Here is a 227,300-nt window from a genome sequence, read left to right as displayed (position 1 = left end):
GGCTTGCGCATCACCGCGCTGTTCGGCGACTTCTTCCACTTCCCGTTCCTGGTGTTCGCAAAGGCGCCGGACCTCCATGTCACCGCGGGCGCGCTCAGCGCGGCTGCCGCCGCGATCGGCGCGTTCCGGGCGCTACGCGGGGTGGTGAAGCTGCGTCCTGCCGTCGCCATGCAACCGCCGGCCCCGCCGGTCTATCGGCGGCTGCTGCCGGCGCGCATCCAGCTCGAGCAGATCGTGTCACAGCCGACGCTGATGATGATCCGCAACATTGCCCGGCATCCGGTGCGGGCCTTCTTCACCGCGCTCGGCATGGCACTGGCGACTGCGATCCTTGTGGTCTCGCTGTTCACGCGGGACAGTATGGAGCACCTGATCGACGTGACCTATTTCCTCGCCGACCGGCAGGACGTAACCGTCTGCTTTGCCGAGAAGCGGATCGCGAATGTCGTGGAGCAGGTGAACCGGCTACCAGGCGTTCTTGCCGCCGAGCCGTTCCGCGAGGTGCCGGTCCGGATTCGCCACGGCAACGTCGAACGCCGCATCGTCATCAGCGGCCGGCCGGCCGACGCCGACCTCCGGCGTATCATCGACGTCGAGCTTCGGCCGGTCGTGCTCCCGGAGACGGGCCTCGCCATCTCCGGCATGCTCGCCCACATCCTCGGCGTCGGGCCCGGCGATAGCGTCGAGATCGATCTGCTGGAGGGAGCCCGGCGAACCGTCACGGTGCCGGTCGTCGCGACCGTCGAGGACTATTTCGGCATCAGGGGCATGATGGAGATCGCGGCACTGCGCAAGCTGATGCGCGAGCCGCCCGTCGTGACCAGCGTCAATCTCAGCCTCGACGAGACCCGAACGGAGGACTTCTACGCCGCCGTGAAGTCCATGCCGACGGTCGGCGGCGTGGCGCTGCAGCGCGTCTCGCTGGCGAACTTCCGCAAGACCGTGGCGCTGCTCGTCACCACGATGGCGAGCATCTACACCGGCCTCGCCGCCGTGATCGCCTTCGGCGTGGTCTACAACAACGCCCGCATCTCGCTGTCCGAACGCGCACGCGAGCTGGCCAGCCTGCGCGTGCTCGGCTTCAAGCGCGTTGAGGTGCTGCGCATCCTGCTGCTGGAGCTCGCCATCCTCACCCTGATCGCCCAGCCGCCGGGATGGGTGATGGGCTACGCCCTCGCTTGGGTCATGAAGACGAACCTGGCCGGCGAACTGATGCGCGTGCGTCTCGTCGTCGAACATTCGACCTACGTCATCGCCACCTCGGTCGTGGTGTTGGCGGCCGTCGCCTCCGCAGTCGTTGTCCGCGAACGCATCGACAAACTGGACCTCGTCGCGGTCCTCAAGACGCGAGACTAGCCATGCCGGCAAAGTGGACCAAACGTATCATCGGTGCTGCGGTCCTGGCAGCGATCGCGGGAGGCCTGGCCTGGTTCGCCTGGCCCCGCCCGGTTCTGGTGGATCTTGCGATCGTCTCGAAAGGGCCGATCGAAGTCACGGCGGATGACGACGGAAAAACCCATGTCCGCCATATCTACACGGTCTCGGCGCCCATCGCGGGAAAGGTCTTGAGGATTTCGCATCCGCTCGGCGAGCAGGGACCTTCGCTTCACGTCGGCGACGAGGTCGTCGCCAACCAGACCGTCATCGCCCTGATGCAGCCGACGCTTCCGGGCTTCATCGACGTGCGCTCGCGGGATCAGCTCCAAGCCGAAGTCTTGGCCGCGGATGCGGCGATCCAGCAGCAGGAGGCAGAAGTGAAGCGGATCGAAGCCGCGCTGGACTTTTCAAGGACCGAATTCCAGCGAGCCCAGGCGCTGTCGCGGACACAGACCATCTCCGCCCAGGCCTTCGACAAGGCGAAGTTCGAGGTCGCCACCAATGAGGCCGCCCTGGCCAGCGCCAAGGCGCAGGTCGACATGCGTCGCGCGGTGCGGACCAGCCTGGCGGCGCGGCTGATGGACCCGGCCAATGCCATGCCGTCGGCGGAGCCGGTCTGCTGCGTCCGGGTGCTCGCGCCGGCAAGCGGACGGGTGCTGAAGATCATCCAGGACAGCGAGGCGACGGTCCTACCCGGGACGCCGCTGGTCGATATCGGCAACCCGCTCGATCTCGAAGTCGTGGCCGACCTGCTCTCAACCGACGCGGTCCAGATCAAGGTCGGCGCGCCGGTCCGCATCGACGGCTGGGGCGGGAAGCCGATAAAAGGCAAGGTGGTCCGGGTAGACCCAGCCGGCTTCCTGAAAGTCTCGGCGCTGGGCATCGAGGAGCAGCGAGTCCGCGTGACCATCGATTTCAGCGACCCGCCTGAGGCGTGGGCCTCACTCGGACATGACTATCGGGTCATCGTCCACGTCACCACCTGGAGTGCTCAGGATGCTTTGACCGTGCCGGTGAGCGCCTTGTTCCGGAAAGGCGATCAGTGGGCCGTTTTTGCCGACGAGAACAATCGTGCAAAAACGACTCTCGTCCAGATCGGCCACCGCAACAGCCGCATGGCCGAAATTCGATTAGGTCTCACCGCCGGGGACCGCGTCGTGCTGCACCCGAGCGACCGGATCACCGATGGAGCGAGGATCGCGCAAAGAGGTCCGGAATAGATACAGGACGGCAAGCACGGGTTCGATGATGCCATCATGCCCCTGTTTTGCCCGACGGGTCAAACGAATTTCGTAAAATCGAAAAAGCGCAATCCAAACAAGACCCCGGCTACTGTGCATGGGGTTGTTTTTCGATAATTTTGTTTTCGGGCCCCAAACGTCCCCGGACCGACCAATCTCGCTACGCTTGAAACGGGCCCGCCCCGCCTCAGCTATCCACCTTCAGCGCGGCAATGAAAGCTTCCTGCGGGATGTCGACCTTGCCGAACTGCCGCATCTTCTTCTTGCCTTCCTTCTGCTTCTCCAGAAGCTTGCGCTTACGCGTGATGTCGCCGCCATAGCACTTTGCGGTGACGTCCTTGCGCAGCGCGCGGACCGTCTCGCGGGCGATCACCTTGCCGCCGATCGCCGCCTGGATCGGGATCTGGAACATGTGCGGCGGGATCAGCTCCTTCATCTTCTCGACCATGGCGCGGCCGCGCCCTTCGGCGCGGGTGCGATGCACCAGCATAGAGAGCGCATCGACCGGCTCGGCATTGACCAGGATCTGCATCTTGACGAGATCGGCCGGCTTGTAGTCGGTGAGGTGATAGTCGAACGAGGCGTAGCCCTTGGAGACCGACTTCAGGCGGTCGTAGAAATCGAACACGACCTCGTTGAGCGGCAGATCGTATTTCACCATGGCGCGGGAGCCGACGTAAGTGAGCTCCTTCTGCGAGCCACGGCGGTCCTGGCACAGTTTTAAGACGCTGCCGAGATATTCGTCGGGCGTGAGGATCGTCGCCTCGATCCAGGGCTCGTCGATCTCGGCGATCTTGACCACGTCGGGCATGTCGACGGGATTGTGGATCTCGAGCTCGGTGCCGTCGGTGAGCTTCATCTTGTAGATGACGCTCGGCGCGGTCGCGATCAGGTTGAGGTCGAATTCGCGCGACAGCCGCTCCTGGATGATCTCGAGGTGCAACAGGCCGAGGAAGCCGCAGCGGAAGCCGAAGCCGAGTGCGGCCGAGGTTTCCATCTCGAAGGAGAAGCTGGCATCGTTCAGCCGCAGCTTGCCCATCGCGGCGCGCAGCGTCTCGAAGTCGTCGGCATCGACCGGGAACAGGCCGCAGAACACCACCGGGATCGCCGGCTTGAAGCCGGGCAGCATGTCGGCGACCGGCTTCCTGTCATCGGTGATGGTGTCGCCGACGCGGGTGTCGGCGACCTCCTTGATCGCGGCGGTGATGAAGCCGATCTCGCCGGGGCCGAGCTCGTCGACCTGCTGCATCTTCGGCGTGAAGAAGCCGACGCGCTCGACATCATAGGCCGCGCCCGTGCCCATCATGCGGACGCGCTGGCCCTTCTTCATGGTGCCGTCAACGATCCGCACCAGCACGACGACGCCGAGATAGACGTCATACCAGCTGTCGACCAGCAGCGCCTTCAACGTCGCGTCGCGATCGCCCTTTGGTGGCGGCAGGCGGGTGACGATCGCCTCCAGCACGTCGGGCACCCCTAAGCCGGTCTTGGCCGAGATCATTACCGCGTCGGAGGCGTCGATGCCGATGACGTCCTCGATCTGCTGCTTGATCTTCTCGGGCTCGGCGGCGGGCAGGTCGACCTTGTTCAGGACCGGGACGATCTCGTGATTGTTGTCGAGCGCCTGGTAGACGTTGGCGAGCGTCTGCGCTTCGACGCCCTGGCTGGCGTCGACCACCAAGAGGGAACCCTCGCAGGCTGCCAGCGACCGCGAGACCTCGTAGGCGAAGTCGACATGGCCGGGCGTGTCCATCAGGTTGAAGATGTAATCCTTGCCGTCCTTGGCGCGGTAGGCGAGGCGCACCGTCTGCGCCTTGATGGTGATGCCGCGCTCGCGCTCGATGTCCATGGAATCGAGCACCTGCTCCTTGCCCGCCATCTCGCGGTCGGAGAGGCCGCCGGTCATCTGGATCAGGCGGTCGGCCAGCGTCGATTTGCCATGGTCGATATGGGCGACGATGGAGAAATTGCGGATGTTGGAAATGGGGACGGTCGTCATGGGCGCGGGATACCACTCACATCCCCGTGCGGCAACCATTCACTTGACCTCCGCGGCAGCAGGGGGCGACGCGCTCGGCAGCCCTGTGCTCGGCTGAACCGCTCGGATGGGGCAATATTTCGGTTTCGGCATCGGGGCGGTGTCGCAGGCCGCCCCCCGTTCTAGCGGCTGCGGTCGTTCCCGAGCTCCGCGGCCATCGATTTCAGGGGCGCGCTCTGTTATTCCTCCAGCTTTCTGTCATGGAAGCGGGCCATGTATTGGAAGAAGATTCTTTCTGCCTTGTTGTTTGCCGCATGTTTCGCCTTCCCGGCCGCCGCTGAAAAGCGCGTCGCCCTCGTCATCGGCAACTCCGCTTACCGGAGCGTGCCGCGGCTGGAGAACCCGGCGAACGACGCGCAGCTGGTGGCCGATACGTTGCAGCGGCTCGGCTTCACTCTGGTCGGCGGGGGTGCCCAGATCGAGCTGGACAAGGCGGGCTTCGACAACGCGGTCCAGCGCTTCGGCAATCAATTGATCGGCGCCGACGTCGCCTTGTTTTACTACGCCGGGCACGGCATCCAGGTTCGCGGGGCGAACTATCTCGTGCCGATCACGGCGAATCCGACGCGCGAAACCGACGTGGATTTCCAGATGGTCGATGCCGCACTGGTGCTTCGCCAGATGGATGGAGCAGGAACCAAGCTGAACATCGTCATACTCGATGCTTGCAGGAACAATCCGTTTGGTGGGCGTGGGCTGCGTGGCTCCGACGGCGGCCTGGCGCAGATCCGCGCTCCGGAGGGAACGCTGCTCTCCTACGCCACCCAGCCTGGAAACGTCGCGCTCGACGGCGCCGATGGGCATAGTCCCTACACGCGGGCGCTGGTCGAAACGATGCAGCGACCCGGGCTCGACGTGCTGCAGACGTTCAATCAGGTGGGGCTCATCGTCAAGCGTGCGACCGGCAGCGCCCAGCAGCCCTGGGTTTCCACCTCGCCGATCGACGGCTCATTCTACTTTTCGGGCGCTGCGGCAGGGCAGGTGGCGGCAGTCGACGTTCCGGCGACGGTCACAGCGCCCACCTCAAACCTTCCGTCTTCCGCTCCGGTGACGAGGACGCAGTCGGATTTCCTGTTTCCGGATTCCGATAGCCGGCTGCTTGCCGATGCCGATCTGAGGACGCTGAGCAAGGATGAGCTGCGCCTTGCGCGCAACGAGATCTTTGCACGGCGAGGGCGCTACTTCAGTGCGCCAGATCTGACGGCGAGGTTCAGCAAGTTCGCCTGGTACGTACCCCGGACCTGGGACCCTCAGCTCAGCGCCGTCGAGAAGGCAAATGTCGCCTTGATCGAACGCTATGAATCCGGCGGCCCGTCTCAGAGCGGCTTCATCTTTCCCGATTCCGATCGACGCCTGCTCACGTCCGCTGATCTGCGTGGGCTTTCGAACGACGAACTCCGTATCGCGCGCAACGAGATCTTTGCGCGACGCGGACGATATTTCGAAGCGGCAGATCTCAAGGCCCGCTTTGAGCGCTTCTCATGGTATTCGCCCAATACATGGAATCCCAAGCTCAATTCGATCGAGGAGGCGAATGTCGCGCTGCTCGATCAGGCCGGCAAGCGCCGATGATCGCGCTGCGGGCAGCACACGTCGTTGTCATTCTCGTGCTTGCCTCTGCCTCGGCGAAGGCCCAGACCAGAGCCGAGCTTCTCGATCGGCTGGTTCGCGCCTATCCCGAAGCTCTGTCCGGTCACGACGGCAAGCAAATTGTCTGGCGTGATGGCACCGCAATGCCGGTCGACGACGGCATCGACGACAAGTCGTTTGATCAGCGCCTGCGCGATGCCTCGATCATCGACCAGCTCCGTTTGTCCTATCCGGTTGGCGTTTCCGCAGCCCCGGGAGTGAACGCCGATCCCGGACGGTTCAGGAACGAAGCGTTCTTCAGGAAGATGTATGGCGACTGCCATGCCGGCGCAGTCCAGCGCAATCTCGTCACCATCGTCTGGCTGCCGCGATCATGGGGCAAGGCGATTAAGGTAACGCGGATCAACGGCGTCGCCGATCGGCTCAGGGAGGTGTCGGCGGAAATCGACAAGCTCGAGCCGGCGCTGAAGGCTGCCGCCTTTCCGATTGCCGGCGTGCTGTCGTGTCGGCCCGTCGCCGACACAGGCAAGATGAGCATGCATGGCTATGCCGCCGCGATCGACCTGAACCTGCGATATTCCGATTACTGGCTGTGGTCCGGCCGGGGAAAGTCGATTCCGTACAAGAACAGGATGCCGCAAGAGATCGTCGACATCTTCGAACGTCATGGTTTCATCTGGGGCGGCAAATGGTATCACTACGACACCATGCACTTTGAATATCGCCCGGAACTGCTGGCCCGGTGAACGCGACGATTTCCGGGCGGAGCGAGCGTTCGTTCACGCCAAGCTGATTTCACTCGCGCGCAAAACGCGCTACCCAAGCGCCCCATGTCAACCACATCCCTCCCGACCGCCAGGGCGCGTCAGAAAACCCGGGTGAGTTACCATCGCTTCCGGGCCTGGCTGGTCGCCTGCGCGATCCGCCCCGAGGCCCGCCTCTGGCTGGTGATCCAGCTCGCCATCCTGCATGCGGTGCTCTGGACCTTCATCCTGATCAATCTCAAGGCGGCGCAGGACGTTCACATGGACGTCGCAGAAGCCTATGGCTGGGGCCAGAAATTCCTCTGGGGTTATGGCAAGCATCCGCCGTTGTCGGGCTGGATCGCCGGTCTCTGGTTCAAGCTGTTCCCGGCGGCGGACTGGGCGACCTATGCGCTTGCGATGGCGACCGTCAGTGCCGGCATGGTGATCTGCTGGCTGGTTGCCTTGCGCGTGGTCGACGCGCGGCGTGCGTTCCTGGTCGTGGTGATGATCGCGCTCTACCCGATCTTCAATTTCAAGGGTTTCAAGTACAACCCGGATCTGCTCCAGCTCGTCACGCTGCCGCTGCTCGTGCTCGCTTATCTCAACGCCTTCGCGAAGCGGAGCTGGCCATCCGGAGTCTTGCTCGGGCTGGCCGGCGCGCTGGCGCTCATGACCAAATATTGGGTGCTGACCATGATCGGCGCCATCGGCCTTGCCGCGCTGATCCATCCCGAGCGGTTGCGCTTCCTGTCGTCGCCGGCGCCATGGGTTGCGATCGTGACGATGGTGGTGGCGATGATCCCGCATATCGTCTGGCTGGCGGATGCGCATTTCGTGCCGCTGACCTATGCCGGCGACACCTACAGCCTCCAGGACAGCAGCCAGGTGCATCAGCTCGTCGCCGGCTACTTCCTGCATAATTTCGCGTTGCTGGCCCTGCCGGTCGCGCTCGCAGCGCTCGCCATGGCGCTGGTGCCGCCGTGGCTCACGCTGCTCATGCGCGCGCCCTTGCGCATCATCACGCGAGCCTGGGCGCGCGGGACCAATCCGAGCGTCAACCTCTCGCAGGCGCTGAACGTCTGGATCATCCAGATCATCGTCGCGTTCGGCCCGCCGCTCGGCGCGCTGGTGTTCAGCATCTACATGAAGACCGATTGGGGCATCTCGCTGTTCTTCCTGGTGCCCTTGGCGCTGGTCGCGATTCCCGCATTGCGGGTGCAGAGCTCGGTGCTGTTCAACATCGCCGCGATCTGGCTCGTGCTCAGCGCCGCCACGCTCGCCGCCTCGCCCTGGATCGCCGCACGCGAGATGGCGGCCAATGCCGGCAACACGGCGACCTATGGCGCGCGCTCGGAGCTGGCGCGCGAGCTGACGCAGGCCTGGCACGCGCGCTTTGCCTCGCGCTGGGCGGTCGTCGCCGGGACGATGGAGACGATTCAGCCGATGGTGTTCTACAGCCCCGATCACCCCAGCCCGTTCACGCCGAACGAAGCCTGGGCGTCCGGGCTGACCTCGCTCGAGGACGTCAGGACCTACGGCTTCATCGGCGTGTTCGATCCGACCGACGAACGTCTGCCCAAGTTCGAGAAGTGGGTCTCAGAGGTCGCGCCGAACGCCGAGCGCATGGTGATGACGACGCGTCGCTTCACCCACGGCAAGGCCGGTCCGGCGATGAGCTGGAACATCTACATCGTGCCGCCGGGGAAGTGAGCTCTCTTTACCTCTCCCCGCTTGCGGGGAGAGGTCGGATCGCTCTTGCGATCCGGGTGATGGGGTACAGGTCTCACAACGATCTCATGCGCGGAGGGAGGCCCCTCACCCCAATCCTCTCCCCGTAAGAACGGGGCGAGGGAGCGCAGCACGGCGCGTGGCGGGAGAAGGGCCTAAACCCCTTCCTCGTTGAACTTGCTTTCAACCAGCTCGGTGATCGCAGTGAGTGCCGCTTCGGCTTCGTCGCCGGCAGCCGCGACCGTGATGGTCGTGCCGGGACCCGCGGCCAGCATCATCAGGCCCATGATCGAGGTGCCGCCGACGGTCTCGCCGCCGCGCGTCACCCACACTTGCGCGTTGAAGCGCTCGACCGCCTGGACGAACTTCGCCGAGGCGCGGGCGTGCAGGCCGCGCTTATTGATGATCAGAAGCTCTTTGGAGATCGCCCCCGCGGGCACGCCCGTTGCGGCTTGCGGCGCGTCGTCGCTCATTTGCCGGCGAGCACGCGGCTGGCGATGGTGACGTATTTGCGGCCGGCTTCCTGGGCCATCGCGATCGCGTCGGGCAGCGGACGCTCCTCGCGCACCTTGGCGAGCTTCACCAGCATGGGCAGGTTGATGCCCGCGAGCACTTCGACCTTAGGCCGGCTCATGCAGGATATTGCGAGGTTCGACGGCGTGCCGCCGAACATGTCGGTAAGGATCGCGACGCCGTCGCCGGAATCGACGCGGTTAACCGCCTCGATGATGTCGCTTCGGCAGAGATCGGAATCATCTTCAGCACCGATCGTGATCGCTTCGATTTGCTTTTGTGGGCCCATGACATGCTCAAGCGCTGCCTTGAATTCGTCGGCAAGGCGCCCGTGGGTCACAAGTACTAGACCAATCATCGGAAAACTCCTCGCGGGCGCTTTTGGTGCGCCGCACGAACGCGCCACTTTGACCATCCAGAGCCCCTGCGCAAGAGGGGATGTTGCGTATCTCCCTGAATCTAGACGGATGGATGAGGGGAGCTGCGCCGGTCTATTCGGTCGCGATAGTGGGGTTCATATGGTTACCATTTCCCTTCAAACAATCGGCTGAGGGCTTAACGGAAGATGAACTCTTGGTAGTGGTCAAGGCCGCAACAACCAATGGGAGGGGCGAATAGCCGCGGCTAACGGGGATTCGCGGTATTTCGACACCAGAAATGCTGGTTTTCAGCGATTCTGTCGCAGGCAGGCGCTCGGCGTCCGCCGCGTCCAGATCGACCACTAGGCCGACCGTCGCATGCTCCACGAAGTCGCAGCGGCGGATTCCCAAGCCCCGGATCTCGATCAGGCCGGCCAATACCGGAGCGGGGCGGACTTCAATTTCATGGCCGACTGTCGCCAGATGGACACGGTCATCCCCGACCAGAACGGCCCTTTCGATCAGGCCCGACCGGCCGGCCATGATCAAATCGAAGGCAAGGCGCGACTTGCCGGAGCCCGAGGGACCGCGGATCAGCACGGCAAAATTCCCGACCTTGACGGCGGAGGCGTGCACGCTGGGGCCGCCGTCGCTCATAGCGCCGGCAGCCTCACCACGAACCGCGCGCCCGTGACCGTCGGCGCGCCGTCGGCATCGAGCGGGCCTGCGCGGTTCTCGGCCCAGATGCGCCCGCCATGGGCATCGACGATCTGCTTGGAGATCGACAATCCGAGGCCGGAGTTCTGGCCAAAGCCCTGATGCGGACGGTCGGTGTAGAAGCGCTCGAAGATGCGCTCCAGCGCGTCGTCGCGGATGCCGGGGCCCTCGTCGTCGACCACGATCTCGATCTCGCCGCGCACGCGGCGGCAGGCGAGGCGCACCTTGCTGCCGGCTTCCGAGAACGATTGCGCGTTGGACAGCAGGTTGGAGACGACCTGTCCGAGCCGCGAATCGTGGCCGGTCACGGCGAACGTGTCGGTCGGGCCGCGGCCCTCGAAGCGGGTCTCGACCGCGACGTCGTGGCCGAGCTTGGTCTCGTTGGCGACGGACGCAAGCGTCGTCAGCAGGCGGCGCAAGTCGACCGGGATCGCATCCTGGCGCTGCAATTCGGCATCGAGGCGGCTGGCGTCCGAGATGTCCGAGATCAGACGGTCGAGCCGCTTGACGTCGTGCTCGATCACCTCGAGCAGGCGTGCGCGGCTGGTCTCGTTGCGCGCTAGCGGCAGCGTCTCGACCGCCGAGCGCAGCGAGGTCAGCGGGTTCTTCAGTTCATGGGCGACGTCGGCGGCGAACATCTCGATCGCCTCGATGCGGCTGTAGAGCGCGCTGGTCATGTCGCGCAGCGCGCCGGAGAGGTGGCCGATCTCGTCGCGGCGGCGGGTGAAATCGGGGATCTCGATGCGGGCCTTGATGCGGCGGCGGACGCGCTCGGCGCTGTCGGCGAGCCGGCGCACCGGACCTGCGATCGTGCTGGCAAGCAGCAGCGACAGCATGATCATGACCGTTGCGGCAACACCGCCGACCTTCAGGATGGCGAGGCGCTCGGCGGTGACCATCTGGTCGATGTCGTCGCCCTGGGTCGACAGCATCAAGGCGCCGTGGATGGCACGCGAGCGCAGCACGGGGACCGCGACCGAGACGATCACCTCGCCGCGCGCATTGACCCGCACCATCGAGCGCTTCTGGCCCTGGAGTGCGTCACCCACCTCCGCGTAGCCATTGCCATTCTCGGGCCCGAGCTCGCGGTAGAGCGGCAGGTCGCCGCGGTTCAGCCAGGTCCGCACCGCGACCATGCCGCGCTCGACGATGCCGGGCTTCTCCGCCGGTGGCGGCAGGTTGTAGCGCAGCACGTTTTCGAGGTTGCGGCTGTCGACCAGCAGGCTGCCGTTCGGATCGTAGATGCGCGCGCGCGTCTTGGTCGGCGAGATCAGCGTGCGCAGCACCGGCGCCACGCGCTCCGGATTGATCGGGAAGTCCAGCGGCGAATATTCGTCCGAGCCGCCATAGGTCTCGCCCGGCTTGAGATCGAGCAGCCGGTCGGGATCGATGGTGATGGCATTGGTCTGCACGGTCGCAGAGGCCGCGATAGCGCCGGCGATGATCTCGGCCTGCACCAGGAGGCTCTGCGCCCGCGCGTCGATCAGGCCGGCGCGGAATTGCGATAGATACAGGATGCTGGCGACCAGCGCGACGAGGCCGGCGAGGTTGAGCGAGACGATGCGGCGGGTCAGGCTCGAGAAGGACAGCGCGAAGAAGAACTGGCCGGCGCGCTTCAACCAGTTCAGCGGCCGCCAACCCTGCGGCTTGTCTTCGGCAACGTGCGCCGGAACGCCGTGGGATGCGACATCCTCGGCGCTCTGGTTTGGATCAGGCTGCGTTCGGTCAAGCAATGCTTACGCCCGCGTTAGGACAGCTCGTTGAGAAGGTCCCCGCATCCTAGAGCGATCCCGGTCCCGATGGAATCAGAACCGGCGATGCTCTCGTCTTTCGTGAAGCTGCCTGCCGCCTCAGGCTTCCTTGAAGCGGTAGCCGACGCCGTAGAGCGTCTCGATCATCTCAAACTCGTTGTCGACCACCTTGAACTTCTTGCGGAGCCGCTTGATGTGGCTGTCGATGGTGCGGTCGTCGACATAGACCTGGTCGTCATAGGCCGCATCCATCAGCGCGTTGCGGCTCTTCACCACGCCGGGCCGGGTCGCCAGCGCCTGGAGGATCAGGAATTCGGTGACGGTCAGCGTCACCGGCTCGTTCTTCCAGGTGCAGGTATGCCGTTCCGGATCCATGCGCAAAAGGCCGCGGTCGAGCGCCTTGGCATCGTTCTCCTTCGGCGCGACGGTCGGATCCTTCGGCGCCGAGCGGCGCAGCACCGCCTTGACGCGCTCGACCAAAAGGCGCTGCGAGAACGGTTTGCGAATGAAGTCGTCGGCGCCCATCTTGAGGCCGAACAGCTCGTCGATCTCTTCGTCCTTGGAGGTCAGGAAGATCACCGGCAGATCGGATTTCTGCCGGAGACGACGCAGCGTCTCCATGCCGTCCATGCGCGGCATCTTGATGTCGAGGATGGCAAGATCGGGCTGGGTGGTGCGAAAACCGTCAAGCGCGGAGGCACCGTCGGTGTAGGTCATGATGCGGTAGCCTTCGGCTTCCAGCGCGATCGAGACGGATGTGAGAATGTTGCGGTCGTCGTCGACCAAAGCGATTGTGGGCATGAGCCTCTGCTTTCTGCTTTCCGTTTGGGTCGTGGCTTGAAACGGCGAGCAATCCAGTGATGCGCCGCATACAATGGGTGCCGAACTCGGCATACGAACCTTGTCACCGAGCAATGCAAGCTAGGCTGAAGTGTGACCAAGTTCCACGAAACGCGGCAGATCCGCCGCGTCTCGACCCATAACCTGGCCCCGTTTACCCGAAAAAAGGCCTCCCTTGCAACCTCCTGACCCCGAGAAAGCCGATGCAACCGACCCCGGATTTCGACCCCGCGAAACTCGCCAAATCGCTGCTGCGACGGTCGCGGCAGGGGGCGCTGGCAACCCTGATGGCCGGTAGCGGCGATCCCTATTGTTCCCTGGTCAATCTGGCGAGCCATCCCGATGGCTCGCCGATCCTGCTGATCTCGCGCCTCGCCGTGCATACCCGGAACATCCTCGCGGACAGCCGGATCTCGCTGATGCTGGACGAGCGCGTGGCCGGCGATCCCCTGGAAGGGGCCCGGATCATGCTGTCCGGACGGGCGGAACAGGCCGGCACCGACAAGGAGTTGCTCCAACGACGGTATCTCAATGCCCATCCGTCGGCGGAGGGCTTTGTTTCGTTTAAGGATTTCTCCTTCTTCCGGATCCGGCCCACGGGAACCCATCTGGTCGCCGGCTTCGGCCGGATCGTCGACCTCAAGCCCGAGCAGTTCCTCACGGACCTCACCGGCGCCGAGGATCTGCTGGCGGCGGAGCAGGGCGCCGTCGAGCACATGAATGCCGACCATCGCGACGCCATGAACCTCTATGCCACAAGGCTCCTCGGCGCTGCCGAGGGCGACTGGCGCTGCACCGGCTGCGATCCGGAAGGCCTCGATATGCAAATGGAGCAGACCGCGCTGCGGCTGGACTTCCCGGAGCGGGTGACGGATGGCACGGCACTGCGCAAGATGCTGGTCCGCCTCGCTGGTGAGGCGCGCAAGAAGATGGACCAGGGCGCAACGCTTTGAACGTCGCCGCTCATCGCTGCGACCCAAGACCGTGATCGGTCCGACGGCGGCAGCGAGAGTGTTCATGGCAAGATGGAATCGAGTGGCGCTGATCGCAGGTCTCGCGCTCGCGGCGAGCACATCGCTGTCCACGGGTGCCCTTGCCCAGAAGGGCAATCTCGCGGCGCAGGGCGCCAGGGTCAACGCGCTTATGAGTGCCGGCAAGTATTCGGAGGCGCTCCCGCTGGCGCAGGCGATGGTCGCGAGCCTCGAGAAGAGCGACAACGGCCGCGAGCTCGCCGCTGCGCTCAACAATCTCGGTCAGGTCCATGCCGGCCAGGGGAGCGACGATCTGGCCGAGCCGCTCTACAAGCGCGCGATCGCATTGATGGAAAAGTCGCTCGGCCTCGACACTCCATTGGTCGCGTCCGAACTGACCAATCTCGCCGCGCTATATCAGCGGCAGGACCGCTTCGCCGAGGCCGAGCCGCTGTTCAAGCGTGCGCTCGCCGTGCGCGAAAAGAGTTTGTCGCGTGAGCATCCCGACGTCGGTCAGGCCCTCAACAATCTGGCCACGCTCTATGTCAAGCAGGAGCATTTTGCCGACGCCGAGCCGCTGTTCCAGCGGGCGCTTGCGATCTACCAGAAAGCCGCCGGGCCCGAGCATCCCGCGGTTGCGACAGTCCTGAACAACATCGGTCAGGTCGATCGCGACCTCAATCGCGATGCTGATGCCGAAGCGCCGATCAAGCGTTCGCTCGCGATCCGCGAGAAGGTGTTGGGGCCGGAGCATCCCGACGTCGCCCGCTCGCTGAACAATCTCGCGGGTCTCTATCAGCACCAGCAGCGCTATGCCGAGGCCGAGCCGCTGTATCGCCGCGCGCTGGCGATCCGCGAGCGCGCATTCGGCTCCGATCACCCTGACGTCGCAATCTCGACCAGCAATTTCGCCTATTTCCTCCAGATGTCCGGGCGGACTGCCGACGCCTTGCCGCTCGCAGAAAAGACGCTCACCAACAATCGTGCGCAGTTGCGCGTCGTGTTGCCGATCCTGTTTTCCGCGCGGCAGCAGCATCTCCTGCCGGACGACAAGGCACTGGACGAGGCGCTCGCGGCGATCCAGCGCGGCACGCAATCCTCTGCCGCCTCCGCCGTGAACAAGCTCGCGGTGCGGTTGGCCGCCGGCAGCGATCGGCTCGCCGAGCTCGTGCGTAAAGATCAGGATCTCGCGGCCGAGTCCGACGCGCTCGACAAGGCGATCATCGCTGCGGTGTCGAAGCCTTCCGCTCAACGCGACCGCGCGGCCGAACAGCGCAGCCGCGCGCGGATTGCGGCAATCGCGAGCGAGCGCAGCGGATTGCAGAAGACCCTCGCCGTCGAGTTTCCCGACTATTCCTCGCTCTCCAACCCGCTGCCGCTGGCGGTGAAGGACATTCAGGCATTGCTGTCGGTCGACGAGTCGATGGTGCTCTATTCTGTCGTCGACAAGCAAAGCTACGTCATCGCGATCACCCGCGAGGGCGTCGACTGGAAGGAGATCCCGCTCGGCGCAGATGCGCTGGCGCAGAAAGTGTCCGCCTTCCGTCGGGGATTGGACGTCGGCAAGGCGCACGATGCCTCCGGCAAAGCCGGATTGTTCGACCTTGCGCTCGCGAACGAGCTCTATGTCGCGCTGCTTGGTCCGGTGGAGGCGCTGACGAAAGACAAGCGCAACTTGCTGGTCGTGCCGTCAGCGGCGCTGACCGCGTTGCCGTTTCATCTGCTGGTCACGGAGAAGCCGCAAGCTGCGATCCCGGACAGGCTCGAAGGCTATCGCAGCGCCGCCTGGCTGTTGCGGCGTCAGGCCGTCTCGGTGCTGCCGTCAGTGATCAGCCTGAAATCGCTGCGCGCCTTTGCGCGCAGGGATCAAGGCATCAAGCCGATGACCGGCTTCGGCTATCCCGTGTTCAACCCTGCGCTGGAGGGGCCGGCCGAGCATCGTGCCGCACGCGGCAAGGTCGCTGCGCGCAGCATCGCGACCATCGCCTATACCGACTTCTGGCGCGGTGCCGGTGTCGATCGTGCGCGGCTGGCGCAGGCGCTGCCGCAACTGCCGGATACTGCGGACGAGTTGAACGCGGTGGCGAGGGATGTCGGCGCGACCGATGCCGACATCCATCTCGGTCGCGACGCCAGCGAAACGACGCTCAAGCGTGCAGCGCTTGCTCAATATGGCATCATCTACTTTGCCACCCACGGCCTCGTCGCGGGAGACGTCAAGGGAGTGGGTGAGCCCTCGCTTGCACTCTCTATTCCCGATCAGCCATCGGAGCTCGACGACGGCCTGCTCACCGCGAGCGAAGTGGCCCAGCTCAAGCTCAATGCGGATTGGGTTGTGCTGTCGGCCTGCAACACCATCGCGGGCGACAAGCCGGGCGCCGAAGCCCTGTCGGGATTGGCGCGCTCGTTCTTTTATGCCGGTGCCCGCGCGCTCCTGGTCTCGCATTGGGCGGTGGATTCGGAAGCTGCCACGCGCTTGACCACCTCGACGTTCGAGCTGCTCAAGAACGAACCGAAGATCGGTCGCGCCGAAGCCTTGCGCCGCGCGATGTTAAGCTATCTCGATGACGCCTCGTCACCGCGCAACGCCTACCCTGCGATGTGGGGGCCGTTCGCACTCATCGGCGAAGGTGAGGTACGATAGGAAGCGACGTCGGGCATTGTGCGTCGCAATAACTGGGTGTAACGCGCAAATGCGCGTTTGGTTGCGCGATCATTCGAGGTTTTTGAATGCGCCTGCTCAGAGCTGACATGCGCGACGTTTGGTGCGGTCTTTGAATAAACCAAATCCTACGGGATCAGCTTGGCAACGCCAGCGTTCATCAGTATTAGGTCGCCCAACCGAGGCTAAATGGCCTATATTCACGGTGACCGCGATGGCGCCAAAGTTTGGTCGCGCTAAGTGTCGCGGGTTCTAGGAGGATTTTTTCGTGCAAGAGACGGGCGTGCGCAACGGTGCCTTCGGCGCCGACAAATTCGGCTTAAAGAATCTCAAGCAGGTTCACTGGAACCTCGGTGCGCCACAACTCTATCAATACTCGCTCTCAGCAGGCGAGGCGGTGCTGTCCGCCGACGGTGCGCTCTGCGCCGACACCGGCGAGTTCACCGGCCGCAGCCCGAAGGACAAGTTCACGGTGCGTGATGCCACCACCGACAAGAAGATGTGGTGGGCCGGCAACCAGTCGATCACCGCGGAGCAGTTCGAGACGCTCCATCAGGATTTCCTCAAGCACGCCGAAGGCAAGACGCTGTTCGCGCAGGATCTCTATGGCGGCGCCGATCCGGCCTACCGGATCAAGACGCGCGTCTTCACCGAGCTCGCCTGGCACTCGCTGTTCATCCGCACGCTGCTGATCCGCCCCGAGGCCGTCGAGCTGTCGAGCTTCACGCCGGAGCTCACTATCATCGACATGCCGAGCTTCCGCGCCGATCCGAAGCGCCATGGCGTGCGCTCGGAGAACGTCGTCGCGATTGATTTCGCCCGCAAGATCGTCCTGATCGGCGGCTCCTACTACGCCGGCGAGATGAAGAAGTCGGTGTTCACCACGCTGAACTACTATCTGCCCGAGCGCGGCGTGATGCCGATGCACTGCTCGGCCAATGTCGGCGCCAACGACGACACCGCGATCTTCTTCGGGCTATCAGGCACCGGCAAGACCACGCTGTCGGCCGATCCCAACCGCACCCTGATCGGCGACGACGAGCACGGCTGGGGCCCGAACGGCGTGTTCAATTTCGAAGGCGGCTGCTATGCCAAGTGCATCAAGCTGTCGAAGGAAGCCGAGCCCGAGATCTTTGCTGCATCGACGCGCTTCGGCGCGGTGCTCGAGAATTGCGTGCTGGACAAGGACACCCGCGTCGTCGATTTCGACGACGGCTCCAAGACCGAGAACACGCGCTCGGCGTACCCGCTCGACTTCATCCCGAACGCCTCGCGCACCGGCCGTGCGCCGCAGCCGAAGAACGTGGTGATGCTTGCCGCCGACGCCTTCGGCGTGCTGCCGCCGATCGCAAAGCTCTCGCCGGCGCAGGCGATGTATCACTTCCTGTCCGGTTACACCGCCAAGGTCGCCGGCACCGAGCGCGGTCTCGGCAACGAGCCGCAACCGGAATTCTCGACCTGCTTCGGCTCGCCCTTCCTGCCGCTCGACCCTAGCGTCTACGGCAATATGCTGCGCGAGCTCATCGCCCGGCACAATGTCGATTGCTGGCTGGTCAACACCGGCTGGACCGGCGGCAAGTATGGTGTCGGCTCCCGCATGCCGATCAAGGTGACGCGCGCGCTGCTCACCGCTGCGCTCGACGGCTCGCTTCGCAACGTCGAATTCCGCACCGACAAATATTTCGGCTTCGCGGTCCCGACCGCTCTGCCGGGCGTGCCGGCTGAGATCCTCAACCCGGTCAACACTTGGAAGGACAAGGACGAGTTCGACAAGACCGCGCGTGCGCTGGTCGGCATGTTCCAGAAGAACTTCGCCAAGTTCGAAGCCCAGGTCGACGCTGAAGTGCGCGCCGCCGCGCCGGACGTGAAGCTAGCGGCGGAGTAGGATCGCAGCACTTGGAATGCAAAAGGGCGGCCGCAAGGCCGCCCTTTTTGTTTTCCGCGATATCTCTCCACCGTCATTGCGAGCGCAGCGAAGCAATCCAGTATCCTTCCGCGGAGGCAGTCTGGATTGCTTCGCTGCGCTCGCAATGACGTGCCCTGCGGGAGCAGCTCACGCCTTGAAATACGCGATCTGCGTCGTCGTCGCGAGCAGTCGTCCGTTCGGTGACCACAGCTCGCCGCTCTGGTCGCCATAGCTCTTGTGGAAGATCTTCGCGTCGGCCGTCGCCAGCACGCGCGTGATGTCTTCAGCCGCCAGCTCCTCGGCATCGGTGTGGAAATACGTCGTCAGCGACACCGTGCCGAATGGCACCAGTTCGCGCCGCGCATGGAAGACGCGGCCGAAGAAGGCGTCCGACATCGACATCAGCGACAGCATGTCGAGCTTGCGCGGCGTGCGGTCGCTGATCCAGATCTTCGAATAGGTGCTGGCGGGCTCGGCCTGCGGCGGGCCGATCCGCATCTCGCCCTCGACGAAGCGGAATTCATACTGGTTGGCCCAGGACGCCGCGATCTTCGGGAATGGCAGCGTCTGTTCGAACGGCTTGGCGTCCGGGCACTTCGCCACCCCGTGCTCCCAGGACGGCCGGCGCTCGGCGAACACGGCGGTGGCGAGCGTTGCGACCTCGCCGCCGCCTTGGCTGAGTTCGACGCTCCAATGCTGGCTGGAGCGGTTGGCCTTCACCAGCCGTAAATCGAGATCGAACGGGCCCTTCGCGATCGGCGCGCAGTAATTGACAGTGAGTGCGAGCGGATCGCCGGCGCGTTCGGGATGATCAATCAGCGCGCGCAAAATGGTCGCGGCGGTGGCGCCGCCGAACGGACCGACAAAGGCCCAGTAATCGTCGCTGGTGTGCCCCTGCCAGCTGGAGTCACCGGCGGTGATGCGGGTGGCGTCGTCGAAAGGATGCGGGAGCTTGGCGTGCATTGTGTTCCTCGGTTGTCTCCCCGACGGTCATTGCGAGCGCAGCGAAGCAGTCCAGACTGTCCCCGCGGAAAGAATCTGGATTGCTTCGCTGCGCTCGCAATGACTGTGTTTGAAGCTAGGGTGTCCGTATCACTGACGCCAGCTTGGGGATGACGACAATCATATCATCATCCGCCTTGCAAGGTGCAATAACCTCGCAGGTAAGGCCGATTTCACGCTGCGGAAAATCAGCCTGCGACGTCGCGCAGATCTGGCAGCAGCGGCGTGGTCGGATTGACCGGCACGTTCCAGATCTCCTCGGCGTATTCGCGGATGGTGCGGTCGGACGAGAACCATGCCATGCGCGCGACGTTGAGGATGGACGCGCGCGTCCAGGCCGGCGCCACCTGCCAGCGCGCATCGATCGCGCGCTGCGCCTCGTAATAAGAATCGAAATCGGCGCTGACCATGTAGTGGTCGAGATAGCGCAGCGCATGCGCGATGGATTCGAAGCGGCCGGGATCGCCGTTTGAGAATTCGCCGGTCCCGATCGCATTGATGGCACGCTGGAGCTTCGGCGAATTGCGGATGACGTCGGATGCATCCAGACCCTGCTTGCGCCGGATCATCACGTCGCCGGCTTCCAGTCCGAAGATCGCGATGTTCTCGGCGCCGACATGGTCGCGGATCTCGATATTGGCGCCGTCGAGCGTGCCGATGGTGATGGCGCCGTTCAGCGCCAGCTTCATGTTGCCGGTGCCGGAGGCTTCCATGCCGGCGGTCGAGATCTGCTCAGACAGGTCGGCTGCGGGAATGATCACTTCGGCCAGGCTGACATTGTAGTCGGGCAGGAAGGCGACCTTGAGCTTGCCGCCGATCGCAGGATCGTTGTTGACGGCCTCGGCGACGTCGTTGATCAGCTTGATGATCAGCTTGGCGTAGCGATAGCTCGCCGCCGCCTTGCCCGCGAAAATCTTCACCCGCGGCACCCAATTGCCGTTGGGATCGTCCTTGATCGCCTGGTACAGCGCGACGGTCTCGATGACGTTGAGGAGCTGGCGCTTGTACTCGTGGATGCGCTTGATCTGCACGTCGAACAGTGCGCTCGGGTCGACCTTGATGCCGAGCCGCTCGCCGATCAGCCGCGCCAGCGCCGCCTTGTTGGCGTGCTTGACGGCGCGGAATTTCTTCTGGAATTCGACGTCGCTGGCGCGGGCTTCGATCAGGCTGAGCTGGGTGGGATCGTCGAGCACGGCATCGCCGCAGGTCTCGCGCAACAGATCGGTCAGCTTCGGGTTCGCCAGCATCAGCCAGCGGCGGAAGGTGATGCCGTTGGTCTTGTTGGTGATGCGGCCGGGATAGAGATGGTTGAGATCGTGGAACACGGTCTCGCGCATCAGGTCGGAATGCATCGCCGAGACGCCGTTGATGCGGTGCGAGCCAACGAAGGCGAGCTGGCCCATGCGCACGCGGCGGCCGCTCCTCTCGTCGATCAGCGAGACCGAAGCGCGGAAGTCGATGTCGCCGGGGCAGCGCGCCTCCGCGAGCGCCAGATGCTGCACGTTGATGCGGTAGATGATCTCCAGATGCCGCGGCAACAGCCGCTCGAACAGCTCGACCGGCCAGGTCTCGAGCGCTTCGGGCAGCAGCGTGTGATTGGTGTAGGAGAGCGTGGCGACCGTGATCTTCCAGGCCTCGTCCCAGCGGAAATTGTGCAGGTCGACGAGGATGCGCATCAGTTCGGTGACGGCGAGGCTCGGATGCGTATCGTTGAGCTGCACCGCGACCTTGCCGGCGAGGCTGCGGAGCTGGCCGTCGGAGGCGAGATGCCGTTTCACCAGATCCTGGAGCGAGGCGGAGACGAAGAAATATTCCTGGCGCAGCCGCAGCTCGCGGCCCGCCGGGCTCTCGTCGTTCGGATAGAGGAATTTGCAGATCGCTTCCGCGCGCGCCTGCTCGGCGCTGGCGCTGACATAGTCGCCCTTGTTGAAGGCATCGAGCCTGAGCGGATCGGGCGAGCGTGCCGACCACAGGCGGAGCGCATTGACGTGCTGGCCGCGCCAGCCGACGATCGGCGTGTCATAGGCGATCGCCTGCACGGTCTCGCCCGGGTGCCAGATGGCGCGGTCACGGCCCTTGTCGTCGACATGCTCGACGCCGCCGCCGAAATTCACGTCGTAGATGACCTCCGGCCGCTGCAATTCCCAGGGGTTGCCGAAGCTCAGCCATTCGTCCGGATATTCCTGCTGCCAGCCCTGATTGATGATCTGGCGGAACAGGCCGTAATCGTAGCGGATGCCATAGCCGATCGCGGGGATCGACAGCGTCGCCATGCTTTCCATGAAGCAGGCGGCGAGCCGCCCCAAGCCGCCATTGCCGAGCGCTGCGTCCGGCTCGCATTTGCGCAGCTCGGGCAGCGACACGCCGAGATCGCCGAGCGCGAGCTCGAAGATCTTCAGGAGCCCCATGTTGTTGAGCGCGTCGGTGAAGAGGCGGCCGATCAGGAATTCGAGCGAGAGATAATAGACGCGCTTGCGCCCGGCGTCGTAGCTGCGCTTCTCCGCCGTGAGCCAGCGATGCACGATGCGGTCGCGCAGCGCGAGCGCCGCGGCCTGGTACCAGTCGTGCCTGGTCGCCATGCCCGCGTCCTTGCCGATCGCAAGGCGCAGCTTCGCCAGGATCGCACCCTTGATCTCAGCCAGCGCGAGCTCGTCGATGGGCTGGCCGGGGGCGGGAAAATTTGGCTGGAACGATTGATCTTGCAAGGCCGTCACTTCCTGGTCGAACGAACACCACTCACCCTACGCGTCATGCCCCTGCACCGGAACCATCGCTGGCGCGGTCGTGCACTGCGTTGATGCAAATTTATGCAAGGAACGGGCCGATTTGGGAACCCGGACCAGCACGGAGAAACACGGATTTGCTGCTACAATGGCGGCCAATTCAGCCATCACTGTGGAGGAGCCCTCATGAGACCTCTGATGAGACTGCTGATCGAAATCGCCACTGCGACCCTGCTCATTGTCTGCATCAGCGTCTCCACCGCCGCCTCCGCCGCCGGCAAAATCGGCCGCAGCGCCGACGGCCTCAGCTGCGCCGTCTCGTTGCCGCAAAACGCAACGCCAGCAGCCCGCTGCGCCGCCATCAAGCGCCAATGCGGCGGCAAGTTCTATGCGAGTGCGTGCGGGGACAGGCTGATGTCGGCGGTGAATTGAGGGCGTTGGGGCGAGGCGAGACTGCTTCCGCGCGTCGTTCCGGCGAAAGCCAGGACCCATTACCCCAACTGCTAGATGAGGCCCGACCGGTCATTCCAATCCGGATTTTCCTGCTCGATCAACTTGATCTTCCAGTCGCACTTCCAGAACTTCAGTTGCTTCTCGCGTGCGATCGCTTCTTGCGGTGTCGCAAGCGCCTCGACATGGACGAGCCGGAATACCTTGTATCTGTGCACGAACTTGGAGCCTCGCCCCGAGCGATGCAACTCAAACCGCGCGCGTACGTCGTTGGTGACGCCGACGTAAATCGTACCGTGATGACGACTTGCGAGGATATAGACGTAGTAGCTGCCTGTGCTCATGGCTCCAGCTCGCAAAGACAACGCCGACCGGGGTAACGGGTCCTGGCTTTCGCCAGGACGACGTTCTCAACAAGAGCGCCGGAGCATCGGAACAAATTAAGAACACTTTAGCAAGTCTTTGATATATCATTGTGATTCGGCATCTCGCCGACACAATATCTAGCGTCCTTCAGACTTCGCGAGGACTACATGTCCACCATTGCCTTCGATCAATTTGCCCTCACCCGGATCGCCGATTTCGCGCGGTCGCTGTCGCGACTGCATCGGGCGGCGCGGCGTCAGAGGATCGATGACGACCAGTTCGACCGCGAGTTCAACGCGGTGTGCCAGTCGATCTGGGGTTACACCATCGACGACATCAGCGATGAGCTGTTTTCGACTGACGACCATCTGTTCCTCGATACGCTGGACGAAGCGCAAGCGCGCATCTTCGCGGCCGCGCAGGGTTATGACCTCGTCGACGATCAGGGCATGCTGACCGATTGGTGGGGCTTTTGCTGGATGATCCTGGCCGAGAAGCGCGGCCTCCTGACGCCGGAAAACCGTGCCGCTGCGCGCGCGGCGATCGAGGAGAAATATCTGGCGGCGCCGAACGTGATCGGGGTGATCATTGGGAGGTAGCGCAACAATCTCCGTCATTGCTTCGTCGCATCAGCGCAAAATTGCTTTGCAATTCTGTCGCGAGCTCCTCGCAATGACGGCTTTGTTGAAGGCGGACGCGACTAATCCAATCCCGCCCGCTTCGCCGGCTTCTGTGTCTTCGGCACCGTCACGTCGGGCAACGCCTCGCGCACGATCTCCGCGGCTGGCGCGTCCGCCGCCACGGTCTCGGCGCGCACCGGGGCCACCTTCATCTCGCCGAGCCGCGCGCGGACCTGCGCGGTGAGGCCGGGATAGGAGGCAACCGGAGTGAAGTCCGCAGCCTGGTCGTTGCCGACACGGATGCCGGTATAGGCAACGAGGCCGTCGGCGGTCGCAATCACATCGCCGGCTTTCAGCGATGAATCCAGCGCGAGATCGACCGGGGCGAGGCCCACCGGTTCGCGCCCGTTGCAGGTGCAGTCGGCGCGCAGCGCCTTGCGATAGGCGAACGCGTTCTCACTGTCGGCGTAGCGCTCGCCGGTCTGCGACGCGGCGCCCTCGATCGAGGAGCCGAAAAAGACTTTCGTCGCGCTGGCAGGGCAGAACGCCTGACACATCTGCGCCGGCGAGACGAGCCCGCGCATCAGCGGAAAATATTTGCCGTCGCAGCTGCGCACGCAGAAGGCCGGACCGGAACCGCCGGCCGCCGCCGAACGGGTCGGCGGCGCATATTGCGGGGTTGCGGCATTCTGCTGGCCGGTGAAGGGATCGGTGTAGGAGCTCGCCTGCTGCGGCACCTCGCGCTGCGGGCGCTGCTGCTGCAGGCCGCCGAAGAAGAAGTCGAACAGGCCTTCGGCCGAAACCGGAGCCGGGGCCGCGAGCAGCGGTGCTGCAAGGCTGGCGGCCACAAGCATCGCGCGACGCCGCCGGCGCGCATGGGACGAGATTGTACGCAACGCTCACTCCACGGACGCTACTGAACCTGGCCGAGACCAGCGAGGGCTTGGCACATGATTCACCTTAAAGCGGGATGGTAAATGAGCAGTTGAGCGGAGGCGGTTTCAAGTCGAGGCCGTGACCTCTTTGAGGCCGGGCACAGCTTCTGACAGATCGTTGCTTCCGGGCCACGCCCGCATGACGTGCAGGGCTGTTTCGCGGCCTCAAGCCTTCAAGAATTCCGACGCCTTGTAGAGCGAGCGGAACGGCAGGCCGGCCGCGCCGAAGGTGTCGGTGGCGCCTTCCTCGCGGTCGACCATGGTCAGCACCAGCACCACATTGGCGCCGGTCTCGCGCACGGATTCCACCGCCTTCATCGCCGAGCCGCCAGTGGTGGTGACATCCTCGACGATCACGACGCGCTTGCCCGCTAAGGTCTCGCCCTTGGGCAAGCCCTCGATCGCGAGCTTGGCGCCGTGCTCCTTCGGTTTCTTGCGCACGAAGAACGCCGCGATCGGATGGCCCTTGATCCAGGAGATCTGCGCCAGCGCGCCGGCGAGCGGCACCGCGCCCATCTCGAGCCCGCCGATGAAATCGAGCTTGTCGTCTTTCAGCGCCTCGTAAGTGAGCTCGGCGAGCAGCGTCGCGCCCTCGGGGTCGAGCATGGTCGGCTTGAGGTTGAAGTAGAAATCGCTCTTGCGGCCCGACGCGAGCGTCACCTCGCCGCGGCCAAAGGAGCGCCGGCGGATGATTTCGAACAGGCGGGCGCGGGAGGCTGATTTCGACACGACGGTCCCTCGAACAGCGTTTTTGAAGGAGGCGGAATTTATCCGCGACCGCCGCGACATTCCAGAGGGGGCGTCTCCCGTCAACAGGGATCGGCCATCTCGACCCACCGGTTGTGGGGGTGCAACCTTCTGGAGTAGGTGAGGGCCGAGCCTGTCAGGGGGAAGGAAAGCAAGGCATGACCATCGAACTGCACACCTGGAACACACCGAACGGCCGCAAGATCTCGGTCGCGCTGGAGGAGATGGGGCTGCCCTACAAGGTGATCCCGGTGAACATTACCAAGGGCGAGCAGATGGCCCCGGAGTTCCTCAAGCTTTCCCCCAATAATAAGATCCCCGCGATCGTCGATCCCGAGGGTCCCGACGGCAAGCCCGTCAGCATCTTCGAATCCGGCGCGATCCTGCTCTATCTCGGCGAAAAGACCGGAAAATTCCTGCCGAAATCGCTTGCCGCGCGCATCCCCGTCTACGAATGGCTGATGTGGCAGATGGGCGGCTTCGGCCCGATGCCCGGCCAGGTGCATCATTTCATCGCGCTCGAGAACGAACAGGACCGCGCCTATGGCCTGAAGCGCTTCATGGCGGAGACGCGCCGGCTCTATGGCGTGCTCGACCGCCGGCTGGAGGGCCGCGACTTCGTCGCCGGCGAACTCTCGGTTGCGGATTTTGCCATCCTGGGCTGGGCCTGGCGCCACCCGCGCCACAAGGTCGATCTCGCCGACTTCCCCAACGTCAAGCGCTGGTACGATGCGCAGATGGCGCGGCCCGCGGTAAAGCGGGGGATGGAGGCGAAGCTGGATTGAGGTTGCTCTTTAGAACAGGAGATCCCTCGCCCAAATAGGCCAACCGTCCTGCCGCATTATCCTGCCGATTCTTTTGTTGCCTAAGCAACTAATTTGTGCGAACCGTTTCCCGGACAAGGACGACGGCGGAGGAACCGCCGCGTCCGATCTCGGAGGAAACAATGCGCGGCCGGACTGGTGCCGTCGGCAAGTGCCGACGCATGCCTGGACACGAGGAGAGTGGACAGCCGACGCGCGGCCTGTCAGGGCTCGGTGCCGCCGGTCACCGCGCCGAGATTTTCGTGCAGCCGGCGGAGCAGGTCGATCAGCACCTCGCGCTCGTCCTTGCTAAGGCAGGACAACAGGCGCCGCTCGCGTTCGAGCGCGGCGACGATGACCTTGTCGTGGGTGGCGCGGCCCTTCGCCGTGAGCGAGATCGAATGGGTGCGGCCATCGTTCGGGTCGGTGCGGATCGACACCAGCCCGCGCTTTTCGAGCCCGGCGAGCGTCCGACTCACCGGCCCCTTGTCGAAGCCGATGACGTGGCAGATGCGCGAGGCCGGGATGCCGGGCTCGATCGCCAGCAGCGACATGATCCGCCATTCCGTGACGTTGACGCCGAACTGCCGCTGATAGAACGCGGTCGCGCTGTTCGAGAGCTTGTTGGCGATGAAGGTGACGAAGGCCGGGACGTAACGATCGAGATCGAGCGTCGGTCCCGCATCATTGGGTGCAGGCTTTTGGCGGACTCTGGTCGAAGACGGCGGCATGTCGGGCTTCTGGCTCGCGGCGGGCCCGCTGACCTAAGGGCATGCGCCACCCTTTCACAAGATCAAAATGAGGGAGGTCTTCCATGACTGCATCCGGCTCCTCCGTATCAGCTGGCGTCGCCGCCGTCCCGCATCTCGACGTCGATCCCTTCGCGATGGATTTTCTCGCCGATCCCTATCCCACGCATGAATTGCTGCGGGAGGCAGGCCCGGTCGTCTATCTCGACAAATGGAGCGTGTACGGCGTGGCGCGTTATGCCGAGGTCCATGCCGTGCTGAACGATCCCGCCACGTTCTGCTCCAGCCGTGGCGTCGGCCTCAGTGATTTCAAGAAGGAGACGCCGTGGCGGCCGCCGAGCCTGATCCTGGAGGCCGATCCGCCCGCGCACACCCGCACCCGGGCCGTGCTGTCAAAAGTGCTGTCGCCGACGGTGATGAAGCAGGTGCGCGACCGCTTTGTCGCGGCGGCCGAGGCGCGGGTCGATGCGCTGCTGGAGAAGCGCAGCTTCGATGCGATCGCGGATCTTGCCGAGGCCTATCCGCTCTCGATCTTTCCGGATGCGCTCGGGCTGAAGCCGGAGGGACGCGAGCATCTGATTCCCTATGCGAGCGTGGTGTTCAACGCCTTCGGCCCGCCCAACCAGTTGCGCCAGGAGGCGATCGAACGCTCGGCGCCGCACCAGGCCTATGTCGCCGAGCAGTGCCAGCGCGAGAATCTGGCGCCCGGCGGATTCGGCGCCTGCATCCACGCCCGCGTCGACGACGGCGAGATCACCGCGACCGAAGCGCCGCTCTTGGTGCGCTCGCTGCTGTCGGCCGGCCTCGACACTACGGTCAACGGCATCGGCGCCGCAGTCTTTTGCCTCGCGCGCTTCCCGGATCAATGGCGGCGCCTGCGCGAGGATCTCTCGCTCGCGCGCGCCGCTTTCGAGGAGGCCGTGCGCTTCGAAAGCCCGGTGCAGACCTTCTTCCGCACCACCACGCGGGAAGTCGAGCTCTCCGGCGCGAAGATCGGCGAGGGTGAGAAAGTGCTGATGTTCCTCGCCGCCGCCAACCGCGATCCGCGGCGTTGGGACAAGCCCGACAGCTACGACATCACCCGCCGCACCTCCGGCCATGTCGGCTTCGGCTCCGGCATCCATATGTGCGTCGGCCAGCTCGTCGCCCGCCTCGAAGGCGAGGTGATGCTGATGGCGCTGGCCCGACGCATCGCGAAGATCGAGATCACGGGCGATCCAAAACGCCGCTTCAACAACACGCTGCGCGGGCTCGATAGCCTGCCTGTCACCATCACCCCGGCCTGACGAGGAGTTTTATGCCCGCCATCACCTTCATCCATCCGGACGGCAAGTTCGACCGCGTCGAGACCGGCGATGGCGAGAGCGCCATGCAGGCCGCGACCCGCCACGGCCTCGACGGCATTCTGGCCGAATGCGGCGGCAACGCCATGTGTGCGACCTGTCACGTCTATGTCGACGAGAGCTGGCTGACGCGCCTGCCTGATATGGCGGACGACGAGGATGCGCTGCTCGATGGCACCGCGAGCGAGAGGCTGCCGAACAGCCGGCTGTCCTGTCAGATCCACGTCACGCCCGCGCTCGACGGGCTCGTCGTGAAGCTGCCGGAGCGGCAGGTCTGAAGCTTGAATCGCGCCGGCAACGATCGGCGCGGCAACACATCCAACAGGTGAGGGAAACAATGAAGCATCTGAAGTGGGCGCTCGCACTGGCTGCGAGCCTGGTGACCGGCGCGGCAAGCGCCGAGATATCCGATAATGTCGTGCGCGTCGGCGTGCTCAACGACATCTCCGGCATCTTCCAGGACACCAACGGCATGGGCTCGGTCGAGGCCGCGCGCATGGCGGCGGAAGACTTCAACGGCGGCGGCAAAGGCATCAAGGTCGAGATCGTCTATGCCGATCACCAGAACAAGGCCGATGTCGGCAGCGCCATCGCGCGCAAATGGCTCGATGTCGAAGGCGTCGACGCCATTGTCGACGTGCCGAACTCGGCCGTCGGGCTCTCCATCAACACGCTCTTGCGCGATAGCCGCATGACGTTCCTGGCGTCCTCGACCGCAAGCTCCGATCTCACCGGCAAGGCCTGCTCGCCCAACACTATCCAGTGGGTCAACGACACCTGGGCGACCGGTAACACCACGGCAGCGGCGATGGTGTCACGCGGCGGCAAGGAGTGGTATTTCCTCACGGTCGATTTCGCGCTGGGCAAGGGCATCGAGTCGGAAGCGCAGAAATACATCGGTGCGCATGGCGGCAAGGTGGTCGGCTCATCCAAGCATCCGCTCGGCACCTCCGATTTTGCGTCCTTCCTGTTGCAGGCGCAAAGCTCGAAAGCGCAGGTGATCGGCCTTGCTAATGCCGGTGGCGACACCATCAACGCTGTGAAGCAGGCGGCCGAGTTCGGCATCCAGCAGAGCGGCCAGAAGCTGGTCGCCTTCCTGCTCTTCATCAACGACGTTCACGGCATGGGCATCAAGGTCGCGCAAGGGCTCCAGCTCATGGAAGCTTTTTACTGGGACATGAACGATGACACCCGCGCGTTTGCAAAACGCTTCGCCGTGCGTCCGGGCATGAACGGCAAGATGCCGAGCGGCAACCAGGCCGGCGTCTACGCCTCCACGCTCGCTTATCTCAACGCCGTCGCCGCCACCGGCAGCGACAATGCCAAGAACGTCGTGCCCGAGATGAAGAAGTTTAGGGGCAAGGACAAGCTGTTCGGCGACACCATCATCCGCCAGGACGGCCGCGTCGTGCACCCGATGTACCTGTTCGAGGTGAAGAAGCCGGAGGAGTCGAAATATCCGTACGACTATTACAAGCTGGTCTCGACCATCCCAGCGGACCAGGCGTTCCGCCCGCTGGCCGAGGGCGGCTGCGAGCTGGTGAGGTGATTGTAGCCGCGAGCGCGGTGTCCTTCGCCTCTCCCCGCTGCGGCGAGAGGCCGACGCGCGTAGCGCGGCGGGTAAGGGGAGTTTCCGCGAGACAGGTGTCTCTGGGAACGACGATCTTTCAGCACGTCATTGCGAGCGCAGCGAAGCAATCCAGAGTCTTCCCGCGGAGGGATGCTGGATTGCTTCGCTGCGCTCGCAATGACGATGGGGGAACATCGAAGGATTCAACTCTCACCGTCCCCGCGGAGACTCCCCCTCACTCCGATCCTCTCCCGTAAGCGGGGAGAGGGAGAAGATCACCCAACCACCTTGCTGCTCCCCTGCGTGATCAGCCGCGCCGCCCGCTGGTCGCGGGAGTAGATCCAGAGCCAGCTGAGCGCGACGCTGAGGCGGTGGCGGAGGCCGATCAGGAAGTAGATGTGGGCGATGCCCCAGATCCACCACGCGATGGTGCCGCGCAGCTTGATGCGGCCGAAGTCGATCACCGCGAGCCGCTTGCCGATCTGCGCGAGGCTGCCGGCGTGCTTGTAGCGGAAGGCGCCCTTCGTCTCGCCACGCAGCCGCGCTCTGATGGTCTCGGCGACATGGCGGCCTTGCTGCTTGGCCGCGGGCGCGATGCCGGGCACCGGCTTGCCCTCCCAGGCGTTGATGTTGACGGTGTCGCCGATCGCAAAGATCTCGGGATGGCCGGGAATCGTCAGGTCGGACTCGACCTGCACGCGCCCGGCGCGATCGCTTGGTGCGCCCAGCCATTCGGCAGCGGGCGAAGCGCGCACGCCGGCGGCCCATATCCTGGTCTTGGCGTTGAGCCGCGTGCCGCCGAACATCACGCCGTCGCGGTCGATCTCGGTCACGGGTTGCCCCAGCACCACCTCGACGCCGATTTTCTCCAGCGAGGCTTGCGCGTAAGCCGAGAGGTCGTCGGCAAAGCCCGCGAGCACGCGCGGGCCGGCTTCGATCAGCACGACGCGCGCCTTCGTCGTGTCGATGTTGCGGAAATCGCCGGGCAGAGTGTGGTGCGCCATCTCGGCGATGGTGCCCGCGAGCTCGACGCCGGTCGGGCCGGCGCCGACGATGACGAAGGTCAGCCGCGCCGCGCGCCTCTCCGGATCCGTCTCGCGCTCGGCGCGCTCGAATGCCACCAGGATGTGCCGGCGCAGCGTGGTCGCGTCCTCTAACGTCTTCAGGCCGGGCGCGAACTGCTCCCATTCGTCATGGCCGAAATAGGCGTGCCGGGCGCCGGTGGCGAGCACGAGGGTGTCGTAAGGCACCTCGCTGCCGTCGTCGATCAGCACGCAGCGCCTGTCGGTGTCGACGCCGCTCACCGTCGCAAACAGCGTCGTCACCTCGCGCCGGCCCCGCATGAGATGGCGGACCGGCCAGGCGATCTCGCTGGTCGCGAGCGAAGCAGTCGCGACCTGGTAGAGCAGCGGCTGGAACAGATGATGGTTGCGACGGTCGATCAGCGTGATCTCGACCGGCGCGCCCGCGAGCCGGTAGGTCGTCTCCAGCCCGCCAAAGCCGGCTCCGACGATGACGACGCGGTGCGGTGTCGTGGTCATGATGTGCCCCTCGAATCTCGCTGCTCTACCTTCTCATTTAAGTGCGGATTGGGCGCCGCGGTCCAATAGCCGTCATCAATCGCCGCATAGGCCTGGTGTATCGATCCGCCGCGAAAAAGTGCCGCAGCCTTGACCATGCCTTGGCCGAAGTGAGTAGAATTATATTTCTTGCCATCCCCAATTCTGGCGAAATATGGTGCAGGGACGGACGCTGAGCCATTGGCGGCTCGACAGATTTTGCGTTCAATAAAGACTGGCCCGGTGCGGCGATCACCCCGTTTCCGGGATCGATAATCAAGGAGGGGAGTGGTTATGAGGACGGCATTCTGGCTGGCGGGCGCAGCGGCGCTGGTGCTGGCAAATCCGGCATTCGCCGGCGACACCATCAAGATCGGCTTCGTCTCGACCTTCAGCGGCCCGACCGCCGTAATCGGCAATGACATGCGCAATTCCTTCGAGCTCGCGCTCGACCATCTCGGCCGCAAGATGGGCGGCAAGCCGGTCGAGGTGATCTACGAGGACGACGGGCAGAAGCCGGATGTCGGCAAGCAGAAGACCGAGAAGCTGGTGCAATCCGACAAGGTCGATTTCATCGTCGGCTACATCTGGTCGAACGTGCTGCTGGCCTCGCTCAAGACCGCGGTCGATTCGCAGACCTTCCTGATCTCGGCCAATGCCGGTCCCTCGCAGCTCGCGGGCGAGCTGTGCTCGCCTTACGTGTTCTCGACCTCCTGGCAGAACGACCAGACCCCGCAGGCGGTCGGCACCTATATGAACCAGAAGGGCGTCAAGTCGGTGTTCCTGATCGGCCCGAACTACGCCGCCGGCAAGGACATGCTGGCCGGCGTCAAGAGCACCTTCAAGGGGCAGGTCGTGGGTGAGGAATACACGGTGTGGCCGAGCCAGCTCGACTTCTCCGCCGAGCTCACCAAGGCCAAGAACTCCAAGGCCGAATCGATCTTCGTGTTCTATCCGGGCGCGGCCGGCGTCCAGTTCCTCAATCAATACGCCCAGGCCGGCATCAAAGCGCAGATTCCGCTCTACACCGCCTTCACGATCGACGAATTGTCGCTGCCGCTGCAGAAGGACAACGCGCTCGGCGTGCCCGGCGCTCAGCAATGGGTCAACGATCTGCCCAACGACGAGAACAAGAAATTCGTCGCCGACTACCGCAAGAAGTATACCGGCCTGCGCCCGACCTTCTACGGCGCGCAGTCCTATGATGCCGCGAACCTGATCAACAGCGCGGTCGTCGCCGTGAAGGGCGACACCTCGAAGAAGGACGCGATGAAGGCCGAAATGGAGAAGGTGAACTTCAAATCGGTGCGCGGCCCGTTCAAATACGGCAACAACCACATCCCAATCCAGAACTTCTACCTGCAGGACGTGGTCAAGGACGCCGACGGCCAGCTCGCACTGAAGACCGTCGCCACCATCGTCGAGAACGACCAAGATCGTTTCCACGACAAGTGCAAGATGAAGTGAGCTGATCTGTTTCCTCTCCCCATCCCCGCTGCTTCTTTCCCTCTCCCCGCTTGCGGGGAGAGGGTAGGGTGAGGGGGAGCCTCCGCGGGGACGGAGACAGTCGAATTCCTCGATGCTTCCCACACCGTCATTGCGAGCCAACGGGTCCGCACGAAGCGCGGCCCGATGACAGGCTCCGCGAAGCAATCCAGAATCCCTCCGCGGAAAAACTCTGGATTGCTTCGCTGCGCTCGCAATGACGCGTTCGAAGAGCGTTGCCCCCGATTGTCAGGTGACTCGCTGAGAGTGCCCCTCACCCGCCGCGCTACGCGCGTCGGCTTCTCCCCGCAGGCGGGGAGAGACGAAGACACCTACACTCTTGGCACGCTCGACGGGCGCACTTCGCGGGCCTGGGCTGCGAGCCTGATGCCGGCGTTGGCCGCGCCAAAGCCCTGATAGTTTCGCCGTTCGACGATCTCGAAGAAGAAGCGCTCGTCGAAGATGTGGGTGTAGACCTGGAAGAATTCGCCGTTACCCTCGCGGTCGTAGAGGATGTGGTTGGCGCGCAGTTGCGCCATCAGCTCGGGCGCGAGGTCGTATTTGGCTTCGATGTCGTCGTAGTAATTGTCAGGGATGTCCAGGAAATCCGCGCCCCGCTTGCGCATCTCCGCGACCGTCGCAAAGATGTCCCGGCACGAGAACGCGACGTGCTGCACGCCGGAGCCGAAGAACTCCGAGATGAAGCGCGACGGCAGTGTGCGGTTGGCGGACGAACCGTTGAGCACGAAGCGCAGGCTCTGGTCTGCGTTGATGATGGCCTGGCTCTGCACCAGCCCCCTGGGATCGGCGATCTCCATCTGCGGCAGCCGCGTCAGGTCGAGAATGCCGGTGTAGAACAACAGCCAGGACAGCATCTCGTCATAGGGCATCGATTGCGCGATGTGATCGACCGCCAGCAGTGCATCCGCGCTCGTCTCGCTCGCGACCGGTTCGAAATCGGTATCCCAGTTCTTGCCGGCCTGATCCAGGAAATAGAGCAGGCTGCCTCCGACGCCGTGGATCGCCGGGATCTCCAGCTCGCCCGGCCCGACCGGCTGATAGAAGGTGCGCGCCTTCAGCGCTTCGGCGCGCTGCATGGCAAGGCCCGCATTGTCGACGTCGAGCGCGATCGCACAGACGCCGGGACCGTGGGTGACGTAATGCGAATGCGCGAAGCCGTCGGTCTCGCAATTGATCACGAGCTCGACCTTGCCCTGCGACCAGCGCTCCACTGCCTTGCTGCGGTGCTTGCCGGTCTTGCGGAAACCGAGCTGCGCGAACAGGCGGGCAAGCTCGCTCGCCTTGGTCTCGTTGACGGCGAATTCGACGAAGCCGGTACCGTAGCTCCCGGCCTTCGGCGCCAGCGGCTCGTGGACGAGCTTTGGCCAATCTGGTGCGAGCTGGTCCTCGAGCAGGATCAGCGAGCGCAGGCCATCGATCGCGGTCTGCGCCGCCGAACCGGCGCGGAACTGATCGTTGAAGATCTCCAGCGACAGCGGCCCGGCATAGCCGGTCGCCGCGACCGCCGCCATGAACTCGCCGACCGGCAGGTCACCCTGGCCGGGGAAGGAGCGGAAGTGCCGGCTCCAGGAGAGGATGTCGAGCTCGAGCTTTGGCGCGTCCGCAAGCTGCACCAGAAAAATCCTGTCGCCGGGGATCGAGGCCATCGCGCGCGTCGGAAATCCCGGAGCCAGCGCATGAAAACTGTCGAGAATGATGCCGATCGCGGCATGATCGGCGCGGCGCACGATCTCCCACGCATCGCGGTAGTCGTTGACATGGCGTCCCCAGGCCAGTGCCTCGTAGCCGACGCGCAAACCACGCTTCGCCGCACGCTCGCCGAGCTCGCGAAAATCGTCCGCGGCGCGGTCGATGCCGCCGAGCGAGGCGGGCGAAACGTTGGAGCAGATCAGCAGGAGATCCGTGCCGAGTTCCTGCATCAAGTCGAACTTGCGCTCCGCGCGGGCAAAGTTGCGCGAACGCTGAGGTTCCGGCATGCCTTCGAAATCGCGGAACGGCTGGAACGCGCAGATCTCGAGATTGAGGTCCTTACAGAGGCGCGCGACCTCGCGCGGGCTGGCGCCGAACGACAGTAGATCGTTCTCGAAGATCTCGACCGCGTCGAACCCGGCGGCTGCGATGGCGCGGAGCTTCTCGTCCAGTGCGCCGGAGAGGGAAACCGTTGCAATCGAGCGCTTGTTCATGCTGCCTGCTCCATGATCCGGCCCGGCGATACCGTGCGTCCCGAGCGCGCGGCTTCGCTTACGGCTTCCACGACCGCGAGCGTGCCCATCGCATCTTCGACCGAGATCAGCGGTTGCTCGCGGCCCGCGATCACGGCCTGGAAATGTCTGAGCTGCTCGGCGAGCGGATCGTAAGCGGAGAGTGCGACGGGCTCGCGAACCAGGGGCGCGTACCAGCCGGGATTGTCTGAATACGACCACAGCTCCATGGTCGGCGCCGACAGCGAGCCGTTGGTGCCGGCGAAGACGTAACAGGGCTGGTCCTGTCTGGGATAGACCGCGTTCTCGCCCGCCGTCAGCTCCCAGCTCCAGGGTGCCGGCGTTGCATCGGAGACCGTCACCGTTCCGAGCGCACCATTGGCAAAGCGCAGCAGCAGCGCGGCGGTGTCTTCGACCGCAAAGCCACGCACCTTGTTTGACGTCAGCGCCTGCACCTCGGCGATCTCGCCGCAGACGAAGCGGAGATTGTCGATGTCGTGGATCAGATTGATCAGCAGCGGCCCGCCGCCCTGTTCGCGCCGCCAGGCGACCTCGAAGTAATCGTCGGGTTTCTTTAGCAGCCACAGCCCGGCCACGGCGGTGAGCTGGCCGAGCTTGCCGGTCGCGACAGCCTCGCGGGCCGACTTGATGATCGGATTGTGGCGGCGGTGGTGACCGACCAGCATCGGCACGCCGCTGCGCTTGACCGCCTCACAGAGGCGACGTGCCGCTGCGACGCTGTCGGTCACCGGCTTTTCGATCAGCGCCGGCACGCCCGCCGCGGCGCAGTCGAGCGCCATGGGCAGATGCAGCGTGTTCGGCGAGGCGATGATCACCCCGTCCGGCTTCTCCTGCTCCAGCAATGCGCGATGATCGGCATACCAGGGTGTGTTGTGCGCCCGCGCAAAATCGCCAGCGGCCGGCGAAGGATCGGCAATGCCGGCCAGCACGCAATCCGGCGATGCCTCGATCAGCTCGATATGGCGGCGGCCGATCAGGCCCGCGCCGGCAACGGCGATGCCTATCTTGGCGCTCATGCCGCGCTCTCTTCCATGGCACCGCCCAGGAAGAGCTGGCCGATGCGGGGATCGTTCAGAATGCGCTTGGCGTCGTCGATCATGCGGGTCTGGCCGAGCTCGAGCACGATGCCGATGTCAGAAATCTCCAGCGCCGAGCGTGCGTTCTGCTCGATCATCAGGATCGTAACGCCGCGGTCGCGCAAGCTTTTGAGAATGTCGAAGGTCTGCTGCACCATCAGCGGCGACAGGCCGATCGAAGGCTCGTCGATCAGCACCAGCTTTGGTTCGAGCAGCAGCGAGCGGGCGATCTCGAGCTGTTTCTGCTCGCCGCCGGAGAGCGTGGAAGCCTGCTGCGTCGATTTCCGCCGCAGCGCCGGGAACAGGTCGAGTGCCGCCTCGATCCGCCTCGGCAGGTCGAGGCCCTTCCCGGCAGCGACGCCGCCGAGCTCGATATTGTGGCGCACGGACAGCTCGGGAAAGATGTTGCGGCCCTGCGGCACGTAGCAGATGCCGGCATTGAGCAGCGCGCGCTGGCTCAAGTTCGTGACGTCGCGGCCAGCAAAGCTGATCTTGCCCTCGCGCAGCTTGAGCAGGCCGAAGATGGCCTTGAACACGGTCGACTTGCCGGCGCCGTTCGGGCCGATGATCGTCGTGATCGTGGCTTGAGGTACGGCGAAGGTCGTGCCGTTCAAAATCGTCATCTTGCCGTAGCCGCCGACGAGATTGTGAACCGAGAGGATCGGGTCGCTCATGGTCCGCTCCTTCAATGACCCAAATAGGCTTCGATCACGGCGGGGTTTTTCCGAACCTCGTCCGGCCGTCCCATCGCCAGCACCTTGCCTTCCGCCATCACCATGACGCGGGAGCACAGCGACATCACGAATTCCATGTTGTGCTCGATCACGACGAAGGTGGCGTTCTTCTCGCGGTTGATCGCGACCAGGCGGTCCTTGAGGTCCGCCAGCATCGAGGGGTTGACGCCGCCGGCGGGCTCGTCGAGCAGCACGAGGCGCGGGCCGCCCATGAAGGCCATGGCGGCATCGAGCAGCTTCTGCTGGCCATAGGAGAGGCCGCCGGCCGGCTCGTCCGCGAGATGGTCGAGCTTGAAAAAGCCGATCATCTGGTTGGCGGCCTCAGTCAGCCCGGCATCGGAGCGGCCGACCAGTCGCGAGGCCATGTTGCCCTGGTGCTCCTGGCCCGCGAGGATCAGGTTCTCGCGCACCGAGAGCTTTGGAAAAACCTGCAGGAGCTGGAAGGTGCGGCTGACGCCTAATTTGTTGAGCTCGGCGGGCCGCAGGCCGGTGACGAGCTTGCCGTCGAGCTTGACCTCGCCGCCCGATGGCGTGAGCTGGCCGAGGATGCAGTTGAACAGGGTTGACTTGCCGCAACCATTCGGGCCGATCAGGCCGAGGATCTCGCCCTCGCGCACATCGAAAGAGACGCCGTCGACGGCGCTGATGCCGCCAAAGTTCTTCTTGATATTCGTAACCTCGAGGACCGCGTTCATTGCACCGTCTCCAGGCGGGATTTTGCGACGGCACGCAGCGCGGACGCTGCCTTGGTCCGCCGTGCCGCCATGGCGCGATCGAGGATTCCCAGGATGCCGGTTGGCGACCAGATCAGCAGCAGCATGACGGCGACTGCGTAGAGCATGAGATAATAGCCCTCCGTGAAGCGCAGCCATTCCGGCAGCAGCACGGCGATCATCGCGCCGAGGAAGGGGCCGAAATAGAAGCCGGCACCGCCGACGATCACCATCATCAGCAGATCGAGTGAGAGCGACAGGTTGAACGGCACGGGATCGATATATTGCGTCAGTGGCGCATAGAGCGCGCCGGCGACGCCGCCAAGCGCCGAGCCGATCGCAAACGCCATCAACGTGTAGCGGCGGGTGTCGACGCCGAGCGATTGCGCGCGCAGCGGGTTTTCGCGCAGCGCCATGAAGGCGCGGCCCCAGGGCGAGCGGATCAGCCACCACACTGCGAGCGACACGATCGCGAGCGAGCCGAGGCAGACATAGTAGAACGGCAGCGGCTTGTTGGTCGCTAGCCCAAAGATGTGCGGGCGCGGGATGTTGGAGATGCCGTAGATGCCGCCGGTGAGCCAGCTCTCGTTGCGGAACACCAGGAAGGCGAGGGTGGAGAAGGCGAGCGTGACGAAGGCGAGGTAGTGATGCTGCACGCGCAACGCCGGATAGCCGAGCACCCAGCCGACCGCGAAGCTTAAGGCAATCGCGACCAGAATCGCCGCCGGCAGCGGCCAGCCATGGGTGGTCATGATCGCCGCCGCATAGGCGCCGATGCCGACGAACGCGCCCTGCGCCAGCGAGACCTGGCCGGCATAGCCGAGCGTCAGGTTGAGGCCCATCGCGGCGATGCTCATCACCGCCCATTGGCTCAGGATGAACAGGCCGTAGCGGTTGAAGTTCATGGGAACGATAATCAGCGCAGCGATGACAGCAAGGCCGAGCGCGATCTTCAGGGGTTTGGCGAAGCCGCTCATACGGTGCGCTCCTCGGCGCGGCCGAGCAAGCCCTGCGGCCGGAACAGGATGACGGCGATCAGGAAGATCATCGGCACCGCGGCGCGGTACTGCGTCGAGACATAGGCGGCCGCGAGATTGTCGAGCACGCCGATCAAAAGACCGCCGGCGATCGCGCCGCGCACCTGGTTGAAGCCGCCGACGATCGCGGCGATGAAGGCGGCCTGGCCCAGCACTTCGCCAGAGGAGAATTTGGCGAGATAGATCGGCGTGATCAGCAGCGAAGCCAGCGCCACCAGGAAGGCGTTGATCAGGAAGGTCAGCAGGATCATGCGCTCGACCGGCACGCCGATGATGCGCGCCACCGTCGGGTTTTGCGCTGCCGCCTGCATCTGGTGGCCGAGCGAGGTGCGGTTGAGAAGTGCCGTCAGTCCGAAGACAGCGAGAATAGCGACGACGAGCACGCCAATGCTTTGCAGCGACACCGCATGGCCGAGAATGGAGATGTCGCCGGTCGGCACGACCGACGGGAAGGGCGAGGCCTCGGCGCTGAAGAACTGCTTGACGGATTCCTTGATGCCGATCGCCAGCGCCATGGTCGCGATCGCCAGCGGCAGCACGCCGTGGCGCATCATCGGATCGACCAGCAGCATCTTGAAGGCGAGGCCGAGCAGGATCATCGACAAGAGGATGCCGAGGATGATCGCGAGCCAGAACGGCGCGCCGGCATGCAGTACCGCCAGCATCAGGAACGCCGGCAGCATCACGAACTCGCCTTGGGCGAAATTGATGGTCTGCGAGGTCTGCCACAGCAGCGTGAAGCCGACCGCGACCAGCGCATAGATCGCGCCGGTGGCGAGTCCCGCGACCAGAAGATCGAATAGGCTCGACATGTTCCCCTCTCTCCTCTCCCTCTCCCCGCTTGCGGGGAGAGGGTCGGGGTGAGGGGGAGTCTCTGCGAATTCGGTGACAGTCGAACTCGCGGAGGTTCCCCCTCACCCGGAATTTGCTCTGCAAATTCCGGCCTCTCCCCGCAGGCGGGGAGAGGCGAAGATCACTTCACCTTGGGCAGCACCTGCTTCACCACCTGCTTGCCTTCGACCACCTCGACCAGGAAGCTCTGGCGGTCGATGTCGCCGGTGTCGCTGAAGGTGACGTCCATCAGGATGCCCGGCTCGTCCGCGGCCTTGATGGTCAGACCGTGCAGCGTGTCGGCAAACTTCTTCGGGTCGACCTTGCCCATCTTCTCGGTGGTGGCCTTCACCATGTAGACGGCGAGATAGCCCTTCAGGCCGTTGTGATCGGGGACGTAATTGTACTTCTTGGAAAACTTCTCGCGGAACGCCTTGATGAGGTCGACCGGCGCGTCGGTGGTGAGGCCGACATGGCCGCGCGCGCCATTGGCGGCATCGCCGGCGAGCTCGATCACCTTCTGGCCGATCAGCGTGGTCTCGCCCATCAGCGGCGCGGTGACACCCTGGCGCTTCAGTTCTTTCAGGATGCGCGCGCTCTCTTCCTCGTTCAGGTAGACGAACACGGCATCGGGATTGGCAGCCTTGATCTTGCCGACGTCGGCGGCGAAATCGGCCTGGCCCGCTTCTGTCGAGAGGTCGGCGACCACCTTGGAGCCGAGCCGGTCGAGTTCTTTCACGATGACGTCGCGGCCGCCGCGGCCGAAATCATTGTTGACCCAGACCACCGCGACCGACTTCGCCTTCATCTCGTCATGGATGTATTTGGCGACCTTCGGCATCGAGGATTGCTGGCCGAACGAGGTGCGGAACAGGAACTTGTTGCCTGCTTGCGTCAGCTCGGCGGCCTCGCCGCCCATGATCTGCGCGATGTCGGCTTCGGCGGCAAGCGGCGCGGTGACCTTGACCGAGCCGGAATAGCCGGGGCCGAGCAGCACATAGGGCTCGGCGTCGAGCGCCTTCTGCACCTGGGCGCGCGCGACGCCGGGGTTGGACTGCGAGTCGGCGTGGGTGACCTCCAGCTTGCGGCCGAGCACGCCGCCCTTGGCGTTGATCTCCTCGATCGCGAGGTCGATGCCGTTCTTCCAGTTGGTGCCGACGGTGGCGCCGCCGCCCGAGAGCTCGGCGACGTCGGCGAGCTTGATCGCCTGGGCAAAGGCACTCGTTGCCGTCATGGCGGTGAGCAGCGCGCCCACCAGTAGCGTTGATTTCATCGTCCTCTCCTCCCGTTTCAAATCTTGCAAGCGGCCTTGTGCCCGGCCGCTTCGTCTCAAGCTGCCTGATAGGCGGCGCTGCGCGCGGCCATCACGGTATCAAAAGCCTCTCCCATGATCTCGGTCGATGGGGCAAGGCCCGTGAACAGTTCGAAGGCGTCGGCGGCCTGGAAGATCGCGAGCTCGCGTCCGGTCATGATCCGAGCGCCTTTCTCTCGCGCTGCGGCAAGCAGCGGCGTGATCAGCGGCGAATAGACGGCATCGGCAACCCACAGGTCTGCCCTGAGCAGTGCCGCCGGCACTGGCGTGTCGCGGTTCGGCAGCATGCCGACTGGCGTGCCGTTGACGAGGCCGGTTGCGCCATCGAGCGCATCCTCGACGCTTCCGGCCATCCTCGCGCCGCCCTGTCTGGCAAGCAGCGAGGCGAGTTTCTCGGCGCGCGCAGGTTCGCTGTCAAAAATGCGGATGTCGGTCACGTCCAGGCTCGCCAGCGCAAACGCGATCGCCTTGCCGACGCCGCCGGCGCCGATCACGGCGACGGCATTGGCGGACGGGGCCAGCAGCGGGGCCACCGCGCGCGCAAAGCCGGTGGTGTCGGTGTTGTGGCCGGTCAACCGGCCGTCCCTGACGACGACGGTGTTGACCGCACCCATGGCGGCAGCGCCCGGCGCCAGCGCGTCGAGCAGCGGGACCACGGCTTCCTTGTAAGGGTAAGTGACATTGACGCCGGCAAAGCCGAGCCGCCGCACTCCTTCGAGCATCATGCGGAGCCCGGTCGCATCGGCGCCGGCCACTTCAATGAGCTGGTAGTGGCCGCGCAGGCCGAGCGCCTCGGCGGCGCGCTCATGCATGGCGGGGGACGCGGAATGCGCGATCGGCGCGCCGATCAGGCCGGTGAGAAGCTTCTTGCTGGCGGCGTATCCGCGCTTCGACATGGTTCGCTATCGTCTCGTTGGGAGCGTCCGGTCCCGGCCATTAGCGGGGAAATCCGCGCAATTCCAGCTCTGACGATAGTCTTTCCCCGGCCTAACACAATTACCCTTTTATCCGGCAAACCTAACATAATGTTATTTCTTCCGCGCGCGTGCCGGGCCGGCCTTGCTGTTGCCGCGGGACGGCTCGACCGCGCGCATCTCAGCGCGCAGGGCGTCGATGAAGTACTCGGCATGGAGCGACAACGGCGCGCCGCGCTTCACTGCGATGTAGGTGTCGAACCGCGTGGGCTCGGTGATCTTCAACAGCTCGATTCCGGGATAACCGCCATGGGCCACCGTGAACTGGTCGATGATGGCGATGCCGAGCCCGGCCTTCACCAGCGCGCAGACCGTGGTGCCGAAGCGCGCGCGGATGGTGATGTTGTAGTCGAGCCGGTTGCGCGCGAAGATCTCGGCCATGATCCGCCCGTAGGGGTCGTTGGGATCGATGCCGATCAGCGGATAGCGGGTGATCTCGGCGGCGGAGACCTGCTTGCGGCCGGCGAGCTCGTGACCCGGCGGCACGATGCAATAGAGCTCGCCCGAGGCGAGCGGCATGAAGTCGAGCCCGGAATGCTCCAGCCGGTAGCTCATCGCCACGCACTCGCCGCGGCCGAGCATCAGATAGTCGATGGCTTCCTCGAGCTTGAGGATGTTGATGTCGATGCCGAGATCGGGATAGCGGCGGCGGACGCGCTCGATCGCGCGCGGCACCATCACCTGCGAGATGCTCGGCACCGAGCCGATGCGTAGCTCCGACAATCCACCGCGGCCGATCTTGGAGATGATCTCGGAGAGGTCGTCGACCTTCTTGTAGACGCCGTTGATCTGCTCGAAGATGTTCTCGGCTTCCGGCGTCGGGAAGTAGCGCCCGTTCTGGCGCTGGAAGAAGCGGATGCCGAGCGAGCGCTCGGTGTATTTGACGAGGCGGCTGATCCCCGGCGCCGAGACGTTGAGCAGCTTCGCCGCGCCGCCGATGGTGCCCGTCACCATCACGGCACGGATCACTTCAACCTGGCGCAGCGTCATCATGTCCTGGGCATCCGAAGCATGATCGTGGTGGCGGGGGCCTTCCCTCTCCCCTTGTGGGAGAGGGTGGCTCGCCGCGAAGCGGCGAGACGGGTGAGGGGTTCTCTCCGCCTTGCGAGCTCTCGCATTTGAACGCGCGGAGACAACCCCTCATCCGGCGCTTCGCGCCACCTTCTCCCACAAGGGGAGAAGGGAAGGCAATGGTCAAACTGTTTCGACGAAAATCGGCACGTTCAAGGGCGTCGCTCGCGCTGGACGCGTCGTTTGCTGCAACTGCGTTGGCTAGCTTGCCGGGCCCTCGGGCAAGAGGCTGTCCGCCAGCTCCGCGCGCTCGCTTTGCAGCACCTCGCGCGCGAACTCGATGATCTTCTGCTTGTTTGCCGTTTGGCGGACGGCGAAAAACACGCGGTTCAATTCCAGGCCGAGCACGCTGTTGAGGGCGATGTCCTCGTCTTGCATCGTGGTTTTCCCGCTACGGACGCGTTCAGGTGTATCTGGACCTCACTTCTTCCACAAGTAGATTAAATCTTCAGTGCGGACGGAACACCGGCAAACTACGGGAGCAGCGAATTGAGGCAGCCCCCAAATACGTGCTATACGGCAGGGCGAGAGTCAGGAAATGCACTGATGTCCGCCGTAGACTATGGCCGGGAGGCGCTCGACTTCATCGAAGGCCTGGGAGCCTATACCAAGGTTCCGGACGCCATGGACGCGCTTGCAACTGCGTTCGGTCGATACGGTTTCGAGCATATCATCGTAACGGGCTTGCCGAATCCCGATCAACGCTTTTCCCAGATGGTGCTCGCCAAGAAGTGGCCGGCGGAGTGGTTCGACCTCTACATCCAAAAGAGCTACGACCGTGTCGACCCCGTGATCCGCAAATGCCGGCAGACGGTGAACCCTTTCGAGTGGTCTGAGGCGCCGTACGATCCGGAGCTGGAGCCGGGTGCGGTGGAGGTGATGCGGCGCGCCGCCGATTTCCGCATGTCGCGCGGCTTCGTCGTGCCGATCCACGGCTTGACCGGCTACGAGGCCGGCGTCTCGCTCGGTGGCGTCCACCTCGAGCTCAACGCGCGCAGCAAGCCGGCGCTGCACCTGATCGGGATGTACGGCTTCGATCACATTCGCCGTCTGCTTGATCCGGCGCCGCATCCGTCGATGCGCCTGACCCCGCGCGAGCGCGAGGTGCTTGCCTGGGCGTCGCAAGGCAAGTCCGCCTGGGAGATCGGCGAGATCCTGCACATCACGCAACGCACGGCGGAAGAGCATCTTGCAACTGCCGCGCGCAAGCTCGGTGCGGTCAACCGGACGCATGCGGTCGCGATCGCGATCCGCCACAGAATCATCAATCCCTGAAATCCTCGCCTACTGGGAAATTTCCCAATAGTCGACTTTGCCTTTTTCGCTGAGGCTCCCCCTCATTTCGAGCCATGGGGGAGTTCATGATTCATGTGATTTCTGCCGTCAATCGGCATCTCTACGAAGACGTTCTCGAACAGTATTTTCGGGTTCGTCACGAGATTTTTGTCGAGGAGCGGAAATGGGAGGCGCTACGCAAGCCCGACGGCCGCGAGATCGATAGCTACGACAATGAGGACGCGGTCTACCTGCTGGCTCTCGAAAACCGCCGGGTGCTCGGCGGCTCCCGCCTGTATCCCACCACCAGACCGACGATGATGAGCGAAGTCTTCCCGCATCTCGCGGCGGTGCGTGGTTGCCCGTCGGACCCGCTGGTCTGGGAGTGGTCGCGCTTCTTCGTGTCGCGCGAGCGCCGCGACGGCGCGTTCAATCTACAATTGATGGCGGCTGCGCAGGAGTTCTGTCTCGATCAGGGCATCGAGCGTCTCTGTCTCGTCATGGAGACGTGGTGGCTGCCGCGCTTCAACGACATCGGATTCATCGTGACGCCGCTGGGATTGCCGGCGCTGGTGGAAAATTCCTGGACCATGGCGGCAACGATCGAGGTCCGTCAGGAGTCGCTCGATGTCGTGCGTGACCGTATCGGAATGACGAGCGTCGTCCAGCAGGACGGTCCGCGGATCGACTGCATTGCCCGTGCCAACCTCCGCGGCCTTGCCGCGCAACGAAAGAGCGCCTGAGATGTCGAACCTGATGCGGGACAGCCAGATCATGGCGCAGACCAAGGACGAGAACCTCGGCTACATGTCCGACATGGCGCTCGAGCTGGCGCAGATGGCGGACGATTCCGGATTGGCGACGCTGGCGTACCTGTTCCGGATGGCCGCGCTCGAGGCCTCGACGGCTAACAGCGTGCTCGCCGAACCGGACGACTTTCCCCACCAGATGACGTCGCACTAGACGCATCTCTCGCCGAATTTCGACGACATTCGCACCCTCCTCGGCCTGCCGGGGGAGGGTGATCGTTTGGGTGCGGCAGGTTGCCCCATGCCGCGCGGCAACCTTTTTGCATTGCACAGCAAGTTTCGGCCACGTGCGCCGAGATGCAACAAAGTGCATGTTTGGTGTCAAATCGCTCTTGCCTCGGAACGATACTGCCATTACCCATTTTTCGGCCTTGAGCAGGCAGGGGGAGCTCTTTCACTGATGGCGACTGTGTTCGAACATCGGCGCGACACCGCGTGCGCCTGAAAGAGTCTTGATGCTGCTCGTCGTCGAACAGTTCTTGAACGGATTGCAGTTCGGCCTGCTGCTGTTTCTGCTCGCCGCCGGCCTGACGCTGGTGTTCGGGATCATGGATCTCGTCAACCTCGCGCACGGCTCGCTCTACATGATGGGCGCCTATTTCGCCGCGACCTTCGCGGCCTGGACCGGCAGCTTCCTGCTCGGTGCACTGCTGGCGCTGGGCGCGACGCTGGTGCTCGGCATCGTGCTCGAGATGAGCGCGCTGCGGCATCTCTATGGCCGCGACCATCTCGACCACGTGCTCGCAACCTTCGGTCTGATCCTGTTCTTCAATGAAGCGGTGCGGCTGATCTGGGGCCCGGCGGGCCTTGCGCTGCCGCTGCCGGCCTGGCTCACCGTGCCGGTGCCGATCCTGCCCGGCATCCACTACCCCGCCTACCGGCTCGCCATCATCGTCGTCGCGCTGCTGGTGGCGCTGTTGCTCTATCTCGGCGTGATGCGCACCCGCATCGGCATGCTGATCCGGGCCGGCGCCTCCAACCGCGAGATGATCGGCGCGCTCGGCATCAACATCAAGTTGCTCTACACGCTGGTGTTTGGCTTAGGTGCCGCGCTCGCGGGCCTTGCCGGATTGATGCAAGCGCCGATCCTCACCGTGCAGATCGGCATGGGCGAGAACATCCTGATCCTCGCTTTCGTCATCATCGTGATCGGCGGCATCGGCTCGATCCGCGGCGCATTCCTCGCCGCGATCTTCGTCGGCATGATCGACACGCTCGGCCGCGCCTTCCTGCCCAACCTGCTGCGGCAGGTGCTGAGCGGCGCCGCCGCCTCCACCGCCGCGCCCGCGCTGTCGTCCATGCTGATCTACCTCCTCATGGCGATCGTGCTGGTGGTGCGGCCGGAGGGGCTGTTTCCGGCCAGTCGTCGATGAAGGCTTTCACTGTGAGCAAGGCCGTCACGGCCCTGATGCTGGTGGGCCTCGTGCTGCTACCGCTCTATTCGCACCTGACCGGCAACATCTTCATCCTGACTCTGTTCACCCGCATCATCATCCTGGCGCTGGCGGCCGCGAGCCTCAACCTCATCATGGGTTTCGGCGGCATGATGAGCTTCGGCCACGCCGCCTATCTCGGCATCGGCGGCTACGCAGTCGGGATGCTGGCGCAGGAAGGTGTCGGAAGCGGCTTCATCCAGTTTCCGGTCGCGCTCGCGGCCTCCGCGGCTTATGCGCTGGTGATCGGCGCGCTCTCGCTTCGCACCCGTGGCGTCTATTTCATCATGATCACGCTGGCCTTCGCGCAGATGGCTTATTACGTCGCCTCGGGCCTGGCGCGCTATGGCGGCGACGACGGCCTCACCGTCTACCAGCGCAGCGACTTCTCCGGGTTGATCAATCTCTCGAACCGTACGCAGTTCTATTATCTCTGCCTCGCCTGCCTCCTCGGCGTCGTCTTCCTGATCTGGCGCATCGTCAATTCGCGCTTCGGCCTCGTCGTGCAGGGCCTGCGCTCCAACGAGCAACGCATGCAGGCGATCGGCTTCCCGGCCAAGCGCTACCAGCTCGTCTGTTTCGTCATATCAGGCACTATGTGCGGCCTTGCCGGCGCGCTGCTCGCCAACAACACCGATTTCGTCAGCCCGGCCGTGATGTACTGGACCCGCTCCGGCGATCTCATGGTGATGGTGATCCTGGGCGGCATGGGCACGCTGTTCGGCCCGATCATGGGAGCGGTGGTGTTCCTGCTGCTGGAAGAGTTCCTGTCGCAGATCACCGAATACTGGGCGCTGATCATGGGCCCGCTCTTGCTGCTCATCGTCCTGTTCGGCCGCGGCGGCATCATGGGTGCGCTCGGGAGGGCTGGCCGTGGCTGAACCCCTGCTCCGCGTCGAAAAGCTGGTGCGCCGCTTCGGCGGCATCATCGCGACCGACAACGTCTCGCTCGACGTCGCTAGCGGCGAGCTGCACGCCATCATCGGCCCGAACGGTGCCGGCAAGACCACGCTGATCAGCCAGCTCACCGGGCATCTCGAACCGCATTCCGGTAGCGTCTCGCTGGCTGGGCGCGACATCACCTATCTGCCGGCCTATCGCCGCTGCGCGCTGGGCCTTGCCCGTTCGTTCCAGATCACCTCGCTGCTGCTCGATTTCACCGCCGCCGACAATGTCGCGCTGGCAGCCCAAGCGCATGCCGGCACGTCGTTCCGCTTCTTCGCCAACGCGCGCAAGGAGAAGGGCCTGCGCGATGCCGCGCATGCCGCGCTCGATCGCGTCGGCCTGTCGCATCGCGCCGATGTCGTGGTGTCCAGGCTGAGCCATGGCGAGCGCCGCGAGCTCGAGCTTGCGGTTGCGCTCGCGAGCAAGCCAAAGCTCCTGCTGCTCGACGAGCCGATGGCCGGCTTAGGGGTCACCGAATCCCAGCGCATGGTGAAGCTGCTCCAGGAGCTGCGCAAAGAGGTCTCGATCGTGCTGGTCGAGCACGACATGCCGGCGGTGTTCGCGCTCGCCGATCGCATTTCGGTGCTGGTGTACGGCCGTGTCATCGCCTCCGGCGATCCGGCCGCGATCCGCCAGAACGAGGACGTCAAGCGCGCCTATCTCGGCGATCAGCATGTGGTGACGCATCATGGCTGACACGCTGCTCGACGTCGACGGCATCGAAACCTGCTACGGCCTCTCCCAGGTACTGTTCGGGCTGTCGCTGTCGATCAAGCCCGGCGAGATGGTCTCGCTGATGGGCCGCAACGGCATGGGCAAGACTACGACGATCCGCTCGATCATGGGCCTGACGCCGGCGCGATCAGGCGCGATCCGCTTTGCGGGCGCCGAGGTGCGACAACTTCCGTCGTACAGAATTGCAAAACTCGGCGTCGGCCTCGTCCCTGAAGGACGCCAGATCTTCCCGAACCTCACCGTGCGCGAAAATCTCGTGGCCGCCGCCGCCGATCGCTTCGGCAGCCCGAATCCCTGGACGCTGGCCGCGATCTACGTGCTGTTTCCGCGCCTCGCCGAGCGTGCCGCCAACATGGGCAACCAGCTCTCCGGCGGCGAGCAGCAGATGCTCGCCATCGGCCGCGCGCTGATGACGAATCCAAAACTCCTGATTCTGGATGAAGCGACCGAAGGTCTCGCGCCGCTGATCCGCGAGGAGATCTGGAATTGCCTGTCGCTGCTCAAGAGCCGCGGACAGTCGATCCTGGTGGTCGACAAGAATGTCGATCACCTCGCTCGCATCTGCGACCGCCACTACATCATCGAGCGCGGCAAGACGGTGTGGAGCGGCACCTCCGACGAGCTGATGGCCGCGCCGGATCTCCAGCACAAATATTTGGGGATCTGAGTCCCCGCTCTCTCCCCGTCATTGCGAGTGCAGCGAAGCAATCCAGACCATCTCCGAGGAGGCAGTCTGGATTGCTTCGTCGCAAGGGCTCCTCGCAATGACGGTGGAGAAGGCGGGTGCTCTCACCAATAAATCCCGTGCCGGTGCAATTCGCGGATCACACGCGCTTCGACCGAGGGCTGGCGGCGCTTTGGCTTGGCCGCTTCGGTCGTGCTGGATACCGGCGCTGCGGCTGACTGTGCAGGTGCTGTGGCAACCGGCGCAGTCGCGGCAGGCGCGGTCGTAGTCGTCGGCGTGGTGGTCGCTGTCTGGATATTTGCCGGCGGCGTTGCTGCCGGAGCCTGCGGTGCAGCCGATGTGACCGACGGCTCGGCTGCCTGCTGGTTCGGATTTGTTGCCGCCAAGCTCAGGCTCCGCGACCCGCCGGCATGCACTTGCGTCGCCAGCAGCGACATCGCGGCAATCAGGATCAGCTTGCGCATGGGAATCCCCGTCATCTGGTCAGTCCGTCTTACCTGATCGCGCCGGCCAGCGCCTAACGTGCCAGACGGTGCGTGCCGATTTCGATCAGGGTGGACCGGCAGGAGAGGCGATAGATCAGACTGAACAACTGACTCAACATGATCGAACTCCATTGTTCATCATGGGCAATAGTCTGCGCCCGCTTTCTTTCCGGGGATTTTCGCCGCTATCGGAAAATGGCTTCGTGGGGCGGGTTTGCGATGTCGTCGGAACCGGCGGGACGAAACGGCCTCACGCCGGTGTGAGCGCGACCTGCCGTCATTCAGGAGGCGGTCCGCAGGACTGAACCCCGGAATCTCGCTGTTCCGGGTCTGGTGCTTCGCGCGATCCGGAACGACGGCGCCCACGGATCAGAACGCCTCGAAATATTCGCGGTGCTCCCAGTCGGTCACCTCGGCGAGGAAGCGATCGATCTCGGCGTTCTTGATGTGGGTGTAATAGTCGACGAATTCAGGCCCGAGCTTTTCGCGGAAGAACGGATCGTCCTTGAGTGCGGAAACCGCATCGCGCAGCGATTTCGGCAGGAGCGGCGCCTTGGTCTCGTAGGGGGTATCGGCGGAGGGGCCCGGATCGAGCTTGCGATCGACGCCGTCGAGGCCCGACAGGATCTGCGAGGCCATGTAGAGATAGGGATTGGCAGCGGGTTCGCCGATGCGGTTTTCCAGGCGCGTCGCCGCATCGCCGGCCGCCCCGAGCACGCGGATCATCACGCCGCGATTGTCGCGGCCCCAGATCGCGCGGTCCGGCGCCAGCGAATAGGAGCGGTAGCGCTTGTAACCGTTGATGGTCGGGGTGGTGAACACGGTGGAGGCGCGGGCGTGGTCGAGCAGGCCGGCCAGGTACGCCTTGCCGAACGCGCTAAGCGGCTCGCCGTCGTCCTTTGCCGTTTTCTTTGCCGTTTCTTTGGCCATGAACTGGTTCTCGCCAGTCGTGCGCGAGACGATCGACTGGTGCAGGTGCCAGCCGCTCGCGAACACGTTCGGCAGTTTCGGCCGGCACATGAAGGTGGCGTGATAGCCATGCCGGCGCGCGATCTGCTTCACGGCGGAGCGGAACAGCACCATGTTGTCGGCCGGTTCGAGCCCTTTCCTCGGCGCGAAGGTGAACTCGCACTGGCTCGGCCCGAACTCGACCTCGACCGAGCGCAAGGGCAATCCGAGCGCGACGATGTCGCGGCGCAAAATCTCCAGCACCGGTTCCATCTGATCGAAGCGCTGCTCGGTGAGGTATTGATAGCCGTGGCTGAGCAAGCTCACCGAAGGCGGCGTGCCGGGCTGGCCTGCGTCTTCCGGGCGCATATGCGGGTCGTCGAGTCTAAAGATGTGGAATTCGACTTCGAGGCCCGCAACGAAATCGTAGCCGCGCATGCCGAGCTCATCGAGCACCTTGCGATAGAGTCCGCGGGTTGCAAACGGCACCGGACGGCCGTCGCCAAAATAGAGATCGCACAGCACCCAGCCCGTCGCCGGCGCCCAAGGCAAAACGCGGAAGGTGGTGGGATCGGCGACCATCAGCACGTCGGCCGCGCCCTCCATCTCCTTCATGCCGAAGCCGCCGCCTGAGGTGAATACCGGAAACACCGTGCGATGCGAGGTGTCCTTGGCGAGCATGGTGGTGGTGATGGAGCAGCCGCTCTCCAGCGAGGCGAGAGCTTCGGCGGCGATGATGGTCTTGCCGCGCAAGATGCCGTGCTGGTCGGGAAAGGCGAGGCGAATGACCTCGAGGTTCTTTTCCTCGACGATGCGGCGCATGCGCGTCGCCGCGTCCCTCTGCTCATCCGACCACAGCCCATGACGCGCGACGAAAGTCACTTCTCCACTCCTCTAGTCGTTCGACGCGAAGCTGCTGCAACATACTCCGCCATTGCGAGCGTAGCGAAGCAATCCAGGGTCTCTCTGCGGGGGCATTTCTGGATTGCTTCGCTGCGCTCGCAATGACGAGGATAGGCCATCACGTTGACTCCGCTACCGTAGGGTGGGCAAAGCGCAGCGTGCCCACCGCGTGCCTATCGTCTGAAAGAAAGCATGGTGGGCACGGCGCTTTGCGCCTTTGCCCACCCTACGGCTTCGATGCACTAAGGTCACTCTGCCGCCGTCAGCCGATGCACGTTGTCGGCAATGTCCTTAGGCACCGGCGCAGTCCATGGCGCGCCGCGGCGGCGCTTGACGTCGACTTCCATCCAATAGGTCTCCCAGCCCCGCGTCGGGCCGATGCCGTCCATGGTCGCCGGGCCCTGGATGCTGCGCGCGTTGGCTTCGTTCAGGAACAGCATCGGCTTCTCGCCACCCGAAACCTTCTCGATCTCCTGCCGCAGCAGGCGGCGATATTGCACGATCGCCTTGTCGCTCTGACCGAGATGCTCCTTGGTGCGGTCCTGGATCGCGCCCATCGATTCCACCGCCCACTGGTCGTGGACGTTGATGTCGGTGCCCATGCCGGTGTAGGTCGCGGTCTGCTGTTCGTGCGGATCGAAGCCGTAATCGTTGCTGCTGTTCTTGCGCGATTTGTAGTCGGGCAGCTCATAGAGCTCGAGCCGCTGCTCGCGCATCTTCGTCTTGTCCACCGGGTTGGTGTAGCTGGTGAAGATCGCGTACCAATAGCAGTTCTCGTCGTCGACCGGCACGTGCCACTGGGTGATCGTCATCTCCGTGCTCATGGGGATGACGAAGCCATGCGGGAAGAGCTGATTGGTGACGCGCACATGGGTGCGCTCCTCGTCGATCTCGCGCAGTGCGATCAGCCTGAGACCGTATTCGGTGTGCTCGACATTGATGATCGGGCGGTCATATTCGCGCAGGATTTTGGTCATCGGCAGGTCCGAGCCGGCCGAGGCACCGCGGAATTGCTTGCCGTAGGCGGTGGAAGTGTCTTCATCCTCGAAGAAGCGGTGCAGATAGGAGGCGTGCGCGGGATCGATGCCGACTTCGAGCGCCTGCAGCCAGTTGCAGGCCATGTGGCCCTTGAAGGCGAAGGTGTGAGAGCCCGGCGCAACGAAGCAGTCGATCTCCGGGAATGCCGGCGGCTCACCTTCGCCGAGATAAGCCCAGAGGATGCCGCTCTTCTCCATCACGGGATAGGAGCGCTGGCGGATGTTCTGGCAGAGTTTTGAGTCCTTCGGCTCGGCCGGAGTCTCGATGCACTGACCGGTGGCGTCGAACAGCCAACCATGGAAGGCGCAGCGCAGTCCGCCATGTTCGAGCCGCCCGAAGGCGAGGTCGGCGCCGCGATGCGCGCAGTGGCGATCGATCAGGCCGTAACGCCCTTGCTCGTCGCGGAACAGCACCAGGCTCTCGCCGAGCAGTTTTACGGGACGGATCGGCCGCGCACCCTCCAGCTCGTCCACCAGCGCCGCCGGCTGCCAATAACTCCGCATCAACTTGCCGCAAGGATCCTTCGGACCGGTGCGGGTGATCAGGTCGTTCTGCTCCTGGCTCATCATGGCGCGTGCATCCTTGTGGAGGGCGTCTGTTCGCCTATTGAACGAATGGGCGAATTATGACATGCCTTGGAGCTGCAGCAAGCACTATTTTGCAGGATTGTCCCGAAGCCATGCCCAAGCTGAAGCGCAGCGAGAGTGACGAGCGCGCGACGGATTTCGTCGAGAGCCTCGATCGTGGTTTGCGGCTGCTGCAGTGCTTCGGCGCCACGGCCGGCCCGATGACGCTGAGCGATCTCGCCCGTGCCGCCGATCTGCCGCGCGCCACGGCGCGGCGCATGCTGCTCACGCTCCAGCGCGGCGGTTACGTCTCCGGCGATGGCAAGCTGTTCTCGCTGACGCCGCATGTGCTGACGTTGGCTACATCCTATTTGCGCTCGAGTCAGATCATCGCCGTGCTTCAGCCCGTGCTCGATCGCATCGCAATCGCGGCGCAGGAAATCTCTTCGCTGGCGGTGCTCGATGGTGATGACGTCGTGTTTATCGCCCGCGGCGGTCCGACGCGGGTGTTTTCGGGCGGATTGGAGATCGGCTACCGGCTGCCGGCCTTCTGCACCTCGGTCGGCCGCGCCATGCTCGGCCAGTTCGACGATGCCGATCTCGCCGCGCGCCTGAATGCGATGAACCGCGAGGCGCTGACGCCGCAGACTGAAACCGATCCGAAGGCGCTGCTCGCGCGCATCAGCGCCGACCGCGCACAGGGCTACTCGCTGGTTGACCGCGAAGCGGAGCCGCATTTCCGCTCGATCTCGGTCCCCGTCCGCCGTTACGACGGCGTGATCGTTGCCGCCATCAACATGGGCGCCCATGTCGACCGCGTGCCCGCTCAGGAGCTGCTCGATCGCTTCCTGCCGCTGTTGCGCGACGGCGCGGAGGCGGTGCGCTCGCAACTTCTGTAGCTTTAGGTGCAACGCAAGAGCGGACTGGGCTGACGCAGAGCCGTCCTACACGCCGCCGTCTGTGCTATAATGCTATCCGAACAAGATCAGGGAGCACGCCATGCAACACACCATGGTTCCCAGTGATCGCGTCGAGCACGTCGCCGTCTATGGGAGTGACGGCAGCAAGCTCGGCACGATCGAGCGATTGATGCTCGACAAGGTGAGCGGAACCGTCGCCTACGCCGTGATCAAGACCGGCCGGCTGCTCGGCACTCATCACCACTATCCTCTGCAGTGGAGCGCGCTGAAATATGATCCGGGACGTCAGGCCTTCCAGGCCGAGGTGACGCTGGACCAGCTCAGCAGCGGCCCATGCGAATTCGACGGCGACGCGTTCGATTGGGGCGACCGCTCGCGGCCCTATCCGCATCCGCATTACTGGTCGATCTAACCGCGTCGCAGCTCCTGTGGGCGGGCTAAAGGTCGGGAGCTCCACGCTCGGATCAATTCCGGTTGCGCATCCAGTCGGCGAGGCCGGACAGCGCCTTGTCGAGATCCTGCCGCGCGGCACGATCTGCCACCGTCTCCTCCAACGCGCCGCGCATGCACACCATCCACGCGTCGCGCTCGGCATCGCCGATGGAAAAACCGATGTGGCGCTGTCGCAGCCGCGGATGGCCTTTCTCGACAGAGTAAAGCCGCGGGCCGCCGGTCCATTCGGTGAGATAGCGCTTCAGCACGTCCCTGATCAGGCCGAGGTCGGCCGCATGCATCGCGCGGATGACTTTCGCCTCCGGCAGCGTGTCCATGCGCTGGTAGAAGCGATCGACCAGAAGCTCGATCGTGGCACTGCCGCCGATCCGCTCGAACATGGAGATAGTGACGGTGCTGTCAGTCATCTTTACAGCGCCACGCTGCGCAATCCAAAACTGCGCGCTTCGTTCTGCAGCACCGGGCGCACCGCGTCGATTAGCCGCGCGGCCGCCGCGTCGACGGAGAGGCCCGCGGTATCCACCACCGCCGTCGCGCGCGAATACAGCGGCTCGCGGCTCAAGAGGATGTTGCGCAGCTCGGCCATCGCTGAGCGATCGTCAGCCATTGGGCGCAGATCGCCCTGGCGGCGGACGCGGGCCATGTGCTCTTCCGGCTCGGCCTTCAGCCAGATCGTGTAGAACGACGACAGGATCTGATCGAAGGTCAGGGGCTCGGAGACGATGCCGCCGCCGGTCGCCAGCACCATCAGCTCGTTGCGCGCGAGCAGCTGCTGCAGCGCCGCCTGCTCCATGCGCCGAAAGCCTTCCTGGCCGTAGAGCGCGATGATCTCGGCGACCGAGAGCCCGTTCTGCTGCTCGACCTCCTTGTTGAGCTCGACAAAACTCCAGCCGATCTTCTTCGCCAGCATCCGGCCGAGCGTGGATTTGCCGGCGCCGCGCAGGCCGATCAGCGCAATGCCGCAGAACGGCGCGCGCCGCGGCGCAGACGCGCTGCCGCCGGCGAGCAGGTCCTTGGCCTGCGCGATCTGCGCTGGTGTCGCCTTGCGCAACAGATCGCGAAACATCTGCCAGTCCGGCGTCGGATCCGCCGAGGGAAGCAGGTCTTCGAGATGTGCGCCCATCGCGTCGGAGACGCGGCGGAGCAGCACGATGGAGACATTGCCCTTGCCGCTCTCGAGCTGCGCGATGTAGCGCTCCGAAATTCCCGATACTTTGGCGAGCACTTTGCGCGACATGCCGCGCAGCGCGCGCATGGTGCGTACGCGCTGGCCGAGCTGTTCGAGAAATCGGGATTCGGCGTAGGGACTTTCGGTCATGAGGCTTCTTTAGCGGATGTCCTGCGGCGCGTTTTAATGAAACATAGTGCCTGCTGGCATTGACAGCAAGCCGCTGTGGTGTCTTTCTATGAATTATAATTCTAAATTCGGGGAGACGTCCGTGAGCGAGGGATCCTACAACGCGGTGACCTGGCTGCTCGACCGTAACGTCGAGGAGGGCAGGGGAGGCAAGCTCGTCTTCGACGACACCGTCTCGCAGCTCACCTATGGCGAGCTTCAACGTGAGAGCCGCCGCGCGGCCAACATGCTGCGTCGGCTCGGCGTTCGCCGCGAGGAGCGCGTGGCGATGATCATGCTTGATACGGTCGATTTCCCGATCGTATTCCTCGGCGCGATCCGCGCCGGCATCGTGCCGGTGCCGCTCAACACGCTGCTGACCGCGGACCAATACGCCTACATACTCGCCGACTGCCGCGCGCGCGTGCTGTTCGTGTCCGAGGCGCTCTATCCCGTCATCAAGGACGTCGTCGGCCGCATGCCGGATCTCGAGCATGTCGTGGTCTCCGGTGCAAAGCAGAACGGCCACAAGCAGCTCGCCGAGGAGATCGCCGGCGAGAGCGATCAGTTCACTACCGCGGCGACGCATCCCGACGAGCCTGCCTTCTGGCTCTATTCCTCGGGCTCGACCGGCATGCCCAAGGGCGTGCGCCATCTGCATTCGAACTTGCAGGCGACCGCGGACACCTACGCAAAACAGGTGCTCGGCATCCGCGAGAACGACGTCTGCCTGTCCGCCGCAAAGCTGTTCTTCGCCTATGGCCTCGGCAATGCGCTGACCTTCCCGATGTCGGTCGGCGCCACGGTGATTCTGAACAGCGAGCGGCCGACACCGGCACGCATGTTCGACCTGATGAACCGTTACAACCCCTCGATCTTCTACGGCGTGCCGACATTGTTCGCGGCCATGCTCAACGACGAGACCATGAAGAATGAGCGCGGCGGCAAGGCGCTGCGCATCTGCACCTCGGCCGGCGAGGCGCTGCCGGAGTCCGTCGGCAACAGCTGGAAGGCACGCTTCGGTGTCGACATTCTCGACGGTGTCGGCTCGACCGAGCTGCTCCATATCTTCCTGTCGAACGCACCCGGCGACATCAAGTATGGCTCCTCGGGCAAGCCGGTGCCGGGCTATGCGGTGCGGCTCGTCAACGAGGCCGGCCAGGATGTGGCTGACGGCGAGGTCGGCGAGCTCCTGGTCGATGCCCCCTCCGCCGGCGAGGGCTATTGGAATCAGCGCCACAAGAGCCGCCGCACCTTCGAGGGACCGTGGACACGGACCGGCGACAAATATGTCCGCGACACTGATGGCCGCTACACCTTCTGCGGCCGCGCAGACGACATGTTCAAGGTCTCCGGCATCTGGGTCTCGCCCTTCGAGGTCGAGAGCGCGTTGATCACGCATCCCGCCGTGCTGGAAGCCGCCGTCGTACCCGAGGCCGATCCGGAAGGCTTGTTGAAGCCAAAGGCCTTTGTCGTGCTGCGCCCCGGCGCGACGACGAACGATCTTCAGGAGATGCTGAAGGAGCACGTCAAGCAGAAGATCGGCCCGTGGAAATATCCGCGCTGGATCGATGTGGTGGACTCGCTGCCGAAGACGGCGACCGGGAAGATCCAGCGGTTCAAGCTGCGGGAAGGGGCGAATTGATGCTGGGTGCTGAGCGTACCGCACTCGCCGCGCCTTACCCTCCCCTGGAGGGGGAGGGTCGCTTCGCATGGAGCAAAGCGCAATGCGAAGCGGGGTGGGGTGATCTCTCCACGCGGGCACCGCATCCGTGGACAGACTGTCACCCCACCCCGCTTCACATCTCGCTACGCTCGCTGTGAATCGACCCTCCCCCTCCAGGGGAGGGTGGGCATCTCGGCAGTGGCTAGGAATGGGAATTCGACAATGATCAACCTCACCCCCACCGGCTTCCTCAGCATCGGCGACGCCCGCCTCGAATACAAATGGCTCGCGCCGCTGAACCCGGACGCGCCCACCATCGTCATGCTGCATGAAGGCCTCGGCTCGGTCGGGCAGTGGGGCGACTTCCCGGACAAGCTTCAGCAAGCCACAGGCGCCGGCATCTTCGTCTACTCGCGGGCAGGCTACGGCCAGTCGAGCAAGGTCGCGCTGCCGCGACCACTCGACTACATGCAGCGCGAGGCGCTGGACGTGCTGCCGAAGCTGCTCGACGCGATCTCCTTCAAGCGCGGCCTCCTGCTCGGCCATTCCGACGGCGCCTCGATCGCGACGATCTATGCCGGCGCGCATCAGGATCATCGCCTGAGCGGTCTCGTGCTGATCGCGCCGCATTTCATCGTCGAGGACATCTCGGTGAAATCGATCTCTGCAATCAAGACCGCCTACGAGTCCACGGACCTCAAGGCAAAGCTCGCGCGCTGGCATCAGGATGTCGACAATGCCTTCTACGGCTGGAACGGCGCCTGGCTCGATCCGAAATTCCGCGACTGGGACATTTCCGAATACCTCGCCTACATCCGCGTTCCCGTCATGGTCCTGCAGGGCATGGACGACCAATATGGCACCCTGCGTCAGGTCGAGATTGCGCAGCAGGAGTGCTACTGCCCGGTCGATCTGAAAATCATTCCAGGCGCGGGGCATTCCCCGCATCGCGAGGCGCCGGCGGCGACGCTTGAGGCGATTGGGCAATTTGCGACAGCGGCCCTGCGCGACGATCAGGGACTGCAAGGACGCGCCGCATGATGGCGGCAGCGGTGTGACGCTCCGAGACTCGCCCAGACCGGAGCGGGCCCGCAACATCGGCGCGGCCTTGGACCAGGCATGAAACAAAGTGCATATAATGGCTGTTAGGGGGCTAGACGCATTCAAAAAGATGCATTATTGTGCATCTAACGCTACGGCGAAATTGCATAATCAAGCTCAGGGGTGTGACCCATGGCCGGGGAAGATCGGCGCCTCGCAGGCGGCGCGACATTCATCGATTTCCAGACTGATCCGTCCCGCTACCGGCATTGGAAGCTCGCGGTCGATGGCGACGTCGCGACGCTGACCATGGACGTCGACGAGAATGGCGGCCTGTTCGAGGGCTATCTGCTCAAGCTCAATTCCTACGATCTAGGTGTGGACATCGAGCTCGCGGATGCGCTCCAGCGGCTGCGCTTCGAGCATCCCGAGGTGAAGGTCGTCGTGATGCGCTCGGCCAAAAACCGCGTGTTCTGCGCCGGCGCCAATATCCGCATGCTCGCCGGCTCCACCCACGCCCACAAGGTCAATTTCTGCAAGTTCACCAACGAGACGCGCAACGGCATGGAGGACTCCTCGGAGAATTCCGGCCAGCGTTTCATCACGGTGGTGAACGGCTCGGCGGCCGGCGGCGGCTATGAGCTCGCGCTCGCGACTGATCACATCATCCTCGCCGACGACGGCTCGTCCGCTGTTGCGCTGCCCGAAGTGCCGCTGCTCGCGGTGCTGCCCGGCACCGGCGGGCTGACACGCGTCGTCGACAAGCGAAAAGTGCGCCGCGACCACGCCGATTTCTTCTGCACCATCGAGGAGGGCGTGAAGGGCAAGCGCGCCGTGCAATGGCGCCTCGTCGATGAGATCGCGCCGAACTCGAAGCTCGAGGCCAAGATCACCGAGCGCGCCAAGGAATTCGCGGCCGCCTCGAAGCGCAAGGGCAGCGGCAAGGGCATCGCGCTGGCGCCGCTCAAGCGCCTGATCGACGAGAACAGCATCCGCTACGGCTTCGTCACGGTCGATATCGATCGCACAGCGCGCATCGCCACCATTTCGATCAAGGCGCCGGAAGCGGCGCCGCCGGCCGACATCGACGGCATGATGGCGCAAGGGGCTTCGTTCTGGCCGCTTCAGCTTGCACGCGAGCTCGACGATGCCATTTTGCATTTGCGCATCAACGAGCTCGAGATCGCCATGCTGGTGTTCAAGAGCCATGGCGACCGCGCCCATGTGCTTGCCAGCGACGCCTTCCTCGAAGCCAACAAGGCGCACTGGCTGGTCAACGAAATCAGGCACTACTGGAAGCGAGTCCTCAAGCGCATCGACGTGACCTCGCGCACGCTGGTGACGCTGGTCGAGCCCGGGTCCTGCTTTGCCGGCACGCTGGCCGAGCTCGTGTTCGCCGCCGACCGCTCCTACATGCTGGTCGGCACGCGCCAGGGTGACAACCGCCCGCCGCCATCGATCGAACTGTCCGCGATGAATTTCGGCCCGTATCCGATGAGCCACGGCCTGACGCGGCTTCAATCGCGCTTCCAGGCCGATCCGTCCGACGTGGAGCGCGCGGAGGCGACGCTCGGCACCGCGCTCGACGCCGAGCAGGCGGAAGAGCTCGGTCTCGTCACCTTCGCGCTCGACGACATCGACTGGGATGATGAAGTCCGCGTCTTCCTGGAGGAGCGCGCCAGCTTCTCGCCCGACAGCCTCACCGGCATGGAAGCGAGCCTGCGCTTCGTCGGCCCCGAGACGATGGAATCAAAGATCTTTGCGCGCCTGACGGCCTGGCAGAACTGGATCTTCCAGCGCCCGAACGCGGTCGGCGAGGAAGGCGCGCTGCGCCGCTACGGCAGCGGGCAGAAGCCGAAATTCGATATGACGCGGGTGTAACGACATTCACTGCGTCATGGCCGGGCTTGTCCCGGCCATCCACGTCCCTGGCTCAAGGAAGCAAGAACGTGGATGCCCGGCACAAAGGCCGGGCATGACGGAACGAAATCGCAAGGAGCACGGCCATGAACATGAATATCATGAACGTCGACTACTCGACCAAGATTCCGAACAACGTGAATCTCGCCGAAGACCGCCAGGTGCTCAAGGCGCTGGAAGGCTGGCACCCCGGCTACATGGACTGGTGGAGCGACATGGGGCCCGAGGGCTTCCAGGAATCGCTGGTATACTTGCGCACCGCCTACTCCGTCGATCCGCGCGGCTGGGCCAAGTTCGACTATGTCCGTATGCCCGAGTATCGCTGGGGCATCTTGCTGGCGCCGCAGGAAGAGAACCGCGTCGTGCCGTTCGGTGAGCACTATGGCGAGCCGGCCTGGCAGGAAGTGCCGGGCGAGCATCGCGCCATGCTGCGCCGCCTCATCGTGATCCAGGGTGACACCGAGCCCGCCTCGGTCGAGCAGCAGCGCCATCTCGGCAAGACCGCGCCCTCGCTCTACGACATGCGCAATCTGTTCCAGGTCAACGTCGAGGAAGGCCGTCACCTCTGGGCGATGGTCTATCTGCTTCAGAAGTACTTTGGTCGCGACGGCCGTGAAGAAGCCGATGATTTGCTGCGCCGCCGCTCCGGCGATGCCGATGCGCCGCGCATGCTGGGCGCCTTCAACGAGGCAACGCCGGACTGGCTGTCCTTCTTCATGTTCACCTATTTCACCGACCGCGACGGCAAGATGCAGCTGCACTCACTCGCGCAGTCCGGTTTCGATCCGCTGTCGCGCACCTGCCGCTTCATGCTGACGGAAGAGGCGCACCACATGTTCGTCGGCGAGACCGGCATCACTCGCGTCGTGCAGCGCACTTGCGATGCGATGCGCGAAGCCGGCATCACCGACCCGACCGACATCGCAAAAGTCCGCGCGCTCGGCGTGATCGACCTGCCGACCATCCAGAAGAAGCTGAACCTGCACTATACGCTGTCGCTCGACCTGTTCGGCTCTGAGGTCTCGACCAACGCGGCCAATGCCTTCAATGCCGGCATCAAGGGGCGCTATCACGAGACCCAGATCGAGGACGATCACCAGCTCAAGAACGCTACCTATCCGGTGCTGAAGTTCATTAACGGCGAGATCAAGCTGGTCGACGAGCCGGCGCTGACCGCGCTCAATATGCGCCTGCGCGACGATTACAGCCAGGACTGCGTCAAGGGCATGCTGCGCTGGAACAAGGTGATCTCGACCGCGGGCTACGACTACAAGCTGACCCTGCCCAACGTCGCCTTCCACCGCCACATCGGCGAGTTCAAGGACATCCACGCCACGCCCGACGGCATTTTGATCGACGAGGCCACCTGGGCGAAGCGCAAGGACGAGTGGCTGCCGTCGGCGAGCGACGGCGACTTCATCACCTCCCTGATGCAGCCCGTCACCGAAACCGGCAAGTTCGCCTCCTGGATCTCGCCGCCGAAGGTCGGCATCGACAACAAGCCCGGCGATTTCGAGTATGTGAAGATCGAGTCGTAAGTTTCTTCACCTCTCCCCGCTTGCGGGGAGAGGTCGGATCGCATCGCAGATGCGATCCGGGTGAGGGGGTACAGGTGCGTCGACAATCTCGTCCGCGGAGAGGGGCCCCTCACCCCAACCCTCTCCCCGCAAGAGCGGGGCGAGGGAGCGCACCGCCGGTGCCTCACCCTCAACTATCCCATCCGCTCCCCTTGATCCCTGGGTTCGCATAGACGATGCCGCCATCGACCGCGATGGTCGCGCCCACCACGTAGTCTCCCGCGCGCGAGGCGAGATAGATCGCGGCGCCCGCCATGTCTTCGTCGGTGCCGATGCGCCCCGCCGGCACGCGCGTTGCGACCTCGTCGCCATGATCGCGCGCAGCGCGATTCATGTCGGACTGGAACGGGCCCGGCGCGATCGCCGTGACCACGACATGATCCGAGATCAGCTTCACCGCCATACGCCGGGTCAGGTGGATCAGCCCGGCCTTGCTCGCGGCATAGGAATAGGTCTCCATCGGATTGACGAAGATGCCGTCGATCGAGGCGATGTTGATCACCTTCGCCGGCCGTTCGGCGGAAGCTGCCGCGCGCAAGGGGCCGGCCAGCGCCTTGGTCAGGAAGAACGGCGCCTTCACATTCAGATTCATCACCTTGTCCCAGCCGCTTTCGGGGAATTCGTCGAACGCCGCGCCCCAGGCCGCGCCGGCATTGTTGACGAGGATGTCGAGCTTCGGCTCGCGCTTCCCAAATTCACTGGCCAGCAGCTCGGCGCCGGCAACCGTGGAGATGTCGATCGGCAGCGCGATACATTCGCCGTCATATCGCGCGGTGAGCTCCTTCGCGGTCTCCTCGCACGGCCCCGCCTTGCGCGCGGTGATGTAGACCCTTGCCGCGCCGGCGCTGAGAAATCCCGCCGCGATCATCTTGCCGATGCCACGCGAGCCGCCGGTCACGAGCGCAACGCGGCCTTTGAGCGAGAACAGTTCGTTGAACATGGTGCCTCCCTTGGGTTGGAGGCTGTGTGAGCCGGTGCCCGGGGAGAGTCAAGGAATGCGCCCCCGTCGTCGCCCTGGCTTTCGCCAGGACGACGCCTGAGGTTTGCCACGACGGCGGAGCTTGACGGCTACGCCGCCGCAATCCGGCGAAAACCGTTCCACATCGCGGTCGCGGCGCCCGAGGTCAGCACTGGCAGAATCCGCCTGTCCTGGTAGTTGCCGTTGAGCGAGACGCGCGGCAGCGCGGTCATGTGGCCGGCGTTCTCGGCGAACAGCATACCGGGCCGCGTCGTCACCGCGGTCTTGAATCCGGCTGCCGCAGCAAGCGCGAATTCGCGCTCACCGGCCGCTTCACGGTCGCCATAGGGATAGGCAAAATGCAGCACGGGGCGCTCCAGCGCCTGTTCGATCTGTGCCCGGCTCATCGCCATTTCCTGCGTGGCGATCTCCGCCGCCTGTTTGGCGAGATTGCTATGGCTGATGCTGTGCGCGCCGATCGTGACCAGGGGATCGGCGGCCAACGTCTTCACCTCGTCCCAGGACAGGCAGAGACTGCGGCACAGCGCTTCCATATCGACGTCATGCTTGGTGCAGAGCGCCTCAATCTCGCGCTTGAGGTCATGTTCGTTCGGCAGCGCGCGCAGCCAGTCGTGCAGGCGGTCGAACGCCGCTTGCTTGGCCGCAAGTGTCGTCGCATCGAGCCGCAACGCGGACTTGCCGATCTGCACATCAATGTGCTCGGCCTTGGCGATTACGGCTTCCAGCGCCGTCCACCACAGACGTCCGTTGCCCTCGGCAAAATCGCTTGCGACATAGACCGCTAAAGGCGCGTCAAATTCGCGCAGCACCGGCAGCGCATAGTCCAGATTGTCGCGATAGCCGTCGTCGAGCGTGAAGGCGGCGAACCGCCGGGCGAACCGGCCCTGCGCCAGCCGCTCATGCAGCTCGTCCATGCCGACGATGTCGATGTCGCGTGAGCGCAAATGGCACAGCGTGGCGCGCAGGAAATCGGGGGTGACTTCGAGATGCCGGTTCGGCTGGAATGCAGCCTTACGGGCCGGCCGCACGTGGTGCAGCATGAAAATGGCACCGACGCCCGACAAGAGCGGGCGCAGCAGGTGATGAGCGCCGCTGAAATAGAGCGCTTCCAGCCCGGCGCGGATGACGTTGTTGCGGAGTTGTTTCATTGCAGGCTGGCGGACCCCCGGGCATTCCGCCCACAACTTACGGAAGGACCCTTGAAGAAAAAGTTATTCCGGTTGTCCACGCAGGGCCTCCACAAGGGCACCATTTCCGGTTTGACAGCCCGCCAAGGGTTTGTTTTGTCTCCGGTTCCAGAGTTCGGGTCGTCGAATGCAGAAGCTTTTCAGGTGGGCCAGCAAATGGTGGCCGGGGCTGATCCCCCTGGCCGTCATGTGGGGATTTGCGGCCTGGAATAACACCTTGCCGGTCGAGTCGGACTTGGCGGCCCGCAGCTCGGCAGCGCTGAAGGATACCGTTCTGGACAAGACCCGGATCGCGGTCGACGGCCGCGACGTCAGCCTGGCCGCGGACGCCTTCTCCGAGGAGGGGCGCCGGGACGCCGTGACGGCGGTCGAAACCGTCCCCGGTGTGCGGCTGGTCGACGACCGGACCCGCCTTGTTCCCGAGGCCAAACCCTTCGTCTGGAATGCCGAACGTGACGTGGTGCGGGTGACCCTGTCGGGCTCCGCGCCGCTGCCCTCGATGCGGGCGCGGCTGACCGAGGCGGCGCGCAAGGAAGTCGCCGGCGTCGAGGTGACCGATCAGATGGGGCTGGCGCGCGGTGCGCCGCCACGGTTCGAGGCCGCCGCGACGTTGCTGCTCGACCAGATCGGCAAGCTCAAGGACGGCAAGATCACGATCACGGACACCAAGGTCAATCTGTCGGGCATGGCGCGCGAGCTCGGCGGTCGCGAGGCGATTGCGGCCGCGCTGAAGAACCTGCCCGAGGGTTTTTCGATCGCCGCCAACGACGTCAAGGCGCCGCCCTACATCTTCCAGGCCTACAAGGATCCGGTGGCCGCGACGGTGACGCTGACCGGCTACGTCCCGGACAAAACCATCCACGCCGCGATCGCAACCAGCGCCGCGCGAAAGTTTTTCAACGAGAAGGTCGTCGACAATCTCAAGGCCAGCATCGGCGCGCCCGGCGCCTTCAACACCGCCGTGGTCGCAGCGCTCGGCGCGCTGTCGCGGCTGTCCACCGGCACACTCGTGGTCTCGGATCGCGAGGTGAAGCTGTCGGGCGATGCGCTCTATGAAGGTGCTGCCAACGACATCCGCGCAGGGCTCGGCAAGGACTTTCCGAAGAATTGGCAATACAAGCCGGAGATCACGGTGAAGCCTGCGGCAGGCCCGGTCGACGGCACGGTGTGCCAGCAATTGTTCTCGGACCTCCTGGGCAAGGGCAAGATCCGCTTCGCGGCGAAGCGCGCCGACATCGATCCGGATTCCGCCGGCATTCTCGACCATCTGATCGAGACGGCGCTGCGCTGCCCCACCACCAATATCGAGGTCGTCGGGCATACCGATGCCGACGGCGAGGACTCCTTCAACCAGGCTCTCTCGGAGAAGCGCGCACAGGCGGTGCTCGATTATCTGGTCAAGGCCGGCCTGCCCGCCAGCCGCTTTACTGCGGTCGGCCACGGCAGCACGCAGCCCCTCGCCGGCAACGACACCGACGAGGGCAAGGCGCAGAACCGCCGCATCGAATTTCTGGTGAGGTGATGATGCCCTACCTCGTCTCGTTCCATATGGGTTGGCTGATCGGCTCGCTGCTGCTGGGCTTTTGCATGGGCTGGATCTCGGTGGTCCAGCGCGGCAACGGCACCTCGAAGGTGACCGCGCGGTGGCTTGCCGCCCTTGCCGCGGGTCTGGTCGCAGCTTCGTTGTCACATGTGGTCCCCGGCCGTTTCGGCTATTGGCTCGACCTCGGCCTGATCATGTTCGCGTGCTATCTCGTGGGTTGCACCATTGGTGCATGGCTACGCGACCGGGTGGTCTCGCGAAGCGCGCCGCCGGCTGCCCTGTGACATTGCCGTGCACCCTCACTCGTACGGATGGGTGGCCGGCGCGCCCCATAGATTGACGTCGGCTTAAGCCGTGACGGAACATTGTGCGGTTGAAATCATCAAAACTTCATGGCGTCTGCGCAGGATTGCCAAGGGAGATTCGCGTCAAGCCTTGCCGCCGAAAGCGCCAAACCGTGCATCAGGAGCCCGCACCCCTGCCTAAAATATTGAAGGCACGTGTTTTTGTTCGAATTGGCGAATTCCACTTCGCCCGAAAACGCGCTAGTGGAAGGGCAGGGGGCATGCGCGATGCCGAAGCCGGCGGCGAGGGGTCGTTGAGTGCCGGTGCGTCGTCCGCCTGTCTGCCGGCCAACCTGGCCGCTGAAGCGTTGTTCGAGGTCTAGATGCTGGAAGCCATACGCAGGGCGACGACGTTTCTGCGCCAGAAGCAAATCCTGCATAAGCTTGGAGTTGTGATCAGCGTCGCGGTCATCGGCATCGCTTGCTATGTGCTCTACCACATGCTCCGCGGCATCGATCGCAACGAGGTTCTGGAGGCGATCAAGAGCACCGAGCCGAGCCAGATTGCGATGGCGGCGCTGTTCGTGGCTGCGGGCTATTTCACCCTGACCTTCTACGACCTGTTCGCCACGCGCGCGATCGGGCATTCCCACGTGCCCTACCGGATCAACGCGCTCGCCGCCTTCACCAGCTATTCAATCGGCCACAATGTCGGCGCCAGCGTCTTCACCGGCGGCGCGGTGCGCTACCGCATCTATTCGGCCTATGGGCTGAACGCGATCGACGTCGCAAAAATCTGCTTTCTCGCCGGCCTGACCTTCTGGCTCGGCAATGCCGCCGTGCTCGGCCTCGGCATCTCCTACCATCCGGAGGCCGCCGCCGCGATTGACCAGCTGCCGCCCTGGCTGAACCGGACGCTGGCGATGATGATCATCGTGGGGCTGGTCGCCTATGTGGTGTGGGTCTGGACCCAGCCGCGGGTGGTCGGCCGCGGGCCCTGGACCGTGGTGCTGCCGGGCGGCCCGCTGACGCTGCTCCAGATCGCGATCGGCATCGTCGATCTCGGTTTCTGCGCGCTCGCGATGTACGTGCTGGTCCCGGACGAACCCAATCTCGGCTTCGTGGTGGTGGCGGTGATCTTCGTCTCGGCGACGCTGCTCGGCTTTGCCAGCCATTCGCCGGGAGGTCTTGGCGTGTTCGACGCCGCCATGCTGGTCGGCCTCTGGCAGATGGACCGCGAGGAGCTCTTGGGCGGGATGCTGCTGTTCCGCGTCCTCTATTATCTGTCCCCCTTCGTTCTATCTGTAATCTTGCTGACGTTTCGCGAAGTTATCATCGGCGCACGTTCGAAGCGCTTGCAGCAGGCGGCGCTCAAGCTCGATCCCGGCCCCGCGCGTGAGGCCGCTTATGTGAGAGAGCGCAGCGACAGCGGCGCCTGAGCGGCGCAAGCCTTTAAGGAGAAGCCCTCCCCGATGGCGATTGACGCCCCATCTTCTCCCAACACCCAGCCCTGGTCCGATCGGCTGCGGCACTCGACCATCATCCTGATCGCGGCGGCGCTGGCGCTGTCAGTGGTGGTCTCGCTCGGCGAATTGTCGGCGCTGCACGCCGCGATCGTGTTCCTCTGTATCGCAGCCGCGGCGCTGATCCCTTGGCGCCTGCACGATCCCACAGCCTCGCGCGACGACGTCAGGCGCATCAACCCGGTCGAGAGCGCAGCGGTGGCCGCCGTCGTCGCCGGCATGCCGGATCCTGCGGTGCTGCTCGACCGCGCCGGCCGCGTCATCCATCTCAATGCCGCCGCCGCCCAGCTTGCGCCGGCGCTGCGCAGGAACGAGCTCGCCCAATTCGCGCTGCGCTCGCCGGAGATCATCACGGCGTTGCGCGAGGCGATCGCGACCACCGAGCCGCGCCGCGCGACCTATCTCGACCATGTACCGGTCGATCGCTGGATGGAGCTCATGATCACGCCGGTGCCGGTGCCGACCACCTTCGGCGGCGCCGACAAATGCATGCTGATGACCTTCCACGACCAGACGCCGCTGCGGCGGGTCGAGGAGATGCGGGCCGACTTCGTCGCCAATGCCAGCCACGAGCTGCGCACCCCGCTCGCCGCGCTGTCGGGCTTCATCGACACGCTCCAGGGCCAGGCCAAGGACGATCCAAAGGCGCGCGAGCGTTTCCTCGGCATCATGCACAATCAGGCCACCCGCATGGCGCGCCTGATCGACGATCTGCTGTCGCTGTCGCGGGTCGAGCTGTCGGCCCATGTCCGCCCCGACACGCTGGTCGACCTCTTGCCTATCATCCTCCAGGTCGCCGACGGGCTCGAGCCGCTGGCGCGGGAACGCCAGGTCGATGTCGAGACCCATCTGCCGGAAGCCCCCGTGATGATCGCGGGCGACCGCGAGGAGCTGCTTCGCCTGTTCGAGAACCTGATCGAGAACGCGCTCAAATACGGCGCCTCGGGCGGACGCGTCATCGTGTCGCTGACGTCAAGCGCGGCCACTGATGGATCTCAGGAAATCCGGGCCATGGTCCGGGATTTCGGTCCGGGCATCGCACCGGAGCACCTGCCCCGGCTGACCGAGCGCTTCTACCGGGTCGACGTTGGCGACAGCCGCTCGCAGGGTGGAACCGGGCTCGGATTATCGCTGGTGAAACATATTCTTAACCGTCATCGCGGCCGGCTCCTGATCGAAAGCGTACCCAAACAGGGCGCCACTTTTACCGCTTGTTTTCCCCAGGCCAGGCCTCCGGCATCGATGTGAAAATCAAGCGATTCCAAGCGCTTGAGGGTGTCATCCAGCTGTCACGAAACCTTCGTAAAAGCACAGCCGACCGCTCCTAAAGGGGCGGCGCGGGGAGCGCGATCGGGCGCGGATGGCGCTTCGCTCCCCTGTATGGAGACCAGCATGAATTTCCTCAAAACTATCGTCGCTGCCGGCTTGGTCGCCGCATCGACGACGGCGGCGTTTGCAGCCGACATCACGGGTGCCGGTGCGACATTCCCGTTCCCGATCTATTCGAAGTGGGCTGACGCCTACAAGAAGGAGACCGGCAACGGTCTGAACTACCAGTCGATCGGCTCGGGCGGCGGCATCAAGCAGATCCAGGCCAAGACCGTGACCTTCGGCGCCAGCGACGCGCCGCTCAAGGCCGAGCAGCTCGAGAAGGACGGCCTCGTCCAATGGCCGATGGTGATGGGCGCCATCGTCCCCGTCGTCAACCTCGAGGGCGTGAAGCCCGGCGAACTGGTGTTCGATGGCGAGACGCTGGCCAACATCTATCTCGGCAAGATCACCAAGTGGGACGACGCCGCGATCAAGAAGCTCAATCCGAACGTCAAGCTGCCCGCGGAGGCGATCACCGTGGTCCGCCGTTCGGACGGTTCGGGCACCACCTTCAACTTCACCAACTACCTCTCCAAGGCCAGCGCGGACTGGAAGAGCAAGGTCGGTGAGGGCACCGCGGTCGAGTGGCCGGTCGGCGTCGGCGCCAAGGGCAACGAAGGCGTGTCGGGCAACATCAGCCAGACCAAGAACTCGATCGGCTATGTCGAGTACGCCTATGCCAAGCAGAACAAGCTGACCTACACCGGTCTCGTCAACAAGGCCGGCAAGCCGGTGCAGCCGACCGTCGAGGCCTTCCAGGCCGCCGCCTCCAACGCCGATTGGGCCAAGGCTCCCGGCTATTACGTTATCCTGACCGACCAGCCCGGCGACAAGTCCTGGCCGATCACGGCGGCGACCTTCATCCTGATGCACAAGTCTGCGACGGACAAGGCTGCCTCCCAGGAAGCCATCAAGTTCTTCCGCTGGGCGTTCAAGAACGGCGGCAAGGCGGCTGAAGAGCTCGACTACATCCCGATGCCGGACAGCGTCGTCCAGCTGATCGAGAAGACCTGGGCTGCCGAGATCAAGAGCTGAAGCGAATGGCCCGGACGCGCTGCAGCGTGAAACGCTGCTGCGCAGCGCCGGGACCGACAAGAACCGGGCCCCGGATCAGCGTCGCGCCGCTTCGCAGCTCGCGCCGCATCCGGGGCACAAGTCCGGCAACAAGCGTATATAGAACGGGTACAGGGGATCGGCGTGGCAGAGATGGCTGTTCAGAGCGATGTAATCGACGACGCCGGACCGTATGACCGCGCCAAGGCCTTGAGCGCGTTCAAGCTCGGCGACGTCACCTTCTACTGGATCACGCGGCTTTCCGCGATCTCGGTGCTGCTGATCCTCGGCGGCATCATCATTTCGCTGATCGTCGGCGCCTTCCCGGCGATCAAGGAATACGGCCTGTCGTTCCTGTGGACGCAGCGCTGGGCGCCCTCGGCCGATCCGCCCGTGCTCGGCGCGCTCGGGCCGATGTACGGCACGCTCGTCACCTCCTTCATCGCGATGCTGATCGCCATTCCGGTCGGTCTCGGCATTGCGATCTTCCTCACCGAGCTCTGCCCGCAATGGCTGCGCCGCCCCATCGGCATGGCGATCGAGCTGCTCGCCGGCATCCCCTCGATCATCTACGGCATGTGGGGCTTCTTCGTGCTGGGCCCGTTCCTGGCCAACACCTTCCAGCCCTTCATGATCAGGGTCTTCGACGGCGTCCCGGTGCTGGGGGCGATCTTCGCAGGTCCCCCGTCCTATCTCAGCCTATTCAACGCTGCGCTGATCCTCGCCATCATGGTGCTGCCCTTCATCACCTCGATCTCGGTCGACGTGTTCAAGACGGTGCCGCCGGTGCTGAAAGAGGCCGCCTACGGCGTCGGCTGCACCACTTGGGAAGTCGTCCGCAGCGTGGTGATCCCCTACACCCGCGTCGGCATCATCGGCGGCGTCATGCTGGCGCTAGGCCGCGCGCTCGGCGAGACCATGGCGGTGACTTTCATCATCGGCAACTCGTTCCGGATCTCCTCGTCGATCTTCGCGCCGGGCACCACGATCTCGGCGGCGATCGCCTCCGAGTTCGCCGAGAGTGACGGCCTGCACCAGTCCGGCCTGATCCTGCTCGGCCTGCTCCTGTTCGTGCTGACGTTCTTCGTGCTCGCGGCCGCGCGGCTGATGCTGCTGCGCCTGGAACAGAAGGCGGGGAAGTGACATGAACCCGATTTACGCACGCCGCCGCCGCACCGACATCGTCATCCGCGGGCTCTGCATCGCCGCCGCCGCCTTCGGCGTCACCTGGCTCGCGCTGATCCTGATCACGCTGCTCTACAACGGCCTTAGCGGCCTGAACCTCCAGGTCTTCACCGAGAACACGCCGCCGCCCGGCGCGTCCGAAGGCGGCCTGCTCAACGCCATCGTCGGCTCGCTGATCATGACCGTGCTCGGCGTCGGCATCGGCGCGCCGCTCGGCCTGTTCGCCGGCACCTATCTCGCCGAATACGGCCGTAACGACAAGCTGACTTCGGTGATCCGCTTCATCAACGACATCCTGTTGTCGGCGCCCTCGATCATCATCGGCCTGTTCATCTACGGCGCCGTGGTGGTGCCGATGCGCGGCTTCTCGGCGATCGCCGGTAGCCTCGCGCTCGCCGTGATCGTCATCCCGGTGGTGCTGCGCACCACCGAGGACATGCTGCTTCTGGTGCCGAACGCGCTGCGCGAGGCGGCCTCCGCGCTCGGCCTGCCGCGCTCACTGGTGATCAAGCGCATCGCCTACCGCGCCGCGCGCTCCGGCCTCATCACCGGCGTGCTGCTCGCCACCGCCCGCGTCGCCGGCGAGACCGCGCCGCTGCTGTTCACCGCGCTGTCGAACCAGTTCTTCAGCCTCGGCCTGAACAAGACGATGGCGAACCTGCCCGTGACCATCAACAATTTCGTGCAGAGCCCCTACGCCTATTGGAAGCAGCTCGCCTGGAGCGGCGCACTGCTGATCACGCTCACCGTGCTTGCCCTGAACATTGGCGCCCGCATCCTCGGTGCCGAGAGGACCGCAAAATGACCGACCTGTCCGTATCCGTGAGTTCCAACGGTCACCTGGCCTCGCATCCGCTGCCGGAAGCGCCCGCCAAGGTGACGGTGCGCAACCTCAACTTCTATTACGGCGAGCATCACGCGCTGAAGAACATCAACCTGACGCTCGGCACCAACCGCGTCACGGCCTTCATCGGCCCGTCGGGCTGCGGCAAGTCGACCCTGCTGCGCATCTTCAACCGGATGTACGACCTCTATCCGGGCCAGCGCGTGACCGGTCAGCTGATGCTCGACCAGACCAACATTCTCGATCCCAAGCTCGACCTCAATCTGCTGCGCGCCCGGGTCGGCATGGTGTTCCAGAAGCCGACGCCGTTCCCGATGACGATCTACGAGAACATCGCCTTCGGCATCCGCCTCTACGAGAAGATCTCGAAGTCCGAGATGGACGACCGGGTCGAGAAGGCGCTGCGCGGCGGCGCGCTGTGGAACGAGGTCAAGGACAAGCTCAACGCCTCGGGCCTGTCGCTCTCCGGCGGCCAGCAGCAGCGCCTCTGCATCGCCCGCACGGTCGCGGTGCGGCCTGAAGTGATCTTGTTCGACGAGCCCTGCTCGGCGCTCGATCCGATCTCGACCGCCAAGGTCGAGGAGCTGATCCAGGAACTGTCCGAGAACTACACGATCGCGATCGTCACCCACAACATGCAGCAGGCGGCGCGCGTCTCCGACAAGACCGCCTTCATGTATCTCGGCGAACTGATCGAGTTCGACGACACCAGCAAGATCTTCACGTCGCCGAGCGACCGGCGTACGCAGGATTACATCACCGGCCGGTTCGGCTGAGGAGACGGGACATGGGTACTGAACATACCGCAAAGGCCTTCGACACCGACCTCCAGGAGCTCACCCGCCTGGTCGCCGAGATGGGCGGCATCGCCGAGCGCATGATCGTCGATTCCGTCGACGCGCTGATCCGCCGCGACGTCGCGCTCGGCCAGCGCGTCGTCACCACCGACGCCGAGCTCGACGCGCTGCAGAAGCGCATCGAGGAGCGCGCCGTGCTCACCATCGCCCGCCGCCAGCCGATGGCGGTGGATCTGCGCGAGATTGTCGGCGCCATGCGCGTCGCCACCGATCTCGAGCGCATCGGCGACCTCGCCAAGAACATGGGCAAGCGCGTTGCGGCGCTGGAGACGGACTTCCATCCGCTAAAACTGTTCCGCGGCCTGGAGCACATGACCGACCTCGTGCAGCAGCAGGTCAAGTCGGTGCTGGACGCCTATGCCGCGCATGATCTGCCGGCGGCAATGGCGGTGTGGAAGGGCGACGAGGAAGTCGACGCCATCTGCACCTCGCTGTTCCGCGAGCTCCTCACCTACATGATGGAGGATCCGCGCAACATCTCGTTCTGCATCCATCTGATGTTCTGCGCCAAGAACATCGAGCGGATCGGTGACCACGCCACCAACATCGCCGAAACAGTGTTCTACATGATCGAGGGTCAGGCGATCACCGACAAGCGGCCGAAGGGCGACATGACGACCTTCGCCACGACGGTACCGAATACCTGAGGGAGCGACGACAACATGGGCGCACGCATCATGGTGGTTGAGGACGAGGAAGCTCTCACCGAGCTTCTCCGTTACAACCTCGAAGGCGACGGCTATGACGTGGAGACGGTGATGCGCGGCGACGACGCCGACACCCGCCTCAAGGAACACATCCCCGATCTGATCGTGCTCGACTGGATGCTGCCGGGACTATCAGGCATCGAGCTGTGCCGGCGGCTGCGCACCCGTCCCGAGACCAAGCAACTCCCGATCATCATGCTCACCGCGCGCGGCGAGGAGAGCGAGCGGGTGCGGGGTCTTGCGACCGGCGCCGACGACTACATCGTCAAGCCGTTCTCGGTGCCGGAGCTGCTCGCGCGCGTGAAGGGGCTCTTGCGACGGGCAAGCCCGGAGCGGCTCGCCACCGTGCTCGCCTATGGCGACATCGAGCTCGATCGCGACAAGCGCCGCGTGGCGCGCTCTGGCCGGCCGATCGATCTCGGCCCGACCGAATATCGCCTGCTGGAGTTCTTCCTGGAGCATCCCGGCCGCGTGTTCTCGCGCGAGCAGCTGCTCGATAGCGTCTGGGGCCGCGACATCTATATCGACGAGCGCACCGTCGACGTCCATATCGGCCGCCTACGCAAGCTGCTCAATCTCGGCCGCGAGCAGGACCCGATCCGCACAGTCCGCGGCGCCGGCTATGCGCTGGATGATCGGTTTGCGAAGGCGGAGCAGACCTAAGTTAGGCGGTGTTGCTTTAGCAGGCGGCTGCCACACTCTCACTGTCGTCCCGGACAAGCGTAAGCGCAGATCCGGGACCCATAGCACAGGGAGTGATTGTTGCGCTAAAAAAGTAACTTCGAGTCCCCGTAGCCACAGCTTGCGGTGGCTGTGGGTCCCGGATCTACGCGCGCTTGAGGCGCGCTTGTCCGGGACGACATCGGATTTGTAGAGCCGTCATCGCGTGACGGCTGCCGTTTCGATCTCAGAACAAACTCACCGCGTGCTCGGCTTGGCCGGCGCCCGCCGCCGATCCGCGGCCGGCTGATACGCCACGCGCGAGTGCTGGGCACAGTAGGGCAGGCCGGACAGCGCCCTGCCGCCGCAGAAGAAGAAATCCGGGCTCGATGGATCGCCGACCGGCCAGTGGCAGGTTGCCTCGTTCAATTCCAGCAGCGACAGCCGCTGGCTCATCGGCACCACGTTGTCGTAGGTGACCGGTTCGGCCTCCACCTCGACCTCGAAGGCCTGCGCCAGCGCGGTGTTGCCGCGCGAGATCGGCCGGGTCACCCGCATCATGTGCTGTGCTGGGCGCGCCTTGCGCGGCCGCGGCGCGGCCGAAGATGGGCTCTTGGCGCGGCCCGACAGGCCGAGCCTGTGCACTTTGCCGATCACGGCATTGCGGGTCACATTGCCGAGCTCGGCCGCGATCTGGCTGGCCGAAAGTCCGGCCTCCCAGAGCTTTTTCAGCTGCTCGACGCGATCGTCGGACCAGGTCAAAACCGTCATTGCACCCTTTCCCTCGCTGCGCGCCGCCATCCTGGGGCCTCACAGCGAATGCCTAAGCCTTGAAAAACCCGTGCCGCCAGAATCCCTTAAGGCTCGCCGGGCGCGCTACTGACGCCCGAACGTTTACGCCGGTACATGAGGACTTAGAGGATCAGAACCGCTGCACGAGATGTCGTATCTGACAGGCCAAACGCTACAATATGGCGTGACTCCCGCGCAAGAGTCCGCCGACTCGCTTCCACATGTTCCGTGGTGAAAACCCCGCAAAATCGGCACCGCAAGACTACGGATTCAGCGTTTCGCGAGGCTTTCCAGGCGGCATTGACACCGGTCTTGCCAGGCATAAGATAGTGCCGCGTGCCGCCCTTAAAAGGCGGCACGTTTCGTTTTCCGGACCGGTCAATGGTGCGCTGCGCAAGGCACGCCAGGCAGGTCTCAACATTCAAATGCAACATCCAAGTGATGGTCATGACCAACAGCGCCGCGCCGCATCTGCTTCCCGTTTTCGCCAGGGTCGACCTTGGTTTCGAGCGCGGCGAAGGCTGCTGGCTGATCGCGACCAATGGCGATCGCTATCTCGATTTCACGTCGGGCGTTGCGGTGAACGCGCTCGGCCATGCCCATCCCGCGCTGGTCAAGGCATTGCAGGAGCAGGCGACCAAGCTCTGGCACATGTCGAACCTGTTCCAAAGCCCGGACGGTGAGAAACTGGCGGCGCGCCTGTGCAGCGAAAGCTTCGCGGACTTCGTGTTCTTCTGTAATTCCGGCGCTGAAGCGCTGGAATGCGTGATCAAGGTCGTGCGGCGCTATCACGCCGCCAAAGGCCATCCTGATCGCTATCGCATGATCACCTTCGAAGGCGCCTTCCATGGCCGTACGCTGGCGACGTTGGCCGCGACGGGTTCGGCAAAGTATCTCGAAGGTTTCGGCCCGCCGATGGACGGCTTCGACCAGGTCCCGCATGGCGATATCGAGGCCGTGAAGAAGGCGATCGGTCCGCAGACCGCCGGCATCCTGATCGAGCCGATCCAGGGCGAGGGCGGTGTGCGTTCGTCGACACCCGCCTTCCTCAAGGCGCTGCGTCAGCTCTGCGACGAGAAGGGCCTGTTGCTCGCGTTCGACGAGGTGCAGACCGGCATGGGCCGCACCGGCGATCTGTTCGCGCATCGCCGTTTCGGCGTCACGCCCGACGTGATGTCGCTGGCGAAGGCGCTCGGTGGCGGCTTCCCGATCGGTGCTTGCCTTGCGACCGCGGAAGCGGCCTCCGGCATGACACCCGGCTCGCACGGTTCGACCTTCGGCGGCAATCCGCTCGCGATCTCCGCTGCGAACGCCGTGCTCGACGTCATGCTCAAGCCCGGCTTCTTCGACCACGTGCAGAAGATGTCGCTGCTGCTCAAGCAGAAGCTCGCCTCCGTGATCGATCGCCATCCTGATGTCGTCAGCGAAGTGCGTGGCGAGGGTCTCCTGATCGGCATCAAGGCGGTCGTGCCTTCGGGTGATCTCGTTGCCGCCTTGCGCCACGAAAAACTGCTCACCGTCGGCGCCGGCGATAATGTCGTGCGCTTCCTGCCGCCTCTGATCGTCACCGAAGCCGAGATCGAGGACAGCATCGGGCGGCTCGAGCGCGCCTGCACGGCGATCTCGTCCAGTCAGACCAAGCGGGCGGCAAGCTGATGAGCAAGTCGCCAAAGCACTTCCTCGACATCAACGAGCTCCCGCTGTCGGAGCTCAAGCGCATGCTCGCCGCATCCTCCGCCATGAAGGCGAAGCAGAAGGCGCATCAGCCGGTCAGGCCGCTCGAAGGCAAGACGCTGGCGATGATCTTCGAGCGCCCCTCGACGCGGACGCGGGTGTCGTTCGACGTCGCCATGCGCCAGCTCGGCGGCGAGCCCATCATGCTCACCGGTGCCGAAATGCAGCTCGGCCGCGGCGAGACCATCGCCGACACCGCGCGTGTGCTGTCGCGCTATGTCGACGCCATCATGATCCGCATCCTCAATCACGAGGCGCTGCTTGAGCTTGCGGCCTATGCGACCGTGCCCGTCATCAACGGCCTGACGCGCCGTTCGCACCCTTGCCAGGTGATGGCCGATCTCATGACCTACGAGGAGCATCGCGGTCCGATCGAGGGCAAGACGGTGGCCTGGACCGGTGACGACAACAACGTGCTGGCGTCCTGGGCCCACGCCGCCGAGCGCTTCAAATTCCAGCTCAACGTCGCAACGCCCCCGGAGCTCGCGCCGAAAAAGGCGATGCGCGACTGGATCAAGACGACCAATGCGCCGATCGTGCTCGGCACCGATCCGGAGGCCGCCGTGCGCGGTGCCGATTGCGTCGTCACAGACACCTGGGTGTCGATGGGCGACAAGGAAGGCGAGCACCGCCACAACGTGCTCAAGCCCTACCAGGTTAATGCCAAGCTGATGTCGCTGGCCAAGTCCGATGCGCTGTTCATGCACTGCCTGCCCGCCCATCGCGGCGAGGAGGTCACCGATGACGTGATCGACGGCCCGCAATCGGTCGTGTTCGACGAGGCCGAAAACCGCCTGCACGCGCAGAAGGGCATTCTGGCTTGGTGCTTTGACGCGGTGAAGTAACGCGCGGATCTGGATCGTCGTCCTGGCTTTCGCCAGGACGACACCGAATTTGCAGGATCGTGTGCAATCATAACTGCATCCGGAACACGCCGCCTCGCACCCCTTCCAATCCGTCACCTCCGACCCCAGATAGAGCGCCATGGTTTTCGAATCCCCTGACATGAAAACCGGGCTAGAAGGCCCGGTTCGCGCGCCATCAGCAGTTCCGATCGATGACGCCGTGCTGCCCTACGAGGTCGATGCGCTCGACGTGCGCGGCCGCCTGGTGCGGCTCGGCCCGGCGCTCGACGACATCCTCACCAAGCACGATTATCCCGCCCCCGTCGGCAAGCTGCTCGGCGAGGCCATCGTGCTGACGACGTTGCTCGGCTCGGCGCTGAAATTCGAGGGCCGTTTCATCCTTCAAGCCCAGACCGACGGTCCGGTATCGTTCCTGGTCGTCGACTACATGGCGCCGGATCGCCTGCGCGCCTATGCGCGCTTCGATGCTGCGCGCCTCGGTGACGCCAGGGATTCAGGGACGCTGCTCGGCCGCGGCCATCTCGCCATGACCATCGACCAGGGCCCCGACATGAGCCGTTACCAGGGCCTGGTCGCGCTCGACGGCGGCGGCCTCGAAGCGGCCGCTCACGAATATTTCGTGCGCTCCGAGCAGATCCCGACGCGCGTGCGCCTCGCGGTCGGCGAGGAATGGCGCAGTAGCGACGGCGGCAAGCATCGCTGGCGTGCTGGTGGCATGCTGATGCAGTTTTTGCCGAAGGCGCCGGAGCGCGCGCGGCAGGCCGATTTGCATCCCGGCAACGCGCCCGAAGGCACCGAGGTGCACAGCGTCGCGGAAGACGACGCCTGGGTCGAGGCGCGCTCGCTGATCGAGACCGTCGAGGACGTCGAGCTGATCGATCCCGAGCTGTCCGGTGAGCGGCTGCTGTTCCGCCTATTTCACGAGCGCGGCGTGCGCGTGTTCAATCCACAGGTCCTGAAGGCACAATGCTCCTGCTCGCGCGATGCGGTGGCGTCCATGCTGAAGAGCTTCTCGTCCGACGATCGCGCCGCGATGGTCAAGGACGACAAGGTCGTGGTGACCTGCGAGTTCTGCTCGTCGGTCTACCAGTTCACGCCGCACGAGGCGGGCGTGGAGAACGCGTAGGCCTCCATTTCCCCGTCATTGCGAGCGCAGCGAAGCAATCCAGAAATGCATCCGCGGTGTCAGTCTAGATTGCTTCGTCGCAAGGGCTCCTCGCAATGACGAGTTTGGGGCACGCTCGCGCCTCATTCTCGCTGTCATCGCCCGGCCTGAACACCTGACCGGGCGATCCAGTACTCTGAGACGGCGCTGATTGAACCGAGAGGCCGCGGCGTACTTGCCGGAGCCTGTCATCGGGCTCGCCGAAAGCGAGACCCGGTGGCGGGGCATGACAGCGGTGGGCGTCGCCGCACCGCCCCTAATTCAACACCCGCTTGTAGTCCGGGCTGTCCAGCGAAAACGTCGGCACGTCGATCTCGAAGCGCTCGCCGCTTTCGCTGACCATCTGGTAGCGGCCGGTCATGAAGCCGGAGGCGGTCGTGAGCGGCACGCCGGAGGTATATTCGAAGCGCTCGCCGGGAGCCAGGATCGGCTGCTCGCCGACGACGCCCTCGCCCTTCACCTCCTGCTGGCGGCCGGAGGCATCGGTGATGATCCAGTGCCGCGTCTTCAGCTGCACGGTCTCGTCGCCGGAATTGGTGATGACGATGGTGTAGGACCAGAAATAGCGGGAGCGGTCGGCCGACGACTGCTCCGGAACAAAGTTCGGCTCGACGGTCACTTCGATCTGGCGGGTCACGGCGCGGTACATGATGCCATCATACCGAAATCCGCCCGGGGAACCAAACCCTGGAGGCGGCTTTGGCGACATCGTCCCGCCAGAATTCGCGGGGAAGGACTCCCCCAAGGGAAGACACCCTTATGTGATCTGGCCGCTTTGCGAGACGACGGCCGGACCGGTAAACTCCATTGCACGTCGCGATTTGCGGAAGGGTTTTTGGCCCCCGATGACCATTGCCGACCAAGTGACGGGATCGACGATCGCGGGAACCGCGGATGCCAAACCCGCGGGCATCACGCCGCGGGCCGCCGCGCCGGCCATCACGCTGCCGGCCATCGGCGAGCGCGAGCTCCGGCTCGATCTGTTCCGAGGGCTGGCGCTGTGGCTGATCTTCATCGACCATCTGCCAACCAGCCTGCTGACCTGGTTCACCATCCGCAATTACGGCTTCAGCGACGCCACCGAGATCTTCATCTTCATCTCCGGCTACACCGCCGCCTTCGTCTACGGCCGGGCGATGCTGGAGAACGGCGTCGTCATCGCCACCGCGCGCATCCTGCGCCGCGTCTGGCAGATCTACGTCGCCCACGTCTTCTTGTTCACGATCTTCCTCGCCGAGATTTCCTATGTGGCGACCAGCTTCGAAAACCCGCTCTACACCGAAGAGATGGGCATCATGGATTTCCTCAAGCAGCCCGACGTCACCATCGTGCAGGCGTTGCTGCTGCGCTTCCGGCCCGTCAACATGGACGTGCTGCCGCTCTACATCGTGCTGATGCTGGCGCTGCCGTTGATCCTGTGGTCGATGAAGTGGAAGCCCGACGTCACGCTCGGCCTCTCGGTCGTGCTCTACGCGGTGACCTGGGAATACGACCTCTACTTCTCGGCCTATCCAAATGGCTTCTGGGCGTTCAATCCGCTGGCCTGGCAATTGCTTTTCGTCTTCGGTGCATGGTGCGCGCTCGGAGGTGCGCGACGCATGTCGCGCATTCTGGCCTCACCGGTGACGATGTGGATTGCGATCGCTTATCTGGTCGCGGCGTTCTACGTGACGCTGACCTGGTACGTGCCGCAGCTCGGTCACCTCATGCCGAAGCGCATCGAACAGTGGATGTATCCGATCGACAAGACCGATCTCGACGTGCTGCGCTTCACCCATTTCCTGGCGCTGGCCGCGCTCACCGTGCGCTTCCTGCCGCGGACCTGGCCGGGCTTGAAATCGCGCTGGCTGCGGCCGCTGATCCTATGTGGGCAGCATTCCCTCGAGATCTTCTGTCTCGGCGTCTTCCTGGCCTTCGCCGGCCATTTCATCCTGGCCGAGGTCTCCGGCGGCGCAGCCATGCATGCGTTGATTAGTCTCTCCGGAATCCTGATCATGTGGGGGGTGGCCTGGGTCATTTCGTGGTACAAGAGCGTGGCTGACAAGAGCGGTGCGAAAACCAAAAACGCCGTCGGCAACGCCGATCTGGCGGGAGGGGGCTGATGAAGGCGAAGGTTCTCCTGAGCCTGATCCTGCTATGCGGTGGTCTCGCCGCGCCCATGGCGCGCGCGGGCGATGCTGCGTCTGCTGCTCCGGCCGCGCCCGCGGCCTGCGAATTGCCGCCCTATCTGCTCACCAGCGAAAGCCGGCTTCCCAAGGTCGCCGACGCCGTCAAGGCCGGCAAGCCGCTCGAGATTCTGGTCATCGGCAGCCGCTCGACCACGATTCCTTCCTCGGAGAGCAGCTCATATCCGGCGCGCATGGAGGTGAGCCTCAAGGACAAGCTGCCGCCCTCGGAAGCGGTGCACGTCTCCGTAGAAATACAGAGCAAGAGGACGGCACAGGAGACCGCCGCCACCTTCGCTAAGCTGATGGAAGCAAAAACGCCTACTTTGGTCATCTGGCAGACCGGGACCGTGGATGCTATCCGATCCATCGATCCCGACGAATTTCGCAGCGCAGTAACCGAAGGGGTTACTGCGTTGCAAAAGACACGGGCTGACGTCGTCTTGATGAATTTGCAGTACAGCCCGCGTACCGAAACCATGATCGCGGCGCAGCCTTTTCTCGATAACATGCGCGTGGTGGCGCAGGAGCACGACATCCCGCTGTTCGACCGTTTCGCGATCATGCGACAGTGGAATGATCAGGGCCAGTTCGACCTGTTCAACCCGTCCCGCGGGCCTGAGCTCGCGAAACAGGTTCATGATTGCCTTGGCCGGGCGTTGGCACAATTCGTGATCGACGCTGCCCATCTAGAGCCGGCCCAGCAGCAAAATTGAGGTCTAGCGTTAATGAGTTCTCTCCGCCCTTTTTGTCTGACGTCATGGCTGGCTGCGCCCGCAGCAGCAATGCTGCTGGTGCTGGCACCCGCTTCGCAGCTGCGCGCGCAGACGCAAGCCGCACAGGCGACGCCCGCGCCCGCGCAGCCGGCTGATCCCGCTTCCGCCCCGTCCTCCCAAACCACTGTCGCCGCGACGTCCCCCGACCAGCGCGGCATCACCGCGCGCGCCATCGACAAGGTGAAGGAGGTCGCAAAGTCCGCCGGCGACATCTTCAGCCGCGTGCCCTGCCTGCCGCCGAAGGGCGGCTCGAAGGCGATGGGCACGCTGCCGCATGTCGCAAGCAAGCTCGTCGCCGGCCAGCCCGTCGTCATCGTCGCGTTCGGCTCGTCTTCGACCGCAGGATTCGGTGCGAGTTCGCCGGAGTTCAATTATCCGAACCGCCTCGCCGCACAGCTGCGCCGGCATTATCCGACTGCCGACATCACCGTCGTCAATGCCGGCGTTGGTGGCGAGGATGCGCCCGAGATGATGAAGCGCCTTCAGACGCAGGTGATCGACGTGCATCCGGATATGGTGATCTGGCAGGTCGGCACCAACGCCGTGCTGCGCAACCTCGATCCCGGCGAGACCGCAAAGATGGTCGAGGACGGCATCTCCCGCATCCAGGCTGCGGGCGGCGCCGACATCGTGCTGGTCGATCCGCAATATTCGCCGGCGGTCAACCAGCGCGCCGAGAGCGCCGGCAAGATGGTGAAGCTGCTCGGCAAGGTCGCCGAGCTCCGTCACGTCGGCATCTTCCCGCGCTTCGAGGTGATGCGCGAGTGGCACGAGAAGCAGGCGATCCCGGTCGAGGGCTTCGTCATCGCCGACGGTCTGCACATGAACGATTGGGGCTATGCCTGCTTCGCCCAGCTCCTCGGCGACGACATCATCCACTCCGTCGGCCAGATCAAGCTGGGTGTGAACGTGCCGGCCGACGTGCGCGCGTATCGGCCGATGTAGGTATAAATGCCGTAGGGTGGGCAAAAGGCGCGCTCTTCGCGCGCCGTGCCCACCATCTATCGGCAGTGTGATCGTGAATGGTGGGCACGCTTCGCTTTGCCCACCCTACGAGTCCGAGCCTTTGGCTCGCTCACGCCTTCTCCAGCGCCGCGGTGAGATCCTCGATCAGATCGTCCGCATGCTCGAGCCCGGCGGAGAAGCGGATGAAGCCCTCGCTGATGCCGAGCGCGGCGCGGTCCTCCGGCTTCAAACGCTGATGCGTCGTGGTCGCCGGATGCGTGACGAGACTCTTGGCATCGCCGAGATTGTTGGAGATCTTCGCCAGCTTCAATGCATTGAGCACACGGAACGCGGCCTGCTTGCCGCCCTTGACCTCGAAGCCGACCAGCGTCGAGCCGCCGCGCATCTGCTTCTTCACCAGCGCCGCCTGCGGATGATCGGCGCGGCCGGGATAGACCAGCCGCGAGATCTTCGGATGGCTGGCCAGCATCTCGGCAATGCGCGCGGCGGTGTCGGTCTGCGCGCGCACGCGAACGCCCAATGTCTCAAGGCCCTTGAGCAGGACCCAGGCGTTGAACGGCGAGATCGACGGGCCGGTCTGGCGCATGAAATTGTGGATGTGCTCGGCGATGAAGGCTTCCGAGGACAGGATGATGCCGCCCAGACACCGGCCCTGGCCGTCGATGTGCTTAGTCGCCGAATAGACCACGACGTCGGCCCCGAGCGCGAGCGGGCTCTGCCAGATCGGCGTTGCGAACACGTTGTCGACCACGAGCCGCGCGCCGCCCTTGTGCGCGATCTCGGCAATGCCGGGGATATCGAGCACATCCAACGTCGGGTTGGTCGGACTCTCCAGGAAGAACGTCTTGGTGTTGGGCTTGAGCGCCCGCTGCCACTGGTCGAGATCGAGCCCGTCGACCAGCGTGGTCTCGATGCCGTACCGCGGCAGCAAATCCTGCACCACATAGAGGCACGAGCCGAACAGCGCCCGCGAAGCCACCACATGGTCGCCCGCCTTCAGCGGCGCCAGGATCGCGGTCGTCACCGCGGCCATGCCGGTTGCCGCCGAGCGGGCCGCCTCGGCGCCTTCGAGCTCGATCATGCGGCGCTCGAACATCGCGATGGTCGGATTGGAGTAGCGCGAATAGATGAAGCCGGGATCCTCGCCCTTGAACCGCGCCTCGCACTCCTCGGCGCTGTTGTAGACGTACCCTTGCGTCAGGAACAGCGCCTCCGACGTCTCGCCATATTGCGAGCGCAGGGTCCCGGAATGGACCAGGCGGGTTTCGGGACGGTAGGTGGCAGGCGACTTCGACATAGGACCCTCCGACATGACCGTCGAGCGAGAACGGTCACAAAAAAACCGGCCTGGATATCTCCACGGGCCGGGATCACAGAGGTCCCCGGCCTGTTTAGCGACTTATTTAACGTGGCTGCAAGCCGGCCGGCTCAAATCACCACGGGATAAGTGATGCTCATATTCCGCAATGCCCTTTCCGTCAAGGCGTCCATCGGATAGCCGTAAAAGGCTAGTATTTCCCGTATATCGGGATGAGTTGCCCCTTGCTGAGGATCCCCGGTTGACGTTCACGGTCGCTGCCGACGCCAATGGTATCCTGCCCGACCGCATGATCGCGGCGATGGCGGAGGCGGGGCTCATCCTGCCCGCCTACGACTTCGTCGAAAGCCAGATCCAGCCGGCGAGCCTCGATTTGCGCCTCGGCGACATCGCCTATCGCGTCCGCGCCAGCTTCCTGCCCGGTCCCGGCGCCACCGTCGCCGAGCGCATCGACGAATTGAAGCTGCACGAGTTCAGCCTGGCTGACGGCGCGGTGCTGGAGACCAATTGCGTCTACATCGTGCCGCTGCTGGAAAGCCTCGCGCTGCCGCCGGAGATCGTCGCGGCCGCGAACCCCAAGAGCTCGACCGGCCGGCTCGACGTCTTCACCCGCGTGATCGCCGACGGTACCCGCCGCTTCGACATGATCGGCGCCGGCTATCACGGCCCGCTCTATGCCGAGATCAGCCCGAAGACGTTTCCGGTGCTGGTGCGCGAGGGCTCACGCCTGTCGCAGGTGCGCTTCCGCACCGGCGACGCCATCCTCAATGCCGACGAGCTCGATGCGCTGCATGCCACCGAGCGCCTGGTCGACATCGACGATGCCGATCTCTCCGGTGGCGTCGCCGTCTCCGTCGACCTGTCGGGTGAGAAAGCGAACGGCTTCGTCGGTTACCGCGCCAAGCGCCACACCGGCGTCGTCGACGTCGATCGCCGCTCCGGCTATGCAGTGGAAGATTTTTGGGAGCCGATCTCGGCCCGTCCCGACGGCAGCCTGATCCTCGATCCCGGAGAGTTCTACATCCTCGCCTCCAAGGAAGCTGTGCAGGTCCCGCCCGACTACGCCGCCGAGATGGTGCCGTTCGATCCCTTGGTCGGCGAATTCCGCGTGCACTATGCCGGATTTTTCGATCCCGGTTTCGGCTATGCCGGTGCCGGCGGGCAAGGCGCGCGCGCCGTGCTGGAGGTGCGCTCGCGCGAAGTGCCGTTCATTCTCGAACACGGCCAGATCGTCGGCCGCCTCGTCTACGAGAAGATGCTGGCGCGCCCCGACGCCATGTACGGCCAGCGCATCGGCTCCAACTACCAGGCGCAGGGCCTCAAACTATCGAAGCATTTTCGGGTGTAGCCCGATCCTGTAGCCCGGATGGAGCGCAAGCGTAATCCGGGAGTTCTCTCGCTTGTGGCACCAATCCCGGATTACGCTGCGCTCCATCCGGGCTACAAGGTGTTGGCATGACCGATCAATCCGAGCTTGACGCACATATCATCGAAGGCGTCGCGGACGCGCTGATCTATTCGGATCGCTCCGGCACGATCACGCGTTGGAATCGGGCATCGACCGCCCTGTTCGGCTTCTCCGCCGGGGAAGCGCTGGGGCAGAATCTCGATCTGATCATTCCCGAGCATCTGCGCGCCGCGCACTGGAAGGGTTTCGAGGCTGCGCTTTCCAGCGGCACGATGAAGCTTGCAGGGCGTCCGACGCTGACACGCGCGTTGCACAAGAGCGGACGCAAGCTCTACATCGAGATGACCTTCGCGCTGGTGCGCGATGCCGCTGGAGCGGTGCAGGGATCGGTGGCGATGGCGCGCGACGTGACGGAACGCGTCGAGCGCGAGCGCGCTGCCAAGGCCGCGCAAAATTCGTGATGCGGAATTGACGGGCCGCCGTGCAGGGCGGCCTGCATGCGCGTCATGTTGCCTGACACCGGGCGCAGTGACACACTCGATCGAAACAACGATCGGGAGCGAACATGACCGCCGCATCAGTCACGGCGCAGGAAGCCCAATGGAAACGCTGGCGCGCGGTCGCGGATCTCTATCACGCCTACTTCACGGGCCTGGTCCTCACTGTTGTCACGCGGCGCGGCACGGCGGATGCCGCAGAATTCGTCTTCCGCGTGTTCCGCCGCCAGCAGCAGGAGCGCTTCCTGCCGGGCCTGGAAAAGCTCGGCCTGCGTCATCTGCCGCCGGCGGTGGCTGCTGCGCAATATCACTATCTCTCCAACTGGATCGGCGGCGTGCATGTCGAATACATGTATGAGAGCGACCGCAAAGCCTGGATCCGCTATCCGCCGCCGCGCTGGATCTGGAAGGGCACCGCGATCTGCGGCGTGCCCGGCGAGGTCAGCCGCGCGATGCTGCGCGGCTGGCACGCCAACAACGGCGTCGCGCTCGGCGATCTCCGCTTAGGCTTCGTCTGCACCAAGCAGAGCGTCGATGGCCAGGACGGTCTCGAAGGCTATTACCATCAATACGACCACCCACTTGAGCTCGACCAGCGCCTGGTGTTCGCGCGGCATCTGGAGGCCCCTACGTTCGATGCGAAGACCGCGCCGGCTTTGCCGGTTGCGAGCTGGCCGAAACCGCGGCTGGAAAAAGCCTATCGCAACTACGCGATGGAATATGTCCGCACTGCCGCGCCGGTGATGGTGCAGCTGTTCGGTCCGGAAGATGCCGGCTATCTGCTGCACCTCACCGGCAAGCTGATCGGCATGCAGTATTTCGACGAGGTCGCGGCGGCGTTGGCGATGAGCCGCGGCGGTGCGCGCGAATTCGCATCGTTCCTGAACGCGCTGTTGGCCGCGCAGGACGATGTGTCCGAAACGGTGCAATCACAAGGCGCGTTCGAAACAAGCCAGCAGAGCTGGAAGCTGATGGATGATGTCACCGACTATCACCCCGCCTGCACCAACGTGCTGGAGGGGTTGTTCCAAGGGCTGGCCACGGGCTGCGGGCGGCACATCGGCGTGCACATGCGCACCGCGAAGGGCGGTCGCGCGGCGCTGGTGTGGACGATTGAATAGGCGAGCGGGCCGCCACCACTTCGCCTCTCCCGCCTGCGGGGAGAGGCCGGAATTTGCGAAAGCAAATCCCGGGTGAGGGGGGTCTCCACGAGTCCAACTGTCACTGCCTTTGCCGCAGCAGCCCCTCACCCCCAGCCCTCTCCCCGTAAGAACGGGGAGAGGGAGAAGGAAAGCCGCTGCCGCAGGGCACTCCTGCACCTGACGCAGGAGGAATCGGCGCGCAGCGTGCTAACAAGCCCCTGCCGCGCCCTGCGCGCGAATTGATTTATTCGCACACCTGTTCATTGCCGCGCCGCAATTGGCGCTTGTGCCCGGGAGAGGACATGTCCGACATCGCCGAAATCCCGGTCGATGCACAGGAGCGCCCGCTGCCGCCGCCTCCGCGGCCGGTCAGAAGCGCGCTGACCGACGGCCCGATCCTGCGCACGCTGCTCGGGCTCGCCTGGCCGAACGTGATCGGGTTATCGGCCGGCATGTGCGTGGTGATCGCCGAGACCTCTTATGTCGGCCGGCTCGGTGTCGAGGCGCTGGCCGCGATGGCGCTGGTGTTTCCGACCGTGATCCTAACCATGACGATGTCGGGCGGCGCCATGGGCGGCGCGGTGGCCTCCGCCATCGCGCGCGCTCTCGGCGCCGGAGATCGCGAGCGCGCCGGAACGCTCGCCGTACACGCGATGCTGATCGGCATCAGCTTCGGTCTCGTCTTCATGCTGGGCATGCTGATCTTCGGGCCGCGCCTGCTGGAATTGCTGGGCGGCCGCGGCAATGTGCTGACCCACGCAATCGCCTACACGCAGGTGTTTTTTGGCGGCGCGGTGCTGCCCTGGCTGCTCAACACCATGGCCGGCGTCCTGCGCGGCACCGGCAACATGAAGCTGCCGTCGCTGTTGATCCTCAATTCGGCGGCCTGGCAGGTCGTGCTCGGCGGTACCCTGGGCCTCGGGCTCGGACCGGTGCCGCAGCTCGGCATGCGCGGCGTCGCGGCCGGCGCGCTGATCGCTTACTCCATGAATATCTGTATCATGGGTTGGTACCTGTTTTCCGGCCGGGCCCGCATCGCGCCGAGGCTGCGCGGCTTGCGCATCCAATGGGCGATGTTTTTCGACATCCTGAAGGTCGGCGCCATCGCCTGCTTCTCGCCGCTGCAATCGGTGCTGACGATCTCGATCTTCACCCACATGCTGGCGAAGTTCGGCACTGCGATCCTCGCCGGCTACGGCATCGGCGCGCGGTTGGAATTTTTGCTGACCTCGATCGCGTTCTCGTTCGGCATTGCCTGTGTGCCAATGGTAGGGATGGCGATCGGCGCGGGTCGCATCGCGCGCGCCCGGCGCATCGCCTGGATCGCCAGTGCTGCCGCTTTCGTGGCGGTCGGCGCGCCGGCATGCTTCGTTGCGATGTTCCCCGATCTCTGGGTCAATATCTTCACCGACAGCGTCGCCGTGCGCGCAGCGAGCCATCAATATCTGTCGACGGTCGGACCGTTCTACGCCTTCTTCGGCCTTGCAACGACGATGTATTTCTCCTCGCAAGGCGCCGCCAAGGTGATCGGGCCGGTGCTGGCGCAGACCGCGCGGCTGATCTACATCGCAGCCGTCGGCTGGTGGCTGTCGACCCACGACGCCACCGCGCAGAGCTTCTTCTGGCTGGCCGCGAGCTCGATGGTCGTGCTCGGCCTGCTGTCGTGCTCCAGTGTGGTGCTGACCCGCTGGGGACCGCGCCAGACGAAATCTGCGATCAGGCCAGCTCTGTCAGGTGCTGCCGACTAGAGCGCGATGAGATTAGGATGAATCGTCATCGCGCTTTAGGTTGTTGTTTGAGCATGATCTCTTCGGAAAACCGCTGCGCACTTTTCCGGATCATGCTTTAGCGATGCCGATGGCGGCGATGGCCGCCACCGCCGCCGGTGTTGGCGAGCCGCATCAATTGCGGGATCATCGCCATCATGTCGCCGCCACCGGCGCCACCGAGCACGCCCATGATGTCGCCGCCGCCCATGCCGCCGAGCCCGGTCGGCATATAGCCGCCTCCACCCATCGGGATGTAACCGCCGTAGTTCGGCGCACCGAAGCCGCCGCCCATCATCCCGCCGACCCCGCCGCCGCCATTCTCCATCATGCGGCTCATCATCGGGCCCATGGTCTGCATCAGCATGGCAAAGCGGCGCTTGCCCATCTTTGCCTTCATCATTTCCAGCATCGGGGCCATCTGGGTCATCATGTCCTCGCCGCCGGCACCGCCGCCGCCAAAACCTGCGAACTGCGCCTTCGCCGGCGAGCTCGCGATCGACAACAACAGCAGCACGGCGGCCGCCTGACAGATCACCTTGTCCGCACCTCTCATGGCATGCTCCTCGCGTGCGTGGCTCCGCCGGGAGAGCGGAGGCAACCGGGCGCACGTCGCCATGGTTATGGGTGGCGAGGGCGGAGCTCTGTGAGAAAACTCACGGAGGATGATCAGGCCGCCGCGGACGGAAACGCTCTGTGCAAGGCGGTCACGGCTTCGCCGGTCTGCCCCTGAACATAAGGCGCAAGCTCGTTCGGCAGCATGTCGATGATCCAGACGAGGCGACACCGTTTCTCACCATCGGCAATCACCTGCACCGAGGCGCTGTAGTGCTTCAGCCGCTCGTTGCTGATGGCGTAGACCAGCCGCTGTCGCGCGTCGTCTCAATCGACCAGCACCTCGCGTGCCACCGAGCCATTGGCGAAGGTGACGATGCGCGCGTCGCCGTCGAGGGTGCAGGCGGAGACGAAGCCCGGCACCAGCCGCTGATGCAGCGCGCCGAAATCGCGCACCGCGTCCCAGACATCGTGCGCGGAGGCGGGAAGGGGAATGTCATTGTGGATGGAGGCCATGGAGGTGTCCTTGATTCAATAGGTGATCGCCACAAACACCGTCATTGCAAGCGTAGCGAAGCAACCCAGAGTCTTTCCGCGGAGACAGTATTGGTAGGGTGGGCAAAGGCGCATAGCGCCGTGCCCACCGTTTGTCGGCATTGTCGCGAGCAGTTGGTGGGCACGCTTTCGCTTTGCCCACCCTACGAAGTCTCGTAAGCGGCTAAAGCTCACACGCAAACCGCCTCGACATTGTTGCCATCAGGGTCGATCAAGAACGCCGCATAATAGGTCGGGCTGTAGTCCTTGCGCGGGCCGGCGCCGCCATTGTCGCGACCGCCGTTCTTCAGGCCTTCGCTGTGGAACGCCTTCACCGCGTCATGGTCCTTGGCACGGAACGCGATGTGGGCGCCGTCGGCCTTGCGTCCCTTGTTCAGGTGCAGCCACAGCGCCGGCTCGCCCTTCGGCCCGAAGCCGGCATAGCCGTCGCCGCTCGAGCACAGGACATGGCCGAGCGGCGCCAGCACCGCGGTGTAGAAGCGCGTGGCAGCGTCGAGGTCGGCAACGCGAAGTCCGATGTGGTCGTACATATTCGTCTCCATTTGCAAAGCGCGCCGCAACTGGCGCGCGCCGGAGCCGAAGCTAGTCGAGGGGAGGTGGGACGCTCTTGGAAAATCTTGCGCTCGGTGGCCGGTTAGGTCGCCGGCGTCTCCGCCTGCCACCGGATCACCCGCTTTAGGTGATACAGCTGGACCCACATGTTGGCTCCGATCACACTAACCGTTGCGACGATCAATGCCGTGAGCTTGTGCGGTTTATGGAGGGCGAGGACGAGCAGGAACGCGGACAGGATCGCCGTGACTCCAAAGCTGGACCAGAGCCCGATGAGGCGTGGTGCAAACCAGGTTGGCTCTCCATCGGGGCCCCACTGCATCGGAATCTTGCGCGAGTTGATCTGGCGGCCGTAATAGAGGGCGCAGCCCGCGATGAAGGCGAGCCCCACGGCAAGCGCGATCAGCGTGGCCGCAATCACGTTACCCGAGGGACTGTCCATCTGCCGGCTCGCCGCATTGACGGGGCGTTGATTCGCCCTTCGGTTGTAGTACAGCGCGATGTGCCGCGGGCGCCAGCGCGTCGCGCCTGTCTGGTCAACAGACGGTTACCTGCGATGCCGGGCCTGTCTCAGTTGAGGACGAGGCGTTCCCCAAAAATGCTGCGTTCCCCCTTCGAGGCCTGACGGAACTTGGTCGGAGACACGCCCGCGGCTCGGTGGAAGGTGCGGACGAAGTTGGAGAGGTCGCCAAAGCCGACGTCATAAGCGATGTCGGTGACCGCGATGTCTTCATCAGTGAGTAGCCGCGCCGCATGTCGCAAGCGCGAGCGCACCAGATATTGATGCGGGGTGACACCGAGCACGCTCGAGAACAGTCGGAGGAAATGGAATGGGCTAAGGCCCACTTGCCGCGCGGCCTGTTCCAGGCCGACTTCGGATCGCGAATTGTCGTCGATCCACAACGCAGCTTCCACCGCGCGCCGTCGGTCGCGCGCGGTCGGTGGTGTCTGCTTGCGCGCCTTGCCCGAGGCGACATCGACAAAACGGCCGGTCAGGATGTGACCGATTTCGTCGAGGCCAATGTCGCTGTTGCCATCTGCCGCCGTCTGGGCGAGTTCACCGAACACCATCAGCTCGGGCAGCGGGGGCGTCGCGCCGATCTGCCAGACCTCGCGACGTCCACCAAGAGCGTCGACCAGGTCCTCACTGAGGAAAAAGCCCAGACAGACGTCGCCGGACACGTGCTCATGCGTGCAGGTGTATTCCTCGCCGGGGGCGCCGACCAGCATCGAGCCTGCCACCAGTTCGAAGAAGCCGGCGCGGCAATGGCAACCAAAGCTGCCCGAACGGACATAGGCGATGGAATGGCCGGTGCGGCATTCGGCAAACGGCGTGTCGTCCGGTCCCGCATCGCAGCGAAACTCGGAGACGGTCATCGAGCGTGTCGTCAGCAGCGTGGTCGCGTCCATGCCGCTCTATCTAGGCATGATCCGGAAAAGTGTTAGCGGTTTTCCGACGAGATCATGCCCAAAAAACAAAGCTAATGTGCGATCAGATCGCGCCTTAAGTGGACGGTCTCGGCGGGACAACAGGCAGCAGCACCTCGAACAGGGTCTTGCTGGCAACGGGATGAGCGCCCTCGAGCGCCAGAAGCCGCCGCTTGGAGATCACGCCGCCGTAAGGCGAGAGCCGGTCGGTATAGTTGCCGGCCTCCAGCACCCGATGGCAGGGCACGATCAGCATGTAGGGATTTTTCGCGATCGCCTGCGCCACCGAATGCGCGGCACCGGAGGCACCCAGCGCCTTGGCGACCTCGTGATAGGTGCGAGTCTCCCCGCGCGGAATGGTGCAGGCGAACTCATAGACGCGCCGGTTGAAGCCGGGCACGCCGCCGGCGTCGAGGCTGACGTCGGAAAAATCGGGGTCGCTGCCTTGCAGCAGAGCTACGATGCCCTCGATCGCAAGCTCGGCGTTCTCGGACGGCCGCTGCTCGCGCGCCTCGGGATGGATCGCAAAAATCCGGCGGCGGGTGTCGATCTCCCGCGCCTCGGGCAATTGCACGGCGACCACGCCGGTGCTGCTCCAGATGATGCCGCAGCGCCCTATGGCCGTGTCGAATATCGCGTAAGCACGCCCCACCATGCACACGCCCCACTCAGTGCACGTTTCTCCCCAGACCGGCGATCATAACACCGCCACAATCCGGCGCACCTGGAATCTTGCCAAAACGTTAAGAAGCGTCAGGCCGGCCCTGCCAAAGCGCTTGGCGCGCGGCGCCGTCTCGGCTAATCAGGAGGCGCGCGGCTTGCGCATCCGCGGGCGTAGTTCAATGGTAGAACGGCAGCTTCCCAAGCTGCATACGAGGGTTCGATTCCCTTCGCCCGCTCCAAGTATCTTTCCTAATATTTCCAATATCTTGGATAGGGGCATGGCGCGTCGCGGCACATTGAAGCAGCTAGTGCTCTACAACGTTTCTACAACATCTGGACCCAGTGGCTGCAGCGCTCTCTAAACTTGGAGGCTCTCACCAAGCACCCCTTTCAGCTCGCTCAAACGTGCCAACGTCTTGTCTGCAGGACATGTGCAGCAAGAAAGAATGAGAGCCTTTCTCCGCCACCTGACGCGACGTGCGAAAAACCGAACTCCTCGATCCGCCGGACTCGGACGATGCAGATCCGCGACGGAGATCCCAGTCCAAAAAAGATCGGTGCCTTCGTATCGACCTGGCGAAGCTCGCAGTCCTATATGCTACAAGGCATGAAATTCGCGCGCACCTCGCCCACTCCGTTATTGCAATCTGAATGGCTAACCTGAACAGAGGCTCCAATTCTGAATTCGGCCGGGAACATGAAGCGCTCTTGGCGCTTTCGAGCATCAAGGGCATAGGATACTGGACGCTCTATCATATCGGCCGTGCAGGTATTCCGTATTCTGAAGTCTTCGGCATTGAGAATGGCGAGGAGGCTACTGCTGTTCTTCGCCGCTTTGGCGCGCGCGTCGAAGCCTTGGGCGAATGGCCAGCCCTCAAAGATCATGGATTGAGTCGCGCTGCCGAAATTATTCGGGGGCTTATCCGACGCGACTCCAGTTTGATCCTGAAGACTGATCATCGATTTCCAGCGCGACTCCTGGATCTCACGGATCCACCGCAGTGGATTTTTGTTGAGGGAGATCCTTCAGTCCTGAATTCGAACTGCGTCGCTGCGGTTGGAACGCGAGAGCCCACCGAGGAAGGGATCTTTTTAGCTCAGTTTGTCGGCGCCAATCTTCGCATGTGGGGGGTCCCCACCGTTAGCGGCCTTGCGTCCGGAATCGATCAGGTGATCCACAGGTGGTCGTTGCGCATGGGCGTACCCACAATAGCCGTTCTGGGGAATGGTTTGGCTTCGAACTATCCGAGGGGAAGTCAGGATTTGCGCGAAGCCATCGTTAGGTCCGGCGGTGCCATCGTCACAGAGTATCTGATTCACGACTCCTACTCGGCCGAAAATTTCGTTCGCCGGAATCGCCTTCAGGCTGCGCTTGGTAGCGTTTTGATCCCGGTCGAATGGGCACTAAAGAGCGGCACTGCTCACACAGTTCGCTTCGCACTAACCATGCGACGACCGGTAGCCTCCTTGCGTATGAACAGTCGGGCCGCTTCGGACGCGGCCAATCTGCCAGGACTGCATACATTCGAGATTCCCGGCGAGGAAAGTGAGTTCAGGCATTTCGTCACTAGCGCTATTTCAGGCGTCGCGCCGTCATCACCAATTCAAATAGATATGTTCGAGCAGCGTTGATCATGAAGAAGCTGAAGGGTGTAATCTTCTCGCTCCGCGACGTGGTTTTCCATAGCGGAAAAATCGATCCCACATTGTTTGCCGAACTAGAAAAGCTCATTCTCTGGTTGAAGAAGTGCGGAGTGACCCCGGTCTTTGTTTCGAATCGGCCCTGGGTGTTTGCCAAGCAGGACGGCAGCAAAGAAAATGTCGAGTTGGTTATGAACCAGCGGTGGGGACCTTCTCCGTGGTATATCGCTGCGCGAGGCGACATCCCGTACAAGCCGCAAGCTGCTGCGATAGAAACTGTCTTGCAGAAACAGGGTTGGCAGCACAACGAGGTCATTTACGTCGGCAACACTGACGACGACATGAAGACCGCACGAAATGGCAAGGTGCTGTTCCTAAACGCCCAGTGGCATGGTCAGGCAAACCCCTACGGCTATCTCTTCGACTCGCCGCTGGACGTCGCGAGATTTATTGACTGTTTTTGCTTGAATACTTCGGATTGGTTTTGGGCCATCGAAAAACCGCCGCTGCGTGCATATGCGGTGGCGCCATTCTCGACGCTTTCGCGGAATTACCTTCACGCCCAACAATATTCTTCGCATGCGCGGGACACCGCCAAGCACCTAGGGGGCGATGCGACGTTCTGGGGACGTCTGTTAGCGTCACGGGTCTACTTCTCAGGCCTAGTCGACCAGATCAACTACATCACACACTACCCGGGACATAGCCCGCAGTCTAAACAGCCGGTGGTAAGCGGTGCGTTGACAATTCTGGCAGATTCACTGCAGCGAAGGTATATACCAGATCTATTGCTTCGGCACGCTGCAGCTAAGAAGTCTCAAAGCGCGCGCACCAGCGGGCAATCAGTCGATCATTTGAATCAGCTTAATACTATCTGTGTTGAGCAACATCCCACCAAAGATAAGAAAGGAGGACGTTACAAAACGTCCCCATTGGTAACTGGCAAATCGGTACTGATCGTGGATGACATCTGTACGCAGGGTAATTCGTTTGAAGCTGCGCGAGCTTACATTCGAGGAACCGGTGCAGAAGCGATCTGCCTAGCTTGGCTCAAAACTATAAATACAGACTATAAAGCATTGAGTACCAATCCAAAGGTTCAGAACCCTTACAAGCCCTGCACCTTTCAGACGCATCCAGCGGTCGTGGACTATCCATTCAGCGCGTCGATCAAGAATAATGCTGCCACCGTGAATCTCGACGACATTTTCCAGTCGTATTATCAGTGGAACTGGCCGAAATGACGCGCGTGCTTCTAAAGGGAATGAAGCAGATCGCTCGCTCTCCAGCGTGCCGACCGCCATCATCGTGCAGAAGCCAGTGCTTCCAATGTCCGTGAAAAGCGTGTTTCATGAAACCTATGTGCGGGCGGCTGGAGCAGTCGCCTACGTCGCCGTCGTCGATGCCAAGGGTGACGAAGGAATTGGTTCGGCCTTCCACATCGGCGGCGGGATCTTTGTCACAGCCCGCCATGTCATCGATCAGGTGACCATCAAGGAGATAGCCACTACCAAGTCAGTACGCCTGAGCGAAGAGGTCGATGGCAAGGTGGCGCCTCCGCGTCTGCTCAAGATCGTCGATGGCCCTTATTACGGTCCCGATGGGCTCGACGTTGCAGTCTTCCGGGTCGAACTCGACGATACGCCGCTTCCCGCGATCGCGGTCAGCCAGCACACCGATTACTCGCTCGAGGAGAACGATTTCATTCTCTCCGACATCCTGGTAGTCGGCTATCCTCCAATCCCGTTTACGACCATTCCTAACCAGGTCGTTTCACTAGGGCAGATCAATGCCGTCGTGCGCGTGCATCATTCCCCGGTCTTGCACTTTATTGCTTCAACCATGGCGCGGGGCGGGTTCAGCGGCGGTGTAGCACTCGACCAGTCGGGCGTCGCAGTTGGCCTTGTCACCGAGAGCCTTGGAGTGAACGAAACACCAGTGGAGACGGGATATATGAGCCTGCTGTCGATCGAGCCGGCCGTGGATCTGGCCGCTGCGAAATTCGGCTTCGGTGCTCATGGCGATTTCCCAGGTCGTTATAGCGATACGCTGTTCGGGGCAAAGTTCTCAAAACGCGGTGCAGTAACTCTCAGCTCCTTTGTTTATGATGCGAGTCTCTTTGTCTTGGACGACGATCGCGACGTATTCATCGAAATCAACTGTACGGATGAAGGGCTGCTTAAAGAGGCTATTGCGACGTTTAGCGCGATCACGCCGCTTCGCGTTGAACGGTTTGATTCCGGTCAGGCTTACCTCACACCAGTCGATAACCCGTCAGCAATCCAGTTACTTGAAGGAGCGGAAGCGGTCGCTTCGCTTTTCGTCAGGCTCGACTACAGGATGATGGCTTCCGAACGAAGCCAATGGCAACTCAAACACTGGACCCCAAGCTAATATCGGCGGCGCTTTGGTATCCTCGGAGAGCGCTGGCGGCGCCATGGTGAGGCGACCTGATGAACTCGGGCTCACGGCCGCTCCGGAATGGTCGGACGGATGGCGGCGTTATGGCCGCGCCCCGTTCTACCATTGGGCCGACGTCGACGCGGGAGGGCTCCTGATCCCGATTCGATCCGCGAGGCGGCGGCTCGTCTCGTCAAGCTGCACCTCTTGACCGCGGAGCTGGCCGAGCTGCACGGCGCGCGGCGGAAACCGCTGGCGCGGGTGGCGGCCCTAGCCGCGAGGGACGACGACCTCCGGCGGCGCCTCGATCAAGCAGCAATCCTTCAACTTCGGCGATCCGCGCACCGTCGTGATGAGCGCCTTGGCTCCGCGCGCCTCCGTCGCGCGGACGACGTCGATCAGGGTCTCCTTTCTGGCTCTCCGGTCATTGAAACTCAGGCTGCTGCGGACGGCTACGGTGCCGCCTCGACGCAGGCCGCGATCGCGGCCCGGAAACGCAGGTCGCAGCCGCGGGTGATGTCCTGCCAGGCCCGCCCGGCGGCGAGCTCGTCGGCGACGTGGCCGAAGGGCGCGCGGCCACACCGCATGCAGCTCTCCGCGCGTCTTGGAATCGCCGCTCGCAAACAGGGTCACGTCATGGCCGAGCTCGACGAGCTCGTCGACCAGCCAGGCCACGACCCTTTCAGTGCCGCCGTAAAGTTTCGGGGGAACGCTTTCGGCCAACGGAGCGATCTGGGCGATCCGCATCGGCCTCTGGCCCCTTAGCTCTGCGCGGCGCTGCGCGAGGTCCCGCAGACCAGCAGAAGGCCGGCGGCCGGCGCGATCAGGACCTTTCCAACCGACAACTCGGCATGTCCGTGCGCTCGCCGGCGACGCCCGAAAACCGTCCTCATGGTGCCTCGCAAACCGATCGCGGTGACGCGGCGGCTTCCTGCGCGCCGCCTATGGCGGAAGAAAAAAGGCCAGCTCGACAGATCTGATCACCGCCGGCGCCGCCTCGGTCGCTGCCATCTGCCGGGCGATGCAAAAGCAAGGCGACACGTTCGCTCGCGATGTCCGGATCCTGGAAGGCTTGCCGACCGACGGGCTTGCCCGGTCGGGGCTCGTCCGTGCGCCGTCCCTGGCGCCAGGCATGGTTGATCCCGCATCCCGGCCGCCGCCGAGCTCGGCCGACCCGCGGCCCGTGTTCGAGGCGCCGCGCGCCAAGGTGCTGACCACGCCGCCGCCCTCCGACGCCTTTGCCGATGACCCTGATGACGCGCCGCCGAAGCCGGATGACGAATTAGAGCAGAACCAGACCGCTCATCTGGCCTCGGCCTTGGAGTCGCTCGGATCGCCGGAAGCGCGCCGGGGAGCCGCCAGCTCACCGACGCCTTCCCGGATGAAGAAAGTCGCGCACGGCGTAACCGTCGATAGTGTCGCCTACAACATGGCAAAGAAGATGCAAAGCAACGAAACCACGCTACGCTTCCTGGCCGCGCTCGACTTCGACGGCGAACTCGCCCAGGAGGCCGTCGATGCCGCACTCGACGAAGCTGCCAACTGCACCGCTGAAGCGCTTTCATCTCAGTTGATGCCACCTATCCCTGTCAATGCGGGCGAGCTGGAGCGCGCCGACATTGCGTCTGCGCGGGCAGCCCAATGGGTTGAGCGCGTCGACTATGCCACCTCCGAATCCGCACCGGCGGGGCCGGCTGCGTTCGAAAAGCACCTGGAGCACGGCAACGTCGAAGGCATGACGCAAGCATTTCTTGCCGAGCTCCTGGAGCAAGACTAAGAAGCGCCGGGTGCGGTTGCCTGACCTGACCCGCTTTCGGTTTTGCTCAGTAGCCATCTCACAAGGCCTTCGTGCATTGCCGGAGGTCGTTCGAATGTTGTTGCGTCAGCGCATGCCCGGTTGGCGTATGAACGGCGCATACTCGGGTCGTGGCTTTCGTGAATTTTCTGCGATATGATTGCCTCGCGCAATGTATCCAAACCCTTGAAAGAGATCTCCATAGGGGCTGCCACGCCACTCGGTCGATGCACTAACCCTCAGGTGGAAGATGGCTACCGACGTCGATAAAGGCAGTAAAGCCGAAGAACAGTGCAAGTTCTTGGCACAGCTGCAAGCCACGCTAAACGTGATTCCGGCATATACTTGGTACGCGGCTCCGTCCGGCGGGCTCACCTTCGTGAATAAGCGAACCGCGGATTACCTTGGTCTTCCGGAAGATCATCCCCTACGTTTCGGCATCGATGTTGGCGTACAGTGGGATGCCCATATCCTGTTGTTGCATCCCGATGACCAGGAAAGATCACGTAAATCCTGGTCAACCTGTCTACGCACGGGGGAATTCTCTGAAGAGAGCTTTCGAGTTCGTAACGCTCAAGGAAACTACCGCTGGTTCCGCAGTCGCGTCGAACCGCTCCGAGCGAGCGATGGCACCCTGCTGCAGTGGGTTGGAGTGAACGCGGATATTGAAGAACTCAAATCCGTGGAGGACGCATTGCGGGAGAGCGAATACAAGCTCCGTCAAATCATCGACGCGGTGCCGGGCTTCCTCTGGTCAGCAGACCCCGATAGCGAGCCGACCCATCTCAATCAGCGCCTTCTGGAATATTACGGTATTGGATTTGAGGATTTCAAGCGCAGTGGTTGGCAGGCGTTCGCACACCCGGATGATGTCCCGGAAACCGCAATGGCTCTTTCTTACGCATTTCAGACGGGAACTTCCTTTCAGGCTGTGCACCGTCTCCGTCGGTCGGACGGCGAGTTTCGTTGGCACCATTCTCGTGGCGAGCCTCTGCGTGATCGAGAGGGGCACATCATCCAGTGGTATGGCTTGTCTGTTGACATCGATGAAACCAAGAAGGCCGAAGACCGACTACGCCGCAGCGAAGCCCATCTAGCGGAAGCACAGAGACTGAGTCACACCGGTGCGTCAGCATACAACGCGACGGCAATTCTCTACTGGTCAGAGGAGACTTATCGAATTTTCGGTTTTGATCCGCGCGACGGCGTCCCGGACCCCGAAGCGGTGTGGCAACGGATCCACCCGGATGACCGTAGCCGGGTACGCGCGGAGGTTGAGGACGCGCTACACGGTAAAGGAGGCTTTTCGAGCGAATTCAGAATCGTACTACCCGACGGAACGGTCAAATACCTCGAATCGATCCGCCAACCCGTGTTCTCCACAAATGGGGAACCAGTCGAGGTGGTCGCGACACAGATCGACGTGACGGAACGCAAGCGGGCCGAGGAGGCATATCGCGAAGCGCAAATGGAGCTTGCACACGCTAACCGTGTCGCGACGCTGGGCCAATTGACGGCCTCGATCACCCATGAAGTGAACCAGCCGATTACAGCGGCAGTCACCTACGCGTTAGCCGCACGGCGTTTCCTAAACGCCGAGCCGCCGAATTTTCATGAGGTGGATGACGCGCTCTCGCTTATTATCAGGGAGGGGAATCGCGCGGGCGAGGTGGTCGGACGAGTCCGCGCACTCATCAAGAAGGCGCCCACTCGAAAAGACGCTGTAGAGATCAACGATGCCATTCTTGAGATTATCGCTCTCACTCGTGCGGAGGCCGCAAACAATAGCGTCTCCGTGCAGACGCGGTTAGCGGAGGACTTGGCGCGCGTCCAGGGAGATCGAGTCCAGCTGCAACAGGTACTGCTTAACTTAATCATCAATGCTATCGAAGCGATGCGTGACGTTGGCGAAAAAGAACGACAATTGCTCATTGTCAGCCGTAACGAACCGGAAGGCGTGTCAGTTGAGGTGAGGGATTCAGGTCTAGGATTGGCGCCAGCATCTCTCGATCGCGTGTTTGAAGCTTTCTACACCACCAAACCGGGCGGCTTAGGGCTTGGACTGTCGATTTGCCGGTCGATTATCGAAGCGCATAACGGACAATTGTGGGCGAGTCCAAACGTCCCACGTGGCACGATCTTTCGTTTCAGTGCGCCGGCTCATCCATCGGCCGCGCCGTGAGTGGAATGCTTCCGAGACGCTCAGATGTTGAGTCTAGGCGGCGCTCTGATCATCCGTGGCGCGCTGCAACGGGACAAGATCGCAAGGCGCTGGCTCAGCGTTTGCGCTAGACAACGCTTCCCCGATTAAGCGGTTTTGTTGGGGGCAGTTGCAATTGGTCCGCCATGCGTGCCAAGTCAGGCAAGGAGGATGCCCGCATCTTGCGCATTACTTGGCCACGATGAACTTTTACCGTGATTTCGCTTACGCCGAGTTTGGCTGCGATCTGCTTGTTTATCCACCCGGTGGCCACAAAAGCCATGACCTCGCGCTCCCGCGCCGTCAACGTTTCGAAACGAAGTGCCAACTCTGCCGTTGCTCGTTCCTGCTCAAGCCGCGCTCGATGGTGGGCAAGGCCGAGCTGAATCGCATCAAGCAAATCCTGCTCGCGGAAAGGCTTTGTCAGGAACTCGATTGCGCCAGCTTTCATCGCCTGCACCGACATTGGAATGTCACCATGTCCCGTGATGAAGATGATCGGCAGGTGTCTTTCGGCATTTGTTAGTCCGCGCTGCAATTCGAGTCCGCTCTGGCCGGGAAGCCGCACGTCGAGCACCAGACAAGTCGGTCCTTCTGGCTGATTCGCCATAAGAAACTCGCTCACTGAACCGAAAAGGTTGACTCGAAAGCCCGCCGATCGAAGCAGCTTTCCCAATGAGTCCCGCACTCCCGGATCGTCGTCGATAACCATCACTGTTGGTGATTGCTCTACCACATGTTCCTCGTTGACATGCGCACTTCAGCCTTTCTCGGCCGTCATCGAAGAATAGCAGATTATCGCATCGCCGGTAGAGGGACCAATGGCCCAGTCCGGTTCCGAGACCGCAGCCACCGGCGATTGGCGAGTTGAGGCCTAAAGCTGGCAGAGTACAACCTTCGTATAGTTCATACCCTGCCATTTGGCACTCCCATCTTTCCCTTAGATCAATAGTGAGCGACGGTGCTCGCCGTTATGATGGTATTCTCCTCCTTCGATGCCGATCACTCCTTTTGGCCTCTCCTTGTCCTCCAGCGCGACCCAAGCGGGAGGGGCTCTTTTGAGCTGGCAGAGGATAAGGTGAATGAAGGTCAATGCCTGTGACGCACCTTCCTCCATGGACCCAAAAGTCCCGATCCTCCGAAGTCAATCGTCAGTCGCGCTGCTTTCGCATGAATCGAAGCACGTAGCGGTCGCGCCTGGGTTGGATAACGAGGGTCTCGGATCACACCCGTTTCCCAAACGCTGTTTCGCGGTTACCGGTCGTGCCAAGTGCCAAATAGCAAATCAATAGTTGCCATAGTCGATGACGACCAGGCGGTCGCGAACGCAATAGAAGTTTTGATGCGTTCGATAGGATTGATTGCTAAGGCATTTTCGTCGGGGGAGGACTTCTTACGCTCACCAGAACTCAGTCGCACCGGCTGCCTAGTCGTCGATTTCGACATGCCCAAGATGAACGGCCTTGACTTGTACAAGACCTTGTCGGGATTGGGCAAAGAGATGCCCACCGTTCTGATAACGGCCTATCCGAGCGATGATGTTCGTACCCGCGCACTTCAAGCGGGGATCATTTGCTATTTGCCCAAGCCGTTCGCTGAGAGCGATCTTTTGAATTGTATTCAGACTGCCCTAGCGCGCGCAAAGGGAAGTGGAGACGTGCCTTAGCCTGCCGACGCTACATTAAGGGCTAAGAGGCGCGTGACAGGTTGCTTCGGCAATTCGTCGGCGATGCAACAGCTCACGCCCTTGGCGGGTCCGAGCAGAAACCGTTCTGTCATCGGCTATTCTTTGTGCAAGCGACTCGGCGATTGGAAAGTTCACACGATCGCCAGCGCGCGTCGATCGTTCCCGCCTTTTCGGTCGCAGCGGACGGGTTCGTCTCAATCCTCCGCTTGGGGGCGATTTGATTATACCATAGTGTCGTCCGTCCCTTCCAGAAGCGTGAAAGCGACTACGAGCTTGGTGTGGCGCAGCTTGCCGTAAGCACAATTGCTGCGTCGGCCGACAGCAGGCATGACCGGAGAAATTCCTCATCTTGGTTGATGCGCATGCATGGAACAATAGCTTACAGAAAGCTAAGGTTCGGCCCTTTCGAACTCTCGATTGGCGAGAGGGTGCTCCGGCGCGACGGTCAGGTGATTCACATCGGCGGTCGAGCATTGGATATTTTGATCTGTCTTACCGAGCGGCCAGGCGAGGTAATCGCCAAGCGGGAGCTGTTCGATCGGGTCTGGCCGGAAGTCTGCGTGGGGGACGGCAGCATTCGGGTCCACGTATTCGCGCTCCGCCGAGCGCTTGGTGACGGCCAATCTGGCAACCGCTACATCGCAAACATCAAAGGACGGGGCTATTCGTTCGTTGGCCTCGTCGTCGCTCTCGCAGGCAGTGCGGAGAACAGGAGCGGTCGCCGGCACAAAGGAGCGGAATCACGATGACAGCCGCCGACCAGTTCGACGATGCTCTGTCACCACTCGACCCGCAGCAATTCGTGAATGACGTGCTCGCGCTTCTCGAGATCGCGAAGCGTGAGCTAGAGCGCGACGATAAGGCGGCGAGGGCGGCGCTGACCAAAGCATCGTCGATCCTGCGAGCGGAGGTCAAACGCCGTTCGCGCGCCAAAGGCGCCGAACCCGGCGCATTAGCTGCCTGGCAGATAGCGCGCGTGCACGCTTTCATCGATGAAAATCTGCACCGGACCATCCGTGCCAATGACCTCAGCGCCGTGGCGCAGCGGAGCACATCGCATTTCGCGCGATCCTTCAAGCGAGCCTTCGGAGAACCACCGCACGCTTACGTAATGAGGAGACGGCTGGAGCGGGCGTGTCATCTGATGATTTCTAGTTCGGCATCGCTGAACGAAATAGCCCTAAGCGTCGGCCTTTCCGATCAAACGCATCTGTCTAGGCTCTTCAGGCGGGCGTTTGGTCAAAGTCCATCCAGCTGGAGACGTGGCTTGGATAGCCGGCGCGAGCCGATATGACAAGCGCGGCGTCGACCTCGTGTCCATCCGCATTTGGTCATGGCCCTAGAACGGCAGAAGTCGTCAGCTGGAGTCAATTCTATTCAAGAGTTGGGCTAACAACTGTGGGACCGTCGCCATCGTACCGACGGTTACTCTCATACGGTGGGCGGCCTCATCGACGATGACCGCTTTCGATACCGTCCGCGACATCAATTCAAGGAGATACAAATGCGAATCGGGCTTTTCATCCCTTGTTACATTGATGCCTTTTTCCCGAAGGTCGGCATCGCGACGCTCGAACTCCTGGAGCGGTTCGGCCATGATGTCCACTACCCACGCGACCAAACCTGCTGCGGCCAGCCGATGGCCAATAGTGGTTTCGACGCCGAATGTGCCGACACCGAGGCGCTATTCGTGCGCAATTTCTCCGGTTTCGACTACATCGTCTCACCGTCCGGCAGCTGCGTCCACCACGTGCGGGACAATTTCGCGATGGAGCAGACCGAGGAGGTCAAGCAGGTGTGCTCGCGGACTTTCGAGTTGGTCGAATTCCTGCATGACATACAGCAGGTCGACGCATTTCCTTGGGCCAAATTCCCGCATCGGGTTGGCTTGCACAACAGTTGCGGCACGCTGCGCCGGCTCAAGCACGCGCTCCCTTCCGAACTGCGTGAGCCGTTCTTCTCCAAACCCATCGACTTGCTTTCGAAAGTTGACGGAATCGAGTTCGCGCGGCCGGCGCGCCCGAACGAATGCTGCGGCTTCGGCGGCACCTTCTCGGTGTTCGAGGAGGTCGTTTCCACCAAGATGGGCTACGACAAGGTCAGCGACCATGCGCAGGCCGGCGCCGAATACATTGTCTCGGCCGATAGCTCGTGTCTCATGCATCAGCGAGGCTGCGCCGAGCGCATTGGCGTGCCGATGAAGTTCATTCACATCGCCGAAATTCTGAACGGAGCCAGCGCATGAGTACGGCGGACGAGCAAGCCGACAGCGCGATGTTGCATTCCGAGCTGAGGGCCGGGCCCGACCCGGACGCCATCATCCGCGACGGCCGCCGCCTAGATCACGCCGAAGGAACGTCGAAGGCGCTGCGGCCGGCTCCTGAACCGCAGCCGCGGGGCGCCAAAGTCCACGGCAACCGACCGATCGACCAGGCGGAGGCTGCCGCGCGCTTTATCGCTGCTACTGAACACGAGAAGATGCATGACGAGCGGCTCTGGGATCTGCGGCAAAAGCGCGACCGCGAGATGCATGGTATTGCCGAATGGGAGGAACTCAGATCGCTCGCTTCGGCGATCAAGGAACACACGCTCACCCATCTCGACGAGTATCTCGGCCAGTTCGAGGCCAATGCGCGATCGAACGGGATCCACGTGCATTGGGCGCGCGACGCCGCCGAGCACAACAAGATTGTGCACGGCATCCTGCGTGACCATGGTGCGAAGTCGTTGATCAAAAGCAAGTCGATGCTGACCGAGGAGTGCGGTTTCCGGCCTTACATGGCTTCCGTCGGGATCGAGGTCATCGAGACCGATCTGGGCGAACGCATCCAGCAGCTTGACAATGAGGATCCGAGCCATGTCGTGGTGCCGGCGGTTCACAAGCTGCGCAGCGATGTGGCGGACGTATTCTCACGTACAATTGGCACCGACCCTGGCAATAGTGACGTCCACTACCTGGCGGAAGCGCAACGGGAGGCGACGCGTCCGCTGATCCTCAACGCTGAAGCGGGCATGACGGGTGGCAATTTCGTGGTCGCGGAGACCGGAACATTCGTCGTCTGCACCAACGAGGGCAACGCCGATTTATCGGCCAACGTACCGAAGCTGCACATCGCCTCGATCGGCATTGAGAAGATTATTCCCCGCATGGAGCACCTGGCCGTGCTCGTCCGCCTCCTGTCGCGCAGCGCCCTCGGGTCGCCGATGACCCAGTACACCTCCCATTTCCGCGGACCTCGGGCGGGTGGCGAGATGCATGTGGTGCTCGTTGACAACGGCCGATCCGGGCGCCTCGGCCTGGAGCAGTTCTGGACGTCCCTGAAGTGCATTCGCTGCGGCGCCTGCATGAACACGTGTCCGGTCTATCGCCGCAGCGGGGGCCTGAGCTACGGCGCCACCTATTCTGGCCCGATCGGTCTCATCATCGATCCCACCTTCAACGCGCGGAAATACAGCAACCTGCCATTCGCCTCCTCGCTTAACGGCAGTTGCACCAATGTCTGCCCGGTGAAGATCAACATCCACGAGCAGATCTATGCGTGGCGGCGGGTTCTCGTGAATCAGCATGAGGTACCGCTCGTCAAAAAGGCCGCCATGAAGGCTGCCGGCGCGGTGTTGTCCCGGCCCGCGGCCTACCGCGCCGCGGTTGCCTCGGCCGAAACGGCGCTCGCCCATCTGCCGCGTTTCGTCATCTACAACGGCCTCAATGCCTGGGGGAAGCACCGCGAACTGCCGCATCCGGCCCAGCAAACCTTCCACAACTGGTATCAGGCAAATCGAGGCGCGAAGCCATGACGAGTCGCGACGACATCCTGGCTTCGATCCGAGCCAATCTACCACGTTTGGACCGGCCTCTGCCTGACGTCCCTTTCTTCGACAGCGACCCACCGGCTTCGCTTCTGTCTGCTTTCAAGGACAATCTGCACCGCATGGGCGGCGTATTCCTCGATCCGCCAACCTCCGGTGATATCCTGGCGCCGGTGCGGACGAACATCGCCGATGCAAAAGTCGTATGCTCTACCGTGCCGGAGATCGAGGGCAACCGGGATATCGCTGACGTCGGTGCGCCGCGGGATCTCGCGGATATCGATTTTGCCATCGTCCGGGCATCATTCGCGGTCGCGGAGACCGGCTCCGTCCTGCTGAGCGATGCCGATCTTCACGTCAACGGGGTCGCCTACCTCGCGCAACACCTGATCGTGCTGCTCGATCCCGCCGACATCGTCGTCAACCTGCACCACGCCTATCGCCGGCCCGAATTCAGCGACAGGCACTATGCCAGCTTCCACACCGGCCCGTCCGCGACGGCGGATATCGAAGGTGTGCTCATCCACGGCGCGCAGGGCGTGCGCTCGCTTTCCGTCCTGCCGGTTGCGCGCGCAGAGAGCAAACTCGTTCCGCTGAAACGGAAGTGAGATCATCGCCGGCGGTTCACCGCCGGAGAACAGAGAAACGGCCCGAGTTCGACATTGGAACCGCGCGATAGGAAAGAACAATCAATGAGCAAAACTGCATCCGAATATCTGGTCGAAACCCTCGAGAAGACGGGCGTGAAGCGCGTCTACGGTGTGGTTGGCGACTCCCTCAACGGTGTTTCCGACGCGCTGCGGCGAAGAAAATCGATCGATTGGATCCACATGCGCCATGAGGAAGCTGCAGCTTTCGCGGCGGGGGCCGAAGCTCATCTCACCGGAAACCTTGCCGTATGCGCCGGCAGCTGTGGTCCCGGCAATCTGCATCTGATCAATGGTCTGTTCGATTGCCAGCGCAGCGGCGTGCCGGTCCTCGCGATTGCCTCCCATATTCCGAGCAGCGAGATCGGGATCGACTATTTTCAGGCGACCCATCCCGAGAGCCTGTTCAAGGAATGTAGTCACTACGTCGAACTCGTTTCGAGTGCCAATCAGCTTCCACAGATCCTCAAGCGGGCCATCCGGGTCGCGATCGCAAAAAGAGGTGTTGCGGTCATCGTGTTACCGGGTGACGTCGCGCTGACGAAGATCGACGCTGATGTCCCGGAATGGATGGTGCCGGCTGCGCCGGTGCTCCGCCCGGGCGCGACCGAGATCGAGCAATTGGCAGGCCTTCTCAACGAAGCATCACGGGTGACATTATTCTGCGGCGCGGGCTGTGCAGGTGCGCACGCGCAAATCATCGAACTGGCCCGCAAACTCAAGGCACCCATTGTGCACTCCTTTCGCGGCAAGGAATTCATTGAATACGACAATCCCTACGATGTCGGGATGACCGGGCTCGTGGGCTTTGCGTCAGGCTACGCGGCGATGAAGAATTGCGACGCTCTGCTGATGCTCGGGACCGATTTCCCCTACCGCGCGTTCTATCCGGAAAACGCAAAGATCGCGCAGGTGGATGTGCGGCCGGAAGCGCTCGGCAATCGCTGTTCGCTTCACCTCGGCCTGCTCGGGACTGTCAGGGATACGCTGGATGCCGTCTTGCCGGTGGTCAAGGAGAAGACGGACTCCAGCCATCTCAACGATGCTTTGATCGATTACAAGAAGGCCAGGAAAGCTCTCGACTCGCTGGCGGAGAGCGGCCCGAACAGCAATATCATCCATCCGCAATATGTGACTCGCCTGGTGAGTGAACTCGCCGCCGACGATGCGGTATTCACCTGCGACGTCGGAACCCCGATCATCTGGACCGCGCGCTATCTGAAAGTCAACGGCAGGCGGCGAATCATCGGTTCGTTCAATCACGGATCGATGGCGAATGCGATGTTGCAGGCGATCGGCGCGCAAGCGACCTATCCGGATCGCCAGGTCATCTCGATGTCGGGCGACGGCGGCTTCAGCATGATGATGGGAGATTTTCTCACGCTGACCCAGATGGGGCTCCCGGTAAAGGTGATCGTCCTCAACAACGGGACGCTCGGCTTTGTCGAAATGGAGATGAAGGCCAACGGATTCCTCGACACCGGCTGTGACCTCAAGAATCCGAATTTTGCTCTGATGGCAGATGCCATGGGCGTCCGCGGCATCCGGGTTGAGAAGCCGCAGGAGTTGAAGGCGGCCATCGAGACCGCGCTCGCACACAAGGGCCCGGTCCTGCTGGACGTGGTGAGTGCCCGACAGGAGCTCGCCATGCCGCCCAAGACGACCGTCGATGAGGCCTACCACTTCGGGATGTTCACGATGAAGGCGGTTCTTGATGGCCGCGCGGCTCAACTCATCGACCTTGCGAAGGTCAATCTAACTCGCTGAGCTTCGGCAGTAACGGGAGCGATAACATGATGTGGACCGCGCTTCTGCTGTCTCGCGTGCAGTTTGCCTTCACGGTGTCGTTTCACATCATTTTTCCGTCATTCACGATCGGGCTTGCTGCGTGGCTGGTTGTGCTCGAGGCGTTCCACATGTTCACCGGGAAGCCGGTGTATCGTCGTCTCTTCGAATTCTGGCTCAGGATATTCGGCGTGACGTTTGGGCTCGGTGTCGTCTCCGGGATCGTGCTCGCGTTCGAATTCGGAATGAACTGGAGCCGGCTATCGGAGGTGACAGGCCCCATTCAGGGGCCGTTGCTGGTGTACGAGAGCTTCACGGCATTTGCCCTGGAGGCTTCGTTCTTTGGTGTGTTGATCTTCGGGCGAGGCCGGGTGCCGCCGCTGGTCTACCTGGTCTCGACCATGTTGGTGGCGCTTGGCACGACCTTCAGCGCCTTCTGGATCATGGTGAACAACAGCTGGATGCAGGCTCCGGCAGGCTACGCAATGGAGAACGGCATCTTCGTCCCGACCGATTGGAAGGCAATCATCTTCAGTCCGGTCGTATGGGTCCGCTTTCCTCACATGCTGGTCGCGGCCTATCTGACCGGGGCGTTCTGTGTCGCCGCGACCGGCGCATGGTATCGCTTGCGCGGCACCTACGCGGTGGAAGGCAGGCTGATGCTGCGAATGGGTCTGTTCCTGGCGACGGTTCTCGTTCCGGTGCAACTGTTTCTGGGTCACTTGAACGGGGATTACGTTCACGAGAAACAGCCCGCGAAATTTGCGGCCATCGAAGGCCGCTGGCATGACGAACAGCCTGCCGGCGAGGTTCTCATCGCCATTCCGGATGAAGCGAAGGAAGAAAATCATTTCGAGCTGAAGATTCCATATCTCGGCAGCCTTATCGCCTCGATGCGGCTCGACTCCAAGGAGGTTGGGTTGACCAGTTTTTCGAAGGAAGATCGGCCGCCCGTGGCGATTCCGTTCTTTGCCTTTCGGGTGATGGTCGGATGCGGGCTTTTGATGATGGCGGTGGCGTGGCTGGGTTCTTTCCAACTTGTGGTCGACCGCAAGAGGGGAGAGCGGTTGCTGCTGTGGGCGACCTTCCTGAGCTTTCCGCTTCCGTTCATCGCGACGCTAACGGGATGGTTCACCGCGGAAGTCGGTCGCCAGCCCTGGAGCGTGTACGGCGCGCTTAGGACGGCTGACGCGGTCACGCCGACGCTGACGGCTCAGGCCGTAGTGATTTCGCTGACCATTTTCGTCACTGTTTATCTGATCATCTTCAGCTTCGGAACGCTCTATGTCTATCGTCTCTTGAGGGCCGGACCCGTCGGAAAGGGGCCCATCGTTGGCGTCAATTCCAAGCGCCCGCTTGCTGTGATCGGCGCCCCGATTCCGGAGACCACAGAAGGAGGGAGCCGGGCATGATTCTGTTCTGGGCAAGCCTGCTGGCGGTTACCACATTGCTCTATGTGTTGCTGGATGGCTTTGATCTTGGTGTCGGCATCCTGTTTGGGTTTGCTGACGAACCCAATCGACGCAAGATGCTCGGCGCTATCTCGCCGGTCTGGGACGGCAACGAGACCTGGCTGGTCATCACCGGCACGGTGCTGTTCGGCGCCTTTCCGGCGGCCTATGCCGCGCTGCTGTCGGCGTTTTATCTCCCGCTCGTGTTGATGTTGTGTGCATTGATATTGCGCGGCGTCGCGTTCGAGTTTCGATACAAGGCGATCGGCTTTCGCAGGTTCTGGGACTTGGGTTTTGTGGGGGGATCGGTGGCGGCGACCTTTATTCAGGGGATGACGGTCGGCGCTTTGGTCGAGGGCCTACCCATGAAGGATGTTCACTATATCGGCGGGACGTTTGGCTGGTTCAGCCCTTTCGCAGCGCTTTGCGGATTTGGGCTCGTGCTTGGCTACAGCCTCCTCGGCGCAAGCTGGCTCGTCTGGAAGTGCGAAGGACCGATAAGGGAACGTGCCTACCAGTTGCTGCCTGTGCTGACCGTCGGCGTCCTTGCTTTTCTCGCCACGGCCTTTGTGCTGGCGCTCGCTATGCATCTCAATTTGATGAGCCGCTGGTTCGAGCGTCCGTATCTCCTGATCTTCCCACTGATCGGAGCGATATCCGCGGTTTGCTTGCTCAAGAGCGCGGAGCGGCGGAATGACTCGGCGCCGTTCCGGTTCTCGGCGCTGATCTTCATGGCAGCCTTCGGCACCTTGGCCTGCTCTTTTTGGCCATTCATGATTCCGTTCTCGCTCACGGTCGAGCAAGCAGCGTCGCCTCCGGCAAGTCTGAACTTCATCTTTTGGGGGGCCGGCCTCTTCGTAATGCCGATCACGCTCGTATACACGTTCGTGGTCTACAGGCTCTTTCGCGGAAAAGTGGCGGATGTGGGTTACGAATAGAACGACAACTCGGGCCGTTACGTTTTAACGAGCAACGAAAATCGCAAGATGATGGCAGCCATGTCAGCCTGCGCGCGACGCACAGCTCAACACTGCAATCCACGTGAAAGTCGGAGAGCACTTTGAGCACTACCATAGACAGTCGCCCAATGACTTTTGCGGGGTTTCCGGCAAGCTCGTGGGCCTTCGCGATCAGGATCTGGCTGGCTATCGTCGTGGCGCTCTATGTGGGTTTCTGGCTCGAATTGGAGGCGCCGTCTTCTGCAGCGGTAACCGTCGCCGTCCTCGCGCTGCCCACCCGCGGCCAGGCGCTGGAAAAGGCGGCGTTTCGGCTGATTGCGACCGTCATCGGTGTGGCGGCATCGGTCGCCATCGTTGGCATGTTTGTTCAGACCGGAGCCCTGCTTCTCGGCGCATTCGCGGCGTGGTTGGGAATTTGTGTCTATGCGGTGGGTCTGCTGGACGGCAATCGTGCCTACGCCGCTGCGCTCAGCGGTTACACGGTCGCAATTATCGCAGTTCAGCAGATCGATAACCCTCAGCACGTCTTCGAATCCGGCGTAGCGCGCGGCGCCGCCATCGCCGTCGGCATTCTCGTCGTCACGGTCATCAACGATCTCCTCGTTGCGCCGGATCAGCATCCACGCCTGGCCGCTCAACTCGAAGCCCTTCGGCGCCGCCTGACCGGCTACGCAGAACGCGTTCTGGGCGGAGAACCCGTGCCTGCAATGACAACCGCGAGATTGTTGCGTGAAATCGCCGCGCAGCGCCCTGATATCAACAGTCTCGCTGCGGAGTCGAGCAATGGTCCGGCGAGAAGCGCTGCCGCCCGTGATGCGATGGTAGGGATGGTAGCCGAGTTGTTCGCAATACGTGCCCTTGAGCTGTTGCCGGTATCCGCTCCCCCTGGGGAGCGCGAGCAGGTCGTTGCACAATTGGAGGCGAATTCCAACGGCTTAGTCGCATCGCCGCACGGAGCGCTTTCAATCGAGCGCGACATGGATTCGCGCGACCTGTTGGCGTCAGCGTCGCTTTGGTTCACCGAACGTATGCTCCGAATGGATGGTGAAGTGCGGGAAAGCCTCACGGCGCTCGTCGCCGGCACGCGCTCGTCAAGAGCCTGGCGCGCGCCTCTGTATCGTTCCCGTCGTATTGCGGCCGAGTCCGGCGTACGAGCAGCCGCCTGCTTCCTGCTGGTGGCAACCTTCTTCGCGCTCAGCGGCTGGTCCACGACCGAGGTGTCGCTGTCGTTCGTCGCGATCATCATCGGGCTGCGGGCCACGACCCCTGATCCGCGGGCCTTCACGACGATCGCGGTTGTGGTTGCGCCCCTCGCATCACTGATGGCCGGCATACTGGAGTTCGTCGTTCTGGACGGCGCCACGGCGTTTCCCCTGCTGGCGATCGCGCTGGCCCCCTTCATGATCGGTGCCGCGCTCCTGATGACCGTGCCGAATCGGATCGTATCGGCACTTGGCCGGCTCAATCTCGTCTTCATCCTGGTTCTTTTCGCGCCCAGCAATCCGGAAACCTACAATCCGCAGACATTTCTGTTTTCCGTTCTCTTCCTCGTGCTCGCGACCAGCCTTCTGTTCGCTGCGGATATTCTTATTCCTCCGGTATCACCTGACCGCCACCGCGAGTGGCTGCTGGCGTCAGCACGTCGGGATCTCAGGCGCTTCCCATCTTGGCAAAACCAGGAGCTTGCCCCGGAGGAGGCGATGTTTCGCGACGCAGGCCGGATCGCGGAAATTCTGGCCGTTGGCGGCAGTACGCCAGAGCATCAGGCGGCTGTGGAAGAGGCGATGACTCGCTTTGACCAGGCGGCGGCCCTTCGCGTCAGCCAGCTGGAGCTGGATCGCCTGATGCGGGGTCCGTTGCGGGCGGAGGCCTGCGCCGCGCACGCGGCGCTCGGGCGGCGGGATCCCGCATCCTTGATTGCCGCTGCCGAAGCGCTGCGCCAGGGCGCGTCCCTCAGGGACGTTACCGTCGCCGGTGCCAGCGCGGCGCTCGTCCTCGCAAGTGTTGCGTTCACTCCGCCGCGTTCCGGTGTGGAATCCCTTGCGGAGACATCATCATGACGCAGACCTTTCGGGAACTGATCATTGGCGGCGTGTTGGTCGCACCCATCATTTCCTATGTCCTGATGGCAGTCGCGATCATCATGGTGCTGCGTCCCGTTTTGCACTTCATGCGATTTCCCAGTTTTTTCAGCAATCCGCCGATCGCAGAGCTCAGCCTCTATGTCGCGATCGTCGGGCTGCTGGTGCTAACGGTTTGAAGGAGACAAACGTGGGAATGCCCACCTCTGAAGATCGCGCCGCAACGCGGGATGCGCAAATCACTGCAACGCAGGATCATGTGAGCGCAAGCCCGGATCCAGCTCCGGTGCACAAGTCCGTGGGACGCAACCAGCCCGAGATCGCCCGTGATAGACAGCAGGTTTCGTCGGCTCCCGTTTCTCCAGGGCGTCATGGCGCCGCGAGTTTCCTCGCTTCGCTTGGCAAGCGTCTTGCCACACTGGCCATCTCATTTGTCGCGCTTTTGATTGCCCTTCTCACCTGGCAGCAATATGTGATGGCCCCCTGGACACGGGATGGCACCGTACGAGTACAGGTTGCGAACGTCTCACCTCAGATATCGGGTCAGATCAACGATATACGGGTCGTCGACAACCAGTATGTCCACAAGGGTGAAGTACTATACACCATCGAGCCGTTTGATTTTGAAGTAGCGCAGCGGACCGGCGTTGCGACGGTCCAGCAGCGAGCCGCCGATCTCCAGGTTAAGCAGGTCGAGTCCGAACGCCGTCAGCACTTGACCAACTTGGCCACCACGGCCGAAGAGCAGCAAATCTTTGCCGGCAACGCCGTTCAGGCAAAGGCCGCGCTCGACGCCGCGCAACAGCAACTCGCGCAAGCAGAGATCAACTTGAAGAGGACGAGCGTCGTCAGTCCCGTTAATGGTTACGTCACCAATTTGCTGATGCGCGTTGGCGATTTTGCGCATGCCGGGACAAGTAATATTTCGGTCATTGATGCCGACAGCTTCTGGATCGACGGCTATTTCGAAGAGACGAAGCTGGCACGTGTCTGTGTCGGCGATCGCGCCGAAGCAAAACTGATGGGCTATGGCCAGCCGGTCACCGGACGTGTGGGCACGGTGACCCGTGGCATCAGCGTGTCGAACGCGGCCGCGGGCGCGCAAGGGCTGCCCAATGTCGACCCGGTCTATACCTGGGTGCGGCTCGCGCAACGCGTGCCGGTTCGCATTTCGATCGACACAGTCCCGTCTGGCGTGCCGCTGGTGTCCGGGATGACTGCAACGATTACGGTACGACCGGCAGCAGAGGTTGCTCGTCTTAACTTGTTCGATCACATGCACAAATATGTCGTGGATCATCTCACAGAACTCTTCAACGACCCGTTGCCGCGCCCAAATTGCCTCCCGGTAATGACCACGCAAAGCGTCCCGACGGAATCCATTCCTGCAGAAACGGTACCGGGAGCCATGTCACCTGGGCAAATCAATCCGGGACTCGCGCCGGGCATGAATTTGCCACCGCGCAATCGCTGATGTCGCGCCATGCGGTCCAGTTTCATGCTCGCTTGCGGCGCATCGGCGACACGTTCACAGGCAACGTGTGCTGTCTTGGGATGTAAGGCCGGTCAAGACTTGCGGCTTCCAATCCGATCTCGAAGCGCACGTCGTTTATCGAGGCACTTGGATGCAAATCGTCGCAATCGCGTCCAAGCTTGTATCCCCGCGAAAGGGCATACTGTTATCGCGAATAGTCTAATCAAAGGAAAGCCATGAGCAACGCGCCGTATGTGTCTGGAGCGGCGGCGACCTATGCCGATGGTGTGCCATTCAACCGGGTGCAATATCTAGAAGCGAAGCTCATCCTGAAGCCGGACGATTTCACGTCAGTGAAGAGTTTGCGCGATTTCGGCAAGATCGTCCGGCGAACAGCGAAGCAGGTCGGCGTCGGTTTCATCGAGGACAAGAAAGCCGATTCCAGACCAGAAATCAGAGAAATTGTCTTCCTCGATACACCCGACTTTGCGCTCTACACCAACGCGTTCATTCTGCGTCGGCGGATCTCCTACGTGGACGGCTTTCCCGTGGGCGATCCTGAGATCGTGTTCAAATTTCGTCATCCCAATGAGCAGAAGGCGGCGGCCCTGGATGTCCGCCCGCGGATCGACGGCAAGTACCGGATCAAGTTCAAGGCGGAGGCGCTGCCTTTGAAGGATGAGATCGGGGGCTATCGGATCCTTTATTCACACAACTGCCAGTTCGCACTGAGCCAAACACATGCACAAGATAAGATATCCATCGCCACGCTGGACAAGGTCTTCCCACCGTTGACCAGATTGAAGCGGCCTGGCAGGGAATGGGTCGGCCTGGTTAATGAAGGAATTGTCGAGGAAGTTCTCCTTCCACTGGGCAGCCTGGATTTAGGAAAGGGGTTGGCAGCCAAATGCGACGTCGCCGTGTGGCGCACTCGTGGTGAGCAGTTGCCGCTAGTGGGGGAGTTTGCGTTTCAGCTCAAGTTCGATCGAAAGGAAGCCATCGCAGCGAAGCAGAAAAAGCTCGCGGCTCAGCTTTACACCACGTTGCAGCGCGAGGTCGCGGGATGGCTTGCACTCGGCGTGACAAAAACTGCCACGGTCTATCGGCTCAAGGGAGCTGCGCCACAGAGCCATGAATGAGATCGACGCAAAGCCGCAGGTAACCGGCCACGAGGTAACGTCCGTGAGCGTTTCGCTCGGCCGAGTATTCCTTGAATTTCTGATCATCGGCGCGAGCAGCTTCGGCGGTGTCGTGCCCTATCTGCGCGGCCGTCTTGTGACCAAGTTGCAATGGCTGCGAGACAGGGAATTCGTCGAGCTTTTGTCGATCAGCCAGAGCCTTCCCGGCTTGAACGCTACGAATATGGCAATTCTGGTCGGGCAGAAATTAAGCGGAGCGCTGGGCGCAATCGCTGCTGTTCTCGGGATGTGTCTGCCGGGCGGTGTGCTGATGTTCATCGCCGGTATCGTCTACCGGGCGCACGGTGACCACATGTGGGCGACGGCCGCGTTAAAAGGGATTGCAGCAGCGTCGGTCGGATTAATTCTCTCCACCGTGGTGCAGTTGAGCAGGAGGTCGTTTGCGCTGCGGATTGACTTCGTCTTCGTCGCGTTGACCGTGATTGCCGTTGATCTCTTGCATCAATCCGTGCTGCGGACGCTGATCGTCGTAGGTCTCATGGCAATTCTCTGGCATCGGCCTCGCAACGAGGGAAAGGCGGAGGCGGTACAATAAGCGAGCTTCCGGCACTTTTGCGCGTGTTCGCGTATCTGTCCCTGCTGACTGTTGGCGGGGGGACGGCGGCATTCCCAGAAATGAAGACCTTGACCGTCGATGTGCATGAGTGGCTGAGCTTTCCGCAGTTGATCCATTTGTACAGCGTGGGGCAGTTGGCGCCCGGTCCCAACATGATGATGATCGTTCCCATAGGGGACTGGGCGGGTGGCCCGCTGGGCTCGATCTTCGTGCTGATCGCGTTCTTCGGACCGTCGGCGCTGCTAACGTTCGCGGTCGGGCGGTGCTGGATAAAACTCGAGAGGTGGCCATGGCGGACATCCATCCAACGGGGGCTTGCACCAGTCTCGATCGGGCTCCTTTTGGCCGGATGCTTTACCATGGCGAAAGGCGCGATCGTCGGGATTGAAACCGCAGCGATCGCTGCCGGCGTCCTGCTGATCCTGCTGCAAACCAGATTCAATCCGGCGTTGCTGATTCTAGGCGCGGCTGTGGTCGGGGTGCTTTCGTTCGACCGATGAGAGAGTGCGTTCTTCAACGGAAGAAAGATGTGGTTTGTGCGATGAACAGGGCGGGCGACAGACGACCTGTGCCGAGTTGCTCTGTACGCCGCTGTTTGTCGATGTGAGCCGTTCCTGCATCCGCCAAGCGGTCTCCATCGAGTTCTCCTTGCCGATTGATCTTTGAGAGGATGCCGACGTTAGATGGCGGCATTTCGGCTGTCTGAACGGAGACACAGTTTGCAGCAAGTGTGGTTACAAGTCGCACTTTCGCACAAAAATGATCACGAACGATCAAGATCGGTTCGGGCGTGTGCGTACCCTGGAAACCACGTCCTGTGCGGGCCTCAAGCCGATCCGGCCAACAAAGAGCGACGACATAATGCTGCGCTATCTTGCCTGTCTGAGCTCCTATCCCGTGGCGGCGGGGCTCGCGGTCGGAATTTTTCTCATCGACACGCTGACGTCCCTCCACTTTGCAGTGGCATCCCTCTATGTGATCGTCGTGTTGATTGCCGCTCATGATCGTCGTCGTCGTGCCATCGTGATCGCGGGCGTGATCTGTGCACTTCTTACGGTCGTCAGCTATGTGCTCATGCACGGACTTGAGGAGGATGGAGCCGCCCCGTTGCGATTTGCCGTGAGTCTGGTTTCGATCCTGATCGCCACCATCCTGGTGCTACGGAACGTTTCGGCAAACCTGCGCGTCGAGGCAGTGGAGCGGGAGCGGGCAAACCTCGCTCGCTTCTTCTCGCCGAAAATTATCGACCAGCTGGTCGACATTTATACGCCGTTTTCCTTCGCTCGCCGACAGTCTGCTGCTGTCCTGTTTGCCGACATGATAGGCTTTACCGCATATTCGTCGGGAAAGCCGCCGGACCTTATCATCGGCTTGCTGCGCGACGTGCTTCAGCTCCTGAGCGAGGCGGTTTTCTCCAATGACGGGTCAGTCGACAAATATCTGGGCGACGGGCTGATGGCGTTTTTCGGGCCACCACTGACGAGCGGGCGGGATGCCACGAATGCGGCACTGTGCGCTCTAGAAATCGTGAACGCGATCGAATGCTGGAATGATCGCCGTACCCGCTGCAACGAAGATCCCGTCCGCATCGCCGTCGGCATTCATTACGGCGACGTTGTGCAGGGAGATGTCGGCAGTGAGAGGCGGCTCGAATTGACTTTGGTCGGGGACACCGTGAATATCGCAAGCCGCGTCGAAGCCTATTGCCGGATTCTCGATGCCCCGTTGCTGGTTACCGGTGAATTCAGGGACGCTCTGCTGGCAGAGGGGAGTCTAGATTTGGCGAAAGCCTTTGTCGACGAAGGTCCCCACATGTTGCGAGGCTGCAAGGAACCGATCCGCCTCTTTAGCATGAAAAGAGAGCCAAAATCTCAAGTGACCATGGACCTTCGAGATATTCCAGAGAAAATTCGCGAACTTGACCAGCGACGAGTCTGAGAAGCGGCTTGGTACCGCCAGCTTGCGATTCGCTGCGATCTCCTGCCGGCCAACATAGTGCCGGAATGGGTCAAGCTTGACGCGCGCGACTGGCCGCGATGAAGCGGACCGTCAGCGCTTCGCTATCATTGGCCGATCCAGACGGTCATTCCCGGCTCGAAGCCCGCCGACGTTTCCGCTGGGTCGAGGCGCAGGCGCAGCGTGTTGCGGTCATGGTCGCCGATCACCCGCTCGGCCTGCCAGGTGGCAAACACGCCGATCGGCCGCAGCTCGGTAATGACGGCCCTGGTCGCGCCATCGGCGCCGTTCCGCATTACGCGGGCGGTTGCTCCCATGGCCAGGCTATCGAGATGATCCTCGCGCACGTTGAACGAGAGCCATTGCTGGCCAGCCGCCTCGACCATCAGGATCGGTTGGCCGGCGCGAACATTCTCGCCGACCTCGGCGGCGATGACGCTGACCACGCCGTCGGTTGGCGCGCGCAACACCATTTTGTCGAGACGGCGCTCGAGCACGGTGACAGCGGCGGCCGCGGCCTGCACCTGAGCATCGGCGACCGCGCGCTCCTCCCGGGTCGGGCCCGCCACGGCCCCATCGTAATTAGCCTGGGCCTCGGCCACGTCGGCACGAGCGCTGGCAACGTCGCTTTCAACCTGGTCGAGCGACTGCTGCGACTCAAAGCTCTGACGTGCCAGCGTGCTGGTCCTGGTGAGCTGCGCCTGCACATAGTCGAGGCGGGAGGTTGCCTTGGCGATTGCGGCCTTGAGCGACTGGACCTGCTCGCGACGTACGCCGGCATAGACGTTGGTGCGGTTCGCGGCCGCCGATGCGAGCGCGGCCCGCGCCTGGTCCGCCTGCGCGGTCAGCTCCACCGCGGAGAGGCTCGCCAGCACATCGCCGGCGCGCACATGCGCGCCTTTCCCGACCGCAATCGACATCAGCTGGCCGTTCACCTCCGGCTCGACCCTGATCTCGGTGGCCCGCACGACGCCGACGATCGGGGCGACTGACCCGGAACGACGCAACGAATAGATCAAGACGCCCGCGACGAGCACGAGCAAGACCGCAACGATGGCGGCACGCCTAGCCTTGCGCATGTCCCTGTCCCTTCCTGACGGCAAACGCCGAGATCACCGCGAGCGCAAAATAGCCCAGCGCCAGGCACCACAGAGCGAGCCAGTCATGTGCGACCTCCCGGATGGTGGCGCCGAGCTGGTTGATGCGCACGAGGCCGTCGATGGCGGAGTCGGCCGGGAGCAGCCGCCCGAGTGCCTGGGCCGCATCGGGGATGGCCTCGCGCGGCCATGCGAAGCCGGCGGTGAAGAACTGGGGCAGGCTGGTCGCGAGCAGAAGCAGGGTCGCGTTCTCCGGCCGCGTGAACCACGCCCCGATCGCCTGTCCAATGAAGCTCGTCGCCAGCAAGAAGATGGTCGCGAGCGCGAAGATCTGGGGAAGGTGGCCGAGTGTCGAGAAGCCGTAGATCCGCGGCAGCACGATGAGGTAAAGCGCGAGCGCCGGTAGGTAGATGGTCAGATGGGCGACGCCGCGGCCGAGCACGCCGGAGAACGCGCCGCCGGGGCCCGCCAGCGCGCTGCCGGTCAGCATCGCTGCCCCGATCAGGAGAGTTTGCTGGAGGATCAGCACGAACGCGGCCGGAACGACATAGCTCGCATAGCCGCCGACCGGGTTGAAGATCGGTTGAAGCAGAACGTCGGCCGGGCTCGAACTTGCCAGTTTCGCCTTGATGAGGCTTCCGTCGGAACGCGCGCCGCGCGAGACCAGTTCGGACGTCAATGCGCCGATGGCCGTGGCCACGCCGCTTGCGGTCGATCTGAACATGAACAGGTAGGTGGCGTCCGCGTAGACCGGGATGTGCGCGGTGATGCCCTTGAGCACGTCGCGCTCGGTGTCCGCCGGAATCTCGACGGCGGCAAAAGCTTGCCCGCGATTGACCGCGGCGTGCGCCTCCGCGAGCGTGCGCGCGCGGACCGCAACGCTCAACGCGCTGCTCGCATCCAGCGTCTCGATCATCCGGCGGCTGAGATCGCTGAGGTCATTGTCGACGACCGCGATGGGCAGCTTGCGAAGGATCTGGTTCAAATAGGGCTGCGGATAGTAGAAGCCGTAAACCAGCGGCGCCAGGAACAGCACGCTGAAAGCGCTCCGCGTTCCCAGCACACGCCGCCACTCCGCGGTGAAGGCGCCGCCGATGCCGCGCGGTGCCGACGCGGCCACCGGCGGATCGGCCGGCCGTACCGACTCGAACCAGCCATTACGCGTGAGGCTCGCCATGCGCAGCAAAGCGAGAGCGGCGAACAGCAGCGCCAGTCCGGTGAGCGCCGCAAAGGGAATGGCGGAGTCCGAGACCGGCGATCCGCGCGCGGCTTGTCCGAGCAGGACGGCCATGTACCATCGCAGCGGCAGGATTGCGCTCCAGCCTTGCGCAAACGTGTTCATGCCGATGGTGGGAAAGCCGACACCGGCGTAGCCGAAGGCGGGCGATGCAATGAGACCGGCAAGTCCGAGCCCGGTTGCGAGGTCGCCGACCAGGAGCTGGAGCAGGGCGCCCAGCGACAGATAGGCAATGATCAGGAGCGAGCCGGCGGCGACCATCAGCGGCAGGTCTCCCCGGAAGGGGACTTGCAGCACGCCCTCCAGGACGAGCGGCTCGGCCAGCATGATCACGATGAAGATGCAAAACAGCGGCGCGAGCTTGCCCACAAGTGCCACGACCGGATCGCCGCCCGCGCTTGCGAGCCAGGCCCGCGCGTCGCGACGGCGGAATTCGGAGCCGACGGAATAGCCAGCGGCGAGCGTGATCACGACATGGATGATGGTGGGCAGCAGCGCACGCAGCAGGAACTGCGCATAGTTCTTCTGCGGATTGACCAGCGCGATGGTTTCCGTGGAGAACGTTCCGATGGATGCCGGCGCTTGACTGGCTCGCTTGGCGGGGGCCGCCACGGCCGCTGCGGCGGACAGGGCATCGCTCAGGCCCGACGACGCAATGCCGGCCGCGGTCAGGAACTGCTGGTTATAGAACCCTACGACCTGCGGGCGGCGCTGGGCCTTCAGGTCGCGCTCGAAATCCGGCGGGATATGAATGGCCGAGATCGCCTTGCCGGAGCGTATGTCCTGCACGGCAGTGGACAGCGTCCCGGAGCGGTCGACGATCTCCAGGCTCGGCGAGGCCGCGACGTATTCCACCAAGGCTCGCGAGGCGTCCGACTTGTCCTCGTCGACGACGGTGACGCCGAGCCCCCGGATGACCGGATGGCTGAACACCGTGGTGAGAACCACGAAGGCAAATAGAGGGACGCCGAAGATCAGGAGCAGCGCCACGCGATCATGAAACAGCCAGCGGCACTCGCGCCGTACGACCAGCCAGAATCCGGGCCTTGCCGGCCTCATTGCCGTGACCGCCAGTCGAGATAGGCGCTCATCCCCGGTCGCAGCTCGGGCACGGACTGGACCGGGTAGGCGCGGATCGAAAACGTCCGCAGGTCGAAATCGCCGGACGCGCGGGTGGCGCGCCAGCTCGCATATTCGCCCTTGGTGGCGATGAGCTTGACCTCGACCGTGACAGCGCGGTCCGCGAGCGCCGGAATGCGGACGTCGAAGCGATCGCCGATCTTCAGGCCCTTGATGAGATCCTCGCGAAGATCGAAGTGAACCCAGACGTCGGTCAGGTCGATCAAGGTGACGAGCGGCACGCCCGGCGAGACGTATTCGCCCGGCTCGACATTGCGCTGATAGACCTGCGAGGCGACGGGGGCATAGACCGCGAGCTGGTCGATGATCGATTGAACGCTCTGGATATCGGCACTGGCCTTTTCGACGCTGGTGGCGGCGATCGCCCGCTCCTCCTTGGTATAGCCGTTGACCGCCTGCTCATAGGCTGATTTCGCCTGGTCGACCGCGCGCTCGCTTTCGTGCAGCGCATCGGTCGCCTGGTCGAGGCGGGCCTGCGGCGCGTTGCCCTGCTCGGTCAATGTGCGGGTGCGGTCAAATGTCTTTTGCGCCAGCAGCAGCGCCGCCTGCGCCCGCTCCATTTCGGCCTTCCGTGCGGCGATGACCTCCACGCGCGTTCCGACCAGCACGTTGGCGAGCTGGGCGTCGGCAACGGCCTTGGCCGCCTTCATCTGCTCGTGCTTGGCCAGCGTCTCGGGATTGTCGATCTGGACGAGCACCGCGCCCGCAGCAACGTTCTGGCCGCGCTGCACGGGGATTTCCTTCACCCGTCCGTCGACGCGCGCAGCAATATCGAGCCGCGTTGCATCGACCTCGCCCTGGACCAGCAGTGGCTCAGGCCGCAACAGATAGAAGACAGAAAGTGCGACAACGGCCACCGCAACGACGCCGACGATGACGGCGGGCGTACGCGCCGGGCTGTGCGCGTTTGTTTCCTGTCCGCCATTCGGCGCGGCGGGCGGACTCGGGATGTTTTTGTCAGAGCTCGGCATGTCCATGCCTGACTCCCTTTTTCCTGACCGCGGGGGCCATTGACTATATTTCGTCGTCGGGGCCGGTCCAATCTCGATGTATCCGAAGTTTTCGAGGTTGAACGATCAACCATGGGGCCGGTCGAGCTTCCTTGCTTGAAGGTTTGACGCTTCACTTGTTGAAAGCTGCGGCTCCGGCTTCGGTCGTCATCCCGACGCTCGGCCAATTTGGTCGAGATTGCAGAGATGCCATCTCGAATAAGTTGGCTGGCTGCGCCACGAAAGGGATCAAGCAGCAACATTCCAGCGGTGACATTCCTGTCCAAGCCGGATGTCCGCGATCGCGTCATAGTCGCGGCCACCTGACCAGCTCGTGGTTGGGCCCAGATGCAGGTGCGATATGCCAAAAGCCGTCACGACATCCTCCGCGACCGTCACAGTCCCTCGCCTCTTCGTCCTCGAATTGAATGCAGGTTGCATTCATTCCATGAACACGGATGGCTCGGAGCGAACGACAATCGTGACGGGCTGCCACCTTCCGGACGGTATCGTCGTCGATGCGGGAGCCGGCCATATCTACTGGACCAACATGGGCATCCCGAGCCTGAACGACGGCTCCATCGAGCGCGCCGACATCGACGGCAAGAACCGCAAGACGATCGTCCCGCAGGGACACACCCACACGCCGAAGCAGATCATCCTCGATAAGAAAGGCGGCAAGCTGTATTGGTGCGACCGCGAGGGGATGCGCGTCATGCGCTGCAATCTCGACGGCGCACGGCTGGAGACGCTCATCGAGGCGGGGCGCGGCGAAGCCCATAGCCGGGATGCGACGCGATGGTGCGTTGGGCTGACGATCGATCCGAAACTCGCACACATCTACTGGAGCCAAAAAGGCCCAGACAATGCCGGACTCGGCCGCATCTTCCGCGCCAATCTCGAAATCCCGGCCGGACAAACCGCGGCGAACAGGTCCGACATTGAGATATTCTTCGACGCTCTGCCGGAGCCGATCGATCTCGAGCTCGACCACCAGAACCGTATTCTCTACTGGACCGACCGCGGCGACCCTCCGCGCGGCAACACCGTGAACCGGGCCTCGATCGACAACAAGCCTGCAGAGCCGGAGATCGTGGTGACCCATCTCATGGAGGGGATCGGCATCGCGCTCGACGTTCCAAACGATCGCATGTTCGTGACCGATTTCGCCGGCTCGGTCTACTCGGCGCGGCTCGATGGATCCGGCGAGCGCAACTTCCTCTTCGCCCAGGGCAATCTCACCGGCATCGCCTACGCCGAAGTCTGACCAACACATTGGAGAGAATGACATGACCGATACCAAGCCCATTCGCCGTATCGCTATCATCGGCACCGGTGTGATTGGCGCGAGCTGGAGTTCGCTGTTTCTCGCCAAGGGACTGCAGGTGGTCGCGACTGATATCGCGCCGAACGCAGAAGCCGCTCTAAGGAAGTTCGTCGAGACGGCCTGGCCGGCGCTCGAGCGATTGGGTCTGTCGCCCGGAGCGTCGCAGTCGAACCTCAAGTTTACGCCCGACATCGCGCAGGCACTCGCCGGCGCCGACCTCGTCCAGGAGAACGGGCCCGAGCGGATCGAATTCAAGCAGAAGCTCTATGGCCAGCTCGACGAGCTGTTGCCGCCCGACGTGATCATCGCATCGAGCTCGTCGGGGCTCACCATGAGCGAAATCCAGAAGGGCGCCGCATCCCATCCCGAGCGCTGCGTCATCGCCCATCCGTTCAATCCGCCCCACTTGATTCCGCTGACGGAGATCGTCGGTGGGGCAAAAACCTCGGAAGCGACGATCCGGCGCGCCGCGGAATTCTACACGTCGATCGGGCAACGGACGGTGCGCCTCAACAAGGAAATGCCGGGACATGTCGCTAACCGTCTCCAGGCCGCGCTGAGCCGCGAGGTCTATTACCTCGTCGCCCAAGGTGTCGTGAGCGCCGCCGACGTCGACACCGCCCTGAGCTGGGGGCCGGGCCTGCGTTGGGGCGTCATGGGCAGCCTGATGCTCAACCATCTCGGCGGCGGACCAGGCGGCATCGAGCACTTCTTCCAGCAGTTCACCGGCCCGATGACGGCCTGGTGGAAGACCCTTGGCGCGCCGGTGCTGACGCCGGAGGTGCAAAAGAAGCTCATCGACAGCGTTCATGCCGAGGCCGGATCACGCAGCATCGAGCAATTAGAGGCGGAGCGCGACGAAGTTCTGCTCGGCCTAATCGAGTTGCGCAGGAAAGCGGCCAAGTCGGGCTGACGAGATCAGCGCACCGATCAATCACAGTTTCAACCGTTCTTCAGTTTTCAGGCTTTCGAGCCGCAGTGAGGAGAAATCGCAAATGCCCACCGCAACCCCAGCAAGCAAAACCGCCGCGGCGAAGCCGGCACCGGCACCCAATGGTGACTTCTATCAGCTGGTCGACCTTCTCACCGCCGACGAGAGAGCACTCGTCAAGAAGGTGCGGACCTACATGGAGACCAAGGTCCAGCCGGTCATCAACAAGTACTGGTCAGACGATGCGTTTCCGTTCGAACTGCTGCCGTCGTTCAAGGAGCTCGGCCTCGGCGGGCTCGGCTTCGAAGGTTATGGCTGCGCGGGCGGTAGCCAGAAGCTGTTCGGTTTCGTCGCGATGGAGCTGGCGCGCACCGACGCCTCGTTCTGCACGTTCTTCGGCGTGCACAGCGGTCTGGCGATGGGCTCGATCTATCTCGACGGCTCCGAGGAACAGAAGCAGAAGTGGCTGCCGGCGATGGCGCGTTGGGAAAAGATCGGCTGCTTCGGCCTCACCGAGCCGCTGGTCGGTTCCGGAACGAGCGGTGGTCTGACCACGACGGCCAAGCGAGAAGGCGATACCTGGATTCTCAACGGACAGAAGCGGTGGATCGGCAACGCACCGTGGTGTGACCTTTCCATCATCTGGGCGCGCGACCTCGCCGACAATCAGGTCAAGGGCTTCATCGTCGAGAACAAGTCGACGCCCGGGTTCAGCGTCGAGAAGATCGAGCACAAAATTGCGCTCAAGGTGGTCCAGAACGGTCAGATCACGCTGAAGGATGTGCGGGTGCCCGAAGCGAACCGCCTCCAGGGCGGCAATTCGTTCCGCGATACGGCGCGCGTGCTGCGGATGACGCGGTACATGGTGGGCTGGGCGTCGACCGGCATCCAGATGGGGGCATACGAAGCCACCCTCAAATACGCCCAGGAGCGCCTGCAATTCGGTAAGCCGATCGCTTCGTTCCAGATGATCCAGGATCTGCTCGCCAAGATGCTGGGCAATCTTACCGCGTGCCAGTGCCTGATGCTCCGCCTGGCGACGCTCGATGACGAAGGCAAGCTTGGCGACCATCACGCGGCGCTGGCGAAGGCGTTCTGCACCTCGAAATCGCGCGAGACGGTCTCCTGGGGCCGCGAGGTGCTGGGCGGCAACGGCATCGTCGCCGACTACAATGTCGCGCGCTTCTTCGCCGATGCCGAGGCGCTCTACTCCTACGAAGGTACGTATCAGATGCAGAATCTGATCGTCGGCAAGGCCATCACCGGTCACGGCGCTTTCCTCTGACCTCTCAGCGGCGCCGGCGCACCAGCGCCGGCCGCCCTACCAAGGAGACATCACTATGGTTTCGGGAGCTGCACCGTTCACACCCTCGCCTGCAACAGCACCAAACTCCGCACCCAGAGCGGCGCTGGCCCTTGCGAATGTCCTGTACGAGAAAAAGGGTTCGATTGCCTACGTCACGGTCAATCGGCCGAAAGTGCTCAACGCGCTCAACACGCCGACCTGGACCGATCTGCACGCCGCATTCGAGGACACAAAAGCGGACGCGTCCGTGCGCGGCGTGATCCTCACCGGCGCGGGCGACAAGGCGTTCATCGCTGGCGCTGACATCAGCGAACTCGCACATGTCGATGCCTACGATGCCGAGGAGTCCAGCCGGTTCGGGCAGGGTGTGCTGGACCTGATCGAGAATCTCGGCAAGCCGGTGATCGCCGCGATCAACGGCTTTGCCCTTGGCGGCGGCTGCGAGACCGCGATGGCCTGCACCATCAGGATCGCAGCGGAGCACGCCAAATTCGGGCAACCCGAGGTCAAGCTGGGACTGCTGCCAGGTGGTGGCGGGACGCAACGCCTGCCGCGCCTGGTGGGAAAGGGGCGTGCATTGCAGCTGATCCTCACGGGCGAGACGATTTCCGCGCAGGAAGCCTATCGCATCGGCCTCGTCAACGAAGTCGTTGCCGCGGCCGACCTGATCGATCGTGCGGAGACGATTCTGAAACAGATCATGGCCAACGCGCCGATCGCGGTGAAGTTCTCGCTGGAAGCCGCCAACAAGGGCATGGACACGAGCCAGAGCGAAGGCTTCGCATTGGAAGCCTCCTTCTTCGGCATTTGCGCCGCCACCGAAGACAAAAAGGAAGGCACCGCCGCCTTCCTCGAGAAACGTGCGCCGCAGTTTCGCGGACGCTGAAGCAAGGCCGCTCTCTGCGCGGATCTGGAAAGGACACCCCATGGCTAACGACAATATTTTCTCCGGATTGAAGGTGGTGGACCTCGCGAGCTTCATCGCGGGCCCCAGTGCCGCCGTGATCTTGTCCGATTTCGGCGCCGACGTGATCAAGGTCGAGCCGCCGAGCGGTGAGCTGTGGCGGCATGCGAACCATCTCCCGCCGCAGCCGGTCGCCGACGATGCCTATCCCTGGCATCTGGCCAATCGCAACAAGCGCGGCATGGCGCTCGATCTGAAATCGCCAGGCGCGCAGCAGGTTCTCGAGAAGCTAGTCAAATGGGCCGACGTTCTCATCGTCAACACGCCGCATCCGGCGCGCAAGAAATTGAAGCTCGAATATGAAGATGTGTCGGGGTGGAATCCGCGACTGATCTACGCCGACATCACGGGCTTCGGCGACAAGGGGCCGGATGCGAACCTCCCTGGCTTCGATATCACGTCGTACTGGGCCCGCAGCGGATTGCTGTCGATGACACGCGATGCCGGTGCGCCGCCGACCTGGCCGGTGGCGGGCAGCGGCGACAACGCGACCGCGGTCGGACTCTATTCGGCGATCGTCACGGCCTTGTACCGTCGCGAGCGCACGGGGGCGGGGGCGCATGTCACGACCTCGCTGCTTGCCGAAGGCGTGTGGTCCGCCAGCGTCTCGATCCAGGCTGCACTCTGCGATGCGAAATTCTTCGGGCTGCACGATCGTATGCACCCGGCAAATGCCGCCATGAACGTCTATCGCGCCAAGGACGATACCTGGTTCGTCCTCATCATCACGCCCGACAAGGTGGAGGCTGTGGCGAAGGCGATCGGCCGACCCGATCTGCTGACTGACCCGCGGTTCTCCGACCCGGCCAAGCTGATGACTAACATGACGGAGCTCACGGCGATTCTCGACCAGACCTTCTGTGCCGAGCCGATGTCGCATTGGTACGAGGTGTTCGACGGCGTTCACGTGACGTTCGGAGCGGTGCGCGGACCGCAGGAGGTGGTCAACGATCCCCAACTCCGGGCGAACGACATCATCGTTCCGCTCGAGGGAGCCGGCGGCAAGCTGACGTCTACGATCTCCAGCCCGCTTCAAGTGCACGGTGTCGCCAAGGTGTTGGCGAAGCGCGCCCCGAAGATCGGAGAACACAACGACGAAGTCCTTCGGCAGCTGGGATTCAGCGCGGCCGAAATCGATGGTCTGCATGCGAGCGGTACCGTTCCGAAGGCCAAGGACCAAGCGGCCTAGCGTGGCGGCAGGGGCGTGGCGGCGCAAGCTGCCGCGACCCCGCGCTAGTGAAGTTCACTCAAGGGACGGGAGCTCGACCATGGATGAGATCGTCACTGAACCTGCCGCAGGCATCCTGCGCGTCCAGTTGAACCGTCCGACCAAGCGGAACGCGATGACGTCGGCCATGTATGTAGCTCTCGCCGACATCTTGCGCGGCGGCGAATGACGAGAGCACGCGTGTCGTCCTCTGGCATGGCGGGGGAGATTCGTAATGATATCGAGGTCTTTCTGAAGAATCCGCCAGAGGCGGAAGAATCGCCGCAGTCCCGGCTGATGGACGCGCTGCTCAGCTTCGACAAGCCGCCGGTCGCGGCAGTCCACGGCGCCGCGATCGGCGGCGGCACCACCATGCTGACGCATTGCGATTTCATCTACGCGGGCGAGAGTGAGAAATTCCAGATGCCCTTCGTCAATCTTGCCGTCGTGCCGGAATTCGGATCGAGCTGCTCCGTGCCGGCGCGGATCGACCATCTCCGTGCGGCGGAGCTGTTCATGTTGGGAGCTCCTTTTGATGCCCAGGCGCGCCGCGGAGTTGGGCCCGGTGACCGAAGTCGTATCCGATACGGATCTCCGGGCGAGGGCGACCGAGACGGCCCGGAAATTGGCCGCGAAGCCGGCCGCCACGCTGCAAGCCAGCAAGAGGCTCATGAAGCAGCCATTTCGCGAGCAGCTCAAGGCCGCGAAGGGCGAAAACGAAGAATTCAGCACGCAAGTCCGCTCCGAGGACGCCAAAGAGGCGTTCACGGCTTTCGTGGAAAAGCGCAAGCCCGGCTTCGCGCGAAACATCAAGTCTCAAGCGAAGGCATGACCATGGAAAAGCCAATGGATGTGTGCGTGTTGATCGGAAGCCTGCGGAAGGCATCGTTCAACGGGATGCTGGCGAACGCTCTGATCTCACTCGCGCCGCCCTCGATGAGGTTCGATATCGTCGAGATCGAACAATTGCCGTTCTACAATGAGGATCTCGAGACCGCATCTCCGCCCGCGCAATGGACCGCGTTCAGAGAGCGCATCAATGCCGCCGACGCGATTCTATTCGTCACGCCGGAATACAACCGGTCGGTGCCGGCCGTGCTCAAGAACGCACTGGATGTCGGTTCGAGGCCGTATGGACACAGCATCTGGGACCGCAAGCCAGGTGCGATCGTCAGCGGCTCGCCGGGTGCGATCGGAGGCTTCGGCGCCAATCATCATCTGAGGCAATCGCTCGTGTTCCTGAACGTGCCGACCCTTCAGCAGCCTGAGGCCTACCTTGGCCACGTCGACAAGCTCTTCGATGAGCACGGCAAGCTCACGAGCGACGGCACCTGCAAATTTCTGCAAGGGTTCATGCAGGCGTTCGCCAATTGGATAGAGACAGTCCGATCCCAGGGTCAGCGCGTCTGACGCCCTGCGGCAGGCGCGAGCTGAAATCGCGGCATGACGCTCAAAAATGGACCGGCCGCATGTGCTCGAACTCGTCACGGCACGCCCCGCTGAAGTCATGCAACAGATCGATCGTGCCATCGATCGCCATTTCACGCAGTTCGACGAAGCTCTTGTCCGGCTCCAGATAGGTATCCAGGATTTTTCGGGTGACGTCTTCGGCATGAAGGACCACCTCCTTTGAAGATATCGCCCGCATCGCGCTCATTTTGGCGTAAAGGCTGACTAGGCCGGGAATGTCCGCCTTATCGTGCTGGAGCGCATCGATGTAGCATTTGGCGGCGTCTTCAATGAAGTCCCTGTAAAGCGTCTGCCGGCGGGTCTCCTCGTGAAGAACCCACTGCGCGCGGACCTGGTTGCGCTGGCTCCGCCAATTCGCTATTCCGCTCGTCAAGCCGCCAACGGCTGCTCCCGTAAGAGCGGCGAGCGCAGAGATGATGGAGGCGTCCACAGGTGCTGTCTCCAACCGGCTGGAGAAGCCGGCAGTAGCGGTTATCGGATATCGGCTATGATGCGGACGACCGCGGTCCTTCGGAAATCAGCCGTGAGCTCCGTTGCCCCGACAGATATGACCAGACCCACTGCGTCTGGACTCGAAACCTGTTCTGAAGCTGCGGCAGCGCGAGCACGTGCAGCGCAGCCCACACCAGCCAGGTCAAAAAGCCGCTGCTTCGCAAATGGCCGGCCTCGAGGATCGCGAAGTTCTTGCCGACCACGGCCATATTGCCCTTGTTGCGATACCGAAACGGACGACCGTCCTTGTGTCCCCTGACACGGTTGGCGATGAGATGCCCGACAAATCGTCCCTGCTGAATGGCTGCCTGGGCCACGCCGGGGACGGGGTGACCATCCTGGGTCATCGCGGCCGCGTCGCCTGCCACAAACACGTTGGGCGCCTCGGGAATGTCCATGAACGCGCCAACGCATGCGCGCCCGGCGCGATCCGTCTGTGTCCCGAGCATCTTCACGATCGGCGAGGCGCTGACGCCGGCCGTCCATAGCACGGTAGCGCTGGGAATACGGACGCCGGCCGCGATCACACCCTGATCGTCGACCTTCTCTACCTTTACGCCCGTCGACACCTCAACGCCGAGTTTCGCAAGTCGCTTGGCGGCCTTTTGAGACAGCGATTCCGCGAAGGTCGGCAGAATACGCGTGCCGCCATCCAGTAAGACGATGCGGCTCTTGGCCGGATCGATCTTGCGGAAATTGTTGCGCAGGGTCACCGAGACCAGTTGCGCGATCGAAGCGGCCAGCTCGACGCCGGTCGGGCCGGCACCCACCAGAGTGAATGTCATTTGGCGAGCGCGTTCCTGCTCGTCATCAGTTGCTTCCGCCAATTCGAAGGCACTCAGGATCTTGGTCCTGATCGCTTCGGCGTCGCTCAGGCTCTTGAGGCCCGGTGCGAACTGGGCGAACTGGTCATGACCGAAATAGCTCGGGCGCATTCCGGTCGCGATCACCAGGAAGTCGTAACCGAAGTTTCTACTGCCAATCTCCGGGCAGATGGCTTCGACGGTGCGCGCTCCGAGATTGATAGCCTTGACCTCGGCCAGCAAGACGCTGAGGTTCTTCTGCTTCGCCTCGAGCTGCCGGATCGGCGCCGCGATCTCGGATGGCGCCAGAACAGCGGTGGCGACCTGGTACAGCAGCGGCGCAAAGATGTGGTGATTGCGCCGGTCGAGCAGCGTGATGTCGACATCGGCTCGCTTCAGCGCCCGCGCCGCCGCGATACCGGCAAAGCCACCGCCGACGATCAGGACGCGCCTTTTGCCCGGTGCCGCTTGTGGCGATGGCAGTTTTTCCTGCGGGAACGATTTGGTCAAAATTGTCGTCATGGGTGCACCGACTCTTGGGGCCAGCCAGCCCGTCAGGATGGATAACGCGGAGCCGCGGGCCATGCTTGGATGGCGCTGCGGCGCATTGAACGGCTGTGCCTCATCATACGGGGGAGGGCGAGAGGCGTTCGTACAGCATGCGCGGGAGGATCAGCCCGAAGGCCATGGCCATGATGATCAGAAATGCCGTGGCGCCATTCGCGACGATACTGATCAGCAGAGCTGCCGGCGCGTCCGGACCGATTGAGACCAATTCGACGAGGCCCGTTGCGGTATTGAACAGGAAGAAGCCCGGCATCAACGAGACGACGGCGGAGAAGGCGACAGCCGCGAAGGGCAGATGCAGGCGGTCGACGACGGGCGCCGTGAGAACACTGACGAGTATGCAGGCGACGAGCGCCCCGCTCGGAGCGCTTCCTCCGGCGAGAACGATCTGCGCCCAGCGGGCCGCATGCGCCGGCATGCCGACCGCGATCGGGAACGCCAGCAGACGCCACGGCATCGAGAAGAACGTGCCGAAGGAGGCGACGGCGCATCCTGCCGCGATCACGTCGAGGCTCAGGGGAACAGGCGGAGACGGTCCCGCGATCGCGAGGTTTCCGCCGGCGGCCGTGAACCCGAACAGGCCGCCGTCGCAGACCAGGAGCACGATGATCCCGGCATAGGCCAGGCGCGCGAGTCCCAGCGCGATACGCGTACGTGCAAGGTCGATTGCGCCGTTGAGGATATGCGGACCGGGGACCAGCACCATGCAGGGGCAGAAGCCGACCAGAGTTGCTGCATTCGATCGCTGGAAACGGCCGGCTGCGGCAGCTACGACCCCGGCGATAAGCGCGGCACACAGCGGCTGGATGAGCGGGTTTTGGCTGAAGCCGGACAAACGGCGGCGGACGAGCGCCCCGATGGCGGCGCTCGCTGCGATCAGCAGAAGGCTCGTCGCATCGGGCGTGCCGAATATGACGCCCAGCGAAGCCGCTCCGATCGCTGCGAACAAGGTGAAGCGCGGCGTGGAAGCCGGCGGCAGACGGCCAGCCGACTCGAGTGCGGATCGAGCAGCCGCGGCCGGCAGCTTGCCATGGCAGATCTGATCGATCACGCTCGTGACCGCAAGGACCCTGCCCATGTCGACACCGAGTGGCTTGGCGGGAACGATGTGTGAGACGGCCGCGCCATCGACCTTGACGATGAGTTCCCCCCAATATGGCAGCACAGTCACGGTCACGCCGAGCGCGTGCCCAAGGCGCTCGGCAGCGGCAACGGTCCGTTCTGTGGTCTGCCCGTGAGAAAACAGGAGCGTCGCGGCCAGCGCCGTCGTCTCCAACGCCGCCTCGCACGACAACGGCTCGGGGTACAATGTTTCCCTTTTCAAACCCGTCAATTGCGCTGCGCGGTCCAATAGCCCGAGCATCTCTCAGTCCCCGCGTAGCCGCTCCATCTTCCGCGACCGGCGGTCCCGGCGAGCCGGCCTGTACCGGACGCGAATTTGTCGTGAACCGTCACCGAGGCACGAACCGAACCGGACCTCGCGACGTACCCCCTGAATCTTACGAGATTGGGATGAGTGACAATTCCGTCGGCGATATTGACGGTGAAGTTATAGCTGGGATCGCATGCCCCCCTCTGCGTCACGAAGATGAGATCCCAGGAGCCATCATAAGCCGAACGCGCGTGTGCCAGAGATGGCGACGCGATCGAGCAGAACACCGCAATTCCCAAGAGCCAAGAGATCTTCATTGATTAGTCCTCCTTCAGCAAAGCCGCATTTCAGAGCGCCGCAACGGACCGCATCAACCCTTCAAATCGGAAGCGGCGCCAGAGCGGGTCCAACAACAATCTGATCTAGGAAAGCCCTGCGCGGAACGCTTGTTCAAATGTGCTTGAATGATCCTGAATCTGCGATCGCGCGCTTCTTCGGGGGAGAGCCGATCGGCGGGGCGAATTTGAGCATGATTGGCCCCAATCGAGCAGCCGCGTTCAATCGCGGTGGACAGTGGGGATGCATATTCAGTGCGCGCCCTGACGGCTGTTCAGACCGAACACGACGTCGCTCATTTTGAATGATCCGGAGCCGCGAGATGAACGTCAAATCCATTGCCCAGTCCGGGGAAGGACGAGCGCGCCCCGCGCTATCGCCTCGTTCCGCTCACCCGCTGGCTGGTCATTGGAATGTGTTCGATCTTGTCGCGCTGACAAAGCCACGTGTGATGATGCTTGCCGTCTTTACCGCGCTTGTCGGAATGAGCATCGCTCCAGTTAGACTGGATCCGCTGACGACTTGTGCCGCAGGTCTGGCTATCGCCGCCGGGGCCGGAGCCGCAGGCGTTCTCAACATGTGGTACGACGCCGATATTGATGCGGTCATGACGCGGACCGCGATGCGGCCAATCCCCGGGGGTAGAATTTCCCGCTTCGCCGCGCTTGTTTTCGGACTCTTTCTCGGTGGTTTCGCAGTGGTCGTTCTCGCTCTGGTGACCAACCTCACAGCGGCCGCGTTGCTGGCCTGCACCATCCTCTTCTACATTGGCGTGTACACAGCGTGGCTGAAGCGCGCGACGCCACAAAACATCGTCATCGGCGGCGCTGCCGGGGCGCTGCCGCCTCTGATCGGATGGGCCGCGGCAACCGGAGAAGTCGGGCTCGAGCCGCTTGTGTTGTTTCTTATTATCTTCCTTTGGACGCCGCCCCATTTCTGGGCCCTTGCGCTCAATCGCACCGATGACTACGCGCGTGCCGGCGTGCCGATGCTGCCGGTTGTCGCGGGACGCGCTGCGACAACGCGGCAGATCCTGACCTACAGCGGCCTGTTGGCTCTCACCTCGGAGCTGCCCTGGGCGATCGGATTTGCAGGCACGATGTATGGCGCGATCGCCGCCATCTGCGGCGCGATTTTCCTTTTGCTCGCAGCTCTCTTGAACCGAAGTGTCGAGGCCGATCGCCGCACCGCTCAACGACTGTTTGTGTTCTCCATCGCCTATTTGTTCGTGCTGTTCGCAACTCTCCTGGTCGACCATCGAGGCGAGCCATTGTCGTTCATGCGCGCATCGCAGAATGGCACCGTCAACTTCAGCGAGGCCTGACATGCGCTATGGTTTACTTGCAATCGTCATGATCGGTGCCGCGACCCTCGGCGGCTGCGAAGGCGTGCTCGATCCGAAAGGGCCGATTGCGCTGGCTGAGCGGCAAATTCTGTTCAACGCGCTTGGCATCATGCTGGCGATCGTGATCCCGGTGATCCTTGCGATACTCGGCTTTGCTTTCTGGTTTCGTGCATCGAATGAGCGTGCGCACTATCGGCCGGATTTCACATATTCCGGGCGCCTTGAGTTGCTGGTCTGGTCCATCCCCGCGATGACGGTGCTCTTGGTCGGCGGCGTCGCATGGGTCGGCGCACACGACCTTGATCCGGGCAAGCCGATTAGTTCAACAGCCAAGCCTGTCAACGTTCAGGTCGTCTCACTCGACTGGAAATGGCTGTTCATCTATCCGGAGCAGGGGATCGCGAGCGTCAACAAGCTGGTCGTACCGGTTGGCACGCCGATCAGCTTCGAACTGACCTCATCGAGCGTCATGAACAGCTTCTTCGTGCCTCAGCTCGGGAGCCAGATCTACACCATGTCCGGTATGGCAACGCGCCTCCACCTGCAGGCGGACCATCTCGGAACCTATGCGGGGATATCTGCCATGTTCAGCGGCGACGGCTTTCCCGACATGCGCTTCACGGTCGATGCAGTGACAGACGACAGATTTGCGCAGTGGGTTCGCCAGGCCCGCGAAACCGGTTCCGCGCTCGATAAGCAGGCTTACGCCGACCTGGTCAAGCCGAGCAAGGCGGTCGCGCCGTTCACCTATCGCGCCGTTGCCCCCAATCTGTTCAGCAGCATCGTAAACGCTGACATGGGTGTGCAGGACTCCTCTCTATCAATTTGTTCAACGTCGCAGAGGGCAGAGCGATGAATCTCCTAGGTAAGCTCGATTGGAGCGCGATTCCCCTCCATGAGCCGATCATCATGGGTGCAACGGGCTTCATGGTCCTCGTGGTGGTCGCTGTTCTCGGATTCGTCACGGCGAAGGGAGCCTGGCTCTATCTGTGGCGCGAATGGCTCACCTCGGTCGACCACAAGCGGATAGGCGCCATGTATTGCATACTGGCGCTCGTCATGATGCTGCGCGGTTTCAGCGATGCGATCATGATCCGGTCGCAGCAGGCGCTCGCAGCCGGCGGTGCACAAGGTTATCTGCCGCCGGAGCATTTCAATCAGATCTTCTCTGCCCACGGCACGATCATGATTTTGTTCATGGCAATGCCGTTCGTGGTGGGGCTCATGAACTTCGCGGTGCCGTTGCAACTTGGTGTTCGCGATGTCGCATTCCCTACGCTCAACTCCGTCAGCTTCTGGCTGACCGCCTCGGGCGCGTTGTTGGTCAACATTTCGCTGGCGGTCGGTGAGTTCTCAAAAGCCACCTGGTGGGGTTATCCTCCCCTGAGCGAAATGCAATATTCGCCCGGCGTCGGCGTCGACTACTATCTTTGGTCGCTGCAAATCTCCGGTATCGGCACCTTGTTGGCGGGAATAAACTTCGTCACAACAATCCTCAAACTGCGCGCGCCAGGGATGAGCTATATGCGCATGCCGGTCTTCTGCTGGACCGCGCTTGCCGCCAACCTGCTCATTGTCGCGGCGTTTCCGGTCCTGACCGCGACGCTCGCGATGCTGGCGCTCGATCGCTATCTCGGCTTTCACTTTTTCACGCTCGAAGGCCAGGGCAATCAGATGCTGTACTCCAACCTTTTCTGGGTATGGGGGCACCCCGAAGTCTACATCCTGATCCTGCCGGCGTTCGGCGTATTCTCGGAAGTGATGGCGACCTTCTCCGGCAAGCCGCTGTTCGGCTATCGCTCGATGGTAGCCGCGACGATGACCATCTGTATCCTCTCCTTCCTGGTCTGGCTGCACCACTTTTTCACAATGGGGGCCAGCGCAAACGTCAACGGCTTCTTCGGCGTCATGAGCATGATCATTGCTTTGCCGACGGGCGCGAAGGTCTTCAACTGGCTGTTCACGATGTACGGCGGCCGGGTCCGGTTTTCGGTACCAGTGCTGTGGTCGATTGGCTTCATGGTGACTTTCGTCATCGGCGGCATGACCGGCGTGCTCATGGCGGTACCTCCGGCCGACTTCCAGCTGCACAACAGCGTGTTCCTGGTCGCGCACTTCCACAACGTCGCCATCGGCGGCGTCGTGTTCGGCGTGATGGCGGGGTATAATTATTGGTTCCCCAAGGCATTCGGGTTCAAGCTCGACGAACGCTGGGGCAGAGCCTCGTTCTGGTGCTGGTTCGTCGGCTTCTATGTCGCCTTCATGCCGCTCTACGTGCTGGGCCTGATGGGCATGACCCGGCGCATGCAACATTACGACAATTTGTCCTGGCAGCCGTGGTTGATAGCGGCGGCCGTCGGCACCGCTATCATCCTGGTCGGCGTCGTTTGCCAAGTCGTGCAACTCGTTGTGTCGATCCGTCATCGCGAGGAGCTGCGCGACGTGACCGGTGATCCCTGGAACGGCCGTACGCTCGAATGGGCGACGGCGTCGCCGCCGCCGGCATGGAACTTTGCGTTCCAACCCAAGGTCGCCGGACTGGACGCGTTCTGGAGCAGCAAGAGTCGCGCGCAAGCGACAAAGGACGAGCCGACGCCGACGCGCAAATACGAGCCTGTCGAAATGCCGAAGAACAGCGCCACCGGCTTTGTTACTGCTTTCTTTGCTGTCGTCATCGGCTTTGCGCTCATCTGGCACATTTGGTGGCTGGCCATCGTCGGAGTGTTCGGCGCATTCATGACGTTGCTTGCCTTCTCATTCCGCCGCCACAACGAAATTGAGGTGCCAGCCGAGGAGATCGCCCGGTTCGTACGATCCCACCTGGCAGGAGTTGCAGCATGAATATCGCCGTCGCAATTGATCAGATTCCGCAAGACGCACTGCCTAGTGTGAGTGAAGCGGGACCTGCTCCAAAGAGGATTGTGGTCACCTATGGCTTCTGGATCTTCCTGCTGAGCGACATCGTCATGTTTGCCGCGTTGTTCGCGAGCTACGCGGTGCTCGTGCGCTCCACGGCAGGCGGGCCGACTGGCGCCCAGCTGTTCAATCAGACGACGGTCGCGATCGAAACTGTTTGCCTTCTGCTTTCGAGCTACACTTGCGGACTGATGTCCTTGGCCATCAATTCGCGCCGCTACTTCAGGACTTATGTAGGGGCTCTGATCACCTTGGCACTCGGAGCCATATTTCTTAGCCTCGAGATCCGCGAATTCCTGGGCATGATCGCCATCGGCGCGGCGCCGCAGCGGAGCGCTTTTCTGTCCGCATTCTTCACGCTTGTCGGATGCCACGGACTGCACGTCGCACTCGGACTGATCTGGCTGATCGTGATGATGGTGCAGGTGTCGGTATTCGGATTCGCTGCGAGGGTGCAGCATCGCCTGCTCTGCTTCTCCTTGTTCTGGCACGCGCTCGACATCGTTTGGGTCGGGGTATTCACGGTGGTTTATCTGATGGGGGTGAGTTCATGAACCAAGTTCAACACGAACGCGCACCCGGAGACAGGCCGAGCCGCGAGATGGACGCATCGGCTCCATCCGAGTTTCTCGTCTACACGATCGGCCTAGTTGTGGCGGTTCTTCTCACGGCCACGTCGTTCTGGGCTGCAAACACGACGCTGCTCTGGCCGGGCGGCGTATTCCTCGGGCTCGCTGTCCTCGCCATTGCCCAGATGGGCGTTCACCTGGTGTTTTTCCTGCACATCAGCAGCGGGCCGGAAAGCACCAACAACGTACTCGCGCTCGCCTTTGGCGCTCTCATCGTATTCGTCGTGATCGCCGGCACGATGTGGATCGTGGCGGATATGAATACGAACATGATGATGCCGTCGGGCGCGCCGATGAGCATGAGGATGCAACATTGAAGAGCGTCGCAGGTATGGCTGCTGCCAATCGAGCATGCCGTCCCTGCGCAGTGCGTTTTCGATAATTTTGGCGGCCCCGTCGGTCAGGCGAGGGCACTCGGCGGTGCGACCGTCGTTTCAGGGCAGAGTCAAATGGAATGCGTCTCAAGCGTCAGACGCGATTGTTGCCCCATGCGCTGTCAAACAGCGCTGAGGCGACGTCAACCGTGAGCCTCGGCCAAGCGATAGCCAGGTCGAATGGAGTTGTGAGGACGGCTGACCCGAAGTATCCATTCACGACCATCCGCCGGTGGGAGCACTCGATCCCGCAATAGTGTCTTGAGGTCGAGAAATCGCGCAGGTAGCCCCGTTCCAACGGTCGCGAACACGCCGCGCAGAGAGAGGGGGCGCGGGGCGCCATGTTGTTCACCACCACGAACCTCATTGTGGGATTAGACATCCGATAGATCCGCCTATTTTGTGGGGCGTTTGCGACTGCTATTGGCATCTTTGGCGCCTGGCATTTGCGTCCCCACCTGGATCACCTGCCTGCAAGCGTCGCTGAGTTCGGAGTTACGCTCTCTGAGACAAGTCGTTATGTCGTCAGCGCTGGGGATGAACGCGCTGCAGAGTCTGAACACGTCGGGCGTGCATGCCTGGCGCTGTTCCGGTGTCCCTTGAGAGAACGAGGGGGCGGGCCAGGCGGCGACAAATAGCAGGCACAGGGACACGGACGGCCGCGCGAAAGATCGCGAGCGCCGCAGCATCCATCCGTTTTGGCTTTTCGTTTTCATCGATAGTCTCGCGTTATCAATCGAGGTCGATACCCGACCTCGCCAGGGAGATATACGCTCTTGCCGGAGCGCGGGCTTGTCGCGAAATGTCGGCGCTTGCAGTTTTCGACCCTGCTGGGGCCGTTCGCCCTCTTGAGGGACTTGCGGCGGATTGAGCAATACCGAGGTTATTCGGCTCAAGTATCAACACGGGGTCGGCACAAACCGCCAAGTCGTCACATGTTTGTCCAAGCGTTCAGGTCGACAGCACCGCTAATCTGTTGTGCTGGAATGTTGCGTCTATTGCGGACAGCTCGCGGGGCGAGGACATGCTCAAGGGATTCACGGCTCCTCGGTCGCCTCACGGGGCTGCTGCATTGGTGCCGTCGCCACCCTGGCATTTTGCAGGGGATGTCCTGGCAGTGGAATTCTGGAATGATCCCGAAATATCGGTCCAGATCCTTCCGACGGGTGTCGAGCTCGATAGGAAACATCTGGGCCACTCTGTTGCGCTCTTCACAGATTACCAGTTCACCGCGCAGAACAATGAGTATCTGGATCCCGCCAGATATCAATGTCGCGGATTCAGCGTCCTACTCGATGCGATATGGAAAGGGACACGAATAGCTTGGTGTCCGTATTGCTATGTCGACAACGACGCTGCGTTGATGCGAGGCTGGATTCAAGGTTATCCGAGGAAGTTCGCTGCTGTACACCAGACGCGTACCTTTGCCGCCTCGAGCCTGGCTTCGGCGCCGCTCGCGCATGATAGCAGATTTTCTGCCTGCATGTCCGCTCATGGCCGGCTGCTGGTACAAGCCCGCGTCACCTTGCGCGAAAGGGCAGAGCGACTTGTCGGCTTGCTCGATCGACGGATTGTGGGGCGGCGGCATTTTCCGCGGCTCTCGGCCGGCATGCACGACAGGCCAGCCGTGGATGAACTCGTGCGATGTGTCTTGGACCATCTCGTCGTCACGAACATCTGGATCGGCGAGGGCGACCTCAAGTTTCCGGAAGCCTATGGCGAAGAGCTGGAGGTGTTGGGGCCGCTCAAGGTGGGACGCGGATATCGCTTCTCGTTTTCGTACTCCGTCAGCAATATCGAGGTTCTCGCGGACTTGACCGCCTAGCAGCGCGGTTGATGCCAACAAGCGAGTTCCGGATTGTGGCAGGATTAGACAAACCGAGCGCACTTCAATCAAATTAAGCCTTTGCTGCTTTTGATAGCCTCCATGCCGAACTTGGATGCGTCAGGACATGGGAATGCTCAAGGGCTTTACAGTTCCGAAGTCGCCATTCGGCCAGGCCGCTCTAACGCCGCCGCCGCCCTGGCATTACGCCGGCGATGCCGTTGGAGTCGAATTCTGGACGGACCCCGACGCGACGGCAGCCACATTGCCGACTGGTCTTATGCAAGATCCGAAGTCGAACGGTCACGCCGTCATGATGTTCCTGGATTGGCAATTCACCGCGCAGGACGACGAACATCTTGAGCCGGCCCGTTATCAATACCGCGAGGCGTTTGTCCTGGTCGATGCAATGTACCGCGACGTGCCTGTCATGTGGTGCCCGTACATCTATGTCGACAACGACGCTGCACTGGCGCGCGGCTGGACGCAGGGGTTTCCAAAGAAGATGGGCAGTATTTTTCAGACGCGCTCATTTGCGGCCTCAGGCCCTGCGGCCGCGCCCCTCGCGGCCGGGAGCCGGTTTGGCGCCAGCCTTTCGGCGCATGGCCAACGTCTTGCGGAAGCCTGTGTCACCTTGGACAGACCGGTCGAAAATGGAATGGCGCTCCTCAGTCGACCCACGGTCTTGCTGCGATACTTCCCGAGATTGGCGGCCGGCTACCAGGACAAGCCGGCGGTCAACGAACTGGCGATGTCGATGACCGATCATCTCACCGTTGCCGGCGCCTGGATCGGCACCGGTGAACTCAATTTTGGGGACGCGAATGGCGAGGAACTCCGCGCCCTCGCGCCGAACCGGATCGAGTCAGGATTTCGTTACTCACTTTCCTATTCGGTCAGCGACTTGAAGATACTCGAGGACAGATCATCGTAAACAAGGACTGCCGCCATAAGGGTGAAGTGCACGGGCATTTTGGTTCGCCAACAGTCTCCCGCAGGCGATGCGGAAAATTTCGAGCGAGGGATGAAGAGCCTCTGGGGTAAAAAGCATTTGATCGGTTGCTTTGAAGCGATCTACCCGACTATCTGTTGGAAACTAAACGGTTTTATTCCTCAGGTGAGTGTTTGCCCAGAAAAGGAGCGTTTGCCCACTTTTAACTGTTCAGAACGTTACTTAACAAGCCAAGGGGGGTCTCCTTGCTGCACTCTCTCGTCGATCCGGCGTGTTGGACGGATCGTCGAGGGAATGAGTATGGCAGCACTTCAGACCACCGCACCAGAATCCCCCTTCGCAGCCGACCAGCAGTTCAACCTGGTTGCGAACAGCCTGGCCAAGCTGCTTGAAACCGCAAAGCGGGAGTTGGAGCGGGATCGCGAGGCGGCCAGGGCGTCGCTCGTCACTGCATCGCACATCCTGCAAGCGGAGATCGAGCGTTGCTCGGGCCCCAGCGACTGTCCCAAGGGCGGGCTGGCGGCCTGGCAGATCCGTCGGGTGCGCACCTATATTGACGGAAATCTACACCGCACCATTCACATCCGCGACCTCAGTGTCGTCGCGCGTCGAAGCCCGGCGCACTTCTCCCGGAAGTTCAAGCTGGCGGTCGGCGAATCGCCACACGCCTATGTGGTGAGAAGGCGCCTGGAACGAGCCTGCCACCTGATGATGACCAGTGCGGCATCCCTGAGTGAGATAGCCTTGAGCGTCGGCTTTTCGGATCAAGCCCATCTGTGCCGTCTCTTCAGACAGGCCTTCGGGCAAAGCCCGGCCAACTGGCGCCGCGAGCGCGGAATCCCCGGCGACGCCACCTTGAGAGCCAGCACGGACGAAACTATTCCATGAGTGACCAGTACGGGAAGGCCCTGAGCTTCGGCCCCTTCGAGCTGTCGGTCGGAAACAGGCTCCTGACAAATGGTGCGAAAGTCGTCCCCCTGGGGTCGCGCGCCATGGATCTCCTCATCATCCTGACGGAGCAGGCAAACAAGGTCGTCGGCCGGAGAACGCTGATCGAACGGGTCTGGCCAGAGCGCGGAGCCGAACAAGTCAGCCTGCGCGTCCATATCTCGGCGCTACGGAAAGCTCTCGATCGGTGCGATCCTGGCCGGCGATATATCGCGAACATACCCGGGCGGGGGTACAGTTTCGTCGTCCCCGTCGCCTCACGCGCATTGCAAGCGCCCGAGAATCCAAAGCCGTCCCCGAGGCCCCGAGTGCCTGCGCGCCTGATGCGGATGCTGGGACGAGGGAGCGCTGTGGCCGAGATCCAGACCAAGCTGGCCGAGCAGAAGTTTGTCACGATTGTCGGACCTGGCGGCGTCGGCAAGACCACGGTCGCGGTCGCTGTTGCCCACGAACTGGGCCAGGCCTTCGACGGCCAGGTGCTGTTTGTCGATCTGAGTTCGCTCGGCAACGCTTCGCTTGTCGCACCAGCCTTGGCCACATCACTCGGCCTATCGGTGCAAACGAACAATGTCGTACCGGCGCTGGTCGATCGATTGCAGGAGCGACCGACGCTCATCATTCTCGACTGTTGCGAACAGCTTGTCGACGGAGCGTCGACCGTCGCCGAAGAACTGATTCGCCGCGTTCCGACCTTGCGCATGCTCGCGACCAGCCGGGAGGCGATGCGTGTCGAGGGCGAACATGTCTATGAACTCGACGGGCTCGAATGCCCTCCGGACGATGCCTGCTTGTCGGCGCGGGAGGCGGTGTCATACCCCTCCATTCAACTGTTGGTCGAGCGCGTGCGGGCCGTGCGAAGTGACTTCGAGCTGACCGATGCGGATGCGTCGACAGCTGCGAGAATTTGCCGGCGGCTTGACGGCATCCCATTGGCGATCGAACTCGCGGCTTGCCGAGTTGACGTATTGGGCCTTGGCAGGACCGCAAGCCTGCTCGACGAACGATTGAATCTGTCCTGGGTGGGGCGTAGAACCGCCCCGCCGAGGCACCAGACGTTGAACGCGGCGTTGGAGTGGAGCTACGACCTCCTCGGGCAGGCAGAAAAGCGCGTGCTGAGCCGCCTCAGCGTTTTCGCCGGCGGATTTACGTTCGAAGCGGCGGTCGCCGTTGTCGCCGACGAGTCGGTGGATGAAGCAGATGTATCCGATTGCATTTGGGAGCTTCGTTCGAAGTCGATGATTGCAACACAGGGGAAGGGACGGTTGCGTCTGCTTGACACCACTCGCGCATTCGCCTTGCAGCGGCTCGCCAAGGAGGATGAGCAGGACCTTTTTCGCCGTCGCCACGCCCTCTACTTCGCCGACCTGTTCAGGCAAGGCGCCGCGATCGGCGCGTCGGGCTGGCCCAGGGCGCTCGGGATCGAGGTCGACAATCTCAGAGCCGCCCTGAGCTGGGCATTTTCCGCCGCTGGCGAAGCGAGAATCGGCGTCGAGCTCGCCGCGGCTTCTGCGAGTACGTGGATGGGCATGGCGCTGCTCACCGAATGCGTGGAATGGATGAGAAAGGCCATAGGCCATCTCGACGACACCAATTCGGGCACACGCCAGGAGATGGTCCTTCAGTCGGCTCTTGCGAGTTGCGTGTTGTTCACAGGCGGCATGACGGAACAATCATACGCTACGTGGGCCAAGGCGCTGCTTCTCGCCGAGGACCTCGAGGATACCGAACATCAACTGGACGCCCTGCTTGTGCTGTGGGCTCACGAGTTGCGCGTTCCAGACTATGAGGAAGCGATCAAATTGGCGGATCGCTGCGGCGAGGTTTCGGACGGGACCGGGCGTATCGGTGCTGTCGCAACGGCCAACTACATGCGTGGTATAACGTACTACCATGCCGGACGAGTCGAGGAAGCTCAGAGCCTGCTGGAATTGTCACTGCATCGCGATGACGAAGCTTCGCGACAATTGCTGATCAAGCGGTTTGGCTATGATCGCAAGGTCGACAATCTCGCCGGTCTTGCGACCTTGGCCTGGTTGCGCGGCTCTCCCGATCAAGCCCGCAGGTTCAACAAGATGGCCATCGCCGAAGCGCGCCAATCGAATCGGGCCGTCAACCTTTGCGGAGCGCTGACTTTTGCGAGCCTTGGCGCATACCTGACAAATCCGCTTGACGGCGAAGCCGAGGCGCTCGTGGACGAACTCGCCGGCCATGCCGGGAAATACAGCCTACAAAACTACCAGGGCTTTTGTCTTGGCATGCAGGCTCTCTACAAGGTCAGGCAAGGGGGTGACGTCAGCGCGGCCGCTGCAATGCTTTACGCGGGTCTCGAGAAGTTGTCCGCGGTACGCTACGGAATTTTCGACTGGTTCTTGCAGGCGGAGTTTGCGATGTGCATGGCGCTCGCGAACCGGCCGAGGGAAGGGCTCGGTGCCTTCGAGCGTGCCGGGATCGATCTTGGCGAAAGTCGATGGTACGGCCCGGAGTTGCACCGCATCAGGGGCGAACTGGCGCTGAGCAACGGCGAAGGATTGTCGGTTGGCAGGCAATATTTTCTGCGAGCGTTGGAGCTGGCAAACGAGCAGGCAAGCTTGTCGTGGGCGCTCAGGGCCGCGACCAGCCTCGCCATCGCCGAAAAGTCGGTCGGGCGGAAGGAAGCTGCGTGGCGGACCTTGCAAGCCACTCATGCGAAGTTTAGGGAAGGCTTTGAGACCGCCGATCTGCGGCTGGCCGAGCAGGTGCTGAACGGTTCACACCGGCGTGATGGCCCCGCCAACTCGATGTGGTGACAGCTTGTTGCCGAGGGAGGTTTCGGCTAACACTTGACGGGCTGGGGAGCGTTTGCACGAGACCGACGGCGCATGGTGCATAACCAGATCGTCGTGGTCTCGGCGGAAGAGTCTATGTCGATCCAACCAATCGGCTCACCGAGTGCAATGAGGCTTCGGTTTGGCCCGTTCGAGCTGAATGTCGCCGAGCGATCTCTCACCAAGGCGAGCCAGCTCATCCCGCTGGGCGGCAGAGCTTACGACATCCTGATAGCCCTTATCGAGAACGCCGGCGATGTCGTCCCGAAGTCCGAACTGATCGCGAAGGCATGGCCCGACGTGACGGTCGAGGAAGGCAGTCTTCGCGTCCATCTGTCGGCGTTGCGCAAGGCACTGGGCGACGGCCAGTTCGGTAACAAGTATATCGCCAACATCCAGGGCCGCGGCTATAGCTTCATTGCGCCAGTTGCGCGGCTTCCCGTGGAGGCTAACGCATTTTCGGGATTGTCCAACCTGCCGCCCGCACTTGGTCGCATGGTTGGTCGCAACAACGTCGTCGCCGAGATTCGGCAGCTGCTCCAGACGAAACAACGCCTGATTACAGTTTTGGGGGCCGGAGGCATCGGCAAGACAACCGTTGCTCTGTCGGTTGGGCACGGCGCATCGGCCGACTTCTCTGGCGCGGCATTCCATGTCGATCTTTCAACCATTGGCGACGGAGAGCATGTCGTCGGTGCCATCGCTTCGGCGCTCGGGCTCGACCCGCGGTTCGTCGATTGCACCGACGCGTTGCTCGACTTTCTCCGCTCTCGAAGGGCTCTGATAATCCTCGATAGTTGCGAGCATGTCATCGCCAAGGCCGCGGAGGTTGCCGATTGCATCGTTCAAGAAGCGCGCGATGTCTATTTGCTCGTGACCAGCAGGGAGATACTGAAGGTCGAGGGTGAACAGGTGTTTCATCTTCCTCCGCTGGATTGTCCGCCGGATCGGCTCGGGCTGACTGCGTCAGAGGTTCTAGCCTATCCGGCCGCGCGGCTATTCGCCGAGCGCGTCAGCGCGCGCGGCGGAAGCTTTTCGCTCACGGACGACGAAGCTCCCATGGTTGCCGAGATCTGTCGCAAACTTGACGGCATCGCGCTCGCTATCGAACTCGCCGCCGGAAGAGCGGCTGTCTTCGGCGTCAGGAATACCGTAGCAAAGCTGGGCTCGCGCCTCGATCTCCTGAAGTTCGGCCGCCGGACAGCGAGCCCGCGGCATCAGACGCTAAAGGCGACGCTGGACTGGAGCCATGATCACTTGTCCGAGGCCGAGCGAATTGTGCTGCGGCGTGTCGCTATCTTCGTTGGACATTTTTCGCTGGAGGCGGCGTTTGCGATTGCGGAGCAGGGAGAAATTGGTAGGCCTGAGATCGAGAATGCGATAGAAAAACTTGTCAACAAGTCGCTCATCGTGGCGTGGCCCAGCTACCGGCGGATGCTCTACCGATTGCTCGACACGACGCGCTCCTATGCCCTGGAAAAACTCGTCGCAGGCGGTGAGCATAACTCCACGGCGGCGCGCCATGCCAGCCATTTGAGCCATTCTTTGGAAGACAGCCGGAACAGTCTTTTCGATCTGGAGCCCGGCCTGTCTCCGGCGGACGAGGTGCAGCACTATCTTGGAGATGTCCGCGCCGCGCTTGAATGGAGTTTTGGTCCCGATGGAAACGACGGCGCGGCCATACGAATGGCGGCGGCGGCTTCTCAGTTGTTCTTGGCCAAGTCGCTGTTCGTGGAGTGCCGACGCTGGATGGAGCGGGCGATCGACCGGATTGCGGCGGACTGCGATCCGCGCGAGCAAATGGAAATCCATGCGTCGCTTGCGTTGTCGCTGATGTTTACCGCCGGCAATAGCGAAAGGGTTCGCGATGCCTTCAATACGGCGTTGACGTTCGCGGATCGGCATGAGGACGCTTACCAGCAATTGCGTCTGCTCAGCGGGCTGTCGATGTATCTTCATCGTATAATCGACCCGGCGGGGAGTCTTGACGTCGCGCTGCGAGCCGAGTCGGTGGCGAACAAGACGGGAAACCCGGAAGATATGGCGCTTGCGGATTCGATGCTGGGAGCGGCGTATTATATGCTTGCGGACCACGTCCGTGCGCCGAAATACCTCGAGCGAGCTCTTCACAGGCCGCCGGCTTCCCGGCGCTTCAACGCGACTCAGTATCTGTTTGATCTGCGCACCACCTCGCTATTCAATCTGACCCGGTCGCATTGGTTTGCCGGCAATCTCGATAGGGCCGTCGGTTATGCTGAAAGAACCGTCGAGGAGGCCCGTCGATCGGATCATCCGATCGCCCTGTGCCGAGCCCATATTCTGACGGTGCCGCTCTATTTCTGGATCGACGACCTGGAACAGGTCGAACGGAGCCTCTCTGGGCTCGAGCTTGCCGCGGAGAAGCATTCGCTGGATCCGTTTCGCGCAGTCGCGATGGGCCTTAGGGGGCGCTATTTGGTTCGCGCCGGGCAGATAGCGGCCGGCATACGTCATCTGCGGGATAGCTTGGAGAGACTCCGGGCTCTGCGATACGAGATGCTGGTGACAGATTTTGTCTCCGAGCTGGCGGTCAGCCTGGCAAGACGGAACGAGCGCGCGGAGGCGCTGGCGCTCGTCGACGGCTCGATCGCAACGCAGCTCGGATCGAAGCGGCCTCTTCACCTTCCGGCCCTCTTTTTGGCGAAAGGCATGGCGCTCGTGTCCGAGCAAGCCCGAGAGCTCGGTGCGGCTCAGGCGTGTTTCGAGGAGGCGATGACCCTTGCGGGGCGGCAATCTGCTCTTTCGTTCGAGCTGCGGGCCGGATTGGAGCTCGCACGGCTCTGGATCGATCGAGGCCAAGGCCGGAAAGCCCGGGATCTCATCGCGCCCATCTACGGTCGGTTTACCGAAGGTTTTGCGACACCCGATCTCATTTCGGCGCGGCAAATCCTCGAACAGGCGGGCATCGGGGTGCTGCAGACCGGGCGTCTTGCGGCTGCATCGAGCAGAGCGACGGCTTGAGCAGACGGTTGCCTGAGCGGCAAGGAACAGCAGCACAAGCCGCTGACGGGAAGGAAACGCGGCAGGCAGGCCGCGGAGATGCCTGTGGCGGGGCACTCGTGCTCTGCTTCACCGTGTGGTGACGAGACCCAGGGTCTGAGCGCGTGATACCGCCTGCGCGCGCCTTTCCACGCCCAGCTTGTTGAAAACGCTCTTGAGGTGCGATTTCACGGTCTCGGGACCGATTTCCAAGCTTCGTGCGATTTCCTTGTTGGATAATCCGTCCGCGATCAGCCTAAGAATGCCAGTCTCGCGAGGACTCAATGTGTCGAGAATCGGCGTACCCGCGGTCGGGGTCGAACGGACTTGCCCTGCTCGTTGCAGACCAGCCACCAGCCGATTGACGTAGGGGACGAGGTCGTTTTTGACGGTTCCGGCCTCCTGGGTCGCACGGATAAGCTCGGAGATGATCGGGCCCTCGTCCAGAACGGTCTGATAAAGATCGGCTACCGCGCAGGCGGCAAGCACGCGACGAAACCGAGCCAGCGCCTCGGCGACCTTGCCCGCATTGAGCTGAACTGCGGACAGGCGGATCGCAATGCAGATCAGGAATTGGCGGTGCTGCATTGCTTCGGCTTCGCGTTGCAGCTGTTGCAGGATCGGGATGGCTTCTTCCGGACGGTCTTGCTGCGCCAGCAAATGAGCGCGCGCCAACTTGTGGTGCCACTCGATTTCCGACCAGGCGCAGGGCCTTGGGGCGGGGTGTTTCCGCGCAAGGTGCTCCAAACGATCCACACACGCGGTGGCTTCATCCACCCTGTCATGGTTCAGGTAGAGTCGCGCCTGCTCCGCCATCACGCCGGCCGAGAGCCGTCCCCAATCCCGCGCCGCGCCCAGATTTTCAGCTCGCTCCAGCAGAGTGCGGGCTCGCTCAAAGTTCATCCGGGCAGTGGCGACCCTGGAGATGACGAAATAGGCGCTCCAGACGCAGTCGAGCATAGTCGCCGAGTTGATCAGCGGGATGCGGTCGATGATCCAGGCCTCCGCCTCATCGAGCTCGCCTCGCTCGTATCTGATGCGCGCGATCAGACTTGCCGGCAAGGTCGCGGCGATCGAATTCGGTCCGACATCCTCCTCGGCGATTCGCAGGCCTTCGCGATAGTATTCATCCGCCGCCGCGAGACGTATCTGCCGCTCTTCCACAAGTCCGTTCAGGCAGTGGCGATACACCGAGGCAAAAACGTTCCTGCGATCCTCCTCGACCGAGTAGGCGATCCACGGCGTCGCATGGAATTGCTTGAGATTGCCCGCCTTCATATGGCTGAAGCGAACCACATTTGACGCAACGTTCGCAGTCCAGGGATCGGACGAGCGGTTGACGCAATCCTGGGCCAGAGGCAGCGCTCTCTCGCTGTCGTCCTTCAACGCGATGGCAACAGAGCGGATCGCCTGGCACTCATGCAGCAAGTCATCTTGGAGAGTCATTGCAGCGATATCGCCCTCTATGTCAGTCGCGAGCTTCAGCGCCTCGTCGAAACGTAGCGCGAGTGACAGTCCCCAGGCGATCGCCAGACGCACCTCGCACTGACCTCGCATGAGCTCCTCGGGAAACTGGCGCTGCCATTCGAGCAAGGTGAAGAGGTCCCCTCGCTTTATCAGAGCCATCGCGCAATTGCTGATCCAACCGATCGCCCGATCGGAAGCGCCAGCCGCAATCGCGTGTTGAACCGCTTCAGTCCATATTTCGTGGGAGGCGTACCAGAGAGCTGCACGTCCGTGCAGTTCGGGAACTTCAATGCCTCGATCCACCTCTAGTCTCTTTCTTAAATATTCGACAAGCAGCGGGTGGTAGCGAAACCACACGCCATCATTATCGAGCGGTGTGAGCAGCATTTGGCGGCGGGCAAGCGACGCCAGGACGGTGCGGCTCGTGCTCGAGCCGGTCACTGCCTCGCATAAGGGGCCGGTGAGCCGGTCAAGAATGGCCGTTCGCAGCATGAAGTCGACCAGTTCGACCGGAAGCCCATCGAGCATCTCCGCGAGGTAGGCGGCAATCGGCCGCTGCGAGCCAGAGAGATTGTGTACGTATTCCTTCAGGCCAAATCCGGTCTGCGAAGGGATTGATGCGATAATTCGAAGCGCAGCCGGCCAGCCCTCGGTCTTGCGTTGCAGGAGCTGGACCTCGGGAAGTTCCAGAATTCCGGGCCTGGTGCCGTCCAGAAACGCCTTTGTTTCCTGCATGTCGAACCGCAGGGCTTCGGCATCAATCTCGATCAGCTGATTCTGGGCTCGCAGGGTTGCGAGTGGCAGGGGAGGTTCGGTGCGCGTCGTCAGCACCACATGGCAGTGGGATGGTGCGTGTCTCAGAAAATATGTCACTGTCTGATGAATTGGAGGAGCACTGAGGCAGTGATAATCCTCGAGGAACAGATAGACATCGTCTTCCATCTCAGCCAGATCGTTGATCAGGCTCGACAGGATCGCTGTCGGGTTGATCAGATTGTTCTCGAGGATCAGCCCGATCGCGTCGGCGCCGACATCCGGACAGGCATGGTGCAGCGCCTGAGATACGTAGAATAGAAACCGCGTAGCCTCGTCGTCATCTGAATCGATGGTCAGCCACGCGACACTGTTGCCGCTTTGCTCAAGCGTCTCGGCCCACGTGGCCGCGAGCGCGCTCTTGCCGAAGCCCGCCGGCGCCTTGATGACGCCAAGTTGCTTTGCAGGGAGTTCGGAGAGGACGGCAAGGAGGCGAGGCCGTGAGATCAGCCCTCTGAAGCGTGCCGGCACCGTCTTGGTGCCCAGAAACGGCAGTTGTCCCTTGCCGGGCGATGGTCCCGATCCAAATGCGAGATGGCTCGAGCGCGGCTGGACCAAAGGCTCCCCCTACACGTGACGGATCCTCCCCCATTCGGGGGGTACCGACAGTCGCGAAAGTGTACGATCTCTGTTGGCGAGAGGGAAGCGCCAAGCATCGTCGGTTGCAAGTATCCCGCATACCGTTCACCGCGTGCTGATCCCCACGATGCGCGTAGAGCCGAAGCAGGCCGGTGTCTTTCGACAATGCACGCATGGGTTCGCGCCGACAATTGCACGTCCCGGAAAAGCACACTAACACCGTGCCAAGAGCCATGGCCGACGACGATATTCGTGGAAATCTGCAGTTTGGCCCCTTTGAGCTTTCGAGCAGAAAGAGGGTGCTTCGACGCGAGGGTGCGGTCCTGCCCCTTGGCGGGAGGGCCCTCGATATCCTGATCTACCTTGCCGAGCGACCCGGCAAAGTGATCGCAAAGCAGGAGCTGATCGATCACGTCTGGCCGGATGTGACGGTGGAGGACGGGAGCGTCCGGGTCCACGTGGCCGCAATCCGCAAGGCACTCGGCGACGGACAATTTGGCAACCGCTACATCGCGAACGTCAAGGGACGTGGCTACTCGTTCGTCGGCACCGTTGTCCCTCTCGGAGGCGGCACAGAAACCAGGAACGCCAGAACCGGGCATCAGTGCATCCTCCCCGCGCGACCGATCATGATGATTGGGCGCGAGGCGGTTGTCAGAGAGGTTAGCGACAAGCTCAGACATGAGCGGTTCGTGACACTGCTAGGCCCCGGCGGTATCGGCAAGACGAGCATTGCGCTGGCCGTTGGCCGCGCCGCTGCCGAGGGATTTGGCGGCGAGATCTATTTTGTCGACCTGGAAAGCCTGACCGATCCGCGCCAAGTTGCTGCGGCTGTCGCGACATCTCTGGGGCTCGTGCTCAAATCGAAAGATCCCGGCCTGGAGCTGGTCGATCTCGTTCGTTCGCGGAGGCTCCTCGTCGTTCTCGATAGCTGCGAGCATGTGATCGAGGCGGCCGCCTCGCTTGCCGAACAGCTCTACCAGCAAACGGAAGAGATTCATGTTCTGACCACGAGTCGGGAATTGCTGAAAGTCGAGGGTGAACATTGTTACAGGGTTCTGCCCCTCGATTCTCCAGATGGCTCGGAGCAAACGGCAAATGCCCTGCTGCGATATCCGGCAGTACAGTTGTTCGTACGGCGTGTGGCGGCGAGAGCGGGAAGCATCGTTCTCACCGACAAGGAGGCACCGTTTGTCGCGGAGATGTGCCGCAAGCTGGATGGGATACCGTTGGCAATCGAGTTGGCCGCGGGGCAGGTTGCGGTCCTTGGCTTGCAGGCCACGGTTGCCCGCCTGGTGTCCCGGCTGGAATTGCTGAGATTGACCCATCGGACGGCGGTTCCCAGGCATCGTACGCTCAAGGCGACATTGGATTGGAGCTACGACCTGCTGTCCGATGCGGAGAGGATTGTCTTTCGACGCATCGCTCCCTTCGTCGGCCATTTTACCCTCGATGGAGCGCGCTCTCTCGCAGGCGAATTCGGCGCAGGAACCGAGGATATCGTCGATGCCGTCGCCGGCCTGGTCGAGAATTCGTTGATCGCAACGCGGATCGACGAGGCGCAAGCCCACTATCGGTTGCTGGATACGACCCGCGCGTACGCGCTCGAAAAGCTGGAGGAGCACGCCGAAGTCGACGTCGTGCTCCGCCGGCATGCAGAATACGTCGCTGGATATCTCGAATCGCAACGAACAGTGCTGTCGCCCCTGTCGAGGGCCGAAAGCGCTTCGACGCCCTCCGCTCAATTGGGCAACGTCCGTGCGGCGCTGGAATGGAGCTTTGGTCCAAATGGAAACGACGAGATCGCGATGAGGCTCGCGGCCGCATCGACGCAGCTGTTTTTCAGGCTGTCCCTGCTGATCGAATGCCGCATGTGGGCCGAGCGCGCGATTGCACGTCTCGGAGAGCAGAAGAACTCTCGCCGGGAGATGGAGATCTATGCGTCACTGTCGCTGGCCCTGATGCACTCCGAAGGCAGTAGCGAGCTGGTTCGCAAGGCATTTTCGCGAGCGCTGGATGTTGCAGTACTTCAACGAGACACGGCCTACGAACTGCGTCTTCTGAGCGGGCTCTTCATGTATTCGCACTGGATCATGGACATTCACGGGGCGACCGACATCGCCGCGCGAAGCAAGAAGCTGGCATTGAAGACCGGAAATCCGGACGACATGGCGTTGGCCGAAGCAATGCTGGCTGCCTCCGACCATCTGCTCGGAAATCATCTCGCCGCACAACTGCATTGCGAAACCGGCCTTCGCTACCTGGCCTCCGGCCCACGCGCCCGAACCGAAGAGTATCTTTTTCACTATACGAGCTTTCTGCTCGTCGGCATGGCGCGTTCGCTCCTGTACAGGGGCTTGCTCGACCAATCGCTGGACTATGCAAAGCGCGCCAGAGAGGAAGGCATGAAATCGGGCGACCCCGCCACGTTCTGCCGGTCCCTAGCCCTGGTGCTTCCCGTGTTCCTGGCCGCGGCGGACCTGCAGCAATCGGATCAGTATATTGGTGAACTGAGCGAGCTGTCCGATGCGCACGCCCTGATGCCGTATCGCGCCGTCGCGACTGGCCTAAAGGGTCAATGGTTGTTCCTTCAGGGCGACCGCACGGATGCGGTCCGGCTGCTGAAGCGGGCGCTGGAGGAGCTTCATACCCAACGCCACGAGATGCTGAATATGGATTTTACGTGCGATCTGGCTGCAGCTCTTGCGGATCTTGGAGAACACGAGCAGGCGCTGGCGCTCACCCTGAATGCAATCGAGCAACAGCAGCGCGCCGGAAAATTTCTGCATATGCCCGCCTTGTTCAGGATGAAGGGGCTCATCCTGGCCTCCCGGTCGGCGGAGGACTTTTCGGAAGCCGAAGCCAGTCTGCTCTCGGCCATCGGCTGGGCGAAACGCCAGTCCGCCACCCTGTTTGAATTGATGGCTGCGACGGACCTTGCGGAGCTCTTGCAAAAGCGCGAGCGCGTATGGGATGCCTACAAACATCTCGAGGACGCCTTAGACCGAATGCCGGCCAGAATTGTATTTCCCGCGTACGCGCGCGCCCTGCAAATCCTCGACCAGCTCCAATCCGGCACCAAGGCGGCCAGGCTAGGGTGACACCTTCGAACCTGTGCCGTCTCCGCAGTTAGGTGCAAGTCCCCGCACTCGGATACAAGACCGTGGCTGCATGAGATGCACACTGTGGCAGGAACGGTCGCAGCAGGGTCTGAATGCCATGGGTAAGCTGGTTGCGGATATCATTGTCGAGACCTTGCACAGTGCTGGCGTCAAACATTGCTACGGCGTGGTAGGGGATACGCTCAACCTGATCGCTCGATCGCTCGAAAAAAGCCAAATCGAGTGGGTCTCGATGAGACACGAGGAGGCAGGGGCTTTTGCCGCGCAGGCGGAGGCGCAGGTCGCGGATCGCCTGACGGCGGTCGCCGGCAGCTGCGGACCTGGCAGCCTGCATTTCATCAACGGGATCTTCGAGGCCAATCGCAACCGGGCGCCCGTCATCCTGATCGCGAGTCAAATCATTCGCGACGAACTGGGCTTCGAATTCATCCAGGAGGTTGACTTCAAGCAGGTCTACAGGGATTGCAGCGTCTTCTGCGACATGATCCATACGCCCGAGCAGGCGCGTCGCAAGACCGTGATGGCCTGCCAGACCGCTCTGGCGAAACGCGGTGTTGCCGTTCTCATCGTCCCGGCGGATATCTCGGCCTCGGTCGTGGATGATAAAATTCCCTACGCGGTGCATGTCGCCAGGCCGGTCACGCGACCGGACGACGCGGATCTCGCCGAGATGGCGGAAATCCTCAACAAAAGCGAGAACGTCGTGCTGTACGGCGGATCAGGCTGTCAGGGGGCACATCGGGAAATCCTCGCGGTTGCCGACAAACTGAAGGCGCCGATCGCGCATACGTCGCGCGCCAAGGATTTTCTCGAGTTCGACAATCCCTACAACATCGGAATGACCGGAATGCTCGGCAACGAGGCCGGCTACCATGCTCTGCTGGACTGCGACGCGTTGTTGATGCTGGGCGCGGATTTTGCGTGGCGCCAGTTCTATCCCGACAAGGCAAAGATCGTGCAGGTCGATATCGACCCGACCCATCTCGGGCGACGTCATCCGGTCACGAAGGGCGTCGTCGGCGATGTGAAGGCGACGCTGGAAGCCCTGCTGCCGAAGTTGGTAGACCGCACCGACGCCTCGTTCCGAACCGCCTATTTGAAACGCTATGCGAAATACCGCGAGGACGAACGGGCCAAGGTTGCGGCCGGTCATGACGGCAGCATTCCCGGAACCCATCTGACACAGCTGATCAGCCGGCATGCGGCCAAGGATGCGTTGTTCACGGCCGACGATGGGACCCCTGCTGCCTGGGCCTATCGGCATATCGAGGCAAACGGTCAGCGCCGCATGTTCGCGAGTCTGCTCCACGGAACGATGGCCAATGGTATGCCGTCAGCCATTGGGCTCCAGAAGGCAGAACCCGGCCGCCAAGTCGTATGCATGGCGGGTGACGGTGGAATTTCGATGCTGTTCGGGGACCTGATGACGATCGTCGCACAGGAGCTGCCGATCAAGATTGCTGTCTATGACAACGGCAAGCTGGGCTTTGTGGAGATCGAGCAAAAGGCCGAGGGAATGCTCGACACCTTCACGAAGTTGAAGAACCCGAACTTCGCCGGGGTTGCGCGTGCGCTGGGTCTCTGGGGCCAGACGGTCTCGAATGCGGACCAGCTCGAGACCACGGTCAAGGACTGGCTGGCGCAACCGGGACCGGCGCTGTTGCACGTGCACGTCAACCCGATGCAGCTCGTCATGCCGCCTTTCACGCAGGTCGAGCCGGCGATCGGGATGGCGCTTTATTCGGCTCGGGCCATCTTACATGGCCGTGGCGGCGATGTCTGGGAGATGGTGAAGGAGAATTTCATCTAGCCGGGTTGGCGCCTTCCTCGGGGATGGCGCGAGGCGGCAGTGTGGCGCGCTGATCGATTTGCCGCACAGCACGGGTGTAGCCAAAGCATTACTGTCATGGGTCGACCGAGACCGCTCAAATCGCAGGAGCCATCGGCCGTGCCCATGGCAAGATATTTCGCGGTTGTCGGAAGCGCACTCCTTGTCCTTCTGCTGGTCGCCGGCCGGTCTTTGCCGGAGCCCGCAGACGGGTTCACCGATCGGCCGGAGATCGTCGACGGCCCGACCATCCGGATCGAATCGGCGCGCAAATGGCCGGACAAAATCGTTCTGGATACCAACCAGCCGACATTCTCGTCGCCATTCATTGAGATGCAGCAGACCGAGGAGCCGGTCGAGCGGCTGCCTGATGAAACGGCGGGTCAAACAAACGTTGACGTCGCGGCCAGCTCTATGGCCAGGCCGGAGCCTGAAGCTCGTCCGATCGTTGCGCATCATTCGTCGGAGCGAGCCAGGCGCAAGAGGACCAGGGCAATTCCATCGCCCCATGTGGCAAGAGCCCGTAGTCCCAATCAGCTACAGGGACTGAGCCAGCAGTGCTGCTGGTTCGAGCCGGTGGATGAGCGGCTGGCATCAAGAGCCGCATCGCACAGGCGCGTCGCGCGCCGTGATTCATGGACAGGCTGGCATTTCCCGGACGCCAACTGAACCGGGCCGAGTGGCGGTCGGAATCGAACTTGTGGATAGCGTGCCGCCGGCGACTTATGCTGGTGTGCGGTCCTCAAGCCGCAGCGCATCTCCCTCATCAAGTAAAGACGCGACGGCCAGCGATGCGCGGCGCTCGCCGACGTTCTCCTGCACCGTCCGAACCAGCAGCGCGTGCGACGCCTCGTTTTCCTATGTCGCGGTCAAGGCGCGTCGCTGGACACACTTCCGGACCGATGGCTCGGAGCCTTTCCGCGTGGGGCAACCTTGGCGCGCGTGGAGGATTGGCGACGCGCGATTTCCGTCGCGCCGGCGGAGCGAGCAACGTCATCAAGGACGCGCGTTCGCCGCTCGGTCTGTGTGCTTGCTCCGGGAATCGCGATGAGGCGCACTAAGCACCGTTCCGAAGGATTCGTTAAGAGCCGAATTAATGCTTACTGCTTGCAGAAGGTACAATTTTGCGGTACACGTCCCAGTAGGCGGCCGTCCGGAAGGCGCTGATTTTTCAGCGGTTTTAAGCCCTGCGGCGCGGGTGGCGGAGAATCCCACTCTCTCCGCCACCGTCGAACGGCGTCGGAAAAGTCCTTCAAATTCAAGCGGTTCGAGAGCGGCCGCTTTTCGACAGTGTAGCACCTCGGTGTAGCACTCGCCACGGTTAACAAGTGGTTAATGCTGACCACACGGCCGCTACCGGAGTCACGTTACAGGAGCTTTGACGCCGCCGTCAAAGCGGGGTCATGACATCTTACGTGGTGCGGATGTCGAGCTTCTCGGCGTCGATGACATGACGGTACATCTCGGCGTGTACTGCCGCTTCCTTCGCGAAGCGTCGCGTCGGTAGGGAGCAGGCCGGGAGGGCGGGATCGTTTCCCGATTGCGCGTTGACGCGGGCGGTGAAGCGCTTGCACTCGTCTTCGCTGTCGAAGACGATGATCTTCGCCTCGCGATCGAATTCGAAGAAACCTTCGCCAAGGCGACAACACGGCCTCCCGAAAGCATCGACGGCGACCCATCCCTCGGGATGGGTTTTGGCGATTTCGACCGCCATGCCGCCGATCTGCAAAATCTGTGCGGCGAGTTGCTTCCTGTAGCTGCTCGGTCCACCGTCACGACGATATTCGACCCCGCCCACCGCCGCGCGTCCCGTCAGGTCGAAGAGCAGAAGCGTCTCTCCAGCCGCCTTATGGTCTTCACGGCAGTGTTCGAGAGCGATCCGAGTGAACTCGGTCAACGACATGATCGGCCCGTTCGCCGAATTGGTCGTCGCGATCTTGGTCTCGTTGGCAGTCGATCCCGACGGGATGGCGCCCATCGTGGCCGGCGGACTCGCACCTCTGACAGTGGCGGCGGTACCGTCGAGATCGCGGCGGAGTTGCTCGGCGAAATTGGCCAGCGCCGACGGCATGAGGGTCATGCCGCCGCGCGTCGTGCGGCGGGCGCGTTCGGTAGACGGCGAGGCGACCGCTGAATAGGAGTTTCGCCGACTGTCCGAGAAGTGAAGCAGTGTCACCGCATCGTCGCCGGGCGCATCGGCGATCTTGCTGATGAAGGCCATTTGGTAAAGCCCTTCGAGGAAGGCGCCATCCGGCGCCGCGAAGTATTGCTCGAACGTCGTTGCCAGGTCGGCGATGAGGTCCGTGGCCGCGGCAATGGGGATCTCGCGCTCCACCTCGTCGCTCGTATCGATCATCTCGCGCAGCTTCATCGCGGCTAGGCGCATCATCTCCGCCACGTCATCCGGCGTCTTCATCACCTGCCCCCGTGGATCATTCCACGGCGAGCCTTCAGTGATTCGTTCCCGCTTCATTCACTCTCTCCTCAGCTATCCGAGGAGGGGCAATTCCTCGTGACGCTGAGGGGGCAGTTTTCCATGGCGCGCGACAGTGTCGGCAAAGGCGAGTGCATACCGATGTTGCCGGCCTTGGGAGCGAGATGCGCGTAGGCGCGCCGCAGCAAAGCAGCGGTCTCGTTGCAGCGCATAACGTGGATCGGCCGGCAGTCCCGGAGCGCGTCGCATCTCTACAAAAACAGAGGCTCCAGCGGCCATTGGGAAAATTTACACGCCACTACTTAGGCGGCCATGGCCAGACCACGTCTCAAGGGAAGGCCAACCTTCGGAACCACTACCGCCTTCGGATGAGGAATTTGAGGTTTAGGATGACCGGATCGTCACGCCTCCGGACGGAAAATTCAGGCTCATCGATCGGCGCGCCAAGGATTTTCTCGTCACGGAGTTTCCGGATGATCGGCGCAAAACGGCTGGTCAGTGTCGCGGAGCGATTGAAGCGCCATGCGAACGCAAGTCGGACCGTCACTTCCTTCCCACCAATTTTCGATGGTTCAGAACCTCCGATCCTATGTAACGTTCAAATGCGTCGGCCGGAAGAGGCCGTGAGAACAAGAACCCTTGCAATTCCGCGCAACCTTCCGCGCCTAGTAAATCCGCTTGAGCCGCAGTTTCAACGCCTTCGGCGGTGACATCGAGTCCCAGGTTACGGCCCATCATAATGATTGAGCGAACAATGGCCGTATCTTCCAACGGAGATTGCGCATCGATCTTCTGGATGAAGCTCCGGTCGATCTTTATTCGCGTGAGTGGATACCGTGTCAAACAGCTCAGTGAGGCATAGCCGGTGCCGAAATCGTCAAAGGCAATTGCGACGCCTCGCGCTCGCAACGCTTTGAGGGACGGTAGTGTTTCCTCCTCTCGACCGAGGGCAATGTTCTCGGTGATTTCCAATTCAAGCGCTTCGGCGGGTAACCCGCTTTCGGCTAGGGCTTGCTCAACGTCCTGCAGCAGCGAGCCATTGCGGAATTGGGCTGGAAAGAGATTCACCCCCATGCGGATGGGGGGCAGACCTTTTGCGCGCCAGAGGGCCGCCGTCTTGCACGCCGTGGCCAATATCCATCGGCCTGTTTCAACCGCAACGGCGCTATTGCAGAGTGCGTCGATGAATGCCGCCGGCGCCAAAATGCCTTGCTCCGGGTGCTGCCACCGAAGCAAGGCTTCCGCTCCAGTGATGACGCCGTCACTCGATCTCACCTGAGGCTGAAAGTATAAGACGAACTCTTGATTCGAGTAAGCCCGACGCAGCTCGACATCAAGCTTGCGTCGATGCTGCGCCCCTGCACGTAGAGTGGGAACGTACAACTGACATGAACCACCGCCGGAAGCTTTGGCTTGATAAAGCGCGAGATCTGCATTTGCCAGCAGATCATCGGCGTTCAGCCCGTGCACTGGCGCAATCGCAAGACCGACACTCGCCGCGACGAACACCTGATGGCCATCAACGTGAATTTGTGCAGTCAGGCGCTTCATGACCGTCTCCATGATCTCGGTCGCAACTAACGGATCACCGCAATTGTCGATAAGAAGCACGAATTCGTCTCCACCCAACCTGTAGACCCGTATTGCATCCGATGCGGATGTCAGCCGCTCCGAGATTTCCTGCAACAGACGATCGCCAACCGCGTGGCCCAGCGTGTCATTGACGTCTTTGAACCCGTCAAGATCGAGGACAGCGACGGTTAGCGGGGGAGGTAGATTGCCCCCGTTCAATGCCTTCTCGATATCGCCGCGCAAACTGAAACGATTGGGAAGGCCCGTCAGCTGATCGAAATGGGCTAAATGACGGAGCCGTGTCTCCACCCCTTTGGCTTCCGTCATGTCGCGCCCGAAGAAGAAGTATTTCTGCTCGGGCTCGGACCATACGCCCGACCACGCCAACGGTACTGTTCGGCCGCTCTTGTGGAGGTATCTGGCTTCGAAGTTGCGAACATGTTCACCGGCGCGGGCGAGCAGCATTTCGCGCCGGGTGCTTTCGATGTCGTCGGGATGAACAAAGTCCCTGCCGTTTCGTCCGATCATTTCCTCGGGGCGATAGCCAATCGTTGCGAGTGAGCTAGGACTTATCCGCAGATACTGACCTGCCCCATCCAACACGACAATCAAATCCAATGATGTCTCGAACAGGCGCCGCCGCTCCTCTGTCTCATGGTTCAACGCCTGCGTCTTTACCTGAATGTCGGCATTCGCTTCAGCGCGCTCTCTGGAGGCATTAGGAAGCCAACGGAAGACAAGAAGGCCGAGCACTGCCGAGGCGGCGACGACGTTCATCACTTTTGGCAGGATCAAGTAAAAGGGGTTGCCAAGTGTGGCGAGGATCGAAGCCGGGAATAGCCCGTATTGACTCCCGAAATACAAACCGAAATACAAATTTTCGATGAGATTTCGAACCGTATCAATAACGATGACTGAGAGCAGAAGTCGCGTCGTGCCGAACGTTTGGGGATTTCGAAGAAAAGCGATGCATACCGTGGCAAAGACGGCGACCCACAGAGCAATAATGATCCAGTAGACCAATGCCGCGGCGAGGCTCATGGGCGCTCCTAAACGAACAAGCGCAATGACCTACCAGTCTCACCAATAACGATTCATTGAACGCAACAGAGCTTTAGACAGTGAGCCTAACGGAAAGTAAAAGAGCCGCGTTCGCGCGGGCCCGCGTTCTTTGTTCGGCATCGCGGTCGTTAACCTCGCCGCTCATGCGCAATCAGTGGCCCTAGGCGCAACAGAAGGTCAAGAAACGTCGGAGCCTATGTCGGATTAACAACCCGACGGTACGCATCCGGCGATGTCGACTGGGCGAGTTGAATTTCGCAGTAATGACACCGGGATCAGTCGGCAGGTCGCGAGAGGCGAACTACGACCAATCGATGCGGGCCTTTAGCCCGCGGATCAGCAGGTCGAGTCCCGCTTCGAAGCGATCGTCGAGATCGTTGTCGAACATTCGGTGCAATGCCGCGCGGATGCTTGGGTACTTCATTGCCGCAAGGTTCGCGAACTTCGCTCACCGGTTCGCGAGATCGAGCGGGGACCGGCTTGAGCCGGTCGCGATCCGGGTGCGCACCGTTGGCTGTCGTCGTGCGCTGGATCGTACCGTAGGCGCTCTCGGTCGCTACGATGCGACTCCGTCTTCAACATGTTTGATGAAGCGCCTGCATTCCTCAATGGAATAAACGTCAATTCTGCACGCGAGCTTCAGGCGAGACGCGGAACGGGCGGGGCGGTCTTTCGACTCTCACACGCAACCGCCGGCGAGCTTCACGCTCGCCGGCGACGCATCGCCATTAGCAGGGTGCCACCCTATTGCCGCGTCAGGCGAACCACGTCCTGTCTCAGTAGGTAGAACGAGACGGCGAGCAGGACGACGTCCTTCATCAGGAAGGGCACGTTGCCGGTCATCGCAGGGAAGCCTCCCGCAGCGACGTCCCAGCCTTCCGGCATGAACGGGATGATGGTGACCGTCGCGATGAAGGTGCCCGTCGATCCCAGGGCGCCGAGAACGCCGAGCCGCTTATCCCAGAAGCCTGCCAGCAGCAGGGTTCCGAATGTCCATTCGGAAGCCCCCAGGAAGTAGCTGGCGCCGGCGTGGCCGAAGACTGGATAGAGCCACCAGATCAGTGGCCCGTTGCTGATGAAGGGGACCAGTCGTTCGAACTCATACGGAAACCACTTCTGATAGCCGAAGAAGGCGAACATGATCACCATCGAGGCTCGGACGACGTGGTAGTCGAGGTCCTCCGCCAACAGGCCGGACCTGTGCAGCGCACGGACGATCGGGTTTTGAGAGGTAATGGAAAGCGTAGTCATGGTCGTGATCCTTTCATGTTTGAGATCTGACGGATCGCTCGATCGCTTCACGCGATGGCGGGGAAGTCGATCTCGGTGTCGTTGATGCGGTTGAAGACATTGGTGAAGACGGTGGTCGCGAAGGCCAGGCTGATCTCGACGAGCTGGGCGTCGCTGTAGCCAGCGGCCTTGATCGCCGCGAACTCCTCGTCGCTGACGGTGCCGCTGGACTGCGCGAGTTTGCGGACGAAGCGGGCGAGCGCATCACGCTTGGCGTCGCCTGTGGGCTTGCCTTCGCGGATGTTCTTCAGTTCGTCGGGCTTCAATCCCGCGAGCTTGCCGAGCAGGCTGTGCGCGGCCACACAGTAATCGCAGCCGGCGACACCGCTAATGATCAGCTTGATGGTTTCCTGGTCTCGCTTGCTGAGTGAGCCGGACGCGAGCACCGTATCTGCGGCGAGGACGGACTTGAGCGCAGCGGGGCCATGGGCAGCGATGGCCGCAAAAGTGTTCGGCACGCTGCCGATGGCCTTCTTGATCTGGGCATAGACCTGGCCGGACGGACCGGCGTCGGTTTCGAGGTTCGGAACAGAAAGACGGGACATAGTGGCACTCCTTTGTTGGTGGTGAACGATTGCGGAGTGACAGTAAGATCGTCGAATGAGACTTTGAATGTCGCATATGCTCTAATATATGCTCCAATGTCTCACATTTAATCCATTCAGGAGGTTGCCGTGGACTGGCTGAGCAGGGTGTTCGAGATGATGCCAGTGCGCGGGCGGCTGGATCTTCGCTGCTCCTACGGCGCGCCTTGGCGGATCGATCAGGGGCCGGGCGAGGCGAACGAGATCCCCTATCATGCGGTCGTTGGTGGCTCGGCCGTTTTGGAAGATCCGGCCGGCGGCAAGCCGCTGCGGCTGGAGACTGGAGACATCCTCCTGCTACCGGGCAATCCGCGACACGTCATGCACGACGGGAGCGGGAGCCGGCCGAAGCCGGCGCGCAATCGCCCTGAGCTCAATCTCGTCATCAGCGAGAACGCCGGCAGGGGAGACCGATTGGATCTGCTCTGCGGGCACTTCGCAATCGCGCCCCCGCACGATCGCCTGCTGCGCAGTTATCTGCCGGCCCGGTTGGTCGTGCATGCCCGCGGTCAGGACGTGGGGGAGAACGCCACGCAGCTCGCGGGCCTGGTTGCCCTGTTGCGCGGCGAGTCGGCGGACGATCGCCTCGGCGGTCGCGCGATGCTGAATGCGCTGTCGACCGCGATGTTCGCGCTGGTGCTGCGGCTCGCCAGCGAGACCGAAGATGCGCCGCGCGGTCTTCTGGCGCTGGCCGGGCATCCGCGCCTGGCGCCTGCGGTGGCCGCAATGTTCAACGAGCCAGCGCGCGCATGGTCGCTGCCCGACCTGGCGCGCCTGTGCAATATCTCGCGTGCCACGCTCGCCCGCCAATTCCAGGAGAGGCTGGGGCGATCGGCCTCCGATCTTCTGGCTGACATCCGGATGACGCTCGCGGCGAACGAGCTGAGGAACTCGTCTCTTTCGACGGGTGCCGTAGCGGAGGCGGTGGGGTACCAATCAGAAGCCGCCTTCCAACGCGCCTTCAAGAGTCACATGGGCGCTACGCCGGCGCAATGGCGCAAGATGCTGGAACCGTCGGGCCGGGACATATTCGCAAAGCCCGCGGCGCATGCGGACGCTGATTCCGCGAAGGTCGCTGCGAGCTGATGCGCCCACGAACGAGGGCCAGCGAGGGGCGCGACGTGCCCTCGCTGGCCCTGTTACGCGGATGATGAAGCGAGCTGCGTTCAGGCCGCCGCCTTCGCGGTCGGGTAGTCCGTGTAGCCGCGCGCGTCGCCGCCATAGAAGGTCGAGCGATCGTAGTGGGCGAGAGGCAAGCTCTGCCGGATCCGCTCCGGCAGATCCGGGTTCGAGATGAAGTGGCGCCCGAACGCGACCAGATCGGCGTCGCCGAAGGTCACGATGGCTTCCGCCGAAGCCGGAGTGAAGCCGCCGGCCGCGATCAAAGTCCGCGAGAACTTCGGCCGCAGATGCTGAGACGCGATCGGCGCTCGGCCAAGCGAGATCTCCTCGGTGCCCTTGATGCGCGGCTCGACCACGTGAAGATAGGCGATACCCAGGCGGTCAAGCTCCTTCGTCACGTAGCCAAAGGTCGCCGCCGGATCGCTATCCGACATGGATCCGTAAGTGCCGCTCGGCGCGATGCGGACGCCGACGCGATCGGCTCCCCAGACCGAGATAGCGGCCTTGGTCACCTCCAGCATGAAGCGGGCGCGGTTTTCGATCGGGCCGCCGTACTCGTCAGTCCTCTTGTTCGTTCCGTCTTGCAGGAACTGGTCGGGCAGGTAGCCGTTGGCCCCATGGATTTCGACGCCGTCGAAACCCGCCCGCAGCGACCGCTCGGCGCCCAGCCGAAACTCTTCGATGATGCCAGCGATCTCATGCAATGCGAGAGCGCGCGGCATCGAGAACGGGACCTCGCCGCGCTTGGAGTATGCGTAGCCTTCGGCCGCGATGGCGGAGGGCGCAACCGGCGCGTCTCCATTCGGCTGCAGGTCGACATGCGATTGCCGGCCAACGTGCCACAACTGCTGGAAGATGCGGCCGCCCTTGGCGTGGACCGTGTCTGTGACGCGCTGCCATCCTGCGATCTGGGTGTCCGAGTAGATGCCGGGAGCGCCGGCATAACCGTTGCCGCGGATCGAGACCGGCGACGCTTCGGAGATGATCAGGCCGCCCCTCGTGGCGCGCTGCTTGTAGTATTCGACCATCAGCTCGCTCGGGATGTCGCCGGGATTGGAGCGCATCCGCGTCAGTGGCGCCATGGCGACGCGATGGGATAGACGGTAGGGGCCGATCAGGGTCGGCGTGAACAGCTTGGACATGGGTATATTCCTTTGAGTTGAGAGACAGCGGCCGGTGGTCATTGCGCCCCACCGGCCGCCTCATGTGCCGTCACGCCTTGACGGCCGCCGCCCGCTGGAGAACCGGGATCATGTCTTCAGGCTCCGGCCGGCGGGTGTAGTCGGGGTTCACTTCGGAATAGAGGATGACGCCGTCCTGTCCGATGACGTAGCGGGCCGGCATCGGCAGCGTCCAACTCGGGTCGTCGTTGAACGTCGGCAGATCGTTCTTGAGCTGCTTGTAGAGTTCGACCAGATAGTCGGGCAGGTTGAAGCGCAGGCCGAAAGCGGCGCCGACCTTGCCCTTCGCGTCCGACAGGATCGGGAAGGACAGCTTGTTCTGACGCACCGACTTGCGGCTGTTCGGAGCGGTCTGGGGCGAGATCGCGACCAGCGAGGCCCCGTACTTGTCGAACTCCGGCTTGACGGACTCGAGCGCCTGCAGCTCCATGTTGCAGTACGGGCACCAGACGCCGCGGTAGAAGCTGAGCAACAGCGGTCCGCGCGTCAGCAGGTCGGCGGAACTGACGACGTTGCCCTCCGGATCCTTGAGCGAGAAGGTCGGAGCGAGGTCGCCCGCCTTCTTGGCGCGCTTGGCCGCGCCGGATTCGATCAGTTCTGCGGTGGCGCGGTGCATCGTCTCGATGACGGGACGAGGAACGCTGTAGGGCGGCTTTCCGGCCTCGAAATCGGCCTTGAAAGCATCGAGCTTGGCTTGAAGCGACATGTCGGTCTCCTTTGGCGTCTGCGTGGAGGACGGCGGTGCCGCCCGGTTCGTGGAAGTCACGTGCAGAAAGCTAAAGGAGGCCGCCGTTCGAGGTAGCGGGCACGTCCGACTAAAGCCTATTCCGCCTGGGAATGACCGCCGCGCAGCGGGTCAACATCCCTTGCAGATGATCAGCTTACGGTCCAATTCCTGGTCGAACTGCTGTTGCTGCTGCTCCCATGCCGAGACCGCTTCGTGCTGGGGAACGTCGGCCGGGTGAGGTTGCCGATGACCGACCGGAGCGAGCCAGGGCATGCGCGAGGTCAACAGGATCGGGGTGCGAGCTGCTGCCGCGCTCGTCGACACATCGGGGAAGACGGCGATGGCATCTTGCCGGTCGGCTGCGTTTGCCGGTGAGAGCAAGGCGGAAAGGACAACAGCGACGGCCGCTGCGCGTGCTGAGCGATTCAGGATCGAGGTGCGGGACATGGTGACACTCCTTTTGGGGAGGGCTCAGGATGAGCAACTCCATGGATGTCACCGTACTCATTCGTCTGAGACGTTGAATGCCGTTCTGGCGCGAAAAAATGCTCATTCGTCTCACGTATTTGCGCTCGCTACGCGGTCGTTGGGGGATGCGATCGTCGGATGTGGGGCGCACGAGGCTCACATCCGGCCTCGTCGGAGAAAGCGATCGAATGGAGCATTTTCGGAGCTCGCGAGACGAAGGCTCGATTGAGCAAATTCCATCCTCGGGGCCTCGTCTGCGCCGACGAGAGCCATCATGCGACCCACGACGTCGAACGCAGCGCGCCACGCATCCAGCCGACTTCGACAGTCCCGGAAGTTAAGGGTTGAACGAACGCTCGAAGAACCCGACGAACGCTCGCGCCTTGGCCGTTGCCGCACGGCCGCTCGGTAGGACTGCCCACAGATCGAGCGGCGGGAGGCTCCATTCAGACAGGGCCGTACGGACGGCGCCCGATCGCAGTTCGGGGCTGAACATCCATTCCGACGCGATGGTCAGGCCCGCATCGGCGAGCACGGCGGCTCTCACGCCCTCCGCGGCGCTCACCCGCAACCTGCTTTGAACGCTAACGGCCAATTCCGTACTCTCGCGCCTGAACGACCAGACGCTGCCTTCTCCCTGCAGATAGACGACGGCCTGGTGCTTGCTCAGCTCGCCCGGCGTCGACGGCGTGCCCGCCCGATCGAAGTAGGCGGGCGTCGCGAGCACAAGCCGCTTGCACCTTGCGACGCGGCGAGCGGTCAGGGTCGAATCCATCATCTTCCCCATCCGGAGCGCCACATCGATACCCTCCTGGACCAGGTCGATTTGACGGTCGTCCAGGATCACCTCGAGATCCAGCTCCGGATGCTGAGCCATGAACTGCGGCAACATCGGAATGAGATGGATCCGGGCGAACGTCACGGCGGCGCAAACACGCAGGCGTCCTTTGAGGCCTGCTCCAGCTCCGCGCGCAGCGAGCTCAGCCTCAGCCGCTTCCTCGAGAGCCCGTCTGGCGCGCTCGAGATAACCGAGCCCTGCTTCGGTCGGCGTGAGCCCGCGGGTCGACCGGGTCAGCAGCTTGACGCCGAGATAGTCCTCGAGCTGAGCGACCGACTTGGATACGGCCGGCTGCCCAACGCGGAGCTGTCGGGCCGCTCCGGAAAAGGAGCCCGTTTCGACCACCCGCACGAACGTTTCCATCGAAGCCAGACGATCCATCTTGCTTATTCTCCGCAGGAATGAGCGATATCGCTTCGCCCTATCTGCCATGCCTCGGAAGAATTGGCCACTCTCCACGCAAAGGAGAGACGCAATGAGCACGAATGAATTCCAGAGCGCCAGCTTCCGGACCGCAGGTGCGGTCTGGATCCGCTCCATCCGGGCGAAGGCGGTCGCAAGCGAGACGGTTCAGATCATCAGCGCGACGGCGAGGGATGCGCTGTTCGCCTATGCGATGACGGGCAGCGCGCTGGCCAGCCTAGCCATTGTCGTCGCCCCGCATCTCGACATGCTGCTTCGCTGCGCCGCCCATGGCCGCGGCTAAGAGCATGCCGCTAACCATCACCTACCGAGGAAGAGGAGAGTACGATGTCGCGGTTGTTGATTTCCGTGTTGGCGATTGCGCTGACGTCCACCCGGGCCGTGGCGTCGCTGCACTCTGGCGAAACGATACTGTCGGAAGCGAAGGTCAAAGCAAACGTACAATCCGGTAGCGGCCTGCACAGCGATTGACAGCAAGCCGGAACCGTCTTGAATCGGCGAAGAGTTCCTTGAAAGCAGGAGGTCCGCATGAACCGACCGATCGAACGTCTTGTGACCAAAGATGGTTCGCAGCGCCGCCGGTCGGACCGCGGCGACCTCCCGGGTCAGATCGTCCTGGTACTGCAGGGCGGCGGCGCTCTTGGGTCGTACCAGGCTGGCGTCTATCAGGCGCTGCAGGAGGCCGGGATCGAACCGGACTGGATCATCGGCACTTCGATCGGCGCCATCAACGCAAGTCTGATCGCTGGAAACGAGCCGCAGCGCCGGTTAGCGCGATTACGCGAGTTCTGGAGTCGCGTGCAGCGCGCCCCGGAATGGGGCTTTGAGGGCGCTTTCCCTGCATTGGACGGACGCTGGTCGTACTGGAGCACGTTGACCCAGGGCATTTCCGGCTTTTTCACGCCAAACCTGCTTGCCCACGTCGGGGATGCTTTTCCCTTGGGCGCCGATCGGGCCGGCTACTACTCGACGGCACCGCTCGAACACACCCTTGCCGAGATGGTGAACTTCGACCTGGTCAATCAGGGAAGGCCGCGCCTGTCGGTTGGCGCAGCGCATGTGCGAACCAGCCAGATGCGCTATTTCGATAGCCGCGATGGCAGAATCGACGTCAGGCATATCATGGCTTCGGCAGCTCTTCCGCCCGCGTTTCCGCCGGTGCGCATCGACGGCGAACTCTACTGGGACGGCGGCATCCTTTCCAATACGCCCACCGAGGCGGTGTTCGACGACAATCCGCGAAGGGACTCGGTGATCTTCTCGGTCCATCTGTGGAATCCGATTGGGCCCGAGCCAACGACGATGGCCGATGTTCTCAACCGGCACAAGGACGTCCAGTATTCGAGCCGGATCGCGAGCCAGATCGCGCGCCACCAGCAGACGCACCGATTACGTCATGTGATCAACGAGCTCGCATCGAAGCTACCCGAAAGTGAGCACAGCAATCCGGAGGTCAGGGAATTGCTGGGCTATGGCTGCCAGACCCGCATGCATGTGGTCCAACTGCTCGCGCCGCAGTTGAACCATGACGATCACACCAAGGACATCGATTTCAGCCAGGCCGGAATCCGGCGGCGTTGGGAAGCAGGCTACGCGCACACCAACGCGGTGCTCGCGCGCAAGCCTTGGGAGGCCCACTTCGACCCATTGTCGGGTGTCATCCTTCACGAAGCCAAGGATTTGATGGCGCTCGCCGCCGAATGAGTGTCACGCGTCCGCGGCCACGCTCAACTGGTATAGCCGACCCGTGGCATCTAGATCCTCCACCCGCCATGCGCCGCCGACGCCGGCGATCATCCACCTGAGCAGCGCCCAAAGATCGGCGTCGATCTCCGGATCGTTCAACGGCTCCAACGCGTCGGGCAGGGCGTAGACCTCGATCCCGTCGGGAAACGGTTCTCCGCTGCGGCCGATGAAGACGAGCGTGTAGACCATTCCCGAGGGCGCCCGCACGTAGCCGGGACGTGATAAGGCGCTCGCGTCCAGAGAAAACTGCTTGACAAAGAATTCGCGGAATTCCGGGTAATGTCCGACGCGGTCTTCGGCGAGCACAAACGCTCTCCTCTTGCCTTCGAGTGTCGGATTTTCGACGACGTGGATCGTTGTCATGACTGCCTTCCCTCGATGCGGTCCAGGAAACCGTTGATCTTGCCGGCGATCTCCTCGCCGGAGTCCTCCTGCAGAAAGTGCCGGCCCGTCACCAGCTCGGGTCCTTCGGCATGCGGCAAGAGCTCTTTGAAGCGCGTCGCGAACGTCTCGTGGTCGAAGACCTCGTCTTCCCGGCCCCAGACCAGCAGCGTCGGGAGTTTCGACTTCCTCAGTTCGCGCTCGAGCCACTCGAAGCGGGCCAGGCCGCGTGCGCTTTCGTCGAGCGGGATCCAGCGCGGCCAGGTCCATGTGAGTAGGCGCGATGCGGGATCTGGCAGGATGCTCTCATAGACGCTCTGGGCCTCCGCCCTGAACTTCTTGCGGTCGACCACGGAAAGATACATTCCGCGACCTGCAAGCGCATTGTGACGTCCGAGAAGATAGGGGCCGACGAGGGGCGCGTGCATCATGCGCCAAGGAAAAATCCGCTTGTGGAAGTCGGCCGGAGGCAGCGGCCAGGCCCAGGTGCTCATGATGACCAGAGCGCGGACCCGGTCCGGATTGGATAGAGCGAACCCGAGGCCAGTGGGGCCGCCCCAATCGTGACAGACGATGGTCGCGTTGCGCACGTCGAGCTGTCGCAGGAGGCCGGTTAGATTGGCGATGTGGCCGTCGAGCGTGTGGGCCTGTTCGCGGACGGGCTTCTCGGACAGCCCGAAGCCGACCATGTCCGGAACGATCACGCGCCTTCCTGCCTCGGTTAGCGGCTGGATAAATTTCCGGTACAGAAAGCCCCAGGCCGGGTTGCCATGCAGGAGAACGACCGGGTCGCCGGTGCCCTCGTCGACGTAGTGCATGCGCCAGCCGTTGACTCGCTTGAATCTCGGATCGTACGGCCATTGGCCGTGCTCGAACCTATGCGTTGCTCCCGATGCTTCCATTATTTTCCTCCCTAGCCAAAGAAGATCACAGCCTGGCCGTTGAGACCTGGCAATGTAACCACCGGTCCCAAGGATTCGCCGGTCGTGAAATCGAACGCGACGACCTCGTCCTGGGCGACGCAGTACAGCTTCCCGTCCGGTCCGAAGCGTAGCCCGCGCGGCTTCCTGAATCCGACCCGGCGATCCGGAGTCAGGACGCGAACGAGACGGCCGTCGGATCGGTCGTATTCGCGGATGGTCGTCACCGCGTCCGGAGCACCGAAGGGATGTTCGCTGCTGACGAGCACGTTTCCGTTCGGCGCGATCGTGAGATCCAACGGACTGAGGTCCGCATCCTGGACATTCCAGGAAGGCTTGACCGCTCGCTCCGGATCGAAGGCCAGAATGGTGTTGTCGCCTTCGCCGCCCGGGCCGATGCCGGACGCGAGAAAGAGGGTGCCATCCGGGCCGAAGACAAATCCGCGTGTGAACGGTACCACGGAGGATGGAAGCACGGCTTCTGCAGCTCCATCGAGGGTGGGCGCAAAGGCCATGATCGTCCGCGCGGCTCGCATTCCTACATGGTACCGGCCGTCGGGGCCGAAATTACCGCCACCTGGGTTCAGCCAAGGTATCACGCCGGTCTCGCGCACCACACGCCCATTGTCGTCGAGCGCCAGAATGCGGTCCGAGCCGCTGTTCACGAAGAGGAGTGATCCGTCGCTGCCGAGTCCGCGCGGGTCGACGATCCGGACGTCGTCACTGAAGGGGCCGAGCGCCTCGCCGTCCGCATCGAACGCCAGGAGCTTGCCGTACCCCGAGCCATTCGCGCCCGATGCGCTCGTTACAAGAAGGACCATCGAAGGCTCCTGTGGTTGTTCTCAAGCGATCATCTCGAGGGCGAGAGCGATTCCTTGCCCGCCGCCGATGCACATCGTGACGACGCCCTTCTTGAGGTCGTCTCGACGCATCGAATGGAGCAGCCGGGTCGTCAGCACGGCGCCGGTAGCACCGATCGGATGTCCGTGCGCGATGGCGCCACCCTCCACGTTCACGATCTCGGGCGGCAGCTTGAGCTCCTGCATGACCGCGAGCGCTATTGCGGCGAATGCTTCGTTGATCTCGATGCGCTCGACATCCTGATTGGTCCAGCCGGCGCGTGCCAGCGCCTGTCTGACGGCAGGGATCGGGCCGAGCCCGAACATACCCGGCTCGACGGCCGCGATGCCGTACGACACCAGCCGGGCAACCGGCGCCAGACCGCGTTTGTCGGCCCAATCCTCGCTCGCCAGCACCATCGCCGCAGCGGCCGTGTTCAGGCCGGGGGCATTGCCGGCGGTGATCGTGCCGCCCTCGCGGAAAGCCGGCTTCAGCTTGGTCAGCGTCTCGATCGTCGTGTCCGGACGGTTATGCTCGTCGGTCCGGAACGTGCTCGCTCCCTTTCGCGCGCGAACTTCGACGGGCACGATCTCGCCCTCGAATTTGCCGGCACTCTGCGCGGCGGAAAAGCGGGTGTGCGAACGCAGGGCCCATTCGTCCTGCGCTGCCCGGCTGATCTGAAACTTCGTGACCAGGTCTTCCGTGTGCCAGCCCGAGTGCGCGTCCGAGAAGGCATCGTTGAGCCCGTCGCGCAGCACGCTGTCGTAGAGGGTCCCGTCGCCCATGCGGTGACCCCATCGGCCGCGCGTGACGAGGTAGGGGGCGGCGTCCATGTTCTCCATACCGCCGGCGACGGCCGCATCGACAGAACCTGTCAGGATTTCGTGCGCCGCGGAGACGATGGCCTGCGCACCCGAACCGCAGACGCGATTGACCGTCATCGCAGGTACTTGGACGGGAAGCCCCCCGTGAATCGCGGCCTGGCGCGCGGGATTCATCTTGTTGCCGGCCTGCACCGCGTTTCCCATGACCACAGTGCCGATCTCGTCGGGTCGCAGCCTGGACTGCTGGAGAGCGGCATTGATGGCCGCTGCAGCCAACTCGACGGCCGGAATATCCTTCAAGGTCCCGCCGAACGTCCCGATGGCCGTTCGAACAGGCTCAGCGATCACTACCGAGTGCTTCGATGCCATGAAAAAATCCTCCGCCGAGTTGACGCGCAGGGAACGCGTGCCGACAAAATTGCGGTGCCGGCTACGATCTCGGCAGTGCGCTTGTCGCAATAATGCTTATTCCCGCGTGGCATATATGGACCAACGGCTATTTGGTCTGCTAACCCAAGCCGCCCGTCGACCGTCGAATTTGGGCTATCAACGTATGGACTAATTGTTTACGCTGGATTTTCTAGCCGTGACGGGCGCCGGTGGTCGACTGCCCCCTGAGGCATCGCGCGGTAGACTAGGGCGGATCTGGCACGGGTACTTGCTGTCCCGAAAGAGAGAGCCGCGATGTCGAGCCACGACCGCGGAATGCGTGTATGAACCGTCGTCACGATGGCCGGCCCGGTGACGTGCTTTGCTTTGGGCCGTTCAGTCTGTTCGTGGCGGCCAGGCTGCTGAAGAGGGCCGATGAGACGATACCGCTTGGCGGACGCGCTCTCGACGTTCTGATCGCGCTGGCGGAGCGGGCCGGCGAGACCGTCAGCTACGATGAGTTGATATCGACTGCGTGGCCGAGCGTGACGGTGGATGAATCCAATCTCCGCGTTCAGATTGCATCCCTGCGGAAGGCACTCGGCGGGGAGGATGGGGGTCGTTACATATCGAACGTTGCCGGTCGCGGTTATTGTTTCGTGGCGCCCGTGTCGCGTTCGACGGAGCGGCTGCCTATTGCGGAAAGCGAGCGGCCCAGAAAGCTACCGCCCCCATTGGGGCGGATGGTCGGTCGAGATGACGTCGTGCGAGCCGTATCGGAGCAGCTCCTGACAGCGCGGTTCGTCAGCATCGTCGGCCCCGGCGGCATAGGCAAGACGACGGTAGCCGTTTCGGTGGCGCACGCATTGTTGGGGGGCTTCAGTGGTGCCGTTTCCTTTGTCGATCTGAGCGCGCTGACGAATCCGCAACTCGTTCCAACGGCAGTCGCGTCGGCACTTGGTTTCATTCTTCAGTCCCCCGATCCGTTCGGCAGCCTTGTGTCTTTTCTCGGTGACAAGAAGATCCTTCTTGTTCTCGACAACTGCGAACATGTGATTGAATCGACGGCGGTGCTGGCCGAGCGGGTCGTCAGCGAGGCGCCACAAGTACATATCCTTGCGACCAGCCGCGAAGCGCTACGCGTCGAAGGTGAGCGCGTCCATCTGCTCTATTCGCTCGACTGCCCGCCTGATCAGGTCGGTCTGACCGCCGCAGAAGTGCTGAAATTCCCTGCTGCGCAGCTTTTTATGGAGCGGGCGGCCGCCGGCGGCTACAGCGTAGCGTTGGGCGATGAAGAGGCGCCGATCGTCGCCAACATCTGCAGACGGCTCGATGGGATCGCGTTGGCTATCGAGCTCGCCGCAAGCCACGCCGGCCCTCTTGGTATTCGCGGAATTGCGGAACTTCTCGACAATCGCTTCAGCCTCCTCTGGCACGGACGCCGAACCGCGCTGCCCCGGCACCAAACTCTGCACGCGATGCTCGACTGGAGCTACAACCTCCTTCCCGAACACGAAAGGGCTATTCTGCGTCGACTATCGGTGTTCGTGGGGGATTTCACGTTTGAGGCAGCCAGCGCCATTGCCTACGCTGCGGAGCCGGACGAGGAGGGCTCTACGGGGGCCTTCGAGAACCTGCTTGCGAAATCGCTTATCTCCACGACGCCGGTACACGGGCCGACGTATTACCGGCTGCTCGACACGACGCGCGCCTATGCCAAGGCAAAACTAGCCGGGCGAGGCGAGCTGGATCATGTCGCCCGCCGGCATGCGAATTTCTTTTCCGACTTTCTCCGGGATGACGAGCTCGTTCAGTCGAGGTTCGGGGAGTGGGATCTTTCCGGCTATGCCTCGCATATTGGCAACGTGCGGGCGGCGCTCGAATGGGCGTTCTCAGACGACGGTGACGTTTCGATCGGTGTGGAGCTCGCTGCCTGGGCGGCTCCCCTGTTTGTTGGACTGTCCTTGCTTGAAGAGTGCGCTCGGTGGTGCGAGCGGGCGCTTGCGTGTCTTGAGGACGCTGCGCGAGGCACAAGACAGGAGATGATTCTGCAGGAAGCTCTGGCGTTGTCCGCAATGTACACCAGCGGAAACTCGGAACAGGTTCGTGCCGCGATCGAGCGTGGTCTCGCGATCGAGGAGACATTCGGTGACCGGCGCCACAAGTTGCAGCTTCTTTACGGTCTGTATCGGCTTCTCATGAGGCTGGGGGATTTCCGTGGCGCGCTCGATACCGTGCGGAAGGCCGCAGCTTTTGCGGAGGATACGCAGGATCAGGCGGGTCTGGTGGTGGCCGATTTCATGCTTGGTGCCTGTTACCACTTCATGGGCGACCAATCGGCAGCTCAATTCCACGACGAGCGCGGCATGACCCGCGCGGCCAACACCGGCACGGTCATCCCTAACTTCTTCGGGTTCGACTATCGGATCTACGCCCCGATCAGTCTCGCGCGGACCCTATGGTTGCGCGGTTTTGCCGACCAGGCGCGCCAGCTCGCAAAGACCGCCATCGATGGAGCCGCACATGACAACCCGCTTTCGATGTGCGTCGCGCTTGCCTACGGTTCGGCGGTCTTTGTCTGGAGCGGAGATTTCGACATGGCAGCCGAGTACGCCGAGCGGCTCGTCAAATATTCGGACCGATATTCGATGGAACCGTACCGCGCCGCCGGAGATGGGCTTAAGGGTACGATTGCTATCGCGCGCGATGACTTGGTTGCCGGCGTTGACTTGCTGCGAAGTGCGATAGGCACTTTGTCGGCGGGAAGGCTGAACCACCAGCTAACGCCCTTTGCGGGAGCACTGGCCGAGGGCCTGCACATGATCGGCCACGTGGAGGAGGCCCTGATCACGGTCGACGGGGCGATCTCTCGCGCCCACGATTGCGGATCGACCTTCGATTTGCCGGAACTCTTGCGGGTCAAAGCCCAGATTCTTGCGGCGATCCCGCGGTATGGCTCTGGGGCCGCCATAAATTGCCTATCCGAGGCCATCCAAGTCGGACGCAAGCAGTCTGCGCTCGCCCTGGAGCTCAGATCGACGATGAGCCTGGCGCGCTTGTTGGCCGAAGAAGGACAGCGCGATCAGGCCCGTCGTGAACTCGGTCTCGTTCTGAATCGTTTCACGGAAGGATTCCAAACCAGAGATCTCAAGTTGGCGCGCGCTCTCCTGGACGATTTGCTGACGTCATCGTAGGTCAGATCACTCCGTTCGGAGATGCCGCCATCCGGACGCGTCCGAAGCGGTGATGCCGGCGAAGCGCCGAGCGCGACAACCATCGTACCTGCCGATTTAATAAATTTTTACATCATACAATGATCCGGCGGTCGGAAGATGATGCACCCTCTTGAGGTGGCGTAAATTCGTGATGGCGGTCCTTCCGCATGCCAAATCCAGGTTCTTCGACCAGCGGTCCGATTAGCCTTCCACCCCTCATAGCGGCTTTCGTAGAAGCCACGAACGGCTTCGACCTGGAGCGGATGATGGCTACCTTTGCTGACGACGCGCTCGTCAACGATCAGCTGCGTGACTATTGGGGCAAGGCGGCCATCAGGCGTTGGGCAGAGCGGGACCTCATCGGCGAAGAGCTGACGATCGCAGTCACGAAGGTCTTGAAGCACCATGACAACTTTGTCGTGACCGCCAACGTCGATGGAAATTTCGATATGCGTGGTTTGCCGGACCCGCTGATTCTGGCCTTTTATTTCACGATCGATCGTGACCTCATCGCCCAGTTGATCATCTTGCGCAATCGTCAGGATATTTGACGTATCGTTAGGCGCATCTTCCGCGCCCTTGATCCACTACCCCGGGCGCGTCTTCAGCCCGTCCGATTCACAAAATATTAGAACGTTTAACTGGCCTCCGAGGAGGAGCTGCGTGACGCTAGGACCTGCAACAGCGTTATCGGGCCTACCTGCGGGAGAACGCACATGTGCGAGACCAGAAGCCGGGTCGGTGCCGCGGTAGCCAGTCGAACATTCGGCAGCGGTGAGCCGTGTCTGGCCTGGAGTATGACCCGGCCTGGCCGCGCACGGGACGGTCTCGGAATTGGCCTGTTCATCGCCGGCAGGCGCTCGGGATGCTGGGGTCACCGCATCGACATCGTTTCCACGCCCTGCTCCGGTTCTCGTTTTTCCGTTTTCGTCGCGCGTTTCGATGCGATGGCACCATATTCCAGACCGGAATGAACCATATCGCCAGCCCGCATCTGCCGCAGCGCAGGGGAATGGGTGAGGGTCCGATCCTAGGGTTCACATGCAGAAGGAGAGCGAAAATGATCAACGGCTTCACGCTTCACGACACGAACACGGCGCCGGCAGCGTCCGGCGAAATGCTGAACGGGATCCAGAAAAGCTGGGGCTTCGTGCCCAACTTGCATCGCATTCTCGCGCAGAGCCCGGCGGCGCTCGAGGCTTACAGCACCCTCTGGGGGATCGCCGAAAAGACGAGTTTCACCCCGCAGGAACGCAACATCGTCTATCTCGCCATCATCTATGAGAACGAGTGCACTTATTGCATGGCCGGCCACACAAATCTGTCGCGCATGGCGAAGGTGGAGCCGGAAGCGATTTCCGCCGTCCGCGAAGGACGTCCGATCGCCGACGCGAAGCTCGAGGCACTGCGCCAGTTCGCGGCCAAGGTCACGCGTCAGCGCGGCGTCGTGAGCCAGGCCGAGGTCGCCGCCTTCAAGGCCGCGGGCTACGACAATCAGGCGGTGCTAGACGTGCTGGTGCTCGCCGCCACCAAGCTGATCTCCAACTACACCAATCATCTCGCCGAGACCCCGAACGACTCGTTCATGAAGGGGGCCGAGTGGAATCCTCCCGGCAAACTGAAGCCCGCGGCCTCACCACGCTGCGATGAGCCGCCCTCGCGTGAAGGCGGGAGCGGCCTCTTCTTCGACACCGAAATCGACTTCGCGATTTCCGCGGTCGTGTGATGCGGCTGCGCAACCGCGCTCGACACAACTCGACACAAGGAGTGGCGACAATGAATGCAATTCTAAACGCGGCAATGAGTCCGCTTACCATGATCATGCGGCGGTCCGGCCTGCTTACCGAGGACCTCGACTACCATCTGGTGCGCGCGTCGATGGTGATCATGTTTCTCTTCTTCGGTTACCAGAAGTGGTGGCCGTATGAGGCCGAGCGGCTCGTGCCGTTCATCAGCAACGGCCCGTTGATCTTTTGGCTCTATCCGGTTTTCGGCCATCAGGGCGCGAGCTGGTTTCTCGGCGTCAGCGAATGGACATTCGGTACGCTGCTGTTCGCGGGCTTCTGGGACAAACGCCTCGGTGCTCTTGGCGCCCTGGGGTCGACCGGCACCTTCATCGCCACCGTCACGATCATCCCCTTCATGCCCGAGGGGTGGGATCCCGCGGCTGGATTTCCGGCGATGACTGGCAACGTGCCGTTCCTGATGAAGGATGTGGTTCTGCTGGCGGTTTCCTTCTACCTGCTGCGACAGGACGTGGTGCGTGTCGCCCGGCATGAGCCAGCGCGGCGTCGCGTGAAAGGCATGGAATTCGTCCATTCCGCACGGGAATGAAAGATATTGCTCTGACCTGGCTGCCCTTTGGGCTCGCGGACCCGCATTTTTGTCGCCGTCACATCGTAAAGGAGACGAGGGATGATCAACGGTTTCACACTTCACGACGCGTCCTCGGCGCCGACGGACTCGACGGAGATCCTCGATAGCGTTCAGAAGTCCTGGGGCCAGGTTCCGAATCTCCACCGCGTACTGGCGGAGAGTCCCGCCGCCCTGGAAGCTTACGCGACCCTGTGGAGCATCGCGGAGAAGACGGGCTTCACGCCGCAGGAGCGCAACGTCGCCTATATCGCGATCATCTACGAAAACGAGTGCACGTACTGCATGGCCGGCCACACGAACCTGTCGCGCATGGCGAAGGTCGAGCCCGAGGCCATCGCGGCTGTACGTGAAGGACGGCCGATCGCCGATCCCAAGCTCGAGGCCTTGCGTCAGTTCGCGGCCAAGGTGACGCGAAGCCGCGGAGTCCTCAGCGAAGCGGACGTGTCTGCATTCAAGGCGGCGGGCTACGACACCCGCGCGATGCTGGACGTGCTCGTCCTCGCCGCGACCAAGCTCATCTCGAACTACACAAACCACCTGGCGCAGACACCGCTCGACCCTTTCATGAAGGGAGCCGAGTGGAACGCGCCGGGCAAGCTGAGACCCGCCGCTTGACGCGCGAAGGCCGCCGTTCGCCTCTGCGTGGCGGCCTCGCGCTTAGCGCACAGAGAGATCGCAGATGATCGAGCTCTACTACTGGCCTACTCCGAACGGCCACAAGGTTACGATGTTCCTGGAAGAGGCCGGGCTGGATTATGCGATCCATCCGGTCGACATCAGTGGCGGCGATCAATTCAAGCCCGAGTTTCTGGCGATCTCGCCGAATAACCGCATGCCGGCGATCATCGACACCGCGCCGGCCGACGGCGGCGAGGCGATCAGCGTATTCGAGTCGGGCGCCATTCTGCTGTACCTGGCCGAGAAGTCCGGTCGCTTCATTCCCAAGGATGTGCGTGGCCGCAAGACCGCGGCGGAGTGGTTGTTCTGGCAGGTCGGTGGGCTCGGACCGATGGCCGGTCAGAACCACCATTTCGGCGTCTACGCCCCGACCAAGATCCCGTACGCGATCGACCGCTACGTCAACGAGACGAACCGGCTCTACGGCGTGCTCGACCGGCACCTGGAAAACCGCGCCTTCATTGGCGGCGACAGCTACAGCATCGCAGACATGGCTTCGTATCCCTGGGTCGTTCCCTGGAAGCGTCAGCAACAGAATCTGGAGGACTTCCCCAACCTCCGCCGCTGGTTCGACTCGGTGCGCAGCCGCCCCGGCACGCAGCGGGCCTACGCCAAAGGCGAGCCGTACTCGAGCCGCCCGGCCGTCACGGAGGAGGGGAAGAAGATCCTGTTCGGACAAACCGCGACCAGGGCGTCGGCGGCGTGACGGTTCAGGGAGAAACACGTGGAGAGGATAGTGCGATGACGAGACGCGAAACCGTCGATGTAGGCGGTGTTCCGATCAGCTATCTGACGGCCGGCAAAGGCGGGCCTTTGGTTCTCCTGCTTCATGGTACCTATTGGAGCCGCGTCTGGCAGCCGGTGCTCGACGACATCGCCGCTGCGGGTCTCCGCCCGGTGGCGGTGGATTTTTCCGGCTTCGGTCGCTCCGGAGGGGAACTCACGGTTGCCGAGGCTTCAGTGCCGCGTCTCTCGGCCTGGCTCGTCCGTTTCCTCCAGGCGCTCGGACACAAGGACCCGGTCATGGTGGCCGGTCACGACATCGGCGGCGGCGTCGCGCAGCACTTGATGCTCGCGAAGGCGGTGGAGGTACCGCGCGTCGCGGTCGTGAACGGAACCATGTACGACTCTTGGCCGGTACCCGGCGTCGCCCGCTTCCGGGATCCGGCGGTCGCTGCGGTCACCACGCGCGACGACATTCTGGCCGCGCGTCGCGTATCCGTCGTGAAGGCGCTTGGACGCCCGGCAAGCGAGGCCGAGATTGCGGAATATCTCGACCCGTGGACGGACCCGCGGGTCGCCCGATCCTGGCTGGCGCTCGCAGGCGCTGCCGACCATCGCTACACTATGGAGATGCTGCCGGCATTGCTGCAGTCCAAGACCCCGAAGCTCCTCGTCTGGGGCGAAGACGACGGCTTCCAGACGGTCGACTACGCCGAACGCTACGCACGCGAGATTCCGCAAACGCGGCTCGTCCGGATCAAGTCGGCCGGCCACATTCCGATGGAGAACGACCCTAAGGCGGTAGCTGGAGCTCTGTGCGAGTTCTTCGTCGCCGAACGCTGAGGGAGGGCTGCAATGAAGGTTGCTATCCTCGACGACTACCAGAACGTGGCGCTGCGGCTCGCGGACTGGTCTAGCGTCCGCCAGCGCACGCCGAGATCACCGTGTTCAACGACCACTTGACTGACCCCTCGGCCGTTATCGAACGGTTGCGGCCGTTCGATGTGGTTTGCGCCATGCGGGAGCGCACTCCGCTTCCTAGGGAGATTCTGCAGCAGCTACCGAACCTGAAGCTGATTGCTTCGACCGGGCCGCGAAACGCGTCCATCGACAGCCAGGCCGCGACCGATCTCGGCATCGCGGTCACCGCGACGGGCTACGATTCTACCCCGACCATCGAGTTCACCTGGTCGCTGATCATGGCGAACATGCGGGGCATCGACCGGGAGGCGGCGTCGCTCAAGGCGGGCGGCTGGCAGATCGGGCTCGGCTCGAACCTGCGAGGCAAGACGCTCGCGGTCGTCGGGTTAGGAAACATAGGAAAAGAAATCGCGCGGATCGGTCTTGCCTTTGGCATGAAGGTGATCGCCTGGAGCCAAAACCTCACGGAGGAGAAAGCCAGCGCCGCCGGTGCCACCCTCGTGGACAAGCCGACGCTGTTCCGCGAAGCGGACATCGTGACAGTCCATCTCGTCCTGAGCCATCGTACCAAGGGGTTGATTGGGGCGCCCGAACTCGCCCTGATGAAGCCGACGGCAAGGCTCATCAACACGTCGCGTGGTCCGATAGTGGACGAAGCAGCTCTGATCGAAGCGCTGCAGGCGCATCGGATTGCCGGCGCGGCGGTCGACGTATTCGGCGTGGAGCCACTGCCTTCGGATCATCCGTTCCGGAAGCTGCAGAACCTCCTGGCGACTCCTCACATCGGCTACGTGACCGAAGATCTCTATCGGACTTTCTACGGCGATGCCGCCGACAACATCGCGAAATGGCTCGAGGCCAGCGCATCGGCTGCGTGACCGTCCTCACGCGTGACAAACATCCACAACAACCAGGATTGAAATCATGAATACGACCAATCAAAGCAAGATCGCTCCGCAGAAGGTCCTGATCACAGGCGCAAGCGGCCTGCTGGGCGTCGCGGCCATCGAGAGGTTTCTTGACGCGGGATGGGACGTGGTAGGCGTCTCACGCCGCAAGCCCGAACTGCCGAGCGGCCGCGACATCGACTTCCTGTCCGTCGATCTGCGGGATCGGGAAAAGGCCCGCGCCGCATTCGAGCCGCTGACCGACGTCACGCACATCGCCTACACGGCCCTGCACGAAAAGCCCGAGCTGGTCGCCGGATGGTCGAGCAAGGACCAGATCGATACCAACAACACGATGCTGCGCAACGTCGTGGAGCCGATTGTCCGCAGCGCGACGAATTTCCAGCACATCAGCGTCCTGCAGGGGACCAAGGTCTACGGCGTGCACTTGCATCCGATCCCGATCCCCGCCCGCGAGCGTGATGCCCGCAAGGATCACCCGAACTTCTTCTTCGATCAGGAAGCCTATGTGGGTGAGATGGGGGCCAAGCACGGTTTCAACTATACGGCTCTGCGTCCGCAACTCGTCACCGGTCCCACCCCAGGGGCGCTGAACGTGCTCCCCGCCATCGGAGCCTACGCGGCAATCCGTCGCGAGAAGGGTGAGCCGTTCGGCTTCCCGGGCGGCCCGTCGTTTGTCTGGGAAGCGGCCGATGCAGATCTCGTCGGGGACGTGGCGGTCTGGGCTGCGCAGTCGCCTCAGGCAGCGAACGAGGCTTTCAACATCACCAACGGCGACGTGTTCGAGTGGCGCAATGTGTGGCCGGGGATCGCCGAAACCCTCGGCGTCGAGGCCGGACCGGACACGCCGATGAGTGTGACGGCGTACCTCGCGGAACACGCCGACGTTTGGGGCAAGATCGTCGCGAAGTATGGTCTTCGCTCGCGGAGCCTGCGGGATCTGGTCGGTCAAGGGGACCAGCATGCCGACTTCGCTTTCGCCTATGGCGCCCCGGCGGGACCGAGGGCCTTCGTGAGCACTGTCAAGCTGCGCCAGGCCGGCTTCGCAAAGGTGGTCGACACGGAGGTGTCGTTCCGCAAGGCCCTGCAGTCTCTGATCGACAATAAGCTCTTGCCGCCGGCCCCGAAGCAGGCGGCTGCCCGGCTCTCAGTCGCATCCTGATTGGAAGGAAGGGAATGATGCCAAGACTGCAAGGTAAAGTGGCGCTCATAACAGGCGGCAGCAGTGGTCTCGGACTCGCGACGGCCCAGCGGTTTGCGAGGGAGGGGGCATTTGTCTACATCACAGGCCGCCGCCAGGACGAGCTCAAAATGGCGGTTGCCCTGATTGGAGAGCGCGCAGCGGCCGTTCGAGGGGACGTCCAGAACCTCCAGGATCTCGATCGGCTCTACGAGAGGATCCGGAGCGAGAAGGGAAGGATCGACATCCTGGTCGCAAACGCGGGCTTCATCGATCCGGAGCCGTTCGTCGAAGTGACGGAGAAAAATTTCGACCAGACCTTCGGCATCAATGTGCGCGGGCTTCTGTTCACGGTTCAGAAGGCGCTACCTCTCTTCCGCGATGGCGGAGCCATCGTCCTGATTTCTTCTATCGCCGCCTTCAAGGGCATTCCGGGCTACACCGCCTACAGCGCCACCAAGGCAAGCGTTCGTTCGTTTGTGCGAACGTGGACGGCCGAACTCAAGGACCGCGGCATCCGTGTCAACGCGATCAGTCCGGGCGCGATCGACACGCCCATCATCGACGCGCAGGCAACGACGAAGGAAGGCGCGGACGCGATCCGGGCGAGCTTCAGGGCTGCAACTCCGCTCGACCGGCTTGGCCGACCCGAGGAGATCGCTGCCGCCGCGCTGTTCCTGGCCTCCGACGAGAGCAGTTACGTCGCCGGCGCCGATCTCGTCGTCGATGGTGGATTGAGCGCGATTTGAGGGTAGCTCGGCGAAGCCGTCTGTGATCACGCAGGGACGGAAGTGCTTCTATGTCGCTCGGCGTGGGGTCCGAGCGCCCATCGGTATTCTAAGTACCTGATTGACCTCATGATGACGGGGTCAATGTTGGGCGCCTATTCACAATCCATCACAGATCCTCCCGTAGCCCACGGGTGGCGGACCTTTCCCTCGGCTGACTTCGCGCGATACTCGATTTCAGCGAGAAGCTTGGGTTCAACCCAGATGCCCTTGTGGCCGATGCGTTTGGCATAGGGCTGGGTCTTGCGGATGAGGGGTTTGAGCCGCTTACCCATTGGAGGCGGAACGTACGAATTCGCTGTCCTAGCCTCGAATGGCGCGCCTGATCGATTGAGGCGGCTGTCCGTAGATGCGGATGAAGGCGCGCCTCATGTTTTCCGCGTCACCGAAGCCGACCGCCTCCGCGATGCGTTCGACGGGTTCGGTGGTCGACTCGATGCGGCCTCGGGCCATATCGGCGCGGAGCCGTTCCACCACGCGCGCGGGCGTGGTGCCGGTCTGCGCCCGGAATGCGCGACTGAACTGGCGTCGGCTCATCCCGACTGCTTCCGCCAAATCTTCGAGGGTCAGCGCTTCGGCGATGTGATCGCGGGCGTAGCAGATGGCGGCGGAAATGCGGTTGTTCTTCGGTGCCAGATCGACCGAGGCCGCGAATTGCGATTGTCCGCCATGGCGACGATGATAGACGACAAGGTGCTGTGCGGCGCCCTTGGCGATGTCGAAACCATGGTCCTCTTCGATCAAGGCCAGCGCGAGATCGATGCCGGCCGTGATGCCCGCTGAAGTCCATATGTTTCCGTCCCGGCAGTAGATGCGATCCGCCTCGACCCGGATGGATGGATAGTCTTGCTGCAGGCGAGCCGCAAATCGCCAATGCGTCGTTGCCCGGCACCCGTCGAGCAGCCCGGCCGCCGCAAGCGTGAATGCGCCCGTGCAGACGCTCGCCACCCGCCGGCACCGGTTCGACGCGTCCACGATGCGGCTTAGCGCGCCGGCGGAAAGGCGTGGCTCGATTGGTCCGCCGATAACGACGAGCGTATCGAGCACGGCATCATTGAGAGATGCCGCAACGGTCGCCATGCCAAGGCTGTTGGTTACGGCACCCGCATCGTCCGCGAGGAGATGGATCCGATAGGCCGGACTTCCGAGCTCGAGATTTGCCGCTTCGAACGCGCCGGCCGGACCGGCGAGGTCGAGCATCTGAAACCCTGGGGAAACGTAAAAGCCAATCGTGCGCATGGCCGGATCATAGGGAAGTTTGACCTTCCGGCCTTATAGGCTCGGCTGTAAAGGTTGTCCATCAGGAGGGACAAGCGATGACCCAGCCAATCAACGTGGTGATACCCGCTTACGACGGCGTGACCCAACTCGACTTCACCGGTCCGCACCAGTTCCTCTCGCGCACGCCCGATCTGAACGTGCGGGTGGCTTCCTTGGACGGCGACCCGGTCACGGCGGACCGGCTTACCTTCTCAAACCTGGAAGATCTGACGGTCATCGAATCGTGCGACGTGCTCCTCGTGCCTGGCGGCGGTGGCTGCATCAACGCCATCGAGAACGATCGATTCATCAAAGAGATCGCCAGGCTCGGCGCGACCGCGCGTTACCTGACTTCGGTCTGCACGGGATCGCTTATTTTGGGCGCTGCCGGACTTATTGCCGGACGCCGCGCGGCCTGCCACTGGGCGTGGCGCGAATTTCTTCCGGTCTTCGGCGCCGTCATCGACGAGGGCCGCATCGTGAGGGACGGCAATATCCTGTCGGGCGGAGGCGTCACCGCCGGCATCGATTTCGTGCTGGCACTGATCGCGGAGCTGCGTGGATCACGCGCGGCCGAGATAGTTCAGCTCGGCCTGGAATATGCGCCTCAACCGCCCTTCAATTCCGGGCGCCCGGATACGGCGCCCGCAGAGGTATTGGAAGCCGTGAACGCGCGCACGGCGGCGGCCTTCGCCGAACGACGCGTGCGTATCGACGCCTGGGCCGCTGCCCATCGCGTGGGCCAGCATGCCTGAGGTTTTTCAGAACATGTGCGCCTGTCGGGCCTCTCGGGCTTCCGTAGACGCGTTTCTCTGCATGGTTGGTCCCCGGCTTCCGCCATGCAGACACCATTCCGCGAAGGCGGACAACCAAAGCCTTTTCTTACGATCAATGGAGTGAAACGTGAGCAAAAACGAAAAGCCCGATTTCAGCAAAGCACTGGCGGTCGGCCGAGAGCTGGATTTGAAGCTCCCCGACAGTCGGGTCGTTCGGGATGCTTATGCGGAGGCAGAAGCGGAAACATCACAGCCTTGGCTTTTCAACCACGTGATTCGCTCCTGGCTCTATGGCGCCAAGCTTGCCCAACGTCGTGGGCTCACTCCGGATACCGAACTGGTTGCGGTGTCGGTGATCCTGCACGACCTTGGTCTTGCCCGCGGTGGCGCTCCCGATCGTCGCTTTGAAGTTCTGGGAGCGGACCTCGGCCGTGCCTTTGCCCTTTCGCACAACATGGGGGAACGCCGTGCGGAGACAGTTTGGGACTCGATCGCGCTCCATGCCACCCCATCGATCGCGCAGCATAAGGGCCCCGACGTGGCTTGCTGTCAGATCGGCATCGCCTGCGACTACGGCGGACTCGGTTATAACGAGCTGAGCGACGACAACAAGAAAGCTATCTTGTCGACTTTTCCTCGGCATAGCATGAAGAACGAACTGACGACGTGCCTTTGCGGTATCGCCAAGAATCATCCGGATACGACAAGAGACAATTTCATTGCCGACTTCGGCTTGAAGTACGTCCCAGGATATATGCGCTTTTCTGCGGTTGACTTTCTACATCAGTCACCCTTTGCCGAATAAACGATCGACAACACTGCCAGCAAGGTCGCGTCATGCAACAGATCTTTATCGAGCTCTATAACTACCGTCCCGCCTGGGCCAAATGCCCGGAAAGCGAGAGAACCGATTTCGCGAAGAGAATAGTCGAAGCGGTCAGAGGTCTGGCGTCCGCCGGCGTCGACGTCGTTGCCTATGGCATGAACTCTCCCGGCACTGATCGCCGTGCTCCGTACGATTTCTTTTGCGTCTATCGTGTGCCCAACGTCGAGTTTCAGCGCGAATTTGAGCGGCAGATCGCCGCGTCGGGTTGGTACGATTACTTCGAGCAGGTGAATGTCAGCGGTGATGCGCAAGACTTTGAAGCCGTGTTGCTCGGCAATGCCGGGATGGCTCGACCGGCGTCGTCCATCGCAGCGGGGATATCGCAAATTCGTTAGGGCCAACAATCGCGGCCTTACAGCAGAGGGACGAGCCATGGGCATTACTCATCCGAAATACAAGGCGGCAGTCGTGCAGGCGGCGCCAGTCTGGATCGACCTGGAAGGCACGGTCGCCAAGACCATCCGATACATCGAGGAAGCCGCAAAAGAGGGGGCGAAGCTGATCGCCTTCCCCGAAACCTGGATTCCCGGCTATCCCTGGTACATCTGGGTGGGAACGCCGGCGTGGGCAATCGGGAAGGGGTTCGTACAGCGCTACTTCGACAATTCCCTAAGCTACGACAGTCCGCTCGCTCGGAAAATCGCCGACGCGGCGCGCGACAACAAGATCACAGTGGTGCTCGGTCTTTCGGAGCGCGATGGCGGCAGTCTCTACATCTCGCAATGGCTGATTGGTCCCGACGGGGAAACCATCGCCAGACGTCGCAAGCTTCGGCCCACCCATGTCGAACGAACGGTGTTCGGCGAGGGAGACGGCAGCCACATCACCGTTCACGACCGCGCCGACCTCGGGCGATTAGGCGCGCTGTGTTGCTGGGAGCATCTGCAGCCTCTGACCAAGTACGCCATGTACGCCCAGAACGAGCAGGTGCATGTGGGAGCGTGGCCGAGCTTCTCCATGTACGAGCCCTTTGCGCACGCGCTTGGTTGGGAAACCAACAATGCCGTCAGCAAGGTTTATGCGGTCGAAGGATCCTGTTTCGTCCTGGCGCCTTGCGCCGTTATCTCCCGGGAGATGGTCGAGGAGATGTGCGACACAGAGGACAAGCGCAATCTGGTCCATGAGGGCGGCGGACATGCCGTAATCTACGGGCCTGACGGCAGTCCGCTCGCGGAGAAGTTGCCTGAGACCAGCGAAGGGATCGTCTATGCCACAATCGATCTCGCCGCGATCGGCGTAGCGAAGAACGCGGCTGACCCTGCGGGGCATTACTCCCGCCCCGACGTCGTTCGGTTGTTGTTCAATAACAAGCCGGCGAAGAGGGTGGAGCACTTCTCGCTTCCGCACGATGTTCTTGCGCCTGACTTGAACGGTGCGTCGTGAAGGGACGACCGCAAGTCGCGCCTCGAATTCGGATATCTAGTCCTCGATGCCAGTGCGGAGCATTGAGAGCATCTGCTTTGCTATCGCGGCAGGAGTGTCGCGCTCCTTCTTGAACCAGAAGAGCGACCAGGAGAGCGCTCCGATGACGGTCAGACGCAGATAGCGGCGATCGACACCCTTGCGCAGGGGAAGATCGTCGATCAAGCCGATGAAGATCTTCTCGTATTCGTCCCGCAGGGCGATGACTCTTGCCCTGATGCTCTCCGGGTAGTGCCACGGCGGCATGATAAAAAACGCCTGGTTGGCTCGCCGCCAATCGAGCAGGCCCGTGGTGTGGGCGACGCAGGCGGTTTCCATCCGCTGCCAGGGGTCCGTCTTGCCGGCGATTGCATCGACGACCCGATTGAGGAGTTCGATGCCGCCTTTCTCCCAGACCGCCCAGAGCAGTTCCTCCTTCGATTCGAAGTAGTAGTAGACGGAGGCCGCCTGCATTTCGGCGGCGGCCGCGATATCACGCATCGAGGCGCCGTCGAAGCCCTGCTTGTTGAAGAGGGTCTCGGCCACGGAAATGATCCGCGCCTTAGCCTGCTCGCCCTTGGAGGGCGTGGATTTGTCGGCGGACATCCTTTTGCTACTTCGCAACTTTCTGTCCTTTGTCGACGTTTCGGCTGCCATTTTATCAATTCCGCGCAGAAGTGCTTGATTTTCTAACGTACGTTAGATAAAAATCTAACGTACGTTCAATAAATCTTACCGAGGAAACGTCGCATGCCCGTTCCTAGCAGATTGGACAGGTACGTCGAAACAGAGAAGCAGAAGCATTTCTCCCGGGATTTCATGATCGGGTGGGAGCGGTACGAGACCTGGGACGAAGCCACCGTTGGACATAGCGGCCCGGCGCAGCGCACGTTCGAGATCACCGAAGAGGACATACTGGACTACAACCGGGCGTGCGGCGAAACAGATCCATTGATGATTGACCCGGCTTTTGCCCGGCAGCATTCCCCCACGGGTGAACTCCTTCAACATCCTGTTTTCGTGACGACGATAGCCTTCTACAGCCTGGGCGAGAAGGGTATCGGCACCTGGATACGGACACCCGGCGCCCGCAATCCCCAGCAGCGCATCGAAATTGTCGAACCGTTCCGCTACGGCGAAATCATCTCGACGACGATCACGACCGCCGACAAGTTCACGCAGCGCGGAAAGCCCTATCTCCAGATGCTGCTCGACTTCCGGAATGAGAGCAGCGTCCTCAAGGCCCGCTGGTGGTGCTCGCTGATCCTGCCGGCGACGCGTGCAGATGTCTCCCGTTTCGCCAATGCCTGACTGAGGAGCTTTGAAGATGCCAATCTCGTTCGCGGAGATACAGACCGGCCATTCGTTTCCGCCGGTCGTGCAATCCTACGCTCAGCCGGCCATCGATCACTACGCGCTGGCCTCGCTCGACATGAATCCCGTCCATACCAATGAAGAATGGGCGGCGCGTGCCCAGGTATTCGGCATCCCCGAGACGGTCGGTCATGGCATGATGACGATGTCGACGCTTACTTCGGTTGTAACGCGAGCATGGGGAGTAATCGGAAAGAACGGCGGATCGATCCGGTTCGTCGACGCCAAGTTCACCAAACCGGTCAAAGTGGGAGAAACCGTGACCGCAACGGGCAAGGTAAAGCAAAAGCACTATTTCGGCCCCGGAAAGAACTGGGTCCAGGTTGCCGTCGAGGCGAGGGACTCCACCGGCGACCTGATCGGGCTCGCCGAGGTCGGATACAACCTTCCCGATTGAACGGAGGGGCTTTCATGCCGAGCCGAATTGGTGATGCGCTGCACTGGTACGCGACCTACACGCCGGACAAAGTTGCGCTCGTCTCCTCCGCGGGCACGCAGACTTACGCCCAGCTATGGTCCCGTGTCTGCCGTCTGAGCAGTGCCCTGGCCGAACTGGGTCTGGCGTCCGGCGATCGTATCGCGCTGCTCATGCAGAACAGCAGCCGCTATTTGGAGATCTACCAGGCGGCCGCTCTGATGGGAGCGGCGGTCGTACCTCTGAACTTCCGGTTCACCGCGAGCGAGATCGAATATGTCGTCAATCACTCTGGTGCGCGCGTATTGTTATTCGATGATGACTTCACCGAAACGGTGCAGTCGCTGCGAACGAGGTTGCCCACCGTCGACGGGCGCTATGTGGTCACCAATGGTTCAGCGGATTACGCGAGACATTCGTACGAGGCCCTGATTGCCGCCGGACGAGATGCGCCGCCTTCCACGCCGGCCGATCTCTCAGCCTGTTACTTCCAGGGCTATACGTCGGGCACGACGGGCTTTCCAAAAGGGTGCGTCAATCCACATCGGGAGTTCGCCGACTGCCTGCGGAGGATTGCAACGATCTACAGAATAACCGAGAGCGATCGGGAACTGGTCGCCGCACCCCTGTTCCACGAAGCGCCGGCGCTGTTCGCCCTGCTGCAGATTTTCCGGGGCGGCACCGTCACCGTGACGAGCGATACTTCGCCGGCGAACGTCTTCTGGATGATCGATCAAACCCGGGCGACCTGGACCTTCATGGTGCCGACCATGTGGGCCTCCATGGTCACCAGCGAAGAAATAGACCGGTTCGACCTGGGATCGCTGCGGCTTCTGTTGAGCGGCGGATCGCCCCTGCTGACGCACACGAAGGAGGCGATCCTCCGGAGATTCCCCAAGGCTGGCCTTAACGAATTCTATGGCGCCACCGAAGTCGGCCTGGTGACGAATCTCGCTCCCGAAGACCAGCGCCGCAAGGTTCGATCCGTCGGCCGGCCGGTGATCGGAATGTTCGTCGAGCTGCGCGACGAACAGGGAAACGTGGTTCCGCAAGGCGAGGTCGGGGAAATTCACATCGGCGGCGCAACGCTCATCCGGGAATATTTCAACAATCCGGAGGCGACGGCCAGTGCAAGACACGGCGGCTTCTTCACGCTGGGAGACATGGGCCGGTTCGACGAGGAGGGACACCTCTACATCGTCGATCGCAAGAAGGACATGATCATCAGCGGCGGCGAGAACATATTCCCCAACGACATCGAGGAGATTCTCTACAGGCATCCCGCCGTAGAAATGGCCGCCGTGGTAGGCGCTCCCGATCCGAAGTGGGGCGAAATAGTCGTCGCGGCCATCAAATTGAAGCCTGGCAGTTCTGTCGAAGAGGCCGAGCTCATCAAGCACTGCAAGACGTTCCTGTCCAGCTTCAAGGTTCCGAAAAGGATCGATTTCCGCGACCAGATGCCGATGTCTTCCTTCGGAAAAATACTTCGGCGCGAGATCAGAAAATCCTATTGGGACCATCACGAGGTGAAGGTCTGAGGTCTGGTTGGAGATTCTCGCGCGGACGTCCGCTCCGCGATCAAGCCGGGAAACTGTCGCCGAACATCGGCAGGCCGCTGCGCGACTGCTCGCGCTTGGCTTCGTCCTGGATGACGTCCCAGTGCTCCGCGGGCACGCCATCCTCCATGCGCACGATGTCAGCGACGACCCACGCAACCGGACCGAAACCGCTGAATCGGCCATGAAGGATGACGAAGCCGCCAGTCGCCGCGGCAAGATGGTTCTGGTAGCGCAGCGTCTCGGGCATGATCTTGATCATGCCGAACAGTCCCTCGCGGCCGGGCGGGATGTGCGCACTGTGCTGGATATAACGCGGCGACCAGTAGCGTTCCGCGGCAGCGTAATCGCGTTTGTTGAACAGGGTATCGAACCCGTTGAGGACGATTTGAACGTTATGGTCCTCGTTGCCCGATCTGGGTTGTGCGGCCATGGCATTTCTCCTCAAGACAGATTGCCGACGATTGAGGCCCGGCGGGATAGCTCGATCCAGTTGCCGTCGGGATCGAGGATCATCGATATCCGTGCCACGTCCCCAAGCGTTATCGGTGCAAGACCTTCGCGCACCCCTTTGCCAATCAGCTCGCCATGCACGGCGTCGATATCGGCCACCTGCAGGGTGATGTAGCGCCATCCGCTCGCTTGCCGAACCGGATCGACGGTTGCGGCGCGGTCTTCCCTGAGAAGAAGCAGGCTGTCTCCCAGGCGAAAGGCCGGACCGCCCGACCAGGACTCTTCGGCGAAGCCGAGAATATCGCCATAGAACCTGCGGTGTTCGCCAAGACTTCGGACGGCCATGGCAATGCCCAACTGAGTGACGCCATCAAACCCCTTGGGCACCAGCTGCACACGATTGCCGTCGGGGTCGACCATCTGACGCGGCTCGCGCAGACCTTCTCTCGCGATCATCAGCTCGCGAAACCCGCTCGGGGCCGCCTCCGGCAAGGGCTCCACGTGATGGTTGAGTTTGATGACGGAGCCTTGCTCATCGTGCCTGTACTGCTTCTGCCCCAGCGGACCGGCAACACATGGTCGAAGCGAACGCCGGCATCCTGCTGCCAGAACCGCAGCATTGGCTCCAGATTGTTCGTCGAAAGTCCGACGTCGATGACGCTTTTTGCCAGTTGCATCCGCCGACCGTTATTCGAACGATGTACCTGTCATTTTCTCGGAAACGTCCCAAAGTCTGTCAGCCGCTGCCGCGTCTCGCGCCTGCGGCATGATCAGGGCGCGCGACGGTGCGCCTCGCAGTTCGCCAAATCCTCCCGGTCCGTAATAAGCGCCCGGTTTTGCCTCCGGGCTCGTCGCTGCGAACAGGATTGGCCGGGCGCCATCCGCAGCGGAATGACCGAACAATGGAGCAGCGAAGCCGCTCGCAAGTGAAACAAGACCGCCCGGACCGCTCGTGAATAGGTTGGTTCGGGCAAATCCCGGATGGGCTGCGTTACTTATCAACTTCCAGCCCGCCGCGTCGCTTCGCCGTTGCAGTTCAAGCACGAACATCAAGCAGGCGAGCTTCGATTGCCCATAGGCCTTCCACGGCGAATACAATCGCGCGCCCTGCAGATCACCGAAATCGATGAGCCCGGTACGGTGCGCCAGGCTGCTGAGGCTCACGACTCGTGCTCCGGTTGCCCGGCGCAGCAGCGGCATCAGCCGGGCCGTAAGCGCGAAGTGACCCAGATGGTTTGTTCCAAACTGCATCTCAAAGCCGTCTGCCGTGGTTTGCCGGCGGGGCAGCGCCATCACTCCGGCATTGTTGATCAGCAGATCAAGGGACTGCCGGGAGTGCATCCGCTGCGCGAAGTCGGCGACCGAGGCGAGGCTCGCCAGATCGAGGCGTTCGTAACTTACCTTGGCGCCAGTCACTTCGCGGCTGATCTTCTCGACCGCCGATCGGCCCTTCTGATCGTCGCGGCCGGTCAGAATGACTTCTGCACCGGCCTTGGCCAGCGCCAACGCTGCCTCGTACCCGAGTCCGCCCGTTGCTCCCGTGACCACGGCCGGTCTGCCGAGCTGCGAAGCGATTTCAGACTTCGTCAAACCAGCCACGAGATCACCCCTTCAAGGGATCACAAGCCCACGGTTATTTTCGGATCAGCGGGATCTGCAGGTTGGTGGGGCGGTTCTGTTCGGTATCAAAGCCACGGCCGTCGATATTGCGCGCGCCCCAGAACAACAGATCGCCCCTGAGATAGACAAGATCGTACTCCACGAAGTTTGTTCCTGCCTTCAGAGCGAATGGAACAAAGCTCTTTCCGAACACGCTCTGGGAGGTATTGACCGCCCAGGCACTATACCCGTCCGACGCGACCTTGTTGAGTACGTCGGCAAATCCTTGCGCGAGGGGAGCGACCTCGTAGCTCTCGTCGGCCACAAAGTCGACCTTCTGCGCGCCCGGAGCGATCGGATGCGGGCCCTGCCACAGCATGTGTCCGCCGATCTTGATCCGGGCGAGTGGGATGGCGCCGTAGGGGTCGGCCGAATTGACGATCTCGAGCTCAAACCGGTCGGACGGCAGGTATTTGAATGTGCGCTTGAGGTAGAACGGCTTGAGCGAGCCGTCGGCGTTCTTGGCTGCGCTCGGCCGCACCTCCGGAGCGATGCTCTCCCAGTTACCGAGCATCGCCTGCTTGATCTTCGTAACGTCTGCTTCCATGCCGGCCGCTTTCGGTTGATTGCCAGGCGACTGCGCCACGGCTCCGCCAACTCCTGTCATTGCCAGAATGACCAACAGGGATACTTTGGTGCCGATACGCATGCGCACGCTCCAGTGGGGGTTCAACGGGCAACGAGCCGGGCGGATCAAGGCCGCAAATCGCGTCCTGCCTGCTAGGCAGAGCCCGCATGTGTTGCTTTAGGCGGCGCTGGCAAGTCTGAAAAAGACTTTGTAAGCTGGCCCCATGCTTGCGAGATATGGGGGATTGAATGGAGCTCCGGCATCTCCGCTACTTCGTTGCGGTCGCCGATGCCGGCAGTTTGACTGTTGCCGCCGAGCAAAAGCTGCACACCTCCCAGCCGTCGCTCAGCCGGCAAATCCGCGATCTCGAACAGGAGGTGGGCGTTCAGCTGATCCATCGCAGCGCTCACGGCGTTGAATTGACGTCGGCCGGAAAGGCCTTTCTCGACCATGCGCGAATGGCGCTGGTTCAGGCAGAAGCAGCCAAGGAAGCGGCGCTACGCGCAGCCCAGCCGGCGAGGCCGACATTCTCGCTGGGCTTCATGTCGGGAGCCGAAATCGGTTTGCTTCCTGAGGTGGACCGCGTGCTTCGCGACGAGTTTCCCGGCATCGAAATCCGCCTGTCGAGTGATTACTCGCCGGTGCTCGCCAAAGCCTTGATGAGGCGCAAGCTTGATGCGGCTTTCATCCGGCCCGAAGAGCAGATGGAAGATTTGAGCTACAGGCGCGTGCGCACCGATCCGCTGGTCTTTGTTTTTCCGAGCGACCACCGGCTGGCTTCGCAAGCGGAGATAGCGCCGCAAGAGATCGCGAGCGAAAATTTCTGTCTTCCGTCAAAGTCCGCCCCTGCGGTGCGCCGTGTCGTTCTGGACTATTTCAACCGGGCCGGCATCGACCTCAAGCCGCAACACGAAGTGCATAATGTCGTCCATGCCATATCGATGATCACATCGACGCGCGCGGTCATGATGTTGCCGGCCTACACAAAAAGCTATCTGCCGGAATCGATAACCACGCGTCCGGTGCAGGGAGAAGTGCCCACACTCGACCTGATGCTCGCCTATCACAAGGCGAACAAGTCACCGATCCTGAAGTGGCTTCTTTCCAGAGTAGGCCAACTTGCTGGAACACCGTCCTAGGTACGACGGGCTTCCTCAACCAGCCAGTCGCGGAACGCGCCGCCAGGGCCGGGTTTGACTCAGAAGCTATCGGGTAAACCGCAAAGTGGCAGTAGGCAACGCGCGCAAACTGTGTTCGGACTGGCGAACCGGCTTTCCCGCCCGAACGGCCGAATGGGAGAACGACAGGCGCCCCAGCGTCCCGGTCCCATCACGGCGGCTTTCATCAACGCGTTCGTATCGGTGAACGAGGTGCCCGCAATATCGCGATCGAGCTTCAGGACGGCCGATTACCGGAAAGAACTCCTCATCGAGAAGCTTGATGGCCCGCAAGTCCTTTCCAATCGCGTGTCCCGAACCGGATCGCAATGTCGACGCCGTCTGACTTGAAATTTCATCGCCGTGGCCTCGGGGCATGCATGGCTTTCGCCTTTTTGCATTGCCGCCGCTGATCAACCGGTCCGGTTACGAATAATGCGCTCACTTTGCCGGTTTATCTGCAGCTTTCGAGCGCGCAGGCTTTTGGGCTGTTACCGGCAGCTTGGCCTGCGTCTGCTCTGACGGCGGACATGTGAGCGCGGCTTCCAGGGTGTCGAGCATGTTCTCGATTGTGAACGGCTGACCCCAGAGCCGGCTGCTTCTGGCATGACGCTTCTCAAGGACAGCCTCATGTGCAGACAGGATCGCGTTGGCGTAAATCATGAACATGGAAAGCCGCTGCTCGACAATGGATCCGGGCAGAGGAAGCATTTGCTTCAGATAATCGAAGCACTCGACGTAGCCCGAATTCCAGCGGTGGTTGAGTGCAGCGCGCAAGGTTTCGCGATCGGAAGCCTGCAGGTTCGAGGTGAAGCGAATATAGCCGCGCCAGCGCTCGTCCTCGCCAAGCTCGATCACCGGCATCATGAGCACCAGCATGATGTCACGAATATTCTTCGGGCCACCCCGCGCCTTCAACTCGTCCAGCATCTCGCGGCGGCGGCGGTCTAGTACGGCAGCGCCATCGACCACCATCTGGCGGATCAATTCTTCCTTGGAGCCAAAATGATAGTGCAGGGCGGCGTTGTTCCGCTGCCCGGCCGCGTTGACGATCTCCTGGACGGTGACGCCGTCCACGCCTCGTTGGGCGAACAGCATCTGTGCCGCCGCCTTGATCTGGTTCTTCGTCTCTTCCGAGGTCGCACGGGTGGCCGGGCGTGACCTGCTTGACATGCAAATCGATCCTGAACTAAATTAAGCGAAATCGCTTAATTGGGAAGCGGGTAGGAGGCGGCTTATGCGCATACTCGTCGCGGGCGGTGGCATTGCTGGACTAACTACTGCGATTGCGCTGCGCCATCAAGGCATCGAGGCGCTGGTGCTCGAACAAGCGCCAAGGCTGAACGAGATCGGCGCCGGCATCCAGATCGCGGCCAATGCGGCGATCGTGTTGCGCGAGCTCGGGCTGGAGGGGCAGATGCGCGCCGTCGGCGTCAAGCCACAGTCCTACGATTATAGGGATCTGCGTACCGGACGGATGCTCTATCAGGCACCGCTCGGGGACGAGGCGGCGGCGCGCTATGGCGCGCCGATGTACAACATCCACCGTGCCGATCTGGTCCAGCTTCTGTTCGACGCCGTGCCACAGGAAGCGAAGAAACTCGGCGCGCGCTGCGTCGCCATTTCGCAGGACAAGGACGGCGTCGAGGTGACACTGCAGACCGGCGAGAAAGTTCGCGGCGACGCACTGGTCGGTTGCGATGGCATCCACTCGGTGGTGCGCAAGCATCTGCGCGGCGAGGAGGAGAAGCACTTTGCCAACATCCTAATGTGGCGTTCGCTGATTCCGGCCGAGCGACTGGAGGGGCTCAATCTGGAAGAGCGCGGCAATTACTGGTTCGGTCCGGGCCGGACGCTGATCACCTACTGGGTGCGGCCGAAGAAGGTCTACAGCATCCTTGCCTCGGTTCCGGCGCCAGAAGTGCAGCGCGAATCCTGGGACGACAGCGGCGACATTTCCGAGATGCTGCGCTCGTTCGAAGACGCCGAGCCTCGCGCTCGCAAAATGCTCGAGCAGTGCCCGAGCGTCTTCATCACCGGGATGTTCTATCGCGATCCCATCGACAACTGGACCTGCGGCCGCGTCACGCTGCTCGGCGACGCCGCGCACCCGATGGTGCCCTTCCTTGCGGCCGGCGCCGGCCAGGGCATCGAGGATGCCTGGACGTTCGCGCGGGTGCTGGCGCGGCGGAAGGACGATATCCCCGGCGCCTTGCTGGAATACCAGCAGCGCCGACTGCCGCGCACCACGCGCATCCAGGCCGGCGCGCGCGCCGCGGTCAAACTGATGCACGAATTAGAAGAGCAGCGCCTGCGGAACCGTAACGGCCGCTGGAAAGGCATGGCGCGAATCGATCCGCTGGCTGAGACCAGCTGGGGCCTCGCCTGGGCTTACGATGTGGTCAAGGCCGTCGAAGGTCCGCCCGGCGAGGTGCTCAATGTCACGGGCCTGCGAGAAGGCAAGCGCCTGCAGCGAGCAGAGGGCCAGCGCGCCTTCGATCTCTGGAAGTACGCGTTCCGGCCCGAGGACGTCGCGCGCGGCCATGACGGCTTGCGCGCGGCCTATGACCGCTTCCTGACCACGAACTTTCCGCTGCCGAATGGCGTTGCCGCCGTCGAGGACGAACTCGGCGACGTCAGGGCATGGCGCGTGTCGGCGCCCGATGCGCCGCGCGGCAATTTCGTGCTGCATTTCCATGGTGGCGGTTACATGATCGGCTCTGCCAAAAGCTCGTTGGAGTATGCAAGCCGGCTGGCCGCGGCCGTCGAAGGAGTCTGCTACACCGTCGACTACCGTCTCGCGCCGGAGCATCCGTACCCGGCCGCCATAGACGATGCCGTGATGGCCTATCGCGCGCTGCTGGCGCGCGGCATTCCGGCCAGTTCGATCCTCGTTTCTGGGGAATCGTCCGGCGGCGGCCTGGCGCTGGCGTTGGTCCTGGCGCTCCGCAACGCAGGCGACCCGCTGCCGGCGGCGATCCTTGCCGTGGCGCCTTTTGCCGACCTCACTTTGTCGGGACCGACCGTCAAAGCCTTCAATGGCAACGACCCCGCCGCCAACCGCGACCTCCTGACCTACATGGGTGCGTCCTATTTCCAGGGCCACGAGCCGACTGATCCTATGGTGTCGCCGCTGTTCGGGGACCTTGCGGGACTGCCGGCGCTGTTCGTGACGGCGACGCAGGGCGAGGTGCTGCTGAGTGACACGACACGTCTTGCCGAGCGGGCGCAGAAGGCCGGCGTCGACGTCACGCTGCGTCTCGTCGAGGACTCCGTCCACGTCTACACGATTTTCCCGTTCCTGCCGGAGACCAGGAACACAATGGAGGAAGTCGCCGCCTGGGCGCGACGAAACCTGCGCCGCAACGATACGAGGCCGCAGGCCGCAGAGTAGTTCGCATCGACAACAACGCAAACAACGCGCGACGGGAGTCGCGCGAACGATGGAGGCTGCCATGAGGAAAGCAATTTTGCGTTCAGCGATGATCGCAGCGACGTTTGCCGCTGGGTGCGCAGCCCATGCGGACGGCATCTCGGATGGCACCGTGAGGATCGGCGTGCTCACCGACATGGCCGGCGTGTTCTCCGATCTCGGCGGCACCGGCGCGGTGACCGCCGCACAGATGGCGATCGACGATTTTGTGGCGAAGGAAAAGCCGCCTTTCAAGATCGAATTGGTCTCGGCCGATCACCAGAACAAGCCTGATATCGCGACCGGCATTGCGCGGCAATGGTACGACACCGGTGGTGTCGACCTCATCACCGACGTGATCAATTCCGGCGTGGCGCTCGCGGTCTCCAGCGTCGCCGAAACGAAGGGCCGCATGTTGATCGTCACGGGCTCCGGTTCGACGCGGCTGACCAACGAGCAATGCTCGCCGTACACGATCAGCTACACCTGGGACACCTATTCGTACGCCAACGGCCAGGCGCGCATCGTCAAATCGCTCGGGCTTGACACCTGGTATTTCGTCGCCGTCGACTATGCACTCGGCAAGTCGCTGGTGACGGAGGCGTCTGACGCGGTCACGCGTTCGGGCGGCAAGGTCGTCGGCACGGTGTATCACCCGATCAGCACGACGGATCTGTCGTCCTTCCTGCTGCAGGCGCAGGGCTCGAAGGCCAAGGTGATCGGCTTTGCCAATGCCGGCGCGGACCTGCTCAACTCCATCAAGGCGGCCAAGGATTTCAACATCACGCCCAGCCAGGCCATCGTTCCCCTGGTCGGCACGATCACCGAAGTCCACGCGCTCGGCGCCGCGGCGACGCAAGGCATGTTCCTGGTCGAGCCATTTTACTGGAATCTCGACGATCTTTCCCGCCAGTGGAGCAAGCGCTTTTTCGACAAATTCGGCAAGATGCCGAATTTCGTGCAGGCAGGCGCTTATTCAGCGGTCACGAACTATTTGAAGGCAGTACAAGCGGCGAAAACCGACGACGCGGCGGCCGTGATAAAGCAGCTCAAATCGATGCCGATCAACGACATGTTCGCACGCAACGGCAAGATCCGCGCCGACGGCAGGATGGTTCATGACATGTATCTGGTGCAGGTGAAGGTACCCGCCGATGTCGCGGAAAGGTGGGATTATTACAACGTGAAGGAGATTATCCCCGGTGATGAAGCCTTCCAGCCACTTTCCAGCAGTCGATGCCGCCTCGCGACACAGTGACAAGCCGACCCGCGACAAATGCGAAGTGGTGTCCACTTGGTAGCGCGACCCGCCTCGGGCGCATGGCCGATAAAACATCGTACGATGCCGCACCGGTGTGGGAGCGCCATCCTGCTCGATAACCGATTGGTCGCGCGGGCATCCGAGTTTTCGCAGTTTGCGCCATCGCAGTTCGCCAATTCGCATCAAATCGTTCGAGGCGCCTCGGGTCCAAATCGGCCGTGCAAAGTTAATTGATAGTAGTCTCGCCCTTGGCTGGCTGGATAAACTCCTCCAGCCGGGGTGCAAGGTAGATTGGCATCTCCTGCATCGGGTAGTGCCCGCAATTGCCGATCTTCTCGATTACCGCATGCGGATACAGCGCAGGATACACGCTGCGCGCCAAACCCTCGCTGACGCCGTTGTCAAATTCGCCATACAGCACCAGCATGGGCGCCTCGACCTTGGAGGCACCGGCCGCGAAGTCGTCCTTGATGAACGAGCCCATGTAGCTCTTGAACGCTTCCGGCTTTGCCGTTTCGCGCGCTCCTCGCAGCATCAATTCCGGCCACGTCCTGGAAACGGGGTTACCGAGCGAATCCCCTATCAGCGCCAATGCCACCCCGTCCTGTTCGCATGCCGCCGAAAAGAATCCGAATACCGCATCGTCGAATGGTAAAGCTGAGGCTGGCACCGGCGTGATCGCCACGACCGACTGCACGCGCGCGCCGGCGTCCATCGCCACCTTTTGCGCCGCCTTGCCTCCCATGGAATGGCCGACGACATGAAACTTGTGCCAGCCAAGCTGGTCAGCGAGCGCGAATCGCATCCGCTGCCACTTCGCCGATTGTGAACTCACCAGCAACCTGGCGGGAGTTGGCGTAGCCGCGGATATCGAGGAAAGCGCAGGTATAGCTGACGCATCAAGAGCGTCGAACATCGGCGCGAAAACCCTATGATCCCAAGGACCAGCCGTGACTGATCACAACCTTCGTCGGACCATTGGCCGATGAACGCCATGTATGGAATGCATCAATCAGGTATCCTATGATGGCCGGAGCGTTCCTGACTGGAGCCTTGGCATTTGATCAAGGATAACTTTGCCCTTCGCTTGTACACCCGCGTCGCTCGGCTCGGCAGCTTCTCGGCCGCCGCCCGCGAATGCGGCCTGTCGCAGTCTCAAGCCTCGCGGATCGTCGCCGAACTCGAGGCCGAGCTTGGAATCAGGCTTCTGTCCCGCACCACGCGTGCCGTGGTGCCAACCGAGGCCGGGGGAGAATTCCTGGCCCGGGTGGAGCCTATCCTGGCGGCGCTGGACGAGGCGGAGCACAGCGTTCGCGAGGGCGGCGAACTCCGTGGGCTCGTCCGGATGAGCATGCCGACCAGCTTCGGCATCCGCGATGTCATTCCGCGCCTCGCTTCTTTCGCCGAGCGGCACCCCGCTTTGCACATACAGCTCCAGCTGGGGGACAGGCGTCATGACGTCGTCCGGGACGCGGTGGATGTCGCAATACGGCTTGGCAGCCTTGCCGATGCGGCTGGGACCGCAAAGCGGATCGCCACAATCCCACGCGTCGTCGTGGCTTCTCCGGACTATCTCGAGCACCATGGCGCTCCCCATACTCCCGAGGACCTTAGCCGGCACCGCATTATCGGAGGGACGGCCGCCGCCGTACCGTCGGCCTGGCGGTTCAAACGAGACGGCCAGGAATCCACGATCAAGCTGGAGCCGCATTTCTCGACCGACGAGAACGAAGGCGCGATAGCGGCGGCGGTGGCAGGTTTCGGCATCACTTCAACGAGCGGCTGGGCATGCCGTCGCGAACTCGAAAATGGCGCTCTGTTGCGCGTGCTTACAAAGTGGGCGTTGGCCGGCATTCCCGTGCATGCCTATTTCCCGATGGGACGCGCCACCCGCGCCGCTGCCCGCGCAATCATCGATCACCTGGTCGCAAATTTTGAGCGGGAACCACCTGCCGAAGCGATGGACCGGTAATTCCAAGCCGCCAAGCGACCCTTCCGATTAATGCGTCTCATACATAGAAGTTAGTGAAAGGCAGCGGCTACCGGGCGAGACCGCCACGGGCGATGTGTACCTCACGCAACTGACGCGATGAGGGAAACGCCCATGTCGATCCCGTCTCTGTTTACGCCCTACCGGATGGGACCTCTCGATCTGCCCAACCGAATCGTGATGGCGCCGCTCACTCGTATGCGGGCAGGGTCGGACGACCACGTGCCAACCACCCTGCAGGTCGAGTACTACACGCAGCGCGCCACCGCGGGCCTGATCGTGACCGAAGGCGTCGCAATCAGTCCCGAAGGATTCGGGTGGGCACATACCCCCGGCTTGTGGACCGCCGAGCAGGTTCGGGGGTGGCGCCGCGTAACCAATTCCGTTCACGCCGCGGGCGGGCGCATCGTTGCGCAGCTCTGGCACACCGGCGCCATTTCGCACCCGGACCTGCGCGGCGGCGCGCGACCGCTCTCGGCCTCGGAGGTTGATCCTAAGCAGATATCCGTCACCGCCGCCGGCCGCGTCCCCACCGTTGCACCGCGTCCGATGACCAACGATGAAATCCGTCAGACCACAGCCGACTATGCCCGCGCCGCGCGCAACGCGATGGACGCCGGGTTCGACGGTGTGCAGATCCAGGCGAACTACCTCTATCTGCTGGCGCAGTTCCTCAACAAGGCGACCAACCGGCGGACCGACGAATATGGCGGTGACATCGAGGGCCGCGCCCGCCTGCTGTTCGAAGTCGTCGAGGCGATCCTCGATGAAGTCGACCCGTCCAAGGTCGGCGTGAAGATCGGCCCGATGCACGAAACCGGTCCCTTCGCGGCGAACGACGAGACCTTGCCGATGGCCGAATATGCCATTCGCGAGTTGGGCGGATATGGCCTCTCACACCTGCTAATCATGGGCAACACGACCGACTTCACCGGTACGCCGCTGGAGCCGCTGATGGGAGACGGCATGTTCCGCCACTTCCGGCCGATCTTCCGCGGCACGCTGATCGCCAACACCGACATGGATGCGGAGCGCGGTAATCGCCTGATCGCGGATGGTCTCGCCGATCTCGTGGCGTTCGGCCGCCCCTTCATTGCCAATCCCGACCTGGTTCAACGCCTCAAGACCGGCGCGCCGCTCGCCGAGATCGACTGGACGACCGTCTATGGCGCTGGGCCTAAGGGTTATTCCGACTATCCGGCTCTGCAGCGGGAAAATGCTTGATCCCCAATTCACCGAATAAGGAGAACTATCATGTCAAAGACGACCTCTGCCGAGAACAAGGCGCTCGTACTCGAAGCCTTCGACACACTCTTCAACAAGCGGGATTATGCCGCCGCCGAGCGCTTCTGGTCCGATCGCTACATCCAGCATAGCGCGCACATCGCACCCGGTCGCGACGGTCTGTTCAACCTGATCCGTGTGCTGCCGGACGGCCTGAAGTACGAAAATCATCTCATCCTTGCGGAAGGTGAGTACGTCATCGCGCATGGGCGCTTCTCCGGTCACGGCCGGCCCGCCGCCTGGATCGCCGCCGACGTTGTCCGCATGGAAGACGGCAAACTCGCCGAGCACTGGGATGTGCTTCAGGACGAGGCGACCGAGGCCGAATCCGTCAGCGGCTTGCCGATGTTCGGCGACCGCTTCCCCGGCTGATCTGCCCTCATCACTCCACTTGCACAGGAGACGCATCATGAAACTCACAGGCAACACCATTTTCATCACCGGCGCTACATCGGCATCGGCAGGGCGCTCGCCGAGGCTTTTCACCAGCGCGGCAACAAGGTGATTATTTCCGGCCGCCGGCGGGCCCATCTCGACGAGGTCATCGCCGCCAACCCCGGCATGGAGGCGATCGAACTCGATGTTGCCGATCCCGCCAGCATCGACACCGTGGCCGCTCGGCTGATCGCCGACCAACCTGATCTCAACGTGCTGATCAACAATGCCGGCATCATGTTGCCCGACCGGGCTGCTGGCCGGATCGACGACAGGCTGCTGGTCGATACGGTGAACACCAACCTGGTGGGGCCGATCCGCTTGACGTCGGCCTTGGTCGAACACCTGAAAGGCAAGGACAACGCCCTCATCGCCTATACCAGCTCCGTGCTCGGCTTCGTCCCGATGGCGGTCACGGCGGTCCATTCCGCGACGAAGGCGGCGCTTCATTCCTACGTTCTGTCGCAGCGCTTTCTTCTGAAGCCTGCACGCATCCGCGTGCTCGAAATCGCTCCGCCGTGGGTGCGCACCGATCTGATGAACAGCCGCGAGGCTGAGCAGGCGATGCCGCTCGAACAGTTCATCGCAGAGACGATGTCCATTCTCGCCACCGATGTCGACGAAATTCTGGTGGAAAATGCCAAGGCGTTCCGCAGCAACCCCGGCCCGAACGAGCACGCGCTGGTCAACGGCTTCAATCAGCAGGCACTGGCCCTTTTCAGCGCTGCCGCCTGATACGGGTCGAGTAAGAAGGAAGAATGTCATGTCCAACCAGTTGTTCACGCCCGTGCGGGTAGGTGCTTTTAATCTCGCTCACCGGGTGGTGCTGGCCCCCCTGACGCGCATGCGATCCGAGATGCCGGGGAACGTACCGGGCCCCGCAATGGTCGAGTATTACGAGCAACGCGCCACCCCGGGCGCTCTCCTGATCGCAGAGGCGACCTTCGTTTCGCGCCAGGGCAACGGAGGCTACGGTTCTCCGGGGATCGAAACCGATGAGCAGGCCGCGGGTTGGCGCGAAGTCGTCAAGGCGGTGCACGCGAAAGGCGCCACGATCGTGTTGCAGCTTTGGCATGTGGGCCGCGTTTCGCACACGAGCCTGCAAGCTGACGGTGGCGTGCCGGTCTCGCCCTCGGCGATCGACGCCGGTCTGTTTGCGCTGCTCGAGGGCAAGCCCGGACCGGCGACCCCTCCACGGGCGCTGAAGACCGGGGAGATCACCGAAATTGTCGAGCAGTATCGGGCTGCGGCGCAGCGCGCCAGGGCTGTGGGATTCGACGGCATCGAGTTGCACGCAGCAAATGGCTATCTTATCGACCAGTTCCTTCAGGACAGCTCGAACAAGCGAACCGACAGATATGGCGGCAGTGTCGAAAACCGCGCCCGCTTCTTGTTCGAGGTGCTTGATGAGGTCAGGCAAGTCTGGTCAGCAGATCGGATCGGCGTGAGGATCGGCCCCAGCAACAGTTTCAATGCAATGCACGACAGCGATCCGGAAGCCTTGTTTTCCTACGTGGCCGCAGGTCTGCGAGACCGCAAGATCGCCTACCTCCACGTCATCGAACCTCGCGTTAAAGGCAGTGCTGTTATCAACGACCATCCGCCAATCGCGGCCGCGAACCTCAAGCCGATTTTCGTCGGCCCCGTGATCGCCGCCGGCGGCTTCAATGCCAAGGACGCTGAGGCGATCGTCAGCGAAGGAAAGGTCGATCTGGTCGCGTTCGGTCGACACTTCATCGCAAACCCGGACCTGCCGCGGCGTTTGCGGGAAGGTGTGCCGCTCAATCCCTATGACCGGGATACCTTCTACTATGGGGGCGTCACCGGATATCTCGACTACCCGACATCAGGCGAACTCGAAACAGCCGCCGTTGCGTGAGGAGAACCGAGCGTCCGAATCGACGAGGTCGGTTTGCTTCGGCGATTATTCCGCCTTCAATCCGTACTTCTGTACGATCTGACGCTCGTACTCGGCACGCTCTGCGATAAACGCCTGGTAACCGTCGCTATCGAGATATTCCTCGCTCATGTCGAAGCGATCACGGACGATCTTGTTTTCGGGGTCAAACAGCGCCTTCTTGAACGCATCGTGCAACAGCCGAACCAGCGGCTGCGGCATGCCTTTCGGGCCTGATATTCCAAACCCCGTCGTGACTTCCATATCGTAACCAAGCTCTCGAAGCGTTGGCACATCAGGCAGTCTCACAAAACGATCGCGCGACCAGGCGCTCAACGCGCGAAGCTGTCCCCCTTCGACCAGCGGGATGATGGAAGATTCGCCGGCAACGGCGTCGACATGACCGCCGGCGACCGCGTTGACGCCCTCGGCCGTACTCTTGAAAGGCACGTGGTTGATCTGGATGCCTGCTTTCTCGGCAAGCTCGATCATTCCGATATGGGGCGAAGAAGCCGCCCCGCTGTTGGCAACGGTCAGTTGACCCGGTTTGTCACGGGCAGTCTGGATGAACTCCGCCATGGTTTTCCACGGGCTGTCCGCTTTCACCGCAAAACCAAGACGCCAACCACACAATCGCAGGATATGAGTGAAGCTCGTGACGGGATCCCACTGCGGCGATGCCAGCATGAAGGGACGGCGTATCATGCCGAGATGCATTTGCCCTAGCGTATAGCCGTCCGGTTTGCCCGTCGCGAGCTGGACCGCGTGCAGGGTGCCACCCGCGCCCGGCCGGTTCTCGATAATGACAGGCTGGCCCAGGCTTGCTTGCGCGAGCTGTGATAGAGACCGCATCTGCAAGTCGGCTGTTGAACCTGCTGTCCATGGAATGACGAGACGGATCGGGCGGGCAGGGAACCCGTCGTGGGACCAGGCCGGCGCTATTGATCTTGCAATCATCGGAGAGGCAACGGCGGCGCCGAGCAACAGGAATTTCCGTCGCGAAACCGGCAGTTCTGCCGCATGCAAGTGAGATTTGCTCATTAACTCCTCCCGCGGATGTGGCGACTGCACGTCGCTGCTGTGGAAACAGATTTGTTTCTATCTGCCGCTTGACTCCATCGCTGTCAAGACGTAGTGGAAACAGATAAGTTTCCATGTGGCGGGTGCAATGTCCCTCTCGAGCTCCGCCGTCTGGCGTGAATAAGGGGAATGTGATGGTTTTGACGTTTCTCCGCCGTGCCTGCGCGGTCGCTTTCTGCACGCTGTCTTCGACTCAGATCGAGGCCGCAGAGAAATTGATCTCGACCAATCTCGATACCCGCACCGTGCTGGCGTTTCGCGTGCCAAATGAGGTGGTCCGGAAACTGCTGCCGGCCGGATGGGAATTGGATGCCGCGCCGGACGGGCCGAATTTGCGGGTTGTCTTTGCCAACAACCTGCTGGTCCAGGATGCCGAAGGAAAGGCGTCGGAGAACCTCCGGGTCGTCACATTAACAGCGCAAGCGAAGAGCAGTACGGAAGAAAAAGCAGGCATCGCGCTCGGGGGATTTCTGTCCGCAGCGGCCGCGGTGCCGGGCCCGTACTTCAATTACTCCGCAGCTTCGGCGGTGTTTTCGCAGCGCGTCGGCGTAAATGGGGCTGGCAAGTCGGTCATTGAAGAGGCCTGGGAATTCAGGGGCAGTGAGGGTGACGCGCTGGATCTCAAAATTCAATTTGAGCGAGGACCGCTTGCGCGCGTCAAGGCGAACACGAAGACCTATTCGTCTTCAAAGCCTGATTTCTTCAGGATCTATCGTATTGAGCAAGCGGTTGATGTGATCAACGCATCAAGCGGCCGGAATCGCCTCGCGCAGATGGCGCTGAAGGCCAGCGGGCCGCTGTTCGGATCCATCCTGGACGGGTCCGAGCAATTGGTCAGCGTCACTTCGATTCCCTACTACGCGCGGCAAATCTATCTGCCTGAGCCCTGATGTTGTGGGGCTTGTGGCGAGCCAGGCAATTGCACTCGAAGGCAACAACGGCGGCTAAGCCGCGAGGGAGGAACTTGACATGAATGGTGGCAACTCGACCACGCGGAGATCACTGATGAAAGGCGCATCATTGCTTGCGGCATCGGCTGCGGCGCCGATTTTGGCGGGCGCGTCGCCGGCGGGCGCTGCCAGCGGAGAACTCAAGGCGCCGCCGCATGAGCGCGGCAGCTACCGATTCAAGATCGGTGACTTTCAGGCGACCCTTGTTTCAGACGGCTATGGAGACGGCGCGTTCTGGCCGGCGTTCGCGAACAACGCCCCGGAGGCGGAAGTCAATGCAGCGCTTGCGGCGAATTTCGTACCGCCGGTGCGGCAGGGCACCTGCAACATACTGGTGGTGGACACCGGCAAGGAGCGAATTGTCGTCGACACGGGATTTGGCTGGCGGCGGGCACCGACTTACGGGCATCTCGAAGACAACATGAGGCGCGCGGGTATTCTGCCTGAAAGCGTCGATTTCGTCATCATCACGCATGGCCATATCGACCATCTCGCCGGCATCACCGACAAGGCGGGTGGCCTGGTCTTTCCCAACGCGCAGTATGTGCTGGACGAGAAAGAGTGGGCGTATTGGACCGGCGATCAATATGAACGCGACACCAATTCGCAGCCGATGGCGCCTGCGTTCAAGGAAGGCACGATTCTGGCTGCGAAGACCAATCTCCCGCCGATCAAGGAGAGGCTCAAATTATTGAAGGCCGAAGGCGAAGTGGTGCACGGCGTTCGCCTGGTATCTGCCCATGGCCACTCGCCGGCCCAGGCCGCAGTGATGTTCGAGTCGGGCAGTCAGCAGCTGCTTCACCTCGCCGACGTGGTTCATGATCCGATGCATTTGCTGTATCCGGCCTGGACGACCGTCTTTGACTATGACGGCGCCGCATCGACTAAAAATCGCAAGCAGATCCTGGAACGCGTCACCGTCGATCGCACACTGGTCATGGGATATCACATGCCCTTCCCCTCGACCGGTCGGGTCGTCAGATCTGGCGATGCCTACAGGTGGGAACCCGCGCGTTGGAACTGGTAGGCCGTCGGTGCGTGAAATTCCGTGGAGGTACCGATGATGACGTCAAGAGAAAAGCGGATTGCCTGGGTGACCGGAGGAGGCAGCGGTATTGGCCTGGCCGGCGCTGCGGCTTTGGCCGGCGACCGGTGGTCAGTCACCATCTCTGGCCGGCGTCTCGATGCGCTGGAAGCGGCCGCCAAGCGGATCGGCGACAAGACGTCTGTAGAGGTCGATGTCCTTCCGCTGGATGTGACCCGGGCGGACGACGTCCGGGCCGCAGCGCGGTCCATATTGGCAAAGCACGGGCAGATCGATCTCCTGGTCAACAATGCCGGTCTCAACGTGCCCAAGCGGAGCTGGAACGACCTCGAGATCGGTGGCTGGGATCAGATCGTGGATGTGAATCTGAGCGGTGTTCTCTACGCGATTCACGCCGTCTTGCCGGCGATGCGGAGTCGGAAGACCGGCAGCATCATCAACATCGCATCATGGGCCGGCCGTATCGTGTCCCAGATGAGTGGGCCCGCCTACACGGCGACCAAGCATGCGATCCTTGCTCTGACGCATTCCTTCAATATGGACGAATGCCGCAACGGCCTCAGGGCGTGTTGTCTGTCGCCAGGAGAAGTGGCGACTCCCATCATGAAGAACCGCCCCGTACCGCCATCGGAAGAAGTGATGTCGAAAATGCTCCAGCCGGAGGACGTCGGTCGCACGATCGCGTTCGTGGCCAACATGCCTCCGCATGTCTGCGTCAATGAGGTCCTGATCAGTCCGGTAGCAAACCGCGCCTTCCTGGGGGCCTATACGAGCGCCGATTCCGGCTCCTTCGGAGTTTCATGAAGGACGACGTGGACAACTCGCACGTCCAGGTAGCCGCAATTGACTATTGGGAATGCAGGGATATCGGGAAACAGAATTATTTCCGTCAGACACGGAAGGCATGGGAAGATGACTAATTACCAATACTGCACTGTCACCGACGAAGGCCGCATCCGCATCGTGACCCTGAACCGTCCCGACGTCATGAACGCGCTTCACAGCGACGCGCATGAGGAACTCGAATCGGTCTGGGACGAATTCGCTGCATCTGACGATCTTTGGCTTGCGATCATCACCGGGGCGGGCGACCGCGCATTCTCCGCCGGAAACGATCTCAAGGCGCAGGCGGCAGGCAAGCGGACCGGCTTTGTACGTTCCGGCTTCGCGGGGATCACACATCGATTCAATCTGGACAAGCCTCTCATTGCGGCCGTCAACGGCATCGCGATGGGAGGCGGTTTCGAGATCGCGCTGTCCTGCGACATCATCGTCGCCTCGGAGAACGCGGTCTTCGCGCTGCCCGAACCGCGGGTGGGACTGATTGCCGGCGCCGGCGGCGTTCATCGCCTGCCGCGCATCATCCCGCAAAAGCAGGCGCTTGGAATGATCCTCACCGGACGGCGGGTGTCGGCCGCCGAAGGAAAGGAACTGGGTTTTGTGAACGAGGTCGTACCGGCGGGGCAGGCGCTTTCGGCGGCGAAGCGGTGGGCTGACCTCATCCTCGAATGTTCGCCGAAGGCCATACGCGCGTCGAAGCAGTCCTACTTCAGGGGGCTGGAGGAGCCAAATCTGGAAACCGCGATGCGCAAGATCTATCCGGGGCACCAGGAGAACAAGGAGAGTCAGGACTATCTCGAGGGCCCCAAAGCCTTCGCGGAAAAGCGCAAGCCCAATTGGCAGAACAAATGACGGAAGCGGAACTTCATCGACACGAAGCGCGGGAGCTACATTCCACGGTTCGATCGTCGCTCAGCCGCTGTCGCTGTTGGATAGATTCGATCGTTCGCCGGAGCCTGTTTCGCGATAGCCTGTACTTCCTCGTCGCGGGGTTGTCTCTCGCCGTCTTGATCGGTTGGCTCAGCTTCATAACGATCGCTGCGAAAACGTAAGGGCCGCCCGGCGACGCGCGTACGCGTTGCGGCTCACGCAGTACGTTGACGTTTCGACCTTGGGGGGAGGTCCTGGTTTGCTATCTGATCGGCGGTACCTAGCGGCTGGGTGTAACTGAGGTTCACGCCGGCATTTTTCAACAGGACGCGAGCAGCCGCAATCGCGGCCCGCGTCGACGACGGGTCCTTTCTGGTAAGCATGGCCGAATAGGCGCCGTCGATGAGCAGCGAAAGCTGCGTCGCCAGCGTGTCGGGGTCGTCTACGTCGAGTTTCGAAAGCAGGTCGCGAAACCATAACCTGCGGCTCTCCTTGAATGACGCGGCAAGGTCCCTTGATTCGCGCTCGTCGTCGCCGAGTTCGGCCAGGGCGTTCAGATAGGCGCAGCCCCGGTATTCCTTCTTCGAGGAAAGCGACCGCTCCAGCCACGCGAAATTGGAAAGGATCTGCTCGGCCGGCGGCTTGTCAGAGTCGACCGGCAAGGGCCGAAAGCGGCCACGCAGATAGGCCTCGATCATCTCGCTCTTCGAGCGGAAATAACGATAGAGGGTCTTCTTGCTGATGCCGAGCTCGGCGACGATCGTGTCGACGCCTACCGCACGGATGCCCTGCCGATAGAACAGGCGGTCGATGGTCTCCAGGATCTTGGCGCGGGTGATATCCTCATCCTGCTTCACTGCCATAGGATACGGGCCTGTTTCTTCGGTTGCTGCGGCGCGACAAGCGCCAATCTGATCCATAACCGCCTAACGATCAAGCGCTTTTCGCGATTCTCGGCGTTTCCACAAAATGTGCCGGGAAAATCCCTTCATCTCGTGTTCAATGCCGTCGTGCCCGAAGGGCCAGCGCTTTTCCTCTTGACATCGCGTAATCGAGGGTGCATTGGAAACAGATCGGTTTCCATAGATCGTTACGTCGGCGTGCGTAACCCAACAGGGAGACATCCGAAGATGTTCTCGGGCCATGTACTCAAAGGGAAGAAGATCCTCATCACGGGAGGGGGAACGGGCATCGGCAAGAGCCTGGGGACCCGCTTTCTCGACCTGGGCGCGGAGATCGTGATCTGCGGCAGGCGCGAGGAGGTGCTCAGAGGCACGGTTGCAGAATGGACGAGCAGCGGGGGCAAGGCCTCTTATGTGGTCTGCGACGTCCGTCAACCCGACAAGGTCGAGGCCATGTTCGAGGAGATCTGGCGCGACCGGCCCCTTGACGGGCTCGTCAACAATGCGGCGGGCAATTTCATCGCGCGCACCGAGACGCTGTCTGCACGCGCATTCGATGCGGTCATCAATGTCGTTCTGCATGGCAGCGCCTACTGCGCCATGGCTGCCGGCAAGCGGTGGATCGAGGGCAACCACAAGGGTACCATCCTCTCCATCCTGACGAGCGCCGCCTGGCAGGGCAGGGCGTTCATGGTTCCGTCGGCAACCGCAAAGGCCGGCGTGCTTTCGATGATGAAAAGTCTGGCGAATGAATGGGGCCCCAAGGGCATCCGCACCGTCATGGTTGCCCCCGGAATCTTTCCGACCCCCGGTGCATCCGCAAGGCTCTATCCCGACCCGGCCGAATATGAAGCGCAAGTTGCGCGCGTCCCCGTGGGACGGGTGGGACAGCATACCGAGCTCGCGGATTTCTGTTCCTATTTGATGTCGGAATACGCCGGCTTCATCAATGGCGAATGCATCGCCATGGATGGAGGCGCTTCGCTGGTCGAGGGCGGCGGCGGAACGGTTCAGTATTTGCACAATTGGGGTCCTGAGCACTGGGAAGAGTTTCGCACCCGGGCGGCAAGAACTGTCGCGTCCCAGTCTGGTAAGGCGTGAAGTTGTCGATCGGCGGTGCTCCCATGAAGGTCGCAATACTCGACGATTATCAGAACGTCGCCGCCAAGTGCGCCAATTGGTCTCTGCTGCCCGCGTCGGCCGAGCTTACGTTCTTCAACGATCATGCTGCCGACGCCGACGCGCTGATTGCGCGACTTGCGCCGTTCGATGTCGTCTGCGTGATGCGGGAACGCACACCGTTGACGGCGGAAATCATCGCTCGCCTGCCGGCCTTGAAACTGATCGCGTCGACCGGTCCGCGAAACGCATCGATCGACGTCGGTGCCGCCCGGGCGCGCGGCATCGAAATCGTCAACACCGGCTACAATTCCTACCCGACGATCGAGTTGACCTGGGGCCTGATCCTGGCGAGCGCGCGCAACATCGTGACCGAAGCCCAGGCAGTGCGCGCCGGTCAGTGGCAGAAGACGCTTGGCGTCGGTCTGCACGGCAAGACGCTGGGCATCGTTGGGCTCGGGCGGGTCGGCGCCGGTGTCGCACGTGTCGGTCTTGCGTTCGGCATGAAGGTGGTCGCCTGGAGCCAGAATCTCACCACCGAGAATGCGGCCGAACACGGTGTGACGTTGGCGACCAAGGAAGAGCTGTTCCGTGCCTCGGACATCATCTCCGTACATCTCATCCTCAGCGACAGGTCGCGCGGGCTGGTCGGAAAGCCCGAGATCGGCCTGATGAAATCGTCCGCATGGCTCGTCAACACGTCACGAGGTCCGATCGTCGATGAAAGCGCCCTGATCGAAGCGTTGCGGGCAGGCCGGATCGCGGGCGCCGCGGTCGATGTTTTCGATCGGGAGCCGCTGTCGGCGGAGCATCCGTTCCGGTCGCTGCCGAATGTGCTCGCGACGCCGCATATCGGGTACGTCGCAGACGATCTCTACCGGACATTTTATCAGGACACCGTTTCGAACATCGTTTCGTGGATGGCGAAGCGCGACGAGCCGATCCGCGGTAGAGGAGCCGAACCGTGCTGAAAAGAATCCGTCGCAGAAAAATTGGGACCAAGAGATGATCCAGGTAGTCGTGGAAATCGTTGCGAAGACAGGTCAGCGGGACGCCGTGCTCAAGGCGTTCAAGGCGAACGTGCCCGCGGTGCATGCCGAGCAGGGCTGCATCGAATATTCGGCGTTCGTCGACGCGGCGGGCTTCGGTGCGTTGGCGCCATTCGGCGACGACACGTTTGTCGTGGTCGAAAAATGGGAGTCGGCCGCCCATCTGAAGGCCCACGCCAAGGCGGCTCACACGTTGGAATATCAGGCCAAGGTCAAGGACCTGATCGAAAGCCGCACTATCCACGTGCTCTCGCCGGCCTAGGCGAACTGCACGGAACGTCATCGTTCGTCCAACAAGGAGGCCGTGCCATCATGCCAATGAGCGGCATCAAGGTCGTCGAAGCTTGTTCCAATATCGCCGGACCCGTGACGGGTACGATCTTCGGCGACCTCGGCGCGGAGGTCATCAAGATCGAAAAGCCGAATGGCGGCGATGACGCGCGCGGCTGGTCGCCTCCCGTGATCCACGGCATGGGCGCCAGATTCCAGGCGATCAATCGCAACAAGCTGTCGGTCACGCTCGAGCTCAAGAACGCCAAGGACCGCGACCAGCTCAAGAGGCTGGTCGCGGAGGCGGATGTCTTCGTTCACAACATGCGTCCAGGGGTCGCCGAATCGCTCGGGCTGTCGGGGCCGGAAGCGCTCGCGCAGAACTCTCGCTTGGTCTATTGCGCGATCGGCGCCTACGGATCGAAGGGACCTTGGCGGACCTGGAGCGCCTATGACGGTCTTGCCCAGGCGCTATCGAGCCAGATGTTCGGCAATGGCGAGCCCGACGGGGAGCCGCTGCTCGTCGCCGACGCGCTTGTCGACAAAGGCGCCGGGATGTGGGCGGCAATAGCCATCCTCGCCGCGCTACACGATCGCGTCAAAACAGGCAAGGGCAGCATCGTCGAGACTTCGCTGCTGGAAGCTGCGCTGTTTTGGCGCGACGGCGCGTTCGCGCAGTATGTCGCCAGTGGACGTTCTCCGCGTCGTCCCGGCAATGGTTCCGCGCAAGTCGTTCCTTATGGCGTGTTCCCGACGGCCGATCGGCCGATCATGCTCGGCCTTGCCGGCGATGGCCTGTTCGCTGCGTTCGCAAAGCTGATCGGTCGCGGTGAATGGGCAAGCGACGAGCGCTTCGCCAGGAACTCGGCGCGCGTCGCAAACCGAAGTGTTCTCGAAGCGATGATGGGGGAGGCGCTTTCGACCAGGAAACGCGACGAATGGGTTGAATTGTTGGGATCGAACGGAATCCCCTGCGCGCCGATACTCGACCCGGCGGAGGCATTTCGACATCCTCAGGTCCAGGCCTTAGGGATATTTCAGTCGCCGCCGGACCTCGAAATGCCACTCGTTTCCGCGCCGTGGAGCATCAACGGTGTTCGGCCGCCGGTGCGCCGGCGTGCTCCTTCGCTCGGCGAGGACAATGCAGCTGTATTAGGCAAGGGTCGGTCTTCTCCGACCTAGGTCGGATACGGAGTCGCGACCGGCGGACATCGACATGGAATTCAGATTTACCGAGATTGACCCCAAGATCAGATACAAGCTTTTGTCTGCGACCGTGACGCCCCGGCCCATCGCCTGGGTTTCAACGCTTGACGAGGCCGGTCGCACCAATGCCGCTCCGTTCTCGTTCTTTAACGCGTTCGGCGAAGATCCGGCGATTGTCGGGTTTTCCATCCTGCATCGATCGCCTGGAGATCCGAAGGACACCGGCCGTAACATCGCGAGATCGGGACAATTCGTCGTCAACCTCGTGAGCGACGATAATCTGGAGCAGATGTGTCTGCCATCGAATTCGGACCTGATGTCGACGAATTCGCGGTAGCGGGTCTGACGGCCGTCCCATCGACCATGGTCAGGCCACCGAGAATCGGCGAAAGCAAGGTCGCCTTTGAGTGTCGCCTGATGCAGACCGTCAAACTGGGCACAATGCGAACGCTTGTGTTGGGTGAAGTCCTATTGATGCATGTCCAGGACGGCTTGGTCATTGACCGCGAGCGAGGTTGGGTCGACACGCGAGGCTTGCGCCTGGTCGGTCGTAGCTCGGCCGGGAGCTACGTCAGGACGAACGACGTCATCGAATTGCCTACCCTGTCTCCGGAAGAGTGGCAGCTCCTCAATGGCGTGCAGTGACCTCTTTCAGAGGAGCTATAATCACGCCCATCCTATGCCGGGCATTTCGTCGCGCTCTCGTTAGGGCCGAATCCGCTTTGCCTGATCAATCCCGGCAGGGCGAAGCAACCGAAACTCGCCATGCCGACCGCGACCGACAGGAATATCCAGTGCACGCTTGCTCCGGCATGGAGACAGCCTAGTCCTCCCAGGATGGCCACCGCCGCACGCAAGCAGGCACCCGCAACCGGCCATCTCATCCCGCCTGTGCCCTGACCGACGCAATACATTGCGTATCCGATGCCGAAAAAGCCGAACATCGGGCCGACTGTCCTGAGGTAGTCTGAGCCGGCGACAATAACCCCAGTATCCCTGCTGAATGCACCGATCCAAACTTCCGGCCATATCGCTGCCGCAAGTCCGACGCTCTCGGCGGTCAGGCCGGCCAGCAGAACCGTCGTCCAGGCTACTCGCAAAGCGCGATCTATGCGCCCAGCTCCGATATTCGTGCCGATCATAATGCCTGCGGGCCCACCTATTCCGTATGACAAGGGAACCAAAAGGAATTCGAGGCGTGCGCCGGCTCCATATCCTGCGAGTGCTCCGACGCCTGCCACGGCGACGAAGCCGGTGACGATCGCGATCGTGAGATTGGTGGTCGAACTCACGATTGCCGACAAGCCGCCGATCCGGAGAATCTCGCGAATTGGCGTCCATTCCAGGCGGGGTGGCACGTAGGGCGGACGTAGAACGCCGCTTCTTCTCCAAAGATGAAAGATGAAGATGAGGCTTCCTATCGCGTAATAGATGAGAATGGCGATGGCCCCGCCGCGCACTCCGAAGGCCGGAAAATGGGCGTAGCCGAAGATCAGGACGGCAGACAGCGGAACAAGGATGACGGCGCCGCCGCAAACGACAATCAGGGGCAGCGCCATGTTGCCTGTGCCGCGTACGGCCGCCAACATCAGGTTGAACGTCCAGATCAGGATGGCCCCGCCGAAGATCAGATGCGAATAGACGAGAGCTGCCGAAAGCGATGCGCCATGCGCGCCCATGCTTTCGTAGAAGCTGGGACCGAACCACAGCACGGCCGCTGTTGTTAGCGAACCTAAACCGATGGACAGCGCCAACGCGCCCCACACTAGTCTGCCGGCGCCCTCACGGTCCCCCCGGCCGAGTGCGCGAGCGATGGCCGTAACGACACCGCCGCCGACGGCGCCTTGCGACAAGGCGCCGATCCAGGAAAGCACCGGAACGACCAGAGAAACACCGGCCAAGACATCGACGCCGAGCCGGGCGAGAAAATACATCTCGACCAGACCGATCGATAGCTGAGCGAACATGACCAATGCGTTCGGAATCGCCAACATCAAAAGCGTGGGAACCACGGGCTCGTCCAAGAGCTGGCGTGTTCGTCGATCGAGGTGACTCGCTGACTGCATCCGAAACCGTCCCTTGCCTTGCACGATGGAAACAGATATGTTTCCATGTATAGGTGACGAACTTCGCGAAAGCAACGAAGCCAGGTATCCAAAAGCGGATCGGACCCATGCGCCGATCCATGGTCCGAACCTGGTGCAGTTGTGAAGCGGAGCAAGCGGACCAAGAACAGCCACGCCGTCTTGTGCGGCGGATTTCCTCATCGCCACGGTATTGCGCTTGGAATTAAAGGAGCGAGCGTCATGCATGAGTTCTGCGTCGTACCGCAACTCTTAATCGGCAAGCATTGTAGCGCGGAGCTCGCGCTAAAAGCCGCCTTCGGCAGTCGCCGCGATATTTGTTCATCCCACGTCGAGGTTGTTCACCTCGCTCGTCTCGGATCTTGGGGGGTCTATGAAGCTCTACTACGCTCCTAACACAAGTGCGGTCGGCATACGTATCTTGCTCGAGGAAATCGGCAAGCCCTACGAAATCGTGTCGGTCGATCTGCGCGCAGGCGAGCAATATCAGCCTCCCTTCGCCTCCATCAATCCGAAATCCAAGGTGCCGACCCTTGTCCGGGACGACAACTCCGTGCTGACGGAGTTTGGGGCTATCGCACGTTGGCTCTCGCGTACGAATCCAGAAGCGGCTTTGTTGCCAGCGGATCCCGAGCCAGAAGCCCGAGCGACGGAGCTGTTGGACTACGTCGTTGGAACGGTCCACATGCGAGGCTTCAGCCGGATGATCGTTCCGATGGTGTACGGGCCAGCAGCGCAACGCGAAGATATCGTTGCTGCCGGAAGACGCATCGTGACGAGAGGCTTCGAGATCATTGACGCGGGTCTCTCGGGCAAGTCTTACGTCGCGGATCGATACAGCTACGCCGATGCAGCGCTTTTCTACGTCGAGCGATGGGCGGAGCAGTTTTCGATGCCGATGCCGGCCAATTGCAAGCGACATTACGAAGCAATGAAGAAGCGTGCGGCAGTCGCGCGCGTGCTCGCCGCCGATCGAGCGGAATGAAGCGTGCCAACCCAGAACCCCGAGGAGGAATCATATGTTGAAATGGGCAGGACTTGCTGCGGCAACATCCGCGCTGTGGGCGTCACTCGCCTTCGCCGAGAATGCGCCCGGTGTCACGGCGACCGAGATCAAGGTGGGGGGTACTTTTCCGTTTAGCGGCCCGGTGTCGAGCGTCGGATCAACCGGGAAGGGGCTGCTGGCCTATGTAAGCTATCTCAACGACAAGGGCGGCGTCGGAGGGCGAAAGATAAACTATATCGCGCTGGACGACGCATATAGTCCACCGAAGGCCGTGGAGCAGATTCGGCGTTTGGTCGAAAGCGACGAGATCGCATTCCTCTTCAGCCAGCTCGGAACGCCCAGCACTGCGGCAACTGCGAAATATCTGGCGGCGCGCAAAGTGCCCAATATCGCCATTCTAACCGGCGCTCCTGCCTTCACGCAATTCCGTGACTATCCTTACATTACGACAGCTCTCCCGAGCTTCGACATCGAAGGACGCATCTACGCGAAGTACGTGAAGAAGACCCTGTCTCCCAATGCGAAGATTGCGGTCCTCTATCAGAACGACGATTTCGGTAAGGGATATTTGTCGGCATTCAAGGCGGTCTTCGGTGAGGAGTTCGCTCGGCGCGCCGTGGTAGCGGCTTACGAGGTGTCTGAGCCGACGATCGAGTCGCACATAATCAACTTCAAGAGTGCGCAGGCCGAGGCACTCTTCATCGCTGGAACGGGCAAATTTGCTGCCCAGTCCATCCGTCGTTCAAGGGAGATCGGATGGAAGCCGCTCACGATCATCAACTTCCCCTCAGGCTCCACGGCCGGCACGATCATTCCTGCCGGTGTCGACAATGCGGTCGGGGTGGTCACGGGCACGTTTTCAAAGGACCCCACAGATCCGAAATGGAGCAACGATCCTGACATAGCGAATTATCGGGCGATTATGGGCAAATACCTCCCTGGGGCGGATATCGCGGACACGGGATATCTGATCGGCTATCGTCAGGGTATGCTTCTCGAGCAACTCCTGCGGCAGTGCGGCGACGATCTCTCGCGCGAAAACGTTCTTAAGCAAGCGAGAAACTTTAGGGACTTAGTGCTTCCGACAGTTCTGCCCGGCATCAAGATCAATACGAGCGAGACGAACAGCAAAGCTTGGACGCAGCTTCAGCTTCAGCGTTGGAATGGATCGACGTGGGAATTGTTCGGCGAGGTTCTGGACGCTGATTCCGAATAGCTCCTCACTTTCGGAGCGCGCGTCATCGCACGCGCGCCCCGTTGACCGCAAAACCTGTTGACACTACAGTTCATGGAAACAAGGTAGTGTCCACCTAAATCTAATCGGAGTTGAAAAGACATGAATTCATCTCCTGCGCAGCAAATTCCAGGAGTCTATCACCGCAAGATCGGCGATATCGTCGTCACTGCGATAAGCGACGGCTACAACGACGGAAACCTCGACATATTGCGGAACGTCGATGCCGATCGGGCGAGGGAGATCTTGGTCGGTGCCTTCCGTCCCGTGCGCAGGATCAGCATCAACGCGTTCATCGTACACACCAAGGTTGGTCCGGTGCTCATCGATACCGGTACCGGAGGGTCGCTGTCGCCGACGAATGGTTTTCTGATTCGAAACCTCGCGGCGGCCGGGTTGAGGCCGCAGGATGTCAGGTCGGTTCTGCTGACCCATATGCATCCTGACCATTCCGCCGGCCTTACCAATACCGAGACCGGCAAGCCTTTCTTTTCCAACGCAGAGCTCGTCATGCACCAGGCCGAACCGCGCTATTGGCTGGACGATGGCGAGATGGCGCGCGCGCCCAATGATCGCGTCAAGGCGATGTTCGAACATTCGCGCAGCCAGATTGCACCTTACAAGGCGCGGACGCGGCTATTTGTGGGCGGAGAAGTGCTCCCCGGCATCGACGCGGTATTCATTCCGGGGCACACGCCGGGCCACACCGGATACATGATCTCATCCGCAGGACAGCAACTGCTCATCTGGGGCGACGTCGTTCATGTGCCCGAGGTTCAGGTTGCCTTGCCCGACGCCGGAACGAATTTTGACGTGGACTACGAGCAGGCGGTGAGGTCGCGCAAGAAGATACTCGATCAGGTCGCGACCGACAGGTTGCTGGTGGCGGGAATGCATCTGCATTTCCCGGGCTTCCACCACGTGGCGCGCCAAGGCGACGGATATTTGTTGCACGCGGAAGCGTGGCATCATGGGCTGTGATTACGGTAGCGAATGTCTGGGAATGATTGACGATAACGTCTGTTGAGCGAGGGGCGTCTAAAGCAGACATGCGCGCCGCGGATCCTGGCGCAGACGGCGTCAACATTGGCGTTACAAAGGACGCGGAAGCGTCTTCCTGTTACGACCCGAGATGGAGTTCATATGGGAGATCGGGTAGCGAAAAGGATTGTCTTGGCGGCCCACCCGGAAGGCAGTGTCAAGGAAACAGATCTTCGTATCGAAACGGTAGCCGTTGCGGATCCCGGCGAAGGAGAAATCCTTCTGCGCACGAAATACCTGTCGCTCGATCCCTACATGCGAGCCAGAATGGAGCCGGTCAAATCCTATGCTCCACATCTGAACATCGGAGACGTGATTGTCGGCCAGAGTATCTGTCAGGTCGTGTCATCTCGTCGTCCCGACTTCCAGGTCGGAGACATCGTTCTTGCTTACACAGGATGGCGGACGCTGACGCTTTCGAAAGGCGATGGGGTGCGCAAGATCGATCCGAAGGTGGTGCCGGTGACGTCCTCGCTCGGAGTTCTCGGGATCGGCGGCTTCGCGGCCTATGTCGGCCTGCGTGAAATCGGCCGGCCAAAACCGGGAGAAACGGTCGTCGTCGCGGCGGCGAGCGGTGGTGTCGGTGCGCTCGTCGGCTAACTTGCGCGAAAGGTAGGCGTCCGTGCCCTCGGCATTGTCGGAGGCCATGAGAAGTGCGAGTTCATCAGGAACGAGCGAGGCTTCGATGCCGCCATCGACCATCGGTCCGACGAATTCGAGAAACTGCTGGCGAAAGCGTGTCTGAGCGGTATTGACGTCTACTTCGAGAACGTGGGGGCGCGGTCTTCGCCGCCGTGTGGCCGTTACTCCACGCGCATGCGCGGATGCCCATTTGCGGACTGGTGAGGCAATTCGGCGAGCCGACCGCTTCCGGACTGGATCGACTACCAGGCGCAATGCGTCAAATCCGGTCGAAGAGTCTGCTGATACGTGGATTTCTGATCACAAATTTCAGCGAGCTGCGTCCGGACTTCGAAACCGAGATCATCGCCGGACTCAACGACGGCACGATCCGTCAACAGCAGGATATCACTGAGGGTTTCGAGTAAGCCGTACCTGCCTTTAACCGGATGCTCGAAGGGCGGAGCTTCGGAAAGTCCGTCGTGAAAGCGGCTTCTGGACCGGGAAGTCACGCAGAGTCCGGCGGCCGTGCGTTGGAAGGGAATTGAAATCAATTGCTTCCTTCGCCTATCAGCTGCCGCGATCTTTGCATACAGGCCGATGACGTGCTCGCCATCATCCAGTCGAGCTCGACGCTTGGCATCGGCTGCACCAACGCTTTCACCTCTTCGCCGAGGTCCGCATTAGGCACGCCGAAGACGGCGGCATCGGCAACTTTGGGATGGGTTGATGTCACTTCGGACCGGCCGATCAGTCCGAACGTTCACCGACGACAAAATCACGATGAGGCGGACAAATTGGTGTCTAAGCTCGTGATTAGGTCGTTTAAAAAGACCGAACGGCGCTGACTGATGTACCGCCCTTCGTAGCCGCCCTACGAGATATCCGCCGGCGCAGCACTCACTTGGCCGTTGTTGCAATGATCTTCCGAATTGATCTGCGCAACCACCGATTACCGGGATTTGCCGAAATGCTCTCGTATCCATCCGGGAGTAACACCTAGTTGACGGTGGAACGCCCGTCGCATCTGCTCTTGCGATCCGAATCCGCATCGCGATGCCACGACTGACGGCGGGGCGCTGGTCGTTTCCAGCATCATGCGGGCGCGCGAAACCCGGAGCAGTTCGATGGCCGCGGCAGGCGATTGTCCGACCGTTTGGGTGAAGCGCCGCTGAAAGGTCCGCGGGGACTGTCCCGATGTCTTTGCCAGCTCATCGATTGTCCATGGACGTTTCAATGACGAACCCACCAACTCCATCAATCTCCCATAGTAGCCGGGACTTGACTGCTGTTGCAAGGCCAATGGTTCGCTGAACTGCGCCTAACCACCGGGCCTGCGCAAGTAGACGACCAGATTGCGCGCTATCTGCGCGGCCAATGCCTGTCCGTGGTCTTCCTCGATTAAGGCCAACGCCATATCGATTCCGGCGGTTACCCCGGCCGAAGTCCAGATTGCGCCATCTTTCAGCAATCCAACGACAGCGCAATCGTTGTGATCGGCGTCGAAATTATAACGAACTCGTTCCACGTCGTGGCACACGATCAGCGGGGTGCAATCGTGCTTCGACAGAAATGGTCGCGTGGGCGCCCGTGAGGCCGTGCTCCCCTTTTCAACTCAATTCCACCTGTCAGCCGCGGAATGAAGAGATTTCGTCCGGGCGCACGTGAGCAAGATAACCGTCTGGGCGCACGAGCACCGAAGCGAAGTTAGCGAACAACCCATCATTGCCTTCGGGTGCCAGGTTAACGCTCGTGACCCATTCCTCATTCGAAACGGTTTCTCGATCCGGGACGCGTTGCAACCGGACCCAGCGGCCATCCTCAAGAAAACGATAGAGTGTAGTCCGCGAACCGTCCTTCAGCACGAGATCCATGTCGGGAAGACGCTGTCCGCTTACTCCGTTCCGATGCTCCCAGCCCGGATCGGGCAGGAAAAGCGGGTCGGGATAGGCGACACCGAAGCCAGAACCCTCAGCAGCGAGTTGGCGGTTGACACCAGCCACATGCAGGAAATCATCGAACGCGTCCCGCAGCGCAAGCGCGGAGGGATCGAATTTACAGAAGAGAGCAACCTGCGCGAGGGTGTTGCGGCGGAGCACCTCGCCAACCGGCCGACGCTCGCGTTCATAGGTATCGAGCAACGCTTCGGACGCGGCGCCGCGTAGAACGCTCGCCAGCTTCCAGCCAAGGTTCACTGCGTCCTGGATGCCGACGTTCAGGCCCTGGCCACCCATTGGGGCATGGATATGTGCGGCATCGCCGGCGAGGAAAATGCGGCCCTTCCGATAGCGCTCTGCGAGTCGCGTTTCGTCGGTGAAGCGTGTGAGCCAGATCGGATCGCGCGGGCGAAAATCTGTCCCTCCGATGCGGGCCGCGGTGGCTGCAAGTTCAGCGAGCGGTATAGGCTCCGCCGCGGACACGGGCGCATCCACCACGACCCTGTGATGTACGCCGTTGCCACAGGACACCACAAACAAGGCGCCGATTTCGTTCACCACCGTGAGCACTGGTTGTGGCGGTGGCGCGTCGAGTACGGCCTCTGCCAGCATGAAAGCGTGGTGTGCTGGATGGCCGGCGAAATCGATGCCGGCTGCACGCCGCGTGAAGCTACGAGCGCCGTCAGCTCCGACGACATAGCGTGCAGAAAAACGGAAAGACGCCTTGTCGTTTCGGCCCTCAAGGACAACGCCGTCCGCACATGGCTCTGCTGTTTCGACGAGATGGCCACGCCTGATATCCACACCAAGTTCCAGCGCCCGCTCTTCGAGCAGCGCCTCGGTCGTTGCCTGAGGCAGGAACAGCATAAAGGGAAAGCGCGTGTCGAAGACCGAGAAATCTAACGGAGTGCCAAGCCCTGCGTAATGACCCTTTGGGATCGGGTGGCCGCGCGAGAGGAAACGATCAGCGAGCCCGCGCAGGGCGAACACCTCAAGGGTCCGGCCTTGGATCGCCAGCGCACGGGATTGAGTGACAGGCTCGGCGCGTCGCTCCAACACGGCGACGCTCACTTTTGCTAGAGCGAGTTCGCAGGCAACCCACAGCCCGACGGGACCAGCGCCTACCACCAGGACGTCGAATTCGTTGCTCAAGGACTTGGTACTCCATCTATATGCTCAAGAGAGCTAGTGCACGACGATGTCCGGCCACCTCCAGGCACGGCCTGTTGATGGGTGGAGGTCTGGACCGGAAATAAGATTGTCACTAGATAGGCGATCGAGAACGTGCCGTTTCCCAAACGAGGACAGCAGAGCATTCCCAAATGCACGACCTCAACGATCTGTTTGCCTTCGCCAAGGTCGTGCAGCATGGCGGGTTTAGCGCCGCAGCGCGCGCGCTGCACGTAACCAAGTCTTCGCTCAGCAAGCGGGTCGCTAGGCTGGAGGAGTGTTACGGAGTACGTCTGATTGAGCGGTCAACTCGCGGCCTTCGGATCACGCCCGTCGGGAGGGCCGTCCACGAGCAGTGCGAGACGATAGTAGCTGCCGCAGAGGCCGCCGCCGTCGTCGCGGCCGAGGCCATTGCGCTTCCGAGAGGTACAGTGCGGGTCGCGTGTCCACCTGGTCTGCTATCAAACATTATGACACCGATGCTCTCGGGCTTCATGGCAGCTTATCCGGAGGTACGGCTGGCGCTCGCGGTCTCAAACCGGAGGGTCGATCTGGTGGAAGAAGGCTTCGACGTCGCGATTCGCGTGCGTGAACGGTTGGACACGAATCAAGATCTCATGGTCCAGCGGCTCGGCGTAAGCAGGCGAATTCTCGTCGCGGACCCGGCGCATCTGTCGCGACGCGCTCCGATCGGCGCGGTCACTGATCTTCCGAACGGCCCGCTGCTCACTGGCCAGGATGAAGTGATCGACGAGCGTTGGACTCTGTGGCACGAGGAAGGCGAAGAGGTCTTTATAGATTTCACACCGAGGCTTGCCTTTAGCGACCTTCAAGTTCTTTTGGACGCGACCTTAGATGGGGCGGGGATTGCGTTGCTTCCGGAAATCCATGCCCGGGAGGCTCTTGCCACTGGACGCTTGGTGCACATCTTGCCGGCTTGGCGTGCGCCGGACAGCATCGTCCATATGGTATTCACGAGCCGACGTGGGATGGCGCCGGCAACCCGGGTTTTTATCGACTATATGGCCAAGGAGCTTAGGCCGAAATTATCTGCGCGCGCACAGATCGATTCTGATCGAGATGTGGAATCGACGAATGGAGTCAGAGTGGCTTATACATAGCGCTCCAAGATCGAGGCCTGTCTAAGCCGCCGCCTAGAAGGCGTCCTCGAATTCTTCGGAGGTCAGGAGTTTCAACTCAGAGCGGAGCTTCGCCGCGCGCGCGGAGCCGAACGCCTTTTCAAAGCGGCCCTGCGCCTTTTGCCAGAGCAGCATTGCTTCCTCGAATTTAGCCACCCCGGCGGGCGTAAGACCGACCCGCTTGACCCGGCGATCTCTTTGCTCGACCCGAAGCTTCACCAAACCATCGCGCATCAGTGGACCCAGGGAATGGCGCATGGCGGACAGATCCATCACGAGGCTCTTGGCGAGCTCTGCCATGGTTGGATTGCCAAGATCATAAGTTTGCGTCAGCAAGCTGAACTGGGTTGCCTTCAGGCCGCTTGGCTCCAGCACGGCGTCGTAGAGCTTCCCCAGACGTCGGGCGGCTTTGCGGAGCGAAGCGTTGTTGCAGAAGCTCAGCATTTCCACTCCCGCAGTGGGCTTGGGCGCGAGGGGCTTGATGTCGTCTTTCAAGGCCGATCTCCGTAGTCGCAACATCAATATATCGTTCCGCGAACGGTGTGGAAGTGGTGGCTTATGCCGGTACCCTCAACCTGCCGACGGCGCTTGGCGGCATGATCACGCCTCTCTCACTTTTCCATGATGCTTCGGAAGCCTGCTTGCATTCGTGGCATATGCCAACAATAATAAGTGGCGTATCCCACTATTCCCAAGCAGCAGCAGGAGCGTGCGAGTGTCTGATCGAAAAGGAACCGCGGTGGTCACGGGTGCAACGAGCGGCGTGGGCGCCCTTTACGCCGCCGGCTTGGCCGAACGGGGATACAATCTTCTCCTCGCCGGTCGTCAACAGAAAGCGCTCGACGACGTCGCTAGGACGGTCAAGCAAAAAGCACATGTCAAAGTGGATACCTTCGTCGCCAACCTCGCCGACGCGAAGGATCTGGCGCGCATCGAGGCGCGGATCCTGGGCGATCGGGCGATCACCGCCCTCATCAACAACGCCGGCACCGCAAGCTTCGGCCCGTTCGCCACGCAGAGTTCAGTGGCGTCGGAGGAGACGACAGCGGTCAATATTACCGCGTTGACTCGTCTGACCCACGCGGTGCTCCCCGGCTTCCTGGCGCGCGGCGCTGGCTCCATCGTCAACATCGCGTCCGTGTTGGCCTTCCATCCGTGGCCGGAGTTCGCCGTCTACAATGCTTCCAAAGCCTACGTCGTGAGCCTTTCGCAGGCCTTGCAAGGCGAGGTCGCGGGCAAGGGCATCCTTGTACAGGTGGTTGTCCCGCCTGCGATAGACACCGATTTCTGGAACAAGGCCGGCTTGCCTGTCAGCAATCTTCCAACAGCCGCGGTGATGAAGCCGCAACAGCTGGTGGACGCGGCGCTGAAGGGCCTGGACCGGGGTGAGCCCTGGGTTTTCCCGTCGCTACCTGAACAGGCCGTATGGGATGACCACCAGAAGACGCGCCAGGCGCTCGTCGGCGGCCTGATGAATGGAGCGCTGGCAGCGCGATATGCCGTTTGATCGAAAGCGGACCCTGCCGGGGCCCGCCGGCGAGAACTTTTCAGCGAGTGCGGTGGCTTCCGTTCGTGCGGATGGCGCTACCCTGGATCAACCTGAGCATCGATGACGCGCAAACGCGTCGGCCGAAGCGGCGTCGAAACGGAGCAATGTTAGTATGACCAATTACATCAACTCGTCGATCGTTGCGATGCTACGGCGATTTGCGCACCCCATGCGCTATCCTCCGGTCGGGGCAGCCCTCCTTATTGTCCTCATGACAGTCGCAACGGGTGGCCACGCATCCGCTGCCGCGGACGAAGCCGAGGCACGGGCCTTCTTTGCAAAATTCGTTGCTGCGCAGAATGCGCATAACGCGGACAATGTGAAATCCATGCTCTGGAATTCGCCCAGCATGCTCTGGTTTTCGCGCGGCGTCGAAACCAGAGGGCGCGATGCGGTCGCCGCTCGGTTCAAGGAATATTACGAGGGCACGTGGCATCTTGAACCCGACATGTCGCAGTTTCACGTAGCGACGATCTCGGACGATGTCATGCAGATTCTTGTCCCGATCGTTTTCACGCGTGGCCTTCCAGGAAAACCGCCTCAAGACAACGCCTTTCTCATCAGCCAAACGTTCGTTCGCGATGCAGAAGGTTGGCATATCGCGTCCATCCTGCCGATCGCAAACACCCAGCTCAAATAGCCGCGGAACGTCTCATCGCGACGGGCCGGGCGCACCGCAGCAGCGTACAACGTTTGCTCTGCGCGGCTCGTGAAGGGTCCCGAGGATGTCGTCGAGATTCTTCAACTCGCCGCACAGCGGCCGCTGCGGTCCGAGGGGCCAGACGAGCGAATCCCTCGGCAATCAACGAACAGCATAGATCGTCGGACAGGAGCAAGCCCGGCATGCCGCGTCACGAATCTCCAGCCATCCCCGCAGAAGGCCTCCGGTTCGCGCCGCGAGAGGTCGGGATCGAGAAGCGCCCTGATGGGACTGTGAACAAGCGCTGAAGGGCGACCCCGGGGCTACGTGAGGGCCAACCCGTTGATTGAGTTTGTGAACTTGGCAGACAACCGGGGTCCCGATCGGCGCCGATCCGGACCACACCCGGAACGAATTCCCTCATGCTACATCAAAGCATTGCGGTCATCTAAGCTGGGGTCCCGCTTCGGTGCTTGTTCACAGTCAGGTTGCAGGTTTGAGTGCTCTCGGGCCCACCAGCGGATCAATGGCCTAGCCGGTGTACTCCATTGCCCCGCCGAGCCACTACACCAGAAACGCCCTGCTTGGTCGCCGTAGTTCAGCGCCGACAAACTAATGTTCCTCGTTCGATCTGACCATA

The 227,300-nt window shown here is 62.4% G+C and carries 208 protein-coding genes, 1 tRNA gene, 7 pseudogenes and 1 riboswitch (1 of these 217 only partly in view); of the genes and pseudogenes, 138 read left to right on the top strand and 78 right to left on the bottom strand.

Annotated elements, in window-relative coordinates; genetic code table 11:
- Both LRP30_RS42420 and LRP30_RS42415 read left to right on the top strand, forming a co-directional pair.
- A protein-coding gene (locus LRP30_RS42420) for an ABC transporter permease (protein WP_249758684.1) crosses the window boundary here: on the top strand, window positions 1-1,356 show its 3' portion. It extends 1,008 nt beyond the left edge of the window; 1,356 of the gene's 2,364 nt are visible here — the last part of the coding sequence; its start codon lies off the left edge, out of view; the stop codon is at window positions 1,354-1,356.
- A gap of 2 nt (window positions 1,357-1,358) precedes the next feature.
- Complete coding sequence (locus LRP30_RS42415) at window positions 1,359-2,597, top strand: efflux RND transporter periplasmic adaptor subunit (RefSeq protein ID WP_249758683.1); 1,239 nt, start codon at window positions 1,359-1,361, stop codon at window positions 2,595-2,597.
- A 208-nt stretch (window positions 2,598-2,805) separates the two neighbouring features.
- Here the strand turns inward: LRP30_RS42415 and lepA are convergent, their stop codons facing one another.
- Complete coding sequence (lepA, locus tag LRP30_RS42410) at window positions 2,806-4,617, bottom strand: translation elongation factor 4 (protein WP_128936940.1); 1,812 nt, start codon at window positions 4,615-4,617, stop codon at window positions 2,806-2,808.
- A gap of 252 nt (window positions 4,618-4,869) precedes the next feature.
- Between lepA and LRP30_RS42405 the strand changes: the two genes are divergently transcribed.
- The 3 genes from LRP30_RS42405 to LRP30_RS42395 all read left to right on the top strand — a co-directional run bounded on the left by LRP30_RS42405 (window position 4,870) and on the right by LRP30_RS42395 (window position 8,702).
- On the top strand, window positions 4,870-6,228 hold the full coding sequence (locus tag LRP30_RS42405; protein WP_128936939.1) for a YARHG domain-containing protein: 1,359 nt from the start codon (window positions 4,870-4,872) through the stop codon (window positions 6,226-6,228).
- Window positions 6,225-6,992, top strand: a complete 768-nt coding sequence (locus LRP30_RS42400) for a M15 family metallopeptidase (RefSeq protein ID WP_128936938.1) — start codon at window positions 6,225-6,227, stop codon at window positions 6,990-6,992. The genes LRP30_RS42405 and LRP30_RS42400 overlap by 4 nt, the downstream gene beginning before the upstream one ends.
- Window positions 6,993-7,076: 84 nt before the next feature.
- Window positions 7,077-8,702 (top strand): glycosyltransferase family 39 protein, encoded by a 1,626-nt coding sequence (locus tag LRP30_RS42395; protein WP_128955869.1) that lies wholly within the window; start codon window positions 7,077-7,079, stop codon window positions 8,700-8,702.
- Window positions 8,703-8,875: 173 nt separating this feature from the next.
- On the opposite strand, the gene LRP30_RS42390 is transcribed toward LRP30_RS42395, so the two are convergent.
- From LRP30_RS42390 to LRP30_RS42370, 5 genes are all read right to left on the bottom strand, one after another.
- Complete coding sequence (locus tag LRP30_RS42390; RefSeq protein WP_091884753.1) at window positions 8,876-9,193, bottom strand: HPr family phosphocarrier protein; 318 nt, start codon at window positions 9,191-9,193, stop codon at window positions 8,876-8,878.
- Window positions 9,190-9,591, bottom strand: coding sequence for a PTS sugar transporter subunit IIA (locus LRP30_RS42385; protein ID WP_007597752.1), 402 nt, complete (start codon window positions 9,589-9,591; stop codon window positions 9,190-9,192). Before LRP30_RS42385 ends, LRP30_RS42390 begins: the two co-directional genes overlap by 4 nt.
- A 133-nt stretch (window positions 9,592-9,724) precedes the next feature.
- Complete coding sequence (locus LRP30_RS42380; protein WP_249758682.1) at window positions 9,725-10,249, bottom strand: HPr kinase/phosphatase C-terminal domain-containing protein; 525 nt, start codon at window positions 10,247-10,249, stop codon at window positions 9,725-9,727.
- Entirely contained in the window at window positions 10,246-12,042 is a 1,797-nt protein-coding gene (locus LRP30_RS42375) for a sensor histidine kinase (RefSeq protein ID WP_128936935.1), read from the bottom strand. The genes LRP30_RS42380 and LRP30_RS42375 overlap by 4 nt, the downstream gene beginning before the upstream one ends.
- A 117-nt stretch (window positions 12,043-12,159) precedes the next feature.
- Entirely contained in the window at window positions 12,160-12,861 is a 702-nt protein-coding gene (locus LRP30_RS42370) for a response regulator transcription factor (protein ID WP_008542552.1), read from the bottom strand.
- A 242-nt stretch (window positions 12,862-13,103) separates the two neighbouring features.
- Here LRP30_RS42370 and LRP30_RS42365 point away from each other — a divergent pair, with 242 nt between their 5' ends.
- From LRP30_RS42365 to LRP30_RS42355, 3 genes are all read left to right on the top strand, one after another.
- Window positions 13,104-13,853 carry a DUF2470 domain-containing protein gene (locus LRP30_RS42365; protein WP_128940244.1) on the top strand — a complete coding sequence of 250 codons (750 nt, stop codon included), beginning with the start codon at window positions 13,104-13,106 and terminating at the stop codon, window positions 13,851-13,853.
- A gap of 64 nt (window positions 13,854-13,917) precedes the next feature.
- On the top strand, window positions 13,918-16,515 hold the full coding sequence (locus LRP30_RS42360) for a tetratricopeptide repeat protein (RefSeq protein WP_249758681.1): 2,598 nt from the start codon (window positions 13,918-13,920) through the stop codon (window positions 16,513-16,515).
- A 286-nt stretch (window positions 16,516-16,801) separates the two neighbouring features.
- Window positions 16,802-18,418 (top strand): phosphoenolpyruvate carboxykinase, encoded by a 1,617-nt coding sequence (locus tag LRP30_RS42355; RefSeq protein WP_128936933.1) that lies wholly within the window; start codon window positions 16,802-16,804, stop codon window positions 18,416-18,418.
- Window positions 18,419-18,586: 168 nt separating this feature from the next.
- On the opposite strand, the gene LRP30_RS42350 is transcribed toward LRP30_RS42355, so the two are convergent.
- On the bottom strand, window positions 18,587-19,402 hold the full coding sequence (locus LRP30_RS42350) for a thioesterase family protein (RefSeq protein WP_249758680.1): 816 nt from the start codon (window positions 19,400-19,402) through the stop codon (window positions 18,587-18,589).
- A 227-nt stretch (window positions 19,403-19,629) separates the two neighbouring features.
- Window positions 19,630-22,146 carry a glycogen/starch/alpha-glucan phosphorylase gene (locus tag LRP30_RS42345; protein ID WP_164940053.1) on the bottom strand — a complete coding sequence of 839 codons (2,517 nt, stop codon included), beginning with the start codon at window positions 22,144-22,146 and terminating at the stop codon, window positions 19,630-19,632.
- A gap of 216 nt (window positions 22,147-22,362) precedes the next feature.
- Between LRP30_RS42345 and LRP30_RS42340 the strand changes: the two genes are divergently transcribed.
- Window positions 22,363-22,596: a hypothetical protein gene (locus LRP30_RS42340; protein ID WP_245473367.1), complete on the top strand. Its 234-nt coding sequence runs from the start codon at window positions 22,363-22,365 to the stop codon at window positions 22,594-22,596.
- Window positions 22,597-22,667: 71 nt separating this feature from the next.
- Here LRP30_RS42340 and LRP30_RS42335 read toward each other — a convergent pair whose 3' ends face one another.
- Window positions 22,668-22,958, bottom strand: coding sequence for a GIY-YIG nuclease family protein (locus tag LRP30_RS42335; protein ID WP_128955862.1), 291 nt, complete (start codon window positions 22,956-22,958; stop codon window positions 22,668-22,670).
- Window positions 22,959-23,147: 189 nt separating this feature from the next.
- Between LRP30_RS42335 and LRP30_RS42330 the strand changes: the two genes are divergently transcribed.
- Window positions 23,148-23,579, top strand: coding sequence for a hypothetical protein (locus LRP30_RS42330; protein ID WP_128936928.1), 432 nt, complete (start codon window positions 23,148-23,150; stop codon window positions 23,577-23,579).
- A 101-nt stretch (window positions 23,580-23,680) separates the two neighbouring features.
- Here the strand turns inward: LRP30_RS42330 and LRP30_RS42325 are convergent, their stop codons facing one another.
- Both LRP30_RS42325 and pyrE read right to left on the bottom strand, forming a co-directional pair.
- A complete protein-coding gene (locus LRP30_RS42325; RefSeq protein ID WP_249758679.1) occupies window positions 23,681-24,454 on the bottom strand; it encodes a DUF2865 domain-containing protein in 774 nt (257 codons plus the stop codon).
- A gap of 246 nt (window positions 24,455-24,700) precedes the next feature.
- The gene (gene pyrE, locus LRP30_RS42320; RefSeq protein ID WP_091885388.1) at window positions 24,701-25,264 is read right to left on the bottom strand and encodes an orotate phosphoribosyltransferase; all 564 of its coding nucleotides are present in this window, start codon (window positions 25,262-25,264) and stop codon (window positions 24,701-24,703) included.
- A 176-nt stretch (window positions 25,265-25,440) separates the two neighbouring features.
- On the opposite strand from pyrE, the gene LRP30_RS42315 reads away from it, so the two are divergent.
- A complete protein-coding gene (locus tag LRP30_RS42315) occupies window positions 25,441-26,067 on the top strand; it encodes a glutathione S-transferase N-terminal domain-containing protein (RefSeq protein WP_249758678.1) in 627 nt (208 codons plus the stop codon).
- A gap of 242 nt (window positions 26,068-26,309) precedes the next feature.
- On the opposite strand, the gene LRP30_RS42310 is transcribed toward LRP30_RS42315, so the two are convergent.
- The gene (locus LRP30_RS42310) at window positions 26,310-26,816 is read right to left on the bottom strand and encodes a MarR family winged helix-turn-helix transcriptional regulator (protein ID WP_128936925.1); all 507 of its coding nucleotides are present in this window, start codon (window positions 26,814-26,816) and stop codon (window positions 26,310-26,312) included.
- Between the two features lie 83 nt (window positions 26,817-26,899).
- Between LRP30_RS42310 and LRP30_RS42305 the strand changes: the two genes are divergently transcribed.
- From LRP30_RS42305 to LRP30_RS42295, 3 genes are read left to right on the top strand one after another with little or no spacing between them, the layout of a single operon-like run.
- Window positions 26,900-28,120: a cytochrome P450 gene (locus LRP30_RS42305; protein ID WP_249758677.1), complete on the top strand. Its 1,221-nt coding sequence runs from the start codon at window positions 26,900-26,902 to the stop codon at window positions 28,118-28,120.
- An 11-nt stretch (window positions 28,121-28,131) separates the two neighbouring features.
- Window positions 28,132-28,455: a 2Fe-2S iron-sulfur cluster-binding protein gene (locus LRP30_RS42300; RefSeq protein WP_128936923.1), complete on the top strand. Its 324-nt coding sequence runs from the start codon at window positions 28,132-28,134 to the stop codon at window positions 28,453-28,455.
- A 59-nt stretch (window positions 28,456-28,514) separates the two neighbouring features.
- A complete protein-coding gene (locus LRP30_RS42295) occupies window positions 28,515-29,726 on the top strand; it encodes an ABC transporter substrate-binding protein (protein WP_249758676.1) in 1,212 nt (403 codons plus the stop codon).
- A gap of 296 nt (window positions 29,727-30,022) precedes the next feature.
- On the opposite strand, the gene LRP30_RS42290 is transcribed toward LRP30_RS42295, so the two are convergent.
- Entirely contained in the window at window positions 30,023-31,288 is a 1,266-nt protein-coding gene (locus LRP30_RS42290) for an NAD(P)/FAD-dependent oxidoreductase (RefSeq protein ID WP_249758675.1), read from the bottom strand.
- Window positions 31,289-31,600: 312 nt separating this feature from the next.
- Here LRP30_RS42290 and LRP30_RS42285 point away from each other — a divergent pair, with 312 nt between their 5' ends.
- Window positions 31,601-32,773 (top strand): ABC transporter substrate-binding protein, encoded by a 1,173-nt coding sequence (locus LRP30_RS42285; RefSeq protein WP_249758674.1) that lies wholly within the window; start codon window positions 31,601-31,603, stop codon window positions 32,771-32,773.
- A gap of 350 nt (window positions 32,774-33,123) precedes the next feature.
- On the opposite strand, the gene LRP30_RS42280 is transcribed toward LRP30_RS42285, so the two are convergent.
- The 10 genes from LRP30_RS42280 to LRP30_RS42235 form a co-directional block, all read right to left on the bottom strand.
- Complete coding sequence (locus tag LRP30_RS42280) at window positions 33,124-34,995, bottom strand: sugar phosphate isomerase/epimerase and 4-hydroxyphenylpyruvate domain-containing protein (RefSeq protein ID WP_249758673.1); 1,872 nt, start codon at window positions 34,993-34,995, stop codon at window positions 33,124-33,126.
- The gene (locus LRP30_RS42275) at window positions 34,992-36,050 is read right to left on the bottom strand and encodes a Gfo/Idh/MocA family oxidoreductase (protein WP_249758672.1); all 1,059 of its coding nucleotides are present in this window, start codon (window positions 36,048-36,050) and stop codon (window positions 34,992-34,994) included. The genes LRP30_RS42280 and LRP30_RS42275 overlap by 4 nt, the downstream gene beginning before the upstream one ends.
- A complete protein-coding gene (locus LRP30_RS42270; RefSeq protein ID WP_128936917.1) occupies window positions 36,047-36,784 on the bottom strand; it encodes an ABC transporter ATP-binding protein in 738 nt (245 codons plus the stop codon). The genes LRP30_RS42275 and LRP30_RS42270 overlap by 4 nt, the downstream gene beginning before the upstream one ends.
- An 11-nt stretch (window positions 36,785-36,795) precedes the next feature.
- Window positions 36,796-37,539, bottom strand: a complete 744-nt coding sequence (locus tag LRP30_RS42265; RefSeq protein ID WP_128955854.1) for an ABC transporter ATP-binding protein — start codon at window positions 37,537-37,539, stop codon at window positions 36,796-36,798.
- Window positions 37,536-38,534, bottom strand: a complete 999-nt coding sequence (locus LRP30_RS42260) for a branched-chain amino acid ABC transporter permease (protein WP_128940229.1) — start codon at window positions 38,532-38,534, stop codon at window positions 37,536-37,538. The genes LRP30_RS42265 and LRP30_RS42260 overlap by 4 nt, the downstream gene beginning before the upstream one ends.
- Window positions 38,531-39,406 (bottom strand): branched-chain amino acid ABC transporter permease, encoded by an 876-nt coding sequence (locus LRP30_RS42255; protein WP_128940228.1) that lies wholly within the window; start codon window positions 39,404-39,406, stop codon window positions 38,531-38,533. Before LRP30_RS42255 ends, LRP30_RS42260 begins: the two co-directional genes overlap by 4 nt.
- Before the next feature lie 161 nt (window positions 39,407-39,567).
- Entirely contained in the window at window positions 39,568-40,698 is a 1,131-nt protein-coding gene (locus LRP30_RS42250; protein WP_249758671.1) for an ABC transporter substrate-binding protein, read from the bottom strand.
- Between the two features lie 56 nt (window positions 40,699-40,754).
- On the bottom strand, window positions 40,755-41,633 hold the full coding sequence (locus tag LRP30_RS42245; protein ID WP_128940227.1) for a shikimate dehydrogenase: 879 nt from the start codon (window positions 41,631-41,633) through the stop codon (window positions 40,755-40,757).
- Between the two features lie 132 nt (window positions 41,634-41,765).
- Window positions 41,766-42,704 carry a LysR family transcriptional regulator gene (locus LRP30_RS42240; RefSeq protein ID WP_091884859.1) on the bottom strand — a complete coding sequence of 313 codons (939 nt, stop codon included), beginning with the start codon at window positions 42,702-42,704 and terminating at the stop codon, window positions 41,766-41,768.
- Between the two features lie 279 nt (window positions 42,705-42,983).
- Window positions 42,984-43,160: a hypothetical protein gene (locus LRP30_RS42235; protein WP_091884862.1), complete on the bottom strand. Its 177-nt coding sequence runs from the start codon at window positions 43,158-43,160 to the stop codon at window positions 42,984-42,986.
- A gap of 168 nt (window positions 43,161-43,328) precedes the next feature.
- Between LRP30_RS42235 and LRP30_RS42230 the strand changes: the two genes are divergently transcribed.
- The 7 genes from LRP30_RS42230 to LRP30_RS42200 all read left to right on the top strand — a co-directional run bounded on the left by LRP30_RS42230 (window position 43,329) and on the right by LRP30_RS42200 (window position 48,646).
- The gene (locus LRP30_RS42230; RefSeq protein WP_249758670.1) at window positions 43,329-44,057 is read left to right on the top strand and encodes a LuxR family transcriptional regulator; all 729 of its coding nucleotides are present in this window, start codon (window positions 43,329-43,331) and stop codon (window positions 44,055-44,057) included.
- A gap of 86 nt (window positions 44,058-44,143) precedes the next feature.
- Window positions 44,144-44,800 (top strand): acyl-homoserine-lactone synthase, encoded by a 657-nt coding sequence (locus LRP30_RS42225; RefSeq protein ID WP_164934754.1) that lies wholly within the window; start codon window positions 44,144-44,146, stop codon window positions 44,798-44,800.
- 1 nt (window position 44,801) lies between these two features.
- On the top strand, window positions 44,802-45,020 hold the full coding sequence (locus tag LRP30_RS42220; protein ID WP_249758669.1) for a hypothetical protein: 219 nt from the start codon (window positions 44,802-44,804) through the stop codon (window positions 45,018-45,020).
- Between the two features lie 301 nt (window positions 45,021-45,321).
- A complete protein-coding gene (locus LRP30_RS42215; protein ID WP_091884876.1) occupies window positions 45,322-46,239 on the top strand; it encodes a branched-chain amino acid ABC transporter permease in 918 nt (305 codons plus the stop codon).
- Window positions 46,236-47,180 (top strand): branched-chain amino acid ABC transporter permease, encoded by a 945-nt coding sequence (locus tag LRP30_RS42210; protein ID WP_249758668.1) that lies wholly within the window; start codon window positions 46,236-46,238, stop codon window positions 47,178-47,180. Before LRP30_RS42215 ends, LRP30_RS42210 begins: the two co-directional genes overlap by 4 nt.
- Window positions 47,173-47,940, top strand: a complete 768-nt coding sequence (locus LRP30_RS42205; RefSeq protein WP_128940224.1) for an ABC transporter ATP-binding protein — start codon at window positions 47,173-47,175, stop codon at window positions 47,938-47,940. Before LRP30_RS42210 ends, LRP30_RS42205 begins: the two co-directional genes overlap by 8 nt.
- The gene (locus tag LRP30_RS42200; RefSeq protein ID WP_128936907.1) at window positions 47,933-48,646 is read left to right on the top strand and encodes an ABC transporter ATP-binding protein; all 714 of its coding nucleotides are present in this window, start codon (window positions 47,933-47,935) and stop codon (window positions 48,644-48,646) included. The genes LRP30_RS42205 and LRP30_RS42200 overlap by 8 nt, the downstream gene beginning before the upstream one ends.
- A 122-nt stretch (window positions 48,647-48,768) precedes the next feature.
- Here LRP30_RS42200 and LRP30_RS42195 read toward each other — a convergent pair whose 3' ends face one another.
- The 3 genes from LRP30_RS42195 to LRP30_RS42185 form a co-directional block, all read right to left on the bottom strand.
- The gene (locus tag LRP30_RS42195) at window positions 48,769-49,143 is read right to left on the bottom strand and encodes a hypothetical protein (protein WP_249758667.1); all 375 of its coding nucleotides are present in this window, start codon (window positions 49,141-49,143) and stop codon (window positions 48,769-48,771) included.
- Between the two features lie 375 nt (window positions 49,144-49,518).
- Window positions 49,519-50,979 carry a glutamine synthetase family protein gene (locus tag LRP30_RS42190; RefSeq protein ID WP_249758666.1) on the bottom strand — a complete coding sequence of 487 codons (1,461 nt, stop codon included), beginning with the start codon at window positions 50,977-50,979 and terminating at the stop codon, window positions 49,519-49,521.
- A 269-nt stretch (window positions 50,980-51,248) separates the two neighbouring features.
- Window positions 51,249-52,607 carry an aromatic ring-hydroxylating dioxygenase subunit alpha gene (locus LRP30_RS42185; protein ID WP_249758665.1) on the bottom strand — a complete coding sequence of 453 codons (1,359 nt, stop codon included), beginning with the start codon at window positions 52,605-52,607 and terminating at the stop codon, window positions 51,249-51,251.
- A 110-nt stretch (window positions 52,608-52,717) separates the two neighbouring features.
- On the opposite strand from LRP30_RS42185, the gene LRP30_RS42180 reads away from it, so the two are divergent.
- Together LRP30_RS42180 and LRP30_RS42175 are read left to right on the top strand one after the other, a co-directional pair.
- Window positions 52,718-53,503: an IclR family transcriptional regulator C-terminal domain-containing protein gene (locus LRP30_RS42180; protein WP_249758664.1), complete on the top strand. Its 786-nt coding sequence runs from the start codon at window positions 52,718-52,720 to the stop codon at window positions 53,501-53,503.
- A 100-nt stretch (window positions 53,504-53,603) separates the two neighbouring features.
- Window positions 53,604-53,936: a PRC-barrel domain-containing protein gene (locus LRP30_RS42175; protein ID WP_128936903.1), complete on the top strand. Its 333-nt coding sequence runs from the start codon at window positions 53,604-53,606 to the stop codon at window positions 53,934-53,936.
- Between the two features lie 52 nt (window positions 53,937-53,988).
- Here LRP30_RS42175 and LRP30_RS42170 read toward each other — a convergent pair whose 3' ends face one another.
- Complete coding sequence (locus LRP30_RS42170; RefSeq protein WP_249758663.1) at window positions 53,989-54,384, bottom strand: group II truncated hemoglobin; 396 nt, start codon at window positions 54,382-54,384, stop codon at window positions 53,989-53,991.
- 2 nt (window positions 54,385-54,386) lie between these two features.
- Window positions 54,387-55,295 (bottom strand): helix-turn-helix transcriptional regulator, encoded by a 909-nt coding sequence (locus LRP30_RS42165; protein ID WP_249758662.1) that lies wholly within the window; start codon window positions 55,293-55,295, stop codon window positions 54,387-54,389.
- 121 nt (window positions 55,296-55,416) lie between these two features.
- Here LRP30_RS42165 and LRP30_RS42160 point away from each other — a divergent pair, with 121 nt between their 5' ends.
- From LRP30_RS42160 to boxB, 4 genes are all read left to right on the top strand, one after another.
- The gene (locus LRP30_RS42160) at window positions 55,417-56,958 is read left to right on the top strand and encodes a benzoate-CoA ligase family protein (RefSeq protein ID WP_128936900.1); all 1,542 of its coding nucleotides are present in this window, start codon (window positions 55,417-55,419) and stop codon (window positions 56,956-56,958) included.
- A 243-nt stretch (window positions 56,959-57,201) separates the two neighbouring features.
- Window positions 57,202-58,020, top strand: a complete 819-nt coding sequence (locus LRP30_RS42155; protein WP_249758661.1) for an alpha/beta hydrolase — start codon at window positions 57,202-57,204, stop codon at window positions 58,018-58,020.
- Window positions 58,021-58,212: 192 nt separating this feature from the next.
- Window positions 58,213-59,901 (top strand): 2,3-epoxybenzoyl-CoA dihydrolase, encoded by a 1,689-nt coding sequence (gene boxC, locus LRP30_RS42150; protein ID WP_249758660.1) that lies wholly within the window; start codon window positions 58,213-58,215, stop codon window positions 59,899-59,901.
- Between the two features lie 125 nt (window positions 59,902-60,026).
- Complete coding sequence (boxB, locus tag LRP30_RS42145) at window positions 60,027-61,478, top strand: benzoyl-CoA 2,3-epoxidase subunit BoxB (RefSeq protein ID WP_249758659.1); 1,452 nt, start codon at window positions 60,027-60,029, stop codon at window positions 61,476-61,478.
- Between the two features lie 169 nt (window positions 61,479-61,647).
- Here the strand turns inward: boxB and LRP30_RS42140 are convergent, their stop codons facing one another.
- Both LRP30_RS42140 and LRP30_RS42135 read right to left on the bottom strand, forming a co-directional pair.
- On the bottom strand, window positions 61,648-62,457 hold the full coding sequence (locus tag LRP30_RS42140; protein ID WP_249758658.1) for an SDR family oxidoreductase: 810 nt from the start codon (window positions 62,455-62,457) through the stop codon (window positions 61,648-61,650).
- A 128-nt stretch (window positions 62,458-62,585) separates the two neighbouring features.
- Window positions 62,586-63,644: a polysaccharide deacetylase family protein gene (locus LRP30_RS42135; RefSeq protein WP_128936895.1), complete on the bottom strand. Its 1,059-nt coding sequence runs from the start codon at window positions 63,642-63,644 to the stop codon at window positions 62,586-62,588.
- A 166-nt stretch (window positions 63,645-63,810) separates the two neighbouring features.
- Between LRP30_RS42135 and LRP30_RS42130 the strand changes: the two genes are divergently transcribed.
- The 10 genes from LRP30_RS42130 (at window position 63,811) to phoB (ending at window position 73,713) form a co-directional block, all read left to right on the top strand.
- A complete protein-coding gene (locus tag LRP30_RS42130; RefSeq protein ID WP_249758657.1) occupies window positions 63,811-65,205 on the top strand; it encodes an OmpA family protein in 1,395 nt (464 codons plus the stop codon).
- Window positions 65,206-65,207: 2 nt separating this feature from the next.
- A complete protein-coding gene (locus tag LRP30_RS42125) occupies window positions 65,208-65,510 on the top strand; it encodes a hypothetical protein (protein ID WP_249761959.1) in 303 nt (100 codons plus the stop codon).
- Window positions 65,511-65,893: 383 nt separating this feature from the next.
- A complete protein-coding gene (locus tag LRP30_RS42120) occupies window positions 65,894-66,949 on the top strand; it encodes a lysylphosphatidylglycerol synthase domain-containing protein (protein WP_128940209.1) in 1,056 nt (351 codons plus the stop codon).
- 33 nt (window positions 66,950-66,982) lie between these two features.
- Window positions 66,983-68,281, top strand: a complete 1,299-nt coding sequence (locus LRP30_RS42115; RefSeq protein WP_249758656.1) for an ATP-binding protein — start codon at window positions 66,983-66,985, stop codon at window positions 68,279-68,281.
- A gap of 144 nt (window positions 68,282-68,425) precedes the next feature.
- Complete coding sequence (pstS, locus tag LRP30_RS42110) at window positions 68,426-69,439, top strand: phosphate ABC transporter substrate-binding protein PstS (RefSeq protein WP_091885397.1); 1,014 nt, start codon at window positions 68,426-68,428, stop codon at window positions 69,437-69,439.
- 171 nt (window positions 69,440-69,610) lie between these two features.
- Window positions 69,611-70,600, top strand: coding sequence for a phosphate ABC transporter permease subunit PstC (gene pstC, locus LRP30_RS42105; protein ID WP_164934782.1), 990 nt, complete (start codon window positions 69,611-69,613; stop codon window positions 70,598-70,600).
- Window position 70,601: 1 nt separating this feature from the next.
- Window positions 70,602-71,447 carry a phosphate ABC transporter permease PstA gene (pstA, locus tag LRP30_RS42100; protein ID WP_128955834.1) on the top strand — a complete coding sequence of 282 codons (846 nt, stop codon included), beginning with the start codon at window positions 70,602-70,604 and terminating at the stop codon, window positions 71,445-71,447.
- Window positions 71,444-72,262: a phosphate ABC transporter ATP-binding protein PstB gene (gene pstB / locus LRP30_RS42095; RefSeq protein ID WP_091884952.1), complete on the top strand. Its 819-nt coding sequence runs from the start codon at window positions 71,444-71,446 to the stop codon at window positions 72,260-72,262. Before pstA ends, pstB begins: the two co-directional genes overlap by 4 nt.
- Before the next feature lie 11 nt (window positions 72,263-72,273).
- Window positions 72,274-72,990: a phosphate signaling complex protein PhoU gene (gene phoU, locus LRP30_RS42090; RefSeq protein WP_091884957.1), complete on the top strand. Its 717-nt coding sequence runs from the start codon at window positions 72,274-72,276 to the stop codon at window positions 72,988-72,990.
- Between the two features lie 15 nt (window positions 72,991-73,005).
- Complete coding sequence (gene phoB, locus LRP30_RS42085; protein WP_008143479.1) at window positions 73,006-73,713, top strand: phosphate regulon transcriptional regulator PhoB; 708 nt, start codon at window positions 73,006-73,008, stop codon at window positions 73,711-73,713.
- A gap of 255 nt (window positions 73,714-73,968) precedes the next feature.
- Here the strand turns inward: phoB and LRP30_RS42080 are convergent, their stop codons facing one another.
- Complete coding sequence (locus LRP30_RS42080; RefSeq protein ID WP_091885401.1) at window positions 73,969-74,481, bottom strand: GcrA family cell cycle regulator; 513 nt, start codon at window positions 74,479-74,481, stop codon at window positions 73,969-73,971.
- Window positions 74,482-74,949: 468 nt separating this feature from the next.
- On the opposite strand from LRP30_RS42080, the gene LRP30_RS42075 reads away from it, so the two are divergent.
- From LRP30_RS42075 to LRP30_RS42065, 3 genes are all read left to right on the top strand, one after another.
- Complete coding sequence (locus tag LRP30_RS42075; RefSeq protein ID WP_249758655.1) at window positions 74,950-76,158, top strand: aspartate aminotransferase family protein; 1,209 nt, start codon at window positions 74,950-74,952, stop codon at window positions 76,156-76,158.
- Window positions 76,158-77,081, top strand: a complete 924-nt coding sequence (gene argF, locus LRP30_RS42070) for an ornithine carbamoyltransferase (protein ID WP_091884961.1) — start codon at window positions 76,158-76,160, stop codon at window positions 77,079-77,081. The genes LRP30_RS42075 and argF overlap by 1 nt, the downstream gene beginning before the upstream one ends.
- A 139-nt stretch (window positions 77,082-77,220) precedes the next feature.
- On the top strand, window positions 77,221-78,228 hold the full coding sequence (locus tag LRP30_RS42065; protein ID WP_249758654.1) for an Hsp33 family molecular chaperone: 1,008 nt from the start codon (window positions 77,221-77,223) through the stop codon (window positions 78,226-78,228).
- A 295-nt stretch (window positions 78,229-78,523) separates the two neighbouring features.
- On the opposite strand, the gene apaG is transcribed toward LRP30_RS42065, so the two are convergent.
- Window positions 78,524-78,916, bottom strand: a complete 393-nt coding sequence (gene apaG / locus LRP30_RS42060; RefSeq protein WP_128936886.1) for a Co2+/Mg2+ efflux protein ApaG — start codon at window positions 78,914-78,916, stop codon at window positions 78,524-78,526.
- Window positions 78,917-79,112: 196 nt separating this feature from the next.
- Between apaG and LRP30_RS42055 the strand changes: the two genes are divergently transcribed.
- The 3 genes from LRP30_RS42055 to LRP30_RS42045 are packed head-to-tail and all read left to right on the top strand — an operon-like array spanning window position 79,113 to window position 82,153.
- The gene (locus LRP30_RS42055; protein WP_128940205.1) at window positions 79,113-80,369 is read left to right on the top strand and encodes an OpgC domain-containing protein; all 1,257 of its coding nucleotides are present in this window, start codon (window positions 79,113-79,115) and stop codon (window positions 80,367-80,369) included.
- The gene (locus LRP30_RS42050) at window positions 80,369-81,148 is read left to right on the top strand and encodes an SGNH/GDSL hydrolase family protein (protein ID WP_249758653.1); all 780 of its coding nucleotides are present in this window, start codon (window positions 80,369-80,371) and stop codon (window positions 81,146-81,148) included. The genes LRP30_RS42055 and LRP30_RS42050 overlap by 1 nt, the downstream gene beginning before the upstream one ends.
- 12 nt (window positions 81,149-81,160) lie before the next feature.
- Complete coding sequence (locus tag LRP30_RS42045; protein WP_249758652.1) at window positions 81,161-82,153, top strand: SGNH/GDSL hydrolase family protein; 993 nt, start codon at window positions 81,161-81,163, stop codon at window positions 82,151-82,153.
- Window positions 82,154-82,283: 130 nt separating this feature from the next.
- Here the strand turns inward: LRP30_RS42045 and LRP30_RS42040 are convergent, their stop codons facing one another.
- Complete coding sequence (locus LRP30_RS42040) at window positions 82,284-83,471, bottom strand: O-succinylhomoserine sulfhydrylase (protein ID WP_249758651.1); 1,188 nt, start codon at window positions 83,469-83,471, stop codon at window positions 82,284-82,286.
- Between the two features lie 73 nt (window positions 83,472-83,544).
- Window positions 83,545-83,624, bottom strand: a riboswitch (SAM riboswitch).
- 109 nt (window positions 83,625-83,733) lie between these two features.
- Here LRP30_RS42040 and LRP30_RS42035 point away from each other — a divergent pair.
- The 4 genes from LRP30_RS42035 to LRP30_RS42020 all read left to right on the top strand — a co-directional run bounded on the left by LRP30_RS42035 (window position 83,734) and on the right by LRP30_RS42020 (window position 88,287).
- A complete protein-coding gene (locus LRP30_RS42035) occupies window positions 83,734-84,840 on the top strand; it encodes a 2'-deoxycytidine 5'-triphosphate deaminase (RefSeq protein WP_128936881.1) in 1,107 nt (368 codons plus the stop codon).
- A 107-nt stretch (window positions 84,841-84,947) separates the two neighbouring features.
- A complete protein-coding gene (locus tag LRP30_RS42030) occupies window positions 84,948-85,361 on the top strand; it encodes a PAS domain S-box protein (RefSeq protein WP_128940201.1) in 414 nt (137 codons plus the stop codon).
- Between the two features lie 104 nt (window positions 85,362-85,465).
- Entirely contained in the window at window positions 85,466-86,518 is a 1,053-nt protein-coding gene (locus LRP30_RS42025; protein ID WP_249758650.1) for a hypothetical protein, read from the top strand.
- A gap of 323 nt (window positions 86,519-86,841) precedes the next feature.
- Window positions 86,842-88,287: an MATE family efflux transporter gene (locus LRP30_RS42020; protein WP_128955826.1), complete on the top strand. Its 1,446-nt coding sequence runs from the start codon at window positions 86,842-86,844 to the stop codon at window positions 88,285-88,287.
- Window positions 88,288-88,384: 97 nt separating this feature from the next.
- On the opposite strand, the gene LRP30_RS42015 is transcribed toward LRP30_RS42020, so the two are convergent.
- From LRP30_RS42015 to LRP30_RS41990, 6 genes and pseudogenes are all read right to left on the bottom strand, one after another.
- Window positions 88,385-88,861, bottom strand: a complete 477-nt coding sequence (locus tag LRP30_RS42015; RefSeq protein WP_249758649.1) for a hypothetical protein — start codon at window positions 88,859-88,861, stop codon at window positions 88,385-88,387.
- Window positions 88,862-88,974: 113 nt separating this feature from the next.
- Window positions 88,975-89,376: pseudogene (locus tag LRP30_RS42010) on the bottom strand (SRPBCC family protein).
- Window positions 89,377-89,585: 209 nt separating this feature from the next.
- Window positions 89,586-89,945, bottom strand: coding sequence for a VOC family protein (locus tag LRP30_RS42005; RefSeq protein ID WP_164935100.1), 360 nt, complete (start codon window positions 89,943-89,945; stop codon window positions 89,586-89,588).
- A 104-nt stretch (window positions 89,946-90,049) separates the two neighbouring features.
- Window positions 90,050-90,409 (bottom strand): hypothetical protein, encoded by a 360-nt coding sequence (locus LRP30_RS42000; RefSeq protein ID WP_128936874.1) that lies wholly within the window; start codon window positions 90,407-90,409, stop codon window positions 90,050-90,052.
- A 128-nt stretch (window positions 90,410-90,537) separates the two neighbouring features.
- Window positions 90,538-91,377, bottom strand: coding sequence for an AraC family transcriptional regulator (locus LRP30_RS41995; protein WP_249758648.1), 840 nt, complete (start codon window positions 91,375-91,377; stop codon window positions 90,538-90,540).
- A 94-nt stretch (window positions 91,378-91,471) separates the two neighbouring features.
- Window positions 91,472-92,050 (bottom strand): methylated-DNA--[protein]-cysteine S-methyltransferase, encoded by a 579-nt coding sequence (locus LRP30_RS41990; RefSeq protein ID WP_249758647.1) that lies wholly within the window; start codon window positions 92,048-92,050, stop codon window positions 91,472-91,474.
- Window positions 92,051-92,223: 173 nt separating this feature from the next.
- Between LRP30_RS41990 and LRP30_RS41985 the strand changes: the two genes are divergently transcribed.
- From LRP30_RS41985 to LRP30_RS41970, 4 genes are all read left to right on the top strand, one after another.
- Window positions 92,224-92,297, top strand: a tRNA-Gly gene (locus tag LRP30_RS41985).
- Window positions 92,298-92,709: 412 nt separating this feature from the next.
- Window positions 92,710-93,690: a DNA-processing protein DprA gene (locus LRP30_RS41980; protein WP_249758646.1), complete on the top strand. Its 981-nt coding sequence runs from the start codon at window positions 92,710-92,712 to the stop codon at window positions 93,688-93,690.
- A 2-nt stretch (window positions 93,691-93,692) separates the two neighbouring features.
- Entirely contained in the window at window positions 93,693-94,943 is a 1,251-nt protein-coding gene (locus LRP30_RS41975) for a phosphoribosyltransferase family protein (RefSeq protein WP_249758645.1), read from the top strand.
- Between the two features lie 46 nt (window positions 94,944-94,989).
- Entirely contained in the window at window positions 94,990-96,093 is a 1,104-nt protein-coding gene (locus LRP30_RS41970) for a serine protease (RefSeq protein WP_249758644.1), read from the top strand.
- A gap of 567 nt (window positions 96,094-96,660) precedes the next feature.
- Here LRP30_RS41970 and LRP30_RS41965 read toward each other — a convergent pair.
- Window positions 96,661-96,846 (bottom strand): annotated as a pseudogene (locus LRP30_RS41965) (glycosyltransferase family 4 protein); the annotation flags it as partial.
- Between the two features lie 436 nt (window positions 96,847-97,282).
- Between LRP30_RS41965 and LRP30_RS41960 the strand changes: the two are divergent.
- Window positions 97,283-97,876 (top strand): hypothetical protein, encoded by a 594-nt coding sequence (locus LRP30_RS41960; protein WP_249758643.1) that lies wholly within the window; start codon window positions 97,283-97,285, stop codon window positions 97,874-97,876.
- A gap of 268 nt (window positions 97,877-98,144) precedes the next feature.
- Window positions 98,145-100,076, top strand: a complete 1,932-nt coding sequence (locus LRP30_RS41955; protein ID WP_249758642.1) for a PAS domain-containing protein — start codon at window positions 98,145-98,147, stop codon at window positions 100,074-100,076.
- A gap of 106 nt (window positions 100,077-100,182) precedes the next feature.
- Here LRP30_RS41955 and LRP30_RS41950 read toward each other — a convergent pair whose 3' ends face one another.
- On the bottom strand, window positions 100,183-100,806 hold the full coding sequence (locus LRP30_RS41950; protein ID WP_249761958.1) for a response regulator: 624 nt from the start codon (window positions 100,804-100,806) through the stop codon (window positions 100,183-100,185).
- 630 nt (window positions 100,807-101,436) lie between these two features.
- Between LRP30_RS41950 and LRP30_RS41945 the strand changes: the two genes are divergently transcribed.
- On the top strand, window positions 101,437-101,760 hold the full coding sequence (locus LRP30_RS41945; protein WP_346016242.1) for a response regulator: 324 nt from the start codon (window positions 101,437-101,439) through the stop codon (window positions 101,758-101,760).
- Window positions 101,761-102,170: 410 nt separating this feature from the next.
- On the opposite strand, the gene LRP30_RS41940 is transcribed toward LRP30_RS41945, so the two are convergent.
- Window positions 102,171-102,404 (bottom strand): hypothetical protein, encoded by a 234-nt coding sequence (locus LRP30_RS41940; RefSeq protein WP_249758640.1) that lies wholly within the window; start codon window positions 102,402-102,404, stop codon window positions 102,171-102,173.
- A gap of 122 nt (window positions 102,405-102,526) precedes the next feature.
- On the opposite strand from LRP30_RS41940, the gene LRP30_RS41935 reads away from it, so the two are divergent.
- From LRP30_RS41935 to LRP30_RS41875, 13 genes are all read left to right on the top strand, one after another.
- On the top strand, window positions 102,527-103,075 hold the full coding sequence (locus LRP30_RS41935; protein ID WP_249758639.1) for an AraC family transcriptional regulator: 549 nt from the start codon (window positions 102,527-102,529) through the stop codon (window positions 103,073-103,075).
- A gap of 210 nt (window positions 103,076-103,285) precedes the next feature.
- Window positions 103,286-104,026, top strand: coding sequence for a (Fe-S)-binding protein (locus tag LRP30_RS41930; RefSeq protein WP_249758638.1), 741 nt, complete (start codon window positions 103,286-103,288; stop codon window positions 104,024-104,026).
- Between the two features lie 29 nt (window positions 104,027-104,055).
- A complete protein-coding gene (locus LRP30_RS41925; protein ID WP_249761957.1) occupies window positions 104,056-105,576 on the top strand; it encodes an LUD domain-containing protein in 1,521 nt (506 codons plus the stop codon).
- Window positions 105,573-106,196 (top strand): LUD domain-containing protein, encoded by a 624-nt coding sequence (locus tag LRP30_RS41920; RefSeq protein ID WP_249758637.1) that lies wholly within the window; start codon window positions 105,573-105,575, stop codon window positions 106,194-106,196. The genes LRP30_RS41925 and LRP30_RS41920 overlap by 4 nt, the downstream gene beginning before the upstream one ends.
- Before the next feature lie 84 nt (window positions 106,197-106,280).
- Window positions 106,281-108,002: a ubiquinone-dependent pyruvate dehydrogenase gene (poxB, locus tag LRP30_RS41915; RefSeq protein WP_249758636.1), complete on the top strand. Its 1,722-nt coding sequence runs from the start codon at window positions 106,281-106,283 to the stop codon at window positions 108,000-108,002.
- A gap of 26 nt (window positions 108,003-108,028) precedes the next feature.
- Entirely contained in the window at window positions 108,029-109,432 is a 1,404-nt protein-coding gene (locus LRP30_RS41910; protein WP_249758635.1) for a cytochrome ubiquinol oxidase subunit I, read from the top strand.
- On the top strand, window positions 109,429-110,409 hold the full coding sequence (gene cydB / locus LRP30_RS41905) for a cytochrome d ubiquinol oxidase subunit II (protein ID WP_249758634.1): 981 nt from the start codon (window positions 109,429-109,431) through the stop codon (window positions 110,407-110,409). Before LRP30_RS41910 ends, cydB begins: the two co-directional genes overlap by 4 nt.
- 122 nt (window positions 110,410-110,531) lie before the next feature.
- Window positions 110,532-112,490, top strand: a complete 1,959-nt coding sequence (locus tag LRP30_RS41900) for an FUSC family protein (RefSeq protein ID WP_346016199.1) — start codon at window positions 110,532-110,534, stop codon at window positions 112,488-112,490.
- Window positions 112,487-112,690: a DUF1656 domain-containing protein gene (locus LRP30_RS41895; RefSeq protein ID WP_249758633.1), complete on the top strand. Its 204-nt coding sequence runs from the start codon at window positions 112,487-112,489 to the stop codon at window positions 112,688-112,690. The genes LRP30_RS41900 and LRP30_RS41895 overlap by 4 nt, the downstream gene beginning before the upstream one ends.
- 17 nt (window positions 112,691-112,707) lie before the next feature.
- Entirely contained in the window at window positions 112,708-113,985 is a 1,278-nt protein-coding gene (locus LRP30_RS41890) for an HlyD family secretion protein (protein WP_249761955.1), read from the top strand.
- 236 nt (window positions 113,986-114,221) lie between these two features.
- Window positions 114,222-115,124 (top strand): hypothetical protein, encoded by a 903-nt coding sequence (locus LRP30_RS41885; protein ID WP_249758632.1) that lies wholly within the window; start codon window positions 114,222-114,224, stop codon window positions 115,122-115,124.
- Window positions 115,117-115,719: a chromate transporter gene (locus LRP30_RS41880; RefSeq protein ID WP_249758631.1), complete on the top strand. Its 603-nt coding sequence runs from the start codon at window positions 115,117-115,119 to the stop codon at window positions 115,717-115,719. Before LRP30_RS41885 ends, LRP30_RS41880 begins: the two co-directional genes overlap by 8 nt.
- A 23-nt stretch (window positions 115,720-115,742) precedes the next feature.
- Complete coding sequence (locus tag LRP30_RS41875; RefSeq protein ID WP_249758630.1) at window positions 115,743-116,240, top strand: chromate transporter; 498 nt, start codon at window positions 115,743-115,745, stop codon at window positions 116,238-116,240.
- Window positions 116,241-116,253: 13 nt separating this feature from the next.
- On the opposite strand, the gene LRP30_RS41870 is transcribed toward LRP30_RS41875, so the two are convergent.
- Window positions 116,254-116,517 carry a hypothetical protein gene (locus LRP30_RS41870; protein ID WP_249758629.1) on the bottom strand — a complete coding sequence of 88 codons (264 nt, stop codon included), beginning with the start codon at window positions 116,515-116,517 and terminating at the stop codon, window positions 116,254-116,256.
- 84 nt (window positions 116,518-116,601) lie between these two features.
- On the opposite strand from LRP30_RS41870, the gene LRP30_RS41865 reads away from it, so the two are divergent.
- Complete coding sequence (locus LRP30_RS41865; RefSeq protein ID WP_249758628.1) at window positions 116,602-117,678, top strand: adenylate/guanylate cyclase domain-containing protein; 1,077 nt, start codon at window positions 116,602-116,604, stop codon at window positions 117,676-117,678.
- Window positions 117,679-117,803: 125 nt separating this feature from the next.
- Here the strand turns inward: LRP30_RS41865 and LRP30_RS41860 are convergent, their stop codons facing one another.
- The 3 genes from LRP30_RS41860 to LRP30_RS41850 are packed head-to-tail and all read right to left on the bottom strand — an operon-like array spanning window position 117,804 to window position 122,147.
- Window positions 117,804-118,775: an HlyD family efflux transporter periplasmic adaptor subunit gene (locus tag LRP30_RS41860; protein WP_249758627.1), complete on the bottom strand. Its 972-nt coding sequence runs from the start codon at window positions 118,773-118,775 to the stop codon at window positions 117,804-117,806.
- Window positions 118,762-121,089, bottom strand: coding sequence for an ABC transporter permease (locus tag LRP30_RS41855; RefSeq protein ID WP_249758626.1), 2,328 nt, complete (start codon window positions 121,087-121,089; stop codon window positions 118,762-118,764). The genes LRP30_RS41860 and LRP30_RS41855 overlap by 14 nt, the downstream gene beginning before the upstream one ends.
- On the bottom strand, window positions 121,086-122,147 hold the full coding sequence (locus LRP30_RS41850) for an efflux RND transporter periplasmic adaptor subunit (protein ID WP_249758625.1): 1,062 nt from the start codon (window positions 122,145-122,147) through the stop codon (window positions 121,086-121,088). The genes LRP30_RS41855 and LRP30_RS41850 overlap by 4 nt, the downstream gene beginning before the upstream one ends.
- Window positions 122,148-122,607: 460 nt before the next feature.
- Here LRP30_RS41850 and LRP30_RS41845 point away from each other — a divergent pair, with 460 nt between their 5' ends.
- From LRP30_RS41845 to LRP30_RS41810, 9 genes and pseudogenes are all read left to right on the top strand, one after another.
- Window positions 122,608-123,426 carry a DUF5050 domain-containing protein gene (locus LRP30_RS41845; protein ID WP_249758624.1) on the top strand — a complete coding sequence of 273 codons (819 nt, stop codon included), beginning with the start codon at window positions 122,608-122,610 and terminating at the stop codon, window positions 123,424-123,426.
- A gap of 22 nt (window positions 123,427-123,448) precedes the next feature.
- Window positions 123,449-124,399, top strand: a complete 951-nt coding sequence (locus LRP30_RS41840) for a 3-hydroxyacyl-CoA dehydrogenase NAD-binding domain-containing protein (protein ID WP_249758623.1) — start codon at window positions 123,449-123,451, stop codon at window positions 124,397-124,399.
- 82 nt (window positions 124,400-124,481) lie between these two features.
- Window positions 124,482-125,702 (top strand): acyl-CoA dehydrogenase family protein, encoded by a 1,221-nt coding sequence (locus LRP30_RS41835; protein ID WP_249758622.1) that lies wholly within the window; start codon window positions 124,482-124,484, stop codon window positions 125,700-125,702.
- Window positions 125,703-125,757: 55 nt separating this feature from the next.
- Entirely contained in the window at window positions 125,758-126,609 is an 852-nt protein-coding gene (locus LRP30_RS41830; RefSeq protein WP_249758621.1) for an enoyl-CoA hydratase-related protein, read from the top strand.
- Between the two features lie 40 nt (window positions 126,610-126,649).
- Window positions 126,650-127,876, top strand: a complete 1,227-nt coding sequence (locus LRP30_RS41825; RefSeq protein WP_249758620.1) for a CoA transferase — start codon at window positions 126,650-126,652, stop codon at window positions 127,874-127,876.
- Window positions 127,877-127,955: 79 nt separating this feature from the next.
- A complete protein-coding gene (locus LRP30_RS45165; protein ID WP_256477649.1) occupies window positions 127,956-128,084 on the top strand; it encodes a hypothetical protein in 129 nt (42 codons plus the stop codon).
- Window positions 128,081-128,380: pseudogene (locus tag LRP30_RS45325) on the top strand (enoyl-CoA hydratase-related protein); the annotation flags it as partial. The gene LRP30_RS45165 and the pseudogene LRP30_RS45325, both read left to right, overlap by 4 nt.
- A 49-nt stretch (window positions 128,381-128,429) precedes the next feature.
- A complete protein-coding gene (locus LRP30_RS41815) occupies window positions 128,430-128,726 on the top strand; it encodes an enoyl-CoA hydratase-related protein (protein ID WP_249761954.1) in 297 nt (98 codons plus the stop codon).
- A complete protein-coding gene (locus LRP30_RS41810; protein ID WP_346016241.1) occupies window positions 128,723-129,304 on the top strand; it encodes an NAD(P)H-dependent oxidoreductase in 582 nt (193 codons plus the stop codon). Before LRP30_RS41815 ends, LRP30_RS41810 begins: the two co-directional genes overlap by 4 nt.
- Window positions 129,305-129,344: 40 nt before the next feature.
- Here LRP30_RS41810 and LRP30_RS41805 read toward each other — a convergent pair whose 3' ends face one another.
- From LRP30_RS41805 to LRP30_RS41795, 3 genes are all read right to left on the bottom strand, one after another.
- Window positions 129,345-129,794 carry a hypothetical protein gene (locus LRP30_RS41805; protein ID WP_249758619.1) on the bottom strand — a complete coding sequence of 150 codons (450 nt, stop codon included), beginning with the start codon at window positions 129,792-129,794 and terminating at the stop codon, window positions 129,345-129,347.
- A gap of 55 nt (window positions 129,795-129,849) precedes the next feature.
- Entirely contained in the window at window positions 129,850-131,181 is a 1,332-nt protein-coding gene (locus LRP30_RS41800) for an NAD(P)/FAD-dependent oxidoreductase (protein WP_249758618.1), read from the bottom strand.
- 103 nt (window positions 131,182-131,284) lie between these two features.
- Window positions 131,285-132,502, bottom strand: a complete 1,218-nt coding sequence (locus tag LRP30_RS41795; protein ID WP_249758617.1) for a threonine/serine exporter family protein — start codon at window positions 132,500-132,502, stop codon at window positions 131,285-131,287.
- A gap of 754 nt (window positions 132,503-133,256) precedes the next feature.
- On the opposite strand from LRP30_RS41795, the gene LRP30_RS41790 reads away from it, so the two are divergent.
- The 10 genes from LRP30_RS41790 (at window position 133,257) to LRP30_RS41745 (ending at window position 147,727) form a co-directional block, all read left to right on the top strand.
- Window positions 133,257-134,258 carry a heme o synthase gene (locus tag LRP30_RS41790; RefSeq protein ID WP_249758616.1) on the top strand — a complete coding sequence of 334 codons (1,002 nt, stop codon included), beginning with the start codon at window positions 133,257-133,259 and terminating at the stop codon, window positions 134,256-134,258.
- Between the two features lie 28 nt (window positions 134,259-134,286).
- Window positions 134,287-135,135, top strand: coding sequence for a ubiquinol oxidase subunit II (cyoA, locus tag LRP30_RS41785; protein ID WP_249758615.1), 849 nt, complete (start codon window positions 134,287-134,289; stop codon window positions 135,133-135,135).
- Window positions 135,132-137,120: a cytochrome o ubiquinol oxidase subunit I gene (gene cyoB / locus LRP30_RS41780; protein ID WP_249758614.1), complete on the top strand. Its 1,989-nt coding sequence runs from the start codon at window positions 135,132-135,134 to the stop codon at window positions 137,118-137,120. The genes cyoA and cyoB overlap by 4 nt, the downstream gene beginning before the upstream one ends.
- Window positions 137,117-137,749, top strand: a complete 633-nt coding sequence (locus LRP30_RS41775) for a cytochrome (ubi)quinol oxidase subunit III (RefSeq protein WP_249758613.1) — start codon at window positions 137,117-137,119, stop codon at window positions 137,747-137,749. Before cyoB ends, LRP30_RS41775 begins: the two co-directional genes overlap by 4 nt.
- Before the next feature lie 47 nt (window positions 137,750-137,796).
- Window positions 137,797-138,141, top strand: a complete 345-nt coding sequence (cyoD, locus tag LRP30_RS41770) for a cytochrome o ubiquinol oxidase subunit IV (RefSeq protein ID WP_249761952.1) — start codon at window positions 137,797-137,799, stop codon at window positions 138,139-138,141.
- A gap of 1,081 nt (window positions 138,142-139,222) precedes the next feature.
- Entirely contained in the window at window positions 139,223-140,023 is an 801-nt protein-coding gene (locus tag LRP30_RS41765) for an acetoacetate decarboxylase family protein (RefSeq protein ID WP_249758612.1), read from the top strand.
- A 127-nt stretch (window positions 140,024-140,150) separates the two neighbouring features.
- Entirely contained in the window at window positions 140,151-140,957 is an 807-nt protein-coding gene (locus tag LRP30_RS41760) for an acetoacetate decarboxylase family protein (protein ID WP_249758611.1), read from the top strand.
- Between the two features lie 90 nt (window positions 140,958-141,047).
- A complete protein-coding gene (locus LRP30_RS41755) occupies window positions 141,048-141,863 on the top strand; it encodes an AraC family transcriptional regulator (protein WP_249758610.1) in 816 nt (271 codons plus the stop codon).
- Window positions 141,860-144,709: a winged helix-turn-helix domain-containing protein gene (locus LRP30_RS41750; protein WP_249758609.1), complete on the top strand. Its 2,850-nt coding sequence runs from the start codon at window positions 141,860-141,862 to the stop codon at window positions 144,707-144,709. The genes LRP30_RS41755 and LRP30_RS41750 overlap by 4 nt, the downstream gene beginning before the upstream one ends.
- A gap of 72 nt (window positions 144,710-144,781) precedes the next feature.
- A complete protein-coding gene (locus LRP30_RS41745) occupies window positions 144,782-147,727 on the top strand; it encodes a winged helix-turn-helix domain-containing protein (protein WP_249758608.1) in 2,946 nt (981 codons plus the stop codon).
- Window positions 147,728-147,835: 108 nt separating this feature from the next.
- Here the strand turns inward: LRP30_RS41745 and LRP30_RS41740 are convergent, their stop codons facing one another.
- Window positions 147,836-150,583, bottom strand: a complete 2,748-nt coding sequence (locus LRP30_RS41740; RefSeq protein ID WP_249758607.1) for a LuxR C-terminal-related transcriptional regulator — start codon at window positions 150,581-150,583, stop codon at window positions 147,836-147,838.
- Window positions 150,584-150,837: 254 nt separating this feature from the next.
- Between LRP30_RS41740 and LRP30_RS41735 the strand changes: the two genes are divergently transcribed.
- The 3 genes from LRP30_RS41735 (at window position 150,838) to LRP30_RS41725 (ending at window position 156,223) form a co-directional block, all read left to right on the top strand.
- Complete coding sequence (locus LRP30_RS41735) at window positions 150,838-153,705, top strand: winged helix-turn-helix domain-containing protein (RefSeq protein ID WP_249758606.1); 2,868 nt, start codon at window positions 150,838-150,840, stop codon at window positions 153,703-153,705.
- Window positions 153,706-153,823: 118 nt separating this feature from the next.
- Entirely contained in the window at window positions 153,824-155,536 is a 1,713-nt protein-coding gene (locus LRP30_RS41730) for a thiamine pyrophosphate-dependent enzyme (protein WP_249758605.1), read from the top strand.
- A 210-nt stretch (window positions 155,537-155,746) separates the two neighbouring features.
- Window positions 155,747-156,223 carry a hypothetical protein gene (locus tag LRP30_RS41725; RefSeq protein ID WP_249758604.1) on the top strand — a complete coding sequence of 159 codons (477 nt, stop codon included), beginning with the start codon at window positions 155,747-155,749 and terminating at the stop codon, window positions 156,221-156,223.
- A 742-nt stretch (window positions 156,224-156,965) separates the two neighbouring features.
- Here the strand turns inward: LRP30_RS41725 and LRP30_RS41720 are convergent.
- From LRP30_RS41720 to LRP30_RS41700, 5 genes are all read right to left on the bottom strand, one after another.
- Window positions 156,966-157,925: a hypothetical protein gene (locus tag LRP30_RS41720; RefSeq protein ID WP_249758603.1), complete on the bottom strand. Its 960-nt coding sequence runs from the start codon at window positions 157,923-157,925 to the stop codon at window positions 156,966-156,968.
- A gap of 606 nt (window positions 157,926-158,531) precedes the next feature.
- Complete coding sequence (locus tag LRP30_RS41715) at window positions 158,532-160,601, bottom strand: EAL domain-containing protein (protein ID WP_249758602.1); 2,070 nt, start codon at window positions 160,599-160,601, stop codon at window positions 158,532-158,534.
- 322 nt (window positions 160,602-160,923) lie between these two features.
- The gene (locus tag LRP30_RS41710) at window positions 160,924-161,046 is read right to left on the bottom strand and encodes a TetR/AcrR family transcriptional regulator C-terminal domain-containing protein (protein WP_249758601.1); all 123 of its coding nucleotides are present in this window, start codon (window positions 161,044-161,046) and stop codon (window positions 160,924-160,926) included.
- Window positions 161,047-161,366: 320 nt separating this feature from the next.
- Complete coding sequence (locus tag LRP30_RS41705; RefSeq protein ID WP_249758600.1) at window positions 161,367-161,873, bottom strand: DUF417 family protein; 507 nt, start codon at window positions 161,871-161,873, stop codon at window positions 161,367-161,369.
- A gap of 47 nt (window positions 161,874-161,920) precedes the next feature.
- On the bottom strand, window positions 161,921-162,457 hold the full coding sequence (locus LRP30_RS41700; RefSeq protein ID WP_249758599.1) for a carboxymuconolactone decarboxylase family protein: 537 nt from the start codon (window positions 162,455-162,457) through the stop codon (window positions 161,921-161,923).
- Between the two features lie 156 nt (window positions 162,458-162,613).
- Between LRP30_RS41700 and LRP30_RS41695 the strand changes: the two genes are divergently transcribed.
- Window positions 162,614-163,582, top strand: a complete 969-nt coding sequence (locus LRP30_RS41695; protein ID WP_249761951.1) for an AraC family transcriptional regulator — start codon at window positions 162,614-162,616, stop codon at window positions 163,580-163,582.
- Window positions 163,583-163,662: 80 nt separating this feature from the next.
- Here LRP30_RS41695 and LRP30_RS41690 read toward each other — a convergent pair whose 3' ends face one another.
- From LRP30_RS41690 to LRP30_RS41675, 4 genes are all read right to left on the bottom strand, one after another.
- Complete coding sequence (locus LRP30_RS41690) at window positions 163,663-164,760, bottom strand: alkene reductase (RefSeq protein WP_276017365.1); 1,098 nt, start codon at window positions 164,758-164,760, stop codon at window positions 163,663-163,665.
- A 70-nt stretch (window positions 164,761-164,830) separates the two neighbouring features.
- Window positions 164,831-165,505: a peroxiredoxin-like family protein gene (locus LRP30_RS41685; RefSeq protein ID WP_249758598.1), complete on the bottom strand. Its 675-nt coding sequence runs from the start codon at window positions 165,503-165,505 to the stop codon at window positions 164,831-164,833.
- A gap of 150 nt (window positions 165,506-165,655) precedes the next feature.
- Window positions 165,656-165,973, bottom strand: a complete 318-nt coding sequence (locus LRP30_RS41680) for a hypothetical protein (RefSeq protein ID WP_249758597.1) — start codon at window positions 165,971-165,973, stop codon at window positions 165,656-165,658.
- A 358-nt stretch (window positions 165,974-166,331) separates the two neighbouring features.
- Window positions 166,332-167,213, bottom strand: coding sequence for a LysR family transcriptional regulator (locus LRP30_RS41675; protein ID WP_249758596.1), 882 nt, complete (start codon window positions 167,211-167,213; stop codon window positions 166,332-166,334).
- Between the two features lie 94 nt (window positions 167,214-167,307).
- Between LRP30_RS41675 and LRP30_RS41670 the strand changes: the two genes are divergently transcribed.
- Genes LRP30_RS41670 through LRP30_RS41660 form a run of 3 tightly spaced genes read left to right on the top strand, consistent with a single transcriptional unit; the run spans window position 167,308 to window position 168,959 of the window.
- Window positions 167,308-167,538 carry a hypothetical protein gene (locus tag LRP30_RS41670; RefSeq protein ID WP_085402241.1) on the top strand — a complete coding sequence of 77 codons (231 nt, stop codon included), beginning with the start codon at window positions 167,308-167,310 and terminating at the stop codon, window positions 167,536-167,538.
- A 44-nt stretch (window positions 167,539-167,582) separates the two neighbouring features.
- Entirely contained in the window at window positions 167,583-167,726 is a 144-nt protein-coding gene (locus LRP30_RS41665; RefSeq protein WP_249758595.1) for a hypothetical protein, read from the top strand.
- A 57-nt stretch (window positions 167,727-167,783) separates the two neighbouring features.
- Window positions 167,784-168,959 carry a patatin-like phospholipase family protein gene (locus LRP30_RS41660; RefSeq protein ID WP_249758594.1) on the top strand — a complete coding sequence of 392 codons (1,176 nt, stop codon included), beginning with the start codon at window positions 167,784-167,786 and terminating at the stop codon, window positions 168,957-168,959.
- A 3-nt stretch (window positions 168,960-168,962) separates the two neighbouring features.
- Here the strand turns inward: LRP30_RS41660 and LRP30_RS41655 are convergent, their stop codons facing one another.
- Genes LRP30_RS41655 through LRP30_RS41640 form a run of 4 tightly spaced genes read right to left on the bottom strand, consistent with a single transcriptional unit; the run spans window position 168,963 to window position 172,335 of the window.
- Window positions 168,963-169,364, bottom strand: coding sequence for a hypothetical protein (locus LRP30_RS41655; protein ID WP_249758593.1), 402 nt, complete (start codon window positions 169,362-169,364; stop codon window positions 168,963-168,965).
- On the bottom strand, window positions 169,361-170,284 hold the full coding sequence (locus tag LRP30_RS41650) for an alpha/beta fold hydrolase (protein ID WP_249758592.1): 924 nt from the start codon (window positions 170,282-170,284) through the stop codon (window positions 169,361-169,363). Before LRP30_RS41650 ends, LRP30_RS41655 begins: the two co-directional genes overlap by 4 nt.
- A gap of 11 nt (window positions 170,285-170,295) precedes the next feature.
- The gene (locus tag LRP30_RS41645; RefSeq protein WP_249758591.1) at window positions 170,296-171,123 is read right to left on the bottom strand and encodes a hypothetical protein; all 828 of its coding nucleotides are present in this window, start codon (window positions 171,121-171,123) and stop codon (window positions 170,296-170,298) included.
- A 21-nt stretch (window positions 171,124-171,144) separates the two neighbouring features.
- A complete protein-coding gene (locus LRP30_RS41640) occupies window positions 171,145-172,335 on the bottom strand; it encodes an acetyl-CoA C-acyltransferase (RefSeq protein WP_249758590.1) in 1,191 nt (396 codons plus the stop codon).
- Window positions 172,336-172,679: 344 nt separating this feature from the next.
- Between LRP30_RS41640 and LRP30_RS41635 the strand changes: the two genes are divergently transcribed.
- The 10 genes from LRP30_RS41635 to LRP30_RS41590 all read left to right on the top strand — a co-directional run bounded on the left by LRP30_RS41635 (window position 172,680) and on the right by LRP30_RS41590 (window position 183,085).
- The gene (locus LRP30_RS41635) at window positions 172,680-175,529 is read left to right on the top strand and encodes a winged helix-turn-helix domain-containing protein (protein ID WP_249758589.1); all 2,850 of its coding nucleotides are present in this window, start codon (window positions 172,680-172,682) and stop codon (window positions 175,527-175,529) included.
- A 188-nt stretch (window positions 175,530-175,717) separates the two neighbouring features.
- Window positions 175,718-176,101, top strand: a complete 384-nt coding sequence (locus tag LRP30_RS41630; RefSeq protein WP_249758588.1) for a nuclear transport factor 2 family protein — start codon at window positions 175,718-175,720, stop codon at window positions 176,099-176,101.
- A gap of 230 nt (window positions 176,102-176,331) precedes the next feature.
- The gene (locus tag LRP30_RS41625; RefSeq protein WP_249758587.1) at window positions 176,332-177,276 is read left to right on the top strand and encodes a carboxymuconolactone decarboxylase family protein; all 945 of its coding nucleotides are present in this window, start codon (window positions 176,332-176,334) and stop codon (window positions 177,274-177,276) included.
- Between the two features lie 89 nt (window positions 177,277-177,365).
- Window positions 177,366-177,884: a DUF417 family protein gene (locus tag LRP30_RS41620; protein WP_249758586.1), complete on the top strand. Its 519-nt coding sequence runs from the start codon at window positions 177,366-177,368 to the stop codon at window positions 177,882-177,884.
- Window positions 177,885-177,965: 81 nt separating this feature from the next.
- Window positions 177,966-178,541, top strand: coding sequence for a carboxymuconolactone decarboxylase family protein (locus tag LRP30_RS41615; RefSeq protein ID WP_249758585.1), 576 nt, complete (start codon window positions 177,966-177,968; stop codon window positions 178,539-178,541).
- 64 nt (window positions 178,542-178,605) lie between these two features.
- Window positions 178,606-179,310, top strand: a complete 705-nt coding sequence (locus tag LRP30_RS41610) for a glutathione S-transferase N-terminal domain-containing protein (protein WP_249758584.1) — start codon at window positions 178,606-178,608, stop codon at window positions 179,308-179,310.
- A gap of 35 nt (window positions 179,311-179,345) precedes the next feature.
- A complete protein-coding gene (locus tag LRP30_RS41605) occupies window positions 179,346-180,170 on the top strand; it encodes an alpha/beta hydrolase (protein ID WP_249758583.1) in 825 nt (274 codons plus the stop codon).
- Between the two features lie 101 nt (window positions 180,171-180,271).
- Entirely contained in the window at window positions 180,272-181,126 is an 855-nt protein-coding gene (locus LRP30_RS41600) for a D-2-hydroxyacid dehydrogenase family protein (RefSeq protein WP_346016198.1), read from the top strand.
- Between the two features lie 46 nt (window positions 181,127-181,172).
- Complete coding sequence (locus tag LRP30_RS41595; RefSeq protein ID WP_249758582.1) at window positions 181,173-182,318, top strand: SDR family oxidoreductase; 1,146 nt, start codon at window positions 181,173-181,175, stop codon at window positions 182,316-182,318.
- 17 nt (window positions 182,319-182,335) lie between these two features.
- Window positions 182,336-183,085 (top strand): glucose 1-dehydrogenase, encoded by a 750-nt coding sequence (locus LRP30_RS41590; RefSeq protein WP_249761949.1) that lies wholly within the window; start codon window positions 182,336-182,338, stop codon window positions 183,083-183,085.
- Between the two features lie 148 nt (window positions 183,086-183,233).
- Here LRP30_RS41590 and LRP30_RS41585 read toward each other — a convergent pair.
- Both LRP30_RS41585 and LRP30_RS41580 read right to left on the bottom strand, forming a co-directional pair.
- Window positions 183,234-183,393 (bottom strand): annotated as a pseudogene (locus LRP30_RS41585) (DNA ligase); the annotation flags it as partial.
- Between the two features lie 34 nt (window positions 183,394-183,427).
- Entirely contained in the window at window positions 183,428-184,363 is a 936-nt protein-coding gene (locus tag LRP30_RS41580) for a GlxA family transcriptional regulator (protein ID WP_249758581.1), read from the bottom strand.
- 77 nt (window positions 184,364-184,440) lie between these two features.
- Here LRP30_RS41580 and LRP30_RS41575 point away from each other — a divergent pair, with 77 nt between their 5' ends.
- The 4 genes from LRP30_RS41575 (at window position 184,441) to LRP30_RS41560 (ending at window position 187,429) form a co-directional block, all read left to right on the top strand.
- A complete protein-coding gene (locus tag LRP30_RS41575; RefSeq protein ID WP_249758580.1) occupies window positions 184,441-185,139 on the top strand; it encodes a DJ-1/PfpI family protein in 699 nt (232 codons plus the stop codon).
- 148 nt (window positions 185,140-185,287) lie between these two features.
- Window positions 185,288-185,965 (top strand): HD domain-containing protein, encoded by a 678-nt coding sequence (locus tag LRP30_RS41570; protein ID WP_249758579.1) that lies wholly within the window; start codon window positions 185,288-185,290, stop codon window positions 185,963-185,965.
- Between the two features lie 32 nt (window positions 185,966-185,997).
- Complete coding sequence (locus LRP30_RS41565) at window positions 185,998-186,381, top strand: DUF6616 family protein (RefSeq protein ID WP_249758578.1); 384 nt, start codon at window positions 185,998-186,000, stop codon at window positions 186,379-186,381.
- Window positions 186,382-186,418: 37 nt separating this feature from the next.
- On the top strand, window positions 186,419-187,429 hold the full coding sequence (locus LRP30_RS41560) for a carbon-nitrogen hydrolase family protein (protein WP_249758577.1): 1,011 nt from the start codon (window positions 186,419-186,421) through the stop codon (window positions 187,427-187,429).
- Window positions 187,430-187,465: 36 nt separating this feature from the next.
- On the opposite strand, the gene LRP30_RS41555 is transcribed toward LRP30_RS41560, so the two are convergent.
- The gene (locus LRP30_RS41555) at window positions 187,466-188,053 is read right to left on the bottom strand and encodes a TetR family transcriptional regulator (RefSeq protein WP_249758576.1); all 588 of its coding nucleotides are present in this window, start codon (window positions 188,051-188,053) and stop codon (window positions 187,466-187,468) included.
- Window positions 188,054-188,197: 144 nt separating this feature from the next.
- Between LRP30_RS41555 and LRP30_RS41550 the strand changes: the two genes are divergently transcribed.
- The 3 genes from LRP30_RS41550 to LRP30_RS41540 are packed head-to-tail and all read left to right on the top strand — an operon-like array spanning window position 188,198 to window position 190,774.
- Complete coding sequence (locus tag LRP30_RS41550) at window positions 188,198-188,758, top strand: MaoC family dehydratase N-terminal domain-containing protein (RefSeq protein ID WP_249758575.1); 561 nt, start codon at window positions 188,198-188,200, stop codon at window positions 188,756-188,758.
- Window positions 188,759-188,774: 16 nt separating this feature from the next.
- A complete protein-coding gene (locus tag LRP30_RS41545) occupies window positions 188,775-189,218 on the top strand; it encodes a MaoC family dehydratase (protein WP_249758574.1) in 444 nt (147 codons plus the stop codon).
- A 14-nt stretch (window positions 189,219-189,232) separates the two neighbouring features.
- Window positions 189,233-190,774 carry an AMP-binding protein gene (locus LRP30_RS41540; RefSeq protein ID WP_249758573.1) on the top strand — a complete coding sequence of 514 codons (1,542 nt, stop codon included), beginning with the start codon at window positions 189,233-189,235 and terminating at the stop codon, window positions 190,772-190,774.
- Between the two features lie 40 nt (window positions 190,775-190,814).
- Here the strand turns inward: LRP30_RS41540 and LRP30_RS41535 are convergent, their stop codons facing one another.
- The 4 genes from LRP30_RS41535 to LRP30_RS41520 all read right to left on the bottom strand — a co-directional run bounded on the left by LRP30_RS41535 (window position 190,815) and on the right by LRP30_RS41520 (window position 193,553).
- A complete protein-coding gene (locus LRP30_RS41535; RefSeq protein ID WP_249758572.1) occupies window positions 190,815-191,225 on the bottom strand; it encodes a nuclear transport factor 2 family protein in 411 nt (136 codons plus the stop codon).
- An 11-nt stretch (window positions 191,226-191,236) separates the two neighbouring features.
- Window positions 191,237-191,737 carry a VOC family protein gene (locus LRP30_RS41530; RefSeq protein WP_249758571.1) on the bottom strand — a complete coding sequence of 167 codons (501 nt, stop codon included), beginning with the start codon at window positions 191,735-191,737 and terminating at the stop codon, window positions 191,237-191,239.
- A gap of 195 nt (window positions 191,738-191,932) precedes the next feature.
- Window positions 191,933-192,844, bottom strand: a complete 912-nt coding sequence (locus LRP30_RS41525) for an SDR family oxidoreductase (protein WP_249758570.1) — start codon at window positions 192,842-192,844, stop codon at window positions 191,933-191,935.
- Between the two features lie 34 nt (window positions 192,845-192,878).
- Window positions 192,879-193,553 carry a hypothetical protein gene (locus LRP30_RS41520; RefSeq protein ID WP_249758569.1) on the bottom strand — a complete coding sequence of 225 codons (675 nt, stop codon included), beginning with the start codon at window positions 193,551-193,553 and terminating at the stop codon, window positions 192,879-192,881.
- A gap of 167 nt (window positions 193,554-193,720) precedes the next feature.
- Between LRP30_RS41520 and LRP30_RS41515 the strand changes: the two genes are divergently transcribed.
- Entirely contained in the window at window positions 193,721-194,611 is an 891-nt protein-coding gene (locus LRP30_RS41515; RefSeq protein WP_249758568.1) for a LysR family transcriptional regulator, read from the top strand.
- A 459-nt stretch (window positions 194,612-195,070) separates the two neighbouring features.
- Here LRP30_RS41515 and LRP30_RS41510 read toward each other — a convergent pair whose 3' ends face one another.
- Window positions 195,071-195,727: a TetR/AcrR family transcriptional regulator gene (locus tag LRP30_RS41510; protein ID WP_249758567.1), complete on the bottom strand. Its 657-nt coding sequence runs from the start codon at window positions 195,725-195,727 to the stop codon at window positions 195,071-195,073.
- Between the two features lie 139 nt (window positions 195,728-195,866).
- Here LRP30_RS41510 and LRP30_RS41505 point away from each other — a divergent pair, with 139 nt between their 5' ends.
- Both LRP30_RS41505 and LRP30_RS41500 read left to right on the top strand, forming a co-directional pair.
- Entirely contained in the window at window positions 195,867-198,023 is a 2,157-nt protein-coding gene (locus LRP30_RS41505; protein WP_249758566.1) for an alpha/beta hydrolase fold domain-containing protein, read from the top strand.
- Window positions 198,024-198,084: 61 nt separating this feature from the next.
- Window positions 198,085-199,299 (top strand): ABC transporter substrate-binding protein, encoded by a 1,215-nt coding sequence (locus LRP30_RS41500; RefSeq protein WP_249758565.1) that lies wholly within the window; start codon window positions 198,085-198,087, stop codon window positions 199,297-199,299.
- Window positions 199,300-199,528: 229 nt separating this feature from the next.
- Here LRP30_RS41500 and LRP30_RS41495 read toward each other — a convergent pair whose 3' ends face one another.
- Complete coding sequence (locus LRP30_RS41495; RefSeq protein ID WP_249758564.1) at window positions 199,529-200,107, bottom strand: alpha/beta hydrolase; 579 nt, start codon at window positions 200,105-200,107, stop codon at window positions 199,529-199,531.
- Window positions 200,108-200,362: 255 nt separating this feature from the next.
- On the opposite strand from LRP30_RS41495, the gene LRP30_RS41490 reads away from it, so the two are divergent.
- The 5 genes from LRP30_RS41490 (at window position 200,363) to LRP30_RS41470 (ending at window position 204,890) form a co-directional block, all read left to right on the top strand.
- Window positions 200,363-201,274 (top strand): LysR family transcriptional regulator, encoded by a 912-nt coding sequence (locus tag LRP30_RS41490; RefSeq protein ID WP_249758563.1) that lies wholly within the window; start codon window positions 200,363-200,365, stop codon window positions 201,272-201,274.
- Window positions 201,275-201,472: 198 nt separating this feature from the next.
- The gene (locus LRP30_RS41485) at window positions 201,473-202,516 is read left to right on the top strand and encodes an alkene reductase (protein ID WP_249758562.1); all 1,044 of its coding nucleotides are present in this window, start codon (window positions 201,473-201,475) and stop codon (window positions 202,514-202,516) included.
- A gap of 30 nt (window positions 202,517-202,546) precedes the next feature.
- Complete coding sequence (locus LRP30_RS41480; RefSeq protein ID WP_249758561.1) at window positions 202,547-202,948, top strand: nuclear transport factor 2 family protein; 402 nt, start codon at window positions 202,547-202,549, stop codon at window positions 202,946-202,948.
- 129 nt (window positions 202,949-203,077) lie between these two features.
- Entirely contained in the window at window positions 203,078-203,746 is a 669-nt protein-coding gene (locus tag LRP30_RS41475; protein ID WP_249758560.1) for an SDR family NAD(P)-dependent oxidoreductase, read from the top strand.
- Window positions 203,747-203,774: 28 nt separating this feature from the next.
- The gene (locus LRP30_RS41470; RefSeq protein WP_249758559.1) at window positions 203,775-204,890 is read left to right on the top strand and encodes an alkene reductase; all 1,116 of its coding nucleotides are present in this window, start codon (window positions 203,775-203,777) and stop codon (window positions 204,888-204,890) included.
- 45 nt (window positions 204,891-204,935) lie between these two features.
- Here the strand turns inward: LRP30_RS41470 and LRP30_RS41465 are convergent, their stop codons facing one another.
- Window positions 204,936-205,949, bottom strand: a complete 1,014-nt coding sequence (locus LRP30_RS41465; protein WP_249758558.1) for a tripartite tricarboxylate transporter substrate binding protein — start codon at window positions 205,947-205,949, stop codon at window positions 204,936-204,938.
- A 173-nt stretch (window positions 205,950-206,122) separates the two neighbouring features.
- Here LRP30_RS41465 and LRP30_RS41460 point away from each other — a divergent pair, with 173 nt between their 5' ends.
- The 4 genes from LRP30_RS41460 (at window position 206,123) to LRP30_RS41445 (ending at window position 209,675) form a co-directional block, all read left to right on the top strand.
- The gene (locus LRP30_RS41460; RefSeq protein WP_249758557.1) at window positions 206,123-206,878 is read left to right on the top strand and encodes a hypothetical protein; all 756 of its coding nucleotides are present in this window, start codon (window positions 206,123-206,125) and stop codon (window positions 206,876-206,878) included.
- 115 nt (window positions 206,879-206,993) lie between these two features.
- Window positions 206,994-207,965, top strand: a complete 972-nt coding sequence (locus LRP30_RS41455) for an MBL fold metallo-hydrolase (protein WP_249758556.1) — start codon at window positions 206,994-206,996, stop codon at window positions 207,963-207,965.
- 36 nt (window positions 207,966-208,001) lie between these two features.
- Window positions 208,002-208,787: an SDR family oxidoreductase gene (locus LRP30_RS41450; RefSeq protein ID WP_249761948.1), complete on the top strand. Its 786-nt coding sequence runs from the start codon at window positions 208,002-208,004 to the stop codon at window positions 208,785-208,787.
- Between the two features lie 108 nt (window positions 208,788-208,895).
- The gene (locus tag LRP30_RS41445; RefSeq protein WP_249758555.1) at window positions 208,896-209,675 is read left to right on the top strand and encodes an enoyl-CoA hydratase-related protein; all 780 of its coding nucleotides are present in this window, start codon (window positions 208,896-208,898) and stop codon (window positions 209,673-209,675) included.
- Between the two features lie 233 nt (window positions 209,676-209,908).
- Here the strand turns inward: LRP30_RS41445 and LRP30_RS41440 are convergent, their stop codons facing one another.
- Window positions 209,909-210,556, bottom strand: a complete 648-nt coding sequence (locus LRP30_RS41440; protein WP_249758554.1) for a TetR/AcrR family transcriptional regulator — start codon at window positions 210,554-210,556, stop codon at window positions 209,909-209,911.
- Between the two features lie 267 nt (window positions 210,557-210,823).
- On the opposite strand from LRP30_RS41440, the gene LRP30_RS41435 reads away from it, so the two are divergent.
- Genes LRP30_RS41435 through LRP30_RS45155 form a run of 6 tightly spaced genes read left to right on the top strand, consistent with a single transcriptional unit; the run spans window position 210,824 to window position 214,884 of the window.
- Entirely contained in the window at window positions 210,824-211,696 is an 873-nt protein-coding gene (locus LRP30_RS41435) for an SDR family oxidoreductase (RefSeq protein ID WP_249758553.1), read from the top strand.
- A gap of 23 nt (window positions 211,697-211,719) precedes the next feature.
- The gene (locus tag LRP30_RS41430; protein ID WP_249758552.1) at window positions 211,720-212,685 is read left to right on the top strand and encodes a D-2-hydroxyacid dehydrogenase family protein; all 966 of its coding nucleotides are present in this window, start codon (window positions 211,720-211,722) and stop codon (window positions 212,683-212,685) included.
- Window positions 212,686-212,719: 34 nt separating this feature from the next.
- Window positions 212,720-213,025: an antibiotic biosynthesis monooxygenase gene (locus LRP30_RS41425; protein ID WP_249758551.1), complete on the top strand. Its 306-nt coding sequence runs from the start codon at window positions 212,720-212,722 to the stop codon at window positions 213,023-213,025.
- A gap of 50 nt (window positions 213,026-213,075) precedes the next feature.
- The gene (locus tag LRP30_RS41420) at window positions 213,076-214,215 is read left to right on the top strand and encodes a CoA transferase (protein ID WP_249758550.1); all 1,140 of its coding nucleotides are present in this window, start codon (window positions 213,076-213,078) and stop codon (window positions 214,213-214,215) included.
- Between the two features lie 34 nt (window positions 214,216-214,249).
- Window positions 214,250-214,576 carry a flavin reductase family protein gene (locus tag LRP30_RS45160; RefSeq protein WP_256477648.1) on the top strand — a complete coding sequence of 109 codons (327 nt, stop codon included), beginning with the start codon at window positions 214,250-214,252 and terminating at the stop codon, window positions 214,574-214,576.
- Window positions 214,531-214,884: a flavin reductase gene (locus LRP30_RS45155; RefSeq protein WP_256477647.1), complete on the top strand. Its 354-nt coding sequence runs from the start codon at window positions 214,531-214,533 to the stop codon at window positions 214,882-214,884. Before LRP30_RS45160 ends, LRP30_RS45155 begins: the two co-directional genes overlap by 46 nt.
- Before the next feature lie 32 nt (window positions 214,885-214,916).
- Here LRP30_RS45155 and LRP30_RS41410 read toward each other — a convergent pair whose 3' ends face one another.
- Entirely contained in the window at window positions 214,917-216,251 is a 1,335-nt protein-coding gene (locus LRP30_RS41410; protein WP_249758549.1) for an MATE family efflux transporter, read from the bottom strand.
- A 445-nt stretch (window positions 216,252-216,696) separates the two neighbouring features.
- Here LRP30_RS41410 and LRP30_RS41405 point away from each other — a divergent pair, with 445 nt between their 5' ends.
- From LRP30_RS41405 to LRP30_RS41390, 4 genes and pseudogenes are all read left to right on the top strand, one after another.
- Complete coding sequence (locus LRP30_RS41405; protein ID WP_249758548.1) at window positions 216,697-217,308, top strand: glutathione S-transferase family protein; 612 nt, start codon at window positions 216,697-216,699, stop codon at window positions 217,306-217,308.
- 34 nt (window positions 217,309-217,342) lie between these two features.
- Window positions 217,343-218,545, top strand: a complete 1,203-nt coding sequence (locus tag LRP30_RS41400) for an ABC transporter substrate-binding protein (RefSeq protein WP_249758547.1) — start codon at window positions 217,343-217,345, stop codon at window positions 218,543-218,545.
- A 120-nt stretch (window positions 218,546-218,665) separates the two neighbouring features.
- Window positions 218,666-219,544 carry an MBL fold metallo-hydrolase gene (locus LRP30_RS41395; RefSeq protein WP_249758546.1) on the top strand — a complete coding sequence of 293 codons (879 nt, stop codon included), beginning with the start codon at window positions 218,666-218,668 and terminating at the stop codon, window positions 219,542-219,544.
- 162 nt (window positions 219,545-219,706) lie between these two features.
- A pseudogene (locus tag LRP30_RS41390) lies at window positions 219,707-220,773 on the top strand (NADP-dependent oxidoreductase).
- Window positions 220,774-220,865: 92 nt separating this feature from the next.
- Here LRP30_RS41390 and LRP30_RS41385 read toward each other — a convergent pair.
- Window positions 220,866-220,952, bottom strand: a pseudogene (locus tag LRP30_RS41385) (hypothetical protein); the annotation flags it as partial.
- 732 nt (window positions 220,953-221,684) lie between these two features.
- On the opposite strand from LRP30_RS41385, the pseudogene LRP30_RS41380 reads away from it, so the two are divergent.
- Window positions 221,685-221,813 (top strand): annotated as a pseudogene (locus tag LRP30_RS41380) (IS110 family transposase); the annotation flags it as partial.
- A 40-nt stretch (window positions 221,814-221,853) separates the two neighbouring features.
- Here LRP30_RS41380 and LRP30_RS41375 read toward each other — a convergent pair.
- Entirely contained in the window at window positions 221,854-223,314 is a 1,461-nt protein-coding gene (locus LRP30_RS41375) for an FAD-dependent oxidoreductase (RefSeq protein WP_249758545.1), read from the bottom strand.
- 170 nt (window positions 223,315-223,484) lie between these two features.
- Between LRP30_RS41375 and LRP30_RS41370 the strand changes: the two genes are divergently transcribed.
- Complete coding sequence (locus LRP30_RS41370) at window positions 223,485-224,453, top strand: LysR family transcriptional regulator (protein WP_249758544.1); 969 nt, start codon at window positions 223,485-223,487, stop codon at window positions 224,451-224,453.
- 33 nt (window positions 224,454-224,486) lie between these two features.
- Here the strand turns inward: LRP30_RS41370 and LRP30_RS41365 are convergent, their stop codons facing one another.
- Entirely contained in the window at window positions 224,487-224,966 is a 480-nt protein-coding gene (locus LRP30_RS41365) for a MarR family winged helix-turn-helix transcriptional regulator (RefSeq protein WP_249758543.1), read from the bottom strand.
- Between the two features lie 220 nt (window positions 224,967-225,186).
- Between LRP30_RS41365 and LRP30_RS41360 the strand changes: the two genes are divergently transcribed.
- Together LRP30_RS41360 and LRP30_RS41355 are read left to right on the top strand one after the other, a co-directional pair.
- On the top strand, window positions 225,187-225,978 hold the full coding sequence (locus LRP30_RS41360) for an SDR family oxidoreductase (protein WP_249758542.1): 792 nt from the start codon (window positions 225,187-225,189) through the stop codon (window positions 225,976-225,978).
- 154 nt (window positions 225,979-226,132) lie between these two features.
- Window positions 226,133-226,660: a nuclear transport factor 2 family protein gene (locus LRP30_RS41355; protein ID WP_249758541.1), complete on the top strand. Its 528-nt coding sequence runs from the start codon at window positions 226,133-226,135 to the stop codon at window positions 226,658-226,660.
- The last annotated feature ends 640 nt before the right edge of the window (window positions 226,661-227,300 follow it).

The organism is Bradyrhizobium sp. C-145 (assembly GCF_023375135.1).
GTDB lineage: Bacteria > Pseudomonadota > Alphaproteobacteria > Rhizobiales > Xanthobacteraceae > Bradyrhizobium > Bradyrhizobium zhanjiangense.
Note: the sequence above shows the minus strand (reverse complement) of the source record. Positions and strands in the feature narration are given on the sequence as shown.

What these genes read in the sequence shown, in the direction of transcription:
- LRP30_RS42340 (WP_245473367.1), top strand. Translation starts at nt 22,363, where the DNA reads ATGAGACTGCTGATCGAAATCGCCACTGCGACCCTGCTCATTGTCTGC.
- LRP30_RS42200 (WP_128936907.1), top strand. Translation starts at nt 47,933, where the DNA reads ATGGCTGACACGCTGCTCGACGTCGACGGCATCGAAACCTGCTACGGC.
- LRP30_RS42080 (WP_091885401.1), bottom strand. Translation starts at nt 74,481, where the DNA reads ATGACGGTTTTGACCTGGTCCGACGATCGCGTCGAGCAGCTGAAAAAG.
- LRP30_RS41800 (WP_249758618.1), bottom strand. Translation starts at nt 131,181, where the DNA reads ATGACGACAATTTTGACCAAATCGTTCCCGCAGGAAAAACTGCCATCG.
- LRP30_RS42230 (WP_249758670.1), top strand. Translation starts at nt 43,329, where the DNA reads ATGTCCGCCGTAGACTATGGCCGGGAGGCGCTCGACTTCATCGAAGGC.
- LRP30_RS41860 (WP_249758627.1), bottom strand. Translation starts at nt 118,775, where the DNA reads ATGCGCAAGGCTAGGCGTGCCGCCATCGTTGCGGTCTTGCTCGTGCTC.
- LRP30_RS41455 (WP_249758556.1), top strand. Translation starts at nt 206,994, where the DNA reads ATGAAAGGCGCATCATTGCTTGCGGCATCGGCTGCGGCGCCGATTTTG.
- LRP30_RS41730 (WP_249758605.1), top strand. Translation starts at nt 153,824, where the DNA reads ATGGGTAAGCTGGTTGCGGATATCATTGTCGAGACCTTGCACAGTGCT.
- LRP30_RS41420 (WP_249758550.1), top strand. Translation starts at nt 213,076, where the DNA reads ATGCCAATGAGCGGCATCAAGGTCGTCGAAGCTTGTTCCAATATCGCC.
- LRP30_RS41650 (WP_249758592.1), bottom strand. Translation starts at nt 170,284, where the DNA reads ATGGAAGCATCGGGAGCAACGCATAGGTTCGAGCACGGCCAATGGCCG.
- LRP30_RS41635 (WP_249758589.1), top strand. Translation starts at nt 172,680, where the DNA reads ATGAACCGTCGTCACGATGGCCGGCCCGGTGACGTGCTTTGCTTTGGG.
- LRP30_RS42055 (WP_128940205.1), top strand. Translation starts at nt 79,113, where the DNA reads ATGACCATTGCCGACCAAGTGACGGGATCGACGATCGCGGGAACCGCG.
- LRP30_RS41550 (WP_249758575.1), top strand. Translation starts at nt 188,198, where the DNA reads ATGCCCGTTCCTAGCAGATTGGACAGGTACGTCGAAACAGAGAAGCAG.
- LRP30_RS42225 (WP_164934754.1), top strand. Translation starts at nt 44,144, where the DNA reads ATGATTCATGTGATTTCTGCCGTCAATCGGCATCTCTACGAAGACGTT.
- LRP30_RS42020 (WP_128955826.1), top strand. Translation starts at nt 86,842, where the DNA reads ATGTCCGACATCGCCGAAATCCCGGTCGATGCACAGGAGCGCCCGCTG.
- LRP30_RS41460 (WP_249758557.1), top strand. Translation starts at nt 206,123, where the DNA reads ATGGTTTTGACGTTTCTCCGCCGTGCCTGCGCGGTCGCTTTCTGCACG.
- LRP30_RS41680 (WP_249758597.1), bottom strand. Translation starts at nt 165,973, where the DNA reads ATGTCCCGCACCTCGATCCTGAATCGCTCAGCACGCGCAGCGGCCGTC.
- LRP30_RS42175 (WP_128936903.1), top strand. Translation starts at nt 53,604, where the DNA reads ATGCAACACACCATGGTTCCCAGTGATCGCGTCGAGCACGTCGCCGTC.
- LRP30_RS41750 (WP_249758609.1), top strand. Translation starts at nt 141,860, where the DNA reads ATGAGTGACCAGTACGGGAAGGCCCTGAGCTTCGGCCCCTTCGAGCTG.
- LRP30_RS42260 (WP_128940229.1), bottom strand. Translation starts at nt 38,534, where the DNA reads ATGAGCGGCTTCGCCAAACCCCTGAAGATCGCGCTCGGCCTTGCTGTC.
- LRP30_RS41560 (WP_249758577.1), top strand. Translation starts at nt 186,419, where the DNA reads ATGGGCATTACTCATCCGAAATACAAGGCGGCAGTCGTGCAGGCGGCG.
- LRP30_RS42005 (WP_164935100.1), bottom strand. Translation starts at nt 89,945, where the DNA reads ATGTACGACCACATCGGACTTCGCGTTGCCGACCTCGACGCTGCCACG.
- LRP30_RS42310 (WP_128936925.1), bottom strand. Translation starts at nt 26,816, where the DNA reads ATGCCGCCGTCTTCGACCAGAGTCCGCCAAAAGCCTGCACCCAATGAT.
- LRP30_RS41895 (WP_249758633.1), top strand. Translation starts at nt 112,487, where the DNA reads ATGACGCAGACCTTTCGGGAACTGATCATTGGCGGCGTGTTGGTCGCA.
- LRP30_RS41980 (WP_249758646.1), top strand. Translation starts at nt 92,710, where the DNA reads ATGGCTAACCTGAACAGAGGCTCCAATTCTGAATTCGGCCGGGAACAT.
- LRP30_RS42140 (WP_249758658.1), bottom strand. Translation starts at nt 62,457, where the DNA reads ATGTTCAACGAACTGTTCTCGCTCAAAGGCCGCGTTGCGCTCGTGACC.
- LRP30_RS42240 (WP_091884859.1), bottom strand. Translation starts at nt 42,704, where the DNA reads ATGATGACGCTGCGCCAGGTTGAAGTGATCCGTGCCGTGATGGTGACG.
- LRP30_RS42270 (WP_128936917.1), bottom strand. Translation starts at nt 36,784, where the DNA reads ATGAGCGACCCGATCCTCTCGGTTCACAATCTCGTCGGCGGCTACGGC.
- pstB (WP_091884952.1), top strand. Translation starts at nt 71,444, where the DNA reads ATGACCGACCTGTCCGTATCCGTGAGTTCCAACGGTCACCTGGCCTCG.
- LRP30_RS41720 (WP_249758603.1), bottom strand. Translation starts at nt 157,925, where the DNA reads ATGAAGCTGCGCGAGATGATCGATACGAGCGACGAGGTGGAGCGCGAG.
- LRP30_RS41910 (WP_249758635.1), top strand. Translation starts at nt 108,029, where the DNA reads ATGATGTGGACCGCGCTTCTGCTGTCTCGCGTGCAGTTTGCCTTCACG.
- LRP30_RS42220 (WP_249758669.1), top strand. Translation starts at nt 44,802, where the DNA reads ATGTCGAACCTGATGCGGGACAGCCAGATCATGGCGCAGACCAAGGAC.
- LRP30_RS41920 (WP_249758637.1), top strand. Translation starts at nt 105,573, where the DNA reads ATGACGAGTCGCGACGACATCCTGGCTTCGATCCGAGCCAATCTACCA.
- LRP30_RS42120 (WP_128940209.1), top strand. Translation starts at nt 65,894, where the DNA reads ATGCTGGAAGCCATACGCAGGGCGACGACGTTTCTGCGCCAGAAGCAA.
- lepA (WP_128936940.1), bottom strand. Translation starts at nt 4,617, where the DNA reads ATGACGACCGTCCCCATTTCCAACATCCGCAATTTCTCCATCGTCGCC.
- LRP30_RS41540 (WP_249758573.1), top strand. Translation starts at nt 189,233, where the DNA reads ATGCCGAGCCGAATTGGTGATGCGCTGCACTGGTACGCGACCTACACG.
- LRP30_RS42125 (WP_249761959.1), top strand. Translation starts at nt 65,208, where the DNA reads ATGCCCTACCTCGTCTCGTTCCATATGGGTTGGCTGATCGGCTCGCTG.
- LRP30_RS41480 (WP_249758561.1), top strand. Translation starts at nt 202,547, where the DNA reads ATGTCAAAGACGACCTCTGCCGAGAACAAGGCGCTCGTACTCGAAGCC.
- LRP30_RS41755 (WP_249758610.1), top strand. Translation starts at nt 141,048, where the DNA reads ATGAAGAGCCTCTGGGGTAAAAAGCATTTGATCGGTTGCTTTGAAGCG.
- LRP30_RS42215 (WP_091884876.1), top strand. Translation starts at nt 45,322, where the DNA reads ATGCTGCTCGTCGTCGAACAGTTCTTGAACGGATTGCAGTTCGGCCTG.
- LRP30_RS41865 (WP_249758628.1), top strand. Translation starts at nt 116,602, where the DNA reads ATGCTGCGCTATCTTGCCTGTCTGAGCTCCTATCCCGTGGCGGCGGGG.
- LRP30_RS41555 (WP_249758576.1), bottom strand. Translation starts at nt 188,053, where the DNA reads ATGTCCGCCGACAAATCCACGCCCTCCAAGGGCGAGCAGGCTAAGGCG.
- LRP30_RS42295 (WP_249758676.1), top strand. Translation starts at nt 28,515, where the DNA reads ATGAAGCATCTGAAGTGGGCGCTCGCACTGGCTGCGAGCCTGGTGACC.
- LRP30_RS41400 (WP_249758547.1), top strand. Translation starts at nt 217,343, where the DNA reads ATGTTGAAATGGGCAGGACTTGCTGCGGCAACATCCGCGCTGTGGGCG.
- LRP30_RS42325 (WP_249758679.1), bottom strand. Translation starts at nt 24,454, where the DNA reads ATGCTTGTGGCCGCCAGCCTTGCAGCACCGCTGCTCGCGGCCCCGGCT.
- LRP30_RS41355 (WP_249758541.1), top strand. Translation starts at nt 226,133, where the DNA reads ATGACCAATTACATCAACTCGTCGATCGTTGCGATGCTACGGCGATTT.
- LRP30_RS41885 (WP_249758632.1), top strand. Translation starts at nt 114,222, where the DNA reads ATGAGCAACGCGCCGTATGTGTCTGGAGCGGCGGCGACCTATGCCGAT.
- LRP30_RS42015 (WP_249758649.1), bottom strand. Translation starts at nt 88,861, where the DNA reads ATGAGAGGTGCGGACAAGGTGATCTGTCAGGCGGCCGCCGTGCTGCTG.
- LRP30_RS42275 (WP_249758672.1), bottom strand. Translation starts at nt 36,050, where the DNA reads ATGAGCGCCAAGATAGGCATCGCCGTTGCCGGCGCGGGCCTGATCGGC.
- LRP30_RS41775 (WP_249758613.1), top strand. Translation starts at nt 137,117, where the DNA reads ATGAATATCGCCGTCGCAATTGATCAGATTCCGCAAGACGCACTGCCT.
- LRP30_RS42170 (WP_249758663.1), bottom strand. Translation starts at nt 54,384, where the DNA reads ATGACTGACAGCACCGTCACTATCTCCATGTTCGAGCGGATCGGCGGC.
- LRP30_RS41830 (WP_249758621.1), top strand. Translation starts at nt 125,758, where the DNA reads ATGGTTTCGGGAGCTGCACCGTTCACACCCTCGCCTGCAACAGCACCA.
- LRP30_RS41465 (WP_249758558.1), bottom strand. Translation starts at nt 205,949, where the DNA reads ATGAGCAAATCTCACTTGCATGCGGCAGAACTGCCGGTTTCGCGACGG.
- LRP30_RS41890 (WP_249761955.1), top strand. Translation starts at nt 112,708, where the DNA reads ATGCCCACCTCTGAAGATCGCGCCGCAACGCGGGATGCGCAAATCACT.
- LRP30_RS45160 (WP_256477648.1), top strand. Translation starts at nt 214,250, where the DNA reads ATGGAATTCAGATTTACCGAGATTGACCCCAAGATCAGATACAAGCTT.
- LRP30_RS41715 (WP_249758602.1), bottom strand. Translation starts at nt 160,601, where the DNA reads ATGAGCCTCGCCGCGGCATTGGTCTACTGGATCATTATTGCTCTGTGG.
- boxB (WP_249758659.1), top strand. Translation starts at nt 60,027, where the DNA reads ATGAACATGAATATCATGAACGTCGACTACTCGACCAAGATTCCGAAC.
- LRP30_RS42405 (WP_128936939.1), top strand. Translation starts at nt 4,870, where the DNA reads ATGTATTGGAAGAAGATTCTTTCTGCCTTGTTGTTTGCCGCATGTTTC.
- LRP30_RS41645 (WP_249758591.1), bottom strand. Translation starts at nt 171,123, where the DNA reads ATGGTCCTTCTTGTAACGAGCGCATCGGGCGCGAATGGCTCGGGGTAC.
- argF (WP_091884961.1), top strand. Translation starts at nt 76,158, where the DNA reads ATGAGCAAGTCGCCAAAGCACTTCCTCGACATCAACGAGCTCCCGCTG.
- LRP30_RS41690 (WP_276017365.1), bottom strand. Translation starts at nt 164,760, where the DNA reads ATGTCCAAGCTGTTCACGCCGACCCTGATCGGCCCCTACCGTCTATCC.
- LRP30_RS41735 (WP_249758606.1), top strand. Translation starts at nt 150,838, where the DNA reads ATGGCCGACGACGATATTCGTGGAAATCTGCAGTTTGGCCCCTTTGAG.
- LRP30_RS41695 (WP_249761951.1), top strand. Translation starts at nt 162,614, where the DNA reads ATGATGCCAGTGCGCGGGCGGCTGGATCTTCGCTGCTCCTACGGCGCG.
- LRP30_RS42040 (WP_249758651.1), bottom strand. Translation starts at nt 83,471, where the DNA reads ATGTCGAAGTCGCCTGCCACCTACCGTCCCGAAACCCGCCTGGTCCAT.
- LRP30_RS41660 (WP_249758594.1), top strand. Translation starts at nt 167,784, where the DNA reads ATGAACCGACCGATCGAACGTCTTGTGACCAAAGATGGTTCGCAGCGC.
- LRP30_RS42390 (WP_091884753.1), bottom strand. Translation starts at nt 9,193, where the DNA reads ATGAGCGACGACGCGCCGCAAGCCGCAACGGGCGTGCCCGCGGGGGCG.
- LRP30_RS41790 (WP_249758616.1), top strand. Translation starts at nt 133,257, where the DNA reads ATGAACGTCAAATCCATTGCCCAGTCCGGGGAAGGACGAGCGCGCCCC.
- LRP30_RS42305 (WP_249758677.1), top strand. Translation starts at nt 26,900, where the DNA reads ATGACTGCATCCGGCTCCTCCGTATCAGCTGGCGTCGCCGCCGTCCCG.
- LRP30_RS41710 (WP_249758601.1), bottom strand. Translation starts at nt 161,046, where the DNA reads ATGAAGTACCCAAGCATCCGCGCGGCATTGCACCGAATGTTCGACAAC.
- LRP30_RS41435 (WP_249758553.1), top strand. Translation starts at nt 210,824, where the DNA reads ATGTTCTCGGGCCATGTACTCAAAGGGAAGAAGATCCTCATCACGGGA.
- LRP30_RS41950 (WP_249761958.1), bottom strand. Translation starts at nt 100,806, where the DNA reads ATGGTTATCGACGACGATCCGGGAGTGCGGGACTCATTGGGAAAGCTG.
- cyoB (WP_249758614.1), top strand. Translation starts at nt 135,132, where the DNA reads ATGAATCTCCTAGGTAAGCTCGATTGGAGCGCGATTCCCCTCCATGAG.
- LRP30_RS41840 (WP_249758623.1), top strand. Translation starts at nt 123,449, where the DNA reads ATGACCGATACCAAGCCCATTCGCCGTATCGCTATCATCGGCACCGGT.
- LRP30_RS41675 (WP_249758596.1), bottom strand. Translation starts at nt 167,213, where the DNA reads ATGGATCGTCTGGCTTCGATGGAAACGTTCGTGCGGGTGGTCGAAACG.
- LRP30_RS41640 (WP_249758590.1), bottom strand. Translation starts at nt 172,335, where the DNA reads ATGGCATCGAAGCACTCGGTAGTGATCGCTGAGCCTGTTCGAACGGCC.
- LRP30_RS41700 (WP_249758599.1), bottom strand. Translation starts at nt 162,457, where the DNA reads ATGTCCCGTCTTTCTGTTCCGAACCTCGAAACCGACGCCGGTCCGTCC.
- LRP30_RS41685 (WP_249758598.1), bottom strand. Translation starts at nt 165,505, where the DNA reads ATGTCGCTTCAAGCCAAGCTCGATGCTTTCAAGGCCGATTTCGAGGCC.
- LRP30_RS42130 (WP_249758657.1), top strand. Translation starts at nt 63,811, where the DNA reads ATGCAGAAGCTTTTCAGGTGGGCCAGCAAATGGTGGCCGGGGCTGATC.
- pstS (WP_091885397.1), top strand. Translation starts at nt 68,426, where the DNA reads ATGAATTTCCTCAAAACTATCGTCGCTGCCGGCTTGGTCGCCGCATCG.
- LRP30_RS41485 (WP_249758562.1), top strand. Translation starts at nt 201,473, where the DNA reads ATGGCGCCGCTCACTCGTATGCGGGCAGGGTCGGACGACCACGTGCCA.
- LRP30_RS42365 (WP_128940244.1), top strand. Translation starts at nt 13,104, where the DNA reads ATGCAACCGACCCCGGATTTCGACCCCGCGAAACTCGCCAAATCGCTG.
- LRP30_RS42165 (WP_249758662.1), bottom strand. Translation starts at nt 55,295, where the DNA reads ATGACCGAAAGTCCCTACGCCGAATCCCGATTTCTCGAACAGCTCGGC.
- LRP30_RS41975 (WP_249758645.1), top strand. Translation starts at nt 93,693, where the DNA reads ATGAAGAAGCTGAAGGGTGTAATCTTCTCGCTCCGCGACGTGGTTTTC.
- LRP30_RS41520 (WP_249758569.1), bottom strand. Translation starts at nt 193,553, where the DNA reads ATGCGTATCGGCACCAAAGTATCCCTGTTGGTCATTCTGGCAATGACA.
- LRP30_RS41500 (WP_249758565.1), top strand. Translation starts at nt 198,085, where the DNA reads ATGAGGAAAGCAATTTTGCGTTCAGCGATGATCGCAGCGACGTTTGCC.
- LRP30_RS42135 (WP_128936895.1), bottom strand. Translation starts at nt 63,644, where the DNA reads ATGAAACAACTCCGCAACAACGTCATCCGCGCCGGGCTGGAAGCGCTC.
- LRP30_RS41955 (WP_249758642.1), top strand. Translation starts at nt 98,145, where the DNA reads ATGGCTACCGACGTCGATAAAGGCAGTAAAGCCGAAGAACAGTGCAAG.
- LRP30_RS41615 (WP_249758585.1), top strand. Translation starts at nt 177,966, where the DNA reads ATGATCAACGGTTTCACACTTCACGACGCGTCCTCGGCGCCGACGGAC.
- LRP30_RS41990 (WP_249758647.1), bottom strand. Translation starts at nt 92,050, where the DNA reads ATGGTGGGGCGTGCTTACGCGATATTCGACACGGCCATAGGGCGCTGC.
- LRP30_RS41515 (WP_249758568.1), top strand. Translation starts at nt 193,721, where the DNA reads ATGGAGCTCCGGCATCTCCGCTACTTCGTTGCGGTCGCCGATGCCGGC.
- LRP30_RS42285 (WP_249758674.1), top strand. Translation starts at nt 31,601, where the DNA reads ATGAGGACGGCATTCTGGCTGGCGGGCGCAGCGGCGCTGGTGCTGGCA.
- LRP30_RS42065 (WP_249758654.1), top strand. Translation starts at nt 77,221, where the DNA reads ATGGTTTTCGAATCCCCTGACATGAAAACCGGGCTAGAAGGCCCGGTT.
- poxB (WP_249758636.1), top strand. Translation starts at nt 106,281, where the DNA reads ATGAGCAAAACTGCATCCGAATATCTGGTCGAAACCCTCGAGAAGACG.
- LRP30_RS42250 (WP_249758671.1), bottom strand. Translation starts at nt 40,698, where the DNA reads ATGAAATCAACGCTACTGGTGGGCGCGCTGCTCACCGCCATGACGGCA.
- cyoD (WP_249761952.1), top strand. Translation starts at nt 137,797, where the DNA reads ATGGACGCATCGGCTCCATCCGAGTTTCTCGTCTACACGATCGGCCTA.
- LRP30_RS41510 (WP_249758567.1), bottom strand. Translation starts at nt 195,727, where the DNA reads ATGCTGTTCGCCCAACGAGGCGTGGACGGCGTCACCGTCCAGGAGATC.
- LRP30_RS41395 (WP_249758546.1), top strand. Translation starts at nt 218,666, where the DNA reads ATGAATTCATCTCCTGCGCAGCAAATTCCAGGAGTCTATCACCGCAAG.
- LRP30_RS41935 (WP_249758639.1), top strand. Translation starts at nt 102,527, where the DNA reads ATGACAGCCGCCGACCAGTTCGACGATGCTCTGTCACCACTCGACCCG.
- LRP30_RS41575 (WP_249758580.1), top strand. Translation starts at nt 184,441, where the DNA reads ATGACCCAGCCAATCAACGTGGTGATACCCGCTTACGACGGCGTGACC.
- LRP30_RS42030 (WP_128940201.1), top strand. Translation starts at nt 84,948, where the DNA reads ATGACCGATCAATCCGAGCTTGACGCACATATCATCGAAGGCGTCGCG.
- LRP30_RS41995 (WP_249758648.1), bottom strand. Translation starts at nt 91,377, where the DNA reads ATGGACGCGACCACGCTGCTGACGACACGCTCGATGACCGTCTCCGAG.
- LRP30_RS41565 (WP_249758578.1), top strand. Translation starts at nt 185,998, where the DNA reads ATGCAACAGATCTTTATCGAGCTCTATAACTACCGTCCCGCCTGGGCC.
- LRP30_RS41505 (WP_249758566.1), top strand. Translation starts at nt 195,867, where the DNA reads ATGCGCATACTCGTCGCGGGCGGTGGCATTGCTGGACTAACTACTGCG.
- LRP30_RS42385 (WP_007597752.1), bottom strand. Translation starts at nt 9,591, where the DNA reads ATGATTGGTCTAGTACTTGTGACCCACGGGCGCCTTGCCGACGAATTC.
- LRP30_RS41450 (WP_249761948.1), top strand. Translation starts at nt 208,002, where the DNA reads ATGACGTCAAGAGAAAAGCGGATTGCCTGGGTGACCGGAGGAGGCAGC.
- LRP30_RS42315 (WP_249758678.1), top strand. Translation starts at nt 25,441, where the DNA reads ATGACCATCGAACTGCACACCTGGAACACACCGAACGGCCGCAAGATC.
- LRP30_RS41630 (WP_249758588.1), top strand. Translation starts at nt 175,718, where the DNA reads ATGCCAAATCCAGGTTCTTCGACCAGCGGTCCGATTAGCCTTCCACCC.
- LRP30_RS42400 (WP_128936938.1), top strand. Translation starts at nt 6,225, where the DNA reads ATGATCGCGCTGCGGGCAGCACACGTCGTTGTCATTCTCGTGCTTGCC.
- LRP30_RS42000 (WP_128936874.1), bottom strand. Translation starts at nt 90,409, where the DNA reads ATGGACAGTCCCTCGGGTAACGTGATTGCGGCCACGCTGATCGCGCTT.
- LRP30_RS42195 (WP_249758667.1), bottom strand. Translation starts at nt 49,143, where the DNA reads ATGACGGGGATTCCCATGCGCAAGCTGATCCTGATTGCCGCGATGTCG.
- LRP30_RS41440 (WP_249758554.1), bottom strand. Translation starts at nt 210,556, where the DNA reads ATGGCAGTGAAGCAGGATGAGGATATCACCCGCGCCAAGATCCTGGAG.
- LRP30_RS41850 (WP_249758625.1), bottom strand. Translation starts at nt 122,147, where the DNA reads ATGGACATGCCGAGCTCTGACAAAAACATCCCGAGTCCGCCCGCCGCG.
- LRP30_RS41930 (WP_249758638.1), top strand. Translation starts at nt 103,286, where the DNA reads ATGCGAATCGGGCTTTTCATCCCTTGTTACATTGATGCCTTTTTCCCG.
- LRP30_RS42075 (WP_249758655.1), top strand. Translation starts at nt 74,950, where the DNA reads ATGACCAACAGCGCCGCGCCGCATCTGCTTCCCGTTTTCGCCAGGGTC.
- LRP30_RS41580 (WP_249758581.1), bottom strand. Translation starts at nt 184,363, where the DNA reads ATGCGCACGATTGGCTTTTACGTTTCCCCAGGGTTTCAGATGCTCGAC.
- LRP30_RS41425 (WP_249758551.1), top strand. Translation starts at nt 212,720, where the DNA reads ATGATCCAGGTAGTCGTGGAAATCGTTGCGAAGACAGGTCAGCGGGAC.
- phoB (WP_008143479.1), top strand. Translation starts at nt 73,006, where the DNA reads ATGGGCGCACGCATCATGGTGGTTGAGGACGAGGAAGCTCTCACCGAG.
- LRP30_RS41705 (WP_249758600.1), bottom strand. Translation starts at nt 161,873, where the DNA reads ATGACTACGCTTTCCATTACCTCTCAAAACCCGATCGTCCGTGCGCTG.
- LRP30_RS42180 (WP_249758664.1), top strand. Translation starts at nt 52,718, where the DNA reads ATGCCCAAGCTGAAGCGCAGCGAGAGTGACGAGCGCGCGACGGATTTC.
- boxC (WP_249758660.1), top strand. Translation starts at nt 58,213, where the DNA reads ATGGCCGGGGAAGATCGGCGCCTCGCAGGCGGCGCGACATTCATCGAT.
- LRP30_RS42330 (WP_128936928.1), top strand. Translation starts at nt 23,148, where the DNA reads ATGTCCACCATTGCCTTCGATCAATTTGCCCTCACCCGGATCGCCGAT.
- LRP30_RS42255 (WP_128940228.1), bottom strand. Translation starts at nt 39,406, where the DNA reads ATGTCGAGCCTATTCGATCTTCTGGTCGCGGGACTCGCCACCGGCGCG.
- apaG (WP_128936886.1), bottom strand. Translation starts at nt 78,916, where the DNA reads ATGTACCGCGCCGTGACCCGCCAGATCGAAGTGACCGTCGAGCCGAAC.
- LRP30_RS45165 (WP_256477649.1), top strand. Translation starts at nt 127,956, where the DNA reads ATGGATGAGATCGTCACTGAACCTGCCGCAGGCATCCTGCGCGTCCAG.
- LRP30_RS41760 (WP_249758611.1), top strand. Translation starts at nt 140,151, where the DNA reads ATGGGAATGCTCAAGGGCTTTACAGTTCCGAAGTCGCCATTCGGCCAG.
- LRP30_RS42380 (WP_249758682.1), bottom strand. Translation starts at nt 10,249, where the DNA reads ATGAGCGACGGCGGCCCCAGCGTGCACGCCTCCGCCGTCAAGGTCGGG.
- LRP30_RS42050 (WP_249758653.1), top strand. Translation starts at nt 80,369, where the DNA reads ATGAAGGCGAAGGTTCTCCTGAGCCTGATCCTGCTATGCGGTGGTCTC.
- LRP30_RS41405 (WP_249758548.1), top strand. Translation starts at nt 216,697, where the DNA reads ATGAAGCTCTACTACGCTCCTAACACAAGTGCGGTCGGCATACGTATC.
- LRP30_RS42335 (WP_128955862.1), bottom strand. Translation starts at nt 22,958, where the DNA reads ATGAGCACAGGCAGCTACTACGTCTATATCCTCGCAAGTCGTCATCAC.
- LRP30_RS42235 (WP_091884862.1), bottom strand. Translation starts at nt 43,160, where the DNA reads ATGCAAGACGAGGACATCGCCCTCAACAGCGTGCTCGGCCTGGAATTG.
- LRP30_RS41445 (WP_249758555.1), top strand. Translation starts at nt 208,896, where the DNA reads ATGACTAATTACCAATACTGCACTGTCACCGACGAAGGCCGCATCCGC.
- pstC (WP_164934782.1), top strand. Translation starts at nt 69,611, where the DNA reads ATGGCTGTTCAGAGCGATGTAATCGACGACGCCGGACCGTATGACCGC.
- LRP30_RS41545 (WP_249758574.1), top strand. Translation starts at nt 188,775, where the DNA reads ATGCCAATCTCGTTCGCGGAGATACAGACCGGCCATTCGTTTCCGCCG.
- LRP30_RS41495 (WP_249758564.1), bottom strand. Translation starts at nt 200,107, where the DNA reads ATGCGATTCGCGCTCGCTGACCAGCTTGGCTGGCACAAGTTTCATGTC.
- LRP30_RS41430 (WP_249758552.1), top strand. Translation starts at nt 211,720, where the DNA reads ATGAAGGTCGCAATACTCGACGATTATCAGAACGTCGCCGCCAAGTGC.
- pstA (WP_128955834.1), top strand. Translation starts at nt 70,602, where the DNA reads ATGAACCCGATTTACGCACGCCGCCGCCGCACCGACATCGTCATCCGC.
- LRP30_RS42210 (WP_249758668.1), top strand. Translation starts at nt 46,236, where the DNA reads ATGAAGGCTTTCACTGTGAGCAAGGCCGTCACGGCCCTGATGCTGGTG.
- LRP30_RS41745 (WP_249758608.1), top strand. Translation starts at nt 144,782, where the DNA reads ATGGTGCATAACCAGATCGTCGTGGTCTCGGCGGAAGAGTCTATGTCG.
- LRP30_RS42360 (WP_249758681.1), top strand. Translation starts at nt 13,918, where the DNA reads ATGGCAAGATGGAATCGAGTGGCGCTGATCGCAGGTCTCGCGCTCGCG.
- LRP30_RS42155 (WP_249758661.1), top strand. Translation starts at nt 57,202, where the DNA reads ATGATCAACCTCACCCCCACCGGCTTCCTCAGCATCGGCGACGCCCGC.
- LRP30_RS42350 (WP_249758680.1), bottom strand. Translation starts at nt 19,402, where the DNA reads ATGCACGCCAAGCTCCCGCATCCTTTCGACGACGCCACCCGCATCACC.
- LRP30_RS41855 (WP_249758626.1), bottom strand. Translation starts at nt 121,089, where the DNA reads ATGAGGCCGGCAAGGCCCGGATTCTGGCTGGTCGTACGGCGCGAGTGC.
- LRP30_RS41665 (WP_249758595.1), top strand. Translation starts at nt 167,583, where the DNA reads ATGTCGCGGTTGTTGATTTCCGTGTTGGCGATTGCGCTGACGTCCACC.
- LRP30_RS41605 (WP_249758583.1), top strand. Translation starts at nt 179,346, where the DNA reads ATGACGAGACGCGAAACCGTCGATGTAGGCGGTGTTCCGATCAGCTAT.
- LRP30_RS41880 (WP_249758631.1), top strand. Translation starts at nt 115,117, where the DNA reads ATGAATGAGATCGACGCAAAGCCGCAGGTAACCGGCCACGAGGTAACG.
- LRP30_RS41925 (WP_249761957.1), top strand. Translation starts at nt 104,056, where the DNA reads ATGTTGCATTCCGAGCTGAGGGCCGGGCCCGACCCGGACGCCATCATC.
- LRP30_RS41810 (WP_346016241.1), top strand. Translation starts at nt 128,723, where the DNA reads ATGACCATGGAAAAGCCAATGGATGTGTGCGTGTTGATCGGAAGCCTG.
- LRP30_RS41825 (WP_249758620.1), top strand. Translation starts at nt 126,650, where the DNA reads ATGGCTAACGACAATATTTTCTCCGGATTGAAGGTGGTGGACCTCGCG.
- LRP30_RS42045 (WP_249758652.1), top strand. Translation starts at nt 81,161, where the DNA reads ATGAGTTCTCTCCGCCCTTTTTGTCTGACGTCATGGCTGGCTGCGCCC.
- LRP30_RS42370 (WP_008542552.1), bottom strand. Translation starts at nt 12,861, where the DNA reads ATGCCCACAATCGCTTTGGTCGACGACGACCGCAACATTCTCACATCC.
- LRP30_RS41620 (WP_249758586.1), top strand. Translation starts at nt 177,366, where the DNA reads ATGATCATGCGGCGGTCCGGCCTGCTTACCGAGGACCTCGACTACCAT.
- LRP30_RS41655 (WP_249758593.1), bottom strand. Translation starts at nt 169,364, where the DNA reads ATGACAACGATCCACGTCGTCGAAAATCCGACACTCGAAGGCAAGAGG.
- LRP30_RS41535 (WP_249758572.1), bottom strand. Translation starts at nt 191,225, where the DNA reads ATGGCCGCACAACCCAGATCGGGCAACGAGGACCATAACGTTCAAATC.
- LRP30_RS41945 (WP_346016242.1), top strand. Translation starts at nt 101,437, where the DNA reads ATGCGTTCGATAGGATTGATTGCTAAGGCATTTTCGTCGGGGGAGGAC.
- LRP30_RS41610 (WP_249758584.1), top strand. Translation starts at nt 178,606, where the DNA reads ATGATCGAGCTCTACTACTGGCCTACTCCGAACGGCCACAAGGTTACG.
- LRP30_RS41595 (WP_249758582.1), top strand. Translation starts at nt 181,173, where the DNA reads ATGAATACGACCAATCAAAGCAAGATCGCTCCGCAGAAGGTCCTGATC.
- phoU (WP_091884957.1), top strand. Translation starts at nt 72,274, where the DNA reads ATGGGTACTGAACATACCGCAAAGGCCTTCGACACCGACCTCCAGGAG.
- LRP30_RS42025 (WP_249758650.1), top strand. Translation starts at nt 85,466, where the DNA reads ATGACCGCCGCATCAGTCACGGCGCAGGAAGCCCAATGGAAACGCTGG.
- LRP30_RS41470 (WP_249758559.1), top strand. Translation starts at nt 203,775, where the DNA reads ATGTCCAACCAGTTGTTCACGCCCGTGCGGGTAGGTGCTTTTAATCTC.
- LRP30_RS41835 (WP_249758622.1), top strand. Translation starts at nt 124,482, where the DNA reads ATGCCCACCGCAACCCCAGCAAGCAAAACCGCCGCGGCGAAGCCGGCA.
- LRP30_RS42415 (WP_249758683.1), top strand. Translation starts at nt 1,359, where the DNA reads ATGCCGGCAAAGTGGACCAAACGTATCATCGGTGCTGCGGTCCTGGCA.
- cydB (WP_249758634.1), top strand. Translation starts at nt 109,429, where the DNA reads ATGATTCTGTTCTGGGCAAGCCTGCTGGCGGTTACCACATTGCTCTAT.
- LRP30_RS42300 (WP_128936923.1), top strand. Translation starts at nt 28,132, where the DNA reads ATGCCCGCCATCACCTTCATCCATCCGGACGGCAAGTTCGACCGCGTC.
- LRP30_RS42280 (WP_249758673.1), bottom strand. Translation starts at nt 34,995, where the DNA reads ATGAACAAGCGCTCGATTGCAACGGTTTCCCTCTCCGGCGCACTGGAC.
- LRP30_RS41815 (WP_249761954.1), top strand. Translation starts at nt 128,430, where the DNA reads ATGCCCAGGCGCGCCGCGGAGTTGGGCCCGGTGACCGAAGTCGTATCC.
- LRP30_RS42185 (WP_249758665.1), bottom strand. Translation starts at nt 52,607, where the DNA reads ATGATGAGCCAGGAGCAGAACGACCTGATCACCCGCACCGGTCCGAAG.
- LRP30_RS41370 (WP_249758544.1), top strand. Translation starts at nt 223,485, where the DNA reads ATGCACGACCTCAACGATCTGTTTGCCTTCGCCAAGGTCGTGCAGCAT.
- LRP30_RS42290 (WP_249758675.1), bottom strand. Translation starts at nt 31,288, where the DNA reads ATGACCACGACACCGCACCGCGTCGTCATCGTCGGAGCCGGCTTTGGC.
- LRP30_RS42265 (WP_128955854.1), bottom strand. Translation starts at nt 37,539, where the DNA reads ATGAACGCGGTCCTCGAGGTTACGAATATCAAGAAGAACTTTGGCGGC.
- LRP30_RS41845 (WP_249758624.1), top strand. Translation starts at nt 122,608, where the DNA reads ATGAACACGGATGGCTCGGAGCGAACGACAATCGTGACGGGCTGCCAC.
- LRP30_RS42115 (WP_249758656.1), top strand. Translation starts at nt 66,983, where the DNA reads ATGGCGATTGACGCCCCATCTTCTCCCAACACCCAGCCCTGGTCCGAT.
- LRP30_RS41765 (WP_249758612.1), top strand. Translation starts at nt 139,223, where the DNA reads ATGCTCAAGGGATTCACGGCTCCTCGGTCGCCTCACGGGGCTGCTGCA.
- cyoA (WP_249758615.1), top strand. Translation starts at nt 134,287, where the DNA reads ATGATCGGTGCCGCGACCCTCGGCGGCTGCGAAGGCGTGCTCGATCCG.
- LRP30_RS42395 (WP_128955869.1), top strand. Translation starts at nt 7,077, where the DNA reads ATGTCAACCACATCCCTCCCGACCGCCAGGGCGCGTCAGAAAACCCGG.
- LRP30_RS41670 (WP_085402241.1), top strand. Translation starts at nt 167,308, where the DNA reads ATGAGCACGAATGAATTCCAGAGCGCCAGCTTCCGGACCGCAGGTGCG.
- LRP30_RS42245 (WP_128940227.1), bottom strand. Translation starts at nt 41,633, where the DNA reads ATGTCGAAGCGCGGATACGCCGCCAGCAAGAAGCTTCTCACCGGCCTG.
- LRP30_RS41590 (WP_249761949.1), top strand. Translation starts at nt 182,336, where the DNA reads ATGCCAAGACTGCAAGGTAAAGTGGCGCTCATAACAGGCGGCAGCAGT.